General features: G+C 72.8%; 206 protein-coding genes, 1 tRNA gene, 2 pseudogenes and 2 riboswitches (2 of these 211 only partly in view). Of the genes and pseudogenes, 130 read left to right on the top strand and 79 right to left on the bottom strand.

Annotated elements, in window-relative coordinates; genetic code table 11:
- Together ELQ39_RS05385 and ELQ39_RS05380 are read left to right on the top strand one after the other, a co-directional pair.
- A protein-coding gene (locus ELQ39_RS05385; protein ID WP_242591188.1) for a DEAD/DEAH box helicase crosses the window boundary here: on the top strand, positions 1-598 show its end. 2,288 nt of this gene lie to the left of the window's left edge; the window shows 598 of its 2,886 coding nt (coding positions 2,289-2,886); its start codon lies off the left edge, out of view; its stop codon occupies positions 596-598.
- Between the two features lie 635 nt (positions 599-1,233).
- Positions 1,234-3,459, top strand: coding sequence for an SWIM zinc finger family protein (locus ELQ39_RS05380; RefSeq protein WP_443334330.1), 2,226 nt, complete (start codon positions 1,234-1,236; stop codon positions 3,457-3,459).
- A 114-nt stretch (positions 3,460-3,573) separates the two neighbouring features.
- On the opposite strand, the gene ELQ39_RS05375 is transcribed toward ELQ39_RS05380, so the two are convergent.
- The 4 genes from ELQ39_RS05375 to ELQ39_RS05360 form a co-directional block, all read right to left on the bottom strand.
- On the bottom strand, positions 3,574-3,939 hold the full coding sequence (locus ELQ39_RS05375) for an ArsR/SmtB family transcription factor (RefSeq protein WP_190001455.1): 366 nt from the start codon (positions 3,937-3,939) through the stop codon (positions 3,574-3,576).
- 203 nt (positions 3,940-4,142) lie between these two features.
- Positions 4,143-4,517, bottom strand: coding sequence for a hypothetical protein (locus ELQ39_RS05370; protein WP_190001456.1), 375 nt, complete (start codon positions 4,515-4,517; stop codon positions 4,143-4,145).
- Between the two features lie 223 nt (positions 4,518-4,740).
- A complete protein-coding gene (locus ELQ39_RS05365) occupies positions 4,741-5,388 on the bottom strand; it encodes a class F sortase (RefSeq protein ID WP_242591187.1) in 648 nt (215 codons plus the stop codon).
- Between the two features lie 28 nt (positions 5,389-5,416).
- Complete coding sequence (locus tag ELQ39_RS05360) at positions 5,417-6,253, bottom strand: DUF4397 domain-containing protein (RefSeq protein ID WP_242591186.1); 837 nt, start codon at positions 6,251-6,253, stop codon at positions 5,417-5,419.
- A 117-nt stretch (positions 6,254-6,370) separates the two neighbouring features.
- On the opposite strand from ELQ39_RS05360, the gene ELQ39_RS05355 reads away from it, so the two are divergent.
- Positions 6,371-7,357 carry a MerR family transcriptional regulator gene (locus ELQ39_RS05355; protein ID WP_242591185.1) on the top strand — a complete coding sequence of 329 codons (987 nt, stop codon included), beginning with the start codon at positions 6,371-6,373 and terminating at the stop codon, positions 7,355-7,357.
- Between the two features lie 149 nt (positions 7,358-7,506).
- Here the strand turns inward: ELQ39_RS05355 and ELQ39_RS05350 are convergent, their stop codons facing one another.
- Complete coding sequence (locus tag ELQ39_RS05350) at positions 7,507-7,923, bottom strand: CBS domain-containing protein (RefSeq protein WP_189232012.1); 417 nt, start codon at positions 7,921-7,923, stop codon at positions 7,507-7,509.
- 187 nt (positions 7,924-8,110) lie between these two features.
- Here ELQ39_RS05350 and ELQ39_RS05345 point away from each other — a divergent pair, with 187 nt between their 5' ends.
- A complete protein-coding gene (locus ELQ39_RS05345) occupies positions 8,111-9,262 on the top strand; it encodes a baeRF2 domain-containing protein (protein ID WP_242591184.1) in 1,152 nt (383 codons plus the stop codon).
- A gap of 59 nt (positions 9,263-9,321) precedes the next feature.
- On the opposite strand, the gene ELQ39_RS05340 is transcribed toward ELQ39_RS05345, so the two are convergent.
- Positions 9,322-10,287: a glycoside hydrolase family 6 protein gene (locus tag ELQ39_RS05340; protein ID WP_242591183.1), complete on the bottom strand. Its 966-nt coding sequence runs from the start codon at positions 10,285-10,287 to the stop codon at positions 9,322-9,324.
- Between the two features lie 211 nt (positions 10,288-10,498).
- On the opposite strand from ELQ39_RS05340, the gene ELQ39_RS05335 reads away from it, so the two are divergent.
- Complete coding sequence (locus ELQ39_RS05335) at positions 10,499-11,512, top strand: LacI family DNA-binding transcriptional regulator (protein ID WP_242591182.1); 1,014 nt, start codon at positions 10,499-10,501, stop codon at positions 11,510-11,512.
- Positions 11,513-11,667: 155 nt separating this feature from the next.
- On the opposite strand, the gene ELQ39_RS05330 is transcribed toward ELQ39_RS05335, so the two are convergent.
- Positions 11,668-13,278 (bottom strand): glycoside hydrolase family 43 protein, encoded by a 1,611-nt coding sequence (locus ELQ39_RS05330; RefSeq protein WP_242591181.1) that lies wholly within the window; start codon positions 13,276-13,278, stop codon positions 11,668-11,670.
- 308 nt (positions 13,279-13,586) lie between these two features.
- Here ELQ39_RS05330 and ELQ39_RS05325 point away from each other — a divergent pair, with 308 nt between their 5' ends.
- On the top strand, positions 13,587-15,233 hold the full coding sequence (locus tag ELQ39_RS05325; RefSeq protein ID WP_242591180.1) for a glycoside hydrolase family 27 protein: 1,647 nt from the start codon (positions 13,587-13,589) through the stop codon (positions 15,231-15,233).
- A 118-nt stretch (positions 15,234-15,351) separates the two neighbouring features.
- On the opposite strand, the gene ELQ39_RS05320 is transcribed toward ELQ39_RS05325, so the two are convergent.
- From ELQ39_RS05320 to ELQ39_RS05310, 3 genes are read right to left on the bottom strand one after another with little or no spacing between them, the layout of a single operon-like run.
- On the bottom strand, positions 15,352-16,137 hold the full coding sequence (locus ELQ39_RS05320; RefSeq protein WP_242591179.1) for an ABC transporter ATP-binding protein: 786 nt from the start codon (positions 16,135-16,137) through the stop codon (positions 15,352-15,354).
- Positions 16,134-17,249, bottom strand: coding sequence for a FecCD family ABC transporter permease (locus tag ELQ39_RS05315; protein WP_242591178.1), 1,116 nt, complete (start codon positions 17,247-17,249; stop codon positions 16,134-16,136). Before ELQ39_RS05315 ends, ELQ39_RS05320 begins: the two co-directional genes overlap by 4 nt.
- Positions 17,246-18,211, bottom strand: coding sequence for an ABC transporter substrate-binding protein (locus ELQ39_RS05310; RefSeq protein WP_242591177.1), 966 nt, complete (start codon positions 18,209-18,211; stop codon positions 17,246-17,248). Before ELQ39_RS05310 ends, ELQ39_RS05315 begins: the two co-directional genes overlap by 4 nt.
- 108 nt (positions 18,212-18,319) lie before the next feature.
- A riboswitch (cobalamin riboswitch) is annotated at positions 18,320-18,440 on the bottom strand.
- A 587-nt stretch (positions 18,441-19,027) separates the two neighbouring features.
- Here ELQ39_RS05310 and ELQ39_RS05305 point away from each other — a divergent pair.
- From ELQ39_RS05305 to ELQ39_RS05285, 5 genes are all read left to right on the top strand, one after another.
- Complete coding sequence (locus tag ELQ39_RS05305) at positions 19,028-19,231, top strand: cold-shock protein (RefSeq protein ID WP_014145516.1); 204 nt, start codon at positions 19,028-19,030, stop codon at positions 19,229-19,231.
- A 348-nt stretch (positions 19,232-19,579) separates the two neighbouring features.
- A complete protein-coding gene (locus tag ELQ39_RS05300) occupies positions 19,580-21,076 on the top strand; it encodes a DEAD/DEAH box helicase (protein ID WP_242591176.1) in 1,497 nt (498 codons plus the stop codon).
- 45 nt (positions 21,077-21,121) lie between these two features.
- Complete coding sequence (locus tag ELQ39_RS05295; RefSeq protein WP_242591175.1) at positions 21,122-21,523, top strand: CBS domain-containing protein; 402 nt, start codon at positions 21,122-21,124, stop codon at positions 21,521-21,523.
- Positions 21,524-21,572: 49 nt separating this feature from the next.
- Complete coding sequence (locus ELQ39_RS05290; RefSeq protein ID WP_242591174.1) at positions 21,573-21,899, top strand: SCO5918 family protein; 327 nt, start codon at positions 21,573-21,575, stop codon at positions 21,897-21,899.
- 370 nt (positions 21,900-22,269) lie between these two features.
- Positions 22,270-23,955, top strand: coding sequence for a ribonuclease J (locus ELQ39_RS05285; protein ID WP_242591173.1), 1,686 nt, complete (start codon positions 22,270-22,272; stop codon positions 23,953-23,955).
- Between the two features lie 221 nt (positions 23,956-24,176).
- Here the strand turns inward: ELQ39_RS05285 and ELQ39_RS05280 are convergent, their stop codons facing one another.
- Positions 24,177-25,295, bottom strand: a complete 1,119-nt coding sequence (locus ELQ39_RS05280) for a fatty acid desaturase family protein (protein WP_242591172.1) — start codon at positions 25,293-25,295, stop codon at positions 24,177-24,179.
- Between the two features lie 7 nt (positions 25,296-25,302).
- On the bottom strand, positions 25,303-26,358 hold the full coding sequence (locus ELQ39_RS05275; protein ID WP_242591171.1) for a ferredoxin reductase: 1,056 nt from the start codon (positions 26,356-26,358) through the stop codon (positions 25,303-25,305).
- An 87-nt stretch (positions 26,359-26,445) separates the two neighbouring features.
- Here ELQ39_RS05275 and ELQ39_RS05270 point away from each other — a divergent pair, with 87 nt between their 5' ends.
- From ELQ39_RS05270 to ELQ39_RS05245, 6 genes are all read left to right on the top strand, one after another.
- A complete protein-coding gene (locus ELQ39_RS05270) occupies positions 26,446-27,585 on the top strand; it encodes a PucR family transcriptional regulator (RefSeq protein ID WP_242591170.1) in 1,140 nt (379 codons plus the stop codon).
- A 179-nt stretch (positions 27,586-27,764) separates the two neighbouring features.
- Positions 27,765-28,232 carry an ATP-binding protein gene (locus ELQ39_RS05265; RefSeq protein WP_242591169.1) on the top strand — a complete coding sequence of 156 codons (468 nt, stop codon included), beginning with the start codon at positions 27,765-27,767 and terminating at the stop codon, positions 28,230-28,232.
- Positions 28,233-28,397: 165 nt separating this feature from the next.
- On the top strand, positions 28,398-29,702 hold the full coding sequence (gene pcaDC / locus ELQ39_RS05260; protein ID WP_242591168.1) for a bifunctional 3-oxoadipate enol-lactonase/4-carboxymuconolactone decarboxylase PcaDC: 1,305 nt from the start codon (positions 28,398-28,400) through the stop codon (positions 29,700-29,702).
- A gap of 70 nt (positions 29,703-29,772) precedes the next feature.
- Positions 29,773-30,408: an MBL fold metallo-hydrolase gene (locus tag ELQ39_RS05255; protein ID WP_190001474.1), complete on the top strand. Its 636-nt coding sequence runs from the start codon at positions 29,773-29,775 to the stop codon at positions 30,406-30,408.
- 84 nt (positions 30,409-30,492) lie between these two features.
- The gene (locus ELQ39_RS05250) at positions 30,493-31,272 is read left to right on the top strand and encodes an exodeoxyribonuclease III (protein WP_242591167.1); all 780 of its coding nucleotides are present in this window, start codon (positions 30,493-30,495) and stop codon (positions 31,270-31,272) included.
- Positions 31,273-31,346: 74 nt separating this feature from the next.
- Positions 31,347-31,754: a DUF6278 family protein gene (locus ELQ39_RS05245; RefSeq protein ID WP_190001476.1), complete on the top strand. Its 408-nt coding sequence runs from the start codon at positions 31,347-31,349 to the stop codon at positions 31,752-31,754.
- 678 nt (positions 31,755-32,432) lie between these two features.
- Here ELQ39_RS05245 and ELQ39_RS05240 read toward each other — a convergent pair.
- Complete coding sequence (locus ELQ39_RS05240) at positions 32,433-33,209, bottom strand: hypothetical protein (RefSeq protein WP_242591166.1); 777 nt, start codon at positions 33,207-33,209, stop codon at positions 32,433-32,435.
- Positions 33,210-33,363: 154 nt separating this feature from the next.
- Between ELQ39_RS05240 and ggt the strand changes: the two genes are divergently transcribed.
- Complete coding sequence (ggt, locus tag ELQ39_RS05235) at positions 33,364-35,181, top strand: gamma-glutamyltransferase (RefSeq protein WP_242591165.1); 1,818 nt, start codon at positions 33,364-33,366, stop codon at positions 35,179-35,181.
- A 64-nt stretch (positions 35,182-35,245) separates the two neighbouring features.
- Here ggt and ELQ39_RS05230 read toward each other — a convergent pair whose 3' ends face one another.
- The 7 genes and pseudogenes from ELQ39_RS05230 to map all read right to left on the bottom strand — a co-directional run bounded on the left by ELQ39_RS05230 (position 35,246) and on the right by map (position 43,813).
- Positions 35,246-37,774 carry an ATP-dependent Clp protease ATP-binding subunit gene (locus ELQ39_RS05230; protein WP_242591164.1) on the bottom strand — a complete coding sequence of 843 codons (2,529 nt, stop codon included), beginning with the start codon at positions 37,772-37,774 and terminating at the stop codon, positions 35,246-35,248.
- On the bottom strand, positions 37,743-39,923 hold the full coding sequence (locus ELQ39_RS05225; protein ID WP_242591163.1) for an ABC transporter ATP-binding protein: 2,181 nt from the start codon (positions 39,921-39,923) through the stop codon (positions 37,743-37,745). Before ELQ39_RS05225 ends, ELQ39_RS05230 begins: the two co-directional genes overlap by 32 nt.
- Entirely contained in the window at positions 39,920-40,345 is a 426-nt protein-coding gene (locus ELQ39_RS05220; protein ID WP_190001481.1) for a lasso peptide biosynthesis B2 protein, read from the bottom strand. The genes ELQ39_RS05225 and ELQ39_RS05220 overlap by 4 nt, the downstream gene beginning before the upstream one ends.
- Positions 40,342-40,596 (bottom strand): lasso peptide biosynthesis PqqD family chaperone, encoded by a 255-nt coding sequence (locus ELQ39_RS05215; RefSeq protein WP_242591162.1) that lies wholly within the window; start codon positions 40,594-40,596, stop codon positions 40,342-40,344. Before ELQ39_RS05215 ends, ELQ39_RS05220 begins: the two co-directional genes overlap by 4 nt.
- Positions 40,597-40,610: 14 nt before the next feature.
- A pseudogene (locus ELQ39_RS05210) lies at positions 40,611-42,508 on the bottom strand (lasso peptide isopeptide bond-forming cyclase).
- 25 nt (positions 42,509-42,533) lie between these two features.
- Complete coding sequence (locus ELQ39_RS05205; RefSeq protein ID WP_190001484.1) at positions 42,534-42,644, bottom strand: keywimysin-related RiPP; 111 nt, start codon at positions 42,642-42,644, stop codon at positions 42,534-42,536.
- 392 nt (positions 42,645-43,036) lie between these two features.
- A complete protein-coding gene (map, locus tag ELQ39_RS05200) occupies positions 43,037-43,813 on the bottom strand; it encodes a type I methionyl aminopeptidase (RefSeq protein ID WP_242591160.1) in 777 nt (258 codons plus the stop codon).
- A 33-nt stretch (positions 43,814-43,846) separates the two neighbouring features.
- On the opposite strand from map, the gene ELQ39_RS05195 reads away from it, so the two are divergent.
- The 9 genes from ELQ39_RS05195 to ELQ39_RS05155 all read left to right on the top strand — a co-directional run bounded on the left by ELQ39_RS05195 (position 43,847) and on the right by ELQ39_RS05155 (position 54,876).
- Positions 43,847-44,134: a helix-turn-helix domain-containing protein gene (locus tag ELQ39_RS05195; RefSeq protein WP_190001486.1), complete on the top strand. Its 288-nt coding sequence runs from the start codon at positions 43,847-43,849 to the stop codon at positions 44,132-44,134.
- Between the two features lie 121 nt (positions 44,135-44,255).
- Positions 44,256-45,959 carry a hypothetical protein gene (locus ELQ39_RS05190; protein ID WP_242591159.1) on the top strand — a complete coding sequence of 568 codons (1,704 nt, stop codon included), beginning with the start codon at positions 44,256-44,258 and terminating at the stop codon, positions 45,957-45,959.
- Between the two features lie 172 nt (positions 45,960-46,131).
- Entirely contained in the window at positions 46,132-46,974 is an 843-nt protein-coding gene (locus ELQ39_RS05185) for a nitrilase-related carbon-nitrogen hydrolase (RefSeq protein WP_225641659.1), read from the top strand.
- Positions 46,971-48,257 carry an aspartate aminotransferase family protein gene (locus tag ELQ39_RS05180; RefSeq protein ID WP_225627330.1) on the top strand — a complete coding sequence of 429 codons (1,287 nt, stop codon included), beginning with the start codon at positions 46,971-46,973 and terminating at the stop codon, positions 48,255-48,257. Before ELQ39_RS05185 ends, ELQ39_RS05180 begins: the two co-directional genes overlap by 4 nt.
- A 26-nt stretch (positions 48,258-48,283) precedes the next feature.
- On the top strand, positions 48,284-49,843 hold the full coding sequence (locus ELQ39_RS05175; RefSeq protein WP_242591158.1) for a PucR family transcriptional regulator: 1,560 nt from the start codon (positions 48,284-48,286) through the stop codon (positions 49,841-49,843).
- A 155-nt stretch (positions 49,844-49,998) separates the two neighbouring features.
- Positions 49,999-50,841: a nitrilase-related carbon-nitrogen hydrolase gene (locus ELQ39_RS05170; RefSeq protein ID WP_242591157.1), complete on the top strand. Its 843-nt coding sequence runs from the start codon at positions 49,999-50,001 to the stop codon at positions 50,839-50,841.
- 70 nt (positions 50,842-50,911) lie between these two features.
- Positions 50,912-52,315: a dihydropyrimidinase gene (gene hydA / locus ELQ39_RS05165; RefSeq protein WP_190001492.1), complete on the top strand. Its 1,404-nt coding sequence runs from the start codon at positions 50,912-50,914 to the stop codon at positions 52,313-52,315.
- An 11-nt stretch (positions 52,316-52,326) separates the two neighbouring features.
- The gene (locus ELQ39_RS05160) at positions 52,327-53,328 is read left to right on the top strand and encodes a TIGR03842 family LLM class F420-dependent oxidoreductase (protein ID WP_242591156.1); all 1,002 of its coding nucleotides are present in this window, start codon (positions 52,327-52,329) and stop codon (positions 53,326-53,328) included.
- Positions 53,329-53,355: 27 nt separating this feature from the next.
- Positions 53,356-54,876, top strand: a complete 1,521-nt coding sequence (locus ELQ39_RS05155; RefSeq protein ID WP_242591155.1) for an NCS1 family nucleobase:cation symporter-1 — start codon at positions 53,356-53,358, stop codon at positions 54,874-54,876.
- Positions 54,877-54,912: 36 nt separating this feature from the next.
- On the opposite strand, the gene ELQ39_RS05150 is transcribed toward ELQ39_RS05155, so the two are convergent.
- The 3 genes from ELQ39_RS05150 to ELQ39_RS05140 all read right to left on the bottom strand — a co-directional run bounded on the left by ELQ39_RS05150 (position 54,913) and on the right by ELQ39_RS05140 (position 58,054).
- Complete coding sequence (locus tag ELQ39_RS05150; protein ID WP_242591154.1) at positions 54,913-55,770, bottom strand: CAP domain-containing protein; 858 nt, start codon at positions 55,768-55,770, stop codon at positions 54,913-54,915.
- 371 nt (positions 55,771-56,141) lie between these two features.
- The gene (locus ELQ39_RS05145; RefSeq protein WP_225641653.1) at positions 56,142-56,810 is read right to left on the bottom strand and encodes a hypothetical protein; all 669 of its coding nucleotides are present in this window, start codon (positions 56,808-56,810) and stop codon (positions 56,142-56,144) included.
- A 179-nt stretch (positions 56,811-56,989) separates the two neighbouring features.
- Positions 56,990-58,054, bottom strand: a complete 1,065-nt coding sequence (locus tag ELQ39_RS05140) for a lipoate--protein ligase family protein (RefSeq protein WP_242591153.1) — start codon at positions 58,052-58,054, stop codon at positions 56,990-56,992.
- A gap of 204 nt (positions 58,055-58,258) precedes the next feature.
- On the opposite strand from ELQ39_RS05140, the gene ELQ39_RS05135 reads away from it, so the two are divergent.
- The 4 genes from ELQ39_RS05135 (at position 58,259) to ELQ39_RS05120 (ending at position 63,076) form a co-directional block, all read left to right on the top strand.
- On the top strand, positions 58,259-60,088 hold the full coding sequence (locus ELQ39_RS05135; protein ID WP_242591152.1) for a gamma-glutamyltransferase family protein: 1,830 nt from the start codon (positions 58,259-58,261) through the stop codon (positions 60,086-60,088).
- Positions 60,089-60,190: 102 nt separating this feature from the next.
- Positions 60,191-61,036: an inositol monophosphatase family protein gene (locus tag ELQ39_RS05130; RefSeq protein WP_225641647.1), complete on the top strand. Its 846-nt coding sequence runs from the start codon at positions 60,191-60,193 to the stop codon at positions 61,034-61,036.
- 121 nt (positions 61,037-61,157) lie between these two features.
- Positions 61,158-62,567: a phytoene desaturase family protein gene (locus ELQ39_RS05125; RefSeq protein ID WP_225627321.1), complete on the top strand. Its 1,410-nt coding sequence runs from the start codon at positions 61,158-61,160 to the stop codon at positions 62,565-62,567.
- The gene (locus ELQ39_RS05120; protein WP_242591151.1) at positions 62,564-63,076 is read left to right on the top strand and encodes an O-acetyl-ADP-ribose deacetylase; all 513 of its coding nucleotides are present in this window, start codon (positions 62,564-62,566) and stop codon (positions 63,074-63,076) included. Before ELQ39_RS05125 ends, ELQ39_RS05120 begins: the two co-directional genes overlap by 4 nt.
- Positions 63,077-63,139: 63 nt before the next feature.
- Here the strand turns inward: ELQ39_RS05120 and ELQ39_RS05115 are convergent, their stop codons facing one another.
- Positions 63,140-64,075: a helix-turn-helix domain-containing protein gene (locus ELQ39_RS05115; protein WP_242591150.1), complete on the bottom strand. Its 936-nt coding sequence runs from the start codon at positions 64,073-64,075 to the stop codon at positions 63,140-63,142.
- A gap of 127 nt (positions 64,076-64,202) precedes the next feature.
- On the opposite strand from ELQ39_RS05115, the gene ELQ39_RS05110 reads away from it, so the two are divergent.
- A complete protein-coding gene (locus tag ELQ39_RS05110; RefSeq protein WP_242591149.1) occupies positions 64,203-65,246 on the top strand; it encodes a saccharopine dehydrogenase family protein in 1,044 nt (347 codons plus the stop codon).
- Between the two features lie 552 nt (positions 65,247-65,798).
- Here ELQ39_RS05110 and ELQ39_RS05105 read toward each other — a convergent pair.
- Together ELQ39_RS05105 and ELQ39_RS05100 are read right to left on the bottom strand one after the other, a co-directional pair.
- Positions 65,799-66,821, bottom strand: coding sequence for an SPFH domain-containing protein (locus ELQ39_RS05105; RefSeq protein WP_242591148.1), 1,023 nt, complete (start codon positions 66,819-66,821; stop codon positions 65,799-65,801).
- Positions 66,822-66,825: 4 nt separating this feature from the next.
- Positions 66,826-67,257 carry an NfeD family protein gene (locus ELQ39_RS05100; protein ID WP_225627318.1) on the bottom strand — a complete coding sequence of 144 codons (432 nt, stop codon included), beginning with the start codon at positions 67,255-67,257 and terminating at the stop codon, positions 66,826-66,828.
- A gap of 362 nt (positions 67,258-67,619) precedes the next feature.
- On the opposite strand from ELQ39_RS05100, the gene ELQ39_RS05095 reads away from it, so the two are divergent.
- The 5 genes from ELQ39_RS05095 (at position 67,620) to ELQ39_RS05075 (ending at position 76,284) form a co-directional block, all read left to right on the top strand.
- Entirely contained in the window at positions 67,620-69,143 is a 1,524-nt protein-coding gene (locus ELQ39_RS05095) for a potassium/proton antiporter (protein WP_242591147.1), read from the top strand.
- A gap of 246 nt (positions 69,144-69,389) precedes the next feature.
- Entirely contained in the window at positions 69,390-73,310 is a 3,921-nt protein-coding gene (locus ELQ39_RS05090) for a glycoside hydrolase family 2 TIM barrel-domain containing protein (RefSeq protein WP_242591146.1), read from the top strand.
- 39 nt (positions 73,311-73,349) lie between these two features.
- Positions 73,350-74,222, top strand: coding sequence for a DUF72 domain-containing protein (locus tag ELQ39_RS05085; RefSeq protein WP_242591145.1), 873 nt, complete (start codon positions 73,350-73,352; stop codon positions 74,220-74,222).
- Positions 74,223-74,314: 92 nt separating this feature from the next.
- The gene (locus ELQ39_RS05080) at positions 74,315-75,784 is read left to right on the top strand and encodes an AlkA N-terminal domain-containing protein (protein WP_242595545.1); all 1,470 of its coding nucleotides are present in this window, start codon (positions 74,315-74,317) and stop codon (positions 75,782-75,784) included.
- Positions 75,785-75,801: 17 nt separating this feature from the next.
- Positions 75,802-76,284: a methylated-DNA--[protein]-cysteine S-methyltransferase gene (locus ELQ39_RS05075; RefSeq protein WP_242591144.1), complete on the top strand. Its 483-nt coding sequence runs from the start codon at positions 75,802-75,804 to the stop codon at positions 76,282-76,284.
- 9 nt (positions 76,285-76,293) lie between these two features.
- Here the strand turns inward: ELQ39_RS05075 and ELQ39_RS05070 are convergent, their stop codons facing one another.
- The 3 genes from ELQ39_RS05070 to ELQ39_RS05060 all read right to left on the bottom strand — a co-directional run bounded on the left by ELQ39_RS05070 (position 76,294) and on the right by ELQ39_RS05060 (position 78,818).
- On the bottom strand, positions 76,294-77,019 hold the full coding sequence (locus ELQ39_RS05070; protein ID WP_225627314.1) for an SIR2 family NAD-dependent protein deacylase: 726 nt from the start codon (positions 77,017-77,019) through the stop codon (positions 76,294-76,296).
- Positions 77,020-77,086: 67 nt separating this feature from the next.
- Positions 77,087-77,590, bottom strand: a complete 504-nt coding sequence (locus ELQ39_RS05065; RefSeq protein ID WP_190001509.1) for an NUDIX domain-containing protein — start codon at positions 77,588-77,590, stop codon at positions 77,087-77,089.
- 145 nt (positions 77,591-77,735) lie between these two features.
- On the bottom strand, positions 77,736-78,818 hold the full coding sequence (locus tag ELQ39_RS05060; RefSeq protein ID WP_242591143.1) for an ADP-ribosylglycohydrolase family protein: 1,083 nt from the start codon (positions 78,816-78,818) through the stop codon (positions 77,736-77,738).
- A 195-nt stretch (positions 78,819-79,013) separates the two neighbouring features.
- On the opposite strand from ELQ39_RS05060, the gene ELQ39_RS05055 reads away from it, so the two are divergent.
- Together ELQ39_RS05055 and ELQ39_RS05050 are read left to right on the top strand one after the other, a co-directional pair.
- Positions 79,014-80,114, top strand: coding sequence for a glycerate kinase (locus ELQ39_RS05055; RefSeq protein WP_190001703.1), 1,101 nt, complete (start codon positions 79,014-79,016; stop codon positions 80,112-80,114).
- 254 nt (positions 80,115-80,368) lie between these two features.
- Positions 80,369-83,941 carry an ATP-binding protein gene (locus ELQ39_RS05050; protein WP_242591142.1) on the top strand — a complete coding sequence of 1,191 codons (3,573 nt, stop codon included), beginning with the start codon at positions 80,369-80,371 and terminating at the stop codon, positions 83,939-83,941.
- Between the two features lie 74 nt (positions 83,942-84,015).
- Here ELQ39_RS05050 and pssA read toward each other — a convergent pair whose 3' ends face one another.
- The 9 genes from pssA to ELQ39_RS05005 all read right to left on the bottom strand — a co-directional run bounded on the left by pssA (position 84,016) and on the right by ELQ39_RS05005 (position 94,932).
- Positions 84,016-84,831 (bottom strand): CDP-diacylglycerol--serine O-phosphatidyltransferase, encoded by an 816-nt coding sequence (gene pssA, locus ELQ39_RS05045; RefSeq protein WP_102640756.1) that lies wholly within the window; start codon positions 84,829-84,831, stop codon positions 84,016-84,018.
- 22 nt (positions 84,832-84,853) lie between these two features.
- Positions 84,854-85,510, bottom strand: a complete 657-nt coding sequence (locus ELQ39_RS05040) for a phosphatidylserine decarboxylase (RefSeq protein ID WP_026243357.1) — start codon at positions 85,508-85,510, stop codon at positions 84,854-84,856.
- Between the two features lie 180 nt (positions 85,511-85,690).
- The gene (locus ELQ39_RS05035; protein ID WP_242591141.1) at positions 85,691-86,905 is read right to left on the bottom strand and encodes an acyl-CoA dehydrogenase family protein; all 1,215 of its coding nucleotides are present in this window, start codon (positions 86,903-86,905) and stop codon (positions 85,691-85,693) included.
- 2 nt (positions 86,906-86,907) lie between these two features.
- Positions 86,908-87,420, bottom strand: coding sequence for a MaoC family dehydratase (locus ELQ39_RS05030; protein ID WP_190001513.1), 513 nt, complete (start codon positions 87,418-87,420; stop codon positions 86,908-86,910).
- Positions 87,421-87,425: 5 nt separating this feature from the next.
- Positions 87,426-88,388: an HpcH/HpaI aldolase/citrate lyase family protein gene (locus ELQ39_RS05025; protein ID WP_190001514.1), complete on the bottom strand. Its 963-nt coding sequence runs from the start codon at positions 88,386-88,388 to the stop codon at positions 87,426-87,428.
- On the bottom strand, positions 88,385-90,412 hold the full coding sequence (locus tag ELQ39_RS05020) for a methylmalonyl-CoA mutase family protein (RefSeq protein WP_242591140.1): 2,028 nt from the start codon (positions 90,410-90,412) through the stop codon (positions 88,385-88,387). The genes ELQ39_RS05025 and ELQ39_RS05020 overlap by 4 nt, the downstream gene beginning before the upstream one ends.
- A 12-nt stretch (positions 90,413-90,424) precedes the next feature.
- Positions 90,425-91,768, bottom strand: coding sequence for a crotonyl-CoA carboxylase/reductase (gene ccrA / locus ELQ39_RS05015; protein WP_242591139.1), 1,344 nt, complete (start codon positions 91,766-91,768; stop codon positions 90,425-90,427).
- 379 nt (positions 91,769-92,147) lie between these two features.
- Entirely contained in the window at positions 92,148-92,963 is an 816-nt protein-coding gene (locus ELQ39_RS05010) for a TetR family transcriptional regulator (RefSeq protein WP_190001517.1), read from the bottom strand.
- 163 nt (positions 92,964-93,126) lie between these two features.
- A complete protein-coding gene (locus tag ELQ39_RS05005; RefSeq protein WP_190001518.1) occupies positions 93,127-94,932 on the bottom strand; it encodes a 3-hydroxyacyl-CoA dehydrogenase family protein in 1,806 nt (601 codons plus the stop codon).
- Positions 94,933-95,283: 351 nt separating this feature from the next.
- Between ELQ39_RS05005 and ELQ39_RS05000 the strand changes: the two genes are divergently transcribed.
- The gene (locus tag ELQ39_RS05000; protein ID WP_225641635.1) at positions 95,284-95,889 is read left to right on the top strand and encodes an adenylosuccinate lyase; all 606 of its coding nucleotides are present in this window, start codon (positions 95,284-95,286) and stop codon (positions 95,887-95,889) included.
- Between the two features lie 259 nt (positions 95,890-96,148).
- Here the strand turns inward: ELQ39_RS05000 and ELQ39_RS04995 are convergent, their stop codons facing one another.
- From ELQ39_RS04995 to ELQ39_RS04980, 4 genes are all read right to left on the bottom strand, one after another.
- Positions 96,149-96,685: a GNAT family N-acetyltransferase gene (locus ELQ39_RS04995; RefSeq protein ID WP_242591138.1), complete on the bottom strand. Its 537-nt coding sequence runs from the start codon at positions 96,683-96,685 to the stop codon at positions 96,149-96,151.
- Positions 96,682-97,080, bottom strand: a complete 399-nt coding sequence (locus ELQ39_RS04990; RefSeq protein WP_242591137.1) for a RidA family protein — start codon at positions 97,078-97,080, stop codon at positions 96,682-96,684. The genes ELQ39_RS04995 and ELQ39_RS04990 overlap by 4 nt, the downstream gene beginning before the upstream one ends.
- A 52-nt stretch (positions 97,081-97,132) precedes the next feature.
- A complete protein-coding gene (locus tag ELQ39_RS04985; protein WP_242591136.1) occupies positions 97,133-98,716 on the bottom strand; it encodes an alpha/beta hydrolase in 1,584 nt (527 codons plus the stop codon).
- A 133-nt stretch (positions 98,717-98,849) separates the two neighbouring features.
- Positions 98,850-99,881 (bottom strand): Rv2578c family radical SAM protein, encoded by a 1,032-nt coding sequence (locus ELQ39_RS04980; RefSeq protein WP_242591135.1) that lies wholly within the window; start codon positions 99,879-99,881, stop codon positions 98,850-98,852.
- Positions 99,882-100,039: 158 nt separating this feature from the next.
- Between ELQ39_RS04980 and ELQ39_RS04975 the strand changes: the two genes are divergently transcribed.
- Complete coding sequence (locus tag ELQ39_RS04975) at positions 100,040-100,486, top strand: SRPBCC family protein (protein ID WP_019521786.1); 447 nt, start codon at positions 100,040-100,042, stop codon at positions 100,484-100,486.
- Between the two features lie 175 nt (positions 100,487-100,661).
- Positions 100,662-103,094 carry an MFS transporter gene (locus ELQ39_RS04970; RefSeq protein ID WP_242591134.1) on the top strand — a complete coding sequence of 811 codons (2,433 nt, stop codon included), beginning with the start codon at positions 100,662-100,664 and terminating at the stop codon, positions 103,092-103,094.
- A 60-nt stretch (positions 103,095-103,154) separates the two neighbouring features.
- On the opposite strand, the gene ELQ39_RS04965 is transcribed toward ELQ39_RS04970, so the two are convergent.
- The 7 genes from ELQ39_RS04965 to ELQ39_RS04935 all read right to left on the bottom strand — a co-directional run bounded on the left by ELQ39_RS04965 (position 103,155) and on the right by ELQ39_RS04935 (position 109,801).
- A complete protein-coding gene (locus ELQ39_RS04965; protein ID WP_242591133.1) occupies positions 103,155-104,045 on the bottom strand; it encodes an alpha/beta fold hydrolase in 891 nt (296 codons plus the stop codon).
- The gene (locus ELQ39_RS04960; protein WP_242591132.1) at positions 104,042-105,109 is read right to left on the bottom strand and encodes a branched-chain amino acid ABC transporter permease; all 1,068 of its coding nucleotides are present in this window, start codon (positions 105,107-105,109) and stop codon (positions 104,042-104,044) included. Before ELQ39_RS04960 ends, ELQ39_RS04965 begins: the two co-directional genes overlap by 4 nt.
- Positions 105,106-106,032 carry a branched-chain amino acid ABC transporter permease gene (locus tag ELQ39_RS04955; protein ID WP_242591131.1) on the bottom strand — a complete coding sequence of 309 codons (927 nt, stop codon included), beginning with the start codon at positions 106,030-106,032 and terminating at the stop codon, positions 105,106-105,108. Before ELQ39_RS04955 ends, ELQ39_RS04960 begins: the two co-directional genes overlap by 4 nt.
- On the bottom strand, positions 106,032-106,775 hold the full coding sequence (locus ELQ39_RS04950) for an ABC transporter ATP-binding protein (protein WP_242591130.1): 744 nt from the start codon (positions 106,773-106,775) through the stop codon (positions 106,032-106,034). The genes ELQ39_RS04955 and ELQ39_RS04950 overlap by 1 nt, the downstream gene beginning before the upstream one ends.
- Positions 106,772-107,512: an ABC transporter ATP-binding protein gene (locus ELQ39_RS04945; RefSeq protein WP_225641620.1), complete on the bottom strand. Its 741-nt coding sequence runs from the start codon at positions 107,510-107,512 to the stop codon at positions 106,772-106,774. Before ELQ39_RS04945 ends, ELQ39_RS04950 begins: the two co-directional genes overlap by 4 nt.
- A 2-nt stretch (positions 107,513-107,514) precedes the next feature.
- A complete protein-coding gene (locus tag ELQ39_RS04940; protein WP_190001529.1) occupies positions 107,515-108,699 on the bottom strand; it encodes a substrate-binding domain-containing protein in 1,185 nt (394 codons plus the stop codon).
- 208 nt (positions 108,700-108,907) lie between these two features.
- The gene (locus tag ELQ39_RS04935) at positions 108,908-109,801 is read right to left on the bottom strand and encodes an SDR family oxidoreductase (RefSeq protein WP_242591129.1); all 894 of its coding nucleotides are present in this window, start codon (positions 109,799-109,801) and stop codon (positions 108,908-108,910) included.
- A gap of 175 nt (positions 109,802-109,976) precedes the next feature.
- On the opposite strand from ELQ39_RS04935, the gene ELQ39_RS04930 reads away from it, so the two are divergent.
- The 6 genes from ELQ39_RS04930 (at position 109,977) to ELQ39_RS04905 (ending at position 117,690) form a co-directional block, all read left to right on the top strand.
- Complete coding sequence (locus ELQ39_RS04930) at positions 109,977-110,810, top strand: M55 family metallopeptidase (RefSeq protein WP_242591128.1); 834 nt, start codon at positions 109,977-109,979, stop codon at positions 110,808-110,810.
- Positions 110,803-112,107, top strand: coding sequence for a M20/M25/M40 family metallo-hydrolase (locus tag ELQ39_RS04925; RefSeq protein WP_190001532.1), 1,305 nt, complete (start codon positions 110,803-110,805; stop codon positions 112,105-112,107). The genes ELQ39_RS04930 and ELQ39_RS04925 overlap by 8 nt, the downstream gene beginning before the upstream one ends.
- A gap of 17 nt (positions 112,108-112,124) precedes the next feature.
- Positions 112,125-114,077: an LpqB family beta-propeller domain-containing protein gene (locus ELQ39_RS04920; RefSeq protein ID WP_190001533.1), complete on the top strand. Its 1,953-nt coding sequence runs from the start codon at positions 112,125-112,127 to the stop codon at positions 114,075-114,077.
- Positions 114,074-115,015, top strand: a complete 942-nt coding sequence (locus ELQ39_RS04915) for a S66 peptidase family protein (protein ID WP_242591127.1) — start codon at positions 114,074-114,076, stop codon at positions 115,013-115,015. Before ELQ39_RS04920 ends, ELQ39_RS04915 begins: the two co-directional genes overlap by 4 nt.
- Positions 115,016-115,099: 84 nt before the next feature.
- Positions 115,100-115,657 (top strand): GNAT family N-acetyltransferase, encoded by a 558-nt coding sequence (locus ELQ39_RS04910; protein WP_190001535.1) that lies wholly within the window; start codon positions 115,100-115,102, stop codon positions 115,655-115,657.
- A gap of 62 nt (positions 115,658-115,719) precedes the next feature.
- On the top strand, positions 115,720-117,690 hold the full coding sequence (locus tag ELQ39_RS04905) for a DUF5107 domain-containing protein (protein ID WP_242591126.1): 1,971 nt from the start codon (positions 115,720-115,722) through the stop codon (positions 117,688-117,690).
- A 21-nt stretch (positions 117,691-117,711) separates the two neighbouring features.
- On the opposite strand, the gene ELQ39_RS04900 is transcribed toward ELQ39_RS04905, so the two are convergent.
- Positions 117,712-118,059 carry a VOC family protein gene (locus ELQ39_RS04900; protein WP_242591125.1) on the bottom strand — a complete coding sequence of 116 codons (348 nt, stop codon included), beginning with the start codon at positions 118,057-118,059 and terminating at the stop codon, positions 117,712-117,714.
- Between the two features lie 121 nt (positions 118,060-118,180).
- Between ELQ39_RS04900 and ELQ39_RS04895 the strand changes: the two genes are divergently transcribed.
- The 14 genes from ELQ39_RS04895 (at position 118,181) to ELQ39_RS32660 (ending at position 128,892) form a co-directional block, all read left to right on the top strand.
- Complete coding sequence (locus tag ELQ39_RS04895) at positions 118,181-118,594, top strand: phage holin family protein (RefSeq protein WP_242591124.1); 414 nt, start codon at positions 118,181-118,183, stop codon at positions 118,592-118,594.
- A 146-nt stretch (positions 118,595-118,740) separates the two neighbouring features.
- Positions 118,741-120,357 (top strand): NAD(P)/FAD-dependent oxidoreductase, encoded by a 1,617-nt coding sequence (locus ELQ39_RS04890; RefSeq protein WP_242591123.1) that lies wholly within the window; start codon positions 118,741-118,743, stop codon positions 120,355-120,357.
- A complete protein-coding gene (locus tag ELQ39_RS04885; protein WP_242591122.1) occupies positions 120,354-122,201 on the top strand; it encodes a transketolase in 1,848 nt (615 codons plus the stop codon). Before ELQ39_RS04890 ends, ELQ39_RS04885 begins: the two co-directional genes overlap by 4 nt.
- A complete protein-coding gene (ligD, locus tag ELQ39_RS04880; protein WP_242591121.1) occupies positions 122,198-123,124 on the top strand; it encodes a non-homologous end-joining DNA ligase in 927 nt (308 codons plus the stop codon). Before ELQ39_RS04885 ends, ligD begins: the two co-directional genes overlap by 4 nt.
- A gap of 121 nt (positions 123,125-123,245) precedes the next feature.
- Positions 123,246-123,692 (top strand): gas vesicle protein GvpO, encoded by a 447-nt coding sequence (gene gvpO / locus ELQ39_RS04875; protein WP_190001542.1) that lies wholly within the window; start codon positions 123,246-123,248, stop codon positions 123,690-123,692.
- A gap of 64 nt (positions 123,693-123,756) precedes the next feature.
- Positions 123,757-124,176 carry a gas vesicle structural protein GvpA gene (locus ELQ39_RS04870; RefSeq protein ID WP_190001543.1) on the top strand — a complete coding sequence of 140 codons (420 nt, stop codon included), beginning with the start codon at positions 123,757-123,759 and terminating at the stop codon, positions 124,174-124,176.
- A complete protein-coding gene (locus tag ELQ39_RS04865; RefSeq protein ID WP_190001544.1) occupies positions 124,173-124,946 on the top strand; it encodes a GvpL/GvpF family gas vesicle protein in 774 nt (257 codons plus the stop codon). The genes ELQ39_RS04870 and ELQ39_RS04865 overlap by 4 nt, the downstream gene beginning before the upstream one ends.
- A 4-nt stretch (positions 124,947-124,950) precedes the next feature.
- Positions 124,951-125,217: a gas vesicle protein GvpG gene (locus tag ELQ39_RS04860; protein ID WP_242591120.1), complete on the top strand. Its 267-nt coding sequence runs from the start codon at positions 124,951-124,953 to the stop codon at positions 125,215-125,217.
- Positions 125,214-125,840 (top strand): DNA primase, encoded by a 627-nt coding sequence (locus ELQ39_RS04855; protein WP_242591119.1) that lies wholly within the window; start codon positions 125,214-125,216, stop codon positions 125,838-125,840. Before ELQ39_RS04860 ends, ELQ39_RS04855 begins: the two co-directional genes overlap by 4 nt.
- Entirely contained in the window at positions 125,840-127,138 is a 1,299-nt protein-coding gene (locus ELQ39_RS04850) for an SRPBCC family protein (RefSeq protein WP_242591118.1), read from the top strand. The genes ELQ39_RS04855 and ELQ39_RS04850 overlap by 1 nt, the downstream gene beginning before the upstream one ends.
- Positions 127,135-127,470 (top strand): gas vesicle protein, encoded by a 336-nt coding sequence (locus tag ELQ39_RS04845; RefSeq protein WP_033273739.1) that lies wholly within the window; start codon positions 127,135-127,137, stop codon positions 127,468-127,470. The genes ELQ39_RS04850 and ELQ39_RS04845 overlap by 4 nt, the downstream gene beginning before the upstream one ends.
- On the top strand, positions 127,467-128,279 hold the full coding sequence (locus ELQ39_RS04840; protein WP_190001549.1) for a GvpL/GvpF family gas vesicle protein: 813 nt from the start codon (positions 127,467-127,469) through the stop codon (positions 128,277-128,279). The genes ELQ39_RS04845 and ELQ39_RS04840 overlap by 4 nt, the downstream gene beginning before the upstream one ends.
- Positions 128,276-128,464 (top strand): gas vesicle protein, encoded by a 189-nt coding sequence (locus tag ELQ39_RS04835; protein ID WP_006130875.1) that lies wholly within the window; start codon positions 128,276-128,278, stop codon positions 128,462-128,464. The genes ELQ39_RS04840 and ELQ39_RS04835 overlap by 4 nt, the downstream gene beginning before the upstream one ends.
- A gap of 170 nt (positions 128,465-128,634) precedes the next feature.
- Positions 128,635-128,892 carry a gas vesicle protein K gene (locus ELQ39_RS32660; RefSeq protein WP_026243351.1) on the top strand — a complete coding sequence of 86 codons (258 nt, stop codon included), beginning with the start codon at positions 128,635-128,637 and terminating at the stop codon, positions 128,890-128,892.
- A gap of 32 nt (positions 128,893-128,924) precedes the next feature.
- On the opposite strand, the gene ELQ39_RS04825 is transcribed toward ELQ39_RS32660, so the two are convergent.
- Positions 128,925-129,746, bottom strand: a complete 822-nt coding sequence (locus ELQ39_RS04825; protein ID WP_242591116.1) for a methyltransferase domain-containing protein — start codon at positions 129,744-129,746, stop codon at positions 128,925-128,927.
- Positions 129,747-129,902: 156 nt separating this feature from the next.
- Between ELQ39_RS04825 and ELQ39_RS04820 the strand changes: the two genes are divergently transcribed.
- On the top strand, positions 129,903-131,522 hold the full coding sequence (locus ELQ39_RS04820) for an ABC-F family ATP-binding cassette domain-containing protein (protein WP_190001550.1): 1,620 nt from the start codon (positions 129,903-129,905) through the stop codon (positions 131,520-131,522).
- Positions 131,523-131,562: 40 nt separating this feature from the next.
- Positions 131,563-131,850 carry a DUF6158 family protein gene (locus tag ELQ39_RS04815; protein WP_190001551.1) on the top strand — a complete coding sequence of 96 codons (288 nt, stop codon included), beginning with the start codon at positions 131,563-131,565 and terminating at the stop codon, positions 131,848-131,850.
- Positions 131,851-131,904: 54 nt separating this feature from the next.
- On the opposite strand, the gene ELQ39_RS04810 is transcribed toward ELQ39_RS04815, so the two are convergent.
- The 3 genes from ELQ39_RS04810 to ELQ39_RS04800 form a co-directional block, all read right to left on the bottom strand.
- Positions 131,905-132,450: a type 1 glutamine amidotransferase domain-containing protein gene (locus ELQ39_RS04810; protein ID WP_190001552.1), complete on the bottom strand. Its 546-nt coding sequence runs from the start codon at positions 132,448-132,450 to the stop codon at positions 131,905-131,907.
- 131 nt (positions 132,451-132,581) lie between these two features.
- Positions 132,582-133,007, bottom strand: coding sequence for a CBS domain-containing protein (locus ELQ39_RS04805; protein ID WP_225627286.1), 426 nt, complete (start codon positions 133,005-133,007; stop codon positions 132,582-132,584).
- 22 nt (positions 133,008-133,029) lie between these two features.
- Positions 133,030-133,422, bottom strand: a complete 393-nt coding sequence (locus ELQ39_RS04800) for a DUF2795 domain-containing protein (protein WP_242591115.1) — start codon at positions 133,420-133,422, stop codon at positions 133,030-133,032.
- A gap of 182 nt (positions 133,423-133,604) precedes the next feature.
- On the opposite strand from ELQ39_RS04800, the gene ELQ39_RS04795 reads away from it, so the two are divergent.
- The 5 genes from ELQ39_RS04795 (at position 133,605) to ELQ39_RS04775 (ending at position 138,163) form a co-directional block, all read left to right on the top strand.
- Positions 133,605-133,745 (top strand): hypothetical protein, encoded by a 141-nt coding sequence (locus ELQ39_RS04795; RefSeq protein ID WP_242591114.1) that lies wholly within the window; start codon positions 133,605-133,607, stop codon positions 133,743-133,745.
- A gap of 146 nt (positions 133,746-133,891) precedes the next feature.
- A complete protein-coding gene (locus ELQ39_RS04790) occupies positions 133,892-134,692 on the top strand; it encodes an RNA polymerase sigma factor SigF (protein ID WP_242591113.1) in 801 nt (266 codons plus the stop codon).
- 148 nt (positions 134,693-134,840) lie between these two features.
- Positions 134,841-135,710, top strand: a complete 870-nt coding sequence (locus ELQ39_RS04785; protein WP_242591112.1) for a hypothetical protein — start codon at positions 134,841-134,843, stop codon at positions 135,708-135,710.
- A 162-nt stretch (positions 135,711-135,872) separates the two neighbouring features.
- Entirely contained in the window at positions 135,873-137,117 is a 1,245-nt protein-coding gene (locus tag ELQ39_RS04780; protein ID WP_242591111.1) for an aminotransferase class I/II-fold pyridoxal phosphate-dependent enzyme, read from the top strand.
- A complete protein-coding gene (locus ELQ39_RS04775) occupies positions 137,114-138,163 on the top strand; it encodes an MBL fold metallo-hydrolase (RefSeq protein WP_242591110.1) in 1,050 nt (349 codons plus the stop codon). Before ELQ39_RS04780 ends, ELQ39_RS04775 begins: the two co-directional genes overlap by 4 nt.
- Positions 138,164-138,176: 13 nt before the next feature.
- Here the strand turns inward: ELQ39_RS04775 and ELQ39_RS04770 are convergent, their stop codons facing one another.
- Both ELQ39_RS04770 and ELQ39_RS04765 read right to left on the bottom strand, forming a co-directional pair.
- Positions 138,177-138,773 carry a DedA family protein gene (locus ELQ39_RS04770; protein ID WP_337662989.1) on the bottom strand — a complete coding sequence of 199 codons (597 nt, stop codon included), beginning with the start codon at positions 138,771-138,773 and terminating at the stop codon, positions 138,177-138,179.
- Between the two features lie 53 nt (positions 138,774-138,826).
- The gene (locus tag ELQ39_RS04765; protein WP_242591109.1) at positions 138,827-139,600 is read right to left on the bottom strand and encodes an MBL fold metallo-hydrolase; all 774 of its coding nucleotides are present in this window, start codon (positions 139,598-139,600) and stop codon (positions 138,827-138,829) included.
- 94 nt (positions 139,601-139,694) lie between these two features.
- Here ELQ39_RS04765 and ELQ39_RS04760 point away from each other — a divergent pair, with 94 nt between their 5' ends.
- The 8 genes from ELQ39_RS04760 (at position 139,695) to dnaK (ending at position 149,168) form a co-directional block, all read left to right on the top strand.
- On the top strand, positions 139,695-140,096 hold the full coding sequence (locus ELQ39_RS04760) for a hypothetical protein (RefSeq protein WP_190001561.1): 402 nt from the start codon (positions 139,695-139,697) through the stop codon (positions 140,094-140,096).
- An 87-nt stretch (positions 140,097-140,183) separates the two neighbouring features.
- On the top strand, positions 140,184-142,265 hold the full coding sequence (locus tag ELQ39_RS04755) for a phage holin family protein (protein ID WP_242591108.1): 2,082 nt from the start codon (positions 140,184-140,186) through the stop codon (positions 142,263-142,265).
- Between the two features lie 44 nt (positions 142,266-142,309).
- Positions 142,310-142,816 carry a hypothetical protein gene (locus ELQ39_RS04750; protein ID WP_242591107.1) on the top strand — a complete coding sequence of 169 codons (507 nt, stop codon included), beginning with the start codon at positions 142,310-142,312 and terminating at the stop codon, positions 142,814-142,816.
- A gap of 128 nt (positions 142,817-142,944) precedes the next feature.
- Positions 142,945-144,006 (top strand): AAA family ATPase, encoded by a 1,062-nt coding sequence (locus ELQ39_RS04745; RefSeq protein ID WP_190001564.1) that lies wholly within the window; start codon positions 142,945-142,947, stop codon positions 144,004-144,006.
- The gene (locus ELQ39_RS04740; RefSeq protein WP_242591106.1) at positions 144,003-145,823 is read left to right on the top strand and encodes a vWA domain-containing protein; all 1,821 of its coding nucleotides are present in this window, start codon (positions 144,003-144,005) and stop codon (positions 145,821-145,823) included. Before ELQ39_RS04745 ends, ELQ39_RS04740 begins: the two co-directional genes overlap by 4 nt.
- Positions 145,824-145,922: 99 nt before the next feature.
- Positions 145,923-146,351, top strand: a complete 429-nt coding sequence (locus ELQ39_RS04735) for an OsmC family protein (RefSeq protein ID WP_093765935.1) — start codon at positions 145,923-145,925, stop codon at positions 146,349-146,351.
- A gap of 77 nt (positions 146,352-146,428) precedes the next feature.
- The gene (locus ELQ39_RS04730) at positions 146,429-147,175 is read left to right on the top strand and encodes a glycerophosphodiester phosphodiesterase family protein (protein WP_242591105.1); all 747 of its coding nucleotides are present in this window, start codon (positions 146,429-146,431) and stop codon (positions 147,173-147,175) included.
- Positions 147,176-147,272: 97 nt separating this feature from the next.
- Positions 147,273-149,168, top strand: coding sequence for a molecular chaperone DnaK (gene dnaK, locus ELQ39_RS04725; RefSeq protein ID WP_242591104.1), 1,896 nt, complete (start codon positions 147,273-147,275; stop codon positions 149,166-149,168).
- Positions 149,169-149,181: 13 nt separating this feature from the next.
- Here the strand turns inward: dnaK and ELQ39_RS04720 are convergent, their stop codons facing one another.
- On the bottom strand, positions 149,182-150,045 hold the full coding sequence (locus ELQ39_RS04720; protein WP_242591103.1) for a helix-turn-helix domain-containing protein: 864 nt from the start codon (positions 150,043-150,045) through the stop codon (positions 149,182-149,184).
- A 193-nt stretch (positions 150,046-150,238) separates the two neighbouring features.
- Between ELQ39_RS04720 and ELQ39_RS04715 the strand changes: the two genes are divergently transcribed.
- On the top strand, positions 150,239-150,655 hold the full coding sequence (locus tag ELQ39_RS04715; protein ID WP_242591102.1) for a hypothetical protein: 417 nt from the start codon (positions 150,239-150,241) through the stop codon (positions 150,653-150,655).
- Here the strand turns inward: ELQ39_RS04715 and ELQ39_RS04710 are convergent.
- Entirely contained in the window at positions 150,637-151,455 is an 819-nt protein-coding gene (locus ELQ39_RS04710) for a helix-turn-helix domain-containing protein (protein WP_190001570.1), read from the bottom strand. The two genes, ELQ39_RS04715 and ELQ39_RS04710, sit on opposite strands and share 19 nt — an antisense overlap.
- Before the next feature lie 126 nt (positions 151,456-151,581).
- Between ELQ39_RS04710 and ELQ39_RS04705 the strand changes: the two genes are divergently transcribed.
- Together ELQ39_RS04705 and ELQ39_RS04700 are read left to right on the top strand one after the other, a co-directional pair.
- Positions 151,582-151,887, top strand: coding sequence for a 4a-hydroxytetrahydrobiopterin dehydratase (locus tag ELQ39_RS04705; protein ID WP_225628849.1), 306 nt, complete (start codon positions 151,582-151,584; stop codon positions 151,885-151,887).
- A 5-nt stretch (positions 151,888-151,892) separates the two neighbouring features.
- A complete protein-coding gene (locus tag ELQ39_RS04700) occupies positions 151,893-152,636 on the top strand; it encodes a class I SAM-dependent methyltransferase (RefSeq protein ID WP_242591101.1) in 744 nt (247 codons plus the stop codon).
- Between the two features lie 2 nt (positions 152,637-152,638).
- Here ELQ39_RS04700 and ELQ39_RS04695 read toward each other — a convergent pair whose 3' ends face one another.
- The 4 genes from ELQ39_RS04695 to ELQ39_RS04680 all read right to left on the bottom strand — a co-directional run bounded on the left by ELQ39_RS04695 (position 152,639) and on the right by ELQ39_RS04680 (position 157,694).
- Positions 152,639-153,340: a peptidase E gene (locus ELQ39_RS04695; protein WP_190001573.1), complete on the bottom strand. Its 702-nt coding sequence runs from the start codon at positions 153,338-153,340 to the stop codon at positions 152,639-152,641.
- Complete coding sequence (locus ELQ39_RS04690; RefSeq protein ID WP_225641584.1) at positions 153,337-153,894, bottom strand: chloramphenicol phosphotransferase CPT family protein; 558 nt, start codon at positions 153,892-153,894, stop codon at positions 153,337-153,339. The genes ELQ39_RS04695 and ELQ39_RS04690 overlap by 4 nt, the downstream gene beginning before the upstream one ends.
- Positions 153,895-153,951: 57 nt before the next feature.
- Entirely contained in the window at positions 153,952-156,591 is a 2,640-nt protein-coding gene (locus tag ELQ39_RS04685; protein ID WP_242591100.1) for a cellulose binding domain-containing protein, read from the bottom strand.
- Positions 156,592-156,728: 137 nt separating this feature from the next.
- The gene (locus ELQ39_RS04680; protein WP_242591099.1) at positions 156,729-157,694 is read right to left on the bottom strand and encodes a glycoside hydrolase family 48 protein; all 966 of its coding nucleotides are present in this window, start codon (positions 157,692-157,694) and stop codon (positions 156,729-156,731) included.
- 233 nt (positions 157,695-157,927) lie between these two features.
- On the opposite strand from ELQ39_RS04680, the gene ELQ39_RS04675 reads away from it, so the two are divergent.
- From ELQ39_RS04675 to ELQ39_RS04655, 5 genes are all read left to right on the top strand, one after another.
- The gene (locus tag ELQ39_RS04675) at positions 157,928-159,367 is read left to right on the top strand and encodes an amino acid permease (RefSeq protein ID WP_242591098.1); all 1,440 of its coding nucleotides are present in this window, start codon (positions 157,928-157,930) and stop codon (positions 159,365-159,367) included.
- Positions 159,368-159,409: 42 nt separating this feature from the next.
- Positions 159,410-159,886, top strand: coding sequence for a macro domain-containing protein (locus ELQ39_RS04670; protein WP_242591097.1), 477 nt, complete (start codon positions 159,410-159,412; stop codon positions 159,884-159,886).
- A 72-nt stretch (positions 159,887-159,958) separates the two neighbouring features.
- The gene (locus ELQ39_RS04665; RefSeq protein ID WP_242591096.1) at positions 159,959-161,914 is read left to right on the top strand and encodes a Xaa-Pro dipeptidyl-peptidase; all 1,956 of its coding nucleotides are present in this window, start codon (positions 159,959-159,961) and stop codon (positions 161,912-161,914) included.
- Positions 161,911-163,200: a M14 family metallopeptidase gene (locus ELQ39_RS04660; RefSeq protein WP_242591095.1), complete on the top strand. Its 1,290-nt coding sequence runs from the start codon at positions 161,911-161,913 to the stop codon at positions 163,198-163,200. The genes ELQ39_RS04665 and ELQ39_RS04660 overlap by 4 nt, the downstream gene beginning before the upstream one ends.
- 81 nt (positions 163,201-163,281) lie before the next feature.
- Positions 163,282-165,003, top strand: a complete 1,722-nt coding sequence (locus tag ELQ39_RS04655; RefSeq protein ID WP_190005584.1) for a BCCT family transporter — start codon at positions 163,282-163,284, stop codon at positions 165,001-165,003.
- 55 nt (positions 165,004-165,058) lie between these two features.
- Here ELQ39_RS04655 and ELQ39_RS04650 read toward each other — a convergent pair whose 3' ends face one another.
- Positions 165,059-166,012: an FAD-dependent oxidoreductase gene (locus ELQ39_RS04650; protein ID WP_242591094.1), complete on the bottom strand. Its 954-nt coding sequence runs from the start codon at positions 166,010-166,012 to the stop codon at positions 165,059-165,061.
- Between the two features lie 66 nt (positions 166,013-166,078).
- On the opposite strand from ELQ39_RS04650, the gene ELQ39_RS04645 reads away from it, so the two are divergent.
- Both ELQ39_RS04645 and ELQ39_RS04640 read left to right on the top strand, forming a co-directional pair.
- Complete coding sequence (locus ELQ39_RS04645; protein WP_242591093.1) at positions 166,079-167,101, top strand: oxidoreductase; 1,023 nt, start codon at positions 166,079-166,081, stop codon at positions 167,099-167,101.
- Positions 167,102-167,151: 50 nt separating this feature from the next.
- A complete protein-coding gene (locus ELQ39_RS04640) occupies positions 167,152-168,792 on the top strand; it encodes an ABC-F family ATP-binding cassette domain-containing protein (RefSeq protein WP_242591092.1) in 1,641 nt (546 codons plus the stop codon).
- 46 nt (positions 168,793-168,838) lie between these two features.
- On the opposite strand, the gene ELQ39_RS04635 is transcribed toward ELQ39_RS04640, so the two are convergent.
- The 3 genes from ELQ39_RS04635 to ELQ39_RS04630 form a co-directional block, all read right to left on the bottom strand.
- On the bottom strand, positions 168,839-171,211 hold the full coding sequence (locus ELQ39_RS04635; RefSeq protein WP_242591091.1) for a Tex family protein: 2,373 nt from the start codon (positions 171,209-171,211) through the stop codon (positions 168,839-168,841).
- Between the two features lie 105 nt (positions 171,212-171,316).
- A complete protein-coding gene (locus tag ELQ39_RS32355; protein ID WP_251100090.1) occupies positions 171,317-171,448 on the bottom strand; it encodes an LPFR motif small protein in 132 nt (43 codons plus the stop codon).
- 64 nt (positions 171,449-171,512) lie between these two features.
- A complete protein-coding gene (locus tag ELQ39_RS04630) occupies positions 171,513-172,295 on the bottom strand; it encodes an enoyl-CoA hydratase/isomerase family protein (RefSeq protein WP_242591090.1) in 783 nt (260 codons plus the stop codon).
- Between the two features lie 129 nt (positions 172,296-172,424).
- On the opposite strand from ELQ39_RS04630, the gene ELQ39_RS04625 reads away from it, so the two are divergent.
- Both ELQ39_RS04625 and ELQ39_RS04620 read left to right on the top strand, forming a co-directional pair.
- Positions 172,425-173,006 (top strand): HdeD family acid-resistance protein, encoded by a 582-nt coding sequence (locus tag ELQ39_RS04625; RefSeq protein ID WP_242591089.1) that lies wholly within the window; start codon positions 172,425-172,427, stop codon positions 173,004-173,006.
- Between the two features lie 166 nt (positions 173,007-173,172).
- Entirely contained in the window at positions 173,173-173,634 is a 462-nt protein-coding gene (locus ELQ39_RS04620) for an ATP-binding protein (protein ID WP_225640051.1), read from the top strand.
- 55 nt (positions 173,635-173,689) lie between these two features.
- Here ELQ39_RS04620 and idi read toward each other — a convergent pair whose 3' ends face one another.
- The 3 genes from idi to galE form a co-directional block, all read right to left on the bottom strand.
- Positions 173,690-174,283, bottom strand: coding sequence for an isopentenyl-diphosphate Delta-isomerase (gene idi, locus ELQ39_RS04615; RefSeq protein ID WP_190005592.1), 594 nt, complete (start codon positions 174,281-174,283; stop codon positions 173,690-173,692).
- A gap of 337 nt (positions 174,284-174,620) precedes the next feature.
- A complete protein-coding gene (locus ELQ39_RS04610; protein WP_190005593.1) occupies positions 174,621-175,559 on the bottom strand; it encodes a cation diffusion facilitator family transporter in 939 nt (312 codons plus the stop codon).
- 132 nt (positions 175,560-175,691) lie between these two features.
- A complete protein-coding gene (gene galE, locus ELQ39_RS04605) occupies positions 175,692-176,672 on the bottom strand; it encodes a UDP-glucose 4-epimerase GalE (protein ID WP_242591088.1) in 981 nt (326 codons plus the stop codon).
- Positions 176,673-176,913: 241 nt separating this feature from the next.
- Here galE and ELQ39_RS04600 point away from each other — a divergent pair, with 241 nt between their 5' ends.
- The 20 genes from ELQ39_RS04600 to ELQ39_RS04510 all read left to right on the top strand — a co-directional run bounded on the left by ELQ39_RS04600 (position 176,914) and on the right by ELQ39_RS04510 (position 197,999).
- Positions 176,914-178,695, top strand: coding sequence for a DUF5941 domain-containing protein (locus ELQ39_RS04600; protein ID WP_242591087.1), 1,782 nt, complete (start codon positions 176,914-176,916; stop codon positions 178,693-178,695).
- Complete coding sequence (locus tag ELQ39_RS04595; RefSeq protein WP_190005596.1) at positions 178,692-179,444, top strand: phosphocholine cytidylyltransferase family protein; 753 nt, start codon at positions 178,692-178,694, stop codon at positions 179,442-179,444. Before ELQ39_RS04600 ends, ELQ39_RS04595 begins: the two co-directional genes overlap by 4 nt.
- On the top strand, positions 179,432-180,493 hold the full coding sequence (locus ELQ39_RS04590; RefSeq protein ID WP_190005597.1) for an iron-containing alcohol dehydrogenase family protein: 1,062 nt from the start codon (positions 179,432-179,434) through the stop codon (positions 180,491-180,493). The genes ELQ39_RS04595 and ELQ39_RS04590 overlap by 13 nt, the downstream gene beginning before the upstream one ends.
- 13 nt (positions 180,494-180,506) lie before the next feature.
- Entirely contained in the window at positions 180,507-181,250 is a 744-nt protein-coding gene (locus ELQ39_RS04585) for a CDP-alcohol phosphatidyltransferase family protein (protein WP_225628587.1), read from the top strand.
- 8 nt (positions 181,251-181,258) lie between these two features.
- Complete coding sequence (locus tag ELQ39_RS04580; RefSeq protein ID WP_277994846.1) at positions 181,259-182,131, top strand: glycosyltransferase family 2 protein; 873 nt, start codon at positions 181,259-181,261, stop codon at positions 182,129-182,131.
- 95 nt (positions 182,132-182,226) lie between these two features.
- Entirely contained in the window at positions 182,227-183,162 is a 936-nt protein-coding gene (locus ELQ39_RS04575) for an ABC transporter permease (protein ID WP_242591085.1), read from the top strand.
- Complete coding sequence (locus ELQ39_RS04570) at positions 183,155-183,934, top strand: ABC transporter ATP-binding protein (protein ID WP_190005601.1); 780 nt, start codon at positions 183,155-183,157, stop codon at positions 183,932-183,934. Before ELQ39_RS04575 ends, ELQ39_RS04570 begins: the two co-directional genes overlap by 8 nt.
- A 361-nt stretch (positions 183,935-184,295) precedes the next feature.
- Complete coding sequence (gene hpnC / locus ELQ39_RS04565; RefSeq protein WP_242595543.1) at positions 184,296-185,207, top strand: squalene synthase HpnC; 912 nt, start codon at positions 184,296-184,298, stop codon at positions 185,205-185,207.
- Positions 185,204-186,154, top strand: coding sequence for a presqualene diphosphate synthase HpnD (gene hpnD, locus ELQ39_RS04560; protein ID WP_225628589.1), 951 nt, complete (start codon positions 185,204-185,206; stop codon positions 186,152-186,154). Before hpnC ends, hpnD begins: the two co-directional genes overlap by 4 nt.
- Positions 186,151-186,276: a DUF6380 family protein gene (locus ELQ39_RS32655; RefSeq protein WP_352055900.1), complete on the top strand. Its 126-nt coding sequence runs from the start codon at positions 186,151-186,153 to the stop codon at positions 186,274-186,276. The genes hpnD and ELQ39_RS32655 overlap by 4 nt, the downstream gene beginning before the upstream one ends.
- Positions 186,273-187,703, top strand: coding sequence for a hydroxysqualene dehydroxylase HpnE (hpnE, locus tag ELQ39_RS04555; protein WP_242591084.1), 1,431 nt, complete (start codon positions 186,273-186,275; stop codon positions 187,701-187,703). The genes ELQ39_RS32655 and hpnE overlap by 4 nt, the downstream gene beginning before the upstream one ends.
- Positions 187,704-187,774: 71 nt before the next feature.
- Complete coding sequence (locus ELQ39_RS04550) at positions 187,775-188,839, top strand: polyprenyl synthetase family protein (RefSeq protein ID WP_242595542.1); 1,065 nt, start codon at positions 187,775-187,777, stop codon at positions 188,837-188,839.
- Positions 188,840-188,954: 115 nt separating this feature from the next.
- Entirely contained in the window at positions 188,955-190,994 is a 2,040-nt protein-coding gene (shc, locus tag ELQ39_RS04545) for a squalene--hopene cyclase (RefSeq protein WP_242591083.1), read from the top strand.
- Positions 190,994-191,635: a 5'-methylthioadenosine/S-adenosylhomocysteine nucleosidase family protein gene (locus tag ELQ39_RS04540; RefSeq protein ID WP_242591082.1), complete on the top strand. Its 642-nt coding sequence runs from the start codon at positions 190,994-190,996 to the stop codon at positions 191,633-191,635. Before shc ends, ELQ39_RS04540 begins: the two co-directional genes overlap by 1 nt.
- 5 nt (positions 191,636-191,640) lie before the next feature.
- Positions 191,641-192,663, top strand: a complete 1,023-nt coding sequence (hpnH, locus tag ELQ39_RS04535) for an adenosyl-hopene transferase HpnH (RefSeq protein ID WP_190005606.1) — start codon at positions 191,641-191,643, stop codon at positions 192,661-192,663.
- A 6-nt stretch (positions 192,664-192,669) separates the two neighbouring features.
- Positions 192,670-193,824 carry a flavodoxin-dependent (E)-4-hydroxy-3-methylbut-2-enyl-diphosphate synthase gene (gene ispG, locus ELQ39_RS04530; RefSeq protein ID WP_242591081.1) on the top strand — a complete coding sequence of 385 codons (1,155 nt, stop codon included), beginning with the start codon at positions 192,670-192,672 and terminating at the stop codon, positions 193,822-193,824.
- A gap of 28 nt (positions 193,825-193,852) precedes the next feature.
- Complete coding sequence (dxs, locus tag ELQ39_RS04525) at positions 193,853-195,766, top strand: 1-deoxy-D-xylulose-5-phosphate synthase (RefSeq protein ID WP_242591080.1); 1,914 nt, start codon at positions 193,853-193,855, stop codon at positions 195,764-195,766.
- On the top strand, positions 195,763-197,178 hold the full coding sequence (locus ELQ39_RS04520; RefSeq protein WP_242591079.1) for an aspartate aminotransferase family protein: 1,416 nt from the start codon (positions 195,763-195,765) through the stop codon (positions 197,176-197,178). The genes dxs and ELQ39_RS04520 overlap by 4 nt, the downstream gene beginning before the upstream one ends.
- A 72-nt stretch (positions 197,179-197,250) precedes the next feature.
- Positions 197,251-197,874 (top strand): helix-turn-helix domain-containing protein, encoded by a 624-nt coding sequence (locus ELQ39_RS04515; protein WP_190001718.1) that lies wholly within the window; start codon positions 197,251-197,253, stop codon positions 197,872-197,874.
- On the top strand, positions 197,871-197,999 hold the full coding sequence (locus ELQ39_RS04510) for a DUF6126 family protein (RefSeq protein ID WP_019522556.1): 129 nt from the start codon (positions 197,871-197,873) through the stop codon (positions 197,997-197,999). Before ELQ39_RS04515 ends, ELQ39_RS04510 begins: the two co-directional genes overlap by 4 nt.
- Before the next feature lie 39 nt (positions 198,000-198,038).
- Here the strand turns inward: ELQ39_RS04510 and ELQ39_RS04505 are convergent, their stop codons facing one another.
- Positions 198,039-198,836, bottom strand: coding sequence for a tyrosine-protein phosphatase (locus ELQ39_RS04505; protein ID WP_190001719.1), 798 nt, complete (start codon positions 198,834-198,836; stop codon positions 198,039-198,041).
- Between the two features lie 522 nt (positions 198,837-199,358).
- Positions 199,359-199,523: riboswitch (cyclic di-AMP (ydaO/yuaA leader) on the top strand.
- A 4-nt stretch (positions 199,524-199,527) separates the two neighbouring features.
- On the opposite strand from ELQ39_RS04505, the gene ELQ39_RS04500 reads away from it, so the two are divergent.
- The 4 genes and pseudogenes from ELQ39_RS04500 (at position 199,528) to ELQ39_RS04485 (ending at position 203,971) form a co-directional block, all read left to right on the top strand.
- Positions 199,528-200,454 (top strand): M23 family metallopeptidase, encoded by a 927-nt coding sequence (locus ELQ39_RS04500; protein ID WP_242591078.1) that lies wholly within the window; start codon positions 199,528-199,530, stop codon positions 200,452-200,454.
- Positions 200,455-200,690: 236 nt separating this feature from the next.
- The gene (locus tag ELQ39_RS04495) at positions 200,691-201,476 is read left to right on the top strand and encodes an SGNH/GDSL hydrolase family protein (protein ID WP_190002259.1); all 786 of its coding nucleotides are present in this window, start codon (positions 200,691-200,693) and stop codon (positions 201,474-201,476) included.
- A gap of 234 nt (positions 201,477-201,710) precedes the next feature.
- Positions 201,711-202,810 (top strand): annotated as a pseudogene (locus tag ELQ39_RS04490) (MBL fold metallo-hydrolase).
- An 81-nt stretch (positions 202,811-202,891) separates the two neighbouring features.
- Positions 202,892-203,971, top strand: a complete 1,080-nt coding sequence (locus tag ELQ39_RS04485) for a DUF4241 domain-containing protein (RefSeq protein ID WP_242591077.1) — start codon at positions 202,892-202,894, stop codon at positions 203,969-203,971.
- On the opposite strand, the gene ELQ39_RS04480 is transcribed toward ELQ39_RS04485, so the two are convergent.
- The 6 genes from ELQ39_RS04480 to ELQ39_RS04455 form a co-directional block, all read right to left on the bottom strand.
- A complete protein-coding gene (locus tag ELQ39_RS04480) occupies positions 203,914-204,558 on the bottom strand; it encodes a DUF6461 domain-containing protein (protein WP_242591076.1) in 645 nt (214 codons plus the stop codon). The two genes, ELQ39_RS04485 and ELQ39_RS04480, sit on opposite strands and share 58 nt — an antisense overlap.
- A 133-nt stretch (positions 204,559-204,691) precedes the next feature.
- Entirely contained in the window at positions 204,692-206,074 is a 1,383-nt protein-coding gene (locus tag ELQ39_RS04475; protein WP_242591075.1) for an MFS transporter, read from the bottom strand.
- A 51-nt stretch (positions 206,075-206,125) separates the two neighbouring features.
- Positions 206,126-207,049 carry an amidohydrolase family protein gene (locus ELQ39_RS04470; protein ID WP_242591074.1) on the bottom strand — a complete coding sequence of 308 codons (924 nt, stop codon included), beginning with the start codon at positions 207,047-207,049 and terminating at the stop codon, positions 206,126-206,128.
- Positions 207,050-207,063: 14 nt separating this feature from the next.
- Positions 207,064-207,747, bottom strand: coding sequence for a 4-carboxy-4-hydroxy-2-oxoadipate aldolase/oxaloacetate decarboxylase (gene ligK, locus ELQ39_RS04465; protein ID WP_190001726.1), 684 nt, complete (start codon positions 207,745-207,747; stop codon positions 207,064-207,066).
- 64 nt (positions 207,748-207,811) lie between these two features.
- Positions 207,812-208,837, bottom strand: a complete 1,026-nt coding sequence (locus ELQ39_RS04460) for an amidohydrolase family protein (protein WP_242591073.1) — start codon at positions 208,835-208,837, stop codon at positions 207,812-207,814.
- A complete protein-coding gene (locus ELQ39_RS04455; RefSeq protein WP_242591072.1) occupies positions 208,834-210,021 on the bottom strand; it encodes a 4-oxalomesaconate tautomerase in 1,188 nt (395 codons plus the stop codon). Before ELQ39_RS04455 ends, ELQ39_RS04460 begins: the two co-directional genes overlap by 4 nt.
- A gap of 219 nt (positions 210,022-210,240) precedes the next feature.
- Between ELQ39_RS04455 and ELQ39_RS04450 the strand changes: the two genes are divergently transcribed.
- From ELQ39_RS04450 to ELQ39_RS04395, 12 genes are all read left to right on the top strand, one after another.
- Positions 210,241-210,912, top strand: coding sequence for a GntR family transcriptional regulator (locus ELQ39_RS04450; RefSeq protein ID WP_190001729.1), 672 nt, complete (start codon positions 210,241-210,243; stop codon positions 210,910-210,912).
- Positions 210,913-211,403: 491 nt separating this feature from the next.
- A complete protein-coding gene (locus ELQ39_RS04445; RefSeq protein WP_242591071.1) occupies positions 211,404-213,353 on the top strand; it encodes a sensor histidine kinase in 1,950 nt (649 codons plus the stop codon).
- A gap of 56 nt (positions 213,354-213,409) precedes the next feature.
- Positions 213,410-213,844 carry a roadblock/LC7 domain-containing protein gene (locus ELQ39_RS04440; protein ID WP_048455171.1) on the top strand — a complete coding sequence of 145 codons (435 nt, stop codon included), beginning with the start codon at positions 213,410-213,412 and terminating at the stop codon, positions 213,842-213,844.
- Between the two features lie 2 nt (positions 213,845-213,846).
- Positions 213,847-214,218 carry a DUF742 domain-containing protein gene (locus ELQ39_RS04435; protein ID WP_006130360.1) on the top strand — a complete coding sequence of 124 codons (372 nt, stop codon included), beginning with the start codon at positions 213,847-213,849 and terminating at the stop codon, positions 214,216-214,218.
- Entirely contained in the window at positions 214,196-214,828 is a 633-nt protein-coding gene (locus tag ELQ39_RS04430) for a GTP-binding protein (RefSeq protein ID WP_190001732.1), read from the top strand. Before ELQ39_RS04435 ends, ELQ39_RS04430 begins: the two co-directional genes overlap by 23 nt.
- A gap of 58 nt (positions 214,829-214,886) precedes the next feature.
- On the top strand, positions 214,887-215,462 hold the full coding sequence (locus ELQ39_RS04425) for a GAF domain-containing protein (protein ID WP_242591070.1): 576 nt from the start codon (positions 214,887-214,889) through the stop codon (positions 215,460-215,462).
- A gap of 183 nt (positions 215,463-215,645) precedes the next feature.
- Complete coding sequence (tdh, locus tag ELQ39_RS04420) at positions 215,646-216,677, top strand: L-threonine 3-dehydrogenase (RefSeq protein WP_190001734.1); 1,032 nt, start codon at positions 215,646-215,648, stop codon at positions 216,675-216,677.
- A 27-nt stretch (positions 216,678-216,704) separates the two neighbouring features.
- A complete protein-coding gene (locus ELQ39_RS04415) occupies positions 216,705-217,904 on the top strand; it encodes a glycine C-acetyltransferase (protein WP_242591069.1) in 1,200 nt (399 codons plus the stop codon).
- Positions 217,905-217,940: 36 nt separating this feature from the next.
- Entirely contained in the window at positions 217,941-218,846 is a 906-nt protein-coding gene (locus tag ELQ39_RS04410) for a LysR family transcriptional regulator (RefSeq protein ID WP_190001736.1), read from the top strand.
- A gap of 43 nt (positions 218,847-218,889) precedes the next feature.
- Positions 218,890-219,468, top strand: coding sequence for a helix-turn-helix domain-containing protein (locus tag ELQ39_RS04405; protein ID WP_242591068.1), 579 nt, complete (start codon positions 218,890-218,892; stop codon positions 219,466-219,468).
- A complete protein-coding gene (locus ELQ39_RS04400; protein ID WP_337662988.1) occupies positions 219,465-220,016 on the top strand; it encodes a GNAT family N-acetyltransferase in 552 nt (183 codons plus the stop codon). The genes ELQ39_RS04405 and ELQ39_RS04400 overlap by 4 nt, the downstream gene beginning before the upstream one ends.
- 104 nt (positions 220,017-220,120) lie before the next feature.
- Entirely contained in the window at positions 220,121-220,480 is a 360-nt protein-coding gene (locus ELQ39_RS04395; protein ID WP_190001738.1) for an MmcQ/YjbR family DNA-binding protein, read from the top strand.
- Positions 220,481-220,609: 129 nt separating this feature from the next.
- On the opposite strand, the gene ELQ39_RS04390 is transcribed toward ELQ39_RS04395, so the two are convergent.
- Positions 220,610-221,527 (bottom strand): transketolase family protein, encoded by a 918-nt coding sequence (locus tag ELQ39_RS04390; RefSeq protein ID WP_242591067.1) that lies wholly within the window; start codon positions 221,525-221,527, stop codon positions 220,610-220,612.
- Between the two features lie 47 nt (positions 221,528-221,574).
- Positions 221,575-222,282, bottom strand: coding sequence for a transketolase (locus ELQ39_RS04385; protein WP_225629062.1), 708 nt, complete (start codon positions 222,280-222,282; stop codon positions 221,575-221,577).
- A gap of 149 nt (positions 222,283-222,431) precedes the next feature.
- On the opposite strand from ELQ39_RS04385, the gene ELQ39_RS04380 reads away from it, so the two are divergent.
- A tRNA-Pro gene (locus ELQ39_RS04380) sits at positions 222,432-222,505 on the top strand.
- A gap of 86 nt (positions 222,506-222,591) precedes the next feature.
- Here ELQ39_RS04380 and ELQ39_RS04375 read toward each other — a convergent pair.
- Positions 222,592-223,197 carry a dihydrofolate reductase family protein gene (locus ELQ39_RS04375; protein WP_242591066.1) on the bottom strand — a complete coding sequence of 202 codons (606 nt, stop codon included), beginning with the start codon at positions 223,195-223,197 and terminating at the stop codon, positions 222,592-222,594.
- A gap of 197 nt (positions 223,198-223,394) precedes the next feature.
- Here ELQ39_RS04375 and ELQ39_RS04370 point away from each other — a divergent pair, with 197 nt between their 5' ends.
- The 4 genes in view from ELQ39_RS04370 to ELQ39_RS04355 are tightly spaced (at most 25 nt apart) and all read left to right on the top strand, a layout consistent with a single transcriptional unit that may run on beyond the window.
- Entirely contained in the window at positions 223,395-224,687 is a 1,293-nt protein-coding gene (locus tag ELQ39_RS04370) for an ABC transporter substrate-binding protein (RefSeq protein ID WP_242591065.1), read from the top strand.
- A 5-nt stretch (positions 224,688-224,692) separates the two neighbouring features.
- Positions 224,693-225,613, top strand: coding sequence for a carbohydrate ABC transporter permease (locus tag ELQ39_RS04365; RefSeq protein WP_242595541.1), 921 nt, complete (start codon positions 224,693-224,695; stop codon positions 225,611-225,613).
- The gene (locus ELQ39_RS04360; protein WP_190001743.1) at positions 225,613-226,446 is read left to right on the top strand and encodes a carbohydrate ABC transporter permease; all 834 of its coding nucleotides are present in this window, start codon (positions 225,613-225,615) and stop codon (positions 226,444-226,446) included. Before ELQ39_RS04365 ends, ELQ39_RS04360 begins: the two co-directional genes overlap by 1 nt.
- A 25-nt stretch (positions 226,447-226,471) precedes the next feature.
- Positions 226,472-227,457: the 5' portion of an ABC transporter ATP-binding protein gene (locus ELQ39_RS04355; RefSeq protein WP_242591064.1), read on the top strand. 193 nt of this gene lie beyond the right edge of the window; 986 of the gene's 1,179 nt are visible here — the first part of the coding sequence; its start codon is at positions 226,472-226,474; its stop codon lies beyond the right edge, outside the window.

Raw genomic sequence — 227,457 nt, 5'->3', positions numbered from 1 at the left:
GCAGATCTGCGACCACCCGGCGCTGTACCTCAAGGAGGAGCACGCCCCGGCCGGCGACCGCCTCGCCGCCCGCTCCGGCAAACTCGCCCTGCTCGACGAGCTGCTGGACACGGTGCTCGCGGAGGACGGCTCCGCCCTCGTCTTCACCCAGTACGTCGGCATGGCCCGCCTGATCACCCGCCATCTCGCCGAGCGCGCCGTCCCGGTCGACCTGCTGCACGGCGGGACGCCGGTGCCCGAGCGGGAGCGGATGGTGGACCGCTTCCAGAGCGGGGCGGTCCCGGTGCTCGTGCTGTCCCTGAAGGCGGCGGGGACAGGGCTGAACCTGACGCGCGCGGGACATGTCGTCCACTTCGACCGCTGGTGGAATCCGGCGGTGGAGGAGCAGGCCACCGACCGCGCCTACCGCATCGGCCAGACCCAGCCCGTCCAGGTCCACCGGCTCGTCACCGAGGGCACGGTGGAGGACCGCATCGCCGAGATGCTGCAGTCCAAGCGGGCCCTCGCCGACGCGATCCTCGGCTCCGGCGAGTCCGCCCTGACGGAACTCTCCGACCGCGAGCTGTCCGACCTGGTGTCCCTGCGGAGGACGACATGACACCGCGGCCGTCGGAGGAGGCGAGGGAGGCGCTGCGCGCGGCGCGTGAGCGGGGCGCCGCGCCCGGGGACGCGGGCTCTTCCCAGCCGAGGGGGGAGACGGCCCCTTCGGCCGCGGAGGCCGCGCAGCCCGGCTCGGAGCCCCCGGCCGAGGAGGCGCGCGAGGCGCTGCGCGGCGCGGTGGCTTCGGGAGAGGGGCTCGCTCCGGCTTCCTGTGTGTCCGGTGCGGTGCGGGAGGTGTTGCGGCGTGCGGGGGCTTCGGGGGAGGGGGCCGTGCAGGCCGATCCGTCGGTCCCGGACGGCCGGGAGGCTCGTGCGTCGGACGCGGCGCGGGAGGCGTTGCGGCGTGCGGGGGCTTCGGGGGAGGGGGCCGTGCAGGCCGATCCGTCGGTCCCGGACGGCCGGGAGGCTCGTGCGTCGGACGCGGCGCGGGAGGCGTTGCGGCGTGCGGGGGCTTCGGGGGAGGGGGCCGCGCGGGCCGGTGCGGCGTCTCCGGCTGTTCGGGGCCCCCGGCCGTCCGATGCGGCGCGCGAGGCATTGCACCGCGCTCGGCGGGCGCGACGTGGAGCGTCGGCCGGGGATGCGCGGGCGACCTCTGAGCCGGCCGCCGGTGACGTGGCGCCGCGGGAGAGGAAGGTGTCCTCCCAGGACACCGAGCGTCAGGCCCCGTCCTCGGCCGCCGGTGGAGAAGCGCCCGGCGGGACGCGTCCGCGCGCGGAGGAGGGTTCCGCCGACCCGTCCGGCGCGTCCCGCGCCGGGGGCGCTCCTCGCGACGAAGAGGATGCGGCTGCCCCCGCCGGGGCCGGGCCCCGTTCCGCCGACGCCGAGGACGGGCACGAGGTGTCCGGCTCGACAGCCGGCACGGACTCGCCCCAGGGTTCCCGCCCCGGCGACATCGCCCGGGAGGCGTTGCGCGCCGCCCGTGAGGAACGGGCCCGAGCCCTCGCCCGCGAGCAGGTGGAAGCGGCGAAGCGTCCCCGTCGTGATCCCGCGCCGCGCATCCCCCGCACCACACGAGGTGACCGCGCCGCCGACCGCCACGCGCGCGAGATCCGGGAGACCCTCGCCGACGCGTTCCGCATGCCCGACATGGCGGAGGACCCGACACCCGGCGTGGAGGCGTCTCACGTCACCGAGGACGTCCCGAGGCGCGGCCCCGCCGCTGAGCCGCCGGGCACCCTCGCCTCCGACGAGCCGGCTCCCACCCGGGATGCGACGCGGGTCCCCGCCAGCGGCCGGGAACCGGCTGGCGACCCGGTCGAGGGGCCGGCCCCTGCCCCCGGCGGGGAATCCGCTTCCGCCCCGGACCAGGAGCGGGCCTCCGCCTTCGACCGAGCGGTCGATTCCGGCCCCGGCCGGGGACCCGCACCCGGCACCGATGCCGGACCGGCCGGTGCCACGGGTGAGGGACCGGCTGCCGCACCCGGCCGAGGACCGGCCTCCGCCTCCGGCCGCCGGGCACCGGACCCCGGCCACCCGCGGGGACCGGCCGCCGCCCGCGACCTCCAGGAGCCGCCCGCCCGCCCCGCGCCCGTCGCCCAGCGAGACGTGACCGGCGCCCAGGCGGCGCACCACGCCACCCCCCGTTCCATGGCCGCCCCGACGCGCGACGGCGACCACCGCCGTACCTTCCCGCCGTTCCCGCCCCGCCCCTCCGGTGACGGCGAACCGTTCGCCGCGACCTGGTGGGGGAGGGCGTGGGTCACCGCGTTGGAGGACGGCGCGCTGGACCCCGCCCGCCTCGCCCGGGGACGCGGCTACGCCGAGCAGGGGCACGTGGACGCCATCACCGTCACGCCGGGACTGGTCCTGGCGTACGTGCAGGGCAGCCGCCCCCGCCCCTACCGCGTACAGGTACGCCTGCGGACGTTCGACGACGCCGACTGGGACCGCTTCCTGGACGCCGCGGCCGACCGCCCAGGTCACATCGCGGCCCTGCTGGACAAGGAGATGCCGCAGTCCCTCGCCGACTGCGGCGTCCCTCTCCTCCCCGGCCCGGGCGACCTCGCCCCCCGCTGCAGCTGCCCCGACTCGGGTCACCCGTGCAAGCACGCGGCCGCCCTCTGCTACCAGACCGCCCGCCTGCTGGACGCCGACCCGTTCGTGCTGCTCCTGCTGCGCGGGCGCGGCGAGCGCGAGGTGATCGACGCGCTGTCCCGTCTCAGCGCGACCCGCGCCGCACGGGCGGCCCAGGGACGGGAGCCGGAGCCGCTGCCGGGCCTGCGCGCCACCGACGCCGTGTCCCGCCGAGGTCCCGAACTCCCGCCGCTGCCCGCGCCGTTGCCCCCTCCGTCGCACCCGGAGCAGCCGCCCGTCTACCCGGCGTCCCCGGGCGGGCCGGACCCCTTCGCGCTGGACCAGCTCGCCACCGACGCGGCGGCCCGCGCGCACGCCCTGCTCACCACGGGCCGTGACCCGGTCGGCCCGCTCTCCCTGTGGCACGACGCGGTGCGTCTGGCCGCAGCCCGCCCCGGCTCGGGGCTGACCGCCGGCACCCGCGCGCTGTACGCGTCACTGGCGCGCGCGGCCGGCCGCACGCCCGGCGACCTGGCGCGCGCGGTCGCCGCGTGGCGGCAGGGCGGCCCGACCGGACTGGCCGTACTGGAGGAGCCGTGGGACCCGCCGGCCGGCCGCTTCGACCGCGCCCGCCCGCTGTTGCTCGCGGCGGACCTCCCCGCCTTCCGGCCGTGGCGCAACCGCCTCACCCACCCCCGGGGCCACGTCCAGCTCCGGCTGGGCCGCGACCACCTCTGGTACGCGTACGAGTCGGAGCCGGGCCAGGACGACTGGTGGCCGCGCGGCACCCCTGACCCCGACCCGGTCGGCGCCCTCACCGGCCTGGACACCCTCGGCGACGCCTGACAGCACGCACCTCGCCCCGAACACGCTCGCCGGCCCCGCCTCCGAAGGCGCGGGCCGTTTCGACCCCACGGCACACGACCGACGCGGCCCACCCATGAGGCGCCCACGCCCGCCCTATTCCTCCCCGCCCCCGGGCACCGACGGCACCGGTACGTCCACCTGCCGCAGTTCCGCGAGGAGTTCGGTCTGGCCGGCCAGCAGTTCCGTGAGGATCCGCCGGGCCGCGCGGAGCAGTTCGGCGACGTCGCCGCCGGCGAGGGCGTACGTCACGGTGGAGCCCTCCCGTACGGAGACGACGATGCCGGACCGGCGCAGTACCGCCAGCTGCTGGGAAAGGCTGGACGGTTCGATGTCGATGTCGGCGAGCAGGTCCCGCACCGGCACCGGCCCGTGCTGCAACAGCTCCAGCACCCGGATGCGCACCGGGTGCCCCAGCATCCGGAAGAACTCTGCCTTGGCCTGGTAGAGGGGGACTTGCATGGGTGCGCGCTCCCTGCCGCGTCGGGAATGGTCTCCGCTGTGCGGCGGCGCCCTGAGCGGGCGCCGCCGCACGATGTGCCGTCCTTCGCCGCCGATCCTTCTGGCTGGGCGTGACACGCGCCCACGGCTTGGGACCATGTTCATGTGGAGACTTGAAGAAGTCTTCACATCGTGGGCGCGCGTCGGCCGTGACCCGGGGCGGCTCACACTTCCAGCTGTTCCTCGACCCGCTTGAGCTGGTGGCGGGCCATCGCCAGGTTCGAACGGGACTTGTCCAGCACGAGGTACAGGAACAGGCCGTTGCCGCTGCGGCCGGTGACCAGCCGGATCAGGTGGTACTGGGACTCCAGGGTGATGAGGATGTCCTCGATCTGCCCGGTGAGGCCCAGCAGTTCCATCGTGCGCACCTTGGCGCGGATCACGTCGGTGTTGCCGGCGGCCGCGACGGTCAGGTCCAGGTCCTTCCCTCCGCCCAGGGTGCCCAGCGCCATGCCGCTCGAGTAGTCGACGACGGCCGCACCCAGGGCCCCCTCGACGTTGGTCATCATGTCCTTCAGCGACACTTCCACAGTTGCCACGGGCGTCTGCCTCTCAGTCGTTACGTGGTCGCGGCGGCCTCGAGGGGCAGCACTTCCGCCCTGGCCGCGCTCGAACGGTAGGCGCACAGAACGTGTCGAAGCGTGGGGATTTCCGTGGATGATCTGTGGTGATCGCATGCTTGCGCCGGGGAACGCCTGTTTGGTCGAAGTCAGTTCGAAAAGGCATCGAACGAACGGACAACGACAGACTCGATCAGATGACTCAGCGGGCCTGGCGGGCGTCCACCGGCTCCGCCGTCACGACGAGGTTGGCGGTGTAACCGCCGCGTTCCGGCTCGAACGGCGGCGCGCAGGTGATGAGCGTGAGCACCGGCGGCCCGGAGCGGCGGAAGGCGGACGGCGGCAGCTCGTCCTTCGGGACGGTGGCGCGCGCGGTGACGCGGTAGGCGACGGGCTCGGCCCCCGCCCGCCGCACCTCCACGGTGTCCCCGGCCCGTACGTCCCTGAGCGCGGCGAACTCGCCCAGGTCGCCCGTCTCGCCGTCGAGGTGCCCCACCAGCACCGCCGACCCCTCCGAACTGCCGGGAGCGGGCCCGTACCGGTACCAGCCGGCCACGGCCGGGTCGTCCGGGACGGTCATGTCCCCCCGCGGGGTCACGCCGACGCCCTCGACCCGGGCGTCGAGCCCGACACCGGGCACGAGGACACGCGCGGGCGCGGCCTGCCGGACGACCGTCCGGCCGGCCATGGACGGCGGCGACGCGGCGCCGGACGGCTTGACGGCAGCGCCGGCGGACGCCGACGGTGCGGCGCCGAAGCCGACGGGCGGGGCGGCCTGTTGCCGCCCCTGCACCGACCCCAGCACGCCGAGGACCACCGCCGCGACGGCCGCCAGGACGGCGACCGCCACGGCCGGTCCCCCGCGCCGCCGCGAGGTGTCACCCACGCCTGCCCGCCGAGCGACGGGCGGCCAGCACGCCGGCCACGGCGACCGCGCCGCCGGCGACGGCCCAACCCGGCGTCCAGTTCGTGGAGTTGGCGGACACGGCGGTGCCGTCGCCGCCCGCGTGGACGGCCTTCGGCATGGAGTCCATGCCGCTGAACTTCTGCGTGGCCAGGGCGAGGTTCTTGTCCTCGGCGCTGCCCCAGGCGTAGACGACGGTGCCGGCGCCCTCCGCCACGTTCACGTCGGCCGGTCCGACGGCCACGGTGTCGGTGCCGGCGAGGACCACGTCGGCGTCGACGGTGCCCGCGTCGACCACGGCGGTGTCCTCGTCCGGATTCGTCAGACCGGTGAAGACGGGCTCGCCGCCCGCGCGCACGTCCACGGCGGGCGCGGCCGCGATGTGGCGTACGGTCAGCCGGCCCTTGCCCGCGTCGACCTTGGAGACGTCGTCGGCGAACGCGGTCAGCCGGGGCGTGCCGTCGGCGCCGAGATGGGCGGCGATCGTCGCGGTGTCGCCCTCGCCGACCTCGACCTTCTTCTCCAGGGCGGGCTCTCCGCCGGGGCCCTGGCCCGCCTCGAAGATCTGGATGTCGTAGGTGCCGGCCTGGAGGGACTGCGGCTCGGTCACCGTGCCGGGCTCGAAGCCGGAGAGGAGTTCGTCGCCGTTGGCGTACACGTCGACCGTCATGCCGGGGATGCCGTGCACGACGGAGACCATCGCCGTGTCCTGCTCGGCCGAGGGGGCGGCCATGGCGGGTGCGGCGACGCCGAGCGCGAGGGCGCAGGCACCGGTGGAGGCGGCGACGGCGACGGGGAAACGGGAGCGCATGGGGACCATCCCTTTCGAAGGAGTGCCGCTCACTGCGGGACTGGGCCCAGCGTCGATCCGGTAAATCGACGCAGACAACATGCGTCGTTTGTGCGTCGTAAGACGTACGGTGGGGGCATGAGCGAGAGCACGGAAGACGCCGGATCCGGTGGGGGACTGACCACCGGCGAGGTGGCGCGCCGCCTGGGCGTCGCCCCGACCACGGTCCGCACCTGGGACCACCGCTACGGCCTCGGCCCCGACCGTCACACCGGCGGCCGGCACCGCCGCTGGACCCCGGCGGACGTGGCCCGCCTGGAGCGGATGTGCGCGCTCACGGCGACGGGCATCCCGCCGGCCGAGGCGGCACGGCTGGCCCGGGAGACGCCGGCGCCGGCACCGGATGCCGGCCCGGAGCCGTCCGCCCGACCGCGCCCCGCACCCACACCCGTGCCTCCCTCCCGCGCGGGCAGCGGCCTGCGCCTGGACGACGCACGCCAGGAGTGCAAGGGCATCGCCCGCGCCGCCCTCCGCCTCGACGCGGCCGCACTCGACCGGCTGCTGCTCGACGCGATACGGGAACACGGCCTGGTCGCCGCCTGGACGGAGGTGATCGTGCCGACGCTGCAGGCCGTGGGGCGCAAGTGGGAGTCGTCGGGGGAGCGGTACGTCGAGGTGGAGCACTTCCTCTCCTGGCACGTCTCGGGCGCCCTCCGCCGCGCCGCACCGGACACGGTCCCCGACCGCCCGGGCGCGACGACCGTCCTGGCCTGCGTGCCGGGGGAGAACCACACGCTCGCCCTCGAGGTGCTGAACGCCGCACTGGCCGAACGCGGCATCCCTGTACGGATGTTCGGCGGCGCGCTCCCGGTCGAGTCCCTGATCGCGGCGGTCCGCAGAACCGGCCCGGCGGCGGTCGCCCTGTGGGCCCAGTCCCGCACGACGGCGAGCCGCCCCCTGGCCCAGCACGTGGCGGCGATGGAATGGGGCGTACGAGGCGCCCGCCGCAGCCCTCTGGTCCTCACCCTCGGCCCCGGCTGGTCGGGCCGCCCCGTCCCGGGCACGGCCCGTCCCCATGGCCTGGCGGACACGGTGCAGGCGCTGGAGGGCCTGGCGGCCCGCTGAGAACCGTGCGGGTCACCCCGTCGCCGACGGGCTCCGCCACCGCGTGCGCGGAGGCTGCTGGCGAGGACGTGGACGCTGCCCAGGAGGGGCTGCCCGGAGCGGGGACGATCCGCCCCCACAGTGGTCGCAGGCCCGGGACGGGGACGGCGTCAGTCGGTGGACAGCGCCTGCAGCAGATCACCGACCTGGGGGTCGGGCAGGGAGCGGGCGACATCGGCCTGGGCGACCATGCCGACCAGGTCGTGCCCGTCGATCACCGGCAGGCGGCGCACCTTGTGCGCGGACATGGTGCGCAGGATCTCCTGCACGTCGTCGTCCGCACCGATGGTGACGGCCTCGCCCTGGGCCAGTTCCCCGGCCGGACAGGTGGCCGGGTCCTTGCCGGCGCCCAAGACCTTCACCACGATGTCCCGGTCGGTCAGGACACCCTTCAGCTTGTTGTCGGTGCCGCAGATCGGCAGGGCGCCGACCCCGAGGTCCTTCATCTTGCGTGCCGCGTCCAGCACCGTCTCCTCGGCGCCGACGCATTCGGCTCCGCCGGTCATGATGTCTCGCGCCTTGGTCATGGACTTCCCTTCTTCGGTGTGCCGCCTCCGGCACGCGGGCCGAGGGGCGGCGACTGGTCGGATGCGACATGGGTTCCCGAGCACTACGGCTGGTAACGGCTCCTGCCCCTCCTTTCTCGTCACCGGGTTCCCGTGTGTCTCCCCCCTGCTTCGGGCACCCGGCCGGCAACGGACCGAAGGAGGAAAAGTGCAGCTGTCTTTCCTGCAACCGCTCTTCGACCGCCCGGGACCGTGGGCCACCGTGTACTTCGACCCTCTGCAGAACGACGAGTCGGGTGCCAAGCGGCGTGAGCTGTCCGTGCGCGAAGCGTGCCGGACGCTCGAGGAGGAGGGTGCCGACGCAGCCACCACGGAAGCGGTGCGTGACGCTCTTCTGAGGATCGGGCCCGCGGAGGACCCGGCGGGCCGTGTGGTCTTCGCGGCCGGGGGCGAGGTGGTGCTCACCCACCGGCTCTCCCGGCCCCCGCGGCGGCAGATCAGCTGCTGGGCCCCGCTGCCCCGGCTGACGCCGCTGCTGGAACTGGCGGGTCAGGACCCCGTCTGCCTCGTGGCGTACATCGACCGGACGGGCGCCGACCTCGAACTGCGCGGGGCGGCCGGTCCGCGGTCCGCGGGCCAGGTCGAGGGGCAGCAGCACCCCGTGCACCGCACGACTTCGTCCGACTGGTCCGAGCGGCACTTCCAGCTCAAGGTCGAGAACACCTGGGAGCACAACGCCGGTGAGATCGCCGAAGCGCTGAACGCGGCCTTCGAAGAATCCGGTGCCGACCTGGTCGTCCTGGTCGGTGACCCCCGCGAGCGGCCGGCCGTGCACGAGAAGCTGCCCGAAGCGGTCCGCCGGGTCACGACGGAGACCGAACACGGCGGTCGCGCCGCCGGCTCCGCCTCCCCCGCGCTGGAGGAGGCCATCGAGCAGGCCCGGCGGCGGTACACGCGTCACCGCGTCGAGGAGGCGCTCGACCGCTTCCGCGCCGGCCGCGTGGGCACCGACCGGCCCACGGAAGCGGTGGAGGGCATCCCGGCACTGGTGGAAGCGGCCCGGGAACACCGCATCGACACGCTGCTCGTCCGGCCCGACGGACCGGAACTGGACCGCGAGACATGGGTGGGCGCCCGGCCCGACCAGGTAGCGGCACGCCGGAGCGACGCCCGGACCCTGGGGGAGAGCGATCCGACGCCGGTACGGGCGGACGACGCACTGCTGCGCGCAGCCGCCGTCATCGCCGCCGACGTGCTGGTCGTCCCCCCGGCGGACGAGGACGGCGCGGACGCCACGGACATTCCGACAGGCGGCCTGGGCGCCCTTCTGCGCTGGACCTACGAGACGACTCCGGCATAGGGCGTGCCCGCCCGCCCCGGCGGGCTGCCGGTCACCGGGGTGGGCGGGGGAGTCCCGGATCAGTAGCCGTAGATCATCTTGTAGGCGACCTCGGGGAGGAACTGGCCGGCCGTGGAGCCGGTTCCGACACCGCAGTTGCCGTCGGACTCGCCCGGAGTCTTGATCCACAGGAGCATCTCGGGGCCTCCGCCCTTCTGGGTGGGCGTACCGATGCGGCGGCCGGAGGGGTTGCACCACTGGCCGTTGGTGCCGTTGCCGTTGCGGCTGGTGTCCACGACGAACGGCTTGGTGTAGCCGTAGCGGGCGGCCAGTTCGTTGTTGACGGCGTTGCCGTAGGCGGTGTTCTCGGCGGTGGTGATGTAGTTGGAGACGTTGAGCGAGAAGCCGTGGGCCTGTCGGAGGCCGGCTTCGTGGAGGCGCCGGGCCATGGTCGCCGCGTCGGCCCAGCGCGGGTTGCCGGCGTCCATGTAGACCCAGGTGTTGGGGGCCTGGCGGTTGAACTCGGCGAGGGCACCGGTGAGCATGGCCTCGCGTTCGTCGATCTGGGCCTGGGTCATGCAGCCGTAGTCTCCGAGGGAGTCCGGTTCGAGGATGACGACGGCCGGGCGGCCGGCGATCCCGCCGGCGAACTGGGCGATCCAGTTGGCGTAGGCGGACGGCGAGGCGGCTCCGCCGGCGGAGTGGCCTCCGCAGTAGTCGCGGTTGTAGATGTTGTAGGCGACCAGCACGGGCAGCTTGTCCCGCTGGTCCGCCGCCCCGACGTACGCACCTGTGGCGGTGCCGATGGTTCCGCTCCAGGAGCCGAACCAGCGGGCCATCGGGGTGTTGGCGATGGAGGCGTTGATCGCGGCGGCCCGGCCGTCGCCGGGGTTGGCGGCCACCCACCTCTTCGCGCTGGAGTCGGGGTCCACGTAGAACCCGCTGGTCATGGTGGTGGGGTCGGCCGCGTGGGCGGAGGGTGCGGCGGCGAACGCCAGCGGCAGAGCACAGAGTGCTGCGATCAGGCTGCGGAGTCTGCGGCTCAAGACAGTACCTCGATTTCAGAGGAGTTGCGCTTTGGGAGCGCTCCCACTGGAAGCGGTCCCAATCGTGTGGGCGAGCTGATGGGCTGTCAATAGCTGGTGCAGCATTGGACTTACGGCGCGGGAAGCAAGGTCCGGAGGGGTCACTCGACTGGAAGCGGTCCCATCTCGTGCCTCCCGTAAGCGCCCCCGGCCTGTGAAAGACTCACGAGCCATGGCAGAAGCAGCGCCGCGTCGGCATCCGACGCTCGACGAGGTGGCCGAACGCGCCGGCGTTTCCCGCTCCGTGGCCTCCCGCGCCCTCAACAACGCCCCGCACGTCAGCCGTGCCAAGCGCGAGGCTGTCGAACGGGCCGTGCGGCAACTCGGCTACGTACCCAATCCGACCGCCCGCGCGCTCGCCACCCGTCAGACGGGAGCGGCCGCCCTGGTCGTCTCGGGAGAGGATCCGTCGATCTTCGCCGATCCCTTTTTCGCCCGGGTGATCGTGGGGGCGTCGGCCGCCCTGGACGAGGCCGACCTGCATCTGATGCTGTGCCTGGCCGCTTCCGACCGGGGCCGCAAGCGGGTCGAGGAGCTCATGCGGGCCAGGGGCGCGGACGGTGTGATGCTGATGGCGCTGCGCGAGGACGATCCGCTGACCCGGATGGCCGACGAGGCGCAGATGCCCGTCGTGTTCGGCGGGCGCCCGGTCGGCTCGGCTCCCCGGTGGTACGTGGACGTGGACAACGTCGGCGGAGCGCGCGAGGCGACCGAGCATCTGGTCTCACTCGGCCGCAGGCGCGTGGCGGTGATCTGCGGGCGTCTGGACACCGAGGCCGGGCGCGCCCGGTACCGCGGCTACCGGGACGCCATGCTGGGCGCCGGTCTCGATCCGTACCCGCCGCTGGAGGGGGACTTCACGGAGCGCAGCGGAGCCGCCGCCATGGCCGCGCTGCTGGCCGGACACCCCGACGTGGACGGAGTGTTCGCCGCCAACGACAACATGGCGGCGGGAGCGCTGCGCACCCTGCGGGAGGCCGGCCGGCGGGTCCCCGCCGACGTCGCCGTGGTCGGCTTCGACGACCTGACGGCCGCCCAGATCGCCGATCCGCCGCTCACCACCGTCCATCAGCCCGTGGAGGCCCTCGGACGGGAGATGGCGCGCATGCTCGTCGCGCTCGTCAACGGGCAGGACCCCACCCCGCTGGTCCTCCCCACCCGCCTGGCCGTCCGGGCCAGCGCCTGACTCCTCACTGCCCGCAGGGGCGGACCCAGGTCCGAACGAGTCGCCTTGGACGGGCGCGGGACCTCCAGGGAGCCGGTCGGGGGACCGAGCCGTTCCAGCGGGCTCACGGTTCTCCTGGCCGGGCGGCGGCCGGGCGGTGCGGTCGGTGGATCGGTTCAGGGCGTGGACACCTCGAACCGCGTGACGCGGACCGCGCCGCCGAGGGCCTGAGTGGCGTGGTTGAAGAGGGCGAACCGGTAGCCCATGAAGAACCGCCAGTCGTTGCCCATGGAGAAGGCGGGTCCGAGACGGGTGAACGTGATGCCGTCGGTGCTGTAGGAGAAGGTCCCGGGGCGCGGTGCGCCGGGTCGGATGTCCGCGTTCGCGCGCAACCAGATGCGGCTGCCGGAGACGGGCGCGCTCGCGATCTCGGTGCCGGTGCCGGTGGTGTTCCAGTTGCCGTCCATGGTCAGCCCGGTGACCATCACCACCCGTGTCGCGCCGCCGTCGCGCTTGAGACCGATCCAGGCGGAGGAGTCGCGCAGCAGCGCAAGCCCCGCCCGGTCGCCGTCCCGCATCGCGGAGTGGTCGAGCTGGGCCGTGGCGGTGGAGGTGGGGCCCTGGATGCGGTGCGTGAGGGTGTTGCGGGCCCAGTAGAGGTCGTGGGTGACGGTCGCGGTCCGCAGCGTCAGGCCGTCGCCGACCGACCACTTCGTGTTGTCGGGGTTGTGATTCCACTCCCATCGCGGTTTCAGGCTCGTACCGTCGAAGGTGTCGACGCCGGTCATGGGGGTGACCTGGCGGGGCGGAGCGGGCAGGGCCGGACTGGGATACGTGGTGCCCCACCCGCCGTTGACGAGCTGTACGACGGGCCAGCCGTCCGCGGTCCAGGTGACCGGCGCCAGGGCGGGCATGCGGCCGCCGGGGTAGGCGTCGACGAAGGCCATGTAGTACCAGGCGCCGCTCTGCGTCCGCACCAGCCCGCCCTGGTGGGGGACGCCGCCGCCGGGGATCGGTCCGCGCAGGTCGAGGAGGACCTGCCGCATCGTGTACGGGCCGAAGGGGCCGCTCGACGACTTGAGGATGTACTGGCCGTTCGCGGGGCGGGTCAGGAAGATGTAGTACTGCCCGTTGATCTTGTAGAAGCGGGCGCCCTCCAGGGTGCCGACGCTGGACGGTGTCCTGAACACCTCCTGCGTACGGACCTGGTTGCGGCCGTCGGGCGAGAGCTGGGCCACGCTGATGGTGGTGTTGCCGTACGCCACGTAGAGGGTGTCGTCGGTGTCGACGAGCAGACCGGCGTCGTAGTAGGGGGTGCTGATCGTCGTCAGCCTGCTCCACGGCCCCTCCACCGCGGTGGCGGTGTACACGTACGTCCGGGCGAAGTCGATCTGGCCGAGCCAGTAGAAGGTCCTGTTGCTGGGCCGGTAGGCCAGTGACGATGCCCAGATTCCTCTGACGTAGCCGCGGGCGCCGTTCAGGTCGTACTTGGCGCCGAAGTCGAGGACGGGTACCGCATGGCCGGCGATCTCCCAGTTCACCAGGTCGTACGAGCGCAGAACGGGCGCGCCCGGCGAGTAGTGCATCGTCGAGGCCGAGGCGTAGTAGGTGTCGCCGACCCGCATGATGTCGATGTCCGCGAAGTCCTGCCAGATCACCGGGTTCGTGTACTGCGCCGCGGCCGCGAGGGCGGGCCCCGGGCGGAGGAGGGCGCCGGCGGCCAGGCCGGTGGCGGCCGCGAGCGTGCGGCGTCGGGTCAGATGCTGATGTGACCATGACAGGTCCATGGATGTTCACCTCGAGTTCATCGGTCGGAGCGGCTCTGTGGCGCTCGAGATTCGAGATATCGAACGTGGTGCGAGGTGTCGAGCATTCTGGATGATAGGAGGGTGGCTTGCACCGTCAACCCGTCTCGCACGAGTCGTGCGCCGCTTCGAAAAGTTCGAAGCGTCTGGTGCGGAGGCGACACCTCCTGCTTCTCAGGGAGGTGTTGACAGTCGCGGCCGTCTCTTTAGTATCCGTGGGGCGTCCGAAAGTTCCGAACGGCGATCGAAATTTCGAACCATTCCTTCCCCCTCCCGTCGAAGGAGTCCCGTTGCCCAGACGATTACGCGGACGACTGTTCCGCCTCCTCACGGCCGCCGCGCTGACGGTGACCGCGTCCGTGACGGCCTCGGCGCAGTCCACCGCCACGGCCGCGCCGGGCAGTCCGGCGCTCACCCCGCCGCTGGGGTGGAACAGCTGGAACAGCTTCGGGTGCGGAATCACCGAGGCCCAGGTCCGGCAGGCCGCCGATGCCATGGTGTCCTCGGGCATGCGGGACGCCGGTTACCGGTACGTCGTGGTCGACGACTGCTGGTTCGACCCGCAGCGCGACGCGCAGGGCAACCTGCGGGCCAACCCGACCAAGTTCCCGAGCGGGATGAAGGCCCTCGGGGACTACATCCACAGCAAGGGCCTGAAGTTCGGCATCTACCAGGTGCCCGGCGAGCGCACCTGCGCGCAGACGGTGGGCACTTACCCCGGCTCCACGGGCAGCAGAGGCCACGAGGTCCAGGACGCCGCCACGTTCGCATCGTGGGGGGTCGACTACCTCAAGTACGACTGGTGTTCCTCGAGCGGCACGCGTGACGAGCAGGTCGCGCGGTTCACACTGATGCGTGACGCCCTGCGCGCCACCGGCCGGCCGATCGTCTACAGCATCAACCCCAACAGCTTCCACGCCATCACGGGGTCCACGTACAACTGGGGCGAGGTCGCCGACCTGTGGCGGACGACCGAGGACCTGCTCGACATCTGGCAGAACGGCAACACCAACAGCTACCCGATGGGCGTCGGCAACGTCCTGGACGTCAATGCGCCGCTGGCCGCACAGTCCGGCCCGGGGCACTGGAACGACCCCGACATGCTGGTCGTCGGCCGCCCCGGCCTGTCGCTGACCGAGTCCCGCTCCCACTTCGCCCTGTGGGCGCTGATGAGTGCCCCGCTGATGGCCGGCAACGACATCCGCACGATGTCCGCCGACGTCAGCGCCATCCTGCGCAACCCGCGTCTGCTGGCGGTGAACCAGGACTCCCTGGGCGCGGGCGGACGCAGGGTGCGCGACGACGGCGACATCGAGGTGTTCGCCAAGCCCCTGGCGGACGGTTCGGTCGCGGTGGGGCTGTTCAACCGGGGCGGGAGCGCGGCGACGGTCACCACGACGGCCGCCCAGATCGGTCTGGGCGGAGGGCCCTTCACCCTCACCGATCTGTGGACCGGCGGCACGTCGAGCACGTCCGGGCAGATCTCGGCGAGCGTCCCCGCGCACGGCGTCGCCGTGTACCGGGTGAGCGGCGGCAGCCCCCTGGCCGCCACCACCTCACGCCTGCGGGGCAACGCCTCCGGCCGCTGCGTGGACGTGGACAACGCCTCCACGGCCGCCGGTGCCGCGACTCTGCTCTGGGACTGCCACACGGCCGCCAACCAGCTGTGGACCACATGGGCGGGCGGCGAGATCCGCGTCTACGGCGACAAGTGCCTGGACGCCTACGACCAGGGCACCGCCAACGGCACCCGTGTCATCACCTGGCCCTGCAACGGCCAGAACAACCAGAAGTGGACCGTCGGCTCCGACGGCTCGATCCGCAACGTCCACTCCGGACTGTGCCTCGACGCCAACGGGGCCGGCGCCGCCAACGGGACCCCGCTGGTGCTGTGGACCTGCAACGGCCAGGCCAACCAGAAGTGGACCCGCGCCTGAGCGACACGGCACCGGGCCGTGGCCGGAGCGACAGCACCCCGGCCACGGCCTCCCGCACGGCTGCCGCATCCAGTGCGCAAGCCCTGCCCGTCGACGCCGACGGTGCCGGGTGGGCCCTTCAGCCGCGCGGCTCTTCGGGGAGGAACGTCACCTGCGGGGCGCCCGTGCGCGGATGGGTGGCGACTTCCGCCGCCACTCCGTAGACCTCGGCCAGGAGCCGCGGGGTGAGGATCTCGGCGGGCGGTCCCGAGGCGGTGACCTCACCGTCGTGCAGGACGTAGAGGCGGTCGCAGTAGTAGGCGGCGAGGTTGAGGTCGTGCAGGGCGAGCAGCACGGTTGAGGGCAGGCGCCGCAGGACGCCGAGTACGGACAGTTGGTGCCGGATGTCGAGGTGGTTGGTGGGTTCGTCGAGGACCAGGAGGGTGGGCTGCTGGGCGAGGGCGCGCGCGATGAGGACGCGCTGTCGCTCGCCGCCGGAGAGCCGGTCGAAGGGACGGTCGGCCAGGTGGGCGGCGTCGACCGCGCGGAGTGCGGAGTCGATGAGGTCGGCGTCCTCGGGGGTGTCGCCGGCGAGGAGACGCTTGTGCGGGGTGCGGCCCATGGCGACGACCTCACGGACGGCGAGGTCGAAGTCGGCTGCCGAGTCCTGGACCACCGCCGCCACGGTGCGGGCCATGTGCCGCACAGGCATCGACCAGGCGTCGCCCCCGTCGACCCGGACCTGGCCGGTGTCGGGGCGCAGGACGCGGTAGACGGTGCGCAGAAGGCTGGACTTTCCGCTGCCGTTGGGGCCCACGAGCCCGATGGTCTCGCCCGGGCGGGCGGTCAGGGAGACGTCGCGCACCAGGTGGCGGGCTCCGGCGGTGAGCGTGACACCGTCGACGCTCAGTTCGCTCGCGGTCATGCCACTCCTCGATCGGTGCCGCGCCGGGCGTCCCGGCGCATCAGCCACAGGAAGAAGGGGCCACCGCACAGGGCCGTGAGGACGCCGACGGGTATCTCCATCGGTGCGGCGATCGTCCGGGCGGCGATGTCGGCCCAGACGAGGAAGACCGCTCCGCCGAGTGCCGCCGTCGGCAGGACCCGGCGGTGGTCGCCGCCGACGAACAGGCGCACGATGTGGGGCATCATCAGGCCGACGAAGCCGATCGGTCCGGCCGCCGCGACCAGCACGCCCGTGACAAGGGAGAGCACGACGAACAGCCGGGCGCGGAAGCGGGCCACGTCCAGCCCCAACGTGGTCGCCGCCTCCTCGCCTGCCAGCAGCAGGTTCAGATTGCGGGCCTGCGCCATGAGGACGCCGACACCGAGCAGCAGGGCCGTGCTCGGCAGCCACAGCGTGCCCCAGTTGACACCGCCGAGGCCCCCGAGGGTCCAGGCGAGGACCGCGCGGGTTTCGTTGCCCCGGTCGGTGGTGAGCAGCAGCAGATCGAGGACCGCGGTGAGCACCGCCGCGATCGCCACCCCGGACAGCACCAGCCGCGACGAGGTGATGCGTCCGCCGGTGCGGGCGGTGGCGTACACGAGCAGGAGCGCGCCCAGGGCGCCCAGGAACGCGGCCACCGACAGGGAGAACGGCCCGAAGAGGGTGACCCCGAACACGATCACCGAGACTGCGCCGAGCGACGCCCCCGAGGAGACGCCCAGCAGATACGGCTCGGCGAGCGGGTTGCGCACGAGAGCCTGCAGCGCGGTGCCGATCACCGCCAGGCCGGCGCCGGTGACCGCCCCGAGCAGCACCCGCGGCGCCCGCACGTCCACCACGATGGTCTCCCGGGCCCGTGACCAGTCCGGCTCCTGCCAGTCGGCACCCAGCGCGTGCGTCACGATGCCCCACACCTGGCCCGGCGGTACATGCACGGAGCCGATCGCGAGGCCCGCCGTCACGGAGACGCCGAGCAACGCGGCGAGGACCGGCAGCGTGACGGCCGACCGCGTTCGGCCTGTTCCTGCCCCGGTGCCCTTCCACTGGTGAACCGTCCGCTCAGTGGACGTGCCGGTGGCGGCCTGCGTCACCGGAAGCTCTCGGGGTGCAGTCCGCGGGCCAGGTCCTCGACCGCGTAGGCCGAGCGGATGCCGACCAGGGTGGCGGTCAGCGGCAGGACGACGAACCGCTTGTTCCTGACGGCGGGTACGCCGGCGAGCGCGGGCTGGGAGAGCAGGAACTCCTTCTTCTCCTCGACGCTACCGGCGCCGGCGTAGTCGTAGATGGCGATGACCTCGGGCTTGCGCTCGACGACCTGCTCCCAGGAGACGTCGCCGAAGACGTCGTCGAGGTCGGCGAAGACGTTCTCGCCGCCTGCCAGCCGGATCAGTTCGGTGCCCAGGCTCTTGCCGCCCGCGGTGAAGGCGCTCTTGTCACCGCTGTCGTAGACGAAGACGGACACCTGGGGCATGCCCTTGACGGCGGTGACGGTCTTGCCGACCCGTGCCTGCAGGGCGGCGACCAGCTCGTCCGCACGGCCGGGCACGCCGAAGATCTTGCCGATGGTGCGGATCTCGTCGTAGGTGTCGTTCATCGTCACCCGCTTCTCGCCGCAGTACTCGCGGTTGAGGTGGGTGTCGATGCCGGCGTCGGCGAACGCCTTGCGGGAGCGGCCTTCGTTCTCGGCGAAGGCGCTGCCGTAGCCGCCGTAGACGAAGTCGGGTTCGGCGTCCAGGACCCTCTCGAACGACGGTTCCTTCTTCGCCAGTTCGGGGATCGCCTCGTAATCCTTCTTCAGCTCGGGCAGGACGGCGGAGTCGGGGAAGGCCGTGCCGACCATGCGGTCCTTCAGACCGAGGGCGAGCATGAGTTCCGCTGGGTGCTGGTGGATGGTGACCGCCCGCGACGGCGGCTTGTCGTACGTCGTCCTGACGCCGCAGTTGGCGATGGTGACCGGGAAGCCCGCGGGCACGGCCGCGGTGGCCTTCGCGTCCCCGCCGCTCGCGTCGGACGAATCACAGCCGGTGGTCAGCAACATGGACGAAAGAGCCATGGCAGCGGCCGTGCCACGAAGGACCCCGCGCGTGCGGGCAGGGGTGAACGAAGGGGACACGTGAAGCCTCCTGGAGTCCGCGCTCCTCGGGACGGGCCCGCGACGGACCAGTGTCCTGACTCCCGGATCGACGTTCCCTCCGCCTTCCCGCGCGGCGCGCAGTGGCATGTCGGAGGGGCGCTCCCCGGTCACAGTGGCGGGACCGTGCCGGATTCGCACCGGCTTCCTGTCTCCCGTCGCGGCGATGACCAAGTGATCCTACGGTCCCCCGAGCCGACGGCAAAAGGGCGTACAACCCCGGCCGCACGCCCAGCCCGCCGGCAGTGCCGCCCGGCCCCGCCCTGCGGGAACAGCTGTCCAGCCGCGGCGACGCCGCGCTGTCCGCACCTGCGCGCGCCTCCGTGCGTGCGCCGGAGACGGGCCGTGACGCTTGCCGGAGCCACCCTGGCCTCCACACCCGCCCGCACCATCTTCCGGGAACAGCCCTTACCCCGGGCGCGCCCCGACTTCCCGAAATGTTGCGCTCCGGCCGGGTCAAAATCTGTGCCCGCGAGTCGAGGTTTCAACGGGACAGGCAGACAGATTCTCTACCGCATTACGTGGGGTGGGATTCTTCACCGTACACAGGCTGCTTCGGCGTGCTACTGTCGATCTCAGTTGCAGTTGTGGTTCCCAAAACTTCACGTGCCTCCGGGCGGCGCCTGTGCCGCTGGAAGCACTTTTGTTATCCGGTGTTTTTCCGGCGGGGTGATCATCGCGGCGACACGGGGTCCGCGCAGTGCGGATCCCGATGCACTGCCCCAAAGGAGAAACGACATGGCTGCTGGTACTGTGAAGTGGTTCAACGCGGAAAAGGGCTTCGGCTTCATCGAGCAGGACGGTGGCGGCGCTGATGTGTTCGCCCACTACTCGAACATTGCCGCCCAGGGCTTCCGTGAGCTGCTGGAGGGCCAGAAGGTGACCTTCGACATCGCGCAGGGCCAGAAGGGCCCGACGGCCGAGAACATCGTTCTCGCCTGACGCTGACTGTCGCGTAGCCGTAGCTGGGGCCCGCGTCCTTCGGGGTGCGGGCCCCAGCTGCTCGCATTTTCCCGCAGTGGCCTCGCCTGCGGACGACAACCAGGAAACCCGTGGGCTCACCGCATACGGGGCATCTCTCAGGGGTGCACGCATCCCATCATCACTTCATCATGGCGGACGCCCGACCATTGCGTCCGCTTCGCGCCACTCATTCCAGCGCCTGTGCCCACAGGGTCTTTTCGTCGGCCGAATTCGCTGACGCATTCCACCGGTCCATTCTTGCAATTCCCTGTGCTGCTGATCGCTGCGGGAATTCCTTGATATGTGCCGCATCGAGGAAGGTTCCGCATGAACCGCACACGCACGAACGGCCGCTCCACCCGTACCCGTGACGGCAGCGCCGAATCCGGAAAGGGCGGCAGCCGATTCGGTTCGTCGGCCAGGAGCCGCTCCGGCGGGCCGAGCCGCTCCTACGGTTACGGCCGCCGGCCCGCCGCGGCCCAGGGGGAGTTCGCGCTGCCCGGGACGAACACTCCCGCGCTCCCCGCCGCGGAGGGCTTCGCCGATCTCGACATGCCCCGGGCACTGCTGGGCGCGCTCAACTGGCAAGGCGTGACCGTACCCTTCCCGATCCAGGCCGCGACCCTGCCGAATTCCCTCGCCGGCCGGGACGTACTGGGCCGTGGCCGCACCGGCTCCGGTAAGACCCTCGCTTTCGGCCTGGCGGTGCTGGCCCGTACGGCCGGGCAGCGCGCCGAGGCCGGACAGCCGCTGGGGCTGATCCTCGTACCCACGCGTGAGCTGGCGCAGCAGGTCACCGACGCGCTCGCTCCGTACGCCCGCTCCGTGAGGCTGCGGCTGGCCACGGTGGTGGGCGGAATGCCGATCGGCCGCCAGGCGAGCGCGCTGCGCGCCGGTGCCGAGGTCGTCGTCGCCACGCCGGGACGCCTCAAAGACCTCATCGACCGTGGCGACTGCCGACTGAACCAGGTGTCCGTCACCGTCCTCGACGAGGCCGACCAGATGGCCGACATGGGCTTCATGCCGCAGGTCACCGCCCTCCTCGACCAGGTCCGCCCCGAAGGCCAGCGCATGCTGTTCTCCGCCACTCTCGACCGCAACGTCGACCTGCTGGTGCGCCGCTACCTCAGCGACCCCGTCGTGCACTCCGTCGACCCCTCGGCCGGCGCGGTCACGACGATGGAGCACCACGTGCTCCACATTCACGGCGCCGACAAGCGCACGGCCACCACCCGGATCGCCGCACGCGACGGCCGCGTGATGCTGTTCCTCGACACCAAGCACGCCGTCGACGGCCTCACCGAACACCTCCTGAACAGCGGGGTACGGGCCGCCGCCCTGCACGGCGGGAAGTCACAGCCACAGCGCACCCGCACGCTGGCACAGTTCAGGACCGGACACGTCAACGTGCTGGTAGCGACCAATGTCGCGGCGCGCGGCATCCACGTCGACAACCTCGACCTCGTCGTCAACGTCGACCCGCCGACCGACCACAAGGACTACCTCCACCGCGGCGGGCGCACCGCCCGCGCAGGAGAGTCCGGCAGCGTCGTCACCCTGGTCACCCCCGACCAGCGCCGCGGCATGACCCGCCTCATGGCAGCGGCCGGCATCGTCCCGCAGACCACCCAGGTCCGCGTCGGCGAAGAGGTCCTGCACCGCATCACCGGGGCCCAGGCCCCCTCCGGCATCCCGGTCGTCATCGCCGCACCGGTGGTCGAACGCCCCAAGAAGCGCGGCGCCACCTCACGCGGCGGACGCCGCCCCGTCTCGGCGGCCCGCCGCGCCCCCGTACGGCAGTCCACCGCCGGTGCGGCGGCATAGAACCTTCGTGTCAGTAAGCCCGCCCAACTTCGCAGGAGGCACCCTTTGACGCTGGACCGGACGCAGTTCCGCTCCACACGTACCGACGGGCCGGCGGCAACGGCGGCCGATCCCGCGGACGCGGCCGGACCGCAGGTCTGGGAGGACATGACCGTGGAGGTGGCACTGTCCGTGATGGCCGCCGCCCGTACAGGTCGGCTGGTCGTCTGCGACGAGGACGGTATGTGCACCGGCCTCGTCACCCGGGACCGGCTCACGGCCGTTCGTGACGGCTCCGGATACACGGACCGGATCCGCCTGCGTGACGTCACCGACGTCATCGGGTCCTTCGCCGCGCCTCCGACGAGGGCCGAAGCCGAGCGTGCGATGCGCCGCCGCCGGCTCGGGGCCCCGCCCGTGGCCGACGGACACGGCAACGCTCGGGGCGTCCTCGCCCTCTCTCGCTGAACCGCCGTCACCCCACCCGGGCCCGTCCTCGCTTCTTCCTGGAGGCATCATGCGCTGTGTCATCGCCCGCTTCCCGTTCGACCTGACCAAGAGCGGCGTGGTGGAATCGATGAAGGGCGTCACACCTGAGCCGGTCACCGGTGAGTTCGTCATCATCGGACGACGCCACTACCCCGCCAAGCAGGTCGGCCAGGTCGTCACCCGCCAGGACCGGCGTGATTTCAGCACCGGCGAAGTTCTCAGGGCCATGACCCAACTCGGCTTCACCTGCCGCACCCGCCCTACCGCCGCAGCTGCGCCCCCGGCCGACCCGTACGGGCCGGCTTCCGCAACGCTAGGCGCTCCCCCTGTCCGCCTGACGTACGGACAGGTGTGAGCCGAACAGAGCAGTGATGCCCCACCGGCGTGGGGGAATGTCAGGGGTCGTAGCAACACTGCGGTGAGCTGATCAAGCCGCGAGCATTTTCGGCGGACGCTCGGCTGGGGTCTCCTGGTCGAGCGTCCTGCGTGGGTGACTGTTGAGTTCGGTGGCTCGTCCGGCCCGCAGGGCCCGGGTCGGCCCCCTCAGTCCCCTGCGGCCTTGGTCGTGCGGCGCCTGGTAGATCGTCTCGTCGACCACGTGCAAGTCATCGGCGCATCGAGTGTCTGGGCGAGCAGCGGACGGCGAGGGCAGACATGATCACCGCTTCGCAGCACAGGAGGAGGTCATGGATCATCCTGTCCCGCTCTCCGGGTACCGTCAGGGTATGAGTCATCCACACCCCGAACTGAAAGCCGCCCCACCCCTTCCCGAGGGAGGGCTGCGGGTCATCGCCCTGGGCGGCCTGGGTGAGATCGGCCGCAACATGACCGTCTTCGAGCACGCGGGCAAGCTGCTCATCGTCGACTGCGGGGTGCTGTTCCCCGAGGAGACCCAGCCCGGCGTGGACGTGATCCTGCCGGACTTCACCTCGATCCGGGATCGGCTGGACGACATCGTGGCGGTGGTCCTCACCCACGGTCATGAGGACCACATCGGCGGCGTGCCGTACCTGCTGCGCGAGCGGAGGGACATCCCGGTCGTCGGCTCCAAGCTGACGCTGGCGTTCCTGGAGGCCAAGCTCAAGGAGCACGGCATCCGGCCGCGCTCGGTGCGGGTCCGGGAGGGCGACCGGCGTGACTTCGGGCCTTTCGACTGCGAGTTCGTGGCGGTCAACCACTCCATCCCGGACAGCCTCGCGGTCGCGATCCGTACCGGCGCCGGGATGGTGCTGCACACCGGCGACTTCAAGATGGACCAGTTCCCTCTCGACGACCGCATCACCGATCTGCGTGCCTTCGCCCGCCTCGGTGAGGAGGGCGTGGACCTGTTCCTCACCGACTCGACCAACGCCGAAGTGCCTGGCTTCACCACCTCCGAGCGGGAGTTGAACCCGGCGATCGAGCAGGTGATGCGCACCGCGCCGCGCCGGGTCATCGTCTCCAGTTTCGCCAGCCATGTGCACCGCATCCAGCAGGTCCTGGACGCCGCCCACCAGCACGGCCGCAAGGTCGCCTTCGTCGGCCGTTCGATGGTCCGCAACATGGGCATCGCCCGTGACCTGGGCTATCTGAAGGTCCCGTCCGGTCTGGTGGTGAGCACGAAGGAGCTGGAGAAGCTCCCGGATCACAAGATCGCTCTGGTGTGCACCGGCTCCCAGGGTGAACCGATGGCCGCGCTGTCACGGATGGCCAACCGGGACCACATGATCCGCATCGGCAAGGGCGACACCGTCCTGCTCGCGAGCTCCCTCATCCCCGGCAACGAGAACGCCATCTACCGGGTGATCAACGGACTCACCCGGTGGGGTGCCCACGTGGTCCACAAGGGCAACGCCAAGGTGCACGTCTCCGGGCATGCCAGCGCCGGCGAACTCGTCTACTGCTACAACATCGTCAAGCCCCGCAACGTCATGCCCGTGCACGGCGAGTGGCGTCACCTGCGGGCCAACGGCGACCTCGCCATCCGCACCGGTGTGGACCCCGACCGGGTGGTCATCGCCGAGGACGGCGTCGTCGTCGACCTCGTCGACGGGCGCGCGTCCATCACCGGCAAGGTGCCCGCCGGCAACGTCTACGTGGACGGCATGGAGGTCGGCGGGGCCACCGAGGCGTCCCTCAAGGACCGTCTCACCCTCGCGGAGGAGGGCGTCGTGACGGTGGTGGCGATCGTCGACGCGGACACCGGCGCCCTCGCCGAGGCACCCGACTTCCTGGCCCGCGGCTTCGTGCACGACGACAGCACCTTCGAGCCGGTCATCCCCGTCATCGAGAAGACCCTGGCCACCGCGGCCGAGGAAGGCGTCGGGGACGCGCGCCAGCTCGAACAGCTCATCGCCCGTGCCGTGGCGAACTGGGCGTTCCGCACCCATCGCCGCAAGCCCCTCATCATCCCCGTCATCATCGACGCCTGAGCAACACCCGGGCAGGCGTACGGGGGCGGACGCCGATGCGCACAAGGGGAAACCCGGCGACGAGCCGGTCCGGACGTCCGGCTCGTCACCGGCCCACAGGGTCGGCCCGGCGGCCCGGTGACGAGCGCTGCGCCGGGTGTCCCGCAGCACCTCCGGCAGCTGACCTGCCGCCCGCGCGGCAACATGACGGCCACGGGCATCAGAGGGCGCGCTTGTGACGATCAGGCGGCGACGAGCTCCTGCTCGCGGTCAGGCGTTCCGACCTCGCGCTTCTTGTTCGGCAGCGAGAGCCGGAAGACCTTGCGCCACGCGGAGAACACCTGCTTGGGCAGTGGCCCTGTGACGTACTCCAGCTCGTACTTCTCGAACAGGGCGCGCACCTTCACCGCGACCTCGGCGTACCGGTTGCTCGGCAGGTCGGGGAACAGGTGGTGCTCGATCTGGTGCGACAGGTTGCCGGTCATGAAGTGCATGGCCTTGCTGCCGCTGATGTTCGCCGAGCCCATCATCTGGCGCAGGTACCACTGGCCGCGCGTCTCGTCCTCGATCGACCGGCGCTCGAAGACCTGCACGCCCTCGGGGAAGTGCCCGCACATGATCACCGAGTGGGACCAGATGTTGCGGACGAGGTTGGCCGTGAACGTGGCGGCGAGCGTGGGAAGGAACGACGGGCCTGACAGCAGCGGGTGGACCACGTAGTCCTTGAGAACCTGCTTGCGGATCTTGCGGCCCACGGCCCTGGCCCGCGCGCGGAACTCCGGGTTCTTGCGGCGGCGCTTGTTCAGGTTCTTGCCGAGTTCCAGGTCGTACGCCGCGATGCCGTACTCGAAGAAGCAGGCGTTGATGAAGTTCCACAGCGGCTGGCCCAGGTGGAACGGGTGCCACTTCTGGTCCTCGTCGACGCGCATGATGCCGTAGCCGAGGTCGTTGTCCTTGCCGACCACGTTGGTGTACGTGTGGTGCAGCTCGTTGTGCGAGTGCTTCCACTGGTCGGCCGGCGAGACGTGGTCCCACTCCCAGGTGGTGGAGTGGATCTTCGGGTCCCGCATCCAGTCCCACTGGCCGTGCAGGATGTTGTGGCCGATCTCCATGTTGTCCATGATCTTCGCCACGGACAGACCGGCGGTGCCGATCAGCCACGCGGGCGGGAACATCGAGAACAGCAGCAGGCCCCTGCTGACCAGCTCCAGCTTGCGCTGGGCGGCGATGACCTTACGGATGTAGGCGGCGTCCTTCTCGCCACGGCCGGCGATCACCTCGTCGCGGATCGCGTCCAGCTCGCGGCCCAGCTCCTCGATCTGTTCCGCGGTCAGGTGGGCGGTGGGGTCGATAGCGGTCAAGGTGGTCCTACCGTTCGATGTCGCAGGGGCCCGCGGCGGCGGACACACAGGTTTGGATGAGGACGCCCGGCTCGGCCTCGGTGAGCTCGCCGGTGCGCAGGTCGCGGACGGCGCCCGCCTTGAGCGGCGTGACGCAGCCGAAGCAGATGCCCATGCGGCACCCGGAGGGCATGAGCACGCCGGCCTGCTCGCCGATGTCCAGCAACGGCGTGGCGCCGTCCGCGTCGACGGTCTTGCCGGTGGCGCTGAACGTGACCTCGCCTCCGTCGCCGGCGACGACGATGCCGGGGCGGAAGCGTTCGGTGTGCAGGCGCTTCTGGACGCCGTGCCTGCTCCAGTGTTCTTCGGCGGCGTCGAGCAGTCCCGCGGGCCCGCAGGCCCAGGTCTCGCGTTCGGCCCAGTCGGGCACGAGTTCACCGAGACGGGCGATGTCGAGCATGCCGTCGGTGTCGGTGTGCACCTCGGTGAGCCGCAGCTTCTTGTCCGCGACCAGGTCGTGCAGTTCGTCGCGGAAGATCACGTCCTGCGGCTGTGGCGCGCAGTGGACCATGACGACGTCGTCGAACTCGGTGTCGCGCAGCATGCCCATCACGGGTGTGATGCCGCTGCCGGCCGTCAGGTAGAGCACCTTGGCCGGCGTGGCCTGCGGCAGCACGAAGTCACCAGCCGCCTGGTCGAGCTGGACCAGCGTGCCCGGTTTCGCCCTGCGGACCAGGTGGTTGCTGACCTTGCCGTCCGGGATCGCCTTCACGGTGATCGTGACGCGGCCGTCCTGGCGGTTCGTCGGCGAGGTGAGGGAGTAGGCACGCCACAGGCGCACCCCGTCGACATCGACCCCGATCCGCACGTACTGACCGGCTGTGTGGCCGCGCCAGCCCCGTCCCGGCCTGATCACGATGGTCGCGGCGTCAGCCGTCTCGGGGTGCACGGCCTCGATGCGCCCGCGCAGGTCTGCGCCCGCACGCAGTGGGCTGACCAGGTCGAGGTAGTCCGACGGCAGCAGCGGCGTTGTGACCATCTCCAGCAATTTCCACGCCCTGCTGCGAAGGGCTGCACTCGTCATGGCTCCAGCTTGCTGCGCCTCAGGGCGTAAAGTCCTGACCGCAGGACGTGAATCTGGTGGGTGGAATTGTTCGCAGGGAACAAAGACGTGAGCCATGCAATCCGGAGGGTCAGCGAACTGGCCCTCGATGAGACGACGGTCACCGCACTGAGGGCCGCGCTGAAGACCACCGCCGACGAGGTCGTCCAGGCGATCATCGACGAAGTTCCCTCCTACGCCAACGCCCTGTCGGGCCATATGGGCGCCACCATCCGCCGAGCCGTCCGCACCGCCCTGGGGCACTACCTGGACCTCGCGAGCGGGAACGCCACAGCCGACGACGGCGGTGACGCGGCCTACGAGCTGGGCCGCGGCGAGGTGCGTGACGGCCGTTCGATGGACGCCCTGCTCAGCGCCTACCGCGTCGGCGCCCGTGTGGCCTGGCGATGCCTGGCCGCGGGGGCCGTGTCCGCAGGTCTGCCCGCCGCCGAGGTCGCCAAGTTCGCCGAGCTGACCTTCGCCTACATCGACGAACTCTCCGCCGCGAGCGCCGCGGGACACGCCGACGAACTGGCCGCCCGGGGCAGGGCCCACGAGCGCCACCTGGAACACCTGGCCCGCGACCTCCTCGCCGGCGCGAGCCCGGACGTGCTGCTGGCCTCCGCTCAACGGGCCGGCTGGCAGCCTCCGGATTCGCTGACGGCGGTCCTGCTGCCCGCCGCCCAGGCCCGGCCCGCCTACCGTGCGCTCGACCCGGGCACCCTCGTCCTCGACGATCTGTCGGACGCCACCGGTGTGCTGCTCGTCCCCGATGCCGACCGACCACATCTCCTGCGGCAGCTGACCGACCGCACCGCCGTGGTCGGCCCGGCCCGGCCATGGACCCGTGCGTCCGCCTCGTACGCACGAGCCGTACGCGCCCGCTCCCTCTCCTCCGACATCCGCGACACCGAGGACCACCTGCCCGAGCTGGTGCTGACCGCCGACATGGACGCGTTCGCGGACCTGCGTGCCCGAGCCCTCGCACCGCTCAGGACCTTGCCTGTCACGACCGCACGGCGGCTGGAGGAGACGTTGCGGGCGTGGCTGCTGCACCAGGGCAGGCGGGACGAGGTGGCGGCGGCGTTGTTCGTCCATCCGCAGACCGTCCGGTACCGGATGTCGCAGCTGCGGGAGCTGTTCCCGGATCTCGCATCGCCACACCGGGTCCTTGAACTGACGCTGGCGGTCGGCCTCCGGCCCAGTTGACGCGGTCGGTTACCGCAGCCTCGCCGGCGTTCACCACCGAGGCCGTCCCGGCTGCCACCCCTCGCTCCCTGCGGCAGCCTCGTGCAAGGAGTGCTGTGGTGCGAGCGTGAAACCACGGGATCTGCCGGTCACCCGGCAGACGCAGGTGGTTCACCGGGCAGGCACGGGTAACCCGGCAGATGGCCGCCGCCGGCCGCGCGGAGCAGGCGGCGGCCCACAGCCACCCGCGTTGGAGGAACCTCGTGAACGGCGAATCGACCATCCCATCCTGCGAGACGCGCTTCCCCGCAGTCACGGCGAGCATCACGGCCGCCCGGCACTGGGTCCGCGACTGCGTGGAAGGTTTCGGCGGCCCGCTTCGCCGGCACCGGATGATCGAGACCGCCGAACTGCTCGTCTCGGAACTGATCACCAACGCCATCCGCCACGGCTCCGGCCCGCCTTTGATCCAGCTCACCTGGAACGGGCGGTGGCTGCACATAGCCGTCAGCGATTCCAGCGACCGCTGGCCCCGAAAACGCGCTACCGGGAACACCGAGCCCGGCGGTTTCGGCATCCAACTCCTCGACCGGCTCGCCCGGCGCTGGGGCGTCACCCCCGGTCACCCCGGCAAAACGGTCTGGGCGGAACTCGGCCTCGACTCCTGAGCGCGACGGCGGAGCCGACCACCAACGGCGTCGTCCACGGCGCCGGCCGCGAAATCGTCCGACGCCTCGAGCGATACGCAGCCCGAGAGGTCCTCAGCCTGGTCAGAGCCGTATCCGTCAGTCCCCGTTATAGGGGCGTCCGTGAGACGTGAGATGGTCTGACGCGTGAGTGAGACACCACCGAACACCCTGCAATACCGCTTCGACGGGCCGGAAGAGGCCCCGGTCCTGATCCTGGGTCCCTCACTGGGCACCACCTGGCACATGTGGGACCGGCAGATCCCCGAGCTGACGAAGCAGTGGCGGGTGTTCCGCTTCGACCTCCCGGGACACGGCGGCGCCCCCGCCCACCCCGCGGCCTCCGTCACCGACCTCGCCACGCGGCTGCTCGCCACCCTCGAAGGCCTCGGCGTCCACCGCTTCGGGTACGCCGGCTGCGCGCTCGGCGGCGCCGTCGGCATCGAGCTGGCCCTGCGCCACCCCGAGCGTCTCGCGTCCCTCGCGGTGATCGCCGCCTCGCCCCGCTTCGGCACCGCCGACGAGTTCCGTCAGCGTGGCGTGATCGTGCGCACCAACGGTCTTGACCCGATCGCCCGCTCGGCGCCCGAACGCTGGTTCACCGGCGGGTTCGCCGCCGCCCAGCCCGCGATCACCGAGTGGGCCGTGCAGATGGTGCGCACCACCGACCCCGGCTGCTACATCGCCGCCTGCGAGGCCCTCGCCTCCTTCGACGTCCGGGCGGGCCTCGGCAGCGTCGGCGTACCGACCCTCGTGCTCGTCGGCTCCGAGGACCAGGTCACCGGGCCCGCCGAGGCCCGCACCCTGGTCGCCGGCATCCCCGACGCCCGCCTCGCCGTCGTACCCGGCGCCAGCCACCTCGTGCCGGTGGAGCAGCCCGCCGCCGTCACCGACCTGCTGGTCCGGCACTTCTCCACCGCCTGGCAGCCCCTCCCCGAGAACGCCACCGGCCACGTCGTGCTGCCCGCCGCCGCGCCCCGGCCGCCGCAGGCGCCGGCCGTCGCCCCGCCGCAGCCCGCCCCCGTCGCCGAGATCGCCCCGGCCGCCGTGTCCGCGCAGGCGCAGGGCGCCCCGGACGCGTACCACGCCGGGATGAAGGTCCGCCGGGAGGTGCTGGGCGACGCGCACGTCGACCGGATCCTGGAGCAGACCGACGCCTTCTCGGAGGACTTCCAGGAGCTCGTCACCCGGTACGCCTGGGGCGAGGTCTGGGACCGCCCAGGACTCGACCGCCGCACCCGCAGCTGCGTGACCCTCACCGCCCTCGTCGCGGGCGGTCACCTCGACGAGCTCGCCGTGCACACCCGTGCCGCCCTGCGCAACGGGCTCACCCCGGACGAGATCAAGGAGGTGCTGCTCCAGGCGGCCGTCTACTGCGGCGTCCCGGCCGCGAGCGGGGCCTTCCGCGTGGCGCAGCAGGTCATCCGCGAGGAGACGACGCCGCCCGAGTGAGCCCGCGCCGCGCGGACGGCCCGGCCCGCCCCCGACGTGCCGCCCCGCACCCCGGATGCAGGATGGAGCCATGAAGCTCATCAAGATGTCGCACTCCTGCGTCCGGCTGGAGAAGGACGGACGCGTCCTCGTCGTCGACCCGGGCGGGTTCAGCGAGGAGGACGCCGCTGTCGGCGCGGACGCCGTGCTGGTCACCCACGAGCACCCGGACCACTTCGACGAGGGCCGGCTGCGGACCGCCATGGAGGCCAACCCGGCCGCCGAGATCTGGACGCTGAAGGCGGTCGCCGACCGGATCTCCGCCGCCTTCCCGGGCCGCGTGCACACCGTCGGCCACGGCGACGCCTTCACCGCCGCCGGCTTCGACGTCCAGGTGCACGGCGAGCTGCACGCGGTGATCCATCCGGACATCCCCCGCATCACCAACGTCGGCTACCTCGTCGACGGCGGCAGGCTGTTCCACCCGGGCGACGCGCTCACCGTCCCCGACCACCCGGTCGAGACGCTGATGCTGCCCGTCATGGCGCCCTGGAACAAGATCTCCGAGGTGATCGACTACGTCCGCGAGGTGCGCCCCCAGCGCGCCTATGACATCCACGACGCCCTGCTCACCGACCTCGCACGCCCGATCTACGACCGCCAGATCGGCGCCCTCGGCGGCTCCGAGCACCTGCGGCTGGCTCCCGGGGACGCGGTCCGGCTCTGAGCCCCAGTGGCGGCCGTCGCCGCCCGTCCCCAGGTCACGGCCGCCGGCCGCGCGCTGTCACAGGCGGCGGGTAGGTTGTGAGGCATGCGCATCGCGACCTGGAACGTGAACTCGATCACCGCCCGCCTGCCGAGGCTCCTGGCCTGGCTGGAGAGCAGCGGCACGGACGTGCTGTGCCTCCAGGAGGCCAAGGTCGCCGAGGCCCAGTTCCCGGTGGAGCAGCTGCGCAAGCTGGGCTACGAGTCGGCGGTCCACGCCACCGGCCGGTGGAACGGCGTGGCGGTGCTCTCCCGCGTCGGCCTGGAGGACGTCGTCAAAGGCCTCCCGGGCGACCCGGGGTACGACGGTTCGGTGGAGCCCCGTGCCGTCTCCGCGACCTGCGGCCCGGTGCGCGTCTGGTCGGTCTACGTGCCGAACGGCCGCGAGGTGGAGCACCCGCACTACGCTTACAAGCTCCAGTGGCTGGAGGCCCTGAAGGCGGCCGTCGCGGGCGACGCGGCGGGCGACCGCCCGTTCGCCGTCCTCGGCGACTTCAACATCGCGCCGACCGACGACGACGTGTACGACCGGGCCGCCTTCGAGGGTTCCACGCACGTCACCCCGGCCGAGCGCGCCGCCCTCGCCTCCCTGCGCGAGGCCGGCCTGACCGACGTCGTTCCACGCCCCCTCAAGTACGACCACCCGTACACGTACTGGGACTACCGCCAGCTCTGCTTCCCCAAGAACCGCGGCATGCGCATCGACCTGGTCTACGGCAACGAGCCGTTCGCCAAGGCCGTCACCGACTCCTACGTCGACCGGGAGGAGCGCAAGGGCAAGGGCGCCTCGGACCACGCCCCGGTCGTGGTCGACCTGGAGGTGTGACAGGGGCCGGCCCGGCGTCGGCGGACCCCGCGCGCCTGTGGTGCGCGGGGCGGTTCGAATGACAGGCTGGCAGTATGAGGATCCCGTTCCTGGGCAAGCGGCGCCGGAAGGACGAACTCCCCGGCCCGGAAGGGCTCGCGGAACTCCTCGCCGAGTGCGCGCTGTTGCGCTCCCAGGCGGAGCGGGAAGGGGTCCGGCTGGACGACGGACCGGCCTCGCTCGAGGCCCTCGACCAGCTGGTTCCGCGCTGGCGTGACGACGAGGACACCTCCGACTGGCTGGGGAACGACGCCGGGTTGTACCTGGGCACCGTGATCGTCCGCACCGTCGAGGGCGCCGCCTGGGGGCTTCGCCCCGACGGACAGCCGGTCGTACGGCTCGCCGGGGGGCGGGAGTTCGACGTCGTCGACGCGGGACACCGGTGGGCGGCCGACGGGGCGCCCGAACTGTCGCAGTGGTACGCGGAGGTCGCGGAAGGCTGACGTACGCGCCCCCTGCGCGCCCCATCACCCGCCGTAAATACGGCTTATGCCCGAAAAGTGCGTGTCGTATCGTCCTGACGATCTTGCCCGGATACGTTGCGGCGGTCACCATGACGTACGGAAACCTGTCCGCCCGGACCTCGACTACGATGTTCCCTCCGTCCCGGTGGGGGAGGAGACTTCGCGGCGTAAGCGGGGACGCCGCCGCCGGGAGGGGGCCGCCCGCCCAGCCGGGGCGGCGGATCACACAGGCCGGTCCCGTCCGGCGGCAGCCGGAGATCACTGCTTCCGGCGGCAGCGACCGAGCCACGGTCGCCCGCAGGTGAGGAGAAGGTCAGCTGCGCGCCGGACGGGTGGTGCCGCCCGGCCCCCACGAGGGCCGCTGCTGTTCCTGAGGCGCGCCCCGCGAACACGCGGGGACGTGAGCCCCGCCCACCGCGCCGGGCCCGCCCGGCGGATGTCCCGCGAGCGTCGGCCGTATACGCCAGGGTGCGTGCCGTCCGGGCCGAGGACGTGTGCTCCGACCGACCCCGGGTGAGCACCGCGCCCCGCGGGAGCCCGTGCGCCCCGGCCGTCCCGAGCCCCGACGCCCGCCGGGCGTCAGTTCCCCTGCCCGCCACGGGCGTTCCGCCGTGTGCCCCGGCCCGCCCGCGGGGCGTCCCGTGGAGTCGGGGACCCTCAGTCCGCCCGGTGCGACTTTTTCTGCGCCTTCGGCGCCGCCGGCTCCGGAGCCGCGGGCAGCGGACTCTGCGCCGGCTTGGTGACGTCCGCGACCAGTTCCACCACGTCCGGGCCGTAGGCCTGCGAGTTGACGACCTTCAGCAGCAGCACGAACGACCCCGACCCGTACTTGCGGGCCAGCCGCTCGTGGTTGCGGGCGAGGTAGCGGGTCGCCGCCTGGTTGGTGATCGCCCGCTGCCCGCAGAACAGGAACACCGGCCGTGTCTCGCGCCGTTCGCCCGCCGTCAGCCGCGCCAGCAGCACGTACTCGGTGACACCCGGCTCCATGCGGTACAGGTCGGCGCCTATGCGGAAGGCGCCGCGGTCCGGACCCGGCTCGGGGTCGATGTTGACCCGCACCCCGGGCAGCATGGCCGCCATGTGGGCGACCATCCGCCGGTTCGACCCCGGCCCGCCCACACAGAACTCGGTCCGCTCGCCGAACCCCTGGTGCGCCGCGTCCTGGGTGACCACCTGGACGTGCGCCCCGCAGTCCTTGATCAGCGCGGACAGTTCGAGCAGCGCGAACACGTCGAAGCGGTGCACCGCCGGTTCCGCCGTCGCCGGGTCGCGGTTGACGACGAGCAACGACTCGGCGTTGTCCGGCAGTCCGAAGAACGCCTGCTTGCGGCGGAGCTTGCGATTCCAGAGGTAGGTACGGGCGATCCAGCCCAGGGCGGCGCTGATGCCCGCGGCCACGAGGCCCAGCACGATGTTGCGCACGTCGTCATTCATGGGCGGGCATGCTAGCGGTCTCGAGCGCACCCGTGTTCGACACCCCGGACCGCCGGACACCGCGACCGCGGCCGACGGCACGCCCGTACGGCCTCCCTGACGCGGGCATGGCGGCGAACTAAGCTGCCCGGACGGCCCTTTACTGGAGGTGCGGATGCGTCGCCCTGTCGCACGGAACATCGCGGTCCTCGCGGTCACCACCGCCGTCGTCTCGGTGGGAGCGGCCGCGCCGCCCACCCCCCACGACGGGAAAGCTCACCATTCCCGCCCGGCGTCCAAGACGCCGGTGGCCGTCGGCCACGGCGGCGCCGTCTCCAGCGTCGACCCCGACGCCACGGCCGCCGGCATCGAGGTGCTGCGCAAGGGCGGCAACGCCGTCGACGCCGCCGTGGCCACGGCCGCCGCGCTCGGCGTCACCGAGCCCTACTCCGCCGGCATCGGCGGAGGCGGCTACTTCGTCCACTACGACGCCAAGTCCCGCACCGTGCAGACCCTCGACGGCCGCGAGACCGCCCCGCTCAGCGCCGATGCCGGTCTCTTCCTGGAGAACGGCGCGCCGATCCCGTTCGCCGAGGCGGTCAGCAGCGGACTGTCCGTCGGCACGCCCGGCACCCCCGCCACCTGGCAGCGCGCGCTCGACAAGTGGGGCAAGCGAAGCCTCGGCACGGTCCTCGCGCCCGCCGAACGCCTCGCCCGCGACGGCTTCATCGTCGACGAGACCTTCCGCGCGCAGACCGCCGCCAACGAAACCCGCTTCCGGTACTTCCCCGACACCGCGGAGCTGTTCCTGCCGGGCGGCGAACTCCCCGCCGTCGGCTCCACCTTCAAGAACCCCGACCTGGCCCGCACCTACCGCGAGCTGGGCCGCGAGGGCGTCGACGCCCTGTACCGGGGTGACATCGCCCGCGACATCGTGAACACGGTCGACAAGCCGCCCGTGGACCCGGCGTCCGGCTGGAACGCCCGCCCCGGCGACCTGACCCTGCATGACCTCGCGACCTACCGCACGAAGCTGCAGGCACCGTCGAAGACCTCCTACCGCGGCCTCGACGTCTACTCCATGGCACCCTCGTCCTCCGGCGGCACGACCGTCGGCGAGGCGCTCAACATCCTGGAGCGCACCGACCTGTCGAAGGCGAGCGACGTACGCCATCTGCACCGCTTCATCGAGGCGAGCCGCATCGCGTTCGCCGACCGGGGCCGCTGGGTCGGCGACCCCGCCTTCGAGGACGTACCGACGAGAGAGCTGCTGTCGCAGCGGTTCGCGGACGCGCGCGCCTGCCTGATCAAGGACGACGCCGTCCTCACCAGCCCCGTCGCCCCCGGCGACCCCCGCCGTCCGGAGCCGTGCGCCGCGGGCGGCACGGCCGCGCCGACGACGTACGAGGGCGAGAGCACCACGCATCTGACCACCGCCGACCGGTGGGGCAACGTCGTCTCCTACACGCTCACCATCGAGCAGACCGGCGGCAGCGGCATCACCGTGCCCGGGCGCGGCTTCCTGCTCAACAACGAGCTGACGGACTTCTCCTTCGCCCCGGCGAACCCGGCCGTCCACGACCCGAACCTGCCCGGCCCCGGCAAGCGGCCCCGCTCGTCCATGGCGCCGACGATCGTCCTCGACCGGCACGACCGTCCGGTGGTGGCGCTCGGCTCGCCCGGCGGCGCGACCATCATCACCACCGTGCTGCAGACCCTCACCAACTTCCTCGACCGCGGTCTGCCCCTCGTCGACGCGATCGCCGCACCCCGCGCCAGCCAGCGCAACGCCGCACAGACCGAACTCGAACCCGGCCTGTACGACAGCGGGCTGAGGCAGCGGCTCGAGGCGATCGGTCACTCCTTCCGGGAGAATCCGGAGATCGGCGCGACCACCGGTGTGCAGCGGCTGCCCGGCGGCGCCTGGCTCGCGGCGGCGGAGAAGGTCCGCCGGGGCGGCGGCTCGGCGATGGTCGTCCATCCGACGCGGTAGCGGCCCGCACAGCGGCCGGCCCGGCGTCCCTTCGCAGGGGCGCCGGGCCGACCGCTGCCCAGAGTCACAGCTCCGGCGCCGGCGTCTCCTGCGTGCGGAAGACCAGGCGTCCGTCCTGCGCGTCCACCGTCACCCGGCCGCCCTCCCTCACCCGGCCGTCCAGCAGCAGCCGGGACAGCTGGTTGTCGACCTCCCGCTGAATGGTCCGGCGCAACGGCCGCGCGCCGTACTCCGGTTCGTAGCCCCGCTCGGCGAGCCAGTCCACGGACGCGTCGGTGAAGTCGGCCGTGATGCCCTGCCCCTTCAGCCGACGGCGGGTGCTCTCCAGCAGCAGGTCGGTGATCTGCCGCAGCTCCTCGCGCGTGAGCTGGCGGAACACCACGATCTCGTCGATCCGGTTGAGGAACTCGGGCCGGAAGTGCTCCCGCAGCGGCCGCAGGATCTGCTCCCGCCGCGCCTCCTCGTCGGCCTCCGCGCCGCCCGTCGCGAAGCCCAGGGTCGCGCCGCGCCGGGTGATGGCGTCGGAACCGAGGTTGCTGGTCATCACGATCACGCTGTTGGTGAAGTCCACCGTGCGGCCCTGCGAGTCGGTCAGCCGGCCGTCGTCCAGCACCTGCAGCAGGATGTTGAACACGTCCGGGTGGGCCTTCTCCACCTCGTCGAGCAGCAGCAGCGAGTACGGGTGCCGGCGCACCACCTCGGTGAGCTGACCGGCCTCCTCGTGACCCACGTAGCCGGGCGGAGCGCCCACCAGGCGGCTCACCGTGTGCCGCTCCTGGTACTCGCTCATGTCGAGGCGCACCATCCGGTCCTCGCTGCCGAACAGCGCCTCCGCGAGCGCCCGCGCCAGCTCCGTCTTGCCGACGCCCGTCGGGCCCAGGAACAGAAAGCTGCCGATCGGCCGGTCCGCGCTGGACAGCCCCGCGCGGGAGCGCAGCACCGCGTCCGAGACGACCCGTACGGCCTCCTCCTGGCCCACCACCCGCTGATGCAGATGCTGCTCCAGGCCCAGCAGGCGGTCCTTCTCCTCCTCGGTGAGCCGGCTGACCGGGATCCCCGTCTGCCGGGCCACCACCTCGGCGATCGCCTCGGCGTCCACCCACAGGCTCTGGCCCTCGTCGACCTCGTCTCCGCCGCCGGCCTGCGCGATGCGTTCCTTCAGCTCCGTGATGCGGTCGCGCAGCTGCATGGCCTGCTCGTACTGCTCGTCCGCGACCGCCTGGTCCTTGTCGCAGGTCAGCTGCTCGACCTCACGCTCCATCGCGCGGACGTCGGTGCCCTTGGTGCGCGCCCGCAGCCGCACCCGGGCGCCCGCCTGGTCGATCAGGTCGATCGCCTTGTCCGGCAGCCTGCGGTCGCTGAGGTAGCGGTCGGACAGCTCCACGGCCGCCACCAGCGCCTCGTCGGTGTATCGGACCTGGTGGTGCGCCTCGTAGCGGTCGCGCAGACCGCGCAGGATCTCGATCGCGTCCGCGGGCGTCGGCTCCGGCACCATGATCGGCTGGAAGCGGCGGGCCAGGGCCGCGTCCTTCTCGATCCGCCGGTACTCCTCCAGGGTCGTCGCGCCGACGATGTTCAGCTCGCCGCGCGCCAGGGCCGGCTTGAGGATGTTGCCGGCGTCCATCGAGCCGCCCTCGCCGCCGCCCCCGGCGCCGACCACGGTGTGCAGCTCGTCGATGAACACGACCAGCTGGTCGGAGTGGGCACGGATCTCGTCGACGAGGTTGTTCATCCGCTCCTCGAAGTCGCCCCGGTAGCGGGTGCCGGCGACGACGCCGGTCAGGTCGAGGGCGACCACGCGACGGCCGAGCAGGATGTCGGGCACGTCCCCCTCGGCGATCCGCTGCGCCAGCCCCTCCACCACGGCGGTCTTTCCGACACCCGCGTCGCCGATCAGCACGGGGTTGTTCTTGCCGCGGCGGGACAGCACCTCGACGGTCTGCTCGATCTCCGTGTCCCGCCCGATCACCGGGTCGATCCGTCCCTCGCGGGCCAGCCCGGTCAGGTCACGGCCGTACTTGTCCAGGGTGGGGGTGTTGGACGACGGCCGGGGACGCTCCGGGCGCTGCTGCTGGGCCTCCGGCGTCTCCTGCGGGCCGGACGGGGCGAACCGGGCCGCGTTCAGGATGTGCCCGGCAGCCGAGTCGGGATTGGCGGCGAGCGCGCTGAGCACGTGCTCCGGGCCGATGTATCCGGCGCCGCTCGCCCGGGCCATCTCGTGCGCGTCCAGCAACGCCCGTTTCACGGCGGGCGTCAGGGACAGCGACGTCGGCGGCGGGGCCTCGCCGGGACCGTGCTGCACGGGGCCCGACCGGTCGTCGATCTGGGACGCCAGCGAGTCCGGGTCCGCGCCCGCGCGGCTGAGCAGACTCCGGGTCGGCTCGGCGGAGAGCGCGGCACGCAGCAGGTGCTGGGTGTCCAGGTCACGGCTGCCGTGCTCGGCCGCGTACTGGGCGGCGCCGCGCACGAGTTCGCGGGCGGGCTGGCTGAGAAGCCTGCCGATGTCGATCTGGCGGGGGCGCTGTCCGCCGAAGAAGCGGGCGAGGAATTCTGCGAACGGGTCACCCTCCGGGCCGACGAAACCACTCGTCATCGTCATCCGTTCCTTCGCTGGGTCGACGTGCCGGAGCCGGGTAACCCGGCGGGGGCGCGCTCATGCCCACGATGGCACGATCGGCGGGGGCGGGCACGTCAGGAAGCGACGGAGCACGGTCCGCGACAGGACGGTCGCCCGGACGCAGCAGCTGGCTCGCGGCCAGTGCCCGGTAGAGGGGGTTCGCCGCCAGCAGCTCCTCGTGCCGTCCCTGTCCGACGGTGCGGCCCCTGTCCAGGACGACGATCCGGTCGGCGTGCCGCACCGTGGACAGACGGTGGGCGACGATCAGCACGGCGCACTCCCGGGCCACCTCCCGCATCACCGTGGTCAGCGCGGCTTCGTTGATCGCGTCGAGGTGCGAGGTGGGCTCGTCGAGCAGCAGGAGGGAAGGGCGGGCGAGCAGGGCCCGGGCCAGCGCCACACGCTGGCGCTCGCCGCCGGAGAGGGTGCTTCCGCGCTCGCCGACGACGGCGTCCAGGCCGCCGGGCAGCCGGTCCACGAGCTCGCCGAGCCCCACCAGGTCCACCACCCGCCTGAGCTCCGCCGCCGAGGCGTCGGGCACGGCGTAGGCGATGTTCTCCCGCAGCGTGCCGTGCACGACGTGCGTGTTCTGGTCCACGACGGCGATGCGGCGCCGACACGCGTCGCGGCCCAGTTCGACGGACGGCCGGCCGTCGAAGAGCACGGCGCCCGAGTCCGGCTCGTAGAAGCCCGCGATCAGGGCGAAGACCGTGCTCTTCCCGGCGCCGGAGGGGCCCACCAGGGCGACCTGACGGTACGCGTCGACGGTGAAGGACACCCCGCGCAGCACGGGCCGGTGCGGTGCGTAGCCGAAGTGGACGTCGTCCAGGGCGAGCGGGGGCCGCTCGCCGGAGCCTGGTGCCCCGGCGCGGGACACGCGCCGGGCGGGTGCCGCGGCCGGCCCGGTGCGCTCGACCGGCAGACGCATGGCCTGCTCGACCCTCTGGTGAGCACCCATGCCGCGCTGGATCTGTCCCACCGCCTGGAACACGGAGGACAGAGGCAGGACGAGGTACGAGGCGTACAGCAGGAAGGCGACGAGATCGCCCAGAGAGCCGGACCGCCCGCCGACGCGCAGGCCGCCGACGACGAGAACGAGGAGGAACGAGCCCTGGACGGCGAGTTCGACGGCGGGGCTCATCACGGAGGCGAGCTTCGCGGTGCGCACGCCCGCGGCGTGCGCCTCGGCCACCCGGGCCCCGACACGGGCGGACTCCCGCTTCTCGGCGCGGTGCACCCGGACCATGGGCAGGGCGCCCAGCGCCCGCTCCAGATCGGCGGCGATGGCGCCGACCGCCCGCTGCATCTGCTCCGAGGCGCCCCGGAGCGCCGTGAACAGCGAGCTCACGACAGCGGCCGCGACGGCCACGGTCAGGACGACGAGGAGGAGCAGCAGTGGGTCGAGCCACGCCATCAGCACGAGGGCGCCCGCGGCGACGATGCTTCCGGTCACCAGATCGACCAGGTTCTGGGACACGACCTCGCGCAGCAGAGCCGTGTCGGCGGTGACGCGCGAGACGAGGTCGCCACCGCGCTGGCGGTCGTACACGCGCATCTCCAGCCGCAGCAGCCGGTCGACCAGGCCGAGGCGGAGTTGTCGTACGACCCCCTCGCCCGTCCGCTCCAGGAGGAAGCGGCCCACCGACCCGGTGACGGCCTCGGTGAGGAACAGCACGCCGAGCAGCCCCAGAAACGGCCAGACGACCTGCCCGCGGCCGCTCGCGTCCACGGCCTGCCGCGCCACGAGCGGCTGGGCCAGGCCGAGACCGGAGCCCGCGAGAGTCAGCAGCACGGCCACACCCATGGCCCGTCGGTGTCCGGCGGTGAGCCCGAAGAGCGTGCGCAGCGCCGCCCGGGTGGACCGCCCCCCGGCCGGGGCGTCGGCGGGCTCGGCCCGTCGCCGGGCGTCCGGGGCCTGGGTGCCCGCCGGCTCGGGTCCGTCGAAGGGTGCGAGGGCGGAGGGCGAGGGTTCGGGTGGCGGGTGGGGGTGCGGTTCCGGTGCGGTCGGGGTGGGGTGGAGGTCGTGCGGGGGTACGGGGCCGGAGGTGTCGGTTCGCTGCCCGGGGTCGTGCGCCGGGACGCCAGGGCGGGCATGGTCGCCGGCGGGGACGATGGGATCGGTCATCGGGAGGACGGCTCCACGGTGACCAGTCGGGCGAAGTAGCCGTCGGGCACGCCTTCGCCGACCAGGCTGCCCTCCGCCTCGATCCAGGCGTGGGCGGTGAAGGGCGGTACCACACGCACGCCCGCGCACCAGGTCGGCCACGTCCCCCGTAGCCGGCACAGCAGCGCGGCCCCCAGGGAACGCGGCAGACACCCCTTGGGCCCGGTGCAGCGCAGGCTGACGGCGCACAGGGCGTCGCGCGCGGCCTGTGCCTGGACGGCGGTGGCGGGCGCCGCCCCGCGCCGGATGACGCGCAGCACGGCGCGGATGCGGCGCGGCGGCAGCAGGGTGAGCAAGACGGCGGGCACCAGGACCAGCCGGGCGGCCAGCCGTAGCCCGAGCGGCACACCCGTGGGCCGCTCCAGCGCGCTGGGCGTGGTCATGAGGCCAGCCCCGCCTCGCGCAGGTCACCGACGAGTGCCTCGACGTCCCGCAAGGCCCGCGTCGGGTCGATGTCGAACTCCCGGACGAGGGCGGCGACCGCGTCGGCGACCTCACCGCCGTCCAGCAGCGCACGTACCACCAGTGTGGCGGTCGGATTCAACTCCCAGTAGGTTCCACCGCGTTCGTCCAGTAGCACGGTGCCGTAGTCGGTCTCGGCCGTGGAGACGTGAGCGTCGAAACGCAGGGGCATGACATCGCCTTTCGCTACTGCGGGACGGGGCGGCCTCGTGACACGCACGGGGCTACGGGGCACAGGTACGGGAGCCGCCGCGGCTGCGGGAGCGCCCGCGCAGCCACACCTCGGCGGCGATCGTCGAGTAGAGGACGGCGTCGGACAGGCCGGGCGAGGCCGGCCGGCGGACGAGGCGGCGCAGGGCGGCCCCGTCCACAAGACCGAGGCGTTCCAGCCGGGAGTCCTCCCACAGGGTCAGCAGTTCGGCGCGGTTCTCGCGCAGTCCGTTGGAGGCGTCCATGGAGGCCGTGGCCTTGGTGGTGCGGCGCAGACACGGTTCCGGCACCACTCCGGTCATGGCGGCGGTGAGCACGGGTTTGTAGCGGAACGGCGTGACGCGTTCGTCCGGACGCACGGCGAGGCACGCCTCGATGACCCGGTCGTCGAAGAACGGCGAGGCCATCGGCAGACCGGCGCGGGCCGCCATGTGGTCCCACTGCCTGATGACACGCGTGGTGGAACGGATCTGCTCCAGGTCCGCGTGCATGCCCCGGTCGGGATGCAGGGGAGTCGCCGTCGCGGCGGCGTCGAGCAGAGCCCGCCGCGCCGTTCGTTCGGCGTCGGCGGTCACCCAGCCGAGGAGGCGCGGGGCCGTGCCCCAGCCGAGGCCGGTGCCGACGGACGACGAAGGGGCGGGCCGGCGCAGCGAGTTCGCGGAGTCGGCGAGCCACTTCCCGTACGGCCGTGAGTCGGCCAGGGCGCGGACCGTGCCGCCGAGCGGCCATTGCCACAGGGCCCGGAACCCGCGCAGTTGCCGCAGGGCGTGCACGGGGCGGGTGCGCAGCAGACGGTGGTAGTACGCCTCGGAGCACCACGTCACGTGGTCGCCGCCGATGCCGGTCAGGTGCACGCGGCTGCCCCGCTCGGCGAGCCCCGGCAGGTGGTGCAGGGCACGGGCGCGGTCCATCACACCGATGGTGGGCTCGTCCAGCAGGTCGTCGACGGCCAGCAGTCCGTCGTACACCAGCGGCGAGGCGTCGGCGTCCCACACCACGTGCTCGACGTCCGGGAGATGCTCCGCAGCCAGCTCGGCCCAGTACAGATCGGTGTCCGCAGGGTCGCGACCGGGCCAGGTGCCGGCCACCACACGTGCCGGAGAGCGGTCGGCGAGGAAGCAGACGGAGGTGGAGTCCAGCCCGCCGGACAGGTCGCAGCTGACCACGCCGCCCCGCCGGGTCCGCGCGCCGACGGCTTCCTGGAGCGCCGCGCGGACCGGGGCGGCCGCCTGGGCCAGCGGCACGACGGGTTCGGGCGGTGTCCACCAGCGGGTGTGCCGCCAGCCGCGCCCGTCCGCTGCGACGACCACCGCGTCCTGCGGGGGCACCGCGGTGACGGCGGGCCACAGCGATGTCTCGAAGAGTGGGTACGGGGCGGGCCAGAGGAGCCGGACGGCCAGTTCCGCGGGATCGGGGTCGAGGCCGAGGGCGTCCGCGAGCACGTCCGCCCGGGTGGCGACGACGCGCGTACCGGCGATCTCCGCGTGGAAGACCAGCCGGAGGCCGGAGGCCGTGCCCTGGACCCGGGTGCTCCCGTCGAGGGCGGCCACCAGGTGGAAGCTGCCCGGCAGGGACCGGGCCAGCGTGTCGACCTCCGCGAGGTCGCGCAGCCGGGCCGCCCTGTGCCGCAGCTCGTCCGCTTCCACCGGGCAGCAGCCGATGACCGCCAGGGCGGCCCCTCCTGCCCGTACGGTGACGGCCTCGTCGTCGCGCCAGTGGCCGGTCAGCCAGGGCCGGCCCGAGGGGTGGCGTACGGTCCGGCAGCCGGGGAGGGCGAAGGAGCGGGCCGCGGCGGCCGCCTCCTCGTGGTCGGTGAAGACCGCGAAGTGCGCCTCGCCCCGGCCCGTCCCCGCACAGGTGTGCAGTGGTGTCATGACGTCGGGTCGGAACCGTCGTCCGTCAGTTCTTGCTCAGGATCAGCCGGTCGTTGCCGTTCCTGCCCAGGAGCCCGGTCTCCTTGCGGAACGTTCCGAGACGGACGAGGGTCGGCGCTTCGTATGCCTTCTTCATGACTCTCCTCGTGTGCTGACGGCGCGGCTCGCTCCCCTGTCGACGCGCTCCGGGCTCATCGGGAGCCGGAGCGAGGAGCGCCGCGGCACCCAGCTAGCGGCAGGAAGGCCCAGGAGGGCAAGAAGGGATGCAAAAGTCCGATGATGTGCGCATTACGCGCGGCGTGCCGTGCGGGGTGGACCCGACCGGCCCTGTTCGTCGCGGGAAGGGGCCGCGCTGCGAGGGAACACGTGAGCGGAGAAACGTTGGCATCTCGACCGACGGGCCGCGGCCCTCCGCTCGGCGCGCCGGTCCGCGCGGGGGCGCGGAGGGGGCGTCCGGAGCGCATGCCGGCCCTCCGCCGCGCAACACGGCCTCCTCCGCCTGTGCGGGCGAAGGCATGGTGTGCGGGCTCACGCGATGGAGCGGGCCGTCAGTACACGGGGTCCGTCCTCCGTGATCGCGACCGTGTGTTCCGTGTGGGCCGCGCGGCTGCCGTCCGTGGTGCGGAGGGTCCAGCCGTCCGGGTCGGTGCGGTAGGCGTCGCCGCCGCCCGCGATCAGCATCGGCTCGATCGCCAGGACCATGCCGTGCCGCAGCGGCATCCCGCGTCCCGGGCGGCCCTCGTTCGGCACCGGCGGGTCCTCGTGCATGCGGCGGCCGATGCCGTGGCCGCCGTAGTCCTCCATGATCCCGTAGCCCGCGCCGCGGCACACCGTGCCGATGGCGTGCGCGATGTCGCCCATGCGGTTGCCGACGACGGCCGCCTCGATGCCCGCCTCGAGCGCCCGCTCGGCGGTCTCGATCAGGCGGGTGTCCGCCGGGCGCGCGGCGCCCACGACGAAGCTGATCGCCGAGTCGCCCGCCCAGCCGCCCAGGTGGGCGCCGCAGTCGATGGACACGAGGTCCCCGTCGCGCAGCCGGTATCCGTTCGGGATGCCGTGCACGATCGCGTCGTTCACCGACGCGCAGATCACGGCGGGGAACGGCGTCGGCGCGAAGGTGGGCCGGTACCCCAGGAACGGCGACGTCGCGCCGGCCGCGTTCAGCACCTCCTTCGCCACCTCGTCCAGTTCCAGCAGGGAAACGCCCACGTCGGCGGCCTTCCGTACGGCCGTCAGCGCCTGGGCCACGACCTGGCCCGTCTCGTACATGGCATCGATCGATGCGTCGGTCTTCAGCTCCACCATGCCAATTACTATACCGGTATTAGAATGGGTGCCATGGTGCGCACCCCCTTGACCCCCGAAGAGCGCGAACGCGGCGAGCGGCTCGGCAGGCTGCTGCGCGAGGCACGCGGAGCCCGCAGCATGACCGACGTCGCCGCGAGCGCCGGCATCTCCGCGGAGACGCTCCGCAAGATCGAGACGGGGCGGGCGCCGACCCCCGCGTTCTTCACCGTGGCCGCCCTGGCCGGGGCGCTCGGCCTGTCCATGGACGACCTGATCGGACGCTGCGCGCCGGAGATCCCGGACGTGCCGGACACCCCGGGCGCGTCGATCGCCGCCTAGCGCGACGGCACCGCGCCGCGCGCGGCTCCCGCACCCCACCGGAAAACTCTCCGTAGCCTCGCCGTAACACGCCGGGTGTTATCTACGGAGTCGAGTACTCCGGGACGGGCGGGAGTTGGCTATGACTGCGGAGCAACTCCCGGACGGTGTCCGGGAGTTCACGGACCACCTACGGGATTTGCTGGCGCGTCTTGACCGGTACGCGGGCTGGTGCCTGGTGTTCTGGCAGCGCGACCCCGAGGGCATGCGGGCGTGTCTCGAAGGGCGGGAGCCGCCGCCGTGGGACGTGGTGGAGTCGCTGCTCCAGGACCTCGCCGCCGTGCACGGCCCCGCGGCCGCCGAGGCCGAGCTGTCGAGGGCCCGTTCACTGCACGCCCGGGCGACGGCCGCGTTCGACGCGCGGCCCGGCGCCCGGCAGACGCTGAGCGACCGCCTCGACGTGATGCTCCGCGAGCAGCGGTACGCGGCGGACCGCCGGGCCGACCTGACACGCCGGCTCGCCGCCGCGACGAGCCGCGAGGAGGCGGAGGCCCTCGGCAACGACCTCGCCTGGGCCGAGGACGACCACCGCCGCGCGACGGCCCGCTGCGCGGAACTCACCGCCCGGACGACCGCCCTCGACGAGCGCGCGCGGGCCACGAGTGATTCCACGTCGTACGAGTCCCACAGCATTCGGTCGTCCCCGGCCGGCCATGACCACGGCCCGACCTCGACCGGCGGGGAACAGTGGCCGTCGCCGGCCGCCCCGGCCCACGGCCCCACTTCGATCCGCGGGGGCCAAGGTCCGTCCCCGGCCGGTCGCGACCTCGGCCCAACTGCCGACCCGGGCCACGGCCCGGCCTCGGCCGACCTGGATCACCACCCCACCCCGACGCACCGGCCCCCCGCCCCCGGCTCATCGCACCCCCGCCCCGCTCCGCACGCCGCAGCCGGCCGCGGGTCCGCGCCTCCCGAGGCGTACCCCTCCCCGCACGCGTCCCGGCAGGGACCCGCCCTCCAACCGCACGGCGACCCCGCACTTCCCGACCCCGTCCCGCCCGAGCTGCGCGCAGCGCAACAGCACGTACCCCCGCCCCCGCCCGCCGAGGAGACACGGCCCGCCCCGCCCCGCAAGCGGCGTCGCGGCGGTGCCCGGTTCGCCGGGGCGGAGGACGACGGGACGGCAGCCGTCGTCGCACCTCCCCCCGCCGTGCCGGACCTGCCCGCCGCCACCGCGGCCCGCGGCGCACGGTTCGCCGGGGCCGCCGCGGAGGCGGACACCGAGGAGCAGCCGCGGAAGGGTCGGACCGGCGCTGAGGACGTCCGCGAGGTCGCCCACCTCGTGCGGACCTTGACCCGTCTGCGCAGCGAGGGCCGCAGCGGTGACGCGCACGTCCTGCTGAACGAGGCCGCGTACTGGCCGGCCGTACGGTTCCCGCTGCTCGCGAGCGAGATGGAGCGGGCCGGGCTCGCAGCCGACTGGGCGACCCTGGTGTGGGAGGCGGCGGCGACCCTGCCCGCCGAGCGTCTCGTCGCCGCCGCCGACGCGCTCACCGCGGGAGGCCGTGCGGAGGACGGCGAGCAGATCCTGCGGCAGGGCGTCGTCCGCCCGGCCGACGAGATCGGGCACGCCGCCCTCGCCCTGGCCGACGGCACCCGCCACCGCGAGCTGCGCGCCCTGCTCGACGCCTGCGTCCGGATGCGCACCCCGCAGGACGCCGCCCGCACGGCCGCACCGGACCCGGGACGGCTGGTGCCGCTGCTCCTGACGGCCGCCCGCGCCGTGTCGGAGGAACGGCACTGGGACGTCCTGCACGCCCTGCGCGTCGCGGGACTGGCCGCCTGACCGGGGCCCGGCGGCCCGGCCCACTCACCCACAGGGGTGTCAATCACGATCGACTCCCCGGACCGCACGACGATGGTCTTGGCAAGGCCGTCCGAGGGGCTTACGTTCGTCCCTCTACGGCCGTCTCTACGGGCGTAGAGGCGCTGACGTCGCGTCGAAGGAGCTGCAGCTCATGCCCAACGTCGTAACCGCCGCCCTGGTCCAGGCCACCTGGACCGGCGACACCGAGTCCATGCTGGCGAAACACGAGGAGCACGCCCGCGAGGCGGCCCGGCGGGGCGCGAAGGTCATCGGGTTCCAGGAGGTGTTCAACGCCCCCTACTTCTGCCAGGTCCAGGACGCCGAGCACTACCGCTGGGCCGAGGCGGTCCCCGACGGCCCGACCGTGCGCCGGATGCGGGACCTGGCCCGCGAGACCGGCATGGTCGTCGTCGCCCCCGTCTTCGAGGTCGAGCAGTCCGGCCACTACTACAACACCGCCGCCGTGATCGACGCCGACGGCTCCTACCTCGGCAAGTACCGCAAGCACCACATCCCGCAGGTCAAGGGGTTCTGGGAGAAGTTCTACTTCCGCCCGGGCAACCTCGGCTGGCCCGTCTTCGACACCGCCGTCGGCAAGGTCGGCGTCTACATCTGCTACGACCGCCACTTCCCGGAGGGCTGGCGGCAACTCGGGCTCAACGGCGCCCAGTTGGTGTACAACCCGTCGGCCACGCACCGGGGCCTCTCGGCATACCTGTGGCAGCTCGAGCAACCCGCGGCCGCCGTCGCCAACGAGTACTTCGTCGCCGCCATCAACCGGGTCGGCGTCGAGGAGTACGGCGAGAACGACTTCTACGGCACGAGCTACTTCGTCGACCCGCGCGGCCGGTTCGTCGGCGACGTGGCCGGCGACAGCGAGGAGGAACTGGTGGTCCGGGACCTCGACTTCGGCCTCATCGACGAGGTGCGGCAGCAGTGGGCCTTCTACCGCGACCGCCGCCCCGACGCCTACGAAGGGCTGGTGCGCCCGTGACCGACGACCTGCTCGGCCGCCACCGCGCGGTCCTCCCCGACTGGCTCGCCCTCTACTACGACGAGCCGCTGGAGATCACCCACGGCGAGGGACGCCACGTCTGGGACGCCCGGGGCAACCGCTACCTGGACTTCTTCGGCGGCATCCTCACCACCATGACCGCCCACGCGCTGCCCGAGGTCACCAAGGCGGTGACCGAGCAGGCCGGGCGGATCATCCACTCCTCCACCCTCTACCTCAACCGGCCGATGGTGGACCTCGCCGAACGGATCGCCCAGCTCAGCGGCATCCCCGACGCCCGGGTCTTCTTCACCACCTCCGGCACCGAGGCCAACGACACCGCGCTGCTGCTCGCCACCACCTACCGGCGCAGCAACACCGTCCTGGCGATGCGCAACAGCTACCACGGCCGCTCCTTCAGCGCCGTCGGCGTCACCGGCAACCGCGGCTGGTCCCCGACCGCGCTCTCCCCGCTGCAGACGCTGTACGTGCACGGCGGGGTCCGCAGCCGGGGCCCGTTCGCCGGCCTGGACGACTACGACTTCGTCGCCGCCTGCGTCGACGACCTCAAGGACCTCCTCGGGCACACCCGCCCGCCCGCCGCGCTGATCGCCGAGCCGATCCAGGGCGTCGGCGGCTTCACCTCGCCGCCCGACGGCCTCTACGCCGCGTTCCGCGAGGTGCTGCACGAGCGCGGCGTGCTGTGGATCTCCGACGAGGTGCAGACGGGCTGGGGCCGCACCGGCGAGCACTTCTGGGGCTGGCAGGCGCACGCCCGCAGCGGGCCGCCCGACATGCTCACCTTCGCCAAGGGCATCGGCAACGGCATGTCCATCGGCGGGGTCGTCGCCCGTGCCGAGATCATGAACTGCCTGGACGCCAACAGCATCTCCACGTTCGGCGGCACCCAGGTCACCATGGCGGCGGGCCTCGCCAACCTCAACTACCTTCTGGAGCACGACCTCCAGGGCAACGCGCGCCGCGTCGGCGGTCTGCTCATCGAGCGGCTGCGGGCCGCCGCCGCCCACGTCCCCGCCGTACGGGAGGTGCGCGGACGCGGCCTGATGATCGGCATCGAGCTGACGAAGCCCGGCACCGACGAGGCCGACCCCGCCGCCGCGTCCGCCGTCCTGGAGGCCGCCCGCGCCGGCGGTCTGCTCATCGGCAAGGGCGGCGGCCATGACACCAGCGCCCTGCGCGTCGCGCCGCCGCTCTCCCTCAACGTCGCGGAGGCCGAGGAGGGCGCCGCGATCCTCGAGGACGCCCTGAGGAGCATCCAGTAGCCCGACACCCACCGGAGGACACCGCCATGACCACCTGGGAGCCACCGGTACCGGCCCTCTCGGTCCGGCAGGTCCTCGCCCTGGAACGGGTGCTCGCGGGGGAGCCCGAGGTGGTGGCCGGCGCCGGCCGGCTGGACCGGCCGGTGCGCTGGGTGCACGTCGCCGAGGCGGCCGACGTCGGCGTGATGCTCAGCGGCGGGGAGATGGTGCTCACCACCGGTGTGCTGCTCGCCGGCGACGAGCACAAGCAGACCGAGTACGTCCGCTCCCTGCACCGCGCCGAGGCGTCCGCCGTGGTCCTCGGCCTCGGCCGGGCGTTCCCGTCCCCGCCGGAGGCGATGCGGCGGGCGGCGGAGCGCTGCCAGCTGCCCCTCGTCGTACTCCACCGCCCCTTCCCCTTCGCCCAGTTGACCGAGGAGGTGCAGTCCCGGCTGGTGCGGCGGAAGTTCGCCGCCGTCAGCCTCTCCGAGGCGGTCCGCACCGAACTCACCGCCCTGATCACCGGCGGCGCCCCGCTGCAGCGGCTGCTCGACGAGATCGCCCGGCACAGCGGCTGCCCCGTCGTCGTCACCAACCTCGCCCACCGCGTCCTCGGCACGGCCGGGGAGCGGTCCGCCGTCGACGACGTGCTGCGCGACTGGGAGCGCATCGCACGGCAGGCCGGACGCAGCGAGGGCGACGGCTGGATCCGCGCGGAACTGGGCGGGCGGGGCGAGCCCTGGGGCCGGCTGGTGCTGTGCGGCTACCGGGGCGACACCGAGACCGGGCGGCTCCTCGCCGACCGGGCGGCCGAGGCGCTCGTCCTGCACCGCATGCTCGGCGGCGCCGGCTGCTCGTGGGAGGAGCAGTCCGCGCTGAGTCTGCTCACCGACCTGGTCGGCGGCGCCGTACCGGCCCGCCACCTGCTGCCCCGCGCCCGCGCGGCCGGACTTCCGGTCAACCGGCGCACGTTCGTGCCGCTCGTGGTGCGCGGACGCCGGGCCGCCCCGCTGGACCGGACGCTGCGGCTGCTCGGCCTGCCCGGCATCGCGGGCGAGCTGTCCGCCGCCGCGACCGCCGTGCTGCTCAGCCTCGCCCGTGACCAGGACGCCGAGGCGCTCACCGCGCACTTCGCGGCCCGGCTGCGCGCCGAACCGGCCGACGAGCACGTCGTGGTGGCGGCCGCGGCCGCCCGCACCTCCTTCGACGACGTGCCCGCCGGGCTGCGCGAGGCCCGGCACGTCGCCGACGCCGTCGCGGACGACGCCGCCGCCCTCGACCTGCCCCCCGTGGTGCGGCTGCGGGACGTCCATCTGCGCGGCCTGGTACGGCTGCTGCGCGACGACCCCCAGGTGCAGTCGTTCGCCGAACGGGAACTGGCCGGGCTGCTCTGCGACCCCGGCGAAGATCTCCTCCCGGTGCTGCGCACCTACCTGGCGACCGGACGCAACAAGTCCCGCACCGCTCAGCTGCATCACGTGTCCCGGCCGGCGCTGTACCGCCGGCTGGAGGCGATACAGGCGCGCCTGGGGGTGGACCTGGACGACTTCGAACAGGCCGCCTCGCTGCACATCGCACTCCTCGCGCACGACGCGCAACAACGCTGAAACGAGCGACCACCTGCGGCAACGGCGGTGACACATGGGATCGTCGGCGGATGACACGGTGACACGCCGCACCCCGGCAGACGTGACACGGTGCCACTCAAAGCGCGCTCGTCCGATTCCTAGGCTCACTGCACACCGAGCGACCGGAGGTCCCGATGAGCCGAGTGATCCGAGCCGCCGTCTTCCAGACCGCCTGGACGGGCGACAAGGAGTCGATGATCCAGGTCCACGAGCAGGCCGCGCGCGACGCGGCCGCGCAGGGCGCTCATGTGCTGTGCTTCCAGGAGCTGTTCTACGGACCGTACTTCTGCCAGGTGCAGGACCCCGCCTTCTACGAGTACGCCGAACGCATCCCCGACGGCCCGATCGTCGGGCGCTTCCAGCGCCTCGCCCGGGAACTGAACCTCGTCCTGGTGCTGCCGATGTACGAGGAGGAGCAGCCGGGCGTCCTCTACAACACGGCCGCCGTGATCGACGCCGACGGCTCCTACCTGGGCAAGTACCGCAAGACCCACATCCCGCAGGTCAAGGGGTTCTGGGAGAAGTTCTACTTCCGCCCCGGAAACAGCGGCTGGCCCGTCTTCGACACCAAGGCCGGCCGGATCGGCGTCTACATCTGCTACGACCGGCACTTCCCGGAAGGCTGGCGCGCGCTCGGACTGGCGGGCGCAGAAGTGGTGTTCAACCCGTCGGCCACCTCGCGCGGCCTGTCGGGCTACCTGTGGCAGCTGGAGCAGCCGGCGGCGGCCGTCGCCAACGAGTACTTCGTGGGCGCGATCAACCGGGTCGGCGTCGAGGAGTACGGCGACAACGACTTCTACGGCACCAGCTACTTCGTCGACCCGGAGGCCCGCTTCGTCGGCGAGGTCGCCGGCGACAAGGAGACGGAACTGGTCGTCCGCGACCTGGACCTGGCCAAACTCCGGGAGGTCCGCGACCGCTGGCAGTTCTACCGCGACCGCAACCCGTCGGCCTACGGCCCCCTGACAGCGCCCTGAAGGGGCGCGGGGAACTGCGCGAGAAACCACGACGGACCCGCACATACCCACTTGGAGGAGCGACCCCGACATGAGCACCCGCACACTCATCCGCGGTGGACTCGTCATCACCGCCTCCGACGAAACACACGCGGACGTCCTCATGGAGGACGGCCGCATCGCGGCCCTGGCCGCCTCCGGCACCCCCGCCGCCGAGGCGTTCACCGCCGAACGGACCGTCGACGCCACCGGCAAGTACGTCATCCCGGGCGGCGTGGACGCGCACACCCACATGGAGCTGCCCTTCGGCGGCACCTTCGCCTCCGACACCTTCGAGACCGGCACCCGGGCCGCCGCCTGGGGCGGCACCACCACGATCGTCGACTTCGCCGTGCAGAGCGTCGGGCACACCCTGCGCGAGGGCCTGGACGCCTGGCACGCGAAGGCGGAGGGCAACTGCGCGATCGACTACGCGTTCCACATGATCGTCTCGGACGTGAACCAGGAGACGCTGAAGGAGATGGACCTCCTCGTGGAGGAGGGCGTCACCTCCTTCAAGCAGTTCATGGCCTACCCCGGCGTCTTCTACTCCGACGACGGACAGATCCTCCGCGCCATGCAGCGCTCCGCCGACAACGGCGGCCTGATCATGATGCACGCCGAGAACGGCATCGCCATCGACGTGCTCGTCGAGCAGGCCCTCGCCCGCGGCGAGACCGACCCCCGCTACCACGGCGAGGTGCGCAAGGCCCTCCTGGAGGCGGAGGCCACCCACCGCGCCATCCGCCTCGCGCAGGTCGCCGGCGCCCCGCTGTACGTCGTGCACGTCTCCGCCACCGAGGCGGTCGCGGAACTGGCCAGGGCCCGCGACGACGGGCTGCCCGTGTTCGGTGAGACCTGCCCCCAGTACCTGTTCCTGTCCACCGACAACCTCGCCGAGCCGGACTTCGAGGGCGCCAAGTACGTGTGCAGCACGCCCCTGCGCCCCAAGGAGCACCAGGCGGCGCTCTGGCGGGGCCTGCGCACCAACGACCTCCAGGTGGTCTCCACCGACCACTGCCCCTTCTGCTTCAGCGGCCAGAAGGAGCTCGGCCGCGGAGACTTCTCCAAGATCCCCAACGGGCTGCCGGGCGTGGAGAACCGTATGGACCTCCTTCATCAGGCCGTCCTCGACGGGCACATCGGCCGCCGCCGCTGGATCGAGATCGCCTGCGCCACCCCGGCGCGGATGTTCGGCCTGTATCCGAAGAAGGGCACCATCGCGCCGGGCGCCGACGCCGACGTCGTCATCTACGACCCGGCGGCCGAGCAGGTCATGTCCGCCGGCACCCACCACATGAACGTCGACTACTCGGCGTACGAGGGCAAGCGGGTCACCGGCCGCGTGGAGACCGTGTTCTCGCGCGGGGTCCCGGTCGTCACCGACCGGGAGTACACCGGACACGCCGGACACGGCGTCTACACCCCGCGTTCCACCTGTCAGTACCTCAACTAGGAGCGGAGCGCATGGACTTCGGCCTCGTCCTGCAGACCGACCCGCCGGCGTCGCGGGTGATCAGCCTGATGAAACGCGCCGAGCGCAACGGCTTCACCCACGGGTGGACCTTCGACTCGGCCGTGCTGTGGCAGGAACCCTTCGTCGTCTACAGCCAGATCCTGGCGAACACCACGACCCTCAAGGTCGGCCCGATGGTCACCAACCCGGGCACCCGCACCTGGGAGGTGACGGCCTCCACCTTCGCCACCCTCAACGACATGTTCGGCAACCGCACCGTGTGCGGCATCGGCCGCGGCGACTCCGCGATGCGCGTCGCCGGACGCAGGCCCAACACCCTCGCCCGGCTCGGCGAGGCGATCGAGGTGATCCGCGACCTCGCCGAGGGGCGCGAGGCCGACGTCGACGGGCAGCGGCTGCGCCTGCCGTGGGTCCGCGACGGCAGGCTCCCGGTGTGGATGGCGGCCTACGGGCCCAAGGCGCTCGCCCTCACCGGGCAGAAGGCCGACGGCTTCATCCTCCAGCTCGCCGACCCGTTCCTCACCGAGTGGATGGTGAAGGCGGTGCGCGACGCCGCCGCAGAGGCCGGCCGCGACCCGGAATCCGTCACCATCTGCGTCGCCGCCCCCGCCTACGTCGGCGACGACCTGGCGCACGCCCGCGAGCAGTGCCGCTGGTTCGGCGGGATGGTCGGCAACCACGTCGCCGACCTGGTCGCCCGCTACGGCGAGCACTCCGGCATGGTCCCCGACGCGCTCACCGAGTACATCAAGGGCCGCCAGGGCTACGACTACAGCCACCACGGACGGGCCGGGAACCCGTCCACGGACTTCGTCCCCGACCAGATCGTGGACCGCTTCTGCCTGCTCGGCCCGCCCGAGGCGCACATCGAGAAGCTCCGCGCACTGCGCGACCTCGGGGTCGACCAGTTCGCGGTGTACGACATGCACGACGCGCAGGAAACGACGATCGACGCGTACGGCGCGGAGATCATCCCGGCACTCGGCGACTGAACCGGTACCACTGCGAAAGGCACGCCCATGACCGCGACCGTCCCGCCCGCGCCCTCAGAGAACCCGATACCCGACCCGGCGGGACGCGTGGAGCTGCCGCCGGGCGCCGTCCTCACCGACGCCCGCTTCGTCAACGACGACCTGCTGCCCGTCCCGCTGGCACGCCGCCGCTGGACCACGTACAACTTCACCGCCCTGTGGGTGGGGATGGCGCACAACATCCCCTCCTGGCTGCTCGCGTCCGGACTGGTCGCGCTCGGCATGGACTGGAAGCAGGCCGTCCTCACCATCGCGCTCGCCAACGTCATCGTGCTCGCGCCGATGCTGCTGACCGGTCACGCCGGACCCAAGTACGGCATCCCGTTCCCGGTGCTGGCCCGCGCCTCCTTCGGGCTGCGCGGCGCCAACCTGCCCGCCATGATCCGGGCCGCGGTCGCCTGCGCCTGGTTCGGCATCCAGACCTGGATCGGCGGCCAGGGCATCTTCGTGCTGCTCGGCAAGCTGTTCGGCGGCTGGGCCGAGGCGTCGGAGGTGGGCGGCCAGCCATGGACCCTGTGGGTCTGCTTCGTGCTCTTCTGGGCGCTCGAACTGGCCATCATCTACCGGGGGATGGAGGCGCTGCGCCGGTTCGAGAACTGGGCGGCGCCCTTCGTCATCGTCGGCGCCCTGGTACTTCTGGTGTGGATCGCGAACAAGGCCGGCGGTCTCGGACCGCTGCTGGACCAGCCCTCCCGGCTGGGCTGGGGAGCCGACTTCTGGCCGGTGTTCTTCCCGTCGCTGATGGGCATGATCGCCTTCTGGTCGACGCTCAGCCTCAACATCCCCGACTTCACCCGCTTCGGCGCGGGACAGCGCGCCCAGGTGTGGGGGCAGACGCTCGGACTGCCCACCACCATGACCCTGTTCGCGCTGCTGTCGGTGTTCGTCACGTCCGGCTCGCAGGCCGTCTACGGGGCGGCGATCTGGGACCCGGTGGAGCTGGCCGCCAGGACAGACAACGTCTTCGGGCTGCTCTTCGCGCTGATCACCGTGCTCGTCGCCACGATCTCCGTGAACATCGCGGCGAACGTGGTGTCACCGGCGTACGACCTGGCGAACCTGGCGCCGAAGTTCATCACCTTCCGCACGGGGGCGCTGATCACGGGGGTGGTCGGCGTGGTCATCATGCCGTGGAAGCTGACCGAGACGCCCGAGCTGTACATCTTCACCTGGCTCGGACTGGTCGGGGGGCTGCTCGGCACGGTCGCCGGCATCCTGATCGCCGACTACTGGATCGTGCGCCGCACCCGGCTGGACCTGACCGACCTGTACACCCCGGGCGGGCGCTACTGGTACACGTCCGGCTGGAACGTGCACGCCGTCGTCGCCTTCCTGATCGGCGGGGTGCTCGCGGTGGGCGGCTCCCACTCGGCGCCCGGCAAGGGGCCCTTCCCCGAGGACGGGCTGATTCCGTTGCTCAGGCCGCTCGCGGACTACGGCTGGGCGGTCGGCCTCGCGGCCTCGCTCGTCGTGTACGTCGTGCTGACGGCGGGGCGGCGGCGGGTGTGAGACCCGCCGCCGCGTCCCCGCGGTGCCCCGGCGGCCTCAGCGGGCGGTGCCGAAGTCCTGCGTCCAGTAGGTGCCGGACAGGCCGACGCCGATCTCCTCGAAGGAGCAGTTGAGGATGTTCGCCTTGTGGCCGGGGCTGGTCATCCAGCCCTGCATCACCTGCTCGGGGGTGGAGTAGCCGTAGGCGACGTTCTCGCCGTAGGTGCTCCAGGCGTACCCGGCGCGGGTGATGCGCTCACCGGGGTCGGAGCCGTCGGAGCCGGTGTGGGACATGGTGCCGGTCGACGCCATGTCCTCGCTGTGTCGCTGGGCGGCCGTGTTCAGCGTGGAATTGGCCGTCACCGGGGCGCAGCCGGCCTCGGCGCGCTCCTGGTTGACCAGCTCCACGACCCGGGCGACGGCGCCTGAGGCCGGGGCGGTGGGCTTCGGCGAGGCGGTGGTCGGCTTCGGGGCCGCGGTCGTCGGCTTCGGCGCGGTCGTGGTGGGCGCGGGTGCGGCCGTCGAGGGCTTCGGGGCCGCCGTGGTGGGCTTCGGGGCCGCCGTGGTGGTGGAGGGGGCCGCGCCGGCCGGCTTGGCGGCCTTCTTCCGCTTCTGCGAGGGCTTGCCGCCGTGGTGCTCACGGGCGTCCTTGGAAGGGCTCGCGGAGGCGCCGGGGGAGTCGGAGGCCACCGGCGACGGGTCGCCCTCGTGCTGGCTGCTCCACCGGCTGTACCAGCCGGGGCCGTCCCAGCGGTCCTCTCCGACGGACGGCACCGCGGTGGCGCGGTCCTCCCGCTGCCCGCCGTCCGGCCAGTCGGTACAGGCCATGGCGACCGACGGTATGCCGATGACGCCGACGGCGACCGCGGTGACGACCGTCCGCCGGTACTTCTTCTGCTGGCGATGGATTCCCATACGTGACCTCACCCCTGGGTGTGCGGAGGGTGGTCATTCTTGGGACGGCCCCGCGCGGGGCGCAAAGGGCTCGAGTACTACCCGGTTTCGTAGGCCGTGGAGGGCCTTGCGAAGGGCGGGAGAGCATGCCGACCGGCCCCCGGGAGGGCCCGGAGGCCAGCTGTCGTCACGTCAGAAAGCGCCGTGCGCGGACGAAGCGCCGGCATCCGGATCAGGGTCGGCCCGCCACCCGTACGGGCCCGGTCCGCTTTCCCGTCAAGACGGACAAGTCCCCCATGTCACCCCGGCCACGTCTACTAAGCGACCCGGTCAGATCGGGAACGAGCTGTGACAGATGTCACGGAACCATTGGTTCCGGATCCGTTTCCGGATCAGCCCTGCGTCTTCTGCAGGGCGGCCACCGCTTCCTTGGCGGCCTTGATCGCGCCCTTGTTGATCTCCTCCGTGCTCGGCGCCTTCTTCGACTCGAAGTCGCTGCCGTTGTACGTGACGATCACCAGCGCGTTCGCGGCCCGCGCCACCACGACACCCTCACGCGTGTCCTGCTTGTCCTCGGTGGTGAGGTTCACGACCGAGTACGCCGCGTCCCCGACCCCCGGGACGGCGCCCCCGCCGCTCTTCTCCGCCAGCCGCCCGTCGTACGACTTCTCCGCGGCCTCGTCGGAGGCCAGCACCTCGAAGGACACGTCGAGCCAGCGGTAGTCGTAGCCCTTCAGGGCGTTCCACGAGCAGGTGCGGCGCAGGTCGGAGTCCGTGGACGGTATCTCCTTGCCGGCCGTCTTCGCGCCCGGCACAAGGGACTTGACGGTCTTCGCGGACAGCGCGGCGCACGGCTCGGGCGCCGCCGTGTACGTCTTCACCGCCTGTGTCTCGGAGGGGGCGGTGGGCGACTGCTGTGAGGCGGTCCTCCCGGTCGGCTTGTCCTCGGAGGTCTCGGGGGCGGCCAGCGGGCCGGAGGACAGCGCCCATCCGGCCGCGGCGAGGACGACCACCGGTGACAGACGGGCGGTCAGGGCGATCGGCAGAGGAAAGGAACGCACGGCGCACTTCTCGTGGGGGACGGTGCGGAGGGGGTCCGCACTGCGGACGGGACGCCAGTGTCACACGCTTCGTCAAGGTGCGGAAGGGCTCACCTCGCTCCGTAGGCACGCGGTGACGGCGCGGTTCCGCATCGGCGGCCGCTTGCCGCATTTCCTCTGCGAATAGGGGGATTTGAGCGTCAGGGCACCCGCGCGACCCACTCGGGTGCGGTGAACTTCGTCCGCGCCAGTTCCTGAGCGCGCGCCAGTTCCTCGTCCGTCACCTTGCCCTGCGTCAGTCCGTAGCGGGCGCGGAAGGAGTCGACCATCCGTCCGATGACCGCCTCGCGCGGCAGCCCCGTCTGCCGGCGCAGCGGGTCCACCCGCTTCTTCGCGCTCTTCGTGCCCTTGTCCGACAGCTTCTCCTTGCCGATGCGCAGCACCTCGAGCATCTTGTCCGCGTCGATGTCGTACGCCATCGTCACGTGGTGCAGCACCGCGCCGGGCCGGCCGTCCGGCCCCACGATGCGCTTCTGCGCCGCGCCCGCGATCTTCCCCTGGTCGGTGGCGATGTCGTTCAGCGGCTGGTACCAGGCGCGGATGCCCATGTCGCCGAGCGCGCCGAGCACCCAGTCGTCGAGGTAGGCGTAGCTGTCCTGGAAGGACAGGCCCTGCACCAGCGCCTCCGGCACCGACAGCGAGTAGGTGATGGTGTTGCCCGGCTCCACGAACATCGCGCCGCCGCCGGAGATCCGGCGCACCACGTCCACGCCGTGCCGACGGGCGCCCTCGGGGTCCACCTCGTTGCGCAGCGACTGGAAGCTGCCGATGATCACGGCGGGGGAGGCCCACTCCCACACCCGCAGCGTCGGCGGACGCCGCCCGGCGGCCACCTCGGCGGTCAGCACCTCGTCCAGCGCCATGTGCAGCGCGGGCGGCTGCGGACCCTCGTGCACCAGCTGCCAGTCGTAGTCGGTCCAGTCCGTGGCGTGCGCCAGCGCCCGGCGCACCGCGATGCCGACGCCCTCCGCCGTGAGCCCGTACATCACGGTCCCCTCGGGCAGGGCGGCCTCGACCCGCGCGGCCAGACCGGCGGCGTCGGTGTCGGCCGGAGCGCCCTCCAGGGCGCCGTTCACGGCGTCCAGCGCCTCGTCCGGTTCCAGGAAGAAGTCCCCCGCCACACGGGCGTGCCGCAGCACCCCGTCCACCACGTCCACGTCCACCACGACGAGCTTGCCGCCGGGAACCTTGTACTCACCGTGCACGACTCCGCCTTTCCTCAGCCGCGCGTACCAACGCCGGGCCCGCCCGGATTGTTCCCGTAACGGCCGCGACGCCCGGAGCCGCGGGCTGCGCCGAGGTGGCGTCCCCCCGCAGCACGCGCCTACCCTGCGTGCGGCAACGGCCGAGGCCGCCGGCCCGGAGCGGGTGGTGCGAGGGCCGGACGACGCGAACACCTGGGGCAGGGGATGCAGTTCACCACCCGACCGACCCTCCAGGGCACCTTCGGCATGGTGTCCTCCACCCACTGGCTGGCCTCCCAGTCCGCCATGGCCGTCCTCGAGGACGGCGGCAACGCCTACGACGCGGCCGTCGCCGGCGCCTTCGTGCTGCACGTCGTCGAACCCCACCTCAACGGCCCGGCCGGCGAAGTGCCGATGATCCTCGCGCCGGCCGGCGGGGACGTGCGCGTGCTGTGTGGGCAGGGCGTCGCCCCGGCCGGCGCGACCGTCGCCCACTACAAGGGGCTCGGCCTCGACCTCGTCCCCGGCACCGGACCCCTCGCCGCCGCCGTGCCCGGCGCCTTCGACGCCTGGATGCTCCTGCTGCGCGACCACGGCACCAAGTCCCTCGCCGACGTCCTCAAGTACGCCGTCGGCTACGCCGAGGACGGCCACCCGCCCGTGGAGCGCGTCGGTGAGACAGTGGAGACCGTGCGCGAACTGTTCGAGACGGAGTGGACCACCTCCGCCGAGGTCTACCTGCCCGGCGGACGCCCGCCGCGCCCCGGCGAGCTCTTCCGCAACCCCGCCCTCGCCGCCACCTGGAAGCGGCTGCTCGCCGAGGTCGCCGGCGCCGGCGACCGGGAGGCGCAGATCGAGGCCGCCCGCGACGTGTGGCGCACCGGCTTCGTCGCCGAGGCCCTGGTCCGGCAGGCCGCCCGCCCCACCCTCGACACCAGCGGGAAGCGCCACACCGGCACCCTCACCGCCGACGACCTCGCCGCCTGGTCCGCCGGCTACGAGGACCCGGTCACCTACGACTTCGACGGCTGGACCGTGTGCAAGGCCGGACCGTGGAGCCAGGGCCCCGCGTTCCTCCAGCAACTCGCGCTGCTCACCGACGAGTTGCCGCCCTACGGATCGGCCGCCTACCTGCACCTGCTGATCGAGAACTGCAAGCTCGCCATGGCCGACCGCGAGGCCTGGTACGGCGACGCCGCCGAGGTGCCCCTCGACGACCTGCTGTCCGCCGCGTACAACGCCGAGCGGCGCACCATGGTCGGCCCGCGCGCCTCCCACGAGCTGCGCCCCGGCAGCCCCGGCGGCCGCACCCCCCGGCTCGCCGCCCACGCGCGCGTCGTGGCCACCGACGAACCCGGCTTCAGCCCCATGGGCGTCGGCGAGCCGACCGTCGCCAAGAGTCCCACCTCCCCGGTGCCCGGCGAACCGGAGGTCTCCGCCGACGGCGCCACCCGCGGCGACACCTGCCACCTCGACATCGTGGACCGCTGGGGCAACATGATCTCCGCCACGCCCAGCGGCGGCTGGCTCCAGTCCAACCCCGTCGTGCCCGAGCTGGGCTTCCCGCTCGGCACCCGGCTCCAGATGACCTGGCTGGAGGAGGGCCTGCCCAACAGCCTCACCCCGGGCCGCCGCCCCCGCACCACGCTCACCCCGTCCCTCGCCCTGCGCGACGGCGTGCCGGTCATGGCGTTCGGCACGCCCGGCGGCGACCAGCAGGACCAGTGGCAGCTGCACTTCTTCCTCGCCGTCGCCCTGCGCGCGAAGGTGCGCGGCGGGCTCGACCTCCAAGGGGCCGTCGACGCCCCCAACTGGCACAACGACAGCTTCCCCGGCTCGTTCTACCCGCGCGGCATGCGGCCCGGCAGCGTCACCGTCGAGTCCCGCACCGCCCCGGAGGTCGTCGAGGAGCTGCGCCGCCGCGGCCACGACGTCACCGTCGGTGACGCCTGGTCCGAGGGCCGGCTGTGCGCGGTCGCCCGCGACCCTGACACCGGCGTCCTCTCGGCGGCCGCCAACCCGCGCGGGCAGCAGGGGTACGCGGTGGGGCGCTGAGCCCATCCACGACGGTGCGGGCAGCCCATTTCCGGGCCGCCCGCGCCCGAGATCGTCCCGGGCCGTGGCGGGGCTGTCGGTGCGGCGTGCTCTCATGGAGGAGTGATCGAGACCGACGCGAGCATCGACCAGTTCCTCACCCGGCACGCCCACGACGTGGAGGCCGCGGTCCGCGAGGCCGCCGCGCGGGAGATCGTGCCGCGCTGGCGCCGTCTCGCCGCCCACGAGGTGGACCGCAAGAGCGGACCGCACGACGTGGTGACCGACGCCGACCGCGAGGCCGAGCGGCGCCTCACGGCGGAGCTGCCCCGCCTGCTGCCCGGCTCCGTGGTGGTCGGCGAGGAAGGCGTGCACGCCGACCCGTCGTCGTACGAGGCGATACGCGGGGACGCGCCGGTGTGGATCGTCGACCCCGTCGACGGCACCCGTCAGTTCGTGCGCGGCGAGACCGGCTACTGCACGCTGGTCGCCCTCGCCCTGCACGGCGTGGTGCGGGCCTCCTGGACGTACGCCCCGGCCCTCGGCCTGCTGGCCACCGCCGTGCGCGGACAGGGCGCCCGCCTCGACGGCGAGCCGCTGCGCTCCGGCTCCCCGGAGCCCGGCCGGGACCTCCGCGTCGCCACCTCCCACCCCGACTTCACCACCGACGAGCAGAAGCGCGCCCTGCTCGGCCTGCGCACCGACGGCGTGGCCGCGCGCCCCTGCGGCTCGGCCGGGCTCGAGTACCTGGCGGTGGCCCGTGGCGAGCTGGATGCCACCGCGTTCAACTGGGAGCTGGCCTGGGACCACGCGGCCGGTCTGCTGCTGGTGGAGGAGGCGGGCGGCGCCCACCTCACCCGCGCGGGCAGGCCCTTCACGATCCGCGGCGGCAACACGCTGCCGTTCACCGCAGCGCGGGACGAGGCCACCGCGCGGCGGGTGGTGGAGCTGCTGTCCGCGGCCGTCTGACCGTGCGGAAGGCCGGACGGTGCGGTGCGGATGACCGGACGCCGTCCGGTCCCGCGTGCGGCCCGGCATATCCTGATCCTCTGTGGCCGTCGGCTGACGAAGGAGTCCGAAGGTGCCGTCGATGCTCGATGCGGTCGTGGTGGGGGCGGGGCCGAACGGGCTGACCGCCGCCGTGGAACTGGCCAGGCGCGGTTTCTCGGTGGCCCTCTTCGAGGCCAAGGGGACCGTCGGCGGAGGCGCCCGCACCGAGGAGCTGACCCTCCCCGGCTTCCGGCACGACCCCTGCTCGGCCGCCCACCCCCTCGCCGTCAGCTCGCCCGCCTTCCGCGGCCTGCCGCTGGAGCGGTACGGCCTTCAGTGGCTGCACCCCGAGCTGCCCATGGCCCATCCCTTCCCGGACGGCACGGCGGCCGTGCTGTCCCGCTCGGTCGGCGAGACGGCCGCCTCCTTCGGGCCGCGCGACGCCGGCGCCTACCGGCGGCTCGTGACGCCCTTCCTGCACCGCTGGGACACCCTGGTCCGCGACTTCATGTCGCTGCCGCTGACCGCGCTGCCCCGCGACCCGGTCACCCTCGCCCGGTTCGGTGTCGTCGGCCTGCCCCCGTCGACCTGGCTGGCCCGCCGTTTCCGCGACGAGCGCGCCCGCACCCTCTTCGCCGGGCTCGTCGCCCATGTGATGGCCCCGCTCAGCGGCTTCGCCACGTCGGCCATAGGCCTGGTCTTCGCCCTCGCCGCCCACACCCGCGGCTGGCCCGTCGCCCGCGGCGGCTCCCAGGCGATCTCCGACGCCCTCGCCGCCTACCTGCGGGAACTCGGCGGTGCCGTGCACACCGACTACGAGGTCAAGCGGCTCGACGACCTGCCCCCGGCGCGGGCGTACGTCTTCGACACCTCGCCCACCGCCCTGGCCCGCATCGCCGGCTTCGGCGACACCTACGCCCGCTACCGCTACGGCCCCGGCGTCTTCAAGATCGACTACGCGCTGGACGGGCCCGTCCCGTGGACCGCCCCCGAGGCGCGCAGGGCCGGGACCGTGCAGATCGGCGCGGACAGCGCGGAGATCGGCGCCGCCCTCCGGGCCGCCTCCCGCGAGAACCGCGCCCCCGACGCGCCGTTCCTCATCACCGTGCAGCCCTCCGTCGTCGACCCCACCCGCGCCCCCGACGGCAAGCACGTCTTCTGGGCCTACGGGCACGTCCCGCACGGCTGGGACGGCGACCTCACCGAAGCGATCGAACGCCAGCTGGAGCGGTTCGCGCCCGGCTTCCGCGACCGCGTCCTGGCCCGCGCCACCGCAGGGCCGCCCGAACTGGCCGCGCGCAACGCCAACTACATCGGCGGAGACATCGCCACCGGCGCGGTCTCCGGACTCCAGACGCTGCTGCGCCCCAAGCTGTCGCTGTTCCCGTACGCGACCCCCCACCCGGCCGTGTTCATCTGCTCGCAGGCCACCCCTCCCGGCCCCGGCGTGCACGGCATGCCCGGCCACAACGCAGCCAAGGCGGTATGGAGGAGGCTCCGCCAGACATGACCCCCAGGATCACCCTCGTCCAGGGCGACATCACCCGGCAGCGCGCCGACGCCCTCGTCAACGCGGCCAACTCGTCCCTGCTCGGCGGGGGCGGAGTCGACGGCGCGATCCACCGCCGGGGCGGCCCGGACATCCTCGCCGAGTGCCGCGCCCTGCGTGCCTCCCGCTACGGCAGGGGGCTCCCCACGGGACAGGCGGTCGCGACCACCGCGGGCCGGCTGGACGCGCGCTGGGTGATCCACACGGTGGGCCCGGTGCACAGCACGACGGAGGACCGCTCCGCGCTCCTCGCCTCCTGCTACCGCGAGTCCCTCCGCGTCGCCGACGAGCTGGGCGCCCGCACGGTCGCCTTCCCCGCGATCTCCACGGGCGTCTACCGCTGGCCCCTGGACGACGCGGCCCGCATCGCCCTGGAAACGGTCCGCACCACGGACACCGCGGTCGAGGAGATCACCTTCGTCCTCTTCGACGAACGGGCGTACCAGGCCTTCGCCGCCCGGACGGCCTGACCCGACGCGCCTGAGCCCGTCCCGCGGTTCCGGCGCGGCCCGGGCACGGGGCCTGGGCGCGCCTCACGGACGGAAGGTGCGGCGGTAGGCGTCGGGCGGGACGCCGACGCTGCGGTGGAAGTGGCGGCGCAGGGTGGTGGCGGTGCCCATGCCGGTGGCCGCGGCGATGGTGTCGACGGTGGCGTCGGTGGTCTCCAGCAGTTCCTGGGCGTGGCGAATGCGCTGGGTGTGCAGCCACCGCAGCGGCGTGGTGCCGGTGAGGTGCTTGAAGTGGCGGCCGAGGTGACGTGAGCTCATGCGGGCCTGACGGGCCAGGTCCTCCACGGTCAGCGGCTGGTCCAGCCGCTCCAGCGCCCAGGGGAAGAGCTCGCCCAGGGGGTGGTTGCCGGGCGCGGGGAGAGGCGTGGCGATGAACTGGGCCTGGCCGCCGTCCCGGTGGGGTGGTGTGACCAGGCGTCGGGCGATCTTGTTGGCGTTGGCCGAGCCGTGGTCGAGTCGGACCAGGTGCAGGCACAGGTCCATGGCTGCGGCTTTGCCCGCGGAGGTGAGGACGTCGCCGTTGTCGACGTAGAGGACGTCCGGATCGACGGTGGCCGCCGGGTGACGTCGGGCCAGTTCCCGGGTGTGGGCCCAGTGCGTGGTGGCGCGCCTGCCGTCGAGCAGTCCCGCCGCGCCCAGGATGAAAGCGCCCGTGCACAGCGACGCCACGCGGGCACCTGCCGCGTGGGCCGCGCGTACCGCCTCGACCAGCTCGGCGGGCGGGTCGCGGTCGGTGTCGGCCCAGCCGGGGACGATCACCGTGTCCACCTGCGCGAGGTGGTCGAGTCCCCGGTCGGGCTCCAGGCGGAAACGGTCCACGGACACCGGACCGCTCCCGCAGACGGAGAAGTCGTACCAGGGGTCCACGACGTGGGTCAGGTCGTCCCCGAAGACCTCCAGGGCCACGGACAGTTCGTAGTGGAGCATGCCGTCGGTGACGGCCAGCGCGACAGCGGGCATGTCCGGAACTGTACGCGGCATGTCGTTCCCGACGCTCGTGCGAGGTGCTGCCGGAGGAACAGGATGTGGGGGTCAGGCCGCGGCGGATCGACCTCGCGGCAGGCGTTCGAGGACACGGGAGAGCTTCATGGGGACAGGTCAGCCGGTGACGGTGTTCGGCGCCTACGGTCACACCGGGCGGTTCGTGGTCGCGGAGCTGGCAGCCCGCGGGTTCGTCCCGGTGCTGTCCGGGCGCAACGCACGGACCTTGGAGGAGATGGCCGACGCACACGGGCAGGAGGCCCGGGTGGCGTCGGCCGAGGACCCGGCTTCGCTGGATCGGGCCGTGGCGGGCACGGCGGCGGTCATCAACTGCGCCGGCCCGTTCGCCTCGACCACCGGCCCCGTCGTCGAAGCCGCGCTCCGCGCGAAGATCCCCTACCTGGACGTGGCCGCCGAGCTCGAGGCCAACCTCGACACCTTCGCCCACTACCGCGAGCGGGCCCGGGACGAGGCAGCGGTCATCGTCCCGGCCATGGCCTTCTTCGGCGGCCTCGGTGACCTGCTGACCACCGCGGCGATGGGCGACTGGACCGAGGCCGACGAGGCACACATCGCCTACGCCCTCAGCAACTGGCACCCCACCGCCGGCACCCGGCTCTCGGGCGCGGTCTCCCGCGAGCGGCGCGGAGCCCACCGCCTGCGCTACAGCGGCGGACAGTGGGAGCGCCGCACCGACGCCGCGCCCAGCACGGAGTGGGCCTTCCCGGAACCGATGGGACCCCGGCCGGTGATCGGGGAGTTCACGATGGCGGACGTCGTCACCGTCACCCAGCACCTCTCCATCCCCGAGGTGACCACCTACATGAGCGCCGAGGCGGCCCGAGACGTCGCCGCCCCTCACACGCCGGCCCCGACCGCCGCCGACGAGCGCGGACGCTCGGACCAGACCTTCCTCGTCGACGCCGTCGTCCGCTCCGGCGGAGCCGAACGCCGGGCCACGGCCGGCGGCCAGGACATCTACGCCGTCACCGCGCCTCTCGTCGCCGAGGCCCTCGAGCGCGTCCTGACCGGCCGCACCAGGACCGTCGGCGTCGTCTCCGCCGGCGAGATGTTCGACGCCCCCGACTTCCTGCGCGCGCTCTCCCCGCACGTCACACTCGACCTGCACCCGCGGAAGCAGAACGCCTGACCCGAGCCGACCGCCGTCCCGGACTGCCCCCAGCGGGCCTCACGCTCCCGGACCGCCGTCCGCACGGTCGCGAGGCGGTCGGGCACGCGGCCGTGGCGGACGGCCGGCGGCGCTCTGCCGTGGTCGGCGGTACGCCTCGGCGCGGCGGACGCGGGTCCCTGCGCGGCGGGCCGTACGCCCGCGTGGCGGCGGCAGCCCCCGCGTGGCGGGCCGTACGCCCCGTCTGGCGGCACGAATCTCCGCGTGGCGGGCTCTCCGGGTGGGGGCGGCATGGTCGCGAGGCCGGTCGCCGGTCCGGCCGCGGCGGACGGCCGGCGGCGCTCTGCCGTGGTCGGCGGTACGCCTCGGCGCGGCGGACGCGGGACCCTGCGCGGCGGGCCGTACGCCCGCGTGGCGGCACGAATCTCCGCGTGGCGGGCCCTTCGGGTGGGGGCGGCACGGTCGCGTGCGGGCGCGGCGTGGGGCTCCGTGTGGTCGCCGGTCCGGCTGCGGGGTGAGCGGTGGCCGGCCGTGTTCGGGTCGGCCACCTGGCGCCCGCCGCACGGAAGGGGGTCAGGCGCGTGGCGGGCGGCCGTCCGCCTCCGCCGCGTCCGCCACCGCCTCGGCTGCGGCCTGCGCCGCCTGGGCCGTGTCGTCGGCGGCCTTGGCCGCGGCCTCGTCGTCGGCGGCGGGCTTCGACCGGGTGGCCGGTGACGGCGGCAGCGACTCGCTGAACGCCTTCGACACGCCCTGCAGCGCCGTCGTGATCTCGCTCGGGATCACCCAGAAGTTGTTGCCCTGTCCCTGCGCGAGCTGGGGGAGCGCCTGCAGGTACTGGTAGGCGAGCAGCTTCGGGTCGGGGTCGTTGCGGTGGATCGCCTGGAACACCTCGTCGATGGCGCGCGACTGGCCCTCGGCCTCCAGGATCGCGGCGGTCCGGTTGCCCTCCGCACGCAGCACGGCCGCCTGCTTGTCGCCCTCCGCCGTGAGGATCTGCGACTGGCGCTGTCCCTCGGCGCCCAGGATCGCCGCCCGCTTGTCCCGCTCGGCCCGCATCTGCTTCTGCATGGCCTCCTTGATGGACTGCGGCGGGTCGATGGCCTTGATCTCCACGCGGTTGACCCGCAGCCCCCACTTGCCGGTCGCCTCGTCGAGCACGCCGCGCAGCTGGCTGTTGATGGTGTCCCGGGAGGTGAGGGTCTTCTCCAGGTCCATGGAGCCGACCACGTTGCGCAGCGTGGTGACGGTCAGCTGCTCCACCGCCTGGAGGAAGCTGGCGATCTCGTAGAAGGCCGCGCGCGGGTCGGTGACCTGGAAGTACAGCACGGTGTCGATCTCGACGACCAGGTTGTCCTCGGTGATGACCGGCTGCGGCTTGAAGGAGACGACCTGTTCGCGCAGGTCGATCTGCGGGTGCACCCGGTCGATGTACGGGATGACGAGGTTGAGGCCGGGCGTCAGCGTCTTGTGGTAGCGGCCCAGCCGCTCCACGTTGCGGGCGCGTGCCTGGGGGACGATGCGCACCGCCCGGATCACCGTGAAGATCGCGAACAGCGCCACCAGCAGCCCGGCGACGAGAGGGGCGGAGATGTCCATGGCTTCAGTCCCGTGGGTAGACGATCGCGGTGGCGCCACTGATCTCGATGACGTCGACGGTCGTGCCGGGCGAGATCACCAGCGTTTCGTCGTAACTGCGGGCCGTCCACTCCTCGCCGTCGATGCGGACCCTGCCGCCGGTTCCCGACACGGCGGTCAGCGCCTGCGCGGGCTTGCCCACCAGCGCGTCCACGCCGAAGCGCGCACCCGGGGGGCGCTGCAGGTGGCGCAGGGCGAGGGGACGTACGAACAGCAGCGTCACGGAGGCGAGGCCGGCGTACGCGACCAGTTGGACCCACAGCGGCAGGCCCACCGCCGCGACGCCCGCCGTGACCAGCGCGGCGGCGCTCAGCATGCCGAGGGCGGCGGTGAGGGTGAAGATCTCCGCCACGGCCAGGGCGGCCGCGACGATCAGCCAGATCAGCCAGGGGTCCATGTCGCGCCTCTTCTCACCCGGGGTGGAGGGCTTGGCCGGCGCCGGCCGGCACGCGAGGGGAGCCGACACCTTTGCCACCACATTACGCGGCTGCGGCACGGGTGCCGAGGTCCGTGCACCGAGCATTCCCCTCGTACATGTCCGGCACGCCTCGAATTGGGTGATGGCCCTTATGGCGCGCACCCACCCTGTCGGGCGAGGGTTCGAACGGCCCCCTTGATCCCTTTGACGCCGGTGCCCGCCGGGCGTGTATGTGCGCCTGTCCCGCCCTGCCCGGTGTGATCGTGATGCACAGCGTCGTCGGACGGGACCGGGACGCCGGTGACCGACGGACGGCCGAGGACGGTACGAGGAACTGATCGATGACCCTGCCCGAGCTGTACGTGACGCTGCTCGTCGCGGGCACGGTGCTGCTGGCCAGCATCGCCGCCGCCCGCACCGCGCACCGGGTGGGTCTGCCGAGTCTGCTGCTGTTCCTCGCGGTGGGGATCGTGGCCGGTGAGGACGGTCTCGGTCTGGCCTTCGACGACGTCCAGCTCGCGCAGGCGCTCGGCACCGCGGCCCTGGCCGTGATCCTCGTGGAGGGTGGTCTGACCACTCGGTGGAGTGACGTCCGCAGACTGGTGGCGCCCGCCGGCGTGCTGGCCACCGCGGGCGTGTTCCTGTCCGTGCTGGTCACCGCCTCGGGCGCGCACTTCCTGCTCGGTCTGGACTGCAGCGTGGCGCTGCTGCTCGGCGCGATCGTCTCCTCGACGGACTCGGCCGCCGTCTTCTCCGTGCTGCGGGCGCTGCCCCTGCCCCGGAAGCTGACCGGACTGGTCGAGGCGGAGTCCGGCTTCAACGACGCGCCCACCATCATCCTCGTCCTGGTCTTCTCCACCACCACCTCCGACGTCCCGGCGATCGGCCCCCTCTTCGGCAACCTGCTGTTCCAGCTGGCGGTCGGCGGCACGCTCGGCGTGCTGATCGGACTCCTGGGCGCCGTCGCCCTGCGCCACATCGCCCTGCCCGCCACGGGCCTCTACCCGCTGGCCACGGTCGGCTTCGGCATCACCGCCTTCGCCGCCGCCGGCGCGGTCGGCGCGAGCGGCATCATCGCCGCCTACCTGTCCGGTCTTGTCCTCGGCAACTCCCAGCTTCCGCACCGGGCCGCCACCCGGTCCTTCGCGGAGGGCGCCGGCTGGCTGGCGCAGATCGGCCTGTTCGTCATGCTCGGCCTCCTCGTCGACCCGAGCGAGCTGTCCGAGGCGATCCTGCCCGCCCTCGTCGTCGGCCTGGTGCTGCTGCTCGTGGCCCGCCCCGTGTCCGTGCTGCTGTGCCTGGTCCCGTTCCGGATCCCGCTGCGGCAGCAGGCGTTCATCTCGTGGGCGGGCCTGCGCGGCGCGGTTCCCATCGTGCTCACCACCTTCCCGGTGGTGGAGGACGTGCCGCACGCCCGCGAGGTCCTCAACATCGTGTTCGTGCTGGTGGCCCTGTTCACCCTGCTCCAGGGCCCCACCCTGCCCGCCGTCGCCCGCCGTCTCGGTCTGGTGCGCACGGACGCGCTGCGCGAGATCCAGGTGGAGACCGCGCCCCTCGACGTCCTGGACGCCGATCTGCTCACCGTGACCATCCCGGAGGGCTCCCAGCTGCACGGCGTGGCGGTCTTCGAACTGCGGCTGCCGCCCCCGACCGTCGTCACCCTGATCATCCGCGAGGGCGCCACGCTGGTGCCGGACCGCGACACCGTGCTGCGCGCCGGGGACGCACTGCTGCTCATCGCCACCCCGGGAACCCGCGAGGACGCCGAACGCCGGCTGCGGGCCATCGGCCGGCGCGGCAAGCTCGCCCGCTGGCTCGGCGAACACGGCACACCGGAACCGGAAGGCACGGTCACGAGCGGCTGACGGTCCGCCACACCGGAGCCCGTGCAGGGGACTCCGCCCGGAACCACCACGACCGCACAGAGTCCGACGGCATCATTGCTTCGTTTGTGTGCGAGTCCTAGGGTGTGGCGGGCTCAGTAGTCGCACCGTCACCACCCGTCGTGGTTCTCCTCCGCGTGACGTCGCCGCCGTGGCGCCGCGCCGCCGGGGAATCCGGCGTGCCCTCAGTCCGCGCAGTGCCCTGTCGCACCGAGGAAGGCCACGGTCATGCCGCACCCGCACGCGTCTCCCGCCGCAGTCTCCGCCCGCCCCGTCCGTCCGGTCGTCAGCCGCCGCCGTCTCCTGGAGTCCGGCGCCGCCGTGCTCGGCGCCCTCGCGCTCGCTGCCCCCTCCGGCGCGGCGCACGCGGCCGGCCCGCGCCCGCAGGCCGACGACGGCCCGCCGGAGTGGAACGACTTCGGCGTCTTCCGCCTCGGCACCGAACCCCCGCACACCACGCTCATGCCGTACGCCGACGTGCCGCAGGCGCTCGCCGCCGACCGCACCCGCTCCCCGTACCGGCTGGACCTCGACGGCGCCTGGAAGTTCGCCTACGCGGACCGGCCGGAGGACCGCGACCCCGACTTCCACCGCACCGACACCGACGACCGCGACTGGGACACGATCCCCGTCCCGTCGGTGTGGCAGCTGCACGGTCACGACTTCCCGATCTACCTGAACATCACCTACCCCTACTGGGGCCCCAACGGCCGCGGCGAGGAGCCCCAGCCGCCCGCCGCGCCCACCCGCTACAACCCCGTGGGCCAGTACCGCCGCACCTTCACCGTCCCGCGCGACTGGCGCGGCCGCCGCGTCTTCCTGCACTTCGAGGGCGTCAAGTCCGCCCACTACGTGTGGATCAACGGCGCACTCGTCGGCTACGACGAGGACTCCTACACGCCCTCCGAGTACGACGTCACCGACCACCTCCGTGCCGGGACCAACCAGATCGCGGTCGAGGTGTACCGCTACTCCGACGGCGACTGGCTGGAGGACCAGGACATGATCCGGCTGAGCGGCATCTTCCGCTCGGTCCACCTCTACTCCACCCCACCCGTGCACCTGCGCGACTTCAAGCTGGAGACGCCGCTGAACGACACGTACACCGCCGCCGAGCTGGACGTCACCGCGCATGTGCGGGCGTACGGCGAGGGCGCGGGCGGCGGCCGGTACACGGTGGAGACCCAGCTGTACGACGCGCGCGGCCACGCCGTGTGGCCGCGGCCGCTGCGGCAGAGCGCCGACCTCGACTCCGTGGAGGCGGGCCGGGACGTCACCGTACGGGCGTCCCGGGCCGTGCCCGAACCGCGGCTGTGGTCGGCGGAGGACCCGTACCTCTACACGGCGGTCCTCCGGCTGCGCGACCCGTCCGGGACGCTCGTCGAGACCCTCTCCCACCGGGTGGGCATCCGCGAGTTCGCGCTCAAGGACGGGCTGATGCGGATCAACGGCCGCCCGGTGTCCTTCCGCGGCACCAACCGCCACGAGATGCACCCGGCCCGCGGCACCGCCCTGACCCGCGAGGACATGATCCGCGACATCACCCTCGTCAAGCGGCTCAACATGAACTCGGTCCGCACCTCGCACTACCCGGACAACCCGCTCTGGTACGAACTCGCCGACGCGTACGGCCTCTACCTCGTCGACGAGACCAACCTCGAGACCCACGGCATCCGCGACCGCTACCCGGGCGACCACCCCGACTGGACCGCCGCCTGCGTCGCCCGCGCGCAGAACATGGTCCACCGCGACAAGAACCACCCCTCGGTGGTCATCTGGTCGCTCGGCAACGAGGCCGGCGGCGGCTCCACCTTCACCGCCATGCACGACTGGATCCGCTCCTACGACACCACCCGTGTCATCCAGTACGAGGGCGACGACCGGCCCGGCATCAGCGACATCCGCTCCCGCATGTACGAGAGCCCCGCCCGTGTCGAGCAGCGCGCCCTCGACACCGCCGACACCCGGCCGTACGTGATGATCGAGTACTCCCACGCGATGGGGAACTCCAACGGCAACTTCAAGAAGTACTGGGACGTCGTGCGCCGCCATGACGTCCTTCAGGGCGGCTGGATCTGGGACTTCGCCGACCAGTCCCTCCACACGCCGGTCCCCGAGCGTGTTCTGCTCACCGAGTCGGGGCCGTCGGCGCTGCGAGGCGAGATCCTCGCCACCCGCGGCCGCCTCGACCGGGACAAGGGCCTGTCGGGCATCACCGTCTTCGAACGGCACGACAGCCTCGACCTCACCGGCTCCCTCACCCTGGAGGCGTGGTTCACCCCGGGTGTCCCCGGCTACCACCAGCCGATCGTCGCCAAGGGCGACACCCAGTACGCGCTCAAGCAGACCGACCGCAGGGTGGAGTTCTTCATCCACTCGGACGGCCAGTGGATCGCCGTCAACTGGACGGTGCCGGACGACTGGAGCGGAAGGGAGCACCATGTGGCGGGCGTCTTCGACGCCGACGCCGGCACCCTCGCCCTGTACGTCGACGGCGCGGTCCGCGCCACCCGCACCACCGACCGCCGGCCCACCAGCAACACCGCCCCGCTGTCCCTCGCCTCCGACGCCGACAACCAGACCCGGGAGTTCGACGGCACGATCCGCCGCGCCTGTGTTCACGCCCGCGCCCTCACGCCCGCCGAACTGGGCTCCGACGACCGGGGGCCCGACGACGACGGCGTACGCTTCTGGTTCGACGCCGCCACCGTGAGGACGGAGCGGAAGCGCCCCGAGGCCAAGACCTTCCTCGCGTACGGCGGGGACTGGGGCGACAATCCCAACGACGGCGCGTTCGTCGCCGACGGGATCGTCACCGCCGACCGCCGGCCCGGCGGCAAGGCGGCCGAGATCAAACGCGTCCACCAGGCCGTCGGCGCCGTCCGCGCTCCTGGTGGCGGACCGGGCGCGGTCACCCTCACCAACGAGTACCTGTTCACCAACCTCCGTGCTTTCGACGGTCGTTGGGAACTCGTCGCGGACGGCGAGGTGATCGGCGGCGGACGCCTCGCCCGGGACCAGCTCGACGTGGCGCCGCTGTCCGGGAAGCGCGTCGAACTGCCGGTGCGCCTGCCCCGGAACCCGGCCCCGGGCACAGAGTTCTTCCTCCAGCTGTCCTTCACCACGCGGGAGCGCACACCGTGGGCGGAGGCCGGCTTCGAGGTGGCCCGGCATCAGCTCGCGCTCGACGCCGACACCCCGGCGGTCGTGCCCGTGCCCCTGTCCCGCGTGCCCGCGCTGCGGCACGAGACCCGCGGCCAGGACATCCGCGTCACGGGCAAGGGCTTCTCGGTCACCGTCGACCGCCGCACCGGCCTCCTCACCGACTACGAGGCCGACGGCACGCGCCTGCTCACCTCGGGACCGGCGCCCAACTTCTGGCGGGCACCCACCGACAACGACCGCGGCAACGGCCAGCACCTGCGCAACCGGACCTGGCGCGACGCGGGCGCCCGCCGCACGGTCACCGACGTCACCGTACGGCCGCTCGGCGACCGGGCCGTCGAGGTCCGCGTCACCGGCACCCTCCCCACCACGGTCGAGTCCACGTACTCCACGACGTACACCGTCTTCGGCAACGGCGAGATCAAGGTGGACCACACCCTCCACCCGGGCGCCGCGAACCTGCCGTACCTCCCCGAGGTCGGTTCCCTGCTGTTCCTGCCCCGCCGCCTGGACCGGCTGCACTGGTACGGGCGCGGCCCCGAGGAGAACCACTGGGACCGCAACTCCGGTACGGACGTGGGTCGTTGGTCCTCGACCGTGGCCGAGCAGTGGACGCCGTACATCCGCCCCCAGGAGAACGGCAACAAGACCGACGTGCGCTGGGCCGCGCTCACCGGCCGGGACGGACGCGGACTGCTGGTGACGGGCGAACCCCTCGTCGAGATCAACGCCTCGCACTTCACCCCGGAGGACCTGTCCGCCGGCGTCCGGCACGACTACCAGCTCACCCCGCGCGACGCGGTCGTCCTGCGGGTCAACCACCGGCAGATGGGCGTGGGCGGAGACGACAGCTGGGGCGCGCACACCCACGACGAGTTCAAGCTCTTCGCGGACCGCGACTACGCCTACACCTACCGGTTGCGCCCGCTCACCGCCGTGGACCGGGCCTTCGCCCTCTCCCGCCGGCCCACCGCCGCCGAATAGCGCGGCACACTCGGGGGAGCCCGGGGTAACCGGGCTCCCATGGGTGACATCCTGGTCGGGGCGTGCTCCTGGACGGACCGCCAACTCGTGGCGAGCGGCTGGTATCCGCGCGGACGGCGCGACGCGGAAGGGCGGCTGCGGCACTACGCGGAGCGGCTGCCGGTCGTCGAAGTGGACTCCGGCTACTACGCGTTGCCGCGCCGCCGCAACAGCGAACTGTGGGTGGAACGCACGCCGGACGGCTTCCGCTTCGACGTCAAGGCGTTCTCCCTGCTCACGGGCCACCCCACCCGCCCCGAGGCGCTCCCGGCCGACCTGCGTGACCGGGTGCCCGCGCGCGGCCTGGCCGACCCGGCTCTGCTGGACGAGGTGTGGGGCCGTTTCGCGGAGGCGGTCGACCCCCTGCGCACGGCCGGGCGGCTCGGGACCGTGCTGTTCCAGTTCCCGCCGTGGTTCACTCCCGGCACCCCGGCCGAACGCTTCCTGGAGGACTGCGCGGAGCGCGCCAAGGGCTGGCCGCTCGCCGTGGAGTTCCGCCACCCCGCCTGGTGGCACGCCGAACGCGCCGACGAGACACGCGAGTTGCTGACCTCCCTGGAGGTGACGGCGGTCGGCACCGACATGGCGCAGGGCCTCACGGCCTCCCTGCCGCCCCTGGTCCCCGTCACCCGGCCCGCCCTGGCCGTCGTACGGTTCCACGGCCGCAGCACGGCGTGGGGGAGGGGCAGCAAGGAGGACCGCTTCCGCCACGACTACGACGTCACCGAGCTCGCCGCGTGGGCGCCGCGCCTGCGCCGCGCGGCACAGCAGGCGGACGAGCTGCACGTCCTGTTCAACAACTGCTGCGGCGACGCGGCGGTACGGGCGGCGGAGACGATGCGCGGCCTGCTGGCCCGGCCGCCGAGGCGGTGATCCGCAGAACCGCAGCACTCAGGACGTGGATGTCGGATTCCCGCCAGACTCCGCCCGTCCCGGTGGCGGATCCTTGAGGCATGCACCGAGGGATGCACACCGACACCGAGCGCTGCGTGCGCGCCGTGCAGTCGAAGGACGCGCGGTTCGACGGCTGGTTCTACACCGCCGTCCTCACCACCGGCATCTACTGCCGGCCCAGCTGCCCCGCCGTCCCGCCCAAGCCACGGCACATGGTGTTCCACCCGAGCGCGGCCGCCTGCCAGCAGGCCGGGTTCCGGGCGTGCAAGCGCTGCCGCCCCGACGCCAGTCCCGGCTCCCCGGAGTGGAACGTGCGCGCCGACCTAGTCGCCCGCGCCATGCGGCTGATCGCCGACGGCGTCGTGGACCGCGAGGGCGTCACCGGACTCGCCGCCCGCCTCGGCTACAGCACCCGGCAGATCGAACGCCAGCTGCTCGCCGAGCTGGGCGCGGGCCCCCTCGCCCTGGCCCGCGCGCAGCGCGCCCGGACTGCGCGGCTGCTCGTCGAGACGACCGACCTGCCGATGGCGGACGTCGCCTTCGCGGCCGGCTTCTCCTCCGTGCGCGCCTTCAACGACACCGTGCGCGAGGTGTTCGCGCTCTCCCCGAGCGAGCTGCGCACCCGGGCGCCGGAACACGCCGCCGCCGGCGCACCCGGCGTGATCGCGCTGCGCCTGCCGTTCCGCGCCCCGCTCCACCCCGACAACCTCTTCGGCCACCTCGCCGCCACCGCCGTACCCGGCGTGGAGGAATGGCGGGAGGGCTCCTACCGCCGCACCCTGCGCCTCCCGTACGGCCGGGGCATCGTGGCCCTGTCCCCGCGCCCCGACCACATCGCCTGCCGCCTCGCCCTGAGCGACCACCGGGACCTGACCGTCGCCATCAGCCGCTGCCGCCGCCTGCTCGACCTGGACGCCGACCCGGTCGCCGTCGACGAGCGGCTGCGCGCCGATCCCGCGCTCGCGCCCCTGGTCGACAAGGCGCCCGGCCGCCGGGTGCCGCGTACGGCCGACGAGGCGGAGTTCGCCGTCCGCGCGGTCCTCGGACAGCAGGTGTCCACGGCCGCCGCCCGCACCCACGCGGCCCGCCTGGTCATCGCGCACGGCACCCCCGTGGACGACCCCGAGGGCGGTCTCACCCACCTCTTCCCGGCACCGGAGGAACTGGCCGCGCTCGACCCGGACGCCCTCGCCATGCCCCGGACGCGCCGCACCACCCTGACCACGCTGGTCCGCCGGCTCGCGGACGGCGACCTCCGCCTGGGCGCCGACAGCGACTGGCCGAAGACGCGCGCGGCGCTCCTCGCCCTCCCCGGCTTCGGCCCCTGGACCGCCGACGTCATCGCCATGCGCGCCCTCGGCGACCCCGACGCCTTCCTCCCCACCGACCTCGGTGTCCGCCGCGCCGCCCGCGCCCTGGGCCTCCCGTCCACCCCGGCCGCCCTCACCACCTGGGCCGCGGCCTGGCGCCCCTGGCGCGCGTACGCGGTCCAGTACCTCTGGGCGACCGACAGCCACCCGATCAACGTCCTGCCGACCTGACCGGCAACGGAGGACCGATGCGACAGCACACCGTGACCGACAGCCCTTACGGCCCCCTGACCCTCGTAGCCGACGACGGTGTCCTCTGCGGCCTCTACATGACCGATCAGCGCCACCGTCCGCCGGAGGACACCTTCGGCGTCCCCGACGACGGTCCCTTCACGGAGACGAGGGAACAGCTGGCCGCCTACTTCGCGGGCGACCTGAAGGAGTTCACCGTCCCCCTGCGCCTGCACGGCACCCCGTTCCAGCTCCGGGTGTGGGAAGAGCTCCGGCGCATCCCCTACGGCGAGACCCGCACCTACGGACAGCTCGCCGACCTCCTCGGCAGCCCCAAGGCGTCCCGTGCCGTCGGCCTGGCCAACGGCCGCAACCCGGTCGGCATCATCGTCCCCTGCCACCGCGTCATCGGCTCCACGGGCAGCCTCACCGGCTACGGCGGCGGCCTGCCCCGCAAACAGCGCCTGCTGGACTTCGAGCGCGGACCGGCCCTGTTCTAGACGGGGGTTCTAGGCGGCGATCCGCCGCAGCAACGCCGGCAGCGCCGTGCCGATCGGTTCGCGGACGACCTCGTCCGCCAGGTCGTCGTACGGCGTCGGTTCCGCGTTGACGACGATCAGGCGGGCGCCGTGGTCGGCGGCGACCTGGGCGAGGCCCGCCGCGGGGTGGACCTGGAGGCTGGTGCCGGCGGCGATGAAGAGGGTGCAGGCCTTCGTGATCGCCACCGCCTCGCCGAGCACCATGGGATCCAGCGCCTCGCCGAACATGACCGTCGCCGGCTTGAGGATGCCGCCGCAGTCGGCGCAGGGCGGGTCGTCCTCGCCGGCCGTCAGGCGGGCCAGGGCGTCCTCCATCGGGGTCCGCGCGTGGCACTTCGTGCAGACGACCGTGCGCGCCGTGCCGTGCAGTTCCAGCACCTTGCGGTCCGGCATGCCGCCGAGCTGGTGCAGACCGTCCACGTTCTGCGTGATCACCCGCACCGCCGTCCCGGACCGCTCCAGCTCGGCCACCGCACGGTGCGCGGCGTTCGGCTCGGGCAGCGCGGCGAAGTTCTCCTGCCGCATCCGCCACGACCGGCGGCGGATCTCCGGATCGGCCATGTAGTACGCGTACGTCACGAGTTTCTCGGCGTCCGGGTCGCGGCGCCACAGACCGGCCGGCCCGCGGTAGTCGGGGATTCCGGAGTCCGTGCTGACGCCGGCGCCGGTCAGGAGGGCGACGAGAGGCTTGCTCATGCGGCGAGGGTAGGGCGGCCGGGCCAGGCCCGGCGAGCGGATATCGCGCCGGGCCGCTGCGGCACTGTCAGTGCACCCGGTGGCCGTCCTCCAGCTCCGCCGTGCCCGAGCCGTCCGCCAGCACGTCCAGCGCGGCGAGCACGCGGCGGCCCAGGGAGCCGGGCAGGTGCGCGGTGATCTCCTCGCGCTCCACCAGCCGCCACGACAGCAGCTCCTCCTCCTGGAGCCGGATCGCCCTCAGCTCGTCCTCCCCGAGCACCCCGCCGTCGTAGAGGTACGCCACCAGCGGCGGCACGCCCGGCGTCCGCACCCAGTCCACCGCGAGGAGCCGGCCCAGCGGCCGGTCCAGGCCGATCTCCTCGGCCGTCTCCCGCCGAGCACCCTCACGCGGGCTCTCCCCCTCGTCCGACTCGATCGTGCCGCCGGGCAGGGCCCACCCCTCCCGGTAGTTCGGTTCGACGAGCAGCACCCGCCCCCGCGCGTCCCTGAAGAGGGCGGCGGCGCCGGCGAGGACACGGGGGAGGGAGGCGATGTAGCTGGCGAAGTCCTGGGTGTCCTGCGTGGTGGTCATGCGGGAAGGGTAACCGCGGCCTCGGGTCCCGCCGGGGCCGTCGCGGTCCACCCGCCCGGGCGCACGGCAGCACACGCCGTCCCATGATCGACACGGCGGGCGCACGCGCCGGAGCACGGCGGACGCCGCCACGGGCCCCGAGCGCTCAGGCCTCCGCCTGCGCCAGCCGCAGCGTCCGCTCCGCCAGCTCGCTGATCCGCACCCCGTCGAACCCGAACACCGCACTGCGCACCGTGTCCTCCAGCGGCTCCTTCCACTGGTCCGGCACCGCCGCCACGCCGCACATCACCCCCGCCACCGACCCGGCCGTCGCGCCGTTGGAGTCCGTGTCCAGACCGCCCCGCACGGTCAGCGCGACGCTCCGGGAGAAGTCGCCGGCGCCGTACAGCAGCCCCGCGGTGATGACGGCCGCGTTCGGCACCGTGTGGATCCAGCCGAGCCCCGCCGTCTCCTCCTCCAGCGTGGCCAGCGTGTCCTCCCACGGCAGCCCGCTCTCGTGCAGCGACGTCACCCGGCGCACCGTGCGCGCCAGCCTGCTGCTCGCCGGGACCACCGCCAGCGCCTCGTCCACCGCCTCCCGCGCCGTCCCCGCCGTGAACGCCGCCGCGACCAGCGCCGCCGCCCACATCGCGCCGTACACCCCGTTGCCCGTGTGCGACAGCACCGCGTCCTTGCGGGCCAGCGCGGCGGCCCGGCGCGGGGCGCCCGGCGAGACCCAGCCGTGCACGTCGGCGCGGATCAGCGCGCCGATCCACTCCTGGTACGGGTTCTCGTACGTCGCCGTCAGAGGCGGCCGCAGCCCGTTCGCGAGGTTGCGGTACGCCGCGCGCTCCGCGGTGAACGTCTGGAGGTACGGCAGCCGCAGCAGCCACAGGTCGCCGACCTGCTCGGTGCTGAAGCCGAAGCCGTGCGTCTCCAGCAGGTGCAGGCCGAGGATGGCGTAGTCGACGTCGTCGTCCCGGCAGCTGCCGTGGACCCGGCCCCGGACGCAGTGACGCCACTCCGGGCGCAGCGCCCGCTCCTCGACCTCCGTGGGCGGCCCCGGCAGGTAGTCGGTCAGCGGCAGCGCGTCCGTCGCCCGCAGGTAGCGGTCGATGCGGTCCCGCGTCCACACCTCGCCCTGCTCCACCGGCTTGCCCAGCATGTTGCCGGCGATGCGGCCCAGCCAGCCGCCGAGGATGCGGTCGGCGAGCCCGGTCGCGGTGGTCACGTCGGTCGTCGCGGTCATGGGACCGGTCTACCCGTTTCCCGGCGGTTCCGTGCCGGTCCACGGGCCGGCCGGGGCATGGCGGGCACGCCACCCGGCGGTTAGGGTCGCAGCGGCGCGACAGGTCCCGGCACGCGCGGGGCCCGATGAACGAGGGGTAGCCAAGTGGCGGACGCTGCAGGAAGCGGTACGCGTAGGACGCCGTCGGCCCAGCGGGTGCTGGTCGCCGCGGACAAGTTCAAGGGGTCGCTGACGGCCGTGCAGGTCGCCGAGCGGGTCACCGCCGGGCTCCGCACGGTCCGGCCGGACCTTCAGGTCGAGGCTCTTCCGGTGGCCGACGGCGGCGACGGCACCGTCGCCGCGGCCGTCGCGGCCGGGTTCGAACGGCACGAGGTACGGGTCTGCGGACCGCTCGGCGACGAGGTGACCGCGGCCTACGCGCTGCGGGACGGCACCGCCGTCGTGGAGATGGCGGAGGCCAGCGGGCTGCAGCGGCTGCCGGAAGGTGTCTTCGCGCCGCTCACCGCGTCGACGTACGGCTCCGGGGAGCTGCTGCGGGCCGCGCTCGACGCGGGCGCGCGGAGCATCGTGTTCGGCGTCGGAGGCAGCGCGACGACCGACGGCGGGGCGGGGATGCTGGCCGCGCTGGGGGCACGGTTCCTGACGGCGTCCGGGGAGCCGGTCGGGCCAGGGGGCGCCGCGCTGGCGGAGGTGGCGACCGCGGACCTGTCCGGTCTCGACCCGCGGCTGCGGTCCGTGGAGTTCGTGCTCGCGAGCGACGTCGACAACCCGCTGACCGGTGCGAAGGGCGCTGCCGCCGTGTACGGGCCGCAGAAGGGCGCCTCGCCGGAGGACGTGGAGCGGCTGGACGCGGCGCTGGGGCACTTCGCGAAGGTGCTGGACGCCGCCGGGCTCGCGGCGTCACCGGGGGCGGGGGCTGCCGGCGGTATCGGCTTCGGGGCGCTGCTCGTGGGGGCGCGGTTCCGTCCCGGCATCGAGGTCATGCTGGACGTGCTGGGGTTCGCGGCCGCGCTGGAGCGGGCGGATCTGGTGATCACCGGGGAGGGGTCGCTGGACGAGCAGACGCTGCACGGGAAGGCGCCGGCGGGGGTCGCCGCGGCGGCGCGGGCGGCCGGGAAGGACGTCATCGCGGTGTGCGGGCGGCTGGCGCTGGCGCCGGAGGTGCTGGGGCGGGCCGGGATCCGTCGGGCGTACGCCCTGACGGACGTGGAGCCGGACGTGGCGGTGTGCATCGCGGACGCGGGCCCCATCCTGGAACGCACGGCGGAACGCATCGCCCACGACTACCTGACCTGAACCGGGCCGTGTCAGGTCCCCGGCTCCCGGGGGACCTGACACCGTCTCACCACACGCTGGAGCAGCGGTCCGAGCGCCCCGGCGGGACCGTGTTGCGATCCTCCGCATCAGTGGTTCCATGGACATGGAGGAGAACCCGCAGGTGGACGTCCCCCACGTCCTTGCCTGCGAGGAGCGGCGGCGTCACCGGCCGCTGTGCCTTCCGGTGTTCCGTGACGTGTCGCCGGAGGGCGCAGCATGGAGGGAACGACGCCATGCCCACCAAGGTCATCCGCAGCCCGGAGGGCAAGCAGCGGCCGCGTGACGCCGCCTGGTTCACGCTGTACCCGAGACGCTGGACACTCCGGGCCGCGCGAGCGGTGGACCGGCGCTGGCGGTCCTACCGGACCGGCCGGGAGGCCCGCCGGAGCATCGTCCCCAACCGCAGGTGGCACCCCTGGCGGGTCTCGCTCGGTCGGCTGCTGCGCGTGTTCGCCTTCGTCGGAACCGCCCTGCTGCTCGCCTGGATCGCGCTCGCCGCGTACGACTCCTCGGCACACACGCGCTCGTGGTACGACGACCTGAAGAACGACGCCTGGTTCAGCACCGTGCTGTCCTTCGTGAGCCCCGTGCTGACCGGCGCCCTCCTCCTCGCGGTCTTCCTCCTGTACTGGTACCACAAGGCCAAGAGGCCACTGGTGAGGAAGGCGCGCACCCGCCCGCACGAGCTGGTCCCCACGGCCGGCACGCTCGTCGACCGGATCGTCGGGCGCCGCGAACTGGCCCAGGTGATGGCCCAGACGCTCCGCAACCGCAAGACGCGCCGGCCCTATCTGCTGGTCGGCGGCGTGGGCGTCGGCAAGACGGCCGTCCTCGTGGAGCTGACCCGCATGCTCGCGCAGCAGTCCGCCGTACCGGTGCCGCTGCGTCTGCGCGACATGGACGGGGAGTTCGACTTCGAGCAGATGGCGCGGCGCCGCTTCGCCGAGGAGGCCGACCAGGGCGTCTTCGCCGCCGGCAACATCGACAAGGCCTGGCGGCAACTGCGGCTCGACGACAAGGCCGTGGTCATCGCCGACGGTCTGGAGGAGGCACTCCTCGACGAGCGGTACCGGGAGGACCGGGACAACATCATCCGGCGGGCCATCGACCGGGCGGACCGTCAGCAGCTCCCCCTGGTCATCGCCTCGCGCCCGCACGCGCCGCTGGAAGGCACCAGGGCGGCCATCACCGACCTGGAACCGCTCAGCGAGGAGGCGGCCCTGGAGTACCTGGTCCGGGAACCCGGCGAGGGGGACGAACGCCGTCTGGACTGGGTGGTGGAGACCGCCGAGGTCTCCGACTCGCCGATCTATCTGCGCATCGCCCGCGCCCTGCAACAGCGCGGACTGCTGGAACACCTGACGCTCCGCGAGCACGACGGGCGGCTGAACACGCGCAGCAACGACTGCTCCACGATCAGGCTGTGGCTCCTCGACAGCTACCGCCGGGCCATGGAGGACGGGCTCATCCGCGACAAGCTGGTGATGGACCGCAGGGAACGCAGGGAGACCCTGTGGGTGGTGTCGGCCCTGGCCTGCCTCGGCCTGCTGCAGGACACCCTGGAGGTGTCCTTCGACGACTTCGTCGGCGCCTACCTGGACGACCTCCGGGAGCGCCGCCGGTCCGGGACCCGGCCCGAGGAACCGGCGGCCGGATCGTGGCGGGACACGGTCCGCCCCGCCGTCACGCCGGCCCAGCGCGAGGCGATCTGGAACGTGCTGGCCCGCACGGTCGGTCAGTCGTCGTCCTGGCTCAACCCGCTGGACGCCCCCACCGAGTGCTACGCCGAACTCGCCCGGTACGCCGCCAACGGACAGCACCTGGGGCTCGTGCGGGGCTCCGAGAACAAGGTCCGCTTCCCCCACAGCATCGTCCAGGCCTACCTGGGGCACCGGCTGCTGACCGAGGTGCCGGACGACGAGATGGCCGCCGTCGTCGGACCCGCCCTGCGCGGCCCCGGCCCGTCCCGCGAACTCCTCATCGCCCTGGTGCTGCTCTCCCGCCACCGGGCCACCACCGCCGTGCCCCGCCCGTCAGGACGGCGCGACGGCGGGAGGGCCCCGAGGACGAGCGAACTGCTCCGCGACGCCGCCGCGAGCCGGCACGACGCGAAGTACTTCGATCTGTACGCCGCCGCCCTGGAGATCGACAGCATTGACCCGGAGCCGCTTCAGGACGAGTTGGCCCGCACCCTCGACGAACAGTGGGAGGGGCTGGTCATCAGGTCGGACCAGCGCACCGTGGAGGACGCCAAGCTCGGGCTGGTGCGGCGCTTCGGCGCGGCGCTGCGCGAACGGGAGAGGCGCAGGAACGAGGCCAGGACACCTCCCGGGACGGCCGCGGCGCCGCCTCCGCTGCCGTACGAGCGGCTGCTCAGCATCGGCACGCACGAGCCCTCCCACGCCGTCCGGACCGCGATCGCCCACCAGATCGCCGCAGGCGGTGACGCGGCATTCCGTGCCCTGCGGGAGCTGTTCCCCCTCGACACCGATCCCGTGCGGCAGTACCTGCACCAGATGCGGGAGGCCAAACGGAAGCTCAACGAGGACTACACCGCCTGGCTCGAGGACACGGAGGCGGGCCGGGCCGCCGCCCCGGGGACGGCGGAACGCAGGGAGCAGCGGTACGCCCGGTTCGTACGGGAGCACGAGCAGCGCCGCACCGTCCAGTGGCGTCACTTCGCCCTGCGCGCCTGGCTGGTCCCCATGTTCCTCGGCTCCGTCTCCGCGAGGTACCGCGACGAGGCCGAGGAACGCCTCGACCTCTGGCTGCGGCACCTCACCGTCCCGGCCGGCCGGGACGGCGCACCGGCGCCGTCCACAGGGCCGCCCGAGCCCGACCTGCCGCTGTCCTTGGAGATCGCCATGACCCAGGGCTTCAAGAACGCCGCGAACCGGCGGAGGCGTCATCCGGGCGTCTACGAGGAGAGCCGGGCGTTCCTGACCAGGCATGCCGAGCGGATGCTCGCCTCCAGCCGCTCCTGGTACGCGCAGCTGAGCCTGCTCCACGCACTGTGCCTGTGGGAGCTGCCCGACACGGCCGGGCGGGGGGACGCCCCTGCCGGGCAAGGCGCGTCCGTCGAGCCCGTGCGCGCGGTCACCCGCTGGCTCGCCGTCGCGGGGAGCGCCCGCCGCGGCGGGAAAGACGGACGAGGGCCGCGCGCGATGCTCCACCCCTTCGTCGCCGAGGCCGGGGACCTGGTGACCCTGGCCCTGGAGACGGGGCACCCCGAGCAGTTCCTCTGGATCGACGAGCACGGCGCCGTCGACAGCGTCGGGTCCACCCCGGCGGACCCGGAGCGTTACCGCAAGCACAATCTGTGGATCGCCCCGTCGTCCGGCTGGACCAGCCTGCACCCCCGGGCGCAGCGTCTCCTCGCCGACGTCCTGATCATGCTGAACCTCACCGAGCGGGACGGCAGCCCGGACGCCATCGAGGAGCGCCTGGAGCTCACCGACCGCAGCGACCTCCCGCCCTGCCTCACCCACGACCGGACCCCGCTCCACCCCGAGCGGAGCGTGGGCCGCAACGACCAGGACGAGCCGGGCTGCACCTGCCTGCCGACCTGCACGTTCCGCCTGTGCCCCTACCCGCCCAAGGCCGCGAGGACGCAGAAGGAGATCGAGGAGCCCTTCTGCCGGCAGCAGCAGGCACTCCTGCACAGCCACCGTCGCTGGCACCTGCCGGCCCTCACCCGGCGCACCGCTCCCTGGGTGAGCATCCCCGTGCGGGAGCTGCACGCCTTCTGGGAGGTGATGGCGCACCGGAAGCGCAAGGCGCCCGAGGAGGACGAGCAGGTCCTGTGAGGCGGGCGGGGGCCGCACGCACAAGGGCCCCGGACCCTTCCCGGGTCCGGGGCCCCACACGGTCCGTGGCCGCGTTACGGCAGCTGCGCCGCCCGCGCCTCGCGACGGTTGTCGCGGAAGTTGTTCACCCGCCGCGCCGTGGCGAACAGCGGAATCACCGCCCCCATCACCAGCTGCAGCGCACACCCCGTCTGCAGCAGCAGCTGTCCGCTCGGCGCGTCGAAGGCCCATGCCGCCAGCAGCCCCATCGACAGCACGATCCACGACAGCATCGCCACGGCGAGGCGCCCGCGCGGCTTCGGGTACTCGACGCGGCTCACCATCAGCCACGCCGTGCCGATGATCGCCAGCAGCGTCGCCACGAAGGGGAGCTCCAGCAGCACGATCGACACGACCGTCAGCGCCCCGAAGGGCGACGGCATGCCCTGGAAGGTGCCGTCCTTCACCGTGACGCAGGAGAACCGCGCCAGTCTCAGCACCACCGCGAGGAGCACCACGATCGCCCCGACCGCGGCCACCCTCTGGTGCGCGTCGTCCGCGACCATGCCGTAGACGAGGACGAAGTACGCCGGCGCCAGGCCGAAGCTGATCAGGTCCGAGAGGTTGTCCAGCTCGGCGCCCATCGGCGAGGAGCGCAGCTTGCGCGCCACCAGGCCGTCGAAGAGGTCGAAGACCGCCGCGCACAGCATCAGGATCACCGCCGTGGCCGCGCTGTGGCGGGCCATGCCGGTCTCCTGGCTGCCCTGCAGGTGCGGGATCAGGATGCCGGTGGTGGTGAAGTACACCGCCATGAAGCCGCACGTGGCGTTGCCCAGCGTGAGGGTGTCCGCTATCGACAGGCGCAGCGACAGAGGCATCTCCTCGTCGTCGTCCTCGTCGGCCTCCGGCACCCAGCCGGCCTGGGTCTCTGGATCAACCACGGTCAATGCGAGTCACCCCAGCCACGGTCTTCTGGCCCACTTCGACATCGACCTCAACACCCTCGGGCAGGTAGATGTCGACCCGCGAGCCGAAGCGGATGAGGCCGATGCGCTCACCCTGCTCGACCTTGGTGCCCTGGGGCACGTAGGGGACGATACGGCGGGCCACCGCGCCGGCGATCTGGACCATCTCGATGTCGCCGAGCTCGGTGTCGAAGTGCCACACCACGCGCTCGTTGTTCTCGCTCTCCTTGTTGAAGGCGGGAACGAAGCCACCGGGGATGTGCTCGACCGACGTCACGGTGCCGGCCAGGGGGGCGCGGTTCACGTGGACGTTGAGCGGGCTCATGAAGATCGCGACGCGGGTGCGCCCGTCCTTCCAGGGCATGATGCTCTGCACCACACCGTCGGCCGGGGAGATGACGCGGCCCTGGGCGATCTCGCGCTCGGGGTCGCGGAAGAACCACAGCATCCCCGCCGCGAGAGCGGTGGCGGGGACGGCGACGGCCTTGGCGGCGCCCGAGCGGCGGGCGCGGAGCAGGCTCACGGCTGCGGTGGCGACGGTCGGCAGAAGCCACGGCGAGGCTCCGCGCGCGAGGCGTACGCCGGCGAGGCTGTCGCGGTGTGCAGAGGTTTGGCTGTGGGGCATGGATGACCTTCGTAGCGGATGATGCCGCGCAACTGCGGGGGACGGCGGCTTTCCGGCGATCGTAGCGGCTCTCGGCCGCAACTGGGTAAGCCAGGCAACCAAGTCGGCGGCCGAAGAACGCATACGGGGTGTGATCCTCTTCCTCAAGAAAACACCCCGTATCCGGACATCTGACCCTGCTCAGCCCTGGAATCGATACTCTTCGAGCAGTCGACGGCCGATGATCATTTTCTGGATCTCAGCGGTGCCCTCACCGATCAGCAGCATCGGGGCCTCCCGGTAGAGGCGCTCGATCTCGTACTCCTTCGAGAAGCCGTAGCCGCCGTGGATCCGGAAGGCGTCCTCCACGACCTCCTTGCAGTACTCGGAGGCGAGGTACTTCGCCATCCCTGCCTCGAGGTCGTTTCGCTCCCCGGAGTCCTTTTTGCGCGCTGCGTTGACCATCATGGCATGCGCGGCCTCCACCTTGGTAGCCATCTCGGCCAGCTTGAACTGGACGGCCTGGTGCTGGGCGATCGGCTTGCCGAAAGTGTGACGCTGCTGGGCGTACCGGACGCCCAGTTCGAAGGCACGCTGCGCGACGCCGCAGCCACGCGCCGCGACGTTCACACGGCCGACCTCGACGCCGTCCATCATTTGGTAAAAACCTCGGCCGGTGACGCCGCCGAGCACCCGGTCGGCGGGAACGCGCAGGTCGTCCATGATGAGCTCGGTCGTGTCGACGCCCTTGTAGCCCATCTTGTCGATCTTGCCGGGGATGGTCAGGCCCGGACGGACCTCGCCGAAGCCCGGCTCCTTCTCCACCAGGAAGGTGGTCATCGACCTGTGCGGCTTGGCGGCTGCCTCTTCAGGGGAGTGTCCTTCGTCACTTCGCACCAGAACGGCCACCAGCGACGACGTTCCGCCGTTCGTCAGCCACATCTTCTGGCCGTTGAGGACGTACTCGTCGCCGTCCTTCACCGCCTTGGAGGTGATGGCCGACACGTCGGAGCCGAGGCCCGGCTCCGACATCGAGAAGGCGCCGCGGACGTCGCCGGCCGCCATCCGCGGAAGGAAGTACTCCTTCTGCTCCTGCGTGCCGTGCTGCTTCAGCATGTACGCCACGATGAAGTGCGTGTTGATGATGCCGGACACCGACATCCAGCCGCGGGCGATCTCCTCCACGCACAGCGCGTACGTGAGGAGGGACTCGCCCAGGCCGCCGTACTCCTCGGGGATCATCAGGCCGAAGAGACCCAGCTCCTTCAGCCCGTCGACGATCTGCTGCGGATACTCGTCGCGGTGCTCCAGCTCGGTGGCGACCGGGATGATCTCCTTGTCCACGAAGTCCCGGACGGTGGAGAGGATCTCCTGCTGGACGTCGGTCAGACCGGCGGTCTGGGCGAGTCGCGCCATGGCTACTTCTCCTGCTGCTTCAGTTCCGGGCGGCCGGGCTGCTCGCCGCCGCGCTCCTTGATGTACGTCTCGGTCGGCACCATCACCTTGCGGCGGAACACGCAGACCAGCGTGCCGTCCTGCTTGTAACCCTTGGTCTCGACGTACACGATGCCGCGGTCGTTCTTCGACTTCGACGGCCACTTGTCCAGGACGGTCGTCTGCCCGTAGACGGTGTCGCCGTGGAAGGTCGGCGCCACGTGCTTGAGCGACTCGATCTCCAGGTTGGCGATCGCCTTGCCGGAGATGTCCGGCACGCTCATGCCGAGCAGCAGCGAGTAGATGTAGTTCCCGACGACGACGTTCTTGCCGAAGTCCGTCGTCCGCTCCGCGTAGTTCGCGTCCATGTGGAGCGGGTGGTGGTTCATGGTGAGGAGACAGAAGAGGTGGTCGTCGTACTCGGTGACCGTCTTGCCCGGCCAGTGCTTGTACGTCGCCCCGACCTCGAACTCCTCGTAGGTGCGTCCGAACTGCATGACGGTCAGGCCTCCGGGATCTCGAACTTCGACGTGCGCCGCATGCCGGCGGCACGTCCCTTGCCCGCGATGACCAGGGCCATCTTGCGGCTGGCCTCGTCGATCATCTCGTCGCCGAGCATCGCGGAGCCCTTCTTGCCGCCCGCCTCGGACGTGTAGTAGTCGTACGCGTCCAGGATCAGCTCGGCGTGGTCGTAGTCCTCCTGCGAGGGGGAGAAGACCTCGTTGGCGGCGTCGACCTGGCCGGGGTGCAGCACCCACTTGCCGTCGAAGCCGAGCGCGGCGGCGCGGCCGGCCACCTCGCGGAAGCCGTCGACGTTGCGGATCTGCAGGTAGGGGCCGTCGATCGCCTGGAGGTCGTTGGCGCGGGCGGCCATCAGGATCTTCATCAGGATGTAGTGGTAGGCGTCCGCCGGGTAGCCGGGCGGCTGCTCGCCCACGACCAGCGACTTCATGTTGATGGACGCCATGAAGTCGGCCGGGCCGAAGATGATGGTCTCGATGCGCGGGGAGGCCTGCGCGATCTCGTTGACGTTGTTCAGGCCGCGGGCGTTCTCGATCTGCGCCTCGATGCCGATGCGGCCGACCTCGAAGCCCATGGTCTTCTCGATCTGCGTGAGCAGCAGGTCCAGGGCGACGATCTGCTGGGCGTCCTGCACCTTCGGCAGCATGATGCAGTCGAGGTTCGGGCCGGCGCCCTCGACGACCGTCACGACGTCCCGGTACGTCCACTCGGTGGTCCAGTCGTTGACACGCACCACGCGGGTCTTGCCGGTCCAGTCGCCCTCGTTGAGGAACTTCACGATGGTGTGCCGCGCCTCGGGCTTGGCGAGCGGGGCGCAGGCGTCCTCGAGGTCCAGGAAGACCTGGTCCGCCGGGAGGCCCTGCGCCTTCTCCAGGAAGCGCGGGTTGCTTCCCGGGACCGCCAGACAGGAACGGCGGGGGCGAAGGCGGTTGACCGTTGTCATGCGGGGACCTCCAGAGGGTCGAGCTTGTTCGCGTTGCGGATCTCGTCGACGATGCGGCCGATGATTCCGGTGATGTCGAAGTCCTTCGGCGTGAAGACCGCGGCGACTCCCGCGGCCCGCAGCTGTTCGGCGTCACCGCTGGGGATGATGCCACCGGCGATCACGGGAATGTCCGTGGCGCCGGCCACACGGAGCCGTTCGAGCACGTCCGGCACCAGCTGGGCGTGCGATCCGGAGAGGATCGACAGGCCCACCGCGTGGACGTCCTCCGCCAGCGCGGCGTCCACGATCTGCTCCGGGGTGAGCCGGATGCCCTGGTAGACCACCTCGAACCCGGCGTCGCGGGCCCGCACGGCGATCTGCTCGGCGCCGTTGGAGTGGCCGTCAAGGCCGGGCTTGCCGACCAGGAAGCGCAGCTTGCCCACGCCGAGGTCCTTCGCCGTGAGTTCCACCTTCCGGCGGACCTCCGACAGGGCGGAGCCCTCCTCGGCGGGGACCGCGACGGGGGCCGACGAGACCCCGGTCGGCGCCCGGAACTCGCCGAACACCTCGCGCAGCGCGCCGGCCCACTCGCCGGTGGTGACGCCGGCCCGCGCGCACTCCAGGGTGGCCTCCATGAGGTTGTCGGTGCCGCGCGCGGCCTCCTTCAGCTTCTCCAGCGCCTTGCAGGGGCGCGGGTGGTTGAAGGGCGGCTGGTAGCGGGTGTCGCGCCAGTTCTGCAGCGAGGCGATCACCCGGGCCTCGACCGCGGGGTCGACGGTCTGGATGGCGGTGTCCAGGTCCGCGGTGAGCGGGTTGGGCTCGGTCGACTCGAAGGCGTTGACCCCGATGATCTTCTCTTCGCCGGACTCGATCCGGGCGCGGCGCGCGGCGTGCGAGGAGACGAGCTGGGACTTGAGGTAGCCGGACTCCACGGCGGCCATCGCGCCGCCCATCTCCTGGATCCGCTCGATCTCAGCGGTCGCCTCGGCGACCAGCTCCTCGACCTTCGCCTCGATCACCTTCGAGCCCTCGAAGATGTCCTCGTACTCCAGCAGGTCGCTCTCGTAGGCGAGGACCTGCTGGATGCGCAGGGACCACTGCTGGTCCCAGGGGCGGGGCAGGCCGAGCGCCTCGTTCCAGGCGGGCAGCTGCACGGCACGCGCGCGGGCGTCCTTGGAGAGGGTGACGGCCAGCATCTCCAGCACGATCCGCTGGACGTTGTTCTCCGGCTGCGCCTCGGTCAGTCCCAGGGAGTTGACCTGGACGCCGTAGCGGAAGCGGCGGTGCTTGGGGTTCTCGATGCCGTACCGCTCGCGCGTGACGGTGTCCCAGATGCGGCCGAAGGCGCGCATCTTGCACATCTCCTCGACGAAGCGGACGCCGGCGTTCACGAAGAAGGAGATACGGCCGACGACGTCGCCCATGCGCTCCTGCGGCACCTGGCCGCTCTCGCGCACCGCGTCGAGGACGGCGATCGCGGTGGACATCGCGTACGCGATCTCCTGCACCGGCGTGGCCCCGGCCTCCTGCAGGTGGTAGCTGCAGATGTTGATCGGGTTCCACTTCGGGATGTGGGAGACCGTGTACGCGATCATGTCGGTCGTCAGGCGGAGCGACGGCCCGGGCGGGAAGACGTGCGTCCCGCGGGACAGGTACTCCTTGACGATGTCGTTCTGGGTCGTGCCCTGGAGCTTGGTGATGTCCGCGCCCTGCTCCTCGGCGACGACCTGGTAGAGCGCCAGCAGCCACATGGCGGTGGCGTTGATCGTCATCGAGGTGTTCATCTGCTCCAGGGGGATGTCCTGGAACAGCCTGCGCATGTCACCGAGGTGCGAGACGGGCACCCCGACCCGGCCGACCTCGCCGCGGGCGAGGACGTGGTCGGGGTCGTAGCCGGTCTGGGTCGGCAGGTCGAACGCGACCGACAGCCCGGTCTGGCCCTTGGCGAGGTTGCGCCGGTACAGCTCGTTGGACGCCTCGGCGGTCGAGTGGCCGGCATACGTCCGCATGAGCCACGGACGGTCCTTCTGGCGCTCTGTCATGTCCGCCCTGCCTCAGATGTTCCGGAAGCGGTTGATGGCGTCGATGTGCTTGGCCCGCTTCTCGTGGTCGCGCACGCCGAGGCCCTCCTCGGGGGCCAGGCAGAGCACGCCGACCTTGCCCTGGTGGAGGTTGCGGTGCACGTCGTAGGCGGCCTGGCCGGTGTCCTCGAGGGCGTACACCTTGGACAGGGTGGGGTGGATCTTGCCCTTGGCGATGAGCCGGTTGGCCTCCCAGGCCTCGCGGTAGTTGGCGAAGTGGGAGCCGATGATGCGCTTCAGGGACATCCACAGGTAGCGGTTGTCGTACTCGTGCATGTAGCCCGAGGTCGAGGCGCAGGTGGTGATGGTGCCGCCCTTGCGGGTGACGTACACCGAGGCGCCGAAGGTCTCGCGGCCGGGGTGCTCGAAGACGATGTCGATGTCCTCGCCGCCGGTCAGCTCGCGGATGCGCTTGCCGAAGCGCTTCCATTCCTTGGGGTCCTGGGTGTTCTCGTCCTTCCAGAACCGGTAGCCCTCGGCGGTGCGGTCGATGATCGCCTCCGCGCCCATGGACCGGCAGATCTCCGCCTTCTGCTCGCTGGAGACGACGCAGATCGGGGTGGCGCCGCCGGCCAGCGCGAACTGGGTCGCGTAGGAGCCGAGTCCGCCGCTGGCGCCCCAGATGAGGACGTTGTCGCCCTGCTTCATGCCCGCGCCGTTGCGGGAGACCAGCTGGCGGTAGGCGGTGGAGTTGACCAGGCCCGGGGCTGCGGCCTCCTCCCAGGTGAGGTGGTCGGGCTTAGGCATGAGCTGGTTGGACTTCACCAGCGCGATCTCGGCGAGGCCGCCGAAGTTCGTCTCGAAGCCCCAGATCCGCTGCTCGGGGTCGAGCATCGTGTCGTTGTGGCCGTCGGAGGACTCCAGCTCGACGGAGAGACAGTGGGCGACGACCTCGTCGCCGGGGCGCCAGGCGTTGACGCCGGGGCCGGTGCGCAGCACCACGCCCGCGAGGTCCGAGCCGATGACGTGGTACGGCAGGTCGTGGCGCTTGGTCAGTTCGCTGAGCCGGCCGTAGCGCTCCAGGAAGCCGAAGGTGGACAGCGGCTCGAAGATCGAGGTCCACACCGAGTTGTAGTTGACCGAGGAGGCCATGACGGCGACCAGGGCCTCGCCGGGGCCCAGTTCGGGCAGCGGCACGTCGTCCAGGTGGAGCGACTTGCGGGGGTCCTTGTCGCGGGTGGCGAGGCCCGCGAACATCTCCGTCTCGTCCTTGTGCACGGTGATGCCGCGGTACGACTCGGGGAGCGGCAGGGCGGCGAAGTCCTCGGACGTGGAGTCGGGCGACTGGATCGCGGCCAGGATGTCCTTGACGGTCACGGTGTTGCCTCCGGCGATGGGCGCCCTGAGGGAGGGGCGCTGAGGGATACGTCGGTGTGCTGCTGAGGGTTGAGGGGTGCCGTCGGTCCGGCGGGTGGTGCTTCGGCAGCGCGTGGTTGCGCGGGAGGTTGCCTGTGACGCAGGCGCCGGACGTGCGGGTGGTGGACCCGCCGGGACTCGCCCGGACTCCTTCAACGTATGGCACGCCGTGTCAGTCGGCAAGGCACTGCGTGCCAGAACTTGGGCTCAGGTGAAATCTTTACGCATCAGATGAGCGATGATCGATCGAAACGCCTGGGAAACAGGGGCGAAAAGCGCCCCTGACATGGCAAAACGGCCACCCCGAAGGGTGGCCGTCATCACAGCGTCGGAAGGCGGTTCAGCGCTCCTTGAGGGCCCGCTCGATGGCCTCCATGACCTCCTCCAGCGGGGCGTCGGTGCGGGCGACGGTCACCAGCACCTCGCCGTGAGCGGAGGCCGTGGCCGCCGCCGGCCGCTGCGGGGCGGCCGTGCGCCGGCCCGCCATGATCCCCGTGCCGAACGTCTTCCGCACGATCGCGAAGGCGTGGTCGAGCTGCGCCTCCACGTCGCCCTGGCCGCCCGCCCGCAGCCAGCGCCGCAGCACGTGGTTGTGCGCCGTGACCACCGCGGACGCGGCGACCTCCGCCAGCAGCGGGTCGTCGTTGGCGTCGTCGTCGTGGGCGTGTTCGTCGAAGTGGCCCAGCAGATAGCGGGTGAACAGCCGCTCGTAGCGGGCCACCGAGGCGATCTCCGCCTCCCGCAGGGTGGGCACCTCACGGGTCAGCTTGTAGCGGGCCACCGAGATGTCCGGCCGCGCCGCGTACATCTTCATGACCTCTTTGATGCCCCGGCACACCGTGTCGAGCGGATGCTCGTGCGCGGGGGCGGCGTTGAGCACCGCCTCGGCGCGCACCAGGGTGTCGTCGTGGTCGGGGAAGATCGCCTCTTCCTTGGAGCGGAAGTGGCGGAAGAACGTGCGGCGGGCCACCCCGGCGGCGGCCGCGATCTCGTCGACGGTGGTCGCCTCGTACCCCTTGGTCGCGAACAGCTCCATCGCGGCGGCCGCGAGCTCCCGGCGCATTTTGAGCCGCTGGGCGGCGGCACGCGAGCCGGCGGTGGACTCCGGCGGCTCGGTCGTGGCTGGCGTACGTACGGACTTGGCGGGCTGGGACATGCCCTGAACGTACTGCATGCGCGCGGCACGGTGCGCGTGACCGGGGCCTCCCCCGCCCTCGGGGGGCGGGGGAGGGGCGGTGCGGGCGGGCGGCGGGAACCGGTCGGGATCCAGCAGCCCGCCCCACTCGGCACCGCCCGGGAACGGCTCGCCGGGGTACCGCTCAGCGCTTGGCATATTCGCGGAAGCCACGGCCGGTCTTACGGCCGAGGCAGCCCGCGGCCACCAGGTGCTCCAGCAGGGGCGCCGGGGCCAGACCCGGGTCGCGGAACTCGCGGTGCAGCACCTTCTCGATGGCCAGCGAGACGTCCAGCCCGACGACGTCCAGCAGCTCGAACGGACCCATCGGGTAGCCGCCGCCCAGCTTCATCGCGGCGTCGATGTCGTCGAGGGTGGCGTAGTGCTCCTGCACCATCTTCACCGCGTTGTTCAGGTACGGGAACAGCAGCGCGTTCACGATGAACCCGGCCCGGTCGCCGCAGTCCACGGCGTGCTTGCGGATCTTCGAACAGACCTCGCGGACGGTCGCGTGGACGTCGTCGTCGGTCAGGACCGTGCGCACCACCTCCACCAGCTTCATGGCCGGCGCCGGGTTGAAGAAGTGCATGCCGATCACGTCCTGCGGGCGCGAGGTGGCACGGGCGCAGGCGACGACCGGGAGGGAGGACGTGGTGGTGGCGAGGACCGCGCCCGGCTTGCAGACCTTGTCCAGCGTGGCGAACAGCTGCCGCTTGACCTCCAGGTCCTCGGCGACGGCCTCGACCGCGAGGTCCACGTCGGCGAAGTCGTCGTAGGTGCCCGTCGGCCGGATCAGGTCCAGGGTGGCGGCGGCCGCCTCGGCGGTCATCCGGCCCCGGTCGACCGAGCGGGACAGTGACTTGCCGACACGGGCCTTCGCCGCCTGCGCCTTCTCCTCGCTGCGGGCGGCCAGCACGACCTCGAAGCCCGCCTTGGCGAAGACCTCGGCGATGCCGGACGCCATGGTGCCCGAGCCGGCCACGCCCACCGAGCGCACCGGGCGGCCGGCGGCCGAGGGGCCGTCCTCGCGCGGGGTGAGGGCGTCCGCCACGACCGTGCCGCTGCCGGGCGCCTCGTAGGTGTAGAAGCCGCGGCCCGCCTTGCGGCCCGTCAGCCCCGCCTCGCTGAGCTGCTTGAGGATCGGCGCGGGGGCGTGCAGCCGGTCGCGGGATGCGGCGTACATGGCGTCCAGGACCGTGCGGGCGGTGTCGATGCCGATCAGGTCCAGCAGCGCCAGCGGGCCCATCGGCAGGCCGCAGCCCAGCCGCATCGCGGCGTCGATGTCCTCACGCGAGGCGTACCGGGCCTCGTACATGGCGGCGGCCTGGTTCAGGTAGCCGAACAGCAGCCCGTCGGCGACGAATCCGGGCCGGTCGCCGACCGCCACGGGCTCCTTGCCCAGGTCCAGGGCGAGATCGGTGACGGCCGTGACGGCGGCGGGCGCCGTCAGCACGCTGGAGACCACCTCGACCAGCTTCATCGCCGGCGCCGGGTTGAAGAAGTGCATGCCCAGCACGCGCTCCGGGTGGGCGGAGTCGGCGGCGAGCCGGGTCACCGACAGCGCGTTCGTGCCGGTGGCCAGCACGGTCTCCGGCCGCACGATGCCGTCCAGCTCCCGGAAGATCTGCTGCTTGATCTCGTACGACTCCGGGGCGACCTCGATCACCAGGTCGGCGCCGGCCGCGGCCGAGAGGTCCGTGCCGGTGGTGACGCGGGCGAGGAGCTCCGCGCGCTGCTGCTCGGTCAGCCGGCCGCGCTCGACGGCGCGGGCGGTGGAGGTCTCCAGGGCGGCGACGCACTTCGCGGCCTGGGCCTCACTGACGTCGATGCCGACGACGTCGCGGCCGCCGGCGGCCAGGACCTCGGCGATGCCGGTGCCCATCGTGCCGAGGCCGACCACGGCGACGGTCCGGAGCGGGGACAAGGGGGTGTCGGACTGGGGAGTGGCCATCGCGGGACTCCAGGAATGAGGTGACGACGGAAGCAGCGCCCCGGTGCGCCGGAAGGCGCACCGGGTGCGTGCGTGAATGCGGGTGTTGGCCGGGCTGCGAGCGCACACGCCCGGACCGCCGGTGATACGGCGGTGGGTCCGACCGGCCCTGTCCCGGGGCCGAGCCGTACTGCGGTACACGGTGTACCGAACCGACTGCGACTCACGACGGCCGCGTCACCAGACCGCCGTGAGGAAGGTGCGAGTGGGTAACTCGCTCGTCTGAGCTTAACCCGCGGGTAACGAGCGCGCCAGCCCCCGGATTTGTGAGGTGGGTCCCGCGCCCGGTGTGATCCCCCTAACCTCGTCGGCATGGACGAAGAGTTGCGAACGCTCACGGAGCGCTTACGGGCGGAGTCCGGCGGCACGGCCGCGTTCGAGCGGCTGGCCGCCACGGACGACCACGACCTCCTGGCCGGCGTCCTCACCGCCCCCGGACAGCCGCTGTGGGCGCGTGAACTGGCCGCGTTCCGGCTCGGGACGGCGGGCGACCGGCGGGCCTTCGAGACGCTGGTGCTTCTCCTCAACCACCGCGACCCGCCGCGCTGCGCAGCCGCCGCGCAGGCCCTGGCCCGTCTCGGCGACCCACGCACCGCACGCGCCGCCGCCGCCCTCGCCACCAACGAACTGCGCGTCGCCTACGCCCTGCACCCGGTCCGCCTCCTCGCCGAGCTGCGTGCCCCCGAGGCGGTCCCGGCCCTGATCACCACCCTCCGCCGCAGGCTGCGCCCGCACGACCCCTACCGCCGGGTCGCGCTCGCCTGTGTGGAGGGGCTGGGCGAACTCGGCGACCCGCGCGCGGAGTCCGTACTGAACGAGGCGCTCGCGCACCCGGCACTGGCGGAGGCGGCGGTCCACGCCCTGGCCCGCATCCCGCGCCAGGGAAGCGCCCGGGGGCGGATCCCGGGGCCGCGATAGCGCGTGACGCGCCGTCACCTCCCTGTCGCACCCCGCCACCGGGCCGCCTCCCGCACCCCGGGACCGCGGCCCCCGGACCGCTCCCGCGAGCAGGCGGGGGAGGCGGGTGTCCCGTCCGCGGACGGGCAGCGGCGGGCCGGCGCTCGGCTGTACGCGGGGGTCGGCCCGGACGGGGAGGGCCCGGACGGGAAGGGCCCGGACGGGGACGGGCCGGTCGCAGGAGGACCCGGTCCGGCGGCCCGGCGTGGATCCGGCCCGGTCAGCCGGTGAGAGCCAGCACGTACCGCACCTCCGGCACCGCGACCCCGCCCACCTCGAAGGGGTCCTCGGCGCCGTCCGGCGTGAAGCCCGCGGCCTCGTAGAAGCGGCGGGCGCGCGCGTTCTCCTTGAGCACCCACAGGAACAACCGAGGGAGCCCGGCCGCCGCGCAGCGGCCGGTCACCTCGGTCAGCAGGGCGCGCCCCGCCCCCTGCCCGATCCGCTCGGGCGGCAGGTACAGCGCGTACAGCTCGCCGTCCCCGGTGCGCACCTCGCCGTCCCGGTACGGCCCGTAGGCGGCCCAGCCGGCGAGCGTGCCGTCCGCCGCCTCGGCGACCAGGTTCACCACGCTGCCGTCCCCGCCCGCGAGCCGCGCCCGCTGCCTCTCGGCCTCCGCGGCGAGGTCCATCGTGTCCAGGTACGCCTGCGGAATCATCCCGCGGTAGGCGTACTGCCATCCCCGGACCCGTATCGCGGCGACCCTCGCACTGTCGTCCGCGGTCATCGGGCGGATGCGGAGCCCCGCCGGGCCGGTCATGCGGGGACCACCGCCAGCGCCTCGACCTCCAGCAGGAACTCCGGGCGCACCAGGGCGGAGACCTGCACGGCGGAGGCGGCCGGGACGCGGTCGTCGGGGATGTGCGCCGCGCGGGCCGCGCGGACGGCCGGCATGTGCGCCATGTCCGTGACGAAGTAGGTCAGCTTCACGACGTCGTCGAACGCGGCTCCGGCCGCCGCCAGACACAGGCGGAGGTTCTCGAAGACCTGGCGGGCCTGGGCCCCGGCGTCGCCGGCGCCGACGATACGGCCGTCCTCGTCCAGGGCGAGCTGGCCGGAGACGGCCACCAGACGGCCGGCGCCCGTCATCACGTGGGCGTACTGGGCCGCCGGCGCCACGCCCTCGGGGGCGGGTATGCGGGTCAGATGGCTCATGGGGAGCATCATGACCCACCCGGCCGCGCGTCCGCCCCCGGGTTTCGCCGGGTCAGACGCGGGAGCCGAGGAGGCCGTGGAGGACCGAGCCGCGGACCGTGCCGGGGGCCGCCTTCGACGTCAGCGGCTTCGGGTCGGGCAGCGCCGCGCACACCGCGTCGGCGTCCCCGTGGCTGCCGCGCGGCACCGTGCCGTCGGCCAGGTAGGCCGCAAGATGACGGTCCAGGCAGGCGTTCCCGCTCAGCGTGATGCCGTGGTTGCCGCCGCCCGACTCGACCACCAGGCCGGAGCGCTCCAGCCGGCGGTGCACCGTGACGGCGCCCTGGTACGGGGTGGCCGCGTCGTCCGTGGCCTGGAACAGCAGCGCGGGCGGCAGCTGGCTCATGGTGTTGATCCGCTCCGGCCGCTGCGCCTCGACCGGCCAGTACGCGCACGGCGCGTTGTACCAGGCGTTGTTCCAGGACATGAACGGCGCCCGCTCGTACATCTCCCAGTTGTCCTTGCGCCACTGCGCCCAGTCCCGCGGCCAGACGGCGTCCCGGCACTCGATCGCCGTGTACACGCTGTAGCCGTTGTCCCCGGCGACGTCGGTCGCGCCGAAGTTCTCGTACGCCTCGACCAGCGGCCCGCCGTCCTTCTCGTTGACGTACGCGGCGAACGCCTCGGCCAGATAGGGCCAGTAGCCGTTGTAGTAGCCGCCCGGGACGTAGGTGTCCTCCAGCTCGGCCGGGCCGACCTTCCCGCCGGCCGGGTCCTCCTTCAGCGCGGACCGCATCGTGTACCAGGCGGCCTCGATCTTCTCCGCGTCGGTGCCCAGGCGGTACGTGGCGTCGTGCTGGGCGACCCAGTCCATGAAGGCGCGGTGGCGGGCGTTGAACGCCTGGTTCTGGTCGAGGTTGGAGTCGTACCAGACGCCCGTGGGGTCGACCACGGAGTCCAGCACCAGACGCCGCACCCGCTGCGGGTACAGCTTGGCGTACACGGTGCCGAGGTAGGTGCCGTAGGAGTAGCCGAAGTAGTTGACGCGCTCCGCGCCCAGCGCCTGCCGGATCACGTCCAGGTCGCGTGCGGCGGCCGTGGTGGTCATGTGCGGCAGCAGGTCCCCGTACTTGCGCCCGCAGGCCTCGGCGAAGGACTTCGCGCGGTCCAGGTTGGCCTGCTCCACCTCGGGCGAGGTGGGCACCGGGTCGGGCCGCACGGCGTCGAAGTGGCCCGGGACGCAGTCCAGCGCCGGGCGGCTCTCGCCCACCCCGCGCGGGTCGAACCCGACGACGTCGTACTCGGCGGCGACCTGCTTCGGCAGCGACGCGGCGACGAACCCGGCGAGCGTCAGCCCGCTGCCGCCCGGGCCGCCCGGGTTCACCAGCAGGGGGCCCTGGTACTTCTTCGCGGTGTGCGGGATGCGCGACAGCGCCAGTGTGATCGTGCGCCCGGAGGGGTCGGCGTGGTCCAGCGGCACCTCGACGGACGCGCACTGGAGCGTCGGGTAGTCGTCGGTGCCGCACTTCTTCCAGGCGGGCGCGGCGACGCGGAACGTCTCCGGGGCGTGCGGGGCGCCGGCCTCGGCGGGCACGGCCGTGAGGCCCGAGGCGACGACGGCGGCGGCGCCGCACAGCACGGCTGCGCGTTTCTTCATGGTTCTCCCAGGGCGAGGTGCTGCGGACCGCGAGACTCACGGTTCACGCGGCATCGTCCCGATGTGGCGCCACATCTGAACGCGAAACGCCGGTTGTTGACCCGATCGGGCCGCCGGATGCGCCCGGATGCCCTCAGAGCAGCGTCAGCTGGGTCGGCAGTTCCGGCTCCTGCGGCGCCGGGGCCGGGATGCGGCGCGGGGCGCCCGCGCGTGCCGGACCGATGCCGTACTCCCGGGCCAGGTCGTGCACCTGACGCGTGATCCGGCGCTGGTACCAGCGAGGCGCGTAGGCGCCCTCCGCGTACAGCCGCTCGTAACGGGCGACCAGGTGCGGGTGGTGCTCGGCCAGCCAGGACATGAACCACTCGCGGGCGCCGGGCCGCAGATGCAGCACCAGCGGGGTGACCGAGGTGGCGCCCGAGGCGGCGATGGCCCGCACGGTCGCCCTCAGCTGCTCAGGCCGGTCGCCCAGGAACGGGATCACCGGCGCCATCAGCACCCCGCAGCCGATCCCCGCGTCGGTGAACGCGCGCACCACGTCCAGCCGCCGCTCGGGCGCCGGGGTGCCCGGCTCGACCGTGCGCCACAGCTCCTCGTCGGTGAAGCCCACCGAGACCGAGACGCCGACGTCGGTCACCTCGGCGGCCTGCCGCAGCAGGGGCAGGTCGCGCAGGATCAGCGTGCCCTTGGTCAGGATCGAGAAGGGGTTCGCGTGGTCGCGCAGCGCCTCGATGATCCCCGGCATCAGCCGGTACCGGCCCTCCGCCCGCTGGTAGCAGTCGACGTTGGTGCCCATGGCTATGTGCTCGCCGTGCCAGGAGCGGGAGGCGAGCCGGTGGCGCAGCAGTTCGGGCGCGTTCACCGTGACCACGATCTGGCTGTCGAAGCCGAGCCCGGTGTCGAGGTCGAGGTAGCTGTGGGTCTTGCGGGCGAAGCAGTAGACGCAGGCGTGGCTGCAGCCGCGGTAGGGGTTCACCGTCCATTCGAACGGCATACGGGAGGCGCCCGGCACCCGGTTGACGATGGAGCGGGCCCGGATCTCGTGAAAGGTGATCCCCCGGAATTCAGGCGTGTCGAAGGTGCGGGTCGTGACCGCCTCCGCGCCGAACAGCGCGGCGTCGGCACGGCCGTGTTCGGAGTCCGGTGAGAGGTTCTCCCAGCGCATGACGCCTCCTCGGTGTCGCTGCCGCACAGAATAGAACACATGTTCCCTTGATCGTGCGAGCGACATCTTCGGTCAGTTCCGGACCTCGATTTGGGCGGCGGGCGCGGGGGTGGTTGGCTGTGCCCCGACCCTGGAGAACCCAGCCCTGGAGGAATGCGATGGCGCAGGTCGAGGCCACTACGGAGCGGATCGTCGCGGCGGACGCGGACACGGTGTTCGACGCCCTCGCCGACTACAGCGGCACCCGCGCCAAGCTGCTGCCCGAGCAGTTCAGCGAGTACGAGGTCCGCGAGGGCGGCGACGGCGAGGGCACCCTCGTGCACTGGAAGCTCCAGGCCACCAGCAAGCGGGTGCGCGACTGCCTGCTGGAGGTCACCGAGCCCACCGACGGCGAGCTGGTCGAGAAGGACCGCAACTCCTCCATGGTCACCACCTGGCGGGTCACCCCGGCCGGCGAGGGCCGTGCCCGGGTCGTCGTGACCTCCGTGTGGAACGGCGCGGGCGGCATCGGCGGCTTCTTCGAGCGCACCTTCGCCCCCAAGGGCCTCGCCCGTATCTACGACGCGGTGCTGGCCCGACTGGACGCCGAGGTCGGGAAGCAGTAGTCCCCGGTCGCGCTGCTTTCGGCCAACTCCGTCCCGGCGAAATGGAGTTGGCGCTTCCGTCACCGGTTCGGGTGATCTCTCGACGGACCGACTCTGTGCCGTAACTCGTCGCGCTTGCTCGTAGTTGTCGCTTTTACGCGGGAATTGTCCAGCAGTGCGACGAGGGGAGCGGCACGTGGGCGGGATCACTCTGACGCAGGACGAGCCGGTCACGGCTCCATCGGACGGGGCGCCGCCGCCCCCCGTGCAGACGGCCGGGGACCCCCCGTCCCCGGCCCCGGAGAGCGGGCCGGTCCTGAGCCCCGCCCGGGTCCGGCTCGTCTTCCTGGCGCTGATGCTGGCGCTGCTGCTCGCCGCGCTCGAGCAGATGATCGTCGCCACGGCACTGCCGAGGATCGTCGGCGAGCTGCACGGCCTCGACAAGATGTCCTGGGCGATCACCGCCTATCTGCTCACCTCCACCGTCGGACTGCCGGTGTACGGCAAGCTCGGCGACCAGCTCGGCCGTAAGGGCGTCTTCCAGTTCGCCATCCTCGTCTTCGTCGTCGGCTCCGCCCTGGCCGGCCGCGCCACCACGATGGACCAGCTCATCGCCTACCGCGCGGTGCAGGGCGTCGGCGCGGGCGGTCTGATGATCGGCGTCCAGGCGATCATCGCGGACATCGTGCCCGCACGGCAGCGCGGCCGCTTCATGGGGCTCATCGGCGCCGCCTTCGGACTCGCGTCCGTCGCCGGGCCGCTGCTCGGCGGCTACTTCACCGACCATCTGACCTGGCGCTGGTGCTTCTACATCAACGTGCCCTTCGGCCTGGTCACCATGGTCGTCGTCGCCCTCGTGCTGAAGCTGCCCAAACCGACGGGCAGGCGCCGCTTCGACGTGCTCGGCACGCTGTTGCTCACCGCCGCGTCCACCTGCCTGGTCCTGCTCACCAGCTGGGGCGGCACCGAGTACGCCTGGGACTCCCGCGTCGTGCTGGGTCTCGGCGCCGGTGCCGTCGCGGCCACCGCCGCCTTCCTCGTCGTCGAGCGGTTCGCGGTCGAACCGCTCATCCCGCTGCGGCTCTTCCGCGACTCCGTCTTCAACGTCACCGGTCTGGTGGGCCTGGTCGTCGGCGTCGCCCTGTTCGGCGCCGCGAGCTATCTGCCCACCTACCTGCAGATGGTCGACGGGGCCTCGGCGACCGAGTCAGGACTGCTGATGCTGCCCATGATGGGCGGCATCGTCGGCACGTCCATCGTCTCCGGGCAGATGATCAGCCGTTCCGGGCGCTACCGCAGCCACCCCATCGTCGGCACCGCCCTGTCCGTCGCCGGCATGTGGTTGCTGTCCCGTCTGGAGACGGGCACGCCCCGGCTGCACTACAGCGTCTGGATGTTCGTCCTCGGCGCCGGCATCGGCATGGTCATGCCGGTCCTCGTCCTCGCCGTGCAGAACTCCGTGCGCCCCGCGGACCTCGGCACCGCCACCAGCGCCAACAACTACTTCCGGCAGATCGGCGGCAGCGTCGGCGCCGCCGTCTTCGGCACCCTGTTCGCCGGCCGGCTCACCGACGCGCTCGCCGAGCGGCTCCCCTCGGACGTCGAAGGGACGCCGGCCGACGCCGAGTCGATCACCCCCGAACTCGTGCACGCCCTGCCGCCGGAGCTGCGCGACGCCTACGTCCAGGCCTACGCGGACGCCATGCCGCGCATCTTCCTCTACCTCGTGCCGGTGCTCGTCCTCGGCCTGCTCATCGCCTTCTTCCTCAAGGAGAAACCACTGGTGTCCCACCACACCCCCACCGCCGACCCGGCCCACGAAGCACCGCACCTCGAGGCGCGCGTACCGCAGGCGCGCAGTGCGCACAGCGGCGGCATCCCCGTCTGCGGCAGCGTCCAGCACCCCGACGGCACGCCCGTGCCCCGCGCGGCGCTCACCCTCATCGACGTCCAGGGGCAGCAGACCGGACGCGGCGCGAGCGGCGCCGACGGGCGGTACGCGCTGGCCACCCCCGGACCGGGCTCCTACGTCCTGATCGCCGCCGCGGGCGGCCACCAGCCGCAGGCGGTCTCCGTGACCGTCGGCGAGCGGCCCGTCGAGCTCGACGTGGTGCTCGGCGGCGCCGGCCGGCTCGCGGGCAGCGTCGTCACCGCCGACGGCACGCCCGTGCGGGACGCCGCAGTCACCCTCACCAACGTGCACGGCGAGGTCGTGGCCGGCACCCGCAGCGGCCGCGAGGGCGGCTACGTCATCAGCGAACTCGTGGCGGGCGAGTACACCCTCGCCGCCAGCGCGCCCGCCTTCCGTCCGGCCGCGCTTCCCGTCACCGTGCAGGCCGCCCGTGAGACGCGCCAGGACGTCGAACTGGCGGGCGGCGCCGTGCTCCGCGGCACCGTGCGCGCCGGCGGCGGACGGCCGGTGGAGGACGCGCGGGTCACGCTGCTCGACGCGGCGGGCAACGTCGTGGACACCCTCACCACCGGGCCCGACGGCACCTTCCGCTTCGTGGACCTGTCCTCCGGCGAGTACACGGTCATCGCCGCCGGCTACCCGCCGGTCGCCACCGTGCTCCAGGTGGCCGGCGGGGGTCGCACCGAACGCGACCTCCAACTGGGACACGAGGACTGACCCGCCCCCGTGCCGGTGGACCGGAGCCGCCCCCTCCTCGGCTTCGGTCCGCCATCCCCCTCACCCCTCGGCCAGGGCGTCCCGTACGGCGGCGGCGACCTCCTCCACGGCCGGCGGGAAGAGAACCGAGTAGTGGTTGGTGCCGTCGATCCGGCGGGCCGGCATCCGCGCCGGGTCCAGGGCCGCCGCGGCGACCCGCCCGGTGTCGTACAGCGCCCGCGGCTCGTCGAGCAACCCCCGCTCCGCCCACAGCAGTTCACCGCGCACCTGCGGCTGGTGCACCGCGGCCAGCGTCTCCGCGTCCCCCAGGACGTCCGCGCCGTCCGCGCGCACCGCGTCCAGCACACAGCTGCTGCGCAGCTCCGGCGCCCGGCCCGTCAGGTCCCGTGTCACATAGCCGGCCACGTGCGGCCCCCAGTGCGGGCCGAGCGCCGGGTGGGCGCGGAAGAACGCCAGATAGTCCTCCGCGCTCGCGAACGTCATCGACAGCCGGTCCATCGCCGGGCCGATCACCGCCCTCAGCAGCGCGTCGATGTCGGTCCCTCCGGGCGGCGGGAAGCCCAGCCCGCCGTCGACCAGTACCACGCGCGGGAAACGGCCCGGGTGCCGGGCTGCGGCCAGCGCGGCGACGAAGGCCCCCATCGAGTGGCCCACCAGCACCGCCCGCTCCAGCCCCAGGTGGTCGAGCAGCGCCACCGTGTCGTCGACGTGCGCGCCCAGCCCGTACGGTCCTGGCAGCTCCGCGCTCCCGGCCCGGCCCCGCAGGTCGGGGGCGTAGAGGTCGACGCCGGGCAGGGCGCCGGCCAGCGCGGCGAAGGCGAGCGAGTTGGCGGTGATGCCGTGCAGGGCGACGACGGGAGGGCCGTCGCCCGGCCAGTGGGTGACGGCGAGCCGGCCGCCCCGCACGGGGGCGATGAGGTCCCGCGTGAGGGCGGACCCGGACGTGGTCATGCGTGTCTCCTTCGGCCGAGGGCGGTGATGCCGCCGGGGGCCAGATAGACGGCCAGGACGAAGAGGCTGCCCAGGACCAGCATCGGTTCCACCCCCAGGTCCCAGCCGCCGAGCCTTTGGTCGAGGTAGGTGAACAGCACCCCGCCCACGACCGGCCCCCAGCGGGTGCCGCTGCCGCCGAGGACCACCATCACCAGCAGGGTGAGGGTGAACTCGGGCGTGGAGGTGTGCGGAGTGGCGCCCGCGGTGACCAGCAGGTGCAGCACCCCGCCGAGCACGGCCAGCGACGACGCCAGCACGAACGCGCCCAGCTTGTGCGCGAACGGGCTGCGGCCGAGGACGGCCACCCGCTGCTCGTTGTCCCGGATCGCCTGCCAGACCCGGCCGGCCGGGCGCGCGGTCACCGTCCACACCACGCCCGCCACCAGGACCAGGTAGGCGAGCGCCAGCCAGTACACGTTCGCGGTGTTCTGCACCCCGACCAGGGCGTCCGGCACCCCGTCGACGTACAGCGGCAGGCCTTCCTCGCCGCCGGTGAGGCCGCCCGGGTTGCGCTCCACGTAGATGGAGCCCGCCTGCGCGAAGGCAAGGGTGACCATCGCGAAACCGACGCTGCCGAGGGCGAGGGTGCGGAGCGACACGGCGCCCAGGACGAGGGCGGCCAGTGCCCCGAGCACCAGGGTGAGCAGTGCGGCGGGCAGCAGCCCCAGGCCCAGCTCGGTCATCGCGAGCTGGGTGCCGTAGCTGCCGCCGGCGATGTAGAGGGCGTGTCCGAAGGACAGCAGCCCGGTGCGGCCGAACATCAGGTCGTAGCCGAGCGCGAGCGCGCCGAATACCAGGCACAGCGCGAACAGCTGGAGCGAGCCGGGGGAGTTGACGGGTCCGTCGAGCAGCACCGGGATGTCCAGCGCCGAGTACGGCAGCAGCGCGAGGACCAGCAGCACCGCCACCGGGACGGTCGCCGGACGCAGCCTGCGCAGCAGCCCGTGCTGCGTGCCCGGGGTGTCCTTCACGGCCGGCGCCGGGGCGGCGGGGGTGGCCCGCGGGGTGCGGGTGGCGGTCATGCCGTGCCTCCTGCGGATCGGGTGCGGGGTGCGGTGAGCGCGCGGCGCAGCCGCGTCAGCGGCGACCCGGTCCCGGCGGCCGGCCGGGACAGCACCACCGCGGCCAGCAGGACCACGACGGCCAGGTCGCCGTAGCCGCCCGCGTAGTAGTTGGCGTACTGCTGCACCAGGCCCACGGTGAGCGCGGACAGCGCGACGCTGGTGATGGAGACGAGACCGCCGATGATCACCACGACGAACGCGAACACCAGCAGCGAGGTCCCCTGGTGGGGCGAAAGGGAGCCGAAGTAGAGGCCGCCGAGCACGCCGGCCAGGCCCGCGAGGGCGCCGCCGAGTGCGAACACCAGGGTGAAGGCGCGGGTGACGTCGATGCCGAGCGCCGTGACCATCGCGCGGTCCTCGACCCCGGCGCGGACGATCAGCCCGTAGCGGGTGCGGGACAGGAAGAGGCGGATGCCGGCGAGGACCAGCAGGGCCACCGCGACGAGCAGGAACCGGTTCACCGGAACGCGCGCCCCGAGGACGCCCACGGTGTCGGCGAGCGCGTCGGGCACCGGGAACGGCCGGGCGTCGGCGCCCCACACGGTCTGCACCAGCGCCGGGACGGCGAGCGACAGGCCGACGGTCACCAGGATCTGCTCCTTGACCCGGCCGTACAGCCGCCGGATGAGGACCAGTTCGACCACGGCCGCGAGCAGCAGCCCGGTGAGGGTGCCCACCACTGCGGCGAGCAGCAGCCCCGGCATCCCGCCGACCGTCTCGGCGGTGCGCCAGGCGGTGTAGACGGAGACGGTGAGGAACGCGCCGTGCGCGAAGTTCAGCACGTCCATCAGCCCGAAGATCAGCGCCAGTCCGGAGGCGATGAGGAAGTAGAGGGCTCCGAGGCCCAGTCCGGTCAGGGTGAGCAGGACGAGGGTGTCCATCAGGCGGCTCCGTGGTCCGGGCGGCTGCCGACACCCAGCAGCGCGGTCGTACGGGCGGTGTCGGCGAGCAGGTCGCGGGCGTCGCCGGTGTGCACGACCCGGCCGGCGTCCAGCACCACCGCGCTGCGCGCCAGCCGGCGCACCACGGCGAGGTTCTGCTCGACCAGCAGCAACGGCACGCGTGCGGCGACTCGTTCGAGCACCTCGGCGGCCTCGGTGACCACCCGGGGCGCGAGCCCCTTGGTGGGTTCGTCGACGACGACGACGAGGGTGTTGTCGTTGAGCAGGGTCCGGGCGAGGGCGACCATCTGCTGCTGGCCGCCGGACAGGGTGCCGGCGCGCTGGTCGCGGCGGGCGGCGAGTTCCGGGAACAGGTCGTGCACCAGGTCGTAGCGGTGCTCGTGGCCCGGGCGTTCGGCCAGTGCGAGGTTCTCGGCGACGGTGAGCCCGGCGAACACCCCGCGGTCCTCGGGCGCGTAGCCGATGCCGCGGCGGACGGTGCGGTGGGTGGGCTCGTGGGTGATGTCGTCGCCGGCGAAGGTGACGCGGCCCGCGGTGACCCGGCCGCCGTCGGGCAGCAGCCCCAGCACCGCGCGGATGGTGGTGGTCTTGCCGACGCCGTTGCGGCCCAGCAGCGCGGTCACGCCGGAGGCGGGCACGTCGAAGGTGACCCCGGTGAGGATGTGTGACCCGGCGATGTCCACGTCGAGGCCCTCGACGCGCAGGATCGGTGGCGCGGTCACAGCTCGTCTCCCAGATAGGCCTGCTGGACGGTGGCGTCCGCCATCACCTCGGCGGGGCTCGCGGCGGCGAGCAGCCGCCCGTGGTGCATCACGGCGACCCGGTCGGCGAGGCCGAGGACCACGTCCATGTGGTGCTCGACCAGCAGCACCGTGCGGCCCTCGTCGCGGTGCAACGACCGGATCAGACCGGTGAGTTCGGCGGTCTCCTCCGAGGCCACCCCGGCCATCGGCTCGTCCAGCAGCATCAGCCGCGCCCCGGCCGTGCCCGCGCCGAGGGTGGGCGCGAGCAGCATCGCCAGCTCCAGCTTGCGCTTGTCGCCGTGGGAGAGGCCGGCCGCGAGATCCCCGGCGCGGTGCGCCAGCCGGACCCGCTCCAGCACACCGGTGACGTCCGCCGCGCCGACCCGGCGCACACCGGCGGACCGCGCGGCCAGGTCGACGTGCTCGGCGACCGTCATCGTGGGGAACACCGAGGACGACTGGAAGGTCCGCCCGATGCCCCGGCGCACCCGGCGGTGCGGGGGCAGGGCGGTGATGTCGTGGCCGTCGAGCAGGACGGCGCCGCCGGTCGGCCGGGTCAGCCCGGTGATCAGGTTGAACAGGGAGGTCTTGCCCGCCCCGTTGGGGCCGATCACGGCGAGGAGTTCGCCCTCGCGCACGGCGAGCGACACCCCGTCGATGATGTCGGCTCCCCCCACCGACCAGCACAGCCGGTCCAGTTGCAGTACGGGCGTCATGCTCAGCCGATCCTCGTCTCGGCGGGGGCGACCTGCTCGGCCGGGAAGGTCCGCGCCACCCGCGGTGTGCCCTCGCCGGTGAACCGCGCCTGGAACGTGGGCTGGAGCAGCGCGTGGTCGGCGGCCCGCACGGTGTTCGGCCCCTTCACACCGGAGAACGAGAAGCCCTCCAGCGCCTTCACCATGGCGTCCGTGTCGCCCTTCGCGCCGCCCGCGCGGACCGCCTCGACGACCATCTGCGCCGCGTTGAACCCGTCCGGGGTGAACAGGTCCTCCTCCCACTTCTTCGCCTTGAAGTATGTCCGCATCGCCTGCGCCTCCGGGGTGTCCGCGGCGCCGGGCACGTAGTGCGCGAGGAGCGTGACCTTCTCCCGCGCCTTGCCGAAGACCGGGTAACTCGCCCTGCTGTCCAGTCCGGTGACGACGGTGGCGGCGTCGAGCACGCCCTGCTGGTCGAGGGTGGACCACATCGACTGGGCGGTGTCCCCGGCCCACGCGACGAACACCATGTCGGGCCGGGCCGCCTTCACCTTGCTCGCCACCGGGGTCAGATCGGTGGCGGCGGGCGGTGCCAGCACCTCGCTCACGGTGGTGCCGCCGGTGCCGAGGACGGACTTCACCGCGGCGGCGTTGGCCTGGCCGAAGGCGTTGTCCTGGGCCAGCACCACGACCTTCTTGCCCTTCGATCCGCCCAGGATGTTCTTCGCGGTCAGCACGTCCTGGTAGGTCTGCCGGCCGGAGCGGAAGGTGTAGCGGTTGACGCCGGTCAGCGCGTCCGTCGCCGCGGGTCCGCTGATGTAGAGGGTCTTGTTCTGCGCCGCGACGGGCGCGATCTGCGTGGCCACGCCGGAGACGGCGGAGCCCGCGATGATCGGCACGCCCTGCCCGATGCGCTTCTTGGCCAGGGAGACGCCCTTGGCCGGGTCGCCGCCGTCGTCGTCCTCGAGCACGGTGATCTCCACGCCGTCGACGGCGCCGGTGCCGTCGGTCGCGTGGTCGAGGCCGGCCTCGAAGCCGCGCAGGTACTGCTCGCCGTACGAGGCCAGCGGGCCGCTGGTGGAGGTGATGAGGGCGACCTTCACCTCCTCGGCGCCGGAGGCGGCGCCGCTGCCCGGGCTGGAGCAGCCGGCGGTGAAGGCGGTGGCGAGCAGGGCCACGGCGGCGGACAGGAAAAGGGGTCTACGCATGACCGTACGGCTCCTCGGTGCGACGGCGGACGACGCCAGCGGCACGATCCGTCACGGATGATCACTGTGCGCTGAGCGGTAACCGGCAGTGTGATCCGCGTCAGATCCGGCCACAATGTGGGCCGCACACACGTGACACCGTTCAACCGTGGTGCCTACACACGTCGTTGAGGTGCGAGTAGAGGAAGGGACGGGGAGCGCGCGCCGGTCAGGAGGTCCGGCGGTTCCGGGCGGCGGCCTGGTCCGCGAGACCGCCGGCGCCCAGCAGCCCGGTCGCCTCGAACGGCTCGGCGGCCGCAAGCCGCGGCAGTTCACGCCGGGACAGCGCCGTCACCACCGGCGGCATCGCCCAGCGCACCAGCTGGGTCGCGCGCAGCCACCCGGGTACGTACACCGAGGGGCGCCGCCGCTCCACCGCGTCCACCAGCCGCCCCGCCACGTGCTCCACCGGGTACACCTTCCGCGCGGGCGGCGGCATGTGACCGCGCAGCTCGCGCAGCACCACGTGCTCGTCCACACCGCGGATCATGTCCGTGTCGGTCCAGTTGATGTAGGCGACGGACACGGCCACCTGACGGTGCGCCATCTCCGCCCGCAGGGAGTGCGCGAACGACTCGACGCCCGCCTTGGACGCGCAGTACGCGCTCATCATCGGCGCCGCGCCGATCGACGCCAGCGACGCCACCTGGAGGAAGCAGCCGCCGGTGGCGGTCAGATCGCCGATGAACGTGCGGGCGGTGGCCGCGCTGCCGATCAGGTTCACCTCGATCACCCGCCGCCACACCGCAGGGTCGGACTCGGCGAACGGCCCGCCCTCGGCGACCCCCGCGTTGGCGACCACGACCGACGGCGGCCCGAGACGCGCCCGGATGTCCGTGCCGGTCTCCGCCAGGCCCTCGTCGTCCGTGACGTCGACCTCCCAGCAGCCGCCCTCGCCGGGCAGTTCGTCCCGCACCTGCCGCAGCGTCCGCTCCTCCCGCCCGAGCAGCGCCACCTTCATGCCGCGCGCGGACAGCTCGCGGGCGAGCGCCGCGCCCAGGCCGCGGGCCGCGCCGGTGACGACGGCGGTCCTTCCGTCCAGCGGGTTCCGGGTCCGCGGCATGCGACGCTCCTGTGCTCCATGACGGGCGTTCGTCCCGTTCACCGTAGGTCCGGCCGGGCATCCGCGCAGGTCGGGCGGTGCGGGCCGGGGCGGACGGAGGGCGTCGGTGGTCTGGACCAGTGGGAGTTATCCACAGGGTGGCCGCAGCGATGCGGGACGACGTAGCGTGTGCGCCATGAAGATCCTCATCAGCGCCGACATGGAGGGCGCCACCGGTGTCACCTGGCCGGCCGACGTCCTGCCGGGGACGCCCCAGTGGGAGCGGTGCCGGTCGATGTTCACCTCCGACGTGGACGCCGCCGTGCGCGGCTTCTTCGACGGCGGAGCCGACGAGGTGCTGATCAACGAGGCCCACTGGACCATGCGCAACCTGCTGCTGGAGCGGCTCGACGAGCGCGCCGAGATGCTCACCGGCCGGCACAAGGCGCTGTCCATGGTGGAGGGCGTCCAGCGCGGCGACGTCGACGGCATCGCCTTCGTCGGCTACCACGCGGGCGCCGGCATGGAAGGTGTCCTCGCGCACACCTTCCTCGCCAACTCCGTCACGGGCGTGTGGCTCAACGGCGTGCGCGCCAGCGAGGGCCTGCTCAACGCCCACGTGGCCGCCGAGTACGGAGTCCCGGTGATCCTCGTCACCGGCGACGACGTGGCCTGCGAGGACGCCCTGGGCTACGCGCCCGAGGCGCTGAAGGTCGCCGTGAAGGACCACGTGTCGCGGTACGCCGCCGTGTGCCGCACCCCCTCCCGGACGGCCGCCGACATCCACGCGGCGGCCAAGGAGGCGGCCGCGCTGGCCGTGCGCCGGGAGCCGGCCGGCGGCGGGCCCTTCACCGTGGCGGTGGAGTTCGATGCCGAGCATCTGGCCGGCGCCGTCACCGTCGTGCCGGGCGTGACCCGGAGCGGCGAGCGCAAGGTGATCTACACCAGCGAGACCATGTACGACGCAATCCGCACCTTCAAGGCGGTCACCACGATCGCCTCGGCCGCGGTGGAGGAGCAGTATGGCTGACCAGCTCGCCCTGGACGAGGTCGTGACCTTCACGTCCGACCTCATCAGGATCGACACGACGAACCGGGGCGGGGGCGACTGCCAGGAGCGTCCCGCCGCCGAGTACGCGGCGGCGCGGCTCGCCGAGGCCGGCCTGGAGCCGGTCATGCTGGAGCGCACCCTGGGCCGGACCAACGTCGTGGCGCGGCTGGAGGGCACCGACCCGTCGGCCGACGCGCTGCTGCTCCACGGCCACCTGGACGTCGTCCCGGCCGAGCCCGCCGACTGGAGCGTGCACCCCTTCTCCGGGGAGATCCGCGACGGCGTGGTCTGGGGACGCGGCGCCGTCGACATGAAGAACATGGACGCGATGATCCTGTCCGTGGTGCGCTCCTGGGCCCGCGAGGGCGTGCGGCCGCGCCGGGACATCGTCATCGCGTTCACCGCCGACGAGGAGGCCAGCGCCGTGGACGGCGCGGGCTTCCTCGCCGACCGGCACGCGCACCTCTTCGAGGGCTGCACCGAGGGCGTCAGCGAGTCCGGCGCGTACACCTTCCACGACGGGCAGGGACGGCAGTTCTACCCGATCGGGGCCGGCGAGCGCGGCACCGGCTGGATGAAGCTCACCGCCCGCGGCCGCGCCGGACACGGCTCCAAGGTCAACCGGGAGAACGCGGTCACCCGTCTCGCCGCCGCCATCACCCGCATCGGCGAGCACGAGTGGCCGCTGCGGCTCACCCCGACGGTGCGCGCCGCGCTGACCGAGATCGCCGCCGTGTACGGCATCGAGACCGACCTGTCCGACGTGGACGCCCTGCTGGACAAGCTCGGCGGGGCGGCCAAGCTGGTCGAGGCCACCGTCCGCAACAGCAGCAACCCGACGATGCTCGACGCCGGCTACAAGGTCAACGTGATCCCCGGCGAGGCCGTCGCGCACGTCGACGGGCGGTTCCTGCCGGACACCGAGGACGAGTTCCGGGCCACCATGGACCGGCTCACCGGCCCCGACGTCGACTGGGAGTTCGCCCACCGCGAGATCGCCCTCCAGGCGCCGGTGGACTCCCCGACGTTCGCCGCGATGCGGGAGGCCGTGCAGGCGTTCGCGCCCGAGGCGCACACCGTGCCGTACTGCATGTCCGGCGGTACGGACGCCAAGCAGTTCGCCCGGCTCGGCATCACCGGGTACGGCTTCGCGCCGCTGAAGCTGCCCGAGGGCTTCGACTACCAGGCCCTCTTCCACGGCGTGGACGAGCGCGTGCCGGTCGAGGCGCTCCAGTTCGGTGTCCAGGTGCTCGACCGGTTCCTGCGGTCGGTCTGAAGCGAGTGGGGGAGACAGTGCAGACCCTGGCGTTCGGCGAGTGGCCCTCGCCCGTCGACGCGGCCACGGCCGCGGCCCACGACGGCAGCCCCGAGTACGTGGGCTTCGTCGGGGACGAGGTGTGGTGGACCGAACCCCGGCCCGCCGAGGCGGGCCGGCGCACCCTGGTGCGGCGGCACGCGGACGGCACCGAGGAATCCGTCCTGCCCGCCCCGTGGAACGTCCGCAGCCGCGTCATCGAGTACGGCGGCCACCCCTGGGCGGGCGCCGTGCGCGACGGCGTGCCGCTCGTGGTGTTCGCGCACTTCCCCGACCAGCGCCTCTACCGCTGGGAGCCGGGCGCCGAGCCGGTCCCCCTCACGCCGGTGTCGCCGGTCGGCCCGGGACTGCGCTGGGCCGAGCCCGTCGTGCTGCCGGAGCGCGGCGAGGTGTGGTGCGTCCTGGAGGAGTTCACCGGCGACGGCCCGAGCGACGTGCGCCGGGTGCTCGCCGCCGTCCCCCTCGACGGGTCCGCCGCCGGGGACCGGGGCGAGGTCCGCGAGCTGACCGGGGAGCGGCACCGGTTCCTCACCGGACCGCGGCTCTCGCCCGACGGGACACGCGCCGCCTGGATCGGCTGGGACCACCCCCGCATGCCCTGGGACGGCACCGAGCTGATCGTCGCCGACGTCGCCGCGGACGGCACCCTGACCGGCGCCCGCACCGTGGCCGGCGGGCCCGAGGAGTCCGTACCGCAGGCCGACTGGACCCACGACAACCGCCTGCTGTACGCCAGCGACCGCACCGGCTGGTGGAACCTCTACCGGGACGGCGAGCCCGTCTGCCCGCGCCCCGAGGAGTTCGCCGGGCCGCTGTGGAAGCTGGGCCAGCGCTGGTTCGCCCCGCTGGACGGCGGACTGATCGCCGTCCTGCACGGCGAGGGCGCCCAGCGGCTCGCCGTGCTCGACCCGGAGACGTGCGAGGTCGTCGACGCCGCGGGACCGTGGAGCGAGTTCGGCCCCACCCTCGCCGCGCTCGGCGAGCGGGTCGTCGCCGTCGGCGCGAGCCCGCACAGCTCCTACGAGGTCGTGGAGCTGGACACCCGCACCGGCCGGGCCCGGGTGATCGGCGCGGCCCACCGCGACGCCGTGGACCCCGCCCACTATCCCGAGCCCGAGGTCCGCACCTTCACCGGACCCGACGGCCGGGAGATCCACGCCCAGGTGTACCCGCCGCGCAACCCCGACTGCACCGGCCCCGCCGGCGAGCTGCCCCCGTACGTGATCTGGGCGCACGGCGGACCCACCGGCCGCTTCCCGTTGGTCCTCGACCTGGAGATCGCCTACTTCACCTCACGCGGCATCGGCGTCGCCGAGGTCAACTACGGCGGCTCCACCGGGTACGGCCGTGAGTACCGCAACCGGCTGCGCGAACAGTGGGGCGTGGTCGACGTCGAGGACTGCGCCGCCGTCGCGCGGGCCCTGGCCGAGGAAGGCGTCGCCGACCCGGACCGGCTCGCGGTCCGCGGCGGCAGCGCCGGCGGATGGACCACCGCCGCCTCCCTCACCACCACCGACGTCTACGCCTGCGGCACGATCATCTACCCGGTTCTCGACCTCACCGGCTGGGGCACCGGGGAGACGCACGACTTCGAGTCGCAGTACCTGGAGACGCTGATCGGGCCGCGCGCCGAGGTGCCCGAGCGGTACCGGGAGCGCTCGCCCGTCACCCACGCCGACCGGCTCGGCGCGCCGTTCCTCCTGCTCCAAGGGCTGGACGACGTGATCTGCCCGCCCGTGCAGTGCGAGCGGTTCCTTGCCCGGCTGGCCGGCCGGGGCGTCCCGCACGCCTACATCACCTTCGAGGGCGAGGGCCACGGCTTCCGCCGTGCGGAGACCATGGTGCGCGCCCTGGAGGCCGAGCTCTCCCTGTACGCGCAGGTGTTCGGGCTGACGGCGCCCGGCATCCCGGCCCTGGAGCTGAAGCCATGAGCACGTCGGCCTCGCTGACCCCGCTGCGGCGCCCGCCCCGCCTCGCCCCCGGCGCCCGGGTGGCCGTGGTCGCCCCCAGCGGGCCCGTCCCCGAGGAGCGGCTCGCGGCCGGGCTCGACGTGCTGCGCGGCTGGGGCCTCGACCCCGTGGCCGCCCCGCACGTCCTCGACCGGCACCGCGAGTTCGGGTACCTCGCCGCCGGCGACGCCGACCGCGCCGCCGACCTGCAGAACGCCTGGTGCGACCCGGCCGTCGACGCGGTGATCTGTGCGCGCGGCGGATACGGCGCGCAGCGCATGGTCGACGCCCTCGACTGGGAGGCGATGCGGGCGGCGGGGCCGAAGGCGTTCGTCGGATTCAGCGACATCACCACGCTGCACGAGGCGTTCGCGGTGCGGCTCGGCCTGGTCACGCTGCACGGGCCGATGGCCGCGGGCGCCGACTTCGTCAAGAGCGCGCGTGCCCAGGAACACCTGCGGGCCACGCTCTTCGCCCCCGAGTCGGTGCGCACGATCCGCTCCGACGGCACCGCGCTGGTCCCGGGACGCGCCCGCGGGGTGACCCTCGGAGGCTGCCTCTCCCTGATCGCCGGCGGCATCGGCACCCCGCACACCCGCGACTCCGCGCGCGGCGGCCTGCTGTGCCTGGAGGACGTGGGGGAGGAGACCTACCGCCTCGACCGCTGCCTCACCCAGCTGCTGCGCGCCGGGATGCTCGACGGCGTCGCCGGGCTGCTGCTGGGCTCCTGGGCGGAGTGCGACCCGTACGACAAGGTGCGGGCGCTGCTGGTGGACCGGCTCGGCGGGCTCGGGGTGCCGGTGGCCGAGCAGTTCGGTTTTGGACACTGCGACGACGCGCTCACGCTGCCGTTCGGCGTCATGGCCGAACTGGACGCCGGCGCGGGCACCCTGACGCTGGACGAACCGGCGCTGAGCTGAGCGCGGGGCCGAGCCGGACACGGCGGCCCCGGGCAGGGCCGGGGGCGTCCTGCCCGGCGCGCGCCGGCGTCGTAGGGTGACAGGGTGCCGCACACCGCTTCCCGTTACCTCACCGAAGGCCCCCGCGTGGGCCTTCGCCCCTTCACCTACGACGACGCCGCGGAGTTCACCGCGCGGGCCCGGGAGAGCAAGGACCTGCACCACCCCTGGCTGTTCCCGCCGGACACCCCTGCCGCCTACGCCGCCTACGCGCAGCGGCTGATCGAGGACCCCGCCAAGGCGGGGTTCCTGGTCTGCGAGAAGGAGGCGGGAGGCGCCCTCGCCGGCTTCGTCAACATCAACAACATCGTCGAGGGCGGCTTCCTCTGCGGCGCCCTCGGCTACGGCGCCTTCGCCCACGCGGCCGGACGCGGGCTGATGCGCGAGGCGCTGGACCTCGTCGTGCGGTACGCCTTCGGGCCGATGCGGCTGCACCGGCTGGAGATCAACGTGCAGCCGGGCAACACCGCGTCCATCGCCCTCGCCCGCGCCTGCGGCTTCCGCAAGGAGGGCTTCTCCCCGAAGATGCTCCACATCGACGGCGCGTGGCGCGACCACGAACGCTGGGCGCTCACCACCGAGATGCTGACCGGGGAGAGCTGACCGCGCACCACGCGAAAGCCGCTCGTCACGGCCTCTGTTCAGGCGGGCGTCCGGGGGCTTCCATGGAGATCGTGACGACGATCCGACATGAGGTACTCACGCTGCCGGCCGCGCGCCTCGGCCCCGACAACCCGCTGCCCGCCCTGCGTCCCCTCGACGAGATGCACCGCATCGAGGACCGCGACAAGAAGGACCTGCCGCGCGACATGGCCCGGCAGATCGGCTACGCCCCGCTGCACAGCCTGCTGCCGGTCCCCGTGCGCGACGGCTACGACCGGGACCGCGCGCCCCGGTCCCTCGGCGCCCTCGTCATCGAGAACGACCGCCTCCGCGCCACGGTCCTGCCCGGCCTCGGCGGCCGGATCGCCTCCCTCGTCCACAAGCCCACCGGCCGTGAACTGCTGTATGTGAACCCGGTGTTCCAGCCCGCCAACTTCGCGCTCAACGGCGCCTGGTTCTCCGGCGGCATCGAGTGGAACATCGGCGCGACCGGCCACACCACCCTGTCCTGCTCGCCCGTGCACGCGGCCCGCGTCCCCGCCCCGGACGGCGGGGAGATGCTCCGCCTGTGGGAGTGGGAGCGGCTGCGCGACCTGCCCTTCCAGGTCGACCTGTGGCTGCCCGACGGCTCCGACTTCCTCTACGTCGGCGCGCGGATCCGCAACCCGCACGAGCGGCAGGTGCCGACGTACTGGTGGTCCAACATCGCCGTCCCCGAGGACTGCCGCGTCCTCGCCCCCGCCGAGGAGGCCTACCACTTCGGCTACGAGCAGCGCCTGCGCCGCGTCCCCGTCCCCGAGTACGACGGCGTCGACCGCACGTATCCGCCCAACAGCACCTACGCCGCCGACTACTTCTACGAGGTCCCCGGGGAGCGTCGCCGCTGGATCGCCGCGCTGGACGCCGACGGCCACGGGCTCGTGCAGACCTCGACCGACACCCTGCGCGGCCGGAAGCTGTTCGTGTGGGGGCGCGGGCCAGGCGGACGGAGCTGGCAGCAGTGGCTCACCGAACCAGGCACCGGCGGCTACTGCGAGATCCAGGCCGGCCTCGCCCGCACCCAGCTGGAGCACGTCCGCCTGGAGCCGGAGAGCGAGGTGTCCTGGCTGGAGGCGTACGGGCCCTTCGAGGCACGGCGCGAAGGGGAGTGGGGCGCCGTCCTCGACGAGGCGGAGGCCCGTCTCGAGGGCGTGCTGCCGCGCGCGGACGTCGACGCGGCCTACACGGCCTGGCTGCGGTGCGCCGACACCGACCCCGGAGAGCGGCTGGCCGCCGGGTCGGGGTGGGGCGCGCTCGAGGTGCTGCGGGCCGGGTGGAAGCTGCCCGGCACGCCCTTCGACGAGAGCACCCTGGGCGAGGAGCAGCGGCCCTGGCTGCGTCTGCTGCGCGCCGGTTCCTTCCCCGAGCCGCCCGAGAGCCGGCCTCCGGGCGGGACGCTGGTCGCCCGGCACTGGCGGGACATGCTGGAGACGGCGCCCGCGACCGGGCTCACCGAGTACCACCTGGGCGTCGCCCAGTGGCACGGCGGCGACCGCGCGCAGGCGGTGCGCAGCTGGGAGCGGGGCCTGGCGCAGGACGGCCCCTCCTGGCCCGTCCTGCGCTGCCTCGCCGTCGCCGACCGGGAGGAACGCAACCCGGAGCGCGCCGCCGACCACTATGTGCGAGCCTTCGACGACCTGTGCCGCGAGGCCGGGGACGCGGACGGCGACCCGGCGGGGGAGTGGACCGCCGCCGTGGCCGCCCTCGGACGGGAGGCGATCGAGGCGCTGCTCGCGGTGGGGCGTACGGCCGACGCGCGGTCGGTGTGGGAGCGGCTGGCTCCCGCCACCCGGGCCCGCGGACGTTTCCGGCTGGTCGAGGCGGGCCTGCTGCTCGCCGAGGGACGGAACGAGGAGGCCCGCGCCGTGTTCGACGCGGGCTTCGAGGTGGCCGACCTGCGCGAGGGCGACGAGGTGATCGGACGGCTGTGGGCGCGGCTCACGGACGAACCGCTGCCGGACCGGTACGACTTCCGGATGCGGCCCACGCCGTGACGAGACATCCGTGACGGAAGGTCAGACGCGGCGGTCCGCGTACTCGTAGACCGCCCCGTCCGGGTGGCGCGCGATCAGGTTACGGCCCACGGGGGTGGGCAGCGGTCCGGCGAGGACGGCCGCGCCCATCTCCTCCAGCACCTGACGGGTCTCGTCGACGTCCTTGACCGCGATGGTCGCGGCGACCTTGCGCAGCACGTCCAGTTCTGCCTCGGGACCGCTCATCAGCAGGAAGCAGCCCACCGCGGCGACCTGGACGCCCTCACGTTCGAACCGCAGGGCGGTCCCGCCCGCCAGCCGCTCGTAGAAGGGGATGGCGGTCTCGATGTCGTCGACGCAGACGCGCAGTGTGGCACCCAGAATCTCCATGCGTCCGAGGGTAGTTGGACGCCCCGGGCGGCGTGCGGGACGGTGCCGGTCTCCACACGACCGCCTCCCGCGGTGCGCCCGGGGCGAGTTACCGGGTCCCGGGCACGGGTACCCGGGCGTCATGCAGCGCTTGGAGCACATGCAGCACCTGGACAAGCATCTGGTGGACGAACTGGCCCATGTGGCACGGGAGTCCGTACGCGCGGAACTCCGCGAGCAGACGCGGGGACAGCGCCGGAAGGCGGCCCTCTACGCCGGTTCCGGCGCCGCCGCTCTGTACGCGGGCGCGGCCGTCGCCCTCGCCGTGGGCCTCGCCCTCGACCTGGTGCTCCCGGGCTGGGCGGCGGCCCTGGTCACGGCGGTGATCCTGGCGGCGGTCGCCTTCGTCCTGCGGACGGCGGCCCGTCCGAACACCCCGGGCGCCGCCGCGACCGGCGTGACCGGCGGGACGAAGGCCACGGGCTCCGCCGCCGTGCCCCCGGTGCCGTCCACGCCGCCCACGGTCGGCACCGACCACACCCGGGGCGACGGCTGAAGCCGGGGCGGCGCCTTCGTGCGGCGGGCGTCGAAGGACGCGGCCGCACCCGGGCCGCCCCGCCGGGAACGGGTCCGACGTTTGGCGGTCCCGCACAGGGGGACGCGGAAGTCTCCCGACGTACGCGACCGCGCCGGAGGCGAACCGTGAGTCGACCCCGCATTGTGATCGTCGGTGCCGGCTTCGCCGGGTACCGCACGGCCCAGATCCTGTCCCGCAGGGCCAGGGGCCGGGCCGAGATCGTCCTGCTCAACCCGACCGACTACTTCCTGTACCTGCCCCTGCTGCCCCAGGTCGCGGCCGGGATCCTCGAACCGCGCCGGGTCACCGTGTCCCTCTCCGGGACGCTCCCGCACGTCAGGCTGGTGCTGGGCGAGGCCGGCCGTATCGACCTCGACGCCCGCCAGGTGCACTACTCCGGCCCCGAGGGCGAGGGCGGCACCCTCTCCTACGACCGGCTGGTGCTCGCCGCCGGCAGCGTCAACAAGCTGCTGCCCATCCCGGGCGTCGCCGAGCACGCGCACGGCTTCCGCGGCCTGCCCGAGGCGCTGTACCTGCGCGACCACGTCACCCGCCAGGTGGAGCTGGCCGCCGCCACGGACGACCGGAGGCGCTGCTCCTCCCGGTGCACGTTCGTCGTCGTGGGCGCCGGCTACACCGGCACCGAGGTCGCCGCGCACGGCCAGCTCTTCACCGACGCGCAGGTCGCCAAGCAGCCGCTGCGCACCGGCATGCGGCCCCGCTGGATCCTGCTCGACATCGCCGACCGGGTCCTGCCCGAGCTGGACGAACGCCTCTCCCGCACCGCCGACACGGTGCTGCGGGAGCGGGGCGTGGACGTCCGGATGGGCACCTCCGTGAAGGAGGCCACCTCCGACGGCGTGCTGCTCACCGACGGGGAGTTCGTCGACACCCGCACCCTCGTGTGGTGCGTGGGCGTACGCCCCGACCCGCTCGCCGAGTCCCTCGGGCTGCCGATGGAACGCGGCCGGCTGCTGGTCGACCCGCACCTCCAGGTGCCGGGCCGCCCGGAGGTCTTCGCCTGCGGTGACGCGGCCGCCGTGCCGGACCTGGAGAACCCCGGCTCGTACACCCCGATGACCGCCCAGCACGCCTGGCGGCAGGGCAAGGTCTGCGCGCACAACATCGCCGCGTCCTTCGGCGACGGGGAGCGGCAGGCGTACCGCCACAAGGACCTGGGGTTCGTGGTGGACCTCGGCGGCGCCAAGGCCGCCGCGAATCCGCTCGGCGTCAATCTTTCCGGGGTGGCGGCAGGGGCGGTGACCCGCGGTTACCACCTCGCCGCGATGCCCGGCAACCGGGTGCGGGTGGCCGCCGACTGGCTGCTGGACGCCGTACTGCCGCGGCAGGCCGTCCAGTTGGGGCTCGTACGGTCCTGGTCCGTGCCGCTGGACACCGCTTCCCCCGAGGTCGCGCGCGTCCCGGGCCGGCCCGGGAGCGCCGGCCCGGCGGACACGGACGGCAAGCCGGACGGCGAATCCGTGAAGACCCGGTCCGGGGGCGAGCCGGCGAGGAACCAGCCGGGGGGCGAGCCGGCGAGGAACCAGCCGGGTGGCGAGCCCGCGAAGAATCAGCCGGGTGGCGAGCCCGCGAAGAATCAGCCGGGTGGCGAGCCCGCGAAGAACCGGCCCACCGCGGGCACGTCCGACGTCGCGCCGCCCCCCGACCAGCCGGGGCCCGGCCCCGACGTGGCGCCCGGGCCCGTCCGGCGCACCGACCGCTTTACCGAAGGAGACGCATGAACACCGGTGATCTCGTCGAACTCGGACAGCAGTTGCGGGTGGACAGTGTCAGGGCGGCGGCCGCGGCCGGCTCCGGGCACCCCACGTCGTCGATGTCCGCGGCCGACCTCATGGCCGTCCTCTTCGCCCGCCACCTGCGCTACGACTTCGAGCGCCCCGACCACCCCGCCAACGACCGGTTCGTCCTCTCCAAGGGCCACGCCTCCCCGCTGATGTACGCCACCTACAAGGCGGCCGGCGTCATCGGCGACGAGGAGCTGCTCACCTTCCGCGAGAACGGCAGCCGCCTCGAGGGCCACCCCACGCCCCGCAAGCTCCCCTGGGTGGAGACGGCGACCGGCTCCCTCGGGCAGGGACTGCCCGTCGGCGTCGGCATCGCGCTCGCCGGGAAGCGGCTGGACCGCACCGGCTTCCGCGTGTGGGTGCTGTGCGGCGACAGCGAGCTGGCCGAGGGCTCCGTGTGGGAGGCGGCCGAGCAGGCCGCGTACGAGAACCTGGACAACCTGACCGCCGTCGTGGACGTCAACCGGCTCGGCCAGCGCGGCCCCACCCGGCACGGCCACGACCTGGACGCCTACGCACGCCGCTTCCAGGCGTTCGGCTGGCACACCGTCGAGGTGGACGGCCACGACGTGGACGCGGTGGACCGCGCGTACGGCGAGGCGCTGTCCACCCGGGGCCAGCCGACCGCGATCCTCGCCCGCACCCTCAAGGGCAAGGGCGTGGAGTCCGTGCAGGACCGGGAGGGCCTGCACGGCAAACCGCTGCCGGAGGCGGAGGACGCGATCGCCGAACTGGGCGGCCCCCGCGACCTGCGCATCACCGTCCAGGCGCCGCCCGCCGACGGCGAGGCCCCCGCCCGGCGGATCACCACGCCCCAGCTGCCCCGCTGGGAGCGCGGCGAGGACGTGGCCACCCGTGACGCCTTCGGCGAGGCGCTGGCCGCCCTGGGCTCCGCGCGTGACGACGTCGTCGCCCTGGACGGCGAGGTCGGCGATTCCACCCGTCTGGAGTACTTCGCCAAGGAACACCCCGAGCGCTACGTCGAGTGCTACATCGCCGAGCAGCAGATGGTCGCCGACGCGGTCGGGGTCGCCGCGCGCGGCTGGCTTCCGTTCGCGTCCACGTTCGCGGCCTTCCTCACCCGCGCCCACGACTTCGTCCGGATGGCCGCGGTCAGCGGCTCGGGTCTGAACCTCGTCGGATCGCACGCGGGCGTCGCCATCGGCCAGGACGGACCCAGCCAGATGGGCCTGGAGGACCTGGCGATGATGCGGGCGGTGCACGGCTCCACCGTGCTGTACCCGTGCGACGCCAACCAGACCGCCCGCCTGGTCGCCGCCATGGCCGGTCTGGAGGGCATCCGCTACCTGCGCACCTCGCGCGGCGAGAGCCCCGTGATCTACGGCCCCGACGAGGAGTTCCCCGTCGGCGGCAGCAAGGTGCTGCGCTCCTCCGGCCAGGACCGGCTCACCCTGGTCGCCGCGGGCGTCACCGTGCCGGAGGCGCTGGCCGCCGCCGACGCGCTCGCCGAGGAGGGCATCGCCGTACGGGTCGTCGACCTGTACTCGGTGAAGCCCGTCGACGTGCAGACGCTGCGCACGGCCGCCGAGGAGACCGGCTGTCTGATGACCGTCGAGGACCACCACCCCGAGGGCGGGCTCGGCGACGCGGTCGCCGAGGCGTTCGGCGACGGGAGTCCCGTGCCCCGGCTGGTGCGGCTCGCCGTGCGGAACATGCCGGGTTCGGCCGCGCCCGAGGAGCAGTTGCACGCCGCCGGGATCGACGCCGCGTCGATCGCCGCGGCCGGCAGGCTGCTGGTGGGGGAGGCGATCGTGTCGTGAGCGACGGCGGCTCGCGCACCGTACGGGCCGGCCGGCGCCGGGTGGAGATCCACCGCCCGGACAAGGTGCTCCTCCCGGGCGGCGACGGCGCCCGGGAGTACACCAAGGGCGACCTCGTCGAGTACCACCGGGCCGTCGCCCGCCACATGCTGCCCCACCTGCGGGGCCGGCCGCTGATGCTGGACCGGCGGCCCGACGGCATCGGAGGCCCGGCCTTCATGCAGAAGAACACCCCCGACAGCTACCCGGACTGGATCACCCGGGTGAAGGTCGGCAAGGAGGGCGGAACGGTCACGCACACCGTGTGCGACGACACCGCGACCCTCCTGTACCTGGTCGACCAGGCGAGCATCACGCTCCACCGCTGGCTCTCCCGCGCCGACGACGTGGACCGTCCGGACCGGCTCGTCTTCGACCTCGACCCGTCCGGCGACGACTTCGAGGACGTGCGCGAGGCCGCCCGGCTGCTGGGGGAGCTGCTGGACGAACTCGCCCTGCCCTCCGCCCTGATGACCACCGGCTCGCGGGGTCTGCACGTGGTCGTGCCGCTCGACGGCGGCCAGGACTTCGACTCGGTGCGGGAGTTCGCCCGCGAGGTCGCCGACACGCTGGCCGACGCCCACCCGGACCGGCTCACCACCGCGGCCCGCAAGAAGGACCGCGGTGACCGGCTCTATCTCGACGTGGGGCGCAACGCGTACGCGCAGACCGCGGTCGCCCCCTGGACGGTCCGCGCCCTGCCGGGAGCACCCGTCGCCGCACCGGTCACCTGGGAGCAGCTCGACGACCCTGAGCTGCACGCCCGCCGCTGGACGGTGGAGGACGCCGTCGAGCAGGCCGCCACGGACCCGTGGGCGGGGCTGAACCGCAAGGGCCGCTCCCTCGCTCCGGCCCGTCGGCGGCTCGCCGGACTGCGCGGCTGACCCGTCGGCGCCGTCGCCCCTTACCCCGTCGCGACCAGGGGTGACAGCCGCACATGGCGATCGGGTGAACCCTCGGAGGTTTGGCGAACACACTTGCGGCCACACGGAGGGGGAGGTGGCCATGTCGAACACGAAGAACACCGAAGAGTCACAAGATTCACAGGAATCCCAGGACTCCCGTGAGGGCCAGGACTCCCAGGAGGCCCGGACCTCACGTACGCCCCGTAAACGAACCGCACCCCGCAAGCGGCCCGAGAGCGACAGCGACACGACCGAGAGCACCACGGAACGGAAGAAGCCGAAGCCCATGCAGGTGCTGCGCCAGGCGCGCGAGCAGCTCGCGGAGCTCACCGGCATGGAGGCCGAGTCCGTGTCCTCCTTCGAGCAGACCTCGGAGGGCTGGGTGCTGGAGGTCGAGGTCCTCGAGCTGGAGCGGGTGCCCGACACGATGAGCCTGATGGCGAGCTACCAGGTGGAGCTGGACCCCGACGGGGACCTCACCGGGTACCGGAGGGTCCGCCGCTACGAGCGCGGACGCGCCGACGCGCGCAGGCCCGGCGGCCGCTAGGCCGCACGACAGCAAGCACATCCCTACATCCACGTATCCCCGACATCGAGGAGGAATGGCCGGCATGACAGTCGTACCGGCACAGCAGTCCGGCGGCGGAGGCGGCAGCAGCGGCCTCTACGACGTGCTTGAGCTTGTTCTGGACAGGGGGCTCGTCATCGACGCATTCGTGCGCGTGTCCCTGGTCGGCATCGAGATCCTCAAGATCGACGTCCGTGTCGTCGTCGCGAGCGTCGACACCTACCTCCGCTTCGCGGAGGCGTGCAACCGGCTCGACCTCGAGTCCGGGCCCAACAAGAGCCCCGGGCTCCCCGAGATCGTCGGCGAGGTGACCGAGTCCGGCGCCCGCGGCAAGTCCAAGGGAGCCCTCTCCGGCGCCGCCGAGACCATCTCGGACGCCTTCAAGCAGGGGCGCGAGGGCGAGACGGAGTCGCGCCCCCGGGCCCGTAAGAGCACGTCGCGGCGCAAGGAGGAGCAGGAGTGAGCACGTACGTCTACGGCATCACCGCCGCCTCGCACCCGTCCCTGCCGGAGGGCATGGGCGGGGTCGGCGACCCGGCGCGCCCGCTGCGGGTGCTGACCCAGGGCGATCTGGCGGCCGTCGTCAGCGACGCCCCCGAGGGCCTGCGCCCCAAGCGGCGTGAGCTGCTCGCCCACCAGAACGTGCTCAGCGAGATCGGCGCGGGCGGCTGCGTCCTGCCCATGCGGTTCGGCAGCGTCGCCCCCGACGACGACACCGTCACCTCCGTCCTCGCCGAACGCGCCGACCACTACCTGGAGCGGCTGCGCGCCCTCGACGGCCGCGTCGAGTACAACGTCAAGGCCAACCACGTGGAAGAGGCCGTCCTCCACCACGTGATGGCCCTCAACCCGGAGATCCGCGCCCTCGCGGAGGCCAACCGGCAGTCCGGCGGCGGCAGTTACGACGACAAGATCCGCCTCGGCGAGATGGTCGCCGAGGCCGTCAAGGCCCGGGAGGCCGAGGACGGCGCCGCGCTGGAGAACGCGCTGCGCGGCATCGCCGACGCCGAGAGCGTGGGCCCCGAGTCCACCGGCTGGCTCGCCAACGTCTCGTACCTGGTGAAGCGCGCGACGGCGGAGGAGTTCCTGGCCGCGGTGGAGCAGGCCCGCGCGGACATGCCCCACCTGGAGATACGACTGAACGGCCCACTGCCGCCGTACAGCTTCGTCGAGCCCGGCCCTGCCGAGCCGGCGGGCACCACGGCCGCGGGGGCGGACACCGGAGCGGAGTGACGAGATGGGCCTGATCTCGGAAGTGCTGATGCTGCCGCTCGCCCCGGCGCGTGGCGGCGCCTGGGCCATCCGGCAGGTCCTGCAGGAAGCGGAACGCATCTACTACGACCCCGCGACCATCCGTGCCGAGCTGGCCCGGCTGGAGGAGCTGCTGGAGGCAGGGGAGATCACCGAGGAGGAGTTCGACGAACAGGAGGACGCACTCCTGGACCGGTTGGAGATCGCGACGCGCTCAGGCGCGGGTCAAGGGGACGGGACGGCACAACGATGAATCGAACGGGACTGGGCCTCGCCATAGGGGCCGGATACCTCCTGGGACGGACCAAGAAGCTGAAAATGGCGCTGGCCGTCGGCGGACTGGTGGCCGGAAAGAAACTCAACCTGAGCCCGCGGGCCGTCGCCGACCTGGTGTCGCAGCAGCTTCGCGACAACCCGCAGTTCAAGGAGCTGGGCGACCAGCTCCGCGGTGAACTGCGGGGCGCCGGCAAGGCTGCCTCCGGCGCTCTGGTCGAGCGGCAGATCAGCTCGCTCGCCGACCGCCTGCACGGCCGCACCGCGGAGGTGCGCGGCCGGCTCTCCGGCGGCGGCGCCGAGGACCGGGACGCGGAGGACACCGGCGAGGGGCCGGACGACCACGAGCCGGACGACGCCGGTGAGGACCGGGACGACGACGACGGCGGGCGCGGGCGCGAGCCCGACACCGCGCGGACGGCGAAGAAGGCCGCCAAGAAGGCCCCGGCCAAGAAGGGCTCCGCGGCGAAGAAGGCCGCACCGGCCAAGCGCGCGGCCGGCGGCCCTGCGAAGAAGACAGCCGCCAAGAAGACGGCCGCGAAGAAGACCGCGTCCGCCTCGCGCGGCGCCCGCCCTCGTCCCTCGAAGGGAGGCGGTGAGTGATGACCGAGACCGTCGGGCGTGCCACGTCCGCCGCACGTGACGGTGCGGACGGCGCCAAGAACCCGCTGTCCGAACTCGCCCACAGCGAGGCCGCGGACCGGCTCAAGGCCGAGCTGCAGGACTACCTCGCCGCCCAGGCCACCCGGCTGCTGACCGGCGTCGGCCAGAAGCTGGGCGAGACCACCGGCAAGCTCAACGACATCGCCGAGGGCAACAGCCCCGGCTTCGCCAAGCTCGCCGCCGACGGCGGCAAGAAGCTCGCCGAGGGCAAGGGCCCGCTGCGCACCGCTGTGGAACTGGGCGCCACCCGCGCCAAGGACAGCGTCAAGGGCGCCCTGCAGAACCTGGGCGGCGGCAAGGGCAAGCGCAAGAAGTCCTCCGGCAACAAGCCGACCGTCATCATGGAGTACATCGACGTCGGTGTGCCGCTGCGCACGGCGTACGACCAGTGGACGCAGTACCAGGACTTCAGCACCTTCGCCAAGGGCGTGAAGAGCGCCAACAAGTCCGACGACACGACGTCGGACTGGCAGGCGAAGATCTGGTGGTCCAACCGCAGCTGGAAGGCCACGACGAACGAACAGGTCCCCGACGACCGCATCGCGTGGTCCACGGAAGGCGCCAAGGGCACGATGAAGGGCGTCGTCTCCTTCCACAAGATCGCCGACAACCTGACCCGGGTCCTGATGGTGATCGAGTACTACCCCTCGGGCTTCTTCGAGAAGACCGGCAACATCTGGCGCGCCCAGGGCCGCCGTGCCCGGCTCGACCTGAAGAACTTCGCCCGCTTCATCACGATCAAGGGCGAGGCGGAGGACAGCTGGCGCGGCGAGATCCGCGAGGGCGAGGTCGTCAAGAGCCACGAGGACGCCCTGGCCGAGGAAGAGGAGGAGCGGGGCGGCCCCGAGGGGGAGCACGAGGACGCCGGGGCCGAGGACTCCGAGGGCTCCGAGGACGAGGAGGCTCCCGAGGACGAGGAAGCTCCCGAGGACGAGGAGTACGACGAGGAAGCTCCCGAGGGTGAGACCGACGGCGGCCCCGAGGACGCGTACGACGAGGACGAGGAGTACGAGGACGAGGAGGGCGCCGGGCCCGAGGACGAGTACGAGGACGAGGCCGGCGGCGCCGAGCCCGACGACCCGTACGAGGACGAGGACGAGGAAGCCGCCGCCGACGACGAGGACGAGGAGGGCGTCCCTCCGGAGGAGGAGTACGAGGACGAGGACGAGGAATACGAGGACGACGAGCCGGCCGACGAGGCCGCTCCTGAGGAACCCGAGGGCCGGAGCCGCCGATGACAACTCCCAGCCGACTCCCCGACCCGTACGGCCAGGGCAGCAGCGCCAATCTCGCCGACATCCTGGAAAGGGTGCTGGACAAGGGCGTGGTGATCGCGGGCGACATCAAGATCAACCTGCTGGACATCGAACTGCTCACCATCAAGCTGCGCCTCGTCGTCGCCTCCGTGGACAAGGCCAAGGAGATGGGGATCGACTGGTGGGAGTCCGACCCGGCGCTGTCCTCACGCGCCCGGCGTGACGAACTGGCCCGCGAGAATGCCGAGTTGCGCGAGCGCCTGGCCCGGCTCGAGGAGCTGGAGCCGCGCCGCGCCGAGGAGGAGACCCCGTGACGGGACTGCGTTACGTCTACGCGGTCTGCCGCCCCTTCGGCACACCGCTCCAGGCCCAGCTGACGGGGGTGGGCGGCGACCCGCCCCGGCTGGTGCCGCACCACGACCTGGTGGCCGTGGTCAGTCATGTGCCCGAGGCGGACTTCGCGGAGGAGCCGCTGCGGGCACATCTGGAGGACCTGGACTGGCTGACCTCGGTCGCCAGGGCCCACCAGGGGGTGATCGACGCGCTCACCACCGTCACCACCCCGCTGCCGCTGCGGCTCGGCACCGTCTTCCGCGACGACAGCGGCGTACGGTCCATGATCGAGGCGCGCGAGGAGAACTTCCTGCGCCGGCTGGACCGGCTGGAGGGCCGGGTCGAGTGGGGCGTCAAGGTGTTCCTGGAGTCCGGGCCGGAGCAGGCCCCCGAGCAGCCCGCGCCGCAGCCCGCGGCGATGTCCGGGCGGGACTACCTGCGCCGGCGCCGGGAGCAGACGCGGTCGCGGGAGGAGCAGTGGCAGCGGGCCGAGACCTTCGCGACCCGGCTGCACGGGACCCTGGCCGGTTTCGCCGAGGACTCGCGGCTGCACGCGCCGCAGAACCCGACCCTGTCCGGCCACCGGGGCCGCAACGTGCTCAACGCCGCCTATCTGGTGCCGCGCGGTCAGTCGGAGGCGTTCGTGGAGCAGGTGGAGCGGACGAAGGACGACTCCCCGGGGCTGCGGGTGGAGCTCACCGGGCCATGGGCGGCCTACTCGTTCGCGGGCGAGGAAACCACGGGCGAGGAGACCGCCGGTGGGAGGACCGCCGGGGAGGGGACCACGTGACCGTCGTCGAACGGCGCGAGATCGCCCTGGTGGACCTGCTCGACCGGCTGCTGGCCGGCGGTGTGGTGATCACGGGCGACATCACGCTGCGCATCGCCGACGTCGACCTGGTCCGCATCGACCTCAACGCGCTGATCAGCTCCGTGAACCAGAACGTCCCCTCGCCCTTCGAGGAGTCCCCGTGACCGACGACCCGCGGCACCGCGCGCCCGATGCGCCGGACCCCGTCACGGTGACCGACGCCGACCTCTTCGAGGGCCGGTCGCCCCTGGATCCCGAGGCGTCCTTCGACGCGCACCCGCAGGCCGCGCCCCGCCCCGCCGAGCCGCGCCCCAAGCCCCGCCGGCGCCTCGACCTGGAACCGGACACGGTCGAGCGCGACCTGGTGAAGCTGGTGCTGACCGTCGTGGAACTGCTCCGCCAGCTCATGGAGCGCCAGGCGGTGCGCCGCTTCGACGAGGGCGACCTCACCGAGGAGCAGGAGGAGCGGGTCGGGCTGACCCTCATGCTGCTGGAGGACCGCATGGCCGAGCTGCGCAACCGCTACGGACTGCGCCCCGAGGACCTCAACCTCGACCTCGGCCCGCTCGGGCCGCTGCTGCCCCGGGACTGAGACCCGGGGCGCCGGCCCTGTCCCGCCGCCGGTCAGGCGTCCTTACGGCAGAGGACTTCCCCGTGCAGCACGGCGAACCAGCCGTCCTCCCGGGCGCCCCACTCACGCCACGCCCCGGCCACGGCCTCGAGCTCCGCGCGGGTGGCGTGCCCGCCCTCCACGGCCCGCTCCGCGTACGCCGACGCCACTGTGCGGTCCGCCCACAGCCCGCTCCACCAGGCGCGTTCCTCCGCCGTAGAGTAGGTCCAGGTGCCCGTCGTCGCCGTGACGTCGGTGAACCCCGCCTCCAGGGCCCACGCCTTCAGCCGCCGCCCGGCGTCCGGCTCACCCCCGTTGGCCCGCGCCACGCGCCGGTACAGGTCCAGCCAGTCGTCGAGGCCCGCCGACCCCGGATACCAGGTCATCGCCGCGTAGTCCGCGTCCCGGACGGCGACGTACCCGCCCGGCTTCGTCACCCGCCGCATCTCGCGCAGCGCGGCCACCGGGTCGCCCACGTGCTGGAGCACCTGGTGGGCGTGGACCACCCAGAAGGTGTCGTCGGGGAAGTCCAGCGCGTGCACGTCCCCCGTCACGAAGTCCGCGTTCGTCAGGCCCCGCTCGCCGGCCACCGCGCGCGCCCGCTCCAGGATGCCCGGCTCCCGGTCGAGTCCCGTGACGTGTCCGTCGGGCACCAGGGCGGCCAGGCCGGCGGTGATGGTGCCGGGCCCGCAGCCGATGTCCAGGATCCGCATGTGGGGCTTCAGCACCCCGAGGAGGTACGCCGCCGAGTTCTCCGCGGTGCGCCAGGTGTGCGACCGCAGCACCGACTCGTGGTGTCCGTGCGTGTAGACGGCGGTCTCCCGTGCGTGCGGCATGGCGGGCCACCCTTTCAACTCGTTGTCGGAAGGTCACGTTACCTGCCATGGCCGCATGATGAGATACGCGTTTCACATGATGGAACGGTCATCGGGTGGAAGGGGTGCCGGAAACCCGTTTGCCAGGCGCTCCCGGCGCCCCGCAGAATCGCGCCCATGGGACACCTGGAAGCAGCGCACCTCGAGTACCACCTCCCCGACGGGAGGACACTCCTGGGCGACGTGTCGTTCCGGGTGGGGGAGGGGGCCGTCATGGCCCTCGTGGGACCCAACGGCGCCGGCAAGACGACCCTCCTGCGCATCCTCTCCGGCGAGCTCGCCCCGCACGGCGGCAGCGTCGCCGTGACCGGCGGCCTCGGCGTGATGCGCCAGTTCGTGGGCTCCGTACGGGACGACACCACCGTGCGCGACCTGCTGGTGTCCGTGGCGCCGCCCCGTATCCGCGAGGCCGCCCGCGCGGTGGACGCCGCCGAGCACGCCATCATGACCGTCGACGACGAGGCCGCCCAGATGCGCTACGCGCAGGCCCTCTCCGACTGGGCCGAGGTCCAGGGCTACGAGGCCGAGACGCTGTGGGACATCTGCACCACGGCCGCGATGGGCGTCCCCTACGAGAAGGCCCAGTGGCGGCAGGTGAGCACGCTCTCCGGCGGTGAGCAGAAACGGCTGGTGCTGGAGGCACTGCTGCGCGGCCCCGACGAGGTGCTGCTGCTCGACGAGCCCGACAACTACCTGGACGTGCCCGGCAAGCGGTGGCTGGAGGAGCGCCTGGCGGAGACCCGCAAGACGGTCCTGTTCGTCTCCCACGACCGGGAACTCCTCGCCCGCGCCGCCGAGAAGATCGTCTCGCTCGAACCCGGCCCGGCGGGCGCCGACGCCTGGGTGCACGGCGGCGGCTTCGCCACCTTCCACGAGGCGCGGCGCGAGCGCTTCGCCCGCTTCGAGGAACTGCGCCGCCGCTGGGACGAGAAGCACGCCCAGCTGAAGAAGCTGGTGCTGACCTTGCGGCAGGCCGCCGAGAACAGCCCGGACATGGCGTCACGCTACCGCGCCGCCCAGACCCGGCTGCGCAAGTTCGAGGAGGCGGGACCGCCGCCGGAGCCGCCGCGCGAGCAGGACATCCGCATGCGCCTCAAGGGCGGCCGCACCGGTGTCCGCGCCGTCACCTGCGAGCGGCTCGAGCTGACCGGCCTGATGAAGCCGTTCGACCTGGAGGTGTTCTACGGCGAGCGGGTCGCGGTGCTCGGCTCCAACGGCTCCGGGAAGTCGCACTTCCTGCGCCTGCTGGCCGGCGAGGACGTCGCGCACACCGGCGGCTGGCGGCTCGGCGCGCGCGTGGTGCCCGGGCACTTCGCCCAGACCCACGCCCACCCCGAGCTGATCGGCCGCACGCTGCTCGACATCCTGTGGACCGAGCACGCCCAGGACCGGGGCGCCGCCATGTCCCGGCTGCGCCGCTACGAGCTGACCCAGCAGGCGGAGCGCACCTTCGACCGGCTCTCCGGCGGACAGCAGGCCCGCTTCCAGATCCTGCTGCTGGAGCTCCAGGGCGTCACGGCCCTGCTGCTCGACGAGCCCACCGACAACCTCGACCTGGAATCGGCGGAAGCCCTGCAGGAGGGGCTGGAGAGCTTCGAGGGCACCGTCCTGGCCGTCACCCACGACCGCTGGTTCGCCCGCTCCTTCGACCGGTTCCTGGTCTTCGGCAGCGACGGCCGGGTCCGTGAGACCCCGGAGCCGGTCTGGGACGAACGCCGGGTGGAACGCGCGCGCTGACACGTGGTGGCCCGGGGCGCGGCGCGGGTACCCGGGACGCATGAACGCACACGACGAGCGGGGCACCACGATGACCGGAGTCGACCCGAGCCGCCTGGACGACCAGCAGCTCATGAAGGAGCTGGAGACCATTCACCGCACGCGCCACGACACGCTGCTGTACGGGTCCAACGACGCGCTGCGGACCCACAACGAGCGCATGGCGCAGCTGGAGGGGGAGTACCTGCGGCGCAACCCGCACCGCCCCGTCGCGCCCGGCCGCACCCGCGAGGGCGCCCGGGAGCGGACCGCCTCGGACTCCGCGACGCCGACCGCCTCGGGCACGTGAACGACGGACGGGAGTCCCGCTCCAGCGGGACTCCCGTCGTCGGCACCTGCGCGGCTACGAGGCGCGCTCCGCAGCGAACACCTCCAGGAAGGTCTCGCAGAACGCCTTGAGATCGTCCGGCTTACGGCTGGTGACCAGCTTGTTCGAGCCGTGGTCGCAGACCTTGACCTGCTCGTCCACCCACGTGGCCCCCGCGTTGCGGAGGTCGGTCTGCAGGCTGGGCCAGCTGGTCAGGACCCGGCCGCGCACGACGTCCGCCTCGACCAGCGTCCACGGCGCGTGACAGATGGCGGCCACCGGCCGGCCCTGCTCGAAGAAGTCCCGCACGAACGCGACGGCCTTGTCGTCCATCCGCAGGAAGTCCGGGTTGGCGACCCCGCCGGGCAGCACCAGGCCGTCGAAGGAGTCCGCCGAGGTGTCGCCGACGACCTCCTGCACGGGGAAGGTGTCCGCCTTGTCGAGATGGTTGAACGCCTGGATCTCCCCGGACTGCGTCGACACCAGCACGGGCTCGTGGCCCGCCTGCTCGGCCGCCTTCCAGGGCTCGGTCAGCTCCACCTGCTCGACACCCTCGGGTGCGGTCAGAAATGCGATGCGCATGATGGCGCTACGTCCCTTCGTCGTTTCGTCGTTTCGTCGGTCTGTCGTCTGCGTCGGTCTGTCGTCCGTACCGGTCCGTCGTCCGTGCCGACCCGAATGTCGATCCGTGCCGATCCGCCGTGCTCGTCGCGTCAGCCGGTGACGTCGGGGTCCGCGCGGCTGATGTCGGCGAGAGCCGACCCGGGGTCCCGGGCCTCGGCCAGGTCGCCGAGGGTCACCAGACCGACGGGCAGCCCGCCCTCCACCACGGGGATCCGCCGTACCGCGTGCTCCCGCATCAGGGCGACGGCCGACGCCACCGGGTCGTCCGGGGCCAGCGTCAGCGGGTCAGGCGTGCACACCGACCCGACGCTCACCGCGTACGGGTCCCGGCCCTCGGCCACCGCCCGCACGGTGATGTCCCGGTCGGTGACCACCCCCACGACGCGCTGTCCGTCCGCCACCACCACGTCGCCGATGTTCTGGCCGCGCATCAGCCGCGCGGCCTCGACGACCGAGGCGTCCGGACGGACCGCGACCACGCCGGGGGTCATGACGTCCTTCACGAACTCGGCCATGGCCGGCGGGCCTCCTTTCCGGTCAAGCCGTCTCGGTCTCCCGGACCCCGGTCAGCGCCTGGGCCAGCTCCTGGACGCTGTGGTACCGCTCCTTGCGGGGAAGCCGCTCCAGCGCCTCGACGAGCGCGTCGGGGGCGTGCCGCCGGTCCAGGGCACGCATGAGTTCACGGGGGCCCGCGGGAAAGTCCCCGCGGGTCAGGGAGCGGGCCAGTTCCAGTCGCACCGTCTCCAGCGACGACGGGTCCCGGCCCGGTGTCACCGGTCCGCGCGCCACGTCGGGGTCGTCGTCGGCGAACGGCTCCGGGTCGTGCCATTCCTCGGTGCGGGTGGGATGTCCGGACCGCAGCAGGCCCTGCAGTTCGTGCTTCATCTCGTCGTCACGGTGGACGCTGAGCCGGTCGCTGCCTCGCTGCATGTCTCCCTCCAGATCCTTCGGGGGTGCGCACCGCGTACCCGAGGAGCGCGGGCCGACACCGGGTCACGGGAGGCGATCCGGGCCGAGCCTCAGGGGGCGGGTCCCTGCCGTCGTGGTTTGACGCCGGGGCCGGGGGAGACCCGGACGGTCCGCCCCCCACGCGGCTTCCGGAAGGACCGGTCATGGCGGTGCTCGCGCTGCTCGTCCCGTTCCTCATGCTCGGCGTGATCCTGCTGCTGGGCCGCTACGAGGAGCACGTCCTGCCGCCCCGTGAGGCGGATCCCGAACCACGCGACCGGCCGGTGGGAGGTTTGCACGGCTGACACCGGGGAACGCGCACGGGAAGTGCTTCGGACAGGAGGCACGTCCGTGGCGGCGGCAGAACCGCCCCGGACGTCCCTGTTCCGGCGGGCGCGTCCGCCACGGTGACCGTCCGTCCCCGAGCACCTCCTAGGGAGTGCGACGCACCATGCCGAGCCGAACAGGCGCCAAGACGCATCCCCATCACGACGCACCCGACACCGCGGCGGACTTCCGCAGGCTCGCCGCCCTGCCCAACGGGCCCGAGCGGGACGCGCTCCGCGAGGAGCTGGTACGGGCCTGGCTCCCGATGGCCCACCGCCTCGCCGGGCGGTTCCGCAGCCGCGGCGAGAGCTACGACGACCTGTGCCAGGTCGCCGCCCTGGGGCTGGTCAAGGCCGTCGACCGGTACGACCCGGACCTCGGCAACGCCTTCGAGAGCTACGCCGTGCCGACCGTCACCGGAGAGATCAAGCGGCACTTCCGCGACCACATGTGGACCCTGCATGTCCCGCGCCGCGTCCAGGAGCTGCGCAACCGCGTCCGGCACGCCTCCCAGGACCTCTCCCAGACCGTCCAGGGCCGCAGCCCCACCGTCGCCGAGATCGCCGGGCACGCCGGGCTGACCGAGGACGAGGTGCGCACCGGCCAGTCGGCGGCGGAGAGCTTCAGCGCGCTGTCCCTGGACGCCGAGGTGCCCGGCAGCGGAGACGGCTGGTCCCTGGGCGACACCCTGGGCGGCCCCGACCCCGCGCTGGACACCGTGGTCGACCGCGAGGCGGTCAGGGACCGGCTGGCCGAGCTCCCCGAGCGCGAGCGGGCGATCCTCTACATGCGCTTCTTCGACGACATGACGCAGAACAGCATCGCGCAGGAGCTGGGCCTGTCCCAGATGCACGTCTCCCGGCTGATCAGCCGCAGCTGCGGCCGGGTTCGCGACCAGGTGATGGGCGACACCGGCGAGGAGTGAGCGGGAGGCGCCGAAGCCCGTTCCTCACCCACGCGGGTGCGTCCGGTCCCGCGAATGGGGTCCGGCCGCGCGCGAGGCAGGGACGGGCGGGCTGTGATGGCACCGGGGCGACCGCCGCGCCCCAGCCGTCGCCGAAGGAGCCCGCACCATGCGCCGCACCGTCCGAGTCCTGTCCGTCGCCGCCGTCGCCGGCACCGTCCTCGGCGCGCTCGCACCGGCCGCGTCCGCCCTGACGACAACCCCCGGCAGCGTGGGCTCCTGGGCGTCCCCCTCCCCGTGCGCGACCCCGACCGCCGGGCACGGCCGGCAGGGGCACGCCTCCCGCAGCGCGACGCCGAGCCCGACCGCGCCGGGCGCGCACGACGTCGAGGAGTACGAGCCGGAGACCCTGGTGGAGGAGTTCACGGAGGCCGACCTCTACGGCGCCACGTCCCTCGACACCGCCGAGGGCCTCGCCCCCGAGGAACCGGCGGAGACCGACCCGCTCGCGCCCGGACCGGCGGAGGAGCCGCCCGCCGGGCTGGAGGAGCTGATCCCCGACGCGGGCGCCGAGGAGCGCGCCGGAGTACCGGGCCCTCCGGGCACACCCGGCACGCCGCAGGACCCCGGAGCGGACCCCGGCGGGACCGGCCCGTACGGCACGGATCCCGGTGCGACGGACTCCTACGCCGACCCGTACGCCGCCGATCCGTACGCCGCCGACCCCGGCGCCATGGACCACAAGGCCCCGCCCCGCACGGTGACCGACCCCGGGGCCGCCGGACCGGAGGCGGCCCCGCTCTGGACCGCCCCGCCCACGACCTCGCCGTCCCCCACTCACAAGCCCACCCCCACCCACAAGCCGTCGTCGACGCCCTGCCCCTCGCCGACCGCGCAACAGGGCGTCCAGGCCGGCGGCGGCGGCGCCTTCACCGACTCCGTGCCCGCCCAGGTCGCGGGCGGTCTGCTGATCGCGGGCGCCTTCGGCGCCGGCGCGCACCGGCTGCTCCGCCGGCGCGCCGGCCGGACGCGCCTCTGACGCCTCCGCCGGGCGGCCGTGCCGGTGCGGCGGCGCATCCGATCCGGCACCGTGCTCATGACGGGCCGGTCCCGGGGTACTGACTTCGCCGAGGACTGCACGGACGGCACGGACGGACGCCGGGACACGGCGCCGGGCACTGGCAACTGCGCGGAGGTGGCGATGCGGACGCACCCGGAAGGCCACGGCCCGGTCCGCTTCGGGCCGCCGCTCCCCGACGACGGGCTGCCGGTGCTGCCCGAGCTGGCCGGGGTGCTGGCGGCGGCCGCCTCCCGCGTCGGCCCCGAACCGGTCGGCGGCGGCTCCGCCCTGATCGACGCGGCCTGCGGTCACGGCGAGCGCCGCGGGCTGCCCGCCGCCCCCGACCGCACGGCCCTCGGCCCCGGCTCACCCGCCCTGCTCACCGCCCTGACCGCCGCCATCGACGGGGACGTCCTGGTGCCGAGGCCGTGCGCCTCCTGGTGGGCGCCGTACGCGCGGCTGCTCGGCAGACCCGTCTTCCACGTTCCGACCCCCGCCGAGAGCGGCGGCGTGCCCGACCCGTACGCGCTGCTGGAGACCGTGCGCCGGATGCGCGCCGAGGGCCGCGACCCGCGTCTCCTTGTGCTGTCCGTGGCCGACGACCCCACCGCGACGGTCGCCCCGCCCGAACTGCTGCACGAGACGCTGGAGGCCGCGGCCGACGAGGGCCTGCACCTGGTCAGCGACGAGACCTGGCGCGACACGCTGCACGACCCGCACGGCACGGTGCTGCTCAGTCCCGCCGAGATGCTGCCCGACCGGGTCACCGTCGTCACCGACCTCGCCGGTTCCCTGCTCCCGCCCGGCTGGCCCGCCGCCGTCGCCCGCTTCCCGGCGGGCGAGGAGGGCGGCGCGCTGCACGCACGCGTCCTCGACGTGCTCACCGCCCTCGACGCGCGCGTGGCGGCCCCCGTCGCCGCGGCCGCCGGGTACGCCCTGTCCGAGCCCGAGCCGGTCACCGCGCGCGTCGCCGCGTCCGTGCGGACGCACGCGCGGGTGGCCGCCGCCGCGCACCGGGCCGTCGTCGCGGCGGGCGCCCTGGCCCGGCCCCCGCAGTGCGGACGGCACCTGTACGTGGACCTCTCCCCGCTGGCGCCCGCGCTGGCCGCGCGCGGCGTCGGCGACGCGCAGGAGCTGGAGGACTTCCTCACCGGCCGCCTGGGCATGCCCGCTGCGGGAGGCCACCGGTTCGGCGACGACCTCGAGACACCGCGCGTACGGCTGTGCACCGCGCCCCTGCTGGGGGACACGCCCGAGGAGCGCGCGATGTGCCTGGACGCGGACGAACCGGCGGAACTGCCACGGGTGGGACGCGCGTTGAACCAGGTGGCATCGGTCTTCGACGATCTCCGTGACGACGCTCGGCGATGGGAGTCCTCTCGATGACGCAGCGGCACGAGTCGACCAGAACGACGGCCACGGCACCGGACGCCGGCCCCGCGGCCCGTGACGACCGCCCGAACCCGCCGCTCGCCGAACCGCGTCCGCTCGCCGAGCGCCGCGTGTGGCCCCGCGCCTTCCACGACCGGCTGACCGCCCCGCTGCCGGGCCTCAAGGCCTTCGCCCGCTTCGCCCGCGAGGGCGCGGTGCGGCCCGGCCCCGAGGGCCTCGCCGGCATCCCCGACCTGCCGTACGCGCCGGGCCCGGTGCCCCACGTGGACGCCCGCACGCTCGCCGTGACCTGGGCGGGCCACGCCAGCTGGGTGGTGCGGATCGGAGGGCTCACCGTGCTCACCGACCCGGTGTGGTCCCGGCGCATCCTCGGCACGCCCGCCCGCGTCACCCCCGTCGGCGTAGCCTGGGAGGCGCTGCCCCGCGTGGACGCGGTCGTCATCAGCCACAACCACTACGACCATCTGGACGCCCCGACCCTGCGACGGCTGCCGCGCGACACCCCGATGTTCGTGCCGGCGGGCCTGGGCCGCTGGTTCCACCGCCGCCGGTTCACCCGGGTCACCGAGCTCGACTGGTGGGAGGCGGCCGAACTGGACGGCGTCCGCTTCGACTTCGTGCCGTCCCACCACTGGTCCAAGCGCACCTTGACCGACACCTGCCGCTCGCTGTGGGGCGGCTGGGTGCTCACCGCGCCCCACGGCCACCGCGTGCACTTCGCGGGCGACACCGGCTACGGCCACTGGTTCGCCCGCATCGGCCGCCGCTATCCGGGCATCGACCTGACCCTGATGCCGATCGGCGCGTACGACCCGCGCTGGTGGCTGGCCGACGTGCACTGCGACCCGGAGGAGGCGGTGCGCGCCGCCCAGGACCTGGGGGCGCGGCACATGGCGCCCATGCACTGGGGCACGTTCGTGCTGTCCGCGGAGCCGGTCCTCGAGCCGCTCACCCGGGTCCGCGCGGCCTGGGAGGCCGCCGGGCTGCCCCGGGACCGGCTGTGGGACCTGCCGGTCGGCGGGTCGCGGGTCCTCGCCTGACCCGGGGCAGGCGTCAGCCGGCGGGCGTGCGGCGCACCCGCCGCCACAGGCTCGGCGCCACGCTGATCAGCACGGTCAGCACGATCGCCGCGAGCACGCCCTCCCAGGGCTCGGGGAACAGCGAGCCGCCGAGGACGCCGATGAGCTGGTAGGTGGCCGCCCAGGCCAGACAGGCCGGCAGATTGCCGCGCACGAAGCGCCGCAGCGGCCACTTGGCGACCAGGCAGGCCAGCATCACCGGGAGCCGCCCGGCCGGCACCAGCCGGGACAGCACCAGCACCGCCACCCCGTGGTCGGTGAGCTTCTCCTGTGCCTGCGCCAGCCGCTCCTCGGGGGCGCGTTCCCGTATCGCCTCCAGCCAGCGCGAGCCGTTCCTCGACGTCATCCCGCGCCGCCCCAGCCAGTACAGCGCCACGTCGCCGAGGAAGGCGGCCAGCGACGCCGTCACGAACACCAGCGCCATCGAGAACGGCGCGGTCCGGTGGAAGGCGACCACGGCCGCCGAGCTGACCAGCGCGCCGGTCGGGACCACCGGCACCAGCGCCCCGATCAGCACCAGCAGGAACAGCGACGGGTACCCGATGGCCTGCTGGGTCGACTCGGGAGCCACGGCCGCCGGAGGTATCAGACCGCCGGCCGTCTGTACGAGCGAGGGAGGGGATATCACCGCGCGCCCCCCAGACGCACGCTTGCCCCGTGGTCGAGCCGGTGCACCACCGCCTCCGGCGCGTGCCGCGCCGCCAGCCGCTCGAACTCGTGCCCCGGCGCGTGGAACTCGTGGGGGCGCACGGCGTCCATCCCGATCGGCCAGTACGTGCCGTAGTGCACCGGCACCGCGCTCGCCGCGCCCAGCAGCGCCAGCGCCTGCGCCGCGCGCCCCGCGTCCAGGTGCCCGTCGCCCAGGTACGGCCCCCAGCCGCCCACCGGCAGCAGCGCGGTGTCGACCGGGCCGACCTCCTTGGCCATGTCCTCGAACAGGCCGGTGTCGCCGGCGAAGTAGGTGCGCGCCTCCCCTTCCACCACGTAGCCGAGGGCGGGCGCGTGGCGCCGGCCGACGGGCAGCCGCCGCCCGTCGTGCAGCGCGGGCACCGCCCGCACCGCGAGGGCCCCGACGGACGTCACGTCACCGGGCGCCATCTCCGTGACGTCGAGCGCGGTCAGCTTGCGCAGCCCCGGCACCGCGCGGGACGCGCCGCGGGGCACGAGGAGCCGGGTGCCCGGCGCGAGCCGGGCCAGCGACGGCACATGGAGGTGGTCGGCGTGCAGATGGGAGACCAGCGCGACGTCCGCGCGCAGCGCCTCCGGCGGCGGCACCGCGCCGCGCCTGCGCCGCAGATGCGCCAGCCGGCGCGCGAACAGGGGGTCGGTGAGGACGCGCGTGTGCGAGTCCTCCAGCATGCAGGTGGCGTGCCCCCACCACGTGACCTCCACCGGCACCTCTTCGCCTCCCTCGCGCGACTCCCCGAAGCCTACGCGCAGGAGTAGGGTCGTCGGCGAAAACCCGAGGTGGGCCCGAGGTGAGGGGGACGCCATGGCGCCGGTGCGGGTGACGACCATCGCGAGCCTGACGCCGCTGGAGGAACTGGACGCCGATCCGTTCCTGGTGGACTCCCGCGGCCAGCACACGATGTGCGCGCGCTGGGCCGCCGAGCACGGGTACGTGGTGGCCCGCGAACTCCTGGTGCGCGGCCTGCGCCCCGACCACGCGCTGCTCTGGGACGGGATGCGCCCCGGTGCCGACCTGTTCGTGGCGCCCAGCCGCAGGGTACTGGAGCGGGCCCTGTCGTCCGTGGCCGAGTTCACCGAGGAGTGCGCGCGGCGCGGGGTGCGGGTGGAGACGGTGGGCCGCGCGGAGCCGTCGTATGACGCGGCGATGAAGGCCCGGGTGCACCGCAGGCTGTCCATGCCGACCGCCGGCTACGACGGCCGCTGAGCCCGCCGGGCGGCGGACCAGGGGAGCGAAAAGGCACATCAGGGCGTTGTGACAGGGTGGAGGCGGACCAGAGACGGAACGTGAGGTGTGCGCGGCGTGGGTGACGGGCGATGGCGGAAGGTCGCCAGTCAGATCGGGCGGAGTGTGACCGTGTGGGCGGTCTCCACGCTCACCATGCTGGTCCTCGCCGGCATCCTGCCCGACTTCCGGCTGCGGTCGGCCGACGGCAGCAGCGCCACCGACATCGCGGTCACCGCCGCCCTCGGCGCGGGCGCCTTCGGCCTGCTGTCCGCCCTGGTCTGGCCGCTCCTGGTGCGACTGCTGCTGCTCGTGCCGGCGCTCGTCCTCGGCCTGCTGGTGTTCTTCCTGAACGGCGCCCTGCTGTGGGTGGCGCTGCGCGTCAACCCCGTCGAGCGCGGCTCGGCGGCCCCCGAGACGGCCGTGGTGGTCGCCGCCGTGATGTCCGCCGTCGCTTCCGCCACCGGAGGCGCCCTCGCCGTCCGCGACGACGACGCCTACCGCCGCCGGCTCTACCGGCTCGCCGACCGAAGACGGCGCTCCGGCCCGCCCTGCCCGGCCACCCCCGGCACGGTGTTCGTCCAGCTCGACGGCGTCGGCCACGACGTCCTGCTGGCCGCCGTCGACAAGGGCCTGATGCCCACCGTCGCCCGCTGGCTGGGCACGGGCGGCGACCGGCCCACCCACCGCCTCACCCCCTGGCGCACCGACTGGTCCAGCCAGACCGGCGCCAGCCAGCTCGGCATCCTGCACGGCAGCAACTTCGACGTCCCCGCCTTCCGCTGGTACGAGAAGGCCCGCCGCGAGGTGATGGTCTGCAACCGGCCCACCAGCGCCGCCGAGCTCCAGGCCCGCGCCATCGAGCACTCCGGCCACGCGGGGCTGCTCGCCAAGGACGGCGCCAGCCGGGGCAACCTCTTCGGTGGCGGCGCCGACGAGCAGGCGCTGGTGCTGTCCATCGCCGCCCGCCGCAGAGGCCCGGCCGCCCGCTCCCGCGCCGGCTACTTCGCGTACTTCTCCGACCCGGCCAACGCCGTGCGCACCGCCCTGTCCTTCGTCGCCGAGGTGGGCCGGGAGATCGGCCAGTCCGTGCGCGCCCGGATACGCGGACAGCGTCCGCGCGTCTCCCGCGGCGGGCTGTACCCCCTGGTGCGCGCCTTCGCCACGGTCGTCGAACGGGACGTCGTCACGGCCGCCGTCATGGGCGACCTGCTGGCCGGACGCAGCGCCGTCTACGCCGACCTGGTCGCCTACGACGAGGTCGCCCACCACTCCGGGCCGACGAGCCGCGACACGGAGCAGGTGCTGCGCCGCCTCGACCGCGCCCTCGCCCTCATCGAGAACGTCACCGAGCACGCGCCCCGCCCGTACCGGATCGTCGTGCTGTCCGACCACGGGCAGAGCCCCGGCGAGACCTTCCGCTCCCGCTACGGCCTCACCCTCGGCGACCTGGTGCGGGCCGGCTGCGGGCTGCCCGTGCCGCGCCGCGCCCGGCGCACCCACAGCGGCGCAGAGGCCCGCGCGGCGGTCCGCGCCGCGCTGCGCCGGCCGGTCGAGGAGGGCGCCGGGCACTACCGCCCCTCCCGCGGTTCGGAGCCGGTCGTGCTCGCCTCGGGAAACCTGGGCCTGGTGTCCTTCCCGGACGTGCCGCACCGCATGACCAAGGAGGAGATCGACGCCCGGCACCCCGCGCTGCTGCCGACCCTCGCCAACCACCCCGGCATCGGCTTCCTGCTGGTCCGCAGCGAACGCCACGGCGGGGTCGTGCTCGGCGCGTACGGCGCGGAGATCCCGCTGGACGACCTCGACGACAACCCGGGCCCGCTGGCCCCGTTCGGACCCGGCGCCGCCGACGTCGTGCGCCGCACCCACACCTTCCCGCACACCGCCGACATCATGGTCAACTCCTTCCACGACCCGGCGGACGGCGAGGTCCTCGCGTTCGAGGAGCAGATCGGCTCCCACGGTGGTCTCGGCGGAGCCCAGTCCCGGCCCTTCCTGCTGTCCCCGCTGGTCGTGTCGGCGCCGGTGCCCGAGGGCACGGAACTCACCGGAGCCGAACAGGTCCACCACGTCCTGCGCCGCTGGCTCACCGAGGCCGACGAGTCCGGCACCCGCCCCCTCCCGGACCACCGCGAACGCGCGGCCTGACGGGCCCCGTTGTCCCGCCGCCCGTGGCCCTCGATGATGGCGTGGTGAACAGGCAGGCCACGTACACGCTGGACACACTCCGGGCGCTGGACCCGGCGGCGCGCACGGACGTCCTGCGCGTCCTGGACCAGGTCGTAGCGGACCTTCCCGCCCGGTGGAGCCGGGGCCGGGGGGTGCCCCAGCTCATGGTGTCCCTCGACGGCCGCGGGGGCGCCCGGACGGAGCGGACCGGTCTGCGGGAGCTCTCCCGGCACGGACACCTCGACGAGCTGCACCGCTGGGTCGACGCGGTCCCCCGGGAGAAGGCCCGGGAACACGGCTGCGCCGCCCTGGTGCACGGCGACCGCATCCACGCGAGGATCAACCGGATCGGCCCCTTCGGCGCGCCGCGCTTCGTCCCGGACAGCCGCGCCCACCTCCGCCTGGCACACCGGGACGTGCGCCTGACGCTCGGCTTCGCCTTCCCTTTCCGCACCGAGGGGCGCCTCTTCCCCCGGCTGGTGTTCCACGACTGGGTGTCCGAGACCCTGGACCGCGCCCGGCGCGGCTGAAAACGCGTTGCCCGGCCTTCACATGACGCAGTTGACTGGGCTCGGCGCCCGTCGTGCCCCCGTGTGCCGGGGAGCGACGCCTTCGACGCGTGCGCCCTCCCCGATTCCCACACCCCTGGAGTCACTGCGTGCAGGCAGCCGTCACCGTCACCCCCGCCCGTGTCCCGGAGCTGCTGCTGGGGCTGGCGACCGTGCGGCCCGTGTTCCTCTGGGGTGCGCCCGGCATCGGGAAGTCGTCCCTGGTCAGGGAGTTCGCCGAGAGCCTGGGGCTGGAATGCGTGAGCTTGCTGGGCACCCAGCTCGCCCCCGAGGACCTGATCGGCGTGCCGCAGATCCGTGACGGCCGCTCGGTGTTCTGCCCGCCCGCGTCGATCGCCCGGGACGAGCCGTACTGCCTGTTCCTGGACGAGCTGAACGCGGCCACCCCGGACGTGCAGAAGGCGTTCTACTCGCTGATCCTGGACCGCCGCATCGGCGACTACGAGCTGCCGAAGGGCTCCGTGGTCATCGGCGCCGGCAACCGCGCCACCGACAACGCGCTCGCCCGCCCGCTCGCCTCCGCGCTGGTCAACCGCCTCGCCCACGTCCACCTGGAGGCGTCCCCGAAGGACTGGCTGGTGTGGGCGGCGAACAACGGCATCCACCCGTGGATCACCGACCACCTCACCGACCGCCCCGGCCACCTGTGGTCCAGGCCGCCCAAGACCGAGGAGCCGTTCTCCACGCCCCGTTCCTGGCACATGCTCTCCGACGCGCTGCACTCCTTCGGCCGCGACCTCGACGAGGACACCCTGAAGGTCCTCGCCCACGGCACGCTCACCCCCGCGCACGCCACCGCCTTCTGCGGCTACGTCAAGATCGTGCGCAGCCGTTTCGGCATCGACGCCGTGCTCAAGGGCGACGCCCGCTGGCCGCACCGCCCGGAGGACCGCGACCTGCTGTACTACCTGGCCGAGTCCTTCCGCGGCCGGCTGGTGAAGGAACTGCCCGCGTCCAAGGAGCACATGTCGGCGGCCGGCCGGCAGATCGCGTACCGCGCCAAGGCGCTGCTGGTGCAGCTCGCGGAGATCTCCGTCGAGGTCGCGCAGACCGTCATCGCCCCCGACGCCGACGGCAACCCCGTGCTGCCGTCGTGGTTCCTCGTCGAGGCGGCCCGCGACATGCCCCGCCTGGTGGAGGCGCGCCGGTGAGCCGCGCCCGCGGCAACGGCCCGCACCCCAAGGGCGACAAGCAGCGCCGCAAGCGCGACCTCGCGGCGGAGGCGTTCACCGAGGGCCTGCGGATCATGCGGGCCAACCCGGCGCTGGCCGCCGTCGACGTCGACGTGTGCCGCCGGGAGGACTGCGAACTGTCGCCCCGCGACGGCCTGGTGCGCGTCGACTCGGACGCCGTGCTGCACGTCCACCCCGACCGCACGGCCGACCCGGAGACCTGGGCGTGGGCCCTCGCGCACGCCGTCCTGCACCTCGGCTTCGGTCATGTCCCGGCCGCCCCGGGGCCCCGCACCCAGCCGGACGCCTGCGAGCTGGCCGCCCGCTGCGTCGTCGTCGACCGCTTCCTGCTCGGCTCGCCCGTCGGCCGGCCGCCCGAGGAACTGCCCGCCGCCTACCCCGACGGCGACGAGGAGCGCCTCGCCGCCGCCTGGCGGCGCACCGGCGTCCCCGAGGCCTACCGGCGCTGCGGCACCGCGGGCGGCGAGCCCGACCTGCACCTGACCCGCTGGAACGGCTGGTACGGGCAGCCGCCCGACCACCAGCTCGCGTTCGCCTCCGCCCTCACCCGCACCGTGGCGGCCGCGATGGACGTCGCGGGCGGCCGCCGGGACAGCCTGGACGGTGCCCCCGCCCCGCGCCGCCCCTGGCACAAGGCGCTGAGCTGGTTCGTCTCCTCCTATCCGCTGCTCGGCGGCATCGCCTCCGGCATGACCCTGGTCGCCGACGCGGAACTGGCCCGTGCCCACAACATCTCCGTCGCCGCCGTCAACGCCGAGGCCGGCGAGATCTACGTCAACCCGCTGCGGGTCATGGAGGACGACGAATGGCGGTTCGTGCTGGCGCACGAGATGCTGCACGCCGCCCTGCGCCACGGCGACCGCTGCGGCCCCCGCGACCCGTTCCTCTTCAACGTCGCCTGCGACTTCGTCGTCAACGGCTGGCTCGTCGAGATGGAGATCGGCACGATCCCGGCGGGCCTGCTGTACGACAAGGACCTCGCCGGGCTGTCCGCCGAGGAGGTGTACGACCGCATCGCAGGCGAGCGCCGCTCCCGCCGCCTGGCCACCCCGCGCGGCAAGGGCCTCGGCGACGTCCTCGGCGCCCCGCTCGGCCCGCCCCGCGACTGCGTCGACCTCGACGGCTTCTACCGCCGGGGCCTAGCCCAGGGCCTCGACCTGCACGACCGCCAGGAGCGCGGTCTGCTCCCGGCCGGCCTGGTCGAGGAGATCCGCGCCCTCAGCCATCCGCCGCTGCCCTGGGACGCCCGGCTCGCCCGCTGGTTCGACGAGTTCGTGCCCCGCCCCGAGCCGCTGCGGTCGTTCGCCCGGCCCTCCCGGCGCCAGGCGTCCACGCCGGACATCCCCCGCGCGGGCCGCTGGTACCCGCCCGAGGAGGTCTCCCGCTGCACCTTCGGCGTCGTCCTCGACACGTCGGGCTCCATGAACCGGATCCTGCTCGGCAAGGCGCTCGGCGCCATCGCGTCGTACGCGCAGTCGCGTGACGTGCCGGCCGCGCGCGTGGTGTTCTGCGATGCCGCGCCGCACGACGCGGGCTTCGTCCCGGTCACCGAGATCGCCGGGAGGGTGCGGGTGCGCGGCCGGGGCGGCACCGTCCTCCAGCCGGGCGTCGACCTGCTGGAGCGCGCCGACGACTTCCCGCGCGGCGCGCCCGTGCTGGTCATCACCGACGGCTGGTGCGACGTGCTGCGGGTGCGGCGCGAGCACGCCTACCTGATTCCGCAGGGCGCGAACCTGCCCTTCACCCCGAGGGGGCCCGTCTTCCGGGTGAGTTGAGCCGTGATGTGATCGGATGGACCAGGGCACCCGGTGATCCGGATGTCCGGACCGAGCACCGCCGGTCACCCGGCCGGACTTTCTTCGAAAGGATGCGTCATGGCAACCACGCGCTCCGCACACACCGTTTGGGAAGGCAGCCTCTTCAAGGGCAGCGGGGTCGTCGCCTTCGACTCCTCGGGCGCCATCTCCGAGCAGCCGGTCACCTGGGCCTCGCGCGCCGAGGACGCGAACGGGAAGACCAGCCCCGAGGAGCTGATCGCCGCCGCGCACTCCAGCTGCTTCTCGATGGCCCTGTCCAACGGCCTCGACAAGGCGGGCACCCCGCCCACCCGGCTGACCACCAACGCCGAGGTCACCTTCGTGCCGGGCACGGGGATCACCGGGATCCACCTCACGGTCGAGGGCACTGTCCCCGGCCTCGACGAGGCCGGCTTCGTCGCCGCCGCCGAGGACGCCAAGGTGAACTGCCCGGTCAGCCAGGCGCTCAAGGGCACCGAGATCACCCTGACGGCGAAGCTCGCCTGACCCGTCCGCCCCGCACGCGTCGCAGGCCGCCCCCGCCGGGGCGGCCTGCGACGCGTCCGCCACCGGAAGCCGCCGCCATGACGTCGCACCGTCCCGCCGTCTCCGCCCACCGCGGAGGCGCCGAGCGCGCCGCCCCGGCCACCTGGGAGGCGTACCAGGACGCGCTCGCCTGCGGCGCCGAGTACGTCGAGTTCGACGTACGCCGCACCGCGGACGGCGTCCTCGTCGTCCACCACGACGCCCGGGTGGGCGGCACCGGGCCCCTGCTGTCCACGCTCACCCGCGCCGAGCTCGACGCCCGCGCCGGACACCCGGTACCGGTCGTCGAGGACGTGATGGAGCTGGTCGCGGGAAGGCTCGTCGCCCATCTGGACCTGAAGGAGACCGGCTACGAGCGGGAGCTGCTGGACCGGGCGGTCGCCCTGCTGGGGGAGGACGGCTTCGTCGCCACCACCCTGGAGGACCGCTCCGTCGCCGCGCTCACCGCCGCCCGCCCGCGCGTGCGCACCCTGCTCTCCCTGGGCCGCGACGGCCGGGACCTCGGCCGCCGCCGGCTGGTGCGCACCCGGATCAGCGAACTGCTGCCGCTGCGCCGCGTCCGCGCCTGCGGCGCCCACGGGGTCGCCGTGCACCAGCGGCTGGCCCGCGCCACCGTGCTGCGCGAGGCAGCCCGCGGCGGTCTGTTCACGATGGTGTGGACGGTCAACGACGACGCGGCGCTGCGCGCGTTCCTGGACGACCCGCGCGTGGACGTCCTGGTCACCGACCGTCCCCGCCGGGCGGTGACGCTGCGCGACCACCCGACGGCGGTCAACGCCCGCTGACTTCTCCCCGCCCGCACACTTGACAAGAGGCCGCTCAAGTTTTGTGCTGGATGTGTTGGAAGACCGGAGAGGGGCCCTGGCGGAAGGGGTTGCAACGATGGGACGTGCCGTCGGAATCGATCTGGGAACCACGAACTCGGTGGTCGCCGTGCTCGAGGGCGGTGAGCCCACCGTCATCGCCAACGCGGAAGGCGCCCGCACCACCCCCTCGGTCGTGGCCTTCGCCAAGAACGGCGAGGTGCTCGTCGGAGAGGTCGCCAAGCGGCAGGCCGTCACCAACGTCGACCGCACCGCCCGCTCCGTCAAGCGGCACATGGGCGACGCCCAGTGGCGCTTCCCCGAGCAGGGATCCGTCGACGGCACCCGCTACCGGGCGCAGGAACTGTCCTCCCGCGTGCTGCAGAAGCTGCGCCGGGACGCCGAGTCCTACCTCGGCGAGGACGTCACCGACGCCGTCATCACCGTGCCGGCGTACTTCGACGACACCCAGCGGCAGGCCACCAAGGAGGCCGGCGAGATCGCCGGGCTCAACGTGCTGCGCATCATCAACGAGCCCACGGCCGCGGCGCTCGCCTACGGACTGGACAAGGAGAACGACCAGACCGTCCTGGTGTTCGACCTCGGCGGCGGCACCTTCGACGTGTCGCTGCTGGAGATGGGCGAGGGCGTCATCGAGGTGAAGGCCACCAACGGCGACACCCACCTCGGCGGCGACGACTGGGACCAGAGGATCGTGGACTGGCTCGCCAAGCGCTTCAAGGGCCAGTACGGCATCGACCTGGCGCAGGACAGGATGGCCGTGCAGCGGCTGCGGGAGGCCGCCGAGAAGGCGAAGATCGAGCTGTCGTCGTCGAGCGAGACCACCGTCAACCTGCCGTACATCACCGCCTCGGCCGAGGGCCCGCTGCACCTCGACGAGAAGCTCACCCGGGCCCAGTTCCAGGAGCTCACCCAGGACCTCCTCGACCGCTGCAAGAAGCCCTTCCACCAGGCGGTCGAGGACGCCGGCGTGCGGCTGTCCGACATCGACCACGTCATCCTCGTCGGCGGCTCCACCCGGATGCCCGCCGTGACCGACCTGGTCCGCGAACTCACCGGCAAGGAACCGCACAAGGGCGTCAACCCCGACGAGGTGGTGGCCCTCGGCGCCGCCCTCCAGGCCGGCGTCATCCGCGGCGACGTCAAGGACGTGCTGCTGCTCGACGTCACCCCGCTGTCCCTCGGCATCGAGACCAAGGGCGGCATCATGACGAAGCTGATCGAGCGCAACACCACGATCCCCACCCGGCGTTCGGAGATCTTCACCACCGCCGCGGACAACCAGCCCTCGGTCGGCATCCAGGTCTACCAGGGCGAGCGCGAGATCGCCGCGTACAACAAGAAGCTCGGCACCTTCGACCTGACCGGCCTCCCCCCGGCGCCGCGCGGGGTGCCGCAGATCGAGGTGGCGTTCGACATCGACGCCAACGGCATCATGCACGTCTCCGCGAAGGACCTGGGCACCGGCAAGGAACAGAGGATGACCGTCACCGGCGGCTCGGCCCTCCCGAAGGAGGACATCGACCGCATGATGCGGGATGCCGAGCAGTACGCGGAGGAGGACCGCAGGCGCCGGGAGGCGGCCGAGACCCGCAACCAGGCCGAGCAACTCGTCTACCAGACAGAGAAGTTCCTCACCGAGAACGGCGACAAGGTGCCCGGCGACGTCAGGTCCGAGGTGGAGTCGGCCGTCGCCGACGTCAAGCGGCTGCTGGAGCAGGAGTCGCCCGGGACCGCCGAGCTGCGCGCCGCCGTGGAGAAGGTCGCCACGGTCAGCCAGCGCATGGGCCAGGCGATGTACGCGCAGACCGGCGCCACGGCCGGCAGCGGGACCGCCGGCCCCGGCACCCCGGACGACGGCGGCGGCGCGTCCCCGGGGGACGACGACGTCGTGGACGCGGAGATCGTCGACGACGACAAGGACACCGGCGGCCGCCAGGAGGGCGCGGCCTGAGCCCGCGGGCGCCTCACAGGCGCTCGCGGCACTCCCGCAGCAGCTTCTCGGTGCGCCGGGCCGAGGCCGCACGGGCCGTCATGTGGTCCAGCACCTCCAGGTGCACCGAGACCTCCTTGCGGGAGTCCAGGTACAGCGCGCCGGTCAGATACTCGGTGAACACCATGTCCGGCAGCTCCGGCTCGGCGAACCGGAACAGCGAGAACGGCGCGTACGTCCCCGGGTGCGGCCCGTCGGCGAACTCGGCGATCTGCAGCGTGATCCGGTCCCGCTCCGCGTACTCCAGCAGCTTGTCGAGCTGGTCGCGCATCACCCGGCTGTCCCCGCTCACCGGACGCCGCAGCACCGTCTCCTCCATCAGCACCCACAGGTGCGGCGGGTCGGGGCGCTCCAGCAGCCGCTGCCGCTCCATGCGCAGCGCCACGTGCCGCTCGACCGTCTCCGGGCCCGCCGTGCCGATCGTGCCGGCCTCCAGCACGGCGCGCGCGTAATCCTCCGTCTGGAGCAGTCCGGGGACGAAGTGCGGCTCGTAGGAGCGGATGATGCGGGCGGCGCCCTCCAGGCTGACGTACAGGCTGAACCACTCGGGCAGCACGTCGTGGTACCGCTGCCACCAGCCCTGGCGGTTGGCGTCCTCGGCGAGCGTGACGAACGTGTCCGCCTCGCTGTCGGGCACCCCGTAGGCGGTCAGCAGCATCTGGACGTACGGGATCTTCAGGGCGACCTCGGCGGTCTCCATCCGGCGGACGGTGGCCGGCGCGACCCGCAGTATGCGGGCTGCCTCCTCCCGTGAGAGGCCCGCGGCCTCGCGCAACTCGTACAGCCGCCGTCCCAGGACCACCTGGCCCACCGTGGGTGCGGCCCGCCGCTCACTCAACGCCACGCCTCCCCAACGTGCTCGGGCATGCGCTCATCCTGTCATGTCCCTCAGAGACTCTCACGAGCCGCAGGTGACCGCCCTGTCTCCCGCCGCCCGCCGCATTACCCCGGACGTAATCGACCCGGCCGGCGCCGCACGGGATCGTGGACGCACCGAGTCCCGCACCGCTCCCGACGGAGGATGACGCCCCATGTCCACGACCCCGCTCGCCGCCCCCGCCCGGACCACAGACCCGCTGCGCCGCCTGCTGGCCCTCGACGCCGTGGTGACCGGCGGCAACGCCCTCGCCTACCTCGCCCTGTCCGGACCGCTCGGCCGGTTCCTCGGCATCGGTTCCGGGCTGCTGCTCGCCCTGGGGGCGTTCCTCGCCGTGTACGCGGCAGGCGTGGGCCTGCTGGCCGCCCGGCCGCATCCGCCGACGGCCGGCGTGCGCGGTGTCGTCGAGGCCAACCTCGGCTGGACCGCGGCGAGTTTCCTCGCACTCGCGTTGTGGCTCTCGCCGACCACCGCGGGCGCGGTGTGGGTCGTGCTCCAGGCACTCGCCGTGGGCGGCCTCACCCTGCTGCAGCACATCGCGCTGAGGGCACGTCAGTCCAGCCAGGTCTGAAGGTACGCGGCCGTCGCCGGGTCCGCCGGGAGCAGCGTCTCCACGGCCAGCTCGGCGACGGTCACGTCCATCGGGGTGTTGAACGTGGCGATGGACGACACGAACGACAGCGTCCGCCCCCGGTGCTCGATCACCATGGGCAACGCGAAGTACGCCACCGGTTCCGCCGGTCCCTCCGCCTCCCCGGCGGTGTCCGGCACGGGGTACGCCTCCACCTCGTCGTACAGTGCCCGCAGCCGGTCCGAGCGGCGCAGGGCGATGTTCCGCCGCATCTGCTCCAGCAGGTGGCCGCGCCACTCCCGCAGGTTCCGGATCCGCGGCGCCAGCCCTCGCGGGTGCAGGGTGAGCCGCACAGCGTTCAGCGGCGGCGTCAGCAGTGTCTCCGGGACGCCGTCGAACAGCGCCAGTACCCCCCGGTTGGCCGCCACCACGTCGTACGCCGCGTCCACCACCAGCGCCGGGTACGGCTCGAACCCGACGATCAGCCGCTCGATGCCGGTGCGCACGACCTCCAGCGCCGGGTCGTCCAGCGCGGTCTCCGGATAGCGGGGCGCGTAACCGGCCGCCAGCAGCAGCGCGTTGCGGTCCCGCATCGGCACGTCCAGGTGCTCGGCCAGCCGCAGCACCATCTCCTCGCTGGGCCGGGACCGGCCGGTCTCGACGAAGCTGATGTGCCGGGCGGAGGAATCGGCGCGCAGGGCCAGCTCCAGCTGGCTGACCCGCCGCCGCTGCCTCCAGGCACGCAGCAGCGGACCCACGCCCTCGGTGCGGGAGACGGTGTCGGAAGGGGCAACGGTCATGGCAGGACCGTAGTCGAGGAACCGCCGCACAAGGGAGCCGCCCGCCCCTCCGGCCAGGGCACGGGCGTACCTTCTGTGGCAGCCTGGACGCGCCACGAAGGCCGACCCGGCGAAGGAGTACCGCGCATGCCCGTCGAACCGCTGTCCCGGACGGAGATCGAGTCCCGGCTCGCCGAGCTGCCGGGCTGGACGCTCGACGGCGACCGCCTCACCCGCGCCTACCGGCTGGACTCGCACATCGCGGCGGCGGCCATGGTCGTCCACGTCGCCCGGGTGCAGGACGAGCTGGACCACCACTCCGACCTCACCCTCGGCTACAACACGGTGTCCCTGTCCGTGCACACGCACAGCGCGGGCGGTGCCGTCACCGAGAAGGATTTCGGGCTCGCCCGCAGGGTGGAGGACCTGGCGCCCGCCCACGGGGCACACTGAGGCGCGTGCTGGACTACGACGAGGAAGCGGAGCGCTACGACGCCCTGCGCGGCGGTGAACCGCGTGCGGCGGCCGCCGCCGAGGCCGTGATGAGCCTCGTCCCGCGCAGGGCGCGGCGTCTGCTGGACGTGGCCTGCGGCACCGGCATCGTGACCCGGAGGTTCCCCGCGTCCCGTCCCGGACTGCGGGTCACGGGCGTGGACCTGTCCACGTCGATGACCCTGCGGGCCGCCGCGCGGCTCCCGGGAGCCGTGGTGCGCGCCGACAGCCGCCGGCTGCCCTTCCGCGACGCGAGCTTCGACGCGGTGGTCAGCGTGTGGCTGCTGCACCTGCTGACCGACCCCGCCGACGTGCGGGCCGTCGTCGCCGAGTGCGCGCGGGTGCTGCGGCCCGGCGGCGTGTACGTCACCACCGTGCACAAGGGGCTGTCGCACAACGTGGGCAGCGACATCGACGCGGTGCTCGCCGAGCGCCCGCCGAGCCCCGTGCCCGACGACCCCGCGACGGTCGCGGCCTGCGCGGCCGGGCACGGACTGGTCCCGGCCGGCCAGGCCCGCTTCCGGGGCCACGGCCAGGGCCGCAGCCCCCGCCGCACGGTGGACGACCTGCGGCGCGGCTGGTTCGTCACCCTTCCGCCCGGTCACCCCCTCGTGGAGGGGTTCGCCGCCCGCCTCTCGGCCCTCCCCGACCAGGACCGCCCCCGCCCGGACCCGGTCTTCACGCTCAGGGCGTTCCGCAGGCCGGAGTAGGGTCACCCGCCGAGCAGCCGGCACGGCACCGCCTCCTCGACGGCCCCCGCCTCCCCGTCCGCCCGCACCCGGTACAGGCGGGCCTCCGGCGTCCGCGTCACCGCCTCGGTGAGCCGTCCGTCCGTGAAGAGCGCCGCCGCGCCGTCCTCCACCGCCCACCCGGCGGGCAGCGCACCGCGCGCCACGGCCGTCCGGTAGGAGGACCGGCGGCCGGGCTCGCTGTCGTAGTGCGGGCACACCGAGCCGGGCAGCAGCCCGAGCCCGTCCGGGAGGTGGGTCAGCGGGCCGAAGGAGTCGGTGTGCGACCCCTCGGCCCAGCAGTTGGCCCCGGCGCTGATCCCGCAGAGCAGCGTCCCGCCGGCGTACGCCTCCCGCAGCAGCCGGTCGACGCCGTGCACCCGCCAGACGGCCAGCAGGTTCGCGGTGTTGCCGCCGCCGACGTACACGACGTCCTGCGCGAGCAGGAAGTCACGCAGTGCCGTGTCGTCCGACTCCCTGCGGAACAGCGGCAGTACGGACGGCTCGCAGCCCCGGGCACGGAAGGCGTCGAAGAACCTCTCGATGTACCCGGGCGCGTCCCCACTGGCCGTGGGCACGAAGCACACCTTCGGGCGCGGGGAGCGCGCATGCCCCAGCACCCAGTCGTCCAGCACCTCGTCCTCGTCGGTGGAGAACCCGCCCCCGAGCAGCGCGATCCGGCTCACCGCCCGCTCACCTCCGCCGCGGCGCGAAGCCGTTCGAAGGCCGTGGGGGAGGGGCGGTGGGGCAGGAAGGCGGCTATGGCGCGGGCGCAGTCCGCCGGGCTCGTCGTGGTCGTGTCGCACTCGACGTCGTACACGCCGTGCGCGTGCACCCTCCCGTACTGCCGCGCGGCCAGCCCCACAGGGCGGTCACCCCGCTCCCGCTCACGCCGCTCGGTCTCCTCCGGCGAGCACCGCACCCCCACCAGGACGACCTCCCGCGGCTCGAACAGCTCGAGACAGTCGGCCAGCCGCCATTCCTCGCTCAGCACATGGTCTACCACCACGTTGTTCCCCGCCGCGGCCATCCCCGCGACCGCGCGGTGGTAGCCCCGCCAGGTCCGGTGCAGCACCTCGGGCAGCCGGTCGGCCCCGATCTCCCGGCTCGTCCGCATCCGGTGGAAGGCGTCCACGGGCATGTGGAACCACGGCTCCTCCAGCACGTCCAGCAGCTCCCGGGCGATGCTCGACTTGCCCGAACTGGACGTGCCGTTGAGGAAGATGATCCGTCCGTGCATCGGGGCTCCTTCGAGGTCGCCGGCGGGGGAGCGGCCATCATCCCCCACCGGCGATCCTCACCTCACCGAGCAGCGCCGGCCGCCCAGCGCGAACGCCGCAGGACCGGTGTCCGTCGGTCTGCCGCTCGCCGTGAAACCGAAGGCGACCGACGCGCCCGGGGCCACCGTGCGGTTCCAGTCGGTGTCGCGGACCGTGACCGCCGCGCCCGTCTGGGTGTGGGCGCCGTTCCAGAGCTGGGTGATCCGCTCGCCGCCCGGGAAGGACCAGGTCAGGGACCAGCCGTGCCACGATGTCGCGCCCGTGTTGGTCAGGCGGACGTCCGCCTGGAAGCCGTCGCCCCACGCGTTGGCCACCCGGTACGTCACCTCGCAGGCACCCGACGGGCCCGGGCCGCCGCCCGTGTCCGCCGGGTCGCCGTAGACGACGCCCCGGCCGTTGGTCGCCACGTACACCCGGCCGAAGACCCGCGGGTCACCGGTGATGGCCGCGCCCGTCCAACCCCACTGATGCGCGTCGTCGTTGACCCGCACCCAGCTCGCGCCCGCGTCCGTGGACCGGTAGATGCCGCGCACCCCGTCGATCCGCGCGCTGGTGAACAGCGTCTGGTACGAGGCGCCCGGCGCCGCCTTGCCGAAGCCGACGGTGTCCGCCTCCTCCACGCCCGGCAGCTTGGTGAACGTCTGCCCGAAGTCGGTCGAGTGCCACAGCCCGTACGGCCCGTCGCTCGCCCCGCCCGCCAGCCAGATCTCGCCCGCCGCGCCCGGCAGCGCCTTGAACCGCACGCTGTCACCGGCCGGCAGCCCGGTCGCCGGCGACGCCTCGAAGGTCGCACCGCCGTCCGTGCTGACGTAGAAACGCCCGGACTTGAAGCCGTAGAAGGTCTCCGGGTCCTCCCGGTCCGACTCCACCACCGCGCCCGCCGGGATGCCGCGCGACGCCGACCAGGAGGCGCCGAAGCCGGTGGTGTGGTGCACGCCCGTGCCCTCCGGGCTCCACACGAAGCGGCCGCCGTCCGCGGAGGCGGCGACCGTACCGCCGCCGCTGACCCCCGAAGGGTCGGTCCCCGCGGACCAGTTGGCGCCGTTGTCGGTGGAGAACGCGACGTGCGGACCGGAGTCGACATGGCCCACGCGGACCACCGTGTCCGGATCGGACTCCGCGAAGTCGAGGCTGGTCGTGGACGTGAAGTTCGGCCGGGTGAACATCATGGACGGCACCTTCGTCAGATCCGTGTGCCGGAACCCGCCGATGTCGCCGAGCGCGCTGAGCAGCGGAGCGCCCGACGGGGGAGAGGCCAGGTCCAGGACCGCCGTCTCCTCCAGGCCGCGCACCATCGGCCGGACGGTGAACGGGGTGTCGTCGTCCCAGTTCGTCAGCTCCTCCGTGCCGTAGATCGTCGCGCCCGTGCCGTACATCATCCGGTCCGGGTCGAACGGGTCGATCTCCAGCGCCTCCGTCATCCACCCCAGCTTCGGCGTCTGTTCGGGCGGGGACGGGTTCGCTCCCCAGGTCAGCCACGGCGACGAGGAGACGTCCATGACGTAGCGGTTCTCGCGCTCGGGGTAGGAGGTGTAGCGCCACGCCTGGGTCCAGGTGGCGCCGCTGTCCGTGGAGCGGAAGATCTGCGTGTCGGGCCACCAGGAGCTGTACGCGGTCGCCATCACCGTGCCCGGGTTCTGCCGGTCCACGGTGAGCCCGCTGAAGCCGAAGTAGGTGTCCGCCTCCGCGACCGGGCTGATGTCCGTCCAGGTCCCGGTCGCCGTGGCGTACCGGTACAGCCGGCCCTTGCCCCCGTCGTAGGGCCCGCCGGTGTCGCTGTACGCGAGATAGAGGTGACCGTTCTCCGCGTCGAGGACGCCCTTGTGCGCCAGATACCCCGTGGGCTGGCCGGCCACCCGCTCCCAGGTCGCGCCGGCGTCCGTCGAGCGGTACACGGCGTTGTCCTTGTCGGCGACCCCGACGTACACGGTCCGTGCGGGCGAGCCCGCGGTCCCCGTCGACTCGTCGAACGTCACCCAGACGACGCCCTGGTTGTCCGAGGCGTACCCGCTCTCGTCGTCCGGGTCCTGCGCGTAGTTCCCCGGGTTGGGGAAGGACGTCACCTTCGACCAGGTGACACCGGCGTCCGTCGACCGCCACAGCCCGTGGCCGCTGGGCGCGCCCAGATACAGCACGTCGTTGTCGTGCGGGTCGACCGCCAGCCGCTCGCCCATGCCCCGTCCTGGCATGTTGCCGCCCAGCTTGAACGGCAGCACGGTCTTCCGCCAGGTCGCGCCCCGGTCGGTGGAGCGCATCACCGCGCCGTTGCCGGGATCCCAGTCGTTGGTGTACGTGCCGACCGCCGCGTACACCCGGTCGGGGTCGGCGGCGTCGGAGGCGATGCTGACCACACCCGTGTGACCCCAGTCGTCCCAGCCGACCGAGTCCAGCAGGGGGATCCAGCTCCCCGTCGACTCCTGCCAGCGGTAGGCGCCGCCGATGTCGGTGCGGGCGTACGCCAGGTCCGGTTCGGCGCGGTTGAAGACGATGCCGGGCACGAAACCGCCGCCGTCGATGCGGGCGTTGCGCCAGGAGTAGGTGTCGGCGGCGGCCTTCGGAACCGCGGCGGGAGTGTCGGCGGCCAGGGCGGGCGGCCCGCCGGCGAGCAGTCCGGCCGCCAGGGCGAGCGCGGCCGTCAGGACGCGGGTTCTTCGCACGGTGGGGGTGTCCTTCCTCGTGGGGGGAGCGTCGGAGCGTGCGAGGACCGGGCGGCCCCCCGTGCGCGAGGGACCGCCCGGCCCGCTGGGGCCCCGGCGTCAGGTGCCGGGGCCGGTACACGGAGCGTCGGCGGGGACTATTCGAGAAGCTCCGCGTACGCGCCCATGGCCGTGGCGATGTCCGCCTGGGCCCAGAACCGGTGGTACGTGAAGACCGGCGCGGCGCCGCCCTTCAGATAGCTCTCGATCTTCGACCAGGCCGGGTCGTCCTTGTAGAAGGAGCGGATCGAGACGAACGTCGACGAGGAGTCGATCCGGTCGCCGTTCGGCATGGTGCCGGTCCAGCCGGACGGGACGTACACCGGGTCGTCGAAGCGCTCGTAGTCGGCGCGGGTCTCCGGGACGGCGATGCCGAGGTCGTCCTGGTGGTTCTCCCACATGCCGTCCAGCAGCGCCTGCACCACCAGCGGATGCATCCGCGCGGACAGGGACCGGCGGTCGTGCGCGTCCTTGTCCGCCACCGCGTCGCGCAGCAGCCGCGCCAGCTCCCGGGCCGCCGCGCGGGAGTGCTCGGTGAGCACCGCGCGGGCGGCCAGCACCGACTCGTGCGACAGCGGCACGTCCAGCAGCTCCACCCCGAGCCGCAGCAGCCCGGCGTCCACCCGGAAGAGTTCCTCGTCCGGGCCGGCGCCCGGGTCGCCGGCCCGCTTCACGACGTCCATCGCCGCGAGCCGCTTCAGCTCCTCCTCGCCCAGCGCGCGCCCCGCCCGGCGCTCCAGCTCGGTCCGGGACACCGTCTCCACCGTGCCCGGCGCCCAGGACGCGACCACCGCCCGCTGCACGGCCAGGTCCCGCACACTCAGGTCCGGCGGCAGCTGCGCCAGATAGCGTTCGATCGCGGCCAGGGTCATGCCCCGGCTCTGCAGCTCCTCGATCAGCTCCAGCCGCGCCAGATGCCCCCTGCCGTACCGGCCGACCCGCCGGGGACCGAGCACCGGGGGCGGCAGCAGGCCCTTCGTGCCGTAGAAGCGGACCGTGCGCACGGTGACCCCGGCCCGGGCCGCCAGCTCGTCGATCGTCAGGGCCTCGGTCTCGGTCGTCATGTGCAGCAGTATCGCTGTCCCACCGCCGCTGTGACACCTGTGCTGTCAATTCGGTGCCGAGGCCGCCGACGGCGTGTGAGGAGATCCACGGTGTGACGCAGACCATCGCATGCGCACCCGCACATGAGGAAAGGTGCCCCGTCGGTCCGTGCCGTGATCACAGCGCGCCGGCCGAGAACAAGACGGACAGCCGGGCGTGATCCGCCCGGGCGCACCAGAGAGTGGAACCACGCGTGAGCAAGGACGCCGTCACCACGGCAACGGCCGCACCACCCACCGCGGCCGGCACGCCCGCCGACGCGGGCGACGCCGGTTACAGCAAGGACCTCAAGGCCCGCCACGTCAACATGATCGCCATCGGCGGCGCGATCGGCACCGGCCTCTTCCTGGGCGCCGGAGGACGCCTGCGCGACGCGGGCCCCGCCCTGGCGCTGGCCTACCTGGTCTGCGGCGTGTTCGCCTTCTTCGTCGTCCGCGCCCTCGGCGAGCTGGTCCTGTACCGCCCGTCGTCCGGCTCCTTCGTGTCGTACGCGCGCGAGTTCCTCGGCGAGAAGGGCGCCTACGTCGCCGGCTGGATGTACTTCCTGAACTGGTCGACCACCGGCATCGCCGACATCACCGCGATCGCGCTCTACACGCACTACTGGAGCGCGTTCACCGACATCCCGCAGTGGGTGCTGGCGTTGATCGCCCTCGCGGTCGTGCTGGCGGTGAACCTGATCTCGGTGAAGATCTTCGGCGAGATGGAGTTCTGGTTCGCGATCGTCAAGGTCGCCACCCTCGTCGCCTTCATGCTGGTCGGCGTCTTCCTGCTCGCCACCCGGCACGAGGTGGGCGGCGGCACCCCCGGCCTGAGCATGATCACCGACCACGGCGGCGTCCTCCCGCACGGCGTACTGCCGGTCGTCCTGGTGATGCAGGGTGTGGTCTTCGCCTACGCGGCGCTCGAACTCGTCGGTGTCGCCGCGGGTGAGACCGCCGAGCCGGAGAAGGTCGTCCCGCGCGCGGTGAACTCCATCATGTGGCGTGTCGGCCTCTTCTACGTCGGCTCCGTCGTCCTGCTGGCGCTGCTGCTGCCCGGCTCGATGTACTCGGCGGGGGAGAGTCCCTTCGTCACCGTGCTGTCGAAGATCGGCGTCCCGGCCGCCGGCGACGTGATGAACCTGGTCGTCCTCACGGCCGCGATGTCGTCCCTGAACTCCGGCCTGTACTCCACCGGCCGCATCCTGCGCTCGATGGCGTCGGCGGGCTCCGCGCCCGGGTTCACCGCCCGCATGAACCGCAGCCAGGTGCCCTACGGAGGCATCCTGCTGACCTGCGCGGTGTGCGTGCTCGGCGTCGGCCTCAACTTCCTCGTGCCGGCCCAGGCGTTCGAGATCGTGCTGAACGTCGCCTCCCTCGGCATCATCAGCACCTGGGTGATCATCATGATCTGCCACCTGGTGTTCGTCCGCCGCGCCCGCGCGGGCCTGTTCACCCGGCCGTCGTTCCGGCTGCCCGGCAGCCCCGTGACCGAGATCGTCACCATCGCCTTCCTGGCGTCCGTGATCGTCCTGATGTGGAACGACCCGGAGGTGGGCCGCAAGACGCTGCTGCTCGTCCCGGTCATCGCGGCGGCGCTGGTCGCCGGCTGGTACGGCGGCGTCCGCCGCAAGGTCGCGGCCGGGCGGTGAACGGCCGGCGGCGCTGTCGGTGCCGGCCGGTACGGTGCCCCCATGGCCGGGATCAGGTACGTGCGGGGTGACGCCACCGTTCCGTCGGTGAAGGGCGTCAAGGTGATCGCCCATGTGTGCAACGACATCGGCGGGTGGGGCAAGGGCTTCGTCCTCGCCCTGTCCCGCCGCTGGCCCGAGCCGGAGGCGGCGTACCGCGCCTGGCACCGCGACCGCGCCGCGAACGACTTCGGCCTGGGCGCGGTGCAGCTCGTCCAGGTCGAGCGGTACGTGTGGGTGGCCAACATGATCGGCATGCGAGGCGTCCGCACCGGCAGCAAGGGCGTCCCGGTCCGCTACGAGGCCATCGACACGGCCCTGGACCGCCTCGCCGGACACGCGCGGGAACTCGGCGCGTCCGTCCACATGCCCCGCATCGGCTGCGGCCTCGCCGGCGGCACGTGGTCCCGCGTCGAGCCGCTCGTGGAGGAACGCCTGGTCCGGCGGGGGATACCGGTCACCGTTCACGACCACGACTGACGCACCCTCCTGTCCCACAGGCCGTCAGACGCACTCTTCTGCACCGGAGTTCACCGGGGTACCGTCCGGCCCATGCCGATACGCACGCGCCCCACGACCTGGAGAACGCTCGCGACGGCGGCCACCGCCGCCCTGACGGCCACCCTCCTCACCCCCGCCGCGGCGGACGCCGCCCCCCGGGAGAGCCGACCGGTCCACTCCTACGCCGACGCGATCCGCGAGGCCGTCTGGGTGGACACCGGCCTCGACGAGGACCGTGACGGACGCACCGACCGGGTCGCCGTCGACATCGTCCGGCCCCGCGAGGCCGCCCGGAAGGGCCGCAAGGTCCCCGTCATCATGGACGCCAGCCCGTACTACTCCTGCTGCGGGCGGGGCAACGAGAGCCAGACCAAGACCTACGACGGACACGGCGACATCGTGCGGATGCCGCTGTTCTACGACAACTGGTTCGTGCCGCGCGGCTACGCCGTCGTCGGCGTCGACCTCGCAGGCACCAGCCGCTCGGACGGCTGCGTCGACGTCGGAGGCCGTTCCGACATCCGGTCGGCCAAGGCGGTCGTCGACTGGCTGAACGGCCGCGCGAAGGCGTACTCCAGCCGCACCGGCGGCGAACGGGTGCGCGCCGACTGGACCGACGGCAGCACCGGCATGATCGGCAAGAGCTGGGACGGCACCATCGCCAACGGCGTCGCGGCCACCGGCGTCGAGGGACTGAAGACCATCGTCCCGATCGCCGCCATCTCCACCTGGTACGACTACTACTTCTCCCAGGGCGCCCCGCTCTACGACTCAGGACCCGACTGGCTCGCCCGCTACGTCCAGACGCCCGAGGCCCGCGAGAACTGCACGGAGGTCGCCCGCGAGCTCGTCGACGGCGCCCCGCGCACCGGCGACCGCACCCCGCTGTGGACCGAACGCGACTACGTCCGCGCCGCGAAGAAGGTCCGCGCCAGCGTGTTCCTGGTCCACGGCATGCAGGACCTCAACGTCCGCATGCAGCACGTCGGCCCCTGGTGGGACGCCCTCGGGAAGAACGGCGTCCGGCGCAAGATCTGGCTGTCGCAGACCGGCCACGTCGACCCCTTCGACTTCCGCCGCGCGGAATGGGTCCGCACCCTGCACCGCTGGTTCGACCACGAACTCAAGGGCATCGACAACGGCATCGACCGTGAGCCGGTCGCCGACATCGAGCGCGCGCCCGACGAGTGGGTCACCTCCACCGCCTGGCCCCCGCGCGGCACCCACACCGTCACGCTGCGCCCCGCACGCGGCGCCCAGGACGGCGTCGGCACGCTCGGCCTGCGCAAGGACAGGGGCACCGCGGCCTTCACCGACGACCCCGCGCGGGACGAGACCGACTGGGCGACCCGGATCGACACCCCGACCCCGGAGAAGGCGGGCTTCGTCACCCGCCCGCTCACCCGAGAACTGCGCCTGGCCGGCTCCTCCCGGGTGACCGTAGGCGTCACGCCCAGCACCCCCACCGCCCATCTCTCCGCCGTGCTGGTCGACCTCGGTCCCGACACCGTCCGCGACTACGCCGACGCCGGGGAGGGAATCGTCACCCTGCCCGAGCGCACCTGCTGGGGACCGAGCACCGAGGGCGACAGCTCCTGCTACCGGGAGACCCGCGCGAAGACCGCCGACGTCGGCCACACCGTCGTCAGCCGCGGCTGGGCCGACCTCGGCGAACACGCCGGTACCGGCCGGGGCGAGCCCCTCGTCCCCGGCAGGCGCTACACGCTCACCCTCGACCTGGCCGCCACCGACCACGTCGTCCCCCGCGGCCACCGGCTCGCGCTGATCGTCGCCGGCACCGATCGCGGCCTGATCGACCCGCCGGCCGACACCCCGACGCTCACCCTCGACCTGGCCCGCACCTCCGCCCGGGTCCCCTTCGTCGGCGGCGCCGCCGCGTTCGCCCGCGCCACCTCCGGACCGCCCGTCACCGCCCCGCGCACCGCACCGGGCGGCGTCCGCCCGCCCGCCGGCACCGCCCACCGAGTCCCGGGGGAGACCCGATGAAACGACGCGTCGCGCTCCTCGCCGCCACCGCCCTCGCAGGCCTCGCCGCCACCGCCGTCACCGCCCCCGCCGCCGGGGCGCACGACACCGCCGCCCCGCCGCGCACCGGCTTCGAACTGAGCCACGGCGCCCGCTGGACCACCCAGCCCGAGGAGCGGCGCCTGCTGGAGACCGTGGACCGGGCGAGCGGCCGCCTCCACGTCACCCGCATCGGCACGACCGCGCGGAACCGCCCCCTGCGGTTGGTCCGCATCGGCGCTCACCGAAACCCGCACAAGGTCCTCCTGGTGTGCAGCCAGCACGGCGACGAACCCTCCGGCCGGGAGGCGTGCCTCACCACGATCCGCGACCTGGCGTACGCCAGGGACCGGCGGACGAAGCGCTTCCTGGACCGGACCACGGTGCTCGTCGTCCCCACCGCCAACCCCGACGGGCGGGCCGCCGGCACCCGGGGCAACAGCGACGGCGTCGACATCAACCGCGACCACGTCGCCCTGAGGACCGCCGAGGGCCGCGCGCTGGCCGCCGTGATCCGCGACGAGCGGCCCGACGTGATCTACGACCTGCACGAGTACGGCGCCACCCCGCCGTACTACGACAAGGACCTGTTCGACCTGTGGCCGCGCAACCTCAACACCCACCCGGCCGTCCACGACGTCGCCCGCTCCCTGTCCCAGGACCACGTCCGTCCCGCCGCCGGCGCCGCCGGGTACTCCACCGGCACCTACGGCATCTGGACCGACCCCGTCACCGGCGACCCCGTCCGGCAGACCGCCGGCGACGGCCAGGAACGCATCCTGCGCAACCTGTCCGGCGTCAAGCACGCCGTCGGCCTGCTCGTCGAGAGCCGCGTCGACCCGCTCACCGACGCGGAGAAGGCCGACGAGGCGTTCAACAACCGGCGCAGGGTCGACTCCCACCTCGCCGCCCTGAACGGCCTGATCCGTTTCACCTCGGAGCGGCGCGGGACGGTCGAGGCGGTGACCGCCAGGGCCCGCGCCGCCGGGTACGCGGACCGCGGCCCCGTGTACCTCGGCGGCGCCGACAACGAGACGCCCGACCCTGACGAGGTGCTCGCCGACCCGCCCTGCGGCTACCGCCTCACCGCAGGTCAGTACGCGGATGTGGGCGACGAGCTGGCCCTGCACGGCGTACGCGTCCAGCCAAGCGGCGACGGTGTCCTCGTACCCCTGCGGCAGTCGCTGCGGGCGCTCGTCCCGCTCCTCCTGGACGGCCGCGCGACGTACCACCTGGCCGAAGGCAAGGCGGTCACATCCTGTGGATGAGGTGAGTTTTGCGCCATCGGTGGTAAGGGCCTATCGGGAGGAGGGCTCTCCGCCCGAAGGCTCGGACGAAAGGTTCCGCCTGTGACGCAGGACCACCCAAGCGACAAGGACTCCACGGCAGGCCCGCTGCCCGGCTCCGAAGCGGGCCTGCCCGGCCGGAACAGGCCCCGCACCGACTGGGTGGTGTTCGGGGTCACCGCCGCGCTCACCCTGGCCTTCGTCCTGTGGGGAGCCGTCTGGACGGACTCGCTGGAAGACGTCTCGGCCGACCTGCTGGGCGGACTGATGCACAACGGCGGCTGGGGCTTCGTGCTGGCCGCCTCCGGCTTCGTCGTCTTCGCCCTGTGGCTGGCCGCCAGCCGCTACGGCCGGATCACGCTCGGCGCCGAGGGCGAGGAGCCGGAGTTCCGGACGGTGTCCTGGATCGCCATGATGTTCAGCGCCGGCATGGGCATCGGCCTGATGTTCTGGGGCGTGAGCGAACCGCTCGCGCACTTCGACACCCCGCCGCCCGGCACCGGCCCGCAGGACTCGGGCGACCGGATGGCGACGGCCATGGCCACCACGCTGTTCCACTGGACGCTCCACCCGTGGGCCATCTACGCCGTGGTCGGCCTCGCCATCGCCTACAGCACCTTCCGGCGCCGCCGCCGGCAGACCGTCAGCGCCGTGTTCACCCCGCTCATCGGCGAAAAGAACGCCAACGGCGCCGGCGGCCGGGTCATCGACGTCCTCGCCATCATCGCGACCGTCTTCGGCTCGGCGGCCTCCCTGGGCCTCGGCGCGCTGCAGATCGGCTCCGGCGTGGAGAAGCTCGACTGGCTGGACAAGGTCGGCACCGGCCTGCTGGTCTCCATCATCGCCGTGCTGACCGTGGCGTTCGTGGCGTCCGCGGTGTCCGGTGTGGAGAAGGGCATCCAGTGGCTGTCCAACACCAACATGGTGCTGGCGCTGGTCCTCGCCGTGTTCGTCTTCGTCGCGGGCCCCACCGTCCTCGTCCTCGACCTGCTGCCCACCTCGGTCTTCGCCTACCTCGGCGACCTGCCGGAGATGGCCGGCCGCACCGACATCAGCGGCGGCGAGGGCGTCGCCGACTGGCTGGGCAGCTGGACCGTCTTCTACTGGGCGTGGTGGATCTCCTGGACGCCGTTCGTCGGCATGTTCATCGCCCGCATCAGCCGCGGCCGGACCATCCGTCAGTTCATCGGCGGTGTCATCCTCGTGCCCAGCGCGGTCAGCCTGGTCTGGTTCGCCATCTTCGGCGGCTCGGCGATGCGCCTGCAGGAGCAGAACCGGCTCGGCGACGAGACCACCCCCGAGGGCCGGCTGTTCGCCGTGCTCCAGGAGTTCCCCGTCGCGACCGCCACCAGCCTGCTGGTGATGGTCCTCGTCGGCATCTTCTTCGTCTCGGGCGCCGACGCGGCCTCCGTCGTGATGGGCACCCTCTCGCAGAAGGGCTCCCTCGAACCCAGCCGCTGGGCCGTGGTGTTCTGGGGCGTGGTGACCGGTGCGGTGGCGGCCATCATGCTGATGGTCGGCAGCGGTCAGGGCGACGCCCTGACCGGTCTGCAGAACCTCACCATCCTCGCCGCGGCGCCGTTCGTCGTCGTCATGATCTTCATGTGCGTGGCACTCATGCGCGACCTGCGCCACGACCCGCTCGTCGTCCGCAACAAGATGGGCAACGAGGCGGTCGAACTCGCGGTCATCGAGGGGCACAAGAAGTACGACGGCGAGTTCGAGCTGCGCGTCGGGCCCGGCCGCGGACCGGACGTCGAGGGCGACCCCATCGGCAAGCACTGACCCCGCGAGGGGCATGTGGTGACGCGGGGCGGGCGCCCGACGCCCGCCCCGCGCCTCACGCCGCGGCCAGCCCCGCCGCCCGACGCGCACACCCCCAGGCCACGGTGACGCCCGCGCCGCCGTGGCCGTAGTTGTGCACCAGCACCCGCCCGTCGGGCAGCCGGGTGCGCTCCAGCCGGACCGCGTCCCGCGCGGGCCGCAGCCCCACCCGGTGCTCCAGCACACGGGCATCGGCGATCTCCGGGCGCAGCGCCACGCACCGCCGTACGATCGCCTCGGCCGTCGCCGGGTCCGGCCGGTCGGACCACACGTCCTCCTCGGCCGTGCCGCCCAGCAGCAGCCGCCCCGGCTGCGGGAAGAAGTACGCCATCGACCCGTCCGCGCCCTCGGTCACCATCCAGGTGCGGATCCCCGGGTTCTCCACGACCACCAGCTGACCGCGCACCGGCCGCACCGACGGGTCCGGCACCAGCTCCCGCGCCGCCAGCCCCGTGCAGTTGACCACCACCGGCGCGTCGGCCTCCGCGAGATCCGCCACCGCACGCGTCTCCACCGTGCCGCCCGCCGCCGTCAACCGGTCGCGCAGATACGGCAGATGGGCCGGCATGTCGATCAGCGGCAGTCGAGCCCACAGCCCCCGGCCGCCCGGGTACTCGGCCTCCGTCGCCGGACGCAGCCCCGGCAGCCGCGCGGCGGCCCACCCGCCGACCTCGTCCATCGGCGTCTCGCCCAGTACCCCCTCGACCATCCGTACGCCCGTGGCCTCCGGCCGCAGCGCCAGCTCCTCGTAGACACCGAGCGATTCCAGCGCCCACGCCCGCGCCGCCTCCGGGGGATCGATGCGGTACGGCCACCACAGGGCGCCCGCGACCGCCGAGGTGGTCGCCCCGACCGGGTCCCGCGTCCACAGCCGCACCCGTACTCCCCGCTCGGCGAGGACCACCGCCGTGGTCAGCCCGGTCACCCCGCCGCCCACCACCACGACACCGTCGTCCGTCTCGCTTCCCATCCGGCGGACGGTAGCGGATGTCCGCGCGGGTGCTCGTGACCGGCCCCGGGTGGGAATACTCACGGCATGTCTGCCGAGTACGCGACCTTCGGCCTGGCGCCGGCGACCCGCCCCGGGGGGCTCCTCGCCGGCGGTGACTTCCAAGTGCACCGCGACTTCGTCGACTTCGTCGTCGACGGACGCCCTCTCCTGCACCGCCTGTCCGACCTGGACGCCGTCTCCCCGCTCGCCTCCGACGTGCCGCCGTCCCTCTTCACCGCCCAGGTCCGCAGCCTGCTGCTGGAGACCGGCGCGCCCCTGCCCGACGGCCGGTACGTCGTCTACGGCTGCCCCGAGTGCGAAGAGCTCGCCTGCGGCGCCGTGACCGCCGTCATCGAGCGGGACGGCGAGGACGTCATCTGGCGGGACTTCGCCTGGCAGACCGGTGACCGGGCCGACCTGGAGCGCGACGGCTACCACGGGGTGGGCCCGTTCCGTTTCCGTGGCGACGTGTACCGCGCGGCACTGACCGCCCTCCTGGACGGCGACCTCCCCGGCAGCCGCCGCCGCGTCCTGCTCATCGGCGCCCACGCGGCCCTCCTCGCCCGGCCGGCCGCCGCCCTGCGCACCATCGGCATCGGCGCCGACATCACCCATAGCGCCGACGGGGTCACCGCCGACGAGCTCCGCTCCTACGGCGCCGTGTTGTTCGGCCGCTCGGTCCCCGCGCGGGAACGCGACGTCGTGCGCCGGGCGCTGGCCGGCGCGGGGGCGGACGTCCCTTGCGTCGACGCGCTCGCGCCCGTCGTCCCGCTGCTGGTCGCGCAGGCCGAACAGGCCTTGGAGACGGGCCGGGACGGCCACCGGCGGCTGACGGACCTGACCGTGGCCGGCGGCGCCGCCGAGTTCGAGGTGGTCTCCGCCTGCCGCGTCCGCCTCACCGCGCACCGTGTCGACCGCCTCTCCCGTGCCCGCAGCCGGGACCTCTTCGACGCGGTCCTCGAACCCGGCCGGCACCGCGTCCCGCTGGACCCGCCGGCGGTCAGGGGCGAGGCGTACCTGGTGGCCCGTACCGCCGGAACGGTGCTGGTCACCGCCGTCCGCCCCTGACCGGCCCGGAGCCTTCGCGCCGGCGCCGAGGCTCTAGGATCGGCGGTCTGATGACTGCCACCCTCGTCGCCAAGAACCTCGCCGCCGGACACGGCGACCGCTCCCTCTTCGCCGGGCTCGACCTCGTCGTCGCGCCCGGCGACGTCATCGGCCTGGTCGGGGCCAACGGTGCCGGCAAGTCCACGCTGCTGCGCCTGCTCGCCGGGCTCGCCGCGCCCGAGGAGGGCGAGCTGCGTCTCTCCCCGCCCACCGCCACCGTGGGGCACCTCCCGCAGGAGCCGGAGCGGCGCCCCGGTGAGACCGTGCGCGCCTTCCTGGCCCGCCGCACCGGCGTCGCCGAGGCCCAGCACGCCATGGACGAAGCGACCCAGGGCCTGGTCGACGGCGCCCCCGGCGCGGACGACGCCTACGCCACCGCCCTGGAACGGTGGCTCGCCCTCGGCGGCGCCGACCTCGACGAGCGCGTCGAGGAGGTCACCGCCACGCTCGGCCTGGACGTCGGCCTCGACCAGCGGACGACCGCCCTCTCCGGCGGCCAGGCGGCCCGCGCCGGACTCGCCTCGCTGCTGCTGTCCCGCTACGACGTCTTCCTGCTCGACGAGCCGACCAACGACCTCGACCTGGACGGCCTGGAGCGCCTGGAGCGGTTCGTGAGCGGCCTGCGCGCCGGCACGGTCGTCGTCAGCCACGACCGCGAGTTCCTCTCCCGCACGGTCACCAAGGTCCTCGAACTGGACCTGGCGCAGCGGCAGATCAACCTCTACGGCGGCGGCTACGACGCCTACCTGGAGGAACGCGAGGTGGCCCGCCGTCACGCCCGCGACGAGTACGAGGAGTTTGCCGACAAGCGCGCCGCCCTCCAGGACCGGGCCCGGATGCAGCGCGCCTGGATGGACAAGGGCGTGAAGAACGCCCGCCGCAAGGCCGGGAACGACAACGACAAGATCGGCCGCAAGTTCCGCAGCGAGGCCAGTGAGAAGCAGGCCGCCAAGGCCCGGCAGACCCAGCGCATGATCGAGCGCCTGGAGGTCGTCGAGGAGCCGCGCAAGGAGTGGGAGCTGCGCATGGAGATCGCGGCGGCCCCGCGCTCCGGCGCCGTGGTCGCGAACCTGCGGGACGCCGTCGTCCGCCGGGGCGGCTTCACGCTCGGCCCGGTGACCCTGCAGATCGACTGGGCCGACCGGGTCGCGGTGACCGGCGCGAACGGCGCGGGCAAGTCCACGCTGCTCGGCGCCCTGCTGGGCCGCGTGCCGCTCGACGCGGGCCACGCCGCCCTGGGCTCGGGCGTGCTGCTGGGGGAGGTCGACCAGGCCCGCGCGCTGTTCCACGGCCCCCGGACCCTGCTGGACGCCTTCCGCCCCTCGGTCCCGGAGCTTGAGCCGGCCGACATCCGCACGCTCCTCGCCAAGTTCGGCCTGAAGGGGGAGCACGTGCTGCGTCCCGCGGCGACCCTGTCACCGGGCGAGCGCACCCGCGCCGCCCTCGCACTGCTGCAGGGCCGGGGCGTCAACCTCCTCGTGCTGGACGAGCCGACCAACCACCTCGACCTGCCCGCCATCGAGCAGCTGGAGTCCGCCCTCGACGCCTACGAGGGCACGCTGCTGCTGGTCACCCACGACCGGCGGATGCTGGACGCGGTCCATGTGACCCGCCGTCTGCACGTCACCGACGGCGCCGTGACCGAGCTCTGAGCCGGTCCCGGGCCCGCGCACGGGGCCCGGGACCACGCTCCACCGCTCAGCGGCGGCCGCTCTTCGGGTCCAGCAGACCCGCGCGGCGCAGGGCGTCGGCCATCGCGCTGTTGGCCGGGGCGGGCGCCTGCCGGGCACCGCCGCGGCCGTCCTGGCGCTGCCGGCCGCCCTGGCGCTGCTGCGGAGGACGCCCGCCGCGCTGCCGGCGCTCACCGTCCTCCTGCCCGCTGCGCGGGGCGGCCTCGTCGTCCAGACGCAGCGTCAGCGAGATCCGCTTGCGCGGGATGTCGACGTCGAGCACCTTGACCTGGACGATGTCGCCCGGCTTCACCACGTCCCGCGGGTCCTTGACGAACGTCTTCGACATCGCGGAGACGTGCACCAGGCCGTCCTGGTGGACGCCGACGTCGACGAACGCGCCGAAAGCGGCCACGTTCGTCACCACGCCTTCCAGGATCATCCCGGAGGACAGGTCGGAGATCTTCTCCACACCCTCCTTGAAGGCAGCGGTCCTGAACGCCGGACGCGGGTCACGTCCGGGCTTCTCCAGCTCCTTGAGGATGTCGGACACGGTGGGCAGACCGAAGGTGTCGTCCACGAAGTCCTGCGGGCGCAGCGAGCGCAGCACCGCCGTGTTGCCGACGAGCGAGGCCACCTCCTGCCCGGTGGTCTTCACCATCCGCCGCACCACCGGGTACGCCTCGGGGTGCACGCTGGACGCGTCCAGCGGGTCGTCGCCGCCGCGGATCCGCAGGAAGCCCGCGCACTGCTCGTACGCCTTCGGGCCCAGCCGGGCCACCTTCTTCAGCTCGGATCGGGACCTGAAGGGGCCGTTGGAGTCGCGGTGCGCCACGATGTTCTCGGCGAGACCGGAGGAGATGCCGGACACCCGGGCGAGGAGCGGGGCGGACGCGGTGTTGACGTCCACGCCCACGCCGTTCACACAGTCCTCCACCACCGCGTCCAGCGAACGCGACAGCTTCACCTCGGACAGGTCGTGCTGGTACTGGCCGACGCCGATCGACTTCGGGTCGATCTTCACCAGCTCGGCCAGCGGGTCCTGCAGGCGCCGCGCGATGGACACCGCGCCGCGCAGCGACACGTCCATGTCCGGCAGCTCCTGGGAGGCGAACGCGGACGCCGAGTACACGGAGGCGCCCGCCTCGGACACCATCACCTTCGTCAGCTTCAGCTCAGGGTGCTTGGCGATGAGTTCGCCGGCGAGCTTGTCGGTCTCGCGCGACGCCGTGCCGTTGCCGATGGCGATCAGCTCGACCGCGTGCTCCTTCGCGAGCCGGGCCAGCTTGGCGATCGCCTCGTCCCAGCGGTTCGCCGGGACGTGCGGGTGGATCACGTCCGTGGCGACGACCTTGCCGGTCGCGTCGACCACGGCGACCTTCACACCCGTGCGGAAACCGGGGTCCAGGCCGAGCGTCGCGCGCGTCCCGGCCGGGGCGGCCAGCAGCAGGTCGCGCAGGTTGGCGGCGAAGACCCGCACCGCCTCGTCCTCGGCGGCGGTGCGCAGCCGCAGACGGAGGTCGATGCCCAGGTGCACCAGGATGCGCGTGCGCCAGGCCCAGCGGACCGTGTCCAGCAGCCACTTGTCACCCGGACGGCCCCGGTCCGCGATCCCGAACTTGTGGGCGACGATGCCCTCGTACGAGGAGGGGCCGTCGGTGGGCTCCTCCGGCTCCAGGACGAGGTCGAGGACCTCCTCCTTCTCGCCGCGCAGCATCGCCAGCACCCGGTGCGAGGGCAGCTCCGTGAACGGCTCGGAGAAGTCGAAGTAGTCGGCGAACTTGGCGCCCGCCTCCTCCTTGCCCTCCCGTACCTTCGCCGCCAGCCGCCCGCGCACCCACATGCGCTCGCGCAGCTCGCCGATCAGGTCGGCGTCCTCGGAGAAACGCTCGGTGAGGATGGCGCGGGCGCCGTCCAGCGCGGCCTGCGGGTCCGCGACGCCCTTCTCCGGGTCCACGAACGCGGCGGCCGCGGCGAGGGGCTCGACTCCGGGATCGGCGAGCAGCCCCTCCGCCAGCGGCTCCAGCCCCGCCTCGCGGGCGATCTGCGCCTTGGTGCGCCGCTTGGGCTTGAACGGCAGGTAGATGTCCTCCAGGCGCGCCTTGGTCTCCGCGCCCCGGATGCGGGCCTCGAGCTCCTCGGTGAGCTTGCCCTGCTCACGCACCGAGTCGAGGATCGCCGTGCGGCGCTCCTCGAGCTCCCGCAGATAGCGCAGCCGCTCCTCGATCGTGCGCAGCTGCGCATCGTCGAGCATCTCGGTCGCTTCCTTGCGGTAGCGGGCGATGAAGGGCACCGTCGAACCGCCGTCGAGCAGTTCCACAGCGGCCCTGACCTGCCGCTCCCGTACGCCGAGTTCCTCGGCGATCCTGCCTTCGATGGACCCTGCGAGGGGTGTCGTCACGTTCCCGTACCGCCTTCTCCACTGAGGTTGCGCGGCAATTGTGGCAGGTGACGACGACAATCGGGGATCAGGGCGGCGACGCGCCCCGGGACCCCCCGGGCGGACTCAGGCGCGCCGCCCGCGCGCGGTGGAGGACGCGCCGCCGAACAGCCGGGCGAGCGCCCGGAACGGCAGGGTCACGACGGTGGCGACGGCGCCGCCGATCTGGCGCAGGACGTCTGCGATGGCACGGAACACGTGGCTACCCCTTTCGTCGTCCGGCCCGTACGGCCGGACTCCCTTCGGGTACCTCTTCCACGCTTCAACATGCACGCGATGAGGACGCGCCCTCACGGGCGGACAGGCTCCAGGTGAAGCGCGGGGCCCTGCGCTCCAGGAACGCCGTCACCCCCTCCCCGGTGTCGTCGCTCGCGGCGGCCGTCGTGTGCCAGTGGTCGTCGCGGTCGGTGCGGCCGTCGGCGAACTCCTTCGCCGCCGCCTGCGTCAGCAGCGACCGGGACGCCAGGATCCCGGTGAACTCCGTGACCCGCGCGTCCAGCGCGCCCGCGGGCAGCACCTCGTCCACCAGCCCCGTGCGCAGCGCCCGTTCCGTGTCGATCAGCTCGCCCGAGAAGAGGAGGTACTTGGCGGTCGCGGGGCCCACCAGCGACACCAGCCGCCGGGTCGCGGAGGACGGGTAGACGATGCCGAGCTTCGCCGGGGTCACCCCGAACCGCGCACCCTCCTCGGCGAACCGCAGGTCGCAGGCGGCCGCGAGCTGCGCCCCGCCGCCCACGCAGTGGCCGCGCACGGCGGCCAGGGTCGGCTTGGGGAAGGCGGCGAGCGCCTCCTCGGCGGCCACGGCCAGCCGCTGCGCCTCCAGCGGCGAGCCCTGGAGCGTGGAGATGTCCGCCCCTGCGCAGAAGGTGCCGCCGTCGCCGGTGAGCACCAGCGCCCGCACGGCGGAGTCGTCCGCCAGCGCGCCGAGCAGCGGAGGCAGGGCGGCCCACATCGCGGCGGTCATCGCGTTCCGCTTCGCGGGATGACGGATGACGACCGTGGCGACCGAGTCGGTCACGCTGTGCAGCAGCTGCGGCTCCTCCATGCGTCGGATGCTATCCGTCCCGGTCACGGCCCCAGGCGGCGGGCCGGGCCCCGGCGTTACGACCGCCGAGGGCGGGGGACACGGAGGAGCGGGAGCGTCGGGAAGGGGGGCGGAACCCGGGAGGCAGCCATGGCCAGGTCCACCGGAGCGGCAGGCCCGCGGGGCGGCACGGCGAAGCTGAACCGCAGTTTCGGCATTCTCGCCCTGCTCGGGGTGATCCTCGTCGTCGCCGGGCTGATCGGCCTGATCTACACGGCCGCCGCCACGCTCACCACGATGCTGCTCTTCGGCTGGCTGCTGCTGGTCGGCGGGATCGTCGGGCTGCTGCACGCGGTGCAGGCGCGGCAGACGAACTTCTTCTGGCTGGGCGTGGTCGTCGCCGCCCTGAACATCGCGGCCGGCGTGGTCATCATCAAAACCCCGGAGGCCGCGGCGGAGGCGCTGACCATGTTCGCCGCGCTGCTGTTCCTGACGGGCGGGCTGTTCCGGCTGGTCGGCAGCCTGGTGGTGCGCGGCCCGCAGGTCGGCTGGACGCTGGTGCAGGGCGCCTTCGGACTGCTCCTCGGCATCCTCGTGCTGGCCACCTGGCCGAGCAGCAGCCAGTACGTCATCGGCACGTTCTTCTCGCTCTCCCTGCTGTTCGACGGGCTGGGACTGATCGCCACCGGCTACGGTGGCCGACGCGTCGTGGGCATGGTCGCCGGAAAGTAGCGAGCGCCGGAGAACGGAGAGGGGACAGAGCACCGGAACGGCACAGACCGGGCCTGAACGGTCCCGCGCACGCCCGACCCGGGCACGAACGGTCGGAAACGCTCGATATCCGCTGACTTGTGTTCAGTGCGGAAGGGTGAAGGCGATCGGTCCCAACACTCGACGTGTGGTGACAATCGAGCGTGAGGGTGGCGACCCACTGCCGTACGAAGGTGTCTGGCGGTTCACCGCCCCTGCCGTGGACGCCTCGGTGCCACAGGCCCGGCACGCCGTGCGGGACCTGCTGCTGCGGCAGGGGGTGCCGGTCGCGGACGACGTGGTGCAGGGGCTGCTGCTGATCGTCTCCGAGCTGGTCACCAACGCGGTCAAACACGCGGCGCTGCTGTCCCCCGTGCTCGCCGTCGAGGTCGCGGTGGGCGCGGAGTGGATCCGGGTGTCCGTGGAGGACAACCACCCCTACCGCCCCACCGCCCTGGAGAACGACTACGGCCGCACCGGCGGCCGGGGACTGCTCCTGGTACGCGAGATCACGCGCGAGGCCGGAGGGGCCTGCGAGGTGGAGCACACCTCCACCGGCGGCAAGGTGATCTGGGCCGCCCTGCCGCTCAAACCCGCGCGGACCTGCTGACCGCGCCGTACCGCGCCCCGCCCCTGACGGGACAGGACGCCGTACGGCACCGCCGTCACCACCCGGCCGACGGGCCCGTCAGCTCCCGTACGGCGGGCCGCGCCGCGTCCAGCACGGTCATGAACCACGCCGAGAAGGTGTCCTTCGCGTGCCGCTCCGCCAGGTCCTCCGGCGTCACGAACGCCGTGGCGGCGACCTCGTTCCCGTCGGGCCGCACCGGCGACTGCACCATGCCGACGAAGAGGTGGTTGTACTCCTGCTCCACCAGGCCCGAGGCCGGGTCCGGGTGGTTGTAGCGGACCGTGCCCGCCTCCGCCATCAGCGACGGCGACACCCCCAGCTCCTCGTACGTGCGCCGGGCCGCGGCCGCGAACGGCGCCTCGCCCGGGTACGGGTGGCCACAGCAGGTGTTCGACCACACCCCGGGAGAGTGGTACTTGCCGAGCGCCCGCTGCTGGAGCAGCAGCCGGCCGCGCTCGTCGAACAGGAACACGGAGAAGGCCCGGTGCAGCTTCCCCGGCGGCTGATGGGCGGAGAGCTTCTCCGCGGTGCCGACCGTCACGCCGTCCTCGTCGACCAGTTCCAGCAAAATCGGCTCGGCGGTGCCGCTCGACGGGCTGTTCGTCGCGGTGGCAGGTGTGATCGGCATACCCATCCTTCACTCGGTGTTCGCGCCCCAGTCTGCCGCACGAATCCGGCACTCCCGGCACTCCGGTCCTCTCCCGCATGTCCCGCCGCCGGCGCGAAGAGCGGTCGTGGCGGCAGCCGGACGGCACCGGACCCGCGCTGATCGTGCCCGTGACGGGCGCCGGAAACGCGCGGGTACCGCACCCGTCGCAAGCGGAAGACGCCGTCACCGGGGCGGAAGGCTGCGTTCCCCGGCGCGTCGGCGCACCTGGGGGCGTGCGCGTGACCGCACGCGACACCTGCCTGCCGAGTGACACCGATGAATTCGGAGACGCGGGCGTGTCAGTGACACAGCCGCGTCAGTGACACAGCCGCGCCTCGTGCTCCGCGTGCCCGCCGGGCTCCAGCTGGAAGGTGCAGTGCTGCACGTCGAAGTGGTCGCCCAGGCAGTCCTGCAGCTCGTGCAGCATCTTCTCGTGCCCGATCGCGTTCAGCGTGTCCACGCTGACCACCACATGCGCGGAGAGCACCGGCATCCCCGAGGTGATCGTCCAGGCGTGCAGGTCGTGCACGTCCTCCACCCCCGGCGTGTTCAGGATGTGCGCCCGCACCTCGGCCATGTCCACGCCCTTGGGCGCCGCCTCCAGCAGCACGTCGAGCGTCTCGCGCAGCAGCCTCAGCGTGCGCGGCACGATCATCAGCGCGATGACCAGGGAGGCGATCGGGTCGGCGGCCGTCCAGCCGGTGGTGACGATCACCAGCGCGGCCACGATCACCGTGACCGAGCCGAGCGCGTCCGCCGCCACCTCCAGGAAGGCGCCGCGCACGTTCAGGCTCTCCTTCTGCCCGCGCATCAGCAGCGACAGCGACACCAGGTTGGCGGCGAGGCCGACGGCGCCGAACACCATCGCCAGACCGCCTTCGGTGGCCGCCGGCGTGACGAACCGCTGGACCGCCTCGTACAGCACGTAGCCGCCGACGCCGAGCAGCAGCAGACAGTTGGCCAGCGCCGCCAGGATCTCCGCGCGGGCCAGCCCGAAGGTGCGCCGCTCGCTCGGCGGTCGGCCCGCGAAGTGGATGGCGAGCAGGGCCATGCCCAGCCCCAGGGCGTCGGTCGCCATGTGGGCGGCGTCCGCGACCAGGGCGAGCGAGTCGGCCAGTATGCCGCCGACGATCTGCACGACCATCACGAAGACCGTGATCGCCAGCGCGATCCGCAGCCTCCCACGGTAGGCCGCGCTGACCGTGCCGCCCGACGGCGCCCCGTGCGCATGCCCGTGATCGTGGCCTGCCCCCATGCCCGCCGCCGCCCTTCCGTCGCGCCTGCCGCTGCCCTTCCGCAGCACAGTGAACTACGGGGCAGGGGTATCCGGCAACGCGGCACTGAACACCGTTGTCATGTGCCCTGACCTGCGGAAACGATCCGCAGGTCAGGTGCGCGGGGAGCCCTGGAGGAGCTGCCAGCCCTGCCAGGCGGACTCGACCATCTCGCGCACCGAACGGCGCGCCGTCCAGCCCAGACGCTCGCTCGCGAGGGCGGCCGAGGCCACCGCGCGGGGCGGGTCGCCGGGACGCCTCGCCTCGACCACGGGGGTGCGGGTGTCGCCCGTGACCTCCCCGATGACCGTGATCAGCTCCCGGACGGAGACGCCCTCGCCGCGTCCGACGTTCAGCGTCAGATCGCCCTGGACACCGCCCTCGGACAGCGCGCGCACCGCCGCGAGGTGCGCCTCCGCGAGATCGGCCACGTGGATGTAGTCCCGGACGCAGGTGCCGTCCGGGGTGGGGTAGTCGTCGCCGAAGATGCGCGGGGCCTCGCCGCGGGTGAGCCGGTCGAAGACCATCGGCACGATGTTGAAGACGCCGGTGTCGGCCAGCTCCGGCACCGCCGTACCCGCGACGTTGAAGTAGCGCAGGCACACCGTGTCGATGCCGTGCGCCCGGCCCGCCGCCCGCACCAGCCACTCCCCGGCGAGCTTGGTCTCGCCGTAGGGGTTCACCGGGGCGCAGGGGGTGTCCTCCGTGATGAGGTCCACGTGCGGGTCGCCGTAGACGGCCGCGGACGAGGAGAAGACGAAGCGCCGGACGCCCGCCTCCGCGACGGCGTCCAGCAGGGTCGCCAGACCGCCCAGGTTCTCCCGGTAGTAGCGGGTGGGCTGGGCCACCGACTCGCCGGGCTGCTTGCGCGCGGCGAGGTGCAGCACCCCGGTCGCGCCGTGCTCGGCGAGCACCTTCGTCAGCAGGTCGCCGTCCAGCGCCGAGCCCCGGACCAGCGGGACGCCCTCGGGCAGCCGCGCCGGGACCCCGGCGGAGAGGTCGTCCAGCACGACGACACGCTCCCCGGCGTCCGTCATGGCCCGCACCACATGGGCCCCGATGTATCCGGCTCCGCCGGTGATCAGCCACGTCATGGTGGTCCACCCTAAGGCGAGCCACCGGCGCGGTTTGTGAGCCGGGGCCGGTATCCCCGATGATGAGCGCGGCACAGGAGCGGGCGAACCGCGTCGGTCCGGCCGTCGAACGGGCGGTGAACTCGGGCTTCCGCGTATCCGATAGCCTCTGCCGACATGCCGCCCGCAGGGCCTCCGTCCGGGCGCATCACCGTGTACATGACCGGCGTGGACGCGTCGCCCCCAGGGAGTGAGATTTCGGTTGCCGACCGCCATCGTCACCGGCCCCCCGGTCCCCGGCTCGACACTCGAGAGCGACCTGCGCTCCCTCGGCTTCGACGTGCGGGCCGCCGCCGGCGCGGCGGAGGCCGAGAGGCTGCTCGCCGGGGTCCCCGGGGAGGAGCGCGTCGCCCTGGTCGACACCCGCTTCGTCGGACACGTGCACGCCCTGCGGCTCGGTCTGACCGACCCCCGCTTCCCGCTCTCCGCGATCCCCGGCGCCGTCACCGCCCAGCGGTCCGGCCGCCAGGCCCTGACCCGCGCGACGGCCCGCGAGAACTCCGCGACCCGGCAGGGCGCCGGCAACGGCACCCTCGTGGAGGGCCTCCCGGACCGGATCGCCGCCGCCCTCGACACCGACGTGCACCGCCCCGAGCTCGGCAGCCTGGTCGCCGCCGTGCCCGCCGACCCGCAGGCCCGCAACGAGGCCCGGCAGGCCGTCGCCGCCGTGGACGAGGAGGCCGTACGCCTCAGGTCCGCCGTCAAGGCCCGCGACGGCTTCTTCACCACCTTCTGCGTCAGCCCCTACTCGCGCCACCTCGCGCGCTGGTGCGCCCGCCGCGGACTGACCCCGAACCAGGTCACCACCGCCTCCCTGCTCACCGCGCTGATCGCGGCCGGCTGCGCCGCCACCGGCACCCGGGCGGGATTCGCCGCCGCAGGCGTGCTGCTCCTCGGCTCGTTCGTCCTTGACTGTGCCGACGGCCAGCTCGCCCGCTACTCGCTGCAGTACTCCACGCTCGGCGCCTGGCTCGACGCCACGTTCGACCGGGCCAAGGAGTACGCCTTCTACGCCGGCCTCGCCCTCGGCGCGGCCCGTACCGGCGACGACGTCTGGGCCCTGGCGCTCGGCGCCATAATCCTCCAGTCCTGCCGGCACGTGGTCGACTTCTCCTTCGCCGAGGCACGGACCGGCGCCGCGGAAGGTCCCGCCGCCGCCCTGTCGGGCCGCCTGGACCGCGTCGGGTGGACGGTCTGGGCACGCCGCGTCATCGTCCTGCCGATCGGCGAGCGCTGGGCGCTGATCGCCGTCCTCACCGCCGCCACCACCCCCCGCGTCACCTTCTGGGTGCTCCTCGCCGGCTGTGCCTTCGCCGCCGCGTACACCACGGCCGGACGCGTGCTGCGCTCCCTGCGCGGCGGCCGCGTGGAGGACAAGGCGGCCCAGGCCCTGGCCGACCTCGCCGACGGCGGACCGCTCTCCGAACCGCTGCACCGCTCCAGGGTCCGCGGCGGGGTCGTCGCCGCCGCGCTCGGCGCGGTGCTGGTGACGGGCTCCGCCCTCGTGTGGGGCGCCGGATGGCAGACCGTCCTGGCCGCCCTCGCCTACGTGATCTGCTCCGCCGCCGCCGTGGCCCGCCCCCTGACCGGCCGCCTCGACTGGCTCGTCCCCCCGCTGTTCCGCGCCGCCGAATACGGAACCGTCCTGGTCCTGGCGGCCGACGCGGGGGTGAACGGAGCCCTTCCCGCGGCCTACGGACTGGTGTCCGCGGTCGCCTACCATCACTACGACACGGTCTACCGCATCCGCGGCGACGCGGGCGCGCCCCCGCGTCCGCTGGTGCGGGCGATCGGGGGGCACGAAGGTCGCACGCTGACGGTCGCCGTCCTGGCGGCCGTGCTCACCGCGTCCGGATTCACCGTCGCGCTCACGGTCCTCGCCGTGGCCGTGGCTCTCGTGGTGCTCGCCGAGAGCATCCGCTTCTGGGCGGCCGCCCACCGGGGTGGCGCGCCCGCCGTACACGACGAAGGAGAACCCGCATGATCGGCCTCGTGCTGGCGGCCGGCGCCGGCCGGCGTCTGCGCCCCTACACCGACACGCTGCCCAAGGCGCTGGTGCCGGTGGGGCCCGCGGGCATAGAAGGGGAACCCACGGTCCTGGACCTGACGCTCGGCAACTTCGCGGAGATCGGTCTGACCGAGGTCGGTGTCGTGGTCGGCTACCGCAAGGAGGCGGTGTACGAGCGGCAGGCGGCGCTGGAGGCGAAGTACGGGCTGAAGCTGACGCTCATCGACAACGACAAGGCGGAGGAGTGGAACAACGCCTACTCGCTGTGGTGCGCGCGGGACGCCCTGAAGGACGGTGTGATCCTCGCCAACGGCGACACGGTGCACCCGGTGTCGGTGGAGCGGACGCTGCTGGACGCGCGGGGTGACGGCAAGCAGATCATCCTGGCGCTGGACACGGTGAAGAAGCTCGCCGACGAGGAGATGAAGGTCGTCGTCGACCCCGGGAAGGGGGTGCGGCGGATCACGAAGCTGATGGACCCGGCCGAGGCGACCGGCGAGTACATCGGTGTGACGCTGATCGAGGGCGGGGCCGCGCAGGCGCTGGCGGACGCGCTGAAGGCGACGTTCGAGCGGGATCCGCAGCTGTACTACGAGGACGGTTACCAGGAGCTGGTGAACCGGGGCTTCCGGATCGACGTGGCGCCGATCGGCGACGTCCGGTGGGTCGAGATCGACAACCACGACGACCTCGCCCGCGGACGGGAGATCGCGTGCCAGTACTGACCCGGCTCATCCCCTCGCCGGTCGTCGTCGACATCCGCCCCGGCGCCCTCGACGACCTGGCCTGCGTCCTCGCCGACGAACGCATCTCGCAGTCCGGCCGGCTCGCCATCGCCGTCAGCGGCGGCTCCGGCGCCCGGCTGCGCGACCGCGTCGCGCCGTCGCTGCCCGGCGCCGACTGGTTCGAGGTCGGCGGCGGCACCATCGACGACGCGGTCCGGCTGGCGGGCGCCATCCAGGGCGGCCGCTACGACGCGGTCGTCGGCCTCGGCGGCGGGAAGATCATCGACTGTGCCAAGTTCGCCTCGGCGCGCGTCGGCCTGCCCCTGGTCGCGGTCGCCACCAACCTGGCGCACGACGGCCTGTGCTCCCCGGTCGCCACCCTCGACAACGACGCCGGCCGCGGCTCGTACGGCGTGCCGAACCCGATCGCCGTCGTGATCGACCTCAACGTCATCCGCGAGGCCCCGGTCCGGTTCGTCCGCTCCGGCATCGGCGACGTCGTCTCCAACATCTCCGCCGTCGCCGACTGGGAACTGTCCCACCGCGTCAACGGCGAGAAGGTCGACGGACTCGCCGCCGCCATGGCCCGCCAGGCCGGCGAGGCCGTGCTCCGGCACCCGGGCGGCGTCGGCGACGACGCCTTCCTCCAGGTGCTGGCCGAGGCGCTGGTCCTCACCGGCATCTCCATGTCCGTCTCGGGCGACTCCCGGCCCTCCTCCGGCGCCTGCCACGAGATCAACCACGCCTTCGACCTGCTCTACCCGCAGCGGGCCGCCGCCCACGGCGAGCAGTGCGGACTGGGCGCCGCCTTCGCGATGTACCTGCGCGGCGCGCACGAGGAGTCGGCGGCCATGGCCGAGGTGCTGCGCCGGCACGGGCTGCCGGTGCTCCCCGAGGAGATCGGGTTCTCCGTCGACGAGTTCGTCCGCGTCGTCGAGTACGCCCCCGAGACCCGCCCCGGCCGCTTCACCATCCTCGAACACCTCGCCCTGACCACCGAACAGATCAAGGACGTCTACGCCGACTATGTCAAGGCCATCGGTAGCTGAACTCCGTCCGGTCGTGCACCCCGCAGGGGTCAAGGACCGGCGCAGCGGTGAGCACTGGATGGGACGCCTCTACATGCGCGAGGTGTCCCTGCGGGTCGACCGCTACCTGGTGAACACCCGGGTCACCCCCAACCAGCTCACATATCTGATGACCCTCTGCGGTGTCCTCGCGGCCCCCGCCCTCCTGGTGCCCGGCATCACGGGGGCGGTCCTCGGGGTGGTCGCGGTCCAGCTGTACCTGCTGCTCGACTGCGTCGACGGCGAGATCGCCCGCTGGCGCAAGCAGTACTCCCTCGCCGGCGTCTACATGGACCGCGTCGGCGCCTACCTGACCGACGCCGCCGTGCTGGTCGGCCTCGGACTGCGCGCCGCCGACCTGTGGGGCACCGGCCGCATCGACTGGCTGTGGGCGTTCCTCGGCACCCTCGCCGCGCTGGGCGCGATACTCATCAAGGCGGAGACCGACCTGGTCGGTGTCGCCCGCCACCAGAACGGCATGCCCCCGGTGAAGGAGTCCGCGGCCGAGCCGCGCTCCTCCGGCATGGCGCTCGCCCGCCGGGCCGCCGCCGCCCTGAAGTTCCACCGGCTGATCCTGGGCATAGAGGCGTCCCTGCTGATCCTGCTCCTCGCGGTCCTCGACTCCGCCCGGGGCGACCTGTTCTTCACCCGCCTCGGCACCGCGGTGCTCGCCGGGATCGCCCTGCTGCAGACCCTGCTGCACCTCGTGTCCGTCCTCGTCTCGAGCAGGCTGAAGTGAGCGCGGGCATGAAGGTCGGCGCGGTGATCATCACCATGGGCAACCGCCCCGACGAACTGCGTGCCCTGCTCGACTCGGTCGCCAAGCAGGACGGCGACCCCATCCAGGTCGTGGTCGTCGGCAACGGCTCGCCCGTGCCCGACGTCCCCGAGGGCGTCCGGACCGTCGAGCTGCCCGAGAACCTCGGCATCCCCGGCGGGCGCAACGTCGGCATCGAGGCGTTCGGGCCCGGCGGACGGGACGTCGACATCCTGCTCTTCCTCGACGACGACGGCCTGCTCGCGCACACCGACACCGCCGAGCTGTGCCGGAAGGCGTTCGCCGAGGACCCCTCGCTCGGCATCATCAGTTTCCGCATCGCCGACCCGGACACCGGCGTCACCCAGCGCCGGCACGTGCCCCGGCTGCGCGCCTCCGACCCGATGCGCTCCTCCCGCGTGACCACCTTCCTCGGCGGCGCCAACGCGGTGCGCACCCAGGTCCTCGCGGAGGTCGGCGGACTGCCGGACGAGTTCTTCTACGCCCACGAGGAGACCGACCTGGCCTGGCGCGCCCTCGACGCCGGCTGGATGATCGACTACCGGTCCGACATGGTGCTGTACCACCCGACGACCGCCCCCTCGCGGCACGCGGTGTACCACCGCATGGTGGCCCGCAACCGCGTCTGGCTCGCCCGGCGCAACCTGCCCGCCCCGCTCGTCCCGGTGTACCTGGGCGTGTGGTTGCTCCTCACCCTCCTGCGCCGCCCCTCGGGCCCCGCCCTCAAGGCGTGGTTCGGCGGCTTCAAGGAGGGCTGGACCTCGCCCTGCGGACCCCGTCGCCCCATGAAGTGGCGTACGGTGTGGCGGCTGACCCGACTGGGCCGGCCCCCGGTGATCTGACAAGCTTCGAGTCCGGGGATCCGGCCCCACCCGGTCCCCGGCTCCTGGCCGGCCCGCGCGGGCCACGCACATCGAGGACGAAAGACAATCCACCCGTGAGTGAGACTACGCACGACGGCACGGTCGCGGTCGGCGCGCCCCTGTCGCCCGACGGCGGCCTTTCGGCGGCCGAGCTGGCCGCCAAGTACGGGCTGGCCGTCAGCGGCGCCCGCCCGTCCCTCGGCGAGTACGTCCGCCAGCTGTGGGGGCGGCGGCACTTCATCCTGGCCTTCTCGCAGGCCAAGCTGACCGCCCAGTACAGCAAGGCGAAGCTGGGGCAGCTGTGGCAGGTGGCGACGCCGCTGCTGAACGCGGCCGTGTACTTCTTCATCTTCGGTCTGCTGCTGGGCGCCCGGCGCGGGATCCCGAGCGATGTCTACGTGCCGTTCCTGGTGACGGGCGTGTTCGTGTTCACCTTCACGCAGAGCTCGGTGCTGGCCGGTGTCCGGGCGATCTCGGGGAACCTGGGGCTGGTGCGGGCGCTGCACTTCCCCCGGGCGTCGCTGCCGATCTCGTTCGCGCTCCAGCAGCTCCAGCAGCTGCTGTTCTCGATGATCGTCCTGGTCGTCGTCATGGTGGCGTTCCGGAGCTACCCGGACCTGTCGTGGCTGCTGGTGGTGCCGGCGCTGGCGCTGCAGTTCGTGTTCAACACCGGCCTCGCGCTGATCTTCGCGCGGATGGGCAGCAAGACCCCCGACCTGGCGCAGCTGATGCCGTTCGTGCTGCGGACCTGGATGTACGCGTCCGGGGTGATGTTCTCCATCCCGGCGATGCTGGAGGACAAGAACGTGCCGTCCTGGCTGGCGGACGTGCTCCAGTGGAACCCGGCCGCGGTCTACATGGACCTGGTGCGGTTCGCGCTGATCGACAAGTACGACTCGTCCTACCTGCCGCCGCACATCTGGGCGTTCGCGCTCGGCTGGGCGGTGCTCGCCGGCGTGGTCGGCTTCGTCTACTTCTGGAAGGCAGAGGAGAGGTACGGCCGTGGCTGACGACAAGACGGGCGCACGCGTGCCCACCGTCATCGCGGACGACCTGCACATCGTCTACCGCGTGAACGGCGCCCGCTCGGGCAAGGGCAGCGCCACCGCGGCGCTCAGCCGGATCCTCGGACGAGGCGAGGAGCGGGGCGTGCGCAAGGTGCACGCCGTGCGCGGGGTGTCCTTCGTGGCCTACCGCGGCGAGGCCATCGGCCTGATCGGGTCCAACGGCTCCGGCAAGTCGACCCTGCTGCGCGCCATCGCCGGACTGCTGCCCGCCGAGCGCGGCAAGGTCTACACCGACGGCCAGCCGTCCTTGCTCGGCGTCAACGCGGCCCTCATGAACGACCTCACCGGCGAGCGGAACATCATCCTCGGCGGGCTCGCGATGGGCATGTCACGCGAAGAGATCAAGGAGCGCTACCAGGACATCGTCGACTTCTCCGGGATCAACGAGAAGGGCGATTTCATCACCCTGCCGATGCGCACCTACTCCTCCGGCATGGCCGCCCGCCTCCGGTTCTCCATCGCCGCCGCCAAGGACCACGACGTCCTGATGATCGACGAGGCGCTGGCCACCGGCGACCGGAAGTTCCAGAAGCGCTCCGAGGCCCGCATCCGCGAGCTGCGCAAGGAGGCCGGGACGGTGTTCCTGGTCAGCCACAACAACAAGTCGATCCGCGACACCTGCGACCGGGTGCTGTGGCTCGAGCGCGGTGAACTCCGCATGGACGGGCCCACCGACGAGGTGCTCCGCGAGTACGAGAAGTTCACCGGCAAGTAGCCCGCTTTGCCCAGGGCCCCGCCGGAACGGTCCGGCGGGGCCCGGCGTCTGCAAAAGATGCGTCAACTCCTCGTGCACGACGGAATCTTGACGCCGGACGATGTGTTGTCGTGGAGCGCGGAAGACCCCCGTCGAGGAACGGCGCGTTGTGCAACGTAAGCTGTAGCGGTCCCCGAAAGGCGGCAATCAGGGCCATAATGCCCGACACCCTCCCTCGGCGCCGTCGGGTGGACGCCTGGGCGGCGTGTCCGAAATAGTGTGAATTGGGTCAGCAGTGTAGAACGGGAGATGTGACGGCAATGGCTTCGGAGACTCCCCGGCTGAACTCAGCATGCGCCGTCCTCTTCCCGGGCAGTCCGCGATGACGGCCGCCGGCCAGGCGCGCCCCGCCGACCTCGAACGGGCCACCCTCGACAAGGCCGCCGCCGAGAACTTCCCGGTGGCGCCCTTCTTCCTGCCCAGGGCCTGGCGCGACGACCTCATGGCGGTCTACGGCTTCGCCCGTCTGGTCGACGACATCGGCGACGGCGACCTGGCCCCCGGCGGCGCCGACGCCCGCGCCCTCGGCGTCCCCGACGACGAGGCCGAAGACCGCCTCACCCTCCTCGACGCCCTGGAAGCCGATCTTCACCGCGTGTTCGCCCCGACGGGGCCGGCCCCCCGTCACCCCCTGCTGCTCCGCCTGGAGCCCACGGTCCGCCGCCGCGCGCTGAGCCCCGAGCCGTTCCTCGGGCTGATCGCCGCGAACCGCCAGGACCAGCTGGTCACGCGCTACGAGACCTACGACGACCTGCTCGCCTACTGCGAGCTGTCGGCCAACCCGGTCGGCCGCCTCGTGCTCGCCGTCACCGGGACCGCCACCCCGGAGCGCATCCGCCGCTCCGACGCGATCTGCACCGCCCTGCAGATCGTCGAGCACCTCCAGGACATCGCCGAGGACCTCGGCCGCGACCGCGTCTACGTGCCCGCCGCGGACATGAAACGCTTCCACGTCCAGGAGGCCGACCTCGCCGCGCCCACCGCCGGCGCCTCGGTGCGCGCACTCGTCGCGTTCCAGGCGCGGCGCGCCCTCGACCTGCTGGAGGAGGGCGCACCCCTGGTGGGCAGCGTCCGGGGCCGGCTCAGACTCCTGCTCGCGGGGTTCGTGGCGGGAGGAAGGGCGGCCGTGCGCGCGATCGCGGCCGCCGACTACGACGTACTTCCCGGCCCGCCCAAGCCCGGCACGCTGCAGCTGCTGCGCGAGACGGGCGTGACTCTGCGAGGAAAGGGGTGATCCGGACCGTGGAGTCCCAGCCATCCGCGTCCGCACCGGTACTCGCCGCCTACAGCTACTGCGAGACCGTCACCGGCCAGCAGGCACGCAACTTCGCCTACGGCATCAGGCTGCTGCCGACGCCCAAGCGGCGCGCCATGTCGGCCCTGTACGCGTTCTCCCGGCGGGTCGACGACATCGGCGACGGCCCGCTCCCCGAGGACGTCAAGGTCTCCCGTCTCGAGGACACCCGCGCGCTGCTCACCCGGATCCGCGAGGGCGCGGTCGACGAGGACGACACCGACCCGGTCGCGGTCGCCCTCTCCCACGCCGCGACGCACTTCCCGATCCCGCTCGGCGGCCTGGACGAACTCATCGACGGCGTCCAGATGGACCTGCGCGGCGAGACGTACGAGACCTGGGACGACCTGAAGGTCTACTGCCGCTGCGTCGCCGGCGCCATCGGGCGGCTCTCCCTCGGCGTGTTCGGCACCGAGCCCGGCGCGCGCGGCGTGGAACGCGCCTCCGAGTACGCCGACACGCTGGGCCTGGCGCTCCAGCTCACCAACATCCTGCGCGACGTCCGCGAGGACGCCGAGAACGGGCGCACCTACCTGCCCGCCGACGACCTCGCCAAGTTCGGCTGCTCCGACGGCTTCGCCGGACCGACACCGCCTCAGGGCTCGGACTTCGCGGGCCTGGTGCACTTCGAGGCCCGCAGGGCCCGCGCCCTCTTCGCCGAGGGATACCGCCTGCTTCCCATGCTCGACCGGCGCAGCGGCGCCTGCGTCGCCGCCATGGCCGGCATCTACCGCCGCCTCCTGGAGCGCATCGAGCGCGACCCCGAGGCCGTGCTGCGCGGCCGGGTCTCCCTGCCCGGACGGGAGAAGGCGTACGTGGCGGTGCGCGGCCTGTCCGGCCTCGACACCCGGCACGTCGCCCGCCGCACCGTCGGGAGGCGCGCATGAGGGACACCCCGTACCCGGACGGAAAGCGGCGGGCAACCCTCCGCCGCGCCCCCGCGTCCCTCACCGAGACGGCCGGCCGCGCACCTGTCACGCGGCCCGGCCGGTCGGGGGAGGGCGCATGAGCCACGGCACACGCTCCGAGGGGGCCCCGCGCACGGACGGCCCGGTCCCGCCGGGACGCCACGCCGTCGTGGTCGGCGGCGGACTGGCCGGCACCACCGCCGCCCTCGCCCTCGCCGACGCCGGAGTGCGCGTCACCCTGCTCGAAGGGCGGCCCCGGCTGGGCGGACTCGCCTTCTCCTTCCGGCGCGGCGACCTGACCGTCGACAACGGCCAGCACGTCTACCTGCGCTGCTGCACCGCCTACCGCTGGTTCCTCGACCGCATCGGGGGAGCCGGCCTCGCCCCGCTGCAGGACCGCCTCGACGTGCCCGTGGTCGACGCGGACCGCCCCGAGGGCCGACGGCTGGGACGGCTGCGGCGCGACCCGCTGCCGGTGCCCCTCCACCTCGGCCGCAGCCTCGCCACGTACCCCCACCTGTCGCTCGCCGACCGGGCGAAGGTGGGCCGCGCCGCGCTCGCGCTGAAGGGCCTCGACCTCGACGATCCCGCCCTGGACGAGCAGGACTTCGGCAGCTGGCTCGCCGCCCACGGCCAGTCCCCGCGCGCCGTCGAGGCCCTGTGGGACCTGGTCGGCGTCGCCACCCTCAACGCCGTCGCGGGCGACTCCTCGCTGGCGCTCGCCGCGATGGTGTTCAAGACCGGCCTGCTCTCCGACCCCGGCGCCGCCGACATCGGCTGGGCCCGGGTGCCGCTCGGCGACCTGCACGACCGGCTCGCCCGCAAGGCCCTCGACGCCGCCGGCGTGCGCACCGAGACCCGCACCCGCGTCACCTCCGTCCACTCCGACGGCGAAGGCGGCTGGGCCGTCGGCATCCCCGGCGAGACACTCCGGGCCGACGCCGTCGTCCTCGCCGTGCCCCAGCGAGAGGCGTACGACCTGCTGCCCGCGGGCGCGCTCGACGACCCCGACCGGCTGCTCGGCATCGGCACCGCCCCCATCCTCAACGTGCACGTCGTCTACGACCGCACGGTGCTCACCCGTCCCTTCTTCGCCGCCCTCGGCACCCCCGTGCAGTGGGTCTTCGACCGCACCGACGCCTCCGGACTGCGTCACGGCCAGTACCTGGCGCTGTCCCAGTCGGTCGCCCACGACGACATCGACGCACCCGTCGCCGACCTGCGCGAGCGGTACCTGCCCGAACTGGGGCGGCTGCTGCCGCGCACCCGAGGCGCCGAGGTCCTGGACTTCTTCGTCACCCGGGAGCGCACCGCCACCTTCGCTCCCGCCCCTGGCGTCGGACGCCTCAGGCCCGGCGCCCGCACCAAGGCACCCGGCCTCTACCTGGCCGGAGCGTGGACCGCCACCGGGTGGCCCGCGACCATGGAGAGTGCGGTCCGCAGCGGTGTCGGCGCGGCGGACGCCGCGCTGGGCGCCCTCGGCCGGCCCCGCCCGCGCCACCTCTTCGCCCTCGAGGAGGCGGCCTGATGCTGCAGCGAAGCGGCGCGGCAGGTCCCCGCACCCCCGGTACCGCAACAAGAGGAGAGACTGTGCCCACTGTGCCCCCGGCCTCGCAGGCCGCTCGAAGGACCGCGGTGGACGTGTCCGCGCTCCTGGAGCGCGGGCGGACCCTGGCCACGCCGGTACTGCGGGCGGCCGTCGACCGCCTGGCGCCTCCCATGGACACGGTCGCCGCCTACCACTTCGGCTGGATCGACGCCCAGGGCCGGCCCGCGGACGGCGACGGAGGCAAGGCCGTGCGCCCCGCCCTCGCCGTGCTGTCCGCCGAGGTCACCGGCGCCGCCCCGGAGACCGGCGTGCCCGGCGCGGTCGCCGTCGAGCTGGTCCACAACTTCTCGCTGCTGCACGACGACCTGATGGACGGCGACGAGCAGCGCCGGCACCGCGACACCGTCTGGAAGGTGCACGGCCCCGCCCAGGCCATCCTGGTCGGCGACGCCCTGTTCGCCCTGGCCAACGAAGTGCTCCTGGAGCTCGGCACCGCGGAGGCCGGCCGCGCCACGCGCCGCCTCACCCGGGCCAGCCGCGCGCTCATCGACGGCCAGGCCCAGGACATCTCCTACGAGCACCGCGACCGGGTCAGCGTCGAGGAGTGCCTGGAGATGGAGGGCAACAAGACCGGAGCCCTGCTCGCCTGCGCCAGCTCCATCGGCGCGGTCCTCGGCGGCGCGGACGAGCGCACCGCCGACGCCCTGGAGCGCTACGGCCACCACCTGGGCCTGGCCTTCCAGGCGGTCGACGACCTGCTCGGCATCTGGGGCGACCCGGAGTCCACCGGCAAGCAGACCTGGAGCGACCTGCGCCAGCGCAAGAAGTCCCTCCCGGTCGTGGCCGCGCTCGCCGCCGACGGCCCGGCCGCCACCCGGCTCGGCGAAATCCTCGCCGCCGACGCCAAGAGCAGCGACTTCGCGAACTTCTCCGAGGAGGAGTTCGCGGCCCGTGCCGCCCTCATCGAGGAGGCCGGCGGCCGTGAGTGGACCGCCGAGGAGGCACGACGTCAGCACACCATCGCCATCGAGGCCCTCGACGTCGTGGACATGCCCGACCGGGTGCGGGAACAGTTCACGGCCCTCGCGGACTTCGTCGTCGTACGAAAGAGATGATCACTATCGGTCGAATAGCCCTCGCGTAGTCGCCGGCCGGTGGGGAGCACCCCCGCCGGCCGACGGCGGACCCACAGCAGACGCACCACTTGCAGGACTGCACGAAGGGGAAGCCATGACAGCGACGACCGACGGAAGCACCGGGGCGGCCTCGCCGTCCCGGCTCACCGCGGCCAGCGAACACGACACCGACAGCCCCGAGGCGGCCGGGGTACCCGACATCGCCGCCCGCGCCGTACGGCGCGCCACCGACTTCCTGCTGTCCCGTCAGGACGACGAGGGCTGGTGGAAGGGTGACCTCGAGACCAACGTCACGATGGACGCCGAGGACCTGCTGCTGCGCCAGTTCCTCGGCATCCGCGACGAGGACACCACCCGCGCCGCCGCCCTGTTCATCCGAGGGGAGCAGCGCGAGGACGGCACCTGGGCCACCTTCCACGGCGGCCCCGGCGAACTCTCCACCACCATCGAGGCGTACGTCGCGCTGAGGCTGGCAGGCGACGCCCCCGACGCCGAGCACATGGCGAAGGCCTCGGCCTGGATCCGGGAGCGGGGCGGCATCGCCGCCTCCCGGGTCTTCACCCGCATCTGGCTGGCCCTGTTCGGCTGGTGGAAGTGGGAGGACCTGCCCGAACTGCCGCCCGAGCTGATCTGGTTCCCCACCTGGGTGCCGCTCAACATCTACGACTTCGGCTGCTGGGCCCGGCAGACCATCGTGCCGCTCACCATCGTCTCCGCCAAGCGGCCGGTACGCCCCGCCCCGTTCCCGCTGGACGAGCTGCACACCGACCCGGCGAACCCCAACCCTCCCCGGCCGCTCGCCCCGGCGAACACCTGGGACGGCGCCTTCCAGCGGCTGGACAAGGGCCTGCACGCGCTGCGCAGAGCCGTCCCGCGCCGGCTGCGCCGGGCCGCGATGAACACCGCCGCCCGCTGGATCATCGAACGCCAGGAGAACGACGGCTGCTGGGGCGGCATCCAGCCCCCGGCCGTGTACTCGGTCATCGCCCTGCACCTGCTCGGCTACGACCTCAACCACCCCGTGATGCGCGCCGGCCTGGAGTCCCTGGACCGGTTCGCCGTGTGGCGCGAGGACGGCGCCCGGATGATCGAGGCCTGCCAGTCCCCGGTGTGGGACACCTGTCTCGCCACCATCGCACTGGCCGACGCGGGCGTGCCCGCCGACCACCCGCAACTGGTCAAGGCCGCCGACTGGATGCTCGGCGAGCAGGTGGTGCGGCCCGGCGACTGGTCCGTGCGCCGCCCTCATCTCCCGCCGGGGGGCTGGGCCTTCGAGTTCCACAACGACAACTACCCCGACATCGACGACACCGCCGAGGTGGTCCTCGCGCTGCGCCGGGTCAAGCACCACGACCCGGAGCGACTGGACAACGCCGTCGGACGCGGGGTGCGCTGGAACCTGGGCATGCAGTCGAAGAACGGAGCGTGGGGCGCCTTCGACGTCGACAACACCAGCCCGTTCCCCAACCGGTTGCCGTTCTGCGACTTCGGTGAGGTCATCGACCCGCCGTCGGCCGACGTCACCGCGCACGTCGTGGAGATGCTCGCGGTCGAAGGGCTCGCCCGCGACCCGCGCACCCGGCGCGGCGTGGAGTGGCTGCTCGCCGAACAGGAGCCGGACGGCTCGTGGTTCGGCCGCTGGGGCGTCAACTACGTCTACGGCACCGGCTGCGTGGTCCCCGCCCTGACCGCGGCCGGCATCCCCACGTCCCACCCGGCGATCCGGCGGGCCGTGGCCTGGCTGGAGAAGGTGCAGAACGAGGACGGCGGCTGGGGCGAGGACCTGCGCTCCTACCGCTACGCCAAGGAGTGGAGCGGCAAGGGCGCCTCCACCGCCTCGCAGACCGCCTGGGCGCTGATGGCGCTGCTCGCGGCGGGGGAGCGGGACTCCGCCGCCGTCGAACGAGGCGTCGCCTGGCTGGCGAACACCCAGCGGGAGGACGGCTCCTGGGACGAGCCGTACTTCACCGGCACCGGCTTCCCCTGGGACTTCTCCATCAACTACCACCTCTACCGGCAGGTCTTCCCGCTCACCGCGCTCGGCCGGTACGTCCACGGCGAGCCGTTCGCCGCGAAGCCGGCCGAGGCGACGGCCGGCTCCGTGCAGGCGCTCGCCGACGCGAAGGGCAGCTGATGAGCGGCCGGCCCGCCCCCGCCCCGCTGCTGATCGCCTGCGCGCTCGGCATCGAACAGTTCGCGCTGCGCAGGCGGGAGCGCACCACCCCGGGCGGGCCGGTCACCGTGCTGCGCACCGGCATGGGACCGGCGGCGGCCGAGCGGTCCGTCACCCGGGTGCTCGCCGACCCGGCGCTGCACGGGGCCGCCGTCCTCGCCACCGGCTTCTGCGCGGGCCTCGCCGCCGGCATGCACCCCGGCGACCTGGTCGTCGCCGAGGAGACCCGGGAACCGCGCGGCACCGTGCCGTGCGTCGGCACCGAACTGCTGGTGAAGGAGCTGGTGCGCGCGGTGCCCGGACGCACCGTGCACACCGGCCCCCTCACCGGCTCCGACCACGTCGTCCGCGGCCACGAACGCTCCGACCTGCTCGCCACCGGCGCGATCGCGGTGGACATGGAGTCCGCGGCCACGCTCCTGAGCGCCGTCCGCGCGGCCGAGCGCCCGGTTGCGGCCGTCCGGGTGGTCGTGGACGCTCCTGAACACGAACTCGTCCGTATCGGCACGGTCCGCGGTGGAATATCGGCTTTCCGTGTCCTTCGTTCCGTACTGCCGGCTTTCTATGAATGGCACCGTTCCTTGCTGCTCCCCAGGAGGTGAGCCAGATGGCCATGCCGCTGCGTCAGTCCATCAAGGTCGCTACATACTTGGCCGAACAGAAGCTCCGCGGGCGGGACAAGTTCCCGCTCATCGTCGAACTGGAACCGCTCTTCGCCTGCAACCTCAAGTGCGAGGGATGCGGCAAGATCCAGCACCCGGCCGGTGTGCTCAAGCAGCGCATGCCCGTCGCGCAGGCCGTCGGCGCCGTCCTGGAGTCCGGCGCGCCCATGGTGTCGATCGCCGGCGGCGAGCCCCTGATGCACCCTCAGATCGACGAGATCGTCCGTCAGCTGGTGGCCCGCCGCAAGTACGTCTTCCTGTGCACCAACGCCATGCTGCTGCGCAAGAAGATGGACAAGTTCACCCCGTCGCCGTACTTCGCGTTCGCGGTGCACATCGACGGGCTGCGGGAGCGGCACGACGAGTCCGTCGCCAAGGAGGGCGTGTTCGACGAGGCCGTGGCGGCCATCAAGGAGGCCAAGCGGCGCGGTTTCCGGGTCACCACCAACTCGACGTTCTTCAACACCGACACCCCGCAGACCGTCGTGGAGGTGCTCAACTACCTCAACGACGACCTCAAGGTCGACGAGATGATGATCTCGCCCGCCTACGCCTACGAGAAGGCGCCCGACCAGGAGCACTTCCTGGGCGTGGAGCAGACCCGGGAGCTGTTCAGGAAGGCCTTCGCGGGCGGCAACCGGCGCCGCTGGCGGCTGAACCACTCGCCGCTGTTCCTCGACTTCCTCGAGGGCAAGGTGGACTTCCCGTGCACCGCCTGGGCGATCCCCAACTACTCCCTGTTCGGCTGGCAGCGCCCCTGCTACCTGATGAGCGACGGCTACGTGCCGACCTACCGGGAGCTCATCGAGGACACCGACTGGGACCGGTACGGCCGCGGCAAGGACCCGCGCTGCGCCAACTGCATGGCCCACTGCGGCTACGAGCCCACCGCCGTCCTCGCCACCATGGGCTCCCTGAAGGAGTCCCTGCGCGCCATGCGCGAGACCGTCTCGTCGAACAGGGAGTGACCACAGATGACCGCAGTCTCCCTGGGCCTCCCCGAGGTCCCGGCCACGCTCGCCGTGCGCCGGAAGAGCCGGCAGATCCAGGTCGGCTCCGTGGCGGTGGGCGGGAACGCCCCGGTGTCGGTGCAGTCGATGACGACCACGCGCACGTCGGACATCGGCGCGACGCTGCAGCAGATCGCGGAGCTGACCGCGTCGGGCTGCCAGATCGTGCGGGTGGCGTGCCCGACGCAGGACGACGCGGACGCGCTGGCGGTGATCGCGAAGAAGTCGCAGATCCCGGTGATCGCGGACATCCACTTCCAGCCGAAGTACGTGTTCGCCGCGATCGAGGCGGGCTGCGCGGCGGTGCGGGTGAACCCGGGCAACATCAAGAAGTTCGACGACCAGGTCAAGGAGATCGCCAGGGCGGCGAAGGACCACGGCACCCCGATCCGTATCGGCGTGAACGCGGGCTCCCTCGACAGGCGGCTGCTGCAGAAGTACGGCAGGGCCACCCCGGAGGCGCTGGTGGAGTCCGCGCTGTGGGAGGCGTCGCTGTTCGAGGAGCACGACTTCCGTGACATCAAGATCTCGGTGAAGCACAACGACCCGGTCGTCATGGTCGAGGCCTACCGCCAGCTCGCCGAGCAGTGCGACTACCCGCTGCACCTGGGTGTGACCGAGGCGGGTCCGGCGTTCCAGGGCACGATCAAGTCGGCCGTCGCGTTCGGCGCGCTGCTGTCGCAGGGCATCGGCGACACCATCCGTGTCTCCCTCTCCGCCCCGCCGGTGGAGGAGATCAAGGTCGGCATCCAGATCCTCGAGTCCCTCAACCTGCGCCAGCGGGGGCTGGAGATCGTGTCCTGCCCGTCGTGCGGGCGGGCGCAGGTGGACGTGTACAAGCTGGCGGAGGAGGTCACCGCGGGTCTGACCGGCATGGAGGTGCCGCTGCGCGTGGCGGTCATGGGCTGTGTGGTGAACGGTCCGGGTGAGGCGCGCGAGGCGGACCTGGGTGTGGCGTCCGGCAACGGCAAGGGGCAGATCTTCGTGAAGGGCGAGGTCATCAAGACCGTGCCGGAGTCGAAGATCGTGGAGACGCTGATCGAGGAGGCGATGAAGATCGCCGAGCAGATGGAGAAGGACGGTATCGCGTCGGGGGAGCCGGCCGTCACCGTGAGCTGAGCAGCACGGAACCGAAGGGGGCCCGAGCGTGACGATTCTGGAGAGCATTCGGCAACCACGTGACCTGAAGGCGCTGACCGAGGCGGAACTCGGTGAACTGTCCGACGAGATCAGGGAGTTCCTGGTGCACGCGGTCGCCAGGACCGGGGGCCACCTCGGACCCAACCTCGGGGTGGTGGAACTGACCGTCGCCCTGCACCGGGTCTTCGAGTCGCCGGTCGACCGCATCCTGTGGGACACCGGCCACCAGAGCTATGTGCACAAGCTGCTGACCGGCCGTCAGGACTTCTCCAAGCTGCGCGGCAAGGGCGGCCTCTCCGGCTACCCCTCCCGCGAGGAGTCCGAGCACGACGTCATCGAGAACAGCCACGCCTCCACCGCGCTCGGCTGGGCCGACGGGCTCGCCAAGGCCCGCCGGGTGCGCGGCGAGAAGGGGCACGTGGTCGCCGTCGTCGGCGACGGCGCGCTCACCGGCGGCATGGCCTGGGAGGCGCTGAACAACATCGCCGCCGCCAAGGACCGTCCGCTCATCGTCGTCGTCAACGACAACGAACGCTCCTACGCCCCCACCATCGGCGGCCTCGCCAACCACCTCGCCGCCCTGCGCACCACCGACGGTTACGAACGCGTCCTGGCCTGGGGCAAGAACGTCCTGCAGCGCACCCCCGTGGTCGGCCCGCCCGTCTACGAGGCGCTGCACGGCGCGAAGAAGGGCTTCAAGGACGCCTTCGCCCCCCAGGGCCTCTTCGAGGACCTGGGCCTGAAGTACGTCGGCCCGATCGACGGCCACGACATCCGGGCCGTGGAGTCGGCGCTGCGCCGCGCCAAGCGCTTCCACGGCCCCGTCCTCGTGCACTGCATCACCGAGAAGGGCCGCGGCTACGAACCGGCCCTCGCCCACGAGGAGGACCACTTCCACACCGTCGGCGTGATGGACCCGCTCACCTGCGCGCCGCTCACCCCCTCCGGCGGGCCGTCCTGGACCTCGGTCTTCGGCGAGGAGGTCGTCAGGATCGGCGAGGAACGCGAGGACGTGGTGGCCATCACCGCGGCCATGCTCCACCCCGTCGGCCTCGGTCCCTTCGCCGAGCGCTTCCCGGACCGGGTGTGGGACGTCGGCATCGCCGAGCAGCACGCCGCCGTGTCCGCGGCCGGTCTCGCCACCGGCGGACTGCACCCGGTCGTCGCCGTCTACGCCACCTTCCTCAACCGCGCCTTCGACCAGCTCCTGATGGACGTGGCCCTGCACCGCTGCGGCGTCACCTTCGTCCTGGACCGGGCCGGCGTCACCGGCACCGACGGCGCCTCCCACAACGGCATGTGGGACATGTCGGTGCTCCAGGTCGTGCCCGGCCTGCGCATCGCCGCGCCCCGCGACGCCGACCAGCTGCGCACCCAGCTCCGCGAGGCGGTCGCGGTGGACGACGCGCCGACCCTGCTGCGCTTCCCGAAGGAGTCCGTCGGCCCCGCGATCCCGGCGGTGGACCGGATCGGCGGCATGGACGTGCTGCACCGCGCGGACGAGTCCGAGGTGCTGCTGGTGGCCGTCGGGGTGATGGGGTCCGTCTGCCTCCGGGCCGCGGAGCTGCTCCAGGCGCGCGGGATCGGCTGCACCGTGGTCGACCCCCGCTGGGTCAAGCCCGTCGACCCCGCCCTCCCGCCGCTGGCCGCCCGGCACCGGCTGGTGGCCGTCGTGGAGGACAACAGCAGGGCGGCCGGGGTCGGTTCGGCGGTGGCGCTGGCGCTGGGCGACGCCGAGGTCGACGTGCCGGTACGGCGGTTCGGCATCCCGGAGCAGTTCCTCGCGCATGCCAAGCGAGGCGAGGTCCTCGCCGACATCGGTCTCACGCCCGTCGACGTCGCCGGGCGGATCAGTGCGAGCCTCGCCGCCGGGGAGGAACTCGCGAAACAGTCACCGGACGCACAGGAGCACCAGGCATGACCACCGCGGAGTCCGCGTCGGAGTCGTCACAGGCCGGGAAGTTCGACCTCGGCGCGCTGCTGGCCGAGCGCGGGGCCGAGCGCTACGAGCTGCACAACCGGTACCTCAACCCGCAGCTCCCGCGCATGCTGCACACCATCGGCTTCGACAAGGTCTACGAGCGCGCCGAGGGCGCCCACTTCTGGGACGCGGAGGGCAACGACCACCTGGACATGCTCGCCGGGTTCGGGGTGATGGGGCTCGGCCGCCACCACCCCGTGGTCCGCAAGGCGCTGCACGACGTCCTGGACCTGTCGCTCGCCGACCTCACCCGCTTCGACTGCCAGCCGCTGCCGGGCCTGCTCGCCGAACGGCTCCTCGTCCACAGCCCGCACCTGGACCGGGTGTTCTTCGGCAACAGCGGCACGGAGGCGGTGGAGGGCGCCCTGAAGTTCGCCCGCTACGCGACCGGCCGGCCCAGGGTGCTCTACTGCGAGCACGCCTTCCACGGGCTGACCACCGGCGCCCTGTCCGTCAACGGCGAGTCCGGCTTCCGGGACGGGTTCGCCCCGCTGCTGCCCGACACCGCCGTGCCGCTCGGGGACCTGGACGCGCTGGAGCGGGAGCTGCGCAAGGGCGACGTGGCGGCGCTGATCGTGGAGCCGATCCAGGGCAAGGGCGTGCACGAGGCCCCGCCCGGCTATCTGCGGGCGGCGCAGGACCTGCTGCACCGCCACAAGGCGCTGCTGATCGCCGACGAGGTGCAGACCGGGCTGGGCCGCACCGGCGACTTCTACGCCTACCAGCACGAGGAGGGCGTGGAGCCGGACCTGGTGTGCGTGGCCAAGGCGCTGTCCGGCGGGTACGTGCCGGTGGGGGCCACGCTCGGCAAGGACTGGATCTTCAAGAAGGTCTTCTCGTCGATGGACCGGGTGCTGGTGCACTCCGCCAGCTTCGGCTCGAACGCGCAGGCCATGGCGGCGGGCCTCGCGGTGCTGTCGGTCATGGAGGACGAGCAGATCGTGGCGCACGTGCGCGCCGTCGGGGACCTCCTGCGGACCCGGCTGGCCGCCCTGACCGACCGCTACGAGCTGCTCGCCGACGTCCGCGGCCGGGGCCTGATGATCGGCATCGAGTTCGGCCGGCCCCGCTCGCTGAAGCTGCGCTCGCGCTGGGCCGTGCTCCAGGCGGCCCGCAAGGGACTCTTCGCGCAGATGGTGGTGGTGCCGCTGCTCCAGCGGCACCGTGTCCTCACCCAGGTCTCCGGCGATCACCTGGAGGTGATCAAGCTGATTCCTCCGCTGATCATCGACGAGGGGGACGTGAACCGGTTCGTGGACGCCTTCACCGCGGTGATGGACGACGCGCACGAGGGCGGACTCATCTGGGACTTCGGCAGGACCCTGGTGAAGCAGGCGGTCGCCAACCGCTGACCGGGTCCGACAGGATTTGCCTCTGGGGCAAGGAAATTGCCCCAGAGGCAATCCTCGGTGCTCAATGGAGGCATGAGCTCCTCCGAGACCGACCCGCGGGACGAGCCTGCCGAGGCGCTTCCCGCGGTCGCTCCCCAGCTGCGCGCCCTGCGCCGGCGGGCCTCCCTGACACTGGAGGCCGCCTCCCGGCAGGCGGGACTGTCGCCCGCCCACCTCTCCCGGCTGGAGACCGGTCAGCGGCAGCCCTCGCTGCCGATGCTGCTCTCCCTCGCCCGGATCTACGGTACGACCGTCTCCGAGCTCCTCGGGGAGGCGGCCGTCGACCGGGACGCCGTGGTGCGCGCCGCCGACATGGAACCCACCGCGGCCGGCGGCTGGACGTACTGGCAGGCCGGAGCCGCCGGACGCGGCATGCAGGCGCTGCGGGTCCAGGTGCCGCACGGCTCCCAGGGCGACATCGTGCGCGTCCACCCCGGCGAGGAGTGGCTGTACGTCCTCAAGGGACGGCTGCGGCTGCGTCTCGGGGACACCCTGCACCGGCTGTCCCCGGGCGACAGCGCCCACTTCGACTCGCTCACCCCGCACCGCATCGCCGCTCAGGACCCCGACGGGGTCGAGCTGCTGTTCGTGCACACCCTGTTGCAGAGTCCCACGGCCACCCTGTGCCTGGGCCCGACCCCTGGAGAGACCCCGTGAGCGGTAAGGACATGGAGGAGAAGTTCCCCCGGGCCCTGTGGATCCGGCTGTTCGTCTACATCGTGGTCGGACACCTCTTCGCGGCCTTCATCTACTTCCTCTTCGAGATCGCGCCGAAGAAGTAGCGGCCGCGGGGCGGCGAAAAGGGGGCGGCGGGGCGGGAGTCAGTCGAGCAGGCGCTCGCGCAGCCGCTCCCGGTGGGCCGGGGTGAGCCCGAGCCCCTGCTCCAGGTAGGCGTCCACGCCGCCCCAGGTCTCCTCGACCGTGTCGAAGGCGGCCGCCAGATACTCCTCACGCGCGTCGAAGAGCGGACTGAGCAGCTCCATCACCTCGGGGGAGTAGGCGTCGGGGGAGCTGCCGCTGCGCCGCACCTTGTAGCGGCGGTGCTTGGCGTTGGACTTGAGGTAGTCCTCGACGATCGCGTCGCGCTCCACGCCCACGGCGAGCAGCGTCACCGCCACCGAGAGGCCCGCGCGGTCCTTGCCGGCCGCACAGTGCATCAGCGCGGGGACGCTGTCCTCGGCCAGCGCGCGCAGCACCTGGGAGTGCTCGGAGGTGCGCTCCTTGATGATCATGCGGTACGAGGTGATCATGCGGTCGGCGCCCTGGCCGTCGGCGAGGATCGCGCGCAGCTGGTCCAGGTCGCCGTCGCGCACCATCTTCCAGAACTCCGCGCCGTCGGCCGGGTCGCTGAGCGGCAGGTTGACGTTGCGCACGCCCGGCAGCTCGACGTCCGGACCCTCCAGCTTCTGGTCGGCCGCGTTGCGGAAGTCGAACACGGTGTGCAGACCGAGCGAGGCCAGGAACGCGGCGTCCTCCTCGGTGGCGTGGGCGAGGTGACCGCTGCGGAACAGCACCCCGTGCCGCACCCGCCGGCCGTCCACCGTGGGCAGCCCGCCCACGTCGCGGAAGTTGCGCACCCCGGTCAGCTGAGGCTCGGTCGACGGGATCTCCTGCGTCACGGACGGCTCCTCCCACTCCGCGCCGTCGCCGCGGCTCGTCGACGGGCACCACTCGACGATACGACATGCCTGCCTGGGGCAATGAGTTGTCGGCCGCCCGGTGAAGTGTTGGAGTGTGTCGTGTTTTGTTCAATTGTGGGGAGTGAGCGAGAGGCTGCCTTCGACAAGATCAGGATGTCGCGAATGTGTCGGCTGTGGCATCCGAATTTGACGAAATTGAGGCGAACTGTCCGGTTAGGGTGATTGAATATAACGTGCCCCGGTAGAAAGGGAATTGAGGAGGGGGCGCGTGAGCATCGTCATATCGGTGACCGTATGCTGTCGCCATGTTCACGTAATCCCCCTCCGCGGCAAGGGAATTCGCGAGCGAGTCGCCCACGGGATCGACGCACGGTGACGTCATTTCCCCCTTTCGATCACGGCGAAAGGGGGTTTCCGGGAACCCGCGCTTGTTTCGCCGCGTCGAGGTCGCTTACGTTCCCAACCGATCCGGACGGAACGCCTAATCCTGCCGCCGCCCGGAGCCCGCACACACTGACCCGACGTACGGCAGGAGCGGGGGACCCACAGGTACAACTGCCTGTTCCGGGCCCCGGAAACAGGCTTGGGGTTAAGCCGCGCAGCAACGCGGCCGGACATCTCCAGTCCGCACCCGACAGCTCACCTCGTAGGCGCCGGAGAGGAATTCGTCATGCCCGCGAAGGGTAAGCACCGCCGTACCAAGGCTCAGCTTTTCACCCGCACCATCGCCGTCGCCGGAACCGGTGGCGCCGCTCTCGCCCTGCCGTTCCTCGGCGCCACCGGCGCGCACGCCGCGACGCCGCAGTCCGCCCCCGGGACCTCGGTCCAGTCGCTCTCCGTGACCGGCCAGCAGGCCAAGGCCGAAAAGGGCGACGAGGCCCGCACGTACACCGTGAAGGCCGGCGACTACCTCGCCAAGATCGCCGAGACCGAGCACGTCGACGGTGGCTGGAAGCAGCTCTACGCGGACAACCGCGAGGCCGTCGGTGACGACCCGTCGCTCATCCACCCGGGTCTGAAGCTCTCCATCGACGGCAAGGCCGCCGCCAAGAGCGCGCCGGAGCAGTCCACTTCGCCGCAGGCCGCCAAGCCCGCCGCGCCCAAGGCCGAGAAGCCGGCCGAGCAGCCCGCGCAGAAGACCGCCGAGGAGTCCTCCTCCAACGAGGCGTCCGCGCAGACCGCTTCCGCCTCCGGCTTCACCTCCCCGGTGCCCGGCGGCGGCATCGGCACCGCCTACAAGGTGGCCGGCAGCATGTGGTCCAGCGGTTACCACACCGGTGTGGACTTCAGCGTCCCGACCGGCACCTCCCTGAAGGCCGTCGGCGCCGGCACCGTCGTCTCCGCCGGCTGGGGCGGCGCGTACGGCAACCAGGTAGTCATCAAGCTGAACGACGGCCACTACGCCCAGTACGCCCACCTGTCCTCGCTGTCCGTCTCGGCGGGCCAGACGGTGAGCGCCGGCCAGCAGGTCGGTCTCTCCGGTGCGACCGGCAACGTGACCGGCCCGCACCTGCACTTCGAGATCCGGACCAGCCCTGACTACGGCTCGGACGTGGACCCGATCTCGTACCTCCGCGGCAAGGGCGTCTCCATCTGACCCCCGAGCGGCACCCTTCCTGACACGCGCGCCGAAGGCCGACCCCGATCCACGGGGCCGGCCTTCGGCGTGTCCGGGCCGGTGGCGGGCCCGGGCCGTACCTATTCCTGGCTTGGCCAAACCTTGAAGTGGCTTATCTCACCGCGCGTCAACCCCCGCCTACGGTCGCGTAGGTCACATCCGAAGGTGAATCATGTCCGGCTGTGGCAGACGATTCGAAGAGTGACAAGGCAACAGTGATCGGGTCGTACGTGGCGGTGGGGGACAGCTTCACCGAGGGCGTCGGCGACCCCGGCCCCGACGGGGCGTTCGTCGGCTGGGCCGACCGGCTCGCCGTTCTGCTCGCCGACCGCAGGCCCGAGGGCGACTTCCGGTACGTCAATCTCGCCGTACGCGGCAAGCTGCTGGACCAGATCGTGGCCGACCAGGTGCCCCGGGCCGTCGAACTCGCCCCCGACCTGGTCTCCTTCTGCGCGGGCGGCAACGACATCCTGCGCCCGGGCACCGACCCGGACGAGGTGGCCGAGCGATTCGAGAAGGCGGTCGCCCAGCTCGCGGCGGTGGCCGGCACGGTCCTGGTGACCACCGGGTTCGACACCCGGGGCGTCCCGCTGCTCAAGCATCTGCGCGGCAAGATCGCCACGTACAACGGGCACGTCAGGGCCGTCGCCGACCGGTACGGCTGCCCGGTGCTCGACCTGTGGTCGCTGCGCAGCGTGCAGGACCGCAGGGCGTGGGACGCCGACCGGCTGCACCTGTCGCCCGAGGGCCACACCCGCGTCGCACTGCGCGCGGGCCTCGCCCTCGGTCTCAGGGTCCCGGCCGACCCGGAGCAGCCGTGGCCCCCTCTCCCGCCGCGCGGCACCCTTGAGGTCCGCCGGGACGACGTCCACTGGGCCCGCGAGTACCTGGTCCCGTGGATCGGCCGCCGCCTCCGAGGCGAGTCCTCGGGCGACCACGTCACGGCGAAGGGGACGCTGTCCCCGGCGGACATCCGCTCGAGGATCGCGAAGGTGGCGTGACGCCAGGAGGCGTGATGCCAGGAGGCGGGACGGCCGGGCGCGGGGCGTGTGCGGACGGGTGCGTGGCTGGTCACGCAGTTCCCCGCGCCCGTTCGGGGCGCGGTGCTCGCGCGTCTTGGCCCTTGAGTGGTTCGGCGCGCGGGCCGGGTGGGCGGGGGCGGTTTCCACAACCGCCCCCGCCGACGGAGCCACCGCACATAATGGAAACTCCGATCGATTCCATCTGGAGGTACCGTGGCCGCTTCTTCCGCCCCCCGGGCGGGGCTCAGTGCCCTGCGGCCGCCGGCCTTCGGCGCGGAGCCGGCCGGTGAGCGCATGGCGCGGATCCGCAGGTCCCCGCACTTCGCGAACGGCGTGTTCCAGAACCCGGGCGGGCCGGCCCGTATGCGTCCCTCCGGGTCGGGCCGGGACATGGCCAAGCAGTTCCTGGACAAGGACTCCCGCTCATGGGCCACTCCAGCGTGCTCGCGGAGATCGACGGACAGCGGGTGCTCTTCGACCCCGTATGGGGTGAGCGCTGCTCGCCGTTCCCCTTCGCCGGCCCGAAGCGGCTGCACCCCGTGCCGCTGCCGCTGGCCGCGCTCGGCCCGGTGGACGTCGTGGTGATCTCCCACGACCACTACGACCACCTGGACATGCCGACGATCAAGGAGCTGGCCGGCACGGACACCGTGTTCGCCGTGCCCCTCGGCGTGGGCGCCCATCTGGAGCGCTGGGGCGTCTCCGCGGACCGGCTGCGCGAGCTGGACTGGCAGGAGACGACGCGGGTCGGCCGACTCACCCTGACCGCGACCCCGGCCCGCCACTTCTGCGGGCGGGGCCTGCGCAACACCCAGCACACCCTGTGGGCCTCCTGGGTGGTCGCCGGCGAGCGGCACCGCATCTACCACAGCGGCGACACCGGCTACTTCGAGGGCTTCCGCGACATCGGCGCCGCCCACGGCCCGTTCGACGCGACGATGATCCAGGTCGGCGCCTACTCCGAGTTCTGGCCGGACATCCACATGACCCCCGAGGAAGGCGTCCGCTCCCACCTCGACCTGCAGGGCGGGAGGCCCGACGGCGTGCTGATGCCCATCCACTGGGGCACCTTCAACCTCGCCCCGCACGCGTGGGCGGAGCCGGGTGAGTGGATGACGGACGCCGCGGGGGCGGCGGGCCAGGCCGTCGCCTTCCCCCGTCCCGGCGCGCCCTTCGAGCCGGGCGGGGAACTGCCCACCGAACCCTGGTGGCGTCCGCTCACCCGGCCCGTCCCGCGCGTGTGGAACACCGGCGGCCCGTCGCGGAGCGAGGAGACCCCCAGCGGCGACCTCGACCTCGCGGGCGACCGCTGACCCGTCGAGCGGGGACGAGCAGGGGCGACGCCCCACGGCACGGGCCTGATGTCACACCCCGCTGCCAGACTGTCGGCTGTGATGATCGACAGTCTTGACGTCTCGTACGGCGACATGTGGGGCTCCCATGAGGGGCCGACCCACCCTGACCCGATACCGAGCGCGCTCGCGTCCCGCCGACATGCCGCCGGGATGTCGTACGCGGTGCTGCTCTCCTCGCGGGAGCGACCGCTGGCCATGGTCGAGCGATGGCCGCGCGGAATGTGGCGTGTTTACCTGTTCGACGACGCGTTCCGCCGCGCGCAGATGATCGATTTCAAGCCGTACGGCACGGGGATGCTGCTGGCTCACCGGAACACCCGGTTGACCGAGGGCGACCAGGAGACCGCGGCCGTCGAGGTCCTCTCCTGCCCCGCGCCGGAGTTCGGCGACTGGCAGGTGTTCGCTCCGTTCCTCGCCCAGCAGGGCCACGAGCCCGCCCCGACCGTGGTCCTGAACGACGTGTCCGTGGACGAGGGAGCGGGACCGCTGCGCCCCACCTGCGTCGAGCGGCTGTTCGTGCCGGGCCCGCGCGACACCCCGGACGGTCCGGCCACCCTCGAGCTCGGCGACGCCGGTGCGGTGCGGATCACGTCAGGACAGCTGGTGGTCTCGGACCCCGGCTGGGTCACCGAACCACGGACCGTCGCCGTACCGCCGGGCGAATATCCGGTCACGCTGTCGCTCCTGCGCGGAACCCATGAGGTGAGGGTCGCCGCGGCCAAGGTGACCTTCCTGGACGCCCCGCCCCGCACATGGGAGATGGTCCTCCGCCCCGACGAGGACCCGGCGCTGCTCGGCGAGGGCGAGTTCTACGGGGTCGGCGTCGACACCGGCACGGTGGCCTTCATGGACGCGACCCGGACGGTCGACGAGGAAGGGCTGGACGAAGAGGTGTTCGTCCCCCTCTCCTTCGTCGACCGCCCCAGCGTCGAACTCCCCGGTACGGATGGCGAGCCGAACCTCATCGCCCTGAGCGCCGGCTGGGGCGACGGGTCCTACCCCGTCTGGATCGGCCGCACCGAGGACGGGAAGGCCGGCTGCGTCGTGGTCGACTTCCGGCTCTACCCCACCGACCAGGAGATGACGGCCCCCGGCGGAACCGGGCCCTCGCCCGCGTAGCTGTCGCCCCGCCCGGCCGTCGGCGCGTCGTCCACGGCGAGCGTCAGGCCGGCCCAGGGGCCGGCGAGGACCGCGTCGTCCAGGGTGATGCCGAGGTGGCCGAGCACGAGGGCCACCACCGGCGCCATCCCGGCGCCCTCGCCCTCGTGCGCGGCCAGGGCCTCCTCCACCCGGTCCCACCAGGGGCCGTGCGGCTCGGACCGGCTGTGGTCCATGCCGGGCTCGAAGTACTCGACGCACTCACCGTCGCGCCAGTGCTGGAAGACGTCGATCCCCTCGGTCGTCGCCACGCCGTACGTCTCCGTCCCCCGGGACAACTCCGCGAGCGCCTCCTCGCCGAAGCCGATGGTGCCGTCCTCCTCGACGCAGAAGGTCCACTCACCGATCCTGCCGGCCCGCAGCAGCGAAACCGGCCCGTCGTCCGCGTCGTCCGGGAGCAGAGCCGAGGCCGCGTCCCGGTCGAGCGGGCGCGCCCGTCCCGGATCGGCCCCGTACCGGGCGAACACCTCGCGCGGTTCCAGCCCCCGGGTGAAGGTCACGCACATCCCGGCCCTCGCCCACGCATGCGAACCCGCGCTCGTGCCCATCATCCGCCTCTGTCGTCACAACCGGCCCCCTGCCGGGGCCGAGCCCGGGATCATGATGCCCGGCCGGTGTGACAGAGCGGCGGGCGGGCCGGAGACATCCTCCGGCCCGCCCGCCGCACGCGAGCGCCCGTCCTCAGGGTGTCGCCGTGACCGGCTTCGCCCCGGCCCCCGCCGCTGCCTCCGCCGCCAGCCGGCGCCGCCGGGTCGCCGGGCCGAACACCGCGAGGACCAGCGCGCCCAGCGTCCAGGTGCCGGCGATGACCATGAACACCGCCTGGTAGCCGATGCCGTTGTAGACGCCGGCGATCATCAGCGGGCCCACCGCGTTCGACAGCCGGCCCAGACCGTAGGCGATGCTCGTGCCCAGCGAACGGCCCTCGGTGCCGTACAGCTCGGGGGCGTAGGCGTACGCCAGGGCCGTGTAGCCGCGCTCGAACAGGTTGACCAGGAAGCCGAAGACGACGATCAGCACCGGCGTGAACGTCAGCCCGTAGAGCAGGCCGGACGCGGCGATGACCAGGCCGAACACCACCAGGCACCACTTGCGCTCGAAGCGGTCGGTGACCATGGCCGCGAGGAACGAGCCGAGCGGCGCGCCCACGGTCGTCAGCGCCACGTAGAAGATCGAGTCCTCGACGCTGACGCCCTCGGCGGCCAGCAGGGTCGGCGCCCAGCTGGAGTAGCCGAAGAAGCCGATGGTCTGGGTGATCCACAGGACCGACAGCAGGATCGTCGGGTACAGGAACTTCTTGTCCTTGAGCATGCCCAGGCCCGGCTTCGCCGGAGGACCGTTCGGCTTCGGCTGCTGCGGCTCGGGCAGCGGGCCGTGCTCGGCCGTCACGTGGGCCTCGATGCGAGTCAGGACCGCCTCGGCCTCCTCGTGCCGGCCGCGCGCCTCCAGCCACTGGGGGGACTCCTCGAGCCGCCGCACGAAGAACAGGAACAACGCGCCCAGCGAGCCCCAGAGGTACACCAGCCGCCACGACCAGTCCGACATCGGCACCACCGCGGAGGCGATCAGGTTGGTGACGGGCGTGCCGCAGATGCCGATGACGATGGCGTACGCCTGGAACTTGCCGCGCTTGGCGCTGGGGAACAGCTCGCTGATGTAGACGACGGCGACGACCGTCATCGCCGACAGACCCGCCGAGGTCAGCACGCGGAACACGCCGAGGGACCAGATGTCCCAGGCGAACACGCAGGCGAACGACCACACCGTGAACCACAGGGTGGTCAGGGTCAGCGTCTGCTTGCGGCCCAGCCGGTCGGCCAGCCCGCCGGCCACGACGGCGCCGACGAACATGCCGACGAAGGACAGCGAGGTGACGTACGCGACGTGGTTCACGTCGGCGCCCCACTGCTCGCGCACCACCGGCGCCGTGATGGCGAAGGTGTTGATGTCGGCGAACTCGAAGAAATAGGCGAACGCCACCGCGAGGATGGTCCGCTTGTGGAACGTCGTGATCGGCAGCCGGTCGAGCCGGTTCGCCGCGTTGGTGGTACGGATGTGCTGCACTGCACGCTCCTGGGAAGGGGTGGACCCGTCTCACCGGGCCGGGGGGTGACGTCAGCGGGCCTCTTCGGGCCAGTACAGACGCAGGGGGTTGTCGACCAGCAGCGCCCGCCGGCGCTCGGCGGTGGTGGCGATGTGCGGGATGTGGTCGACGAGCAGACCGTCGTCGGGCATGTGGTTCTTCAGGTTCGGATGCGGCCAGTCGGTGCCCCACAGCGCCCGGTCGGTGAACTCCTCGACGACCTTGCGGGCGAAGGGCACCACGTCCCGGTAGGCATGCCGCTCCCCGTCGAGCGCGGGCGGTCCGGAGACCGTCAGCCGCTCGGGGCAGGACACCTTCACCCATACGTCGTTCGCCGCCACGAACCGCAGGAACCGCGCGAACTCCGGCCCGTCCGCGCTCCGCGTGACGTCCGGGCGGCCCATGTGGTCGATCACCAGCGGGACGGGCAGCGAGGCGAAGAACGGCTCGAGGTCCGGCAGGTCCGCCGCCTCGAAGTAGAGGACGACGTGCCAGCCCAGCGGCGCCACCCGGCGGGCCACGGTCTCCAGCGCCTCGCGCGGCGCCGCGTCCACCAGCCGGCGGACGAAGTTGAAGCGCACGCCGCGCACCCCGGCGTCGTGCAGCCGGCGCAGCTCCGCGTCGGTGACGTCCGGCCGTACCGTGGCCACCCCGCGGGCGCGACCGCCGGCCGCGTGCAGGGCGTCCATCAGGGCGCTGTTGTCCGCGCCGTGGCAGGTGGCCTGCACGATCACGTTGCGGTCGACGCCCAGGTGGTCGCGCAGCGCGAACAGGTCGTGCTTGGAGGCGTCGACCGGCGTGTACTTCCGCTCCGGGGCGAACGGGAACTCGGCGGCGGGGCCGAAGACGTGGCAGTGGGCGTCCACCGTTCCCGGCGGCAGGACGAAGGCGGGCTTGGCCGGCCCCCGGTACCAGTCGAGCCAGCCCGGGGTGACCGCGGTGTCGTGGTCGGTCATCGTGCTCCTCGGATTCAGTCGACGTAGGTGAGGCCGAGCTCGGCCAGCGGGCCGCGCATGCCGTACATGTCCAGGCCCAGCTCGCCGGCCCGGAGTCGCTCCCGCTTGCCCTCCTCCGCCGCCTCGCGCCGCGCGGACGCCTCGGCGACCTCGGCGGCCCGGGCGGCCGGCACGACCACCACGCCGTCGGCGTCGGCGACGATCACGTCACCGGGGTTGACCAGGGCGTTCGCCACGACGACGGGCACGTTCACCGAACCCGGGGTGGCCTTGACCGTGCCCTTGGCGTTGACCGCCCGGGAGAACACGGGGAAGTCCATCCGGCGCAGGTCGTCCACGTCACGGCAGCCGCCGTCGATCACCAGGCCCCGGGCGCCCCGGGCGCGCAGCGAGGTGGCGAGCAGCTCCCCGAAGAAACCGTCCTCGCTCTCGGTGGTGCAGCCGGCCACCACCACGTCGCCCTCGCGCACCTGCTCGGCGGCGACGTGGAGCATCCAGTTGTCGCCGGGCTGCAGCAGCACGGTCACCGCGGTCCCGCACAGCTTCGCACCCTCGTACACGGGCCGTATGTAGGGGCGCATCAGACCGAGGCGGCCCATCGCCTCGTGCACGGTCGCGACCCCGAACCGCGACAGGGCCTCGACCGCGGCCGGGTCGGCGCGGTGGACGGTCCGGTGGACGACTCCGAGGTGGTGCATGGTGCGGCTCCTTGCTTCTGCGGGCATTCTCGGCCCGCGGTGAACGGTCGGGGACGGCGGGGGGTCAGCGGCCCTGGGCGGCCAGCCGGGCGTCGAGGCGGGGGTAGACCCGCCGGGCGTTGCGCTCCTCGACGGCCGCCAGGTCCTCGGGGGTGAGGCCCGCCTTCTCCACGTAGCGGCGGGTGTCGTCGAAGTGGTGGCCGGTGCGCGGGTCGATCCCGCGCACCGCGCCGACCATCTCGGAGGCGAAGAGGACGTTCTCCACGGGCATCACCTCCAGCAGCAGGTCGATGCCGGGCTGGTGGTAGACACACGTGTCGAAGAAGACGTTGCGCAGCAGCGACTCCTCCGGCTCGGGCCGGCCGAGCGCCTGCGCCAGCCCCCGGAAGCGGCCCCAGTGGTACGGCACCGCGCCGCCGCCGTGCGGGATCACCAGCCGCAACTCCGGGAAGTCGGCGAACAGGTCGCCGGCGAGCAGCTGCATGAACGCGGTGGTGTCGGCGTTGAGGTAGTGCGCGCCGGTGGTGTGGAAGGCCGGGTTGCAGCTGGTGGACACGTGCACCATGGCCGGCACGTCCAGCTCGACGAGCTTCTCCCACACCGGGTACCAGGACCGGTCGGTCAGCGGGGGAGCGGTCCAGTGGCCGCCGCTCGGGTCCGGGTTGAGGTTGACGGTGACCGCGCCCAGCTCCAGCACCGCCCGCTCGATCTCCGGGACCACGGTCGCCGGGTCCACCCCGGGCGACTGCGGCAGCATCGCGCCGGGCACGAAGCGGTCCGGGTACAGCTCGGACACCCGGTGGCACAGGTCGTTGCAGATCCGCGCCCAGGCGGCGGAGGCGGCGAAGTCGCCGATGTGGTGGGCCATGAACGAGGCCCGGGGGGAGAAGACGGTGACGTCGACGCCGCGCTCGTCCATCAGCCGCAGCTGGTTCGTCTCGATCGACTCGCGGATCTCGTCGTCGCCGATCGCCGGGCCCGCCGGGTCCGGCGCCCGCAGCGGGTCGCTGAGCGCGGCCACCTGCGCGTCCCGCCACTGCCCGAGGGGGGCGGGGGCCGTGGTGTAGTGACCGTGGATGTCGATGATCACGCGTGCTTCTCCTGACGGACGGGAGCGGGGTCCCAGACGGAACGGGGGACGAGCAGGTCGCCGGCCATGAGCAGCCGGGCTGTGCGCAGCAGCGCGGAGCGGGTCACCCGCTGCGGGTCGGCCGGGTCGAGGCCGAGGGTGACGCTGAACTCTCCGGACGGGTGCTCGACGGAGACGGTGGGCCCCGTGCCGGACACCCCGGCCGCGACGTGCCGGGCGACGGTGCCCTCGACGACGCAGGCGGTGGCCGCGGTGACGGCGGCCAGCACTCCGATGGACTGGTGGCAGACCCGGGGGATGAGGCTGCGGGTCGTGAGGGTGCCGCCGTGCCGGGGCGGCGCGACGAGGGTCATCTTCGGATAGTTCCGCCCGCTCACGTCACCGAGGCCCATCGCCTCCCCGCACACCAGGCGCAGCGCCTCCACGCGGGCCTTGAGCGCCTCGTCCGCGTCGATGTCCGCCGGGGACTCGTAGCCGGTGGCGCCCAGGCGGGCGGCCTCGACGATCACCAGCGGCTGGCCGTTGTCGATCAGCGTGACGTCCACGGCGCCCGTCCCCGGCACCTCCACGGTGTCCCGGGCGTGCCCGGTGGGCAGCAGGGCCCCCGCGACGGAACCGGCGGTGTCCAGGAAGCCGATCTCGACCGGCGCGGCGGTGCCGGGAACGCCGTCGATCCGGGCGGCGCCGTCGTAGGCGACGTGCCGTGTCCCGTCGGCGCCGGCGGGGGTGGCGACGGTGATCTCGGCGACCATGCCGGTGTTCCGGGTCAGCACCCGGGCCGTCGTACGGTCGGCGGCCGGTACGACCATGCCGGTCTCGACGGCGAAGGGCAGGACGGCGGCGAGCATGTTGCCGCAGTTGGCCGAGGTGTCGACGGTGTCCCCGTCGGGCTGCACCTGGGCGAAGGTCCACTCCACGTCGACGCCGGGCTCCGTGCCCGGACGCACCAGGCCGATCTTGCTGGTCAGGGGGTGCGCGCCGCCGATCCCGTCGATCTGCCGGGGGTCGGGGGAGCCCATCGCCGCCAGCAGCACGGCGTCCCGCAGGCCGGGGTCGGCGGGCAGCAGCCGCGCGTCGAAGAAGGGCCCGCGCGACGTGCCGCCCCGCATGAAGAGGCAGGGGATCGCGGTCTGGGAGCCGCGACGGGCGACCTCGGTGACCCGGGCGGCTGCGACGGCGGACATGGTCGCTCCTTCGGTGGACGGAATCGAGGCGGGCGGCGTGGCGCCGAACGATCTGAGGATGCGAGGAAGCTAAATCATCAACGAGATTGTTGACAAGATGTTCCGACGAAAATGCTCGCCAGATGGGATCCCGGGTGCGGCCGCCTCCGTGCCGCGCACTAGGGTTCTCCCAGCGAGGGCCGCCGAGGACGGACGGAAGACGAGGGAGAGGTCGACGGAGTGACGGACAGGCTTACGGGCGCTGCCGGCCGCGAGCATGTGGCGAACGCCATCAGGCAGGCCCTGCGAGCCGGGGACCTGGTACCCGGCCAGCGGCTCGTCGAGCTCGACCTCGCGGAGGCCTACGGGACGACGCGCGGCGCAGTCCGTGAGGCGCTGCAGGACCTCGCGGCCGAGGAGATCGTCGAGATCGTCCCCCGCCGCGGCGCCCGGATCCGCGCGGTGTCCGTCGAGGAGGCCGTGCAGATCACCGAGTGCCGGTCGGCGCTGGAGCAGCTGTGCGCGCGGAAGGCGGCCGGCCGGGCGAGCGACGGGCAGCGCGCGGAGCTCCGGCGGATCGGCGCCGACATGCGGCAGGCCGTCGCCGACGGGGCCTGGGACGCGTACTCCGCCCTCAACCAGCGGCTGCACGAACTCGTCATCGAGGCCAGCGGGCAGGAGGTGGCGCGCCGCCAGCTCGAACGGCTGAACGGGCCGATGGTCCGCTTCCAGTTCCGGCTCGCCCTGCGCCCCGGACGCCCCGCGCAGTCCCTCCCGCAGCACCTCGCGATCGTCGACGCCGTCGCCGGCGCCGACCCGGAGGCGGCGGCACGGGCGGTGGCGGCGCACCTGGACGACGTGATCGAACAGCTGCGGGCGTCGGCCACGGGCGCGTCGGCGCCTCGCATGTGAAGGGCGCCGGCCCCCATTTCGCTACTCAGGGTGAGGTTCTGGCCGGAGGGGTGAAGCCGCCCCCGAGGCTCTTCCGGGACTGAGGGCATCTTGAGGGCGCGCTCTGTCCGGATCGCGCCCCCCTTCACGTCCCCGCGCCCCGAGAACGCTCACGACTGCTTCTGACCAGCATTGTTCGCCGTGTGATCACTCCCGCCGTATCCGGCCGAACGGTTATCGGTCTGTCGTACGACGCCTCATACCAGAGCGCGATGCTGTCCGCACGAGTTTGTCAACTGCCCACCGCACATGATGCGGTGACGACTACGGTGAGTGTCGGTCGCCCGGCGTGACGGCTCGCGACGGCTCACGTCGCAGGACGCCTCGCGCCGCGGGCCGTGTCGTAGGGATCGGGATCAGGGAGCGGGGACCGGTACGTGCAGCCACAAGGCGGACGAGGGAGCCGACGGGGCGAGGAGCCCCGCCACCCGGGGACGGTCGGCGCCACGGTCGTGGCCCGCACCCCTCGGAGCGCCGCCGCCCCGGCCCCCGGCGCCCGCCGTGACGGCGCCGCCGCCCGGCCGGAGCGGCGTGAGGGCGGACGGCACGGACGTCCGCCCGCCCGGCCCGCGCCCGGCCTGCCCGAGTCGCCCTTACGGTCCCAGCTGCTCCGGCTCGCCGTGCTGCCGCCCGTCGCGGTGGCCCTGAGCGCCTGCGCCGCCGTGCTGTTCACCGTACGCTCCAGCGGGATGCGGCCGAACGGTGCGCTGTGGACGGTGCTCGGTGGCGCCACCGCCGTGGCCCTCGCCGGCATCGTCATCGCCGCCGTGGCCGCCGAGCGCGCGGCTCGCTCCGTCCACGACCGCGTGGGCGTCCTGCGCCGCGCCACGGCACGGCGCGAGGCGGACCTGCACGCCCTCGTCGCGGCGCTGCGCAACGGCGAGCCGCCGCCCCCGCGCGGCCGGCGCACCGAACGCGGCGGCGACGGCGACGAGTTCGACCAGCTCTCCGCCGATCTCGCCCGCGTCCACGACGGCGCGGTCACCGCCGTGGTGCAGGCGGCACAGCTCTCCAGCCAGGCGGGCAGCGAACAGAAGCTCGAGGTGTTCGTCAACCTCGCCCGGCGACTGCAGTCCCTCGTCCACCGCGAGATCTCCATCCTCGACGAGCTGGAGAACGAGATGGAGGACCCCGATCTGCTCAAGGGGCTCTTCCACGTCGACCACCTCGCCACCCGCATCCGCCGCCACGCGGAGAACCTCGCCGTGCTCGGCGGGGCCGTCTCACGACGGCAGTGGAGCAACCCGGTGCCCATGACCGAGGTGCTGCGGTCCGCGATCGCCGAGGTCGAGCAGTACTCGCGGGTCAAGCTCGTGCCGCCGGTCGACGGCACCCTGCGCGGACACGCGGTCGCCGACGTCATCCACCTGCTCGCCGAACTCGTCGAGAACGCGACCGTGTTCTCCGCCCCGCACACCCAGGTGCTCCTGCGGGCGAACCTGGTCACCTCCGGACTGGCCGTCGAGGTCGAGGACCGCGGCCTCGGGATGCCCGTCGGCGAGCAGGACCGGATGAACGCGCTGCTCGCCGACCCCGACCAGGTGCATGTCGCCAGCCTGCTGGCCGACGGCCGGATCGGCCTGTTCGTGGTCTCCCAGCTCGCCCGGCGGCACGGCATCCACGTCCGGCTGCAGACCAACATCTACGGCGGTGTGCAGGCCGTGCTGGTGGTGCCGCAGTCCCTGCTCGGCGGGGAACCGGCCGCCGTGACCGGGGCGCCGGGGACGACCGCGCTGCTGCCCCCTGCGGACGGCGGCACGGGACCGACGGGGCGTCACACCCCCGCGCTGTCCGGGACCTCGGACACACGGGAGAACGAGCGGCCCCCCACGTCGGCGACGGATTCCCACATCGGGGACGACCCGGCCGCCGGAAACACTCAAGCGTCCCCCCTCACCCCCGCCGCCCACCCCGGCCGGCCCCCGGCCGCGTCCCCCGACGACGGCGCCGACCCGCCGCCGCTGCCCCTGCGCGGCGCCCGTACCGCCCGCCCCACCCCGGCCGAGGCCGTCCCCGGCGTCCACCACACCGGACACGCCCCGGGCACCGCGCCCGACGGACACCCCGCGCCCGACGGGCCGGGCGGCGGCACCGCCACGGCCGGGGAGGCGCTCACCCCGCTTGTCCCCCGCACCACCCCCGTGCGCGGCACCATGGGCAAGCCCCGACTGCCCCGCCGCCGCGCCCAGGAGCACATCGCGCCACAGCTGCGCGACGGGCCCGCGCCCCGCCAGGACGGCGAGCACGTCGCAGGCCACGACCCCCAGCTGATGGCCGCCTTCCAACGGGGCATCAGCCTCGCGGAGTCCGCGCCGGAGTCCCCCGCGCCCACGCGGCCGGCCGCGCCCGCACCCCTGACCGACCACACCGCCCGGCACGACGGGAGCGCGTCCGCCGGATGACCACCCCCACCACCAGCGCTCCCGCAGACCTTCGTACCCCAAGGAGTCGATCCACCATGGCGAGCGATGCGCCGACCGCCCAGGTATCCGACCTCGACTGGCTGATGAGCGGCCTCGTGCAACGCGTGCCGCACACCCGCAGCGCCGTCCTGCTGTCCTGCGACGGACTGGTGAAGTCCGTCCACGGCCTCGACCCGGACGCCGCCGACCACATGGCCGCCCTCGCCTCCGGCCTGTACTCCCTCGGCCGCAGCGCCGGTGTCCGCTTCGGCGACGGCGGCGACGTCCGGCAGGTCGTCGTCGAGCTCGACTCGACGCTGCTGTTCGTCACCACCGCCGGCTCCGGCACCTGCCTCGCCGTGACGGCCGGCCGCGAGGCCGACGCGGCGGTGCTCGGCTACGAGATGGCGATGCTGGTCAAGTCCGTACGGCCGTACCTGATGACCGCTCCCCGGCAGCAGGGCGTCGAGCCCCCGGCGATGAGGCCTTGAGCGTGCGGGCGGCCGGTGACGGGCCGTGGCTCGACGACGCGGCCGGCCGGCTGGTGCGCCCCTTCACGGTCAGCAACGGACGGACCCGCCCGACCGTCGCCCTCGACCTGATGTCGCAGGTGCGGGCCACCGGCGCCACCCCGCTCGGCTACCTCGGCCCCGAGCACGCACAGGCGCTCGACCTGTGCCGCGCCCCCGTCCCGGTCGCCGAGGTCGCCGCCCATCTCGGGCTGCCGGTGGCCGTCACCAAGGTGCTGCTGGCGGACCTCGTCGACTGCGGGGCGCTGACCGACAAACCCCCCGCGTTCCACCACAACCCCACGGACCGGGCCCTTCTGGAGGCAGTGCTCGATGGACTACGACGACAGCTCTGACCGGGTCGACGGCGCCGGGCACGGCGGCGACGACCTGTTCCCGACCGCCCTCAAGATCCTGGTGGCGGGCGGGTTCGGGGTCGGCAAGACCACCTTCGTCGGCGCCGTCAGCGAGATCGCGCCGCTCAGCACGGAGGAACTGCTGACCACCGTCAGCGCCGCCACCGACAAACTCGACGGCATCGAGAACAAGGTCGAGACCACCGTGGCCATGGACTTCGGCCGCATCACCCTCGACCGCGAACACGTGCTCTACCTGTTCGGCACGCCCGGCCAGGAACGCTTCTGGTTCATGTGGGACGAACTGTGCGAGGGCGCGCTGGGCGCCGTGATCCTCGCCGACACCCGGCGCCTGGAGGAGTGCTTCGCCGCGGTCGACTTCTTCGAGCAGCGCGGCCTCGGATTCATCGTCGCCGTCAACGAGTTCGACGGCGCCCACCGCTACGACCCCGGAGAGGTGCGGGCCGCCCTCGACCTCCCCGACGAGGTGCCCGTCGTCCGCTGCGACGCCCGGATCTCCAGCTCCGGCGTGCAGACCCTGCTCACCCTCGTCCGCCATCTCATCGCGCATGCGCCCGCCACACCCACGGGGTACGGCGCGCCCATGTGACCCCCCACACCCCACGGAGCCCGTCCATGAACTTCGCCCACGCCCCGGGAGCCCGCCCATGAGCTACGACCCGCCCCGCCCGGCCGGTCGGCTGCTGCTCACCCCGGAGGACCGGCAGGCGCCGGAGCGCACCCGCAGGCTGCGCCGGCTGGGACTCGGGGAGCACCCCGACCCCGAACTGGACGCCTTCGCCCGCGGTCTCGCCGAGCTCACCGGGGCGCCGTACGGGGTGGTCAACCTCCCCGGCGAGCACGGGCAGTTCTTCGCGGGTCTGCACACCCCGGGCGTCGCCCCCGTCCTCCGCGGCGACGGCACCGGCGCCCTGCTCGGCCGGGCACTGCCCCGTGACCACGGCTTCTGCCCGCACGTCATCGCCCGCGGCAGGGCGTTGGTGCTGGAGGACGTGAGTGACTACCCGCGCTTCGCGGGCAACGCGGTGGTGGACGAGTTCGGTATCCGCTCCTACATGGGCGCGCCGCTCACCGACGGCACCGGCATGGTCCTCGGCACCGTCGCGGTCAGTGACGTACGGCCCCGCGGCTGGGGGCAGCCCGGCCTCGCCGCCATCAAGGCGCAGGCGGCGGAGCTCGCCGCACGGCTGGAGCGCCGGGAGAGCGACGGGCTGCCGCTGTGAGACGCGGCGCGCGCCCAGGCCCGGACGGGTGACGCGTGAAGCAAAGCTGTGGCCGCGCTTAAGAAATCCTCGATGGACCGGCGAGGGTGTCGTACGGCAGATTGCAGTCGATTCCACTCCTCTTCCCGGACCGGGGCGCTTCGGCATGCCCGCGCCCGGGACTCACCCTCAGGAGCCGTAGCGTTGAAGGCGCTGGTCAAGGAGAAGGCGGAGCCCGGGCTGTGGCTCACGGACGTCCCGGAGCCCGCCGTCGGACCCGGCGACGTGCTGATCAAGGTGCTGCGCACCGGTATCTGCGGCACCGACCTGCACATCCGGAACTGGGACGGCTGGGCGCAGCAGACCATCGACACCCCGCTCGTCCTCGGACACGAGTTCGTCGGCGAGGTCGTGGAGACCGGCCGGGACGTCCCCGACGACATCAAACCCGGTGACCGGGTCAGCGGCGAGGGCCACCTGGTGTGCGGCAAGTGCCGCAACTGCCTGGCCGGCCGCCGCCACCTCTGCCGGGCCACCGTCGGCCTGGGAGTCGGGCGCGACGGCGCGTTCGCCGAGTACGTCGTGCTGCCCGCGACGAACGTCTGGGTGCACCGCGTCCCCGTCGACCTCGACGTCGCCGCGATCTTCGACCCGTTCGGCAACGCCGTGCACACCGCGCTGTCCTTCCCCCTCGTCGGTGAGGACGTCCTGATCACCGGCGCCGGACCGATCGGCCTGATGGCCGCCGCCGTGGCCCGGCACGCCGGCGCGCGCAACGTCGTCATCACCGACGTCAGCGAGGAGCGCCTGGAACTCGCCCGCAAGATCGGCGCGACCCTGGCGCTGAACGTCGCCGAGTCGACGATCGCCGACGGGCAGCACACCCTCGGCCTGCGCGAGGGCTTCGACATCGGCCTGGAGATGTCCGGCCGCCCCGAGGCGATGCGCGACATGATCGCCAACATGACGCACGGCGGCCGCATCGCCATGCTGGGCCTGCCCGCCGAGGAGTTCCCCGTCGACTGGGCCCGCGTCGTCACCTCGATGATCACCATCAAGGGCATCTACGGGCGTGAGATGTTCGAGACCTGGTACGCCATGTCGGTGCTGCTCGAGGGCGGACTGGACCTCGCCCCCGTGATCACCGGCCGCTACTCCTACCGCGACTTCGAAGCCGCCTTCGAGGACGCCGCCGGCGGCAAGGGCGGCAAGGTCATCCTCGACTGGACCGCGTAAGTCATCTGCCTTCCAAGGAGCATTGCGATGTTCGACTCCGTGCGCGACGACCTGCGCGCCACCCTCGACGAGATCCGCGCCGCCGGCCTGCACAAGCCCGAGCGCGTGATCGGCACCCCGCAGTCCGCCACCGTGAACGTCACCGCCGGCGGCCGCCCCGGTGAGGTCCTCAACTTCTGCGCCAACAACTACCTGGGCCTCGCCGACCACCCCGAGGTGATCGCGGCCGCCCACGCGGCCCTGGACCGCTGGGGCTACGGCATGGCGTCCGTCCGCTTCATCTGCGGCACCCAGGAGGTGCACAAGGAGCTGGAGGCGCGCCTCTCGGCGTTCCTCGGCCAGGAGGACACGATTCTCTACTCCTCCTGCTTCGACGCCAACGGCGGTGTGTTCGAGACGCTGCTCGGCCCGGAGGACGCGGTCATCTCCGACGCGCTGAACCACGCGTCGATCATCGACGGCATCCGGCTGTCGAAGGCCCGCCGCTTCCGCTACGCCAACCGTGACATGGCCGACCTGGAGCGCCGGCTCAAGGAGGCCGCCGAGGGCGGCGCGCGCCGCACCCTGATCGTCACCGACGGCGTCTTCTCGATGGACGGCTACGTCGCCCCGCTGGACGAGATCTGCGACCTCGCCGACCGGCACGGCGCCATGGTCATGGTCGACGACTCGCACGCCGTCGGCTTCGTCGGCCCCGGTGGCCGCGGTACCCCCGAACTCCACGGCGTGATGGACCGCGTCGACATCGTCACCGGCACGCTCGGCAAGGCTCTCGGCGGCGCCTCCGGCGGTTACGTCGCCGCCCGCGCCGAGATCGTCGCCCTGCTGCGCCAGCGCTCCCGCCCGTACCTGTTCTCCAACACCCTGGCCCCGGTCATCGCCGCCGCCTCCCTGAAGGTCCTCGACCTGCTGGAGTCCGCCGACGACCTGCGCGTCCGGCTGCGGGAGAACACCGGGCTGTTCCGGCGCCGGATGACCGAGGAGGGCTTCGACATCCTCCCCGGCGACCACGCCATCGCCCCCGTGATGATCGGCGACGCGGCCCGCGCGGGCCGCATGGCCGAGCTGCTGCTGGAGCGGGGCGTGTACGTGATCGGGTTCTCCTACCCGGTCGTGCCGCAGGGCCAGGCCCGCATCCGCGTGCAGCTCTCGGCGGCGCACTCCACGGACGACGTGAACCGTGCCGTCGACGCGTTCGTCGCGGCGCGTGCGGAACTCGACGCCTGACCGTCGCGCACCGCTGCATTTGAGACAATCGATCTCATGATCGAAGCGCGGCGGCTCCACATCCTCCGTGCGGTGGCGGACCATCGCACGGTCACCGCGGCGGCCGCCGCGCTGTACCTCACCCCCTCGGCCGTCTCCCAGCAGCTCACGGCGCTGGAGCAGGAGACCGGCCACCGCCTGGTCGAGCGCGGCGCCAAGGGCGTACGGCTGACCCCGGCCGGGGAGATCCTGCTCAGCCACACCAACGCGGTCCTCGCCCAGCTGGAACGCGCGGAGGCCGAGCTGGCCGCGTACGGGGCGGGGGAGGCCGGCACCGTCACGGTCGCCGCCTTCGCCACCGGCATCGCGCAGGTCGTGGCCCCGGCCGTGGCCAGGCTCGCCGCCTCGGCGCCCGGCATCCGCATCCGGGTGCAGGACGCCGAGGGCGACGCGAGCCTCCCGATGGTCCTGGACCGCCAGGTCGACGTCGCTGTGGCCGTCGAGTACCGCGGGGCGCCGCCCGCCGACGACCCGCGCCTCACCCATGTCCCGCTCTACGCCGAGCCGTTCGACGCGGTCGTCCCCCTCACCCACCGGCTGGCCGACGGTCCCGAGGTGCCGCTCGCGGAGCTGGCCAAGGACCCCTGGATCGGCCCGTACCCCGGCAACCCCTGCCATGACGTGGTGGTGCTGGCCTGCGAGAACGCCGGGTTCCAGCCGCGTCTCGAACATTCCTCGGACGACTTCCGCGCGGTCGTCGCCCTCGCCTCCGCCGATGTCGGCGTGGCCCTCGTGCCCCGGTCGGCGCTGCGAGGGATGGATCTCACGGGCGTGGTGGTGCGCCCGGTCGACGGGGTGGCGCCCACACGCCGGGTGTTCGCCGCCGTGCGCCGGGGCGCGGAGGGGCACCCGCTGATCCGCCCCGTGCTGGACGCGCTTCGCGCGGCGGCCGAGGACGCCTGAGAAGCCCTTTCGTGCCGCTCATATTCGGGATACAGTCCCGGATGTGAAACAAGAGCAGGGTGCCTCCGATCCCGTCGACGTGCGCCTCGGCGCGCGGCTGGCCGAACTGAGGGCCGAACACGGCTGGTCGCTGGGGGAGCTGGCGGAGCGCAGCGGCGTCAGCCGGTCCACGCTGTCGCGCGCGGAGCGGGCCGAGACCAGCCCCACCGCGTCCTTGCTGAACCGCCTCTGCGCCGTCTACGGCCGCACCATGTCGCAGCTGCTCAGCGAGATCGAGGCGCAGCCTGCGCCGGTGGTGCGCGCCGCCGACCAGCCGGTGTGGCGGGACAAGGCCTCCGGGTTCGTCCGCCGCTCCGTGTCCCCGCCGCACGCCGGACTGCGCGGCGAACTCGTCGAGGGCCGCCTCACCGCCGGCGCTGACATCCCCTACGACCGGCCGCCCGTCCCCGGCCTGGAACAGCACATCTGGGTGCTCGAAGGCGCCCTCGCCGTCACCGTCGGGGACACCGAGCATCTCGTGGGCGAGGGCGACTGCCTCCGGCTGCGCGTCTGGGGCCCCACCCGCTTCCGCTGCCCCGGCCCCGAGGACGTCCGCTACGCACTGGCGGTGGTGCGCCCGTGAACGTCGAGCGCCCCGACGCCGCCCGGCTAGCGGAGATGACCGGCGCGCTGGCCGACCTGCTCACCGACACCGTGGACGGCGGCGCGTCCGTCGGCTTCCTCGCCCCGCTCGACCGCGTGGCCGCCGTCGCCTGGTGGACCGAGCGGTGCGCGGCGGTCGCCGCCGGACGCCTCACGGTGTGGACGGCGTCCGAGGAACCCGGCCGGGTGCTGGGCACCGTGAGCCTCGCCCTGCCCGCCGACAAGCCGAACAGCGCGCACCGCGCCGAGCTGGTGAAGCTGATGGTGCACCGCACGGCCCGCGGCAAGGGCCTCGGCCGCCGGCTGCTGGCGGTCGCGGAGGAAGCGGCGGCCGCGGACGGCATCACCCTGCTGCACCTGGACACCGAGACCGGCAGCCCCGCCGAGCACCTGTACCGCACGTCCGGCTGGACGGAGGTGGGCGCGATCCCCGACTACGCGGCCGACCCGGGCGGGGTGCTGCGGCCGACGACGATCTACTACAAGAGGCCGGCTCTTTCGGGTTCGCGGGAGGGCAACACCCCATAGGGGCGGGGAACCGCGCGACCGGGGACCCGGGGGCGGAGTCCCCGGAACCGGGGGGGGCGGGCACCGAACGGTGACTGTCGGTCCCACCCGCTACCGTGCCTGCCATGCCGGATGCCGAAGACGTACGACGGATCGCCCTGTCCCTGCCGGACACGACGGAGAAGACCGCCTGGAGCATGCCCACGTTCCGGGTCGCGGGGAAGATGTTCGCCACCCTGCCGGAGGACGAGACGTCGATCGCCGTGCGCTGCCCCAAGGAGGAGCGGGACGAACTGGCCCTCGCCGAGCCGGGGAAGTTCTGGATCGCGGACCACGAGGCGCAGTTCGCGTGGGTGCGGGTCCGGCTCGCGGCCCTGGAGGACGAGGACGAACTGCGGGACATCCTCGCCGACTCCTGGCGCCAGGCCGCCCCGGCCCGGCTGCTCGAGGCGTACCCCCGGCTGGGGCTGCCACCGGAAGGCTGACGGAGCCGGGGCCGTACGGCCCCCTCCCGTTGTCAGTGCGCCGTGGCATGATCCCGATCACGCGTGGCCGCCGGGTCCGGAGGGGGGTCCCGGCGGCGCGCCGCGCGTGTTCCCGCTGCGACGTCCGGCTCAGACGCCGACGGGCACGGCCCCGGCGGTGAACCGGGTGATCCGCTCGCGCAGCGACCGCGCGTCCAGGCCGTGCGCCGCGAGGTGCTCGTCGATCTGCCCGTAGCGGCGCAGCTCTGCCCGCCCCACACCCAGCCCCAGCACCCGGTGCGGCACGTCGGCCAGCGCGTCGTTCGCCGCCGCCGTCGACGTCCCCGCCAGATAGGGCTCCACCAGCACCACGTCCGTCCCCGCCGTCGTGGTGGCCCGGCGCAGCGCCGCCGCGTCGAAGGGGCGGACGGTGGTGGCGTACAGGACGGTGACGTCCAGGCCCGCCGTCGCCGTCAGCACGGCGTCCAGCATCGGCCCCACCGCGACCACCACCCCCGCGCGCCCCTCCCGGACCGTGAGGAACTGCTGCCCGTCCACGGGCCGCCCGGCCGCGTTGGACTGCAGGGACAGCCGGACGTACACCTTGTCGTCGCCCGCGGCCACCGCGTGCCGCAGCAGTGTCTCCGCCTCGTCCGGATGCCCGGGCACATGCACCGTCCACCCGTCCAGGGTGTCGAGCAGCGCCACGTCACCCGGCGCCATGTGGGTGTAGCCACCGGCGGGCCAGTCGAAGGAGGCGGCGGCGCTCACCAGCACCGCGCCCACGTCCTGGTGCCCCAGATCCAGCTTCACCTGCTCGAACGGCCGCTCGACGAGGAAGCTGGCGAAGGTGTGCACCACGGGCCGCATCCCGGCCAGCGCCATCCCGGACGCCGCGCCGACCAGCAGCTGCTCCCGGATGCCGACGTTGACCACCCGGTCCGGGTGGCGGCGCAGCGCCTCGGTGAAGCGGTCCGCGCCGACCTCCGCGAGGACCACGGCGACCCGCGGGTCCTCGTCCAGCACCCGGGTGACGACGGGAGCGAAACGATCACGCATGCTGTCCACGGGGATCGTCCTTTCGTTGAGTGTGATGACGAGAGGGGAGAGGGCGCTCACGCGTTCTTGGGCTCGACCCGGGCCACGACCACGTGCGGTCTGCCCGGGTGCGGGGCGGTGAACGCGGCGTACAGCGCCTCGTGGTCACGGCCGTCGACCGTGCGGGCGGACCATCCGGCCGCCTCGAACCGCGCGGCGATCCCGCCCGGACGGGCGTACGACGCCGAGGAGTTGTCGACGACGACCGTGTGCAGCCGGTCCAGGCCCGCGGGGCCGGCGAAGGCGATCGCCTCGTGGTTGCTGCCCTCGTCCAGTTCGGCGTCCCCGATCAGCGTCCACACCGCCGGGTCGTGCAGCCCCTGGGCGCGCAGCCCGAGCGCCGTGCCCACGGCGATCGGCAGCCCGTGCCCCAGCGACCCGCTGCCGATCTCCACGCCCGGCACCAGCGTCCGGTCCGGGTGATGGCCGAGCGGGGAGTCGTAGGAGCCGAAGCCGGGCAGCCAGTCCGCCGGCAGGAACCCCTTGGCGGCGAGGACGGCGTAGTACGCCATCGGCCCGTGGCCCTTCGACAGCAGGAACCGGTCCCGTCCGGGATCGCCGGCGTTCCCCGGTCCGACCCGGAGCACCCGGTCGTACAGGACCCACAGCACGTCCAGCGTGGACGTCGCGGCGGGCCCGTGCTTCTCGTCCCCGGTCATCAGCCCCATCAGGCCCGGGAGATCGGTGTATCCGTACGTCTGCGTGCGCTGCTCGGTGATCGTCATGCCGTCGATCGTGCGACCTCGACCAAACTTGAGGTCAAGTGTCACCCGGAGGTGTCGTGCGCGGGGAAACGGATGCGCGATCACCGTCCCGAGTGCGGTATGGTTTCCGTGCGCGTTCGGCCGGGGGAATCCCCAGGTCAGGCGGGCAACGGGACGTGGCGCAGCTTGGTAGCGCACTTGACTGGGGGTCAAGGGGTCGCAGGTTCAAATCCTGTCGTCCCGACGTGTGCGAGTCGTGGATCAGGGCCGGTTCCGGATGACATCCGGAACCGGCCCTGACGCGTGTCCGCCCCGGCGGACGGGGCGACGTCAGGCGGGCGCGCCGAGGGGCGGGTGCTCCAGCACCCGGGGCCTGTACTCGACCAACTGGGTGCGGCCGTCGAAGGCACGGCTCCCGGTCATCTCCAGGGCCACGTCCGGATAGCCGTCGTAGATGCGCTCCGCGCCCGTGGCCCCGGTGATCACCGGGAACATCACCACCCGGAAGCGGTCGACGAGACCGGCCCGCAGCAGGGACCGGGAGAGGCTGAGGCTGCCGATCGTGCTGAGGATCCCCGGCTCGCTCTCCTTGAGGGCGCGGACGGTCTCCACGGCGTCGTCGCGGACGAGCGTGCAGTTCGCCCACGTCAGCGGCTCCTCCAGAGAGGAGGAGAAGACCACCTTGGGCGCCTGTGTGAGCTCGTCCACGGACTCCTGTTCCTCGGCCCTGAACTCGTCCTGGCCGGCCGGGACGTCGCCCGCGGCGAAGCCCGACATCAGGCGGTAGGTGTTCGCTCCCATCAGGTAGGTGACCTTGGGCTGCTCGCCGAGCCAGGCGAGGTACTCCGGGCCTTCGAGGCCCCAGAACCCGGGCCACCCCTCTCCCGACGCGTAGCCGTCGAGGGAGGTGATGAAGTCGACGAGAAGCTCCGACATGGCGTTGTCCCTTCCTGAGGTGTCATGAGTCCTGAGGTGTCATGAGTGCGGACCGGCGGGGAGCCGAGAACTCATCGGTCCGGACGCCAGGAGAATCGTCCGTGTATGTCCTTGATGTCGCTTTCGTAACTATCTAACGTTCCGGCGGAGACACCGTCGCGGGTTCCGACGCCCGTGCGCCGTACCGGAAGCGAGGTGTGGAGCGATTGCACGCGAGGTGCGGACGTCACAGAACGCGGCGGCGCGCGCGGGCGCTGCTCGCCCTGACCGTGCTCGCCTCGACGCTCGCCGCCTGCGGCGGTGACGACGAGAGCTCCCGCCCCACCCTCAACTGGTACAACTTCCCCGACGACTCCGGCGCCCTCCAGGAGGCCGCCGACCGGTGCAGCCGCGAGTCCGGGGGGCGTTACCGGATCGTCTACAACAAGCTGCCCCGCGCGGCCGACGGCCAGCGGCAGCAGATGGTGCGGCGGCTCGCCGCCGAGGACGACTCCCTCGACATCCTGGGCCTGGACGTCACCTGGGCCGCCGAGTTCGCCGAGGCCCGCTGGATCAGGGAGTGGACCGGTGAGAGCAAGCGCCGGGCCACCGAGGGCACCCTCGACGTGCCGGTCCAGACGGCGACCTGGAAGGGAAAGCTCTACGCCGTCCCGTACAACACGAACATCCAGCTGCTCTGGTACCGCAGGGACCTCGTGCCGAAGCCGCCCACGACCTGGGCGGAGATGCTGGACATGTCCCGCGACCTGGCCCGGCAGGGCAAACCGCACTTCGTCGAGATCCAGGGCGCCCAGTACGAGGGCCTCACCGTCTGGTTCAACTCCCTGATCAACAGCGCCGGCGGCTCCATCCTCAACCCGAGCGCCACCGAGCCCTCCCTCGGCCCGCCCGCCGTGAGGGCCGCCTCGATCATGCGGGACCTCGCCCGCTCCCCGGCCGCCGACCCCTCCCTGCCCAACCAGATGGAGGACCAGAACCGGCTCGCCATGGAGTCGGGAGTCGCCGCCTTCGAGATCAACTACCCGTTCGTCTATCCGTCGATGAAGAGCAACAACCCCACGCTCTTCAAGAACTTCCGCTGGGCGGTCTACCCCCGCGTGGACGCCGGCCGTCCCTCGCGTCCCACCATCGGCGGCATCGACCTCGCCGTCAGCGCCTACTCCCGCCACCCCAACCTGGCCTTCGACGCGGCCCTGTGCCTGCGCGACCGGGAGAACCAGCTCAACGCCGCGCTCAAGGGCGGACTGCCGCCCACCCTGCGCGCCATCTACGACGAGCCGGAGTTCATGAAGGAGTACCCGTTCTCCAAGGAGGTCCTGGCCTCCCTCGAGACGGCGAGCGTACGGCCGCTCACCCCCGCCTACCAGAACGTGTCGATCGCCGTCTCGCACACCCTGTCCCCGCCCTCCGGCATCCGGCCGGAGAGCGACGTCTCCACCATCAGGGAGCAGATCGACGAGGCCCTGCGATCCGAGGGTGTGATCCCGTGAGCACCATGGCACAGCCGGCGCAGGACGAAGCGCGGAACAAGAAGGCCCTGTCGGCAGGCGCCCGGCAGGAACGGCGGCTCGGCTGGCTGCTGTGCGCGCCGGCCGTGATCGTCATGCTCGCCGTGACCGCCTACCCGATCGGCTACGCGGTCTACCTCTCCCTCCAGCGCTACGACCTGCGCTTTCCCGGCCGCGCCGAGTTCACCGGCCTCAGCAACTACGGGGCCGTGCTGACCTCCCCGTTCTGGTGGGACGCCTTCTGGGTGACGCTGTTCCTCACCGTGGTGTCCGTGGCCATCGAACTGGTCCTCGGCATGGGCCTCGCCCTGGTCATGCACCGCACGATCTTCGCCCGCGGCACGGTCCGCACCGCCGTCCTCATCCCGTACGGCATCGTCACCGTCGTCGCCGCCTTCTCCTGGCAGTACGCATGGACCCCCGAACTCGGCTATCTCGCCGGGCTGCTGCCCAGCGGGGACGCCCCGCTCACCGAGCAGTGGCCCGCCCTGTGGCTGATCATCCTGGCCGAGGTGTGGAAGACCACCCCCTTCATGGCGCTGCTGCTGCTCGCCGGCCTCGCCCTGGTCCCCGAAGAGACGCTGAGAGCCGCGATGGTCGACGGAGCCACCCCCTGGCAGCGGTTCACCAAGGTGATGCTGCCGCTGATGAAACCGGCGATCCTGGTCGCCCTGCTCTTCCGCACCCTGGACGCCTTCCGGATCTTCGACAACATCTACGTCCTGACCGCGGGCGCCCACGGCACCGGATCCCTGTCCATCCTCGGCTACGACAACCTGTTCACCGCGCTGAACCTGGGCATCGGGTCGGCGATCTCGGTCCTCATCTTCATCTGCGTCGGGATCATCGCCTTCACCTTCGTCAAGCTGTTCGGCGCCGCCGCACCGGGCACGGAGGTGAAGCGCTGATGGCCGCCGTCGGCAGGTCGCACGCGACGCGATGGGGCGTCGTCAATGTCGTGGTGGTCCTGTACGCCCTGTTCCCGGTGTGGTGGATCGTCGCACTGTCGTTCAAGGCGCCCAGCACCCTCACCGACGGCAGCTACATCCCCACCGACTGGACCTGGGAGAACTACAGGGGGATCTTCCAGACCTCCGAGTTCACCCGGGCCCTGATCAACTCCATCGGCATCGCGCTCATCGCCACACTGATCGCGGTCGTGCTCGGCACCATGGCCGCGTACGCGGTCGCCCGGCTGCGGTTCCCCGGCAAGCAGGTGCTCATCGGCATGTCGCTGCTCATCGCCATGTTCCCGCCGATCTCCCTGGTGTCACCGCTGTTCAACATCGAGCGGAGCATCGGCATCTTCGACACCTGGCCCGGGCTGATCATCCCGTACATGACCTTCTCGCTGCCGCTGGCGATCTACACCCTGTCGGCGTTCTTCCGGGAGATCCCCTGGGACCTGGAGAAGGCGGCCAAGGTGGACGGGGCGACGCCCGCGCAGGCGTTCCGGATGGTCATCGTGCCGCTCGCCGCGCCCGGCGTGTTCACCACCGCCATCCTCGTGTTCATCTTCTGCTGGAACGACTTCCTCTTCGCGATCTCGCTGACCTCCACCGAGTCCGCGCGCACGGTCCCCGCCGCGATCGCGTTCTTCACCGGCAGCTCGCAGTTCCAGCAGCCCACCGGATCGATCGCCGCGGCCGCCGTGGTGATCACCATCCCGATCATCATCTTCGTCCTGCTCTTCCAGCGGCGGATCGTCGCCGGCCTGACCTCCGGCGCGGTCAAGGGATGAGCCCGAAGGCAAGGAGGCAGCACCCATGGCCGAGATCGTCCTCGAGGGAGTCACCAAGCGCTATCCCGACGGATCCCTCGCCGTGCGGGACGTGAACCTCGACATCGCCGACGGTGAGTTCGTGATCCTGGTCGGTCCGTCCGGGTGCGGCAAGTCGACCACCCTGAACATGATCGCGGGCCTGGAGGACATCACCGAGGGCACCCTGCGCATCGACGGGCAGGTCGTCAACGACCTCGCGCCCAAGGAACGGGACATCGCCATGGTGTTCCAGAGCTACGCCCTCTACCCGCACATGAGCGTGCGGGAGAACATGGGCTTCCCGCTGCGGCTGGCCAAGGTCGACAAGGCCACCGTCGACCGCAAGGTGGAGGAGGCCGCCCGGGTGCTCGACCTCGTGGAGTTCCTGGACCGCAAACCGTCCAACCTCTCCGGCGGCCAGCGCCAGCGGGTCGCGATGGGACGGGCCATCGTCCGCGACCCCAAGGCGTTCCTCATGGACGAGCCCCTGTCCAACCTGGACGCCAAGCTCCGCGTGCAGATGCGCACCCAGATCTCCCGCATCCAGCGCCGCCTGGGCACCACCACCGTGTACGTCACCCACGACCAGACCGAGGCCATGACCCTCGGCGACCGGGTCGTCGTCATGCGCCAGGGCCTGGTGCAGCAGGTCGGCACCCCCGCCGAGCTGTACGACATGCCGCGCAACCTGTTCGTCGCCGGGTTCATCGGCTCCCCGTCGATGAACTTCGTCCAGGCGTCCCTGACCCCCGACACCCTGCACACCCCGCTCGGCGACCTGCCTCTGGACGACCGCATGCGCCGGGAGCTGGAGCGGCGGGACGCGCCCCGCGAAGTCATCGTGGGACTGCGGCCCGAGGCGTTCGAGGACGCGAGCCTCGCCCGCGACACCGGAGGCCCGGCGGTCACCGTCACCGTGGACGTGCTGGAGTCGCTGGGCTCCGACGCCTACGTCTACTTCACCGCCGAGGGCGGCCCGGTGAGCACCGC

Source organism: Streptomyces sp. GB4-14 (genome assembly GCF_022696125.1).
GTDB lineage: Bacteria > Actinomycetota > Actinomycetes > Streptomycetales > Streptomycetaceae > Streptomyces > Streptomyces werraensis.
Note: the sequence above shows the minus strand (reverse complement) of the source record. Positions and strands in the feature narration are given on the sequence as shown.

What these genes read in the sequence shown, in the direction of transcription:
- ELQ39_RS05375 (WP_190001455.1), bottom strand. Translation starts at nt 3,939, where the DNA reads ATGCAAGTCCCCCTCTACCAGGCCAAGGCAGAGTTCTTCCGGATGCTG.
- ELQ39_RS05360 (WP_242591186.1), bottom strand. Translation starts at nt 6,253, where the DNA reads ATGCGCTCCCGTTTCCCCGTCGCCGTCGCCGCCTCCACCGGTGCCTGC.
- ELQ39_RS05355 (WP_242591185.1), top strand. Translation starts at nt 6,371, where the DNA reads ATGAGCGAGAGCACGGAAGACGCCGGATCCGGTGGGGGACTGACCACC.
- ELQ39_RS05350 (WP_189232012.1), bottom strand. Translation starts at nt 7,923, where the DNA reads ATGACCAAGGCGCGAGACATCATGACCGGCGGAGCCGAATGCGTCGGC.
- ELQ39_RS05335 (WP_242591182.1), top strand. Translation starts at nt 10,499, where the DNA reads ATGGCAGAAGCAGCGCCGCGTCGGCATCCGACGCTCGACGAGGTGGCC.
- ELQ39_RS05330 (WP_242591181.1), bottom strand. Translation starts at nt 13,278, where the DNA reads ATGGACCTGTCATGGTCACATCAGCATCTGACCCGACGCCGCACGCTC.
- ELQ39_RS05320 (WP_242591179.1), bottom strand. Translation starts at nt 16,137, where the DNA reads ATGACCGCGAGCGAACTGAGCGTCGACGGTGTCACGCTCACCGCCGGA.
- ELQ39_RS05310 (WP_242591177.1), bottom strand. Translation starts at nt 18,211, where the DNA reads ATGGCTCTTTCGTCCATGTTGCTGACCACCGGCTGTGATTCGTCCGAC.
- ELQ39_RS05305 (WP_014145516.1), top strand. Translation starts at nt 19,028, where the DNA reads ATGGCTGCTGGTACTGTGAAGTGGTTCAACGCGGAAAAGGGCTTCGGC.
- ELQ39_RS05300 (WP_242591176.1), top strand. Translation starts at nt 19,580, where the DNA reads ATGAACCGCACACGCACGAACGGCCGCTCCACCCGTACCCGTGACGGC.
- ELQ39_RS05290 (WP_242591174.1), top strand. Translation starts at nt 21,573, where the DNA reads ATGCGCTGTGTCATCGCCCGCTTCCCGTTCGACCTGACCAAGAGCGGC.
- ELQ39_RS05285 (WP_242591173.1), top strand. Translation starts at nt 22,270, where the DNA reads ATGAGTCATCCACACCCCGAACTGAAAGCCGCCCCACCCCTTCCCGAG.
- ELQ39_RS05275 (WP_242591171.1), bottom strand. Translation starts at nt 26,358, where the DNA reads ATGACGAGTGCAGCCCTTCGCAGCAGGGCGTGGAAATTGCTGGAGATG.
- ELQ39_RS05265 (WP_242591169.1), top strand. Translation starts at nt 27,765, where the DNA reads ATGGCCGCCGCCGGCCGCGCGGAGCAGGCGGCGGCCCACAGCCACCCG.
- ELQ39_RS05255 (WP_190001474.1), top strand. Translation starts at nt 29,773, where the DNA reads ATGAAGCTCATCAAGATGTCGCACTCCTGCGTCCGGCTGGAGAAGGAC.
- ELQ39_RS05250 (WP_242591167.1), top strand. Translation starts at nt 30,493, where the DNA reads ATGCGCATCGCGACCTGGAACGTGAACTCGATCACCGCCCGCCTGCCG.
- ELQ39_RS05245 (WP_190001476.1), top strand. Translation starts at nt 31,347, where the DNA reads ATGAGGATCCCGTTCCTGGGCAAGCGGCGCCGGAAGGACGAACTCCCC.
- ELQ39_RS05240 (WP_242591166.1), bottom strand. Translation starts at nt 33,209, where the DNA reads ATGAATGACGACGTGCGCAACATCGTGCTGGGCCTCGTGGCCGCGGGC.
- ggt (WP_242591165.1), top strand. Translation starts at nt 33,364, where the DNA reads ATGCGTCGCCCTGTCGCACGGAACATCGCGGTCCTCGCGGTCACCACC.
- ELQ39_RS05230 (WP_242591164.1), bottom strand. Translation starts at nt 37,774, where the DNA reads ATGACGAGTGGTTTCGTCGGCCCGGAGGGTGACCCGTTCGCAGAATTC.
- ELQ39_RS05225 (WP_242591163.1), bottom strand. Translation starts at nt 39,923, where the DNA reads ATGACCGATCCCATCGTCCCCGCCGGCGACCATGCCCGCCCTGGCGTC.
- ELQ39_RS05220 (WP_190001481.1), bottom strand. Translation starts at nt 40,345, where the DNA reads ATGACCACGCCCAGCGCGCTGGAGCGGCCCACGGGTGTGCCGCTCGGG.
- ELQ39_RS05215 (WP_242591162.1), bottom strand. Translation starts at nt 40,596, where the DNA reads ATGCCCCTGCGTTTCGACGCTCACGTCTCCACGGCCGAGACCGACTAC.
- ELQ39_RS05205 (WP_190001484.1), bottom strand. Translation starts at nt 42,644, where the DNA reads ATGAAGAAGGCATACGAAGCGCCGACCCTCGTCCGTCTCGGAACGTTC.
- map (WP_242591160.1), bottom strand. Translation starts at nt 43,813, where the DNA reads ATGGTGGAGCTGAAGACCGACGCATCGATCGATGCCATGTACGAGACG.
- ELQ39_RS05195 (WP_190001486.1), top strand. Translation starts at nt 43,847, where the DNA reads ATGGTGCGCACCCCCTTGACCCCCGAAGAGCGCGAACGCGGCGAGCGG.
- ELQ39_RS05190 (WP_242591159.1), top strand. Translation starts at nt 44,256, where the DNA reads ATGACTGCGGAGCAACTCCCGGACGGTGTCCGGGAGTTCACGGACCAC.
- ELQ39_RS05185 (WP_225641659.1), top strand. Translation starts at nt 46,132, where the DNA reads ATGCCCAACGTCGTAACCGCCGCCCTGGTCCAGGCCACCTGGACCGGC.
- ELQ39_RS05175 (WP_242591158.1), top strand. Translation starts at nt 48,284, where the DNA reads ATGACCACCTGGGAGCCACCGGTACCGGCCCTCTCGGTCCGGCAGGTC.
- ELQ39_RS05170 (WP_242591157.1), top strand. Translation starts at nt 49,999, where the DNA reads ATGAGCCGAGTGATCCGAGCCGCCGTCTTCCAGACCGCCTGGACGGGC.
- hydA (WP_190001492.1), top strand. Translation starts at nt 50,912, where the DNA reads ATGAGCACCCGCACACTCATCCGCGGTGGACTCGTCATCACCGCCTCC.
- ELQ39_RS05160 (WP_242591156.1), top strand. Translation starts at nt 52,327, where the DNA reads ATGGACTTCGGCCTCGTCCTGCAGACCGACCCGCCGGCGTCGCGGGTG.
- ELQ39_RS05155 (WP_242591155.1), top strand. Translation starts at nt 53,356, where the DNA reads ATGACCGCGACCGTCCCGCCCGCGCCCTCAGAGAACCCGATACCCGAC.
- ELQ39_RS05150 (WP_242591154.1), bottom strand. Translation starts at nt 55,770, where the DNA reads ATGGGAATCCATCGCCAGCAGAAGAAGTACCGGCGGACGGTCGTCACC.
- ELQ39_RS05135 (WP_242591152.1), top strand. Translation starts at nt 58,259, where the DNA reads ATGCAGTTCACCACCCGACCGACCCTCCAGGGCACCTTCGGCATGGTG.
- ELQ39_RS05125 (WP_225627321.1), top strand. Translation starts at nt 61,158, where the DNA reads ATGCTCGATGCGGTCGTGGTGGGGGCGGGGCCGAACGGGCTGACCGCC.
- ELQ39_RS05120 (WP_242591151.1), top strand. Translation starts at nt 62,564, where the DNA reads ATGACCCCCAGGATCACCCTCGTCCAGGGCGACATCACCCGGCAGCGC.
- ELQ39_RS05115 (WP_242591150.1), bottom strand. Translation starts at nt 64,075, where the DNA reads ATGCCCGCTGTCGCGCTGGCCGTCACCGACGGCATGCTCCACTACGAA.
- ELQ39_RS05110 (WP_242591149.1), top strand. Translation starts at nt 64,203, where the DNA reads ATGGGGACAGGTCAGCCGGTGACGGTGTTCGGCGCCTACGGTCACACC.
- ELQ39_RS05105 (WP_242591148.1), bottom strand. Translation starts at nt 66,821, where the DNA reads ATGGACATCTCCGCCCCTCTCGTCGCCGGGCTGCTGGTGGCGCTGTTC.
- ELQ39_RS05100 (WP_225627318.1), bottom strand. Translation starts at nt 67,257, where the DNA reads ATGGACCCCTGGCTGATCTGGCTGATCGTCGCGGCCGCCCTGGCCGTG.
- ELQ39_RS05095 (WP_242591147.1), top strand. Translation starts at nt 67,620, where the DNA reads ATGACCCTGCCCGAGCTGTACGTGACGCTGCTCGTCGCGGGCACGGTG.
- ELQ39_RS05090 (WP_242591146.1), top strand. Translation starts at nt 69,390, where the DNA reads ATGCCGCACCCGCACGCGTCTCCCGCCGCAGTCTCCGCCCGCCCCGTC.
- ELQ39_RS05085 (WP_242591145.1), top strand. Translation starts at nt 73,350, where the DNA reads ATGGGTGACATCCTGGTCGGGGCGTGCTCCTGGACGGACCGCCAACTC.
- ELQ39_RS05080 (WP_242595545.1), top strand. Translation starts at nt 74,315, where the DNA reads ATGCACACCGACACCGAGCGCTGCGTGCGCGCCGTGCAGTCGAAGGAC.
- ELQ39_RS05075 (WP_242591144.1), top strand. Translation starts at nt 75,802, where the DNA reads ATGCGACAGCACACCGTGACCGACAGCCCTTACGGCCCCCTGACCCTC.
- ELQ39_RS05070 (WP_225627314.1), bottom strand. Translation starts at nt 77,019, where the DNA reads ATGAGCAAGCCTCTCGTCGCCCTCCTGACCGGCGCCGGCGTCAGCACG.
- ELQ39_RS05065 (WP_190001509.1), bottom strand. Translation starts at nt 77,590, where the DNA reads ATGACCACCACGCAGGACACCCAGGACTTCGCCAGCTACATCGCCTCC.
- ELQ39_RS05060 (WP_242591143.1), bottom strand. Translation starts at nt 78,818, where the DNA reads ATGACCGCGACGACCGACGTGACCACCGCGACCGGGCTCGCCGACCGC.
- ELQ39_RS05050 (WP_242591142.1), top strand. Translation starts at nt 80,369, where the DNA reads ATGCCCACCAAGGTCATCCGCAGCCCGGAGGGCAAGCAGCGGCCGCGT.
- ELQ39_RS05040 (WP_026243357.1), bottom strand. Translation starts at nt 85,510, where the DNA reads ATGCCCCACAGCCAAACCTCTGCACACCGCGACAGCCTCGCCGGCGTA.
- ELQ39_RS05035 (WP_242591141.1), bottom strand. Translation starts at nt 86,905, where the DNA reads ATGGCGCGACTCGCCCAGACCGCCGGTCTGACCGACGTCCAGCAGGAG.
- ELQ39_RS05030 (WP_190001513.1), bottom strand. Translation starts at nt 87,420, where the DNA reads ATGCAGTTCGGACGCACCTACGAGGAGTTCGAGGTCGGGGCGACGTAC.
- ELQ39_RS05025 (WP_190001514.1), bottom strand. Translation starts at nt 88,388, where the DNA reads ATGACAACGGTCAACCGCCTTCGCCCCCGCCGTTCCTGTCTGGCGGTC.
- ELQ39_RS05020 (WP_242591140.1), bottom strand. Translation starts at nt 90,412, where the DNA reads ATGACAGAGCGCCAGAAGGACCGTCCGTGGCTCATGCGGACGTATGCC.
- ELQ39_RS05010 (WP_190001517.1), bottom strand. Translation starts at nt 92,963, where the DNA reads ATGTCCCAGCCCGCCAAGTCCGTACGTACGCCAGCCACGACCGAGCCG.
- ELQ39_RS05005 (WP_190001518.1), bottom strand. Translation starts at nt 94,932, where the DNA reads ATGGCCACTCCCCAGTCCGACACCCCCTTGTCCCCGCTCCGGACCGTC.
- ELQ39_RS05000 (WP_225641635.1), top strand. Translation starts at nt 95,284, where the DNA reads ATGGACGAAGAGTTGCGAACGCTCACGGAGCGCTTACGGGCGGAGTCC.
- ELQ39_RS04995 (WP_242591138.1), bottom strand. Translation starts at nt 96,685, where the DNA reads ATGACCGGCCCGGCGGGGCTCCGCATCCGCCCGATGACCGCGGACGAC.
- ELQ39_RS04990 (WP_242591137.1), bottom strand. Translation starts at nt 97,080, where the DNA reads ATGAGCCATCTGACCCGCATACCCGCCCCCGAGGGCGTGGCGCCGGCG.
- ELQ39_RS04985 (WP_242591136.1), bottom strand. Translation starts at nt 98,716, where the DNA reads ATGAAGAAACGCGCAGCCGTGCTGTGCGGCGCCGCCGCCGTCGTCGCC.
- ELQ39_RS04980 (WP_242591135.1), bottom strand. Translation starts at nt 99,881, where the DNA reads ATGCGCTGGGAGAACCTCTCACCGGACTCCGAACACGGCCGTGCCGAC.
- ELQ39_RS04975 (WP_019521786.1), top strand. Translation starts at nt 100,040, where the DNA reads ATGGCGCAGGTCGAGGCCACTACGGAGCGGATCGTCGCGGCGGACGCG.
- ELQ39_RS04965 (WP_242591133.1), bottom strand. Translation starts at nt 104,045, where the DNA reads ATGACCACGTCCGGGTCCGCCCTCACGCGGGACCTCATCGCCCCCGTG.
- ELQ39_RS04960 (WP_242591132.1), bottom strand. Translation starts at nt 105,109, where the DNA reads ATGACCGCCACCCGCACCCCGCGGGCCACCCCCGCCGCCCCGGCGCCG.
- ELQ39_RS04955 (WP_242591131.1), bottom strand. Translation starts at nt 106,032, where the DNA reads ATGGACACCCTCGTCCTGCTCACCCTGACCGGACTGGGCCTCGGAGCC.
- ELQ39_RS04945 (WP_225641620.1), bottom strand. Translation starts at nt 107,512, where the DNA reads ATGACGCCCGTACTGCAACTGGACCGGCTGTGCTGGTCGGTGGGGGGA.
- ELQ39_RS04940 (WP_190001529.1), bottom strand. Translation starts at nt 108,699, where the DNA reads ATGCGTAGACCCCTTTTCCTGTCCGCCGCCGTGGCCCTGCTCGCCACC.
- ELQ39_RS04935 (WP_242591129.1), bottom strand. Translation starts at nt 109,801, where the DNA reads ATGCCGCGGACCCGGAACCCGCTGGACGGAAGGACCGCCGTCGTCACC.
- ELQ39_RS04930 (WP_242591128.1), top strand. Translation starts at nt 109,977, where the DNA reads ATGAAGATCCTCATCAGCGCCGACATGGAGGGCGCCACCGGTGTCACC.
- ELQ39_RS04925 (WP_190001532.1), top strand. Translation starts at nt 110,803, where the DNA reads ATGGCTGACCAGCTCGCCCTGGACGAGGTCGTGACCTTCACGTCCGAC.
- ELQ39_RS04915 (WP_242591127.1), top strand. Translation starts at nt 114,074, where the DNA reads ATGAGCACGTCGGCCTCGCTGACCCCGCTGCGGCGCCCGCCCCGCCTC.
- ELQ39_RS04905 (WP_242591126.1), top strand. Translation starts at nt 115,720, where the DNA reads ATGGAGATCGTGACGACGATCCGACATGAGGTACTCACGCTGCCGGCC.
- ELQ39_RS04900 (WP_242591125.1), bottom strand. Translation starts at nt 118,059, where the DNA reads ATGGAGATTCTGGGTGCCACACTGCGCGTCTGCGTCGACGACATCGAG.
- ELQ39_RS04895 (WP_242591124.1), top strand. Translation starts at nt 118,181, where the DNA reads ATGCAGCGCTTGGAGCACATGCAGCACCTGGACAAGCATCTGGTGGAC.
- ELQ39_RS04885 (WP_242591122.1), top strand. Translation starts at nt 120,354, where the DNA reads ATGAACACCGGTGATCTCGTCGAACTCGGACAGCAGTTGCGGGTGGAC.
- gvpO (WP_190001542.1), top strand. Translation starts at nt 123,246, where the DNA reads ATGTCGAACACGAAGAACACCGAAGAGTCACAAGATTCACAGGAATCC.
- ELQ39_RS04870 (WP_190001543.1), top strand. Translation starts at nt 123,757, where the DNA reads ATGACAGTCGTACCGGCACAGCAGTCCGGCGGCGGAGGCGGCAGCAGC.
- ELQ39_RS04860 (WP_242591120.1), top strand. Translation starts at nt 124,951, where the DNA reads ATGGGCCTGATCTCGGAAGTGCTGATGCTGCCGCTCGCCCCGGCGCGT.
- ELQ39_RS04855 (WP_242591119.1), top strand. Translation starts at nt 125,214, where the DNA reads ATGAATCGAACGGGACTGGGCCTCGCCATAGGGGCCGGATACCTCCTG.
- ELQ39_RS04850 (WP_242591118.1), top strand. Translation starts at nt 125,840, where the DNA reads ATGACCGAGACCGTCGGGCGTGCCACGTCCGCCGCACGTGACGGTGCG.
- ELQ39_RS04845 (WP_033273739.1), top strand. Translation starts at nt 127,135, where the DNA reads ATGACAACTCCCAGCCGACTCCCCGACCCGTACGGCCAGGGCAGCAGC.
- ELQ39_RS04825 (WP_242591116.1), bottom strand. Translation starts at nt 129,746, where the DNA reads ATGCCGCACGCACGGGAGACCGCCGTCTACACGCACGGACACCACGAG.
- ELQ39_RS04820 (WP_190001550.1), top strand. Translation starts at nt 129,903, where the DNA reads ATGGGACACCTGGAAGCAGCGCACCTCGAGTACCACCTCCCCGACGGG.
- ELQ39_RS04815 (WP_190001551.1), top strand. Translation starts at nt 131,563, where the DNA reads ATGAACGCACACGACGAGCGGGGCACCACGATGACCGGAGTCGACCCG.
- ELQ39_RS04810 (WP_190001552.1), bottom strand. Translation starts at nt 132,450, where the DNA reads ATGCGCATCGCATTTCTGACCGCACCCGAGGGTGTCGAGCAGGTGGAG.
- ELQ39_RS04805 (WP_225627286.1), bottom strand. Translation starts at nt 133,007, where the DNA reads ATGGCCGAGTTCGTGAAGGACGTCATGACCCCCGGCGTGGTCGCGGTC.
- ELQ39_RS04800 (WP_242591115.1), bottom strand. Translation starts at nt 133,422, where the DNA reads ATGCAGCGAGGCAGCGACCGGCTCAGCGTCCACCGTGACGACGAGATG.
- ELQ39_RS04795 (WP_242591114.1), top strand. Translation starts at nt 133,605, where the DNA reads ATGGCGGTGCTCGCGCTGCTCGTCCCGTTCCTCATGCTCGGCGTGATC.
- ELQ39_RS04790 (WP_242591113.1), top strand. Translation starts at nt 133,892, where the DNA reads ATGCCGAGCCGAACAGGCGCCAAGACGCATCCCCATCACGACGCACCC.
- ELQ39_RS04785 (WP_242591112.1), top strand. Translation starts at nt 134,841, where the DNA reads ATGCGCCGCACCGTCCGAGTCCTGTCCGTCGCCGCCGTCGCCGGCACC.
- ELQ39_RS04780 (WP_242591111.1), top strand. Translation starts at nt 135,873, where the DNA reads ATGCGGACGCACCCGGAAGGCCACGGCCCGGTCCGCTTCGGGCCGCCG.
- ELQ39_RS04775 (WP_242591110.1), top strand. Translation starts at nt 137,114, where the DNA reads ATGACGCAGCGGCACGAGTCGACCAGAACGACGGCCACGGCACCGGAC.
- ELQ39_RS04760 (WP_190001561.1), top strand. Translation starts at nt 139,695, where the DNA reads ATGGCGCCGGTGCGGGTGACGACCATCGCGAGCCTGACGCCGCTGGAG.
- ELQ39_RS04735 (WP_093765935.1), top strand. Translation starts at nt 145,923, where the DNA reads ATGGCAACCACGCGCTCCGCACACACCGTTTGGGAAGGCAGCCTCTTC.
- ELQ39_RS04730 (WP_242591105.1), top strand. Translation starts at nt 146,429, where the DNA reads ATGACGTCGCACCGTCCCGCCGTCTCCGCCCACCGCGGAGGCGCCGAG.
- dnaK (WP_242591104.1), top strand. Translation starts at nt 147,273, where the DNA reads ATGGGACGTGCCGTCGGAATCGATCTGGGAACCACGAACTCGGTGGTC.
- ELQ39_RS04715 (WP_242591102.1), top strand. Translation starts at nt 150,239, where the DNA reads ATGTCCACGACCCCGCTCGCCGCCCCCGCCCGGACCACAGACCCGCTG.
- ELQ39_RS04710 (WP_190001570.1), bottom strand. Translation starts at nt 151,455, where the DNA reads ATGACCGTTGCCCCTTCCGACACCGTCTCCCGCACCGAGGGCGTGGGT.
- ELQ39_RS04705 (WP_225628849.1), top strand. Translation starts at nt 151,582, where the DNA reads ATGCCCGTCGAACCGCTGTCCCGGACGGAGATCGAGTCCCGGCTCGCC.
- ELQ39_RS04690 (WP_225641584.1), bottom strand. Translation starts at nt 153,894, where the DNA reads ATGCACGGACGGATCATCTTCCTCAACGGCACGTCCAGTTCGGGCAAG.
- ELQ39_RS04680 (WP_242591099.1), bottom strand. Translation starts at nt 157,694, where the DNA reads ATGACGACCGAGACCGAGGCCCTGACGATCGACGAGCTGGCGGCCCGG.
- ELQ39_RS04670 (WP_242591097.1), top strand. Translation starts at nt 159,410, where the DNA reads ATGGCCGGGATCAGGTACGTGCGGGGTGACGCCACCGTTCCGTCGGTG.
- ELQ39_RS04665 (WP_242591096.1), top strand. Translation starts at nt 159,959, where the DNA reads ATGCCGATACGCACGCGCCCCACGACCTGGAGAACGCTCGCGACGGCG.
- ELQ39_RS04660 (WP_242591095.1), top strand. Translation starts at nt 161,911, where the DNA reads ATGAAACGACGCGTCGCGCTCCTCGCCGCCACCGCCCTCGCAGGCCTC.
- ELQ39_RS04650 (WP_242591094.1), bottom strand. Translation starts at nt 166,012, where the DNA reads ATGGGAAGCGAGACGGACGACGGTGTCGTGGTGGTGGGCGGCGGGGTG.
- ELQ39_RS04645 (WP_242591093.1), top strand. Translation starts at nt 166,079, where the DNA reads ATGTCTGCCGAGTACGCGACCTTCGGCCTGGCGCCGGCGACCCGCCCC.
- ELQ39_RS04640 (WP_242591092.1), top strand. Translation starts at nt 167,152, where the DNA reads ATGACTGCCACCCTCGTCGCCAAGAACCTCGCCGCCGGACACGGCGAC.
- ELQ39_RS04630 (WP_242591090.1), bottom strand. Translation starts at nt 172,295, where the DNA reads ATGGAGGAGCCGCAGCTGCTGCACAGCGTGACCGACTCGGTCGCCACG.
- ELQ39_RS04625 (WP_242591089.1), top strand. Translation starts at nt 172,425, where the DNA reads ATGGCCAGGTCCACCGGAGCGGCAGGCCCGCGGGGCGGCACGGCGAAG.
- idi (WP_190005592.1), bottom strand. Translation starts at nt 174,283, where the DNA reads ATGCCGATCACACCTGCCACCGCGACGAACAGCCCGTCGAGCGGCACC.
- ELQ39_RS04610 (WP_190005593.1), bottom strand. Translation starts at nt 175,559, where the DNA reads ATGGGGGCAGGCCACGATCACGGGCATGCGCACGGGGCGCCGTCGGGC.
- galE (WP_242591088.1), bottom strand. Translation starts at nt 176,672, where the DNA reads ATGACGTGGCTGATCACCGGCGGAGCCGGATACATCGGGGCCCATGTG.
- ELQ39_RS04595 (WP_190005596.1), top strand. Translation starts at nt 178,692, where the DNA reads ATGATCGGCCTCGTGCTGGCGGCCGGCGCCGGCCGGCGTCTGCGCCCC.
- ELQ39_RS04580 (WP_277994846.1), top strand. Translation starts at nt 181,259, where the DNA reads ATGAAGGTCGGCGCGGTGATCATCACCATGGGCAACCGCCCCGACGAA.
- hpnC (WP_242595543.1), top strand. Translation starts at nt 184,296, where the DNA reads ATGACGGCCGCCGGCCAGGCGCGCCCCGCCGACCTCGAACGGGCCACC.
- ELQ39_RS32655 (WP_352055900.1), top strand. Translation starts at nt 186,151, where the DNA reads ATGAGGGACACCCCGTACCCGGACGGAAAGCGGCGGGCAACCCTCCGC.
- hpnE (WP_242591084.1), top strand. Translation starts at nt 186,273, where the DNA reads ATGAGCCACGGCACACGCTCCGAGGGGGCCCCGCGCACGGACGGCCCG.
- shc (WP_242591083.1), top strand. Translation starts at nt 188,955, where the DNA reads ATGACAGCGACGACCGACGGAAGCACCGGGGCGGCCTCGCCGTCCCGG.
- ELQ39_RS04540 (WP_242591082.1), top strand. Translation starts at nt 190,994, where the DNA reads ATGAGCGGCCGGCCCGCCCCCGCCCCGCTGCTGATCGCCTGCGCGCTC.
- hpnH (WP_190005606.1), top strand. Translation starts at nt 191,641, where the DNA reads ATGGCCATGCCGCTGCGTCAGTCCATCAAGGTCGCTACATACTTGGCC.
- ispG (WP_242591081.1), top strand. Translation starts at nt 192,670, where the DNA reads ATGACCGCAGTCTCCCTGGGCCTCCCCGAGGTCCCGGCCACGCTCGCC.
- ELQ39_RS04520 (WP_242591079.1), top strand. Translation starts at nt 195,763, where the DNA reads ATGACCACCGCGGAGTCCGCGTCGGAGTCGTCACAGGCCGGGAAGTTC.
- ELQ39_RS04515 (WP_190001718.1), top strand. Translation starts at nt 197,251, where the DNA reads ATGAGCTCCTCCGAGACCGACCCGCGGGACGAGCCTGCCGAGGCGCTT.
- ELQ39_RS04500 (WP_242591078.1), top strand. Translation starts at nt 199,528, where the DNA reads ATGCCCGCGAAGGGTAAGCACCGCCGTACCAAGGCTCAGCTTTTCACC.
- ELQ39_RS04485 (WP_242591077.1), top strand. Translation starts at nt 202,892, where the DNA reads ATGATCGACAGTCTTGACGTCTCGTACGGCGACATGTGGGGCTCCCAT.
- ELQ39_RS04480 (WP_242591076.1), bottom strand. Translation starts at nt 204,558, where the DNA reads ATGGGCACGAGCGCGGGTTCGCATGCGTGGGCGAGGGCCGGGATGTGC.
- ELQ39_RS04470 (WP_242591074.1), bottom strand. Translation starts at nt 207,049, where the DNA reads ATGACCGACCACGACACCGCGGTCACCCCGGGCTGGCTCGACTGGTAC.
- ligK (WP_190001726.1), bottom strand. Translation starts at nt 207,747, where the DNA reads ATGCACCACCTCGGAGTCGTCCACCGGACCGTCCACCGCGCCGACCCG.
- ELQ39_RS04455 (WP_242591072.1), bottom strand. Translation starts at nt 210,021, where the DNA reads ATGTCCGCCGTCGCAGCCGCCCGGGTCACCGAGGTCGCCCGTCGCGGC.
- ELQ39_RS04440 (WP_048455171.1), top strand. Translation starts at nt 213,410, where the DNA reads ATGGCGAGCGATGCGCCGACCGCCCAGGTATCCGACCTCGACTGGCTG.
- ELQ39_RS04430 (WP_190001732.1), top strand. Translation starts at nt 214,196, where the DNA reads ATGGACTACGACGACAGCTCTGACCGGGTCGACGGCGCCGGGCACGGC.
- ELQ39_RS04425 (WP_242591070.1), top strand. Translation starts at nt 214,887, where the DNA reads ATGAGCTACGACCCGCCCCGCCCGGCCGGTCGGCTGCTGCTCACCCCG.
- ELQ39_RS04415 (WP_242591069.1), top strand. Translation starts at nt 216,705, where the DNA reads ATGTTCGACTCCGTGCGCGACGACCTGCGCGCCACCCTCGACGAGATC.
- ELQ39_RS04410 (WP_190001736.1), top strand. Translation starts at nt 217,941, where the DNA reads ATGATCGAAGCGCGGCGGCTCCACATCCTCCGTGCGGTGGCGGACCAT.
- ELQ39_RS04395 (WP_190001738.1), top strand. Translation starts at nt 220,121, where the DNA reads ATGCCGGATGCCGAAGACGTACGACGGATCGCCCTGTCCCTGCCGGAC.
- ELQ39_RS04385 (WP_225629062.1), bottom strand. Translation starts at nt 222,282, where the DNA reads ATGACGATCACCGAGCAGCGCACGCAGACGTACGGATACACCGATCTC.
- ELQ39_RS04375 (WP_242591066.1), bottom strand. Translation starts at nt 223,197, where the DNA reads ATGTCGGAGCTTCTCGTCGACTTCATCACCTCCCTCGACGGCTACGCG.
- ELQ39_RS04365 (WP_242595541.1), top strand. Translation starts at nt 224,693, where the DNA reads ATGGCACAGCCGGCGCAGGACGAAGCGCGGAACAAGAAGGCCCTGTCG.
- ELQ39_RS04360 (WP_190001743.1), top strand. Translation starts at nt 225,613, where the DNA reads ATGGCCGCCGTCGGCAGGTCGCACGCGACGCGATGGGGCGTCGTCAAT.